This window comes from Novosphingobium sp. BL-S-32, from assembly GCF_056857055.1.
Map to the genome: position 1 here is coordinate 393,549 of NZ_CM166476.1, position 229,583 is coordinate 623,131.

Annotated in this window: 196 protein-coding genes, 5 tRNA genes and 2 pseudogenes (1 of these 203 only partly in view); 82 read left to right on the top strand and 121 right to left on the bottom strand. The window is 63.7% G+C overall.

Features of this window, described 5'->3' with window-relative positions; all coding sequences use genetic code 11:
• Positions 1-128 precede the first annotated feature (128 nt).
• Both AC1VVK_RS01925 and mazG read left to right on the top strand, forming a co-directional pair.
• The gene (locus AC1VVK_RS01925; protein WP_482904155.1) at positions 129-1,340 is read left to right on the top strand and encodes an ISNCY family transposase; all 1,212 of its coding nucleotides are present in this window, start codon (positions 129-131) and stop codon (positions 1,338-1,340) included.
• Between the two features lie 11 nt (positions 1,341-1,351).
• The gene (mazG, locus tag AC1VVK_RS01930) at positions 1,352-2,137 is read left to right on the top strand and encodes a nucleoside triphosphate pyrophosphohydrolase (protein WP_482904156.1); all 786 of its coding nucleotides are present in this window, start codon (positions 1,352-1,354) and stop codon (positions 2,135-2,137) included.
• On the opposite strand, the gene hflX is transcribed toward mazG, so the two are convergent.
• The 7 genes from hflX to dusB all read right to left on the bottom strand — a co-directional run bounded on the left by hflX (position 2,114) and on the right by dusB (position 11,646).
• Complete coding sequence (hflX, locus tag AC1VVK_RS01935; RefSeq protein WP_482904157.1) at positions 2,114-3,454, bottom strand: GTPase HflX; 1,341 nt, start codon at positions 3,452-3,454, stop codon at positions 2,114-2,116. The two genes, mazG and hflX, sit on opposite strands and share 24 nt — an antisense overlap.
• Before the next feature lie 19 nt (positions 3,455-3,473).
• Positions 3,474-4,052 carry an RNA chaperone Hfq gene (hfq, locus tag AC1VVK_RS01940; RefSeq protein ID WP_132385407.1) on the bottom strand — a complete coding sequence of 193 codons (579 nt, stop codon included), beginning with the start codon at positions 4,050-4,052 and terminating at the stop codon, positions 3,474-3,476.
• A gap of 221 nt (positions 4,053-4,273) precedes the next feature.
• Positions 4,274-5,677, bottom strand: coding sequence for a nitrogen assimilation response regulator NtrX (ntrX, locus tag AC1VVK_RS01945; RefSeq protein WP_482904158.1), 1,404 nt, complete (start codon positions 5,675-5,677; stop codon positions 4,274-4,276).
• 52 nt (positions 5,678-5,729) lie between these two features.
• On the bottom strand, positions 5,730-7,961 hold the full coding sequence (locus AC1VVK_RS01950) for a sensor histidine kinase (protein WP_482904159.1): 2,232 nt from the start codon (positions 7,959-7,961) through the stop codon (positions 5,730-5,732).
• Positions 7,962-8,021: 60 nt separating this feature from the next.
• Positions 8,022-9,467, bottom strand: coding sequence for a sigma 54-interacting transcriptional regulator (locus AC1VVK_RS01955; protein WP_482904160.1), 1,446 nt, complete (start codon positions 9,465-9,467; stop codon positions 8,022-8,024).
• Positions 9,464-10,606 (bottom strand): two-component system sensor histidine kinase NtrB, encoded by a 1,143-nt coding sequence (locus AC1VVK_RS01960; RefSeq protein ID WP_482904161.1) that lies wholly within the window; start codon positions 10,604-10,606, stop codon positions 9,464-9,466. The genes AC1VVK_RS01955 and AC1VVK_RS01960 overlap by 4 nt, the downstream gene beginning before the upstream one ends.
• Positions 10,603-11,646 (bottom strand): tRNA dihydrouridine synthase DusB, encoded by a 1,044-nt coding sequence (gene dusB / locus AC1VVK_RS01965; protein WP_482904162.1) that lies wholly within the window; start codon positions 11,644-11,646, stop codon positions 10,603-10,605. The genes AC1VVK_RS01960 and dusB overlap by 4 nt, the downstream gene beginning before the upstream one ends.
• A 117-nt stretch (positions 11,647-11,763) precedes the next feature.
• On the opposite strand from dusB, the gene AC1VVK_RS01970 reads away from it, so the two are divergent.
• Genes AC1VVK_RS01970 through AC1VVK_RS01980 form a run of 3 tightly spaced genes read left to right on the top strand, consistent with a single transcriptional unit; the run spans position 11,764 to position 14,046 of the window.
• The gene (locus AC1VVK_RS01970; protein ID WP_482904163.1) at positions 11,764-12,948 is read left to right on the top strand and encodes a bifunctional 2-C-methyl-D-erythritol 4-phosphate cytidylyltransferase/2-C-methyl-D-erythritol 2,4-cyclodiphosphate synthase; all 1,185 of its coding nucleotides are present in this window, start codon (positions 11,764-11,766) and stop codon (positions 12,946-12,948) included.
• Positions 12,949-12,959: 11 nt separating this feature from the next.
• Positions 12,960-13,535 carry a hypothetical protein gene (locus AC1VVK_RS01975; protein ID WP_482904164.1) on the top strand — a complete coding sequence of 192 codons (576 nt, stop codon included), beginning with the start codon at positions 12,960-12,962 and terminating at the stop codon, positions 13,533-13,535.
• Between the two features lies 1 nt (position 13,536).
• Positions 13,537-14,046 carry a CinA family protein gene (locus AC1VVK_RS01980; RefSeq protein WP_482904165.1) on the top strand — a complete coding sequence of 170 codons (510 nt, stop codon included), beginning with the start codon at positions 13,537-13,539 and terminating at the stop codon, positions 14,044-14,046.
• A 93-nt stretch (positions 14,047-14,139) separates the two neighbouring features.
• Here the strand turns inward: AC1VVK_RS01980 and AC1VVK_RS01985 are convergent, their stop codons facing one another.
• Positions 14,140-14,586, bottom strand: a complete 447-nt coding sequence (locus tag AC1VVK_RS01985) for a type II toxin-antitoxin system RatA family toxin (protein WP_132385415.1) — start codon at positions 14,584-14,586, stop codon at positions 14,140-14,142.
• A gap of 40 nt (positions 14,587-14,626) precedes the next feature.
• Positions 14,627-15,583 (bottom strand): lipoyl synthase, encoded by a 957-nt coding sequence (lipA, locus tag AC1VVK_RS01990; protein ID WP_482905098.1) that lies wholly within the window; start codon positions 15,581-15,583, stop codon positions 14,627-14,629.
• Between the two features lie 83 nt (positions 15,584-15,666).
• Between lipA and AC1VVK_RS01995 the strand changes: the two genes are divergently transcribed.
• Complete coding sequence (locus AC1VVK_RS01995; protein WP_132385416.1) at positions 15,667-16,341, top strand: carbonic anhydrase; 675 nt, start codon at positions 15,667-15,669, stop codon at positions 16,339-16,341.
• 90 nt (positions 16,342-16,431) lie between these two features.
• On the opposite strand, the gene AC1VVK_RS02000 is transcribed toward AC1VVK_RS01995, so the two are convergent.
• Complete coding sequence (locus AC1VVK_RS02000; RefSeq protein ID WP_132385417.1) at positions 16,432-17,763, bottom strand: hypothetical protein; 1,332 nt, start codon at positions 17,761-17,763, stop codon at positions 16,432-16,434.
• Positions 17,764-18,082: 319 nt separating this feature from the next.
• On the opposite strand from AC1VVK_RS02000, the gene gyrA reads away from it, so the two are divergent.
• From gyrA to trmFO, 3 genes are all read left to right on the top strand, one after another.
• Positions 18,083-20,875 carry a DNA gyrase subunit A gene (gene gyrA, locus AC1VVK_RS02005; protein ID WP_482904166.1) on the top strand — a complete coding sequence of 931 codons (2,793 nt, stop codon included), beginning with the start codon at positions 18,083-18,085 and terminating at the stop codon, positions 20,873-20,875.
• A complete protein-coding gene (locus AC1VVK_RS02010; protein ID WP_482904167.1) occupies positions 20,872-21,213 on the top strand; it encodes a DUF952 domain-containing protein in 342 nt (113 codons plus the stop codon). The genes gyrA and AC1VVK_RS02010 overlap by 4 nt, the downstream gene beginning before the upstream one ends.
• A gap of 98 nt (positions 21,214-21,311) precedes the next feature.
• A complete protein-coding gene (trmFO, locus tag AC1VVK_RS02015) occupies positions 21,312-22,688 on the top strand; it encodes a methylenetetrahydrofolate--tRNA-(uracil(54)-C(5))-methyltransferase (FADH(2)-oxidizing) TrmFO (RefSeq protein ID WP_482904168.1) in 1,377 nt (458 codons plus the stop codon).
• A gap of 1 nt (position 22,689) precedes the next feature.
• On the opposite strand, the gene AC1VVK_RS02020 is transcribed toward trmFO, so the two are convergent.
• The 10 genes from AC1VVK_RS02020 to AC1VVK_RS02065 all read right to left on the bottom strand — a co-directional run bounded on the left by AC1VVK_RS02020 (position 22,690) and on the right by AC1VVK_RS02065 (position 33,787).
• On the bottom strand, positions 22,690-23,157 hold the full coding sequence (locus AC1VVK_RS02020) for an EF-hand domain-containing protein (protein WP_482904169.1): 468 nt from the start codon (positions 23,155-23,157) through the stop codon (positions 22,690-22,692).
• An 80-nt stretch (positions 23,158-23,237) separates the two neighbouring features.
• The gene (locus AC1VVK_RS02025; protein ID WP_482904170.1) at positions 23,238-23,918 is read right to left on the bottom strand and encodes a hypothetical protein; all 681 of its coding nucleotides are present in this window, start codon (positions 23,916-23,918) and stop codon (positions 23,238-23,240) included.
• Positions 23,919-24,035: 117 nt separating this feature from the next.
• Positions 24,036-25,397, bottom strand: a complete 1,362-nt coding sequence (locus AC1VVK_RS02030; RefSeq protein WP_132385423.1) for a pyruvate dehydrogenase complex E1 component subunit beta — start codon at positions 25,395-25,397, stop codon at positions 24,036-24,038.
• Positions 25,397-26,482 carry a pyruvate dehydrogenase (acetyl-transferring) E1 component subunit alpha gene (gene pdhA, locus AC1VVK_RS02035; protein ID WP_482904171.1) on the bottom strand — a complete coding sequence of 362 codons (1,086 nt, stop codon included), beginning with the start codon at positions 26,480-26,482 and terminating at the stop codon, positions 25,397-25,399. Before pdhA ends, AC1VVK_RS02030 begins: the two co-directional genes overlap by 1 nt.
• Before the next feature lie 181 nt (positions 26,483-26,663).
• Complete coding sequence (locus AC1VVK_RS02040) at positions 26,664-26,978, bottom strand: FtsB family cell division protein (protein ID WP_132385425.1); 315 nt, start codon at positions 26,976-26,978, stop codon at positions 26,664-26,666.
• A 162-nt stretch (positions 26,979-27,140) separates the two neighbouring features.
• Positions 27,141-28,655 (bottom strand): efflux transporter outer membrane subunit, encoded by a 1,515-nt coding sequence (locus tag AC1VVK_RS02045; RefSeq protein ID WP_482904172.1) that lies wholly within the window; start codon positions 28,653-28,655, stop codon positions 27,141-27,143.
• Positions 28,656-28,673: 18 nt separating this feature from the next.
• Complete coding sequence (locus tag AC1VVK_RS02050; RefSeq protein WP_482904173.1) at positions 28,674-29,810, bottom strand: ABC transporter permease; 1,137 nt, start codon at positions 29,808-29,810, stop codon at positions 28,674-28,676.
• Positions 29,811-29,814: 4 nt separating this feature from the next.
• Positions 29,815-30,969, bottom strand: coding sequence for an ABC transporter permease (locus tag AC1VVK_RS02055; protein WP_482904174.1), 1,155 nt, complete (start codon positions 30,967-30,969; stop codon positions 29,815-29,817).
• Entirely contained in the window at positions 30,966-32,774 is a 1,809-nt protein-coding gene (locus AC1VVK_RS02060) for an ATP-binding cassette domain-containing protein (RefSeq protein WP_482904175.1), read from the bottom strand. Before AC1VVK_RS02060 ends, AC1VVK_RS02055 begins: the two co-directional genes overlap by 4 nt.
• Entirely contained in the window at positions 32,771-33,787 is a 1,017-nt protein-coding gene (locus AC1VVK_RS02065) for an HlyD family secretion protein (RefSeq protein WP_482904176.1), read from the bottom strand. Before AC1VVK_RS02065 ends, AC1VVK_RS02060 begins: the two co-directional genes overlap by 4 nt.
• Before the next feature lie 149 nt (positions 33,788-33,936).
• Here AC1VVK_RS02065 and AC1VVK_RS02070 point away from each other — a divergent pair, with 149 nt between their 5' ends.
• Complete coding sequence (locus tag AC1VVK_RS02070) at positions 33,937-35,814, top strand: ABC-F family ATP-binding cassette domain-containing protein (RefSeq protein WP_482904177.1); 1,878 nt, start codon at positions 33,937-33,939, stop codon at positions 35,812-35,814.
• Complete coding sequence (locus AC1VVK_RS02075) at positions 35,811-36,269, top strand: GreA/GreB family elongation factor (RefSeq protein WP_482904178.1); 459 nt, start codon at positions 35,811-35,813, stop codon at positions 36,267-36,269. Before AC1VVK_RS02070 ends, AC1VVK_RS02075 begins: the two co-directional genes overlap by 4 nt.
• Positions 36,270-36,549: 280 nt before the next feature.
• Here AC1VVK_RS02075 and AC1VVK_RS02080 read toward each other — a convergent pair whose 3' ends face one another.
• The gene (locus AC1VVK_RS02080) at positions 36,550-38,376 is read right to left on the bottom strand and encodes a DEAD/DEAH box helicase (RefSeq protein ID WP_482904179.1); all 1,827 of its coding nucleotides are present in this window, start codon (positions 38,374-38,376) and stop codon (positions 36,550-36,552) included.
• 247 nt (positions 38,377-38,623) lie between these two features.
• Here AC1VVK_RS02080 and AC1VVK_RS02085 point away from each other — a divergent pair, with 247 nt between their 5' ends.
• The 5 genes from AC1VVK_RS02085 to AC1VVK_RS02105 all read left to right on the top strand — a co-directional run bounded on the left by AC1VVK_RS02085 (position 38,624) and on the right by AC1VVK_RS02105 (position 43,462).
• Entirely contained in the window at positions 38,624-39,412 is a 789-nt protein-coding gene (locus tag AC1VVK_RS02085) for a DUF2334 domain-containing protein (RefSeq protein ID WP_482904180.1), read from the top strand.
• Between the two features lie 207 nt (positions 39,413-39,619).
• Positions 39,620-40,810: a glycosyltransferase gene (locus AC1VVK_RS02090; protein ID WP_482904181.1), complete on the top strand. Its 1,191-nt coding sequence runs from the start codon at positions 39,620-39,622 to the stop codon at positions 40,808-40,810.
• 28 nt (positions 40,811-40,838) lie between these two features.
• Positions 40,839-41,783 (top strand): hypothetical protein, encoded by a 945-nt coding sequence (locus tag AC1VVK_RS02095; protein WP_482904182.1) that lies wholly within the window; start codon positions 40,839-40,841, stop codon positions 41,781-41,783.
• Entirely contained in the window at positions 41,780-42,283 is a 504-nt protein-coding gene (locus tag AC1VVK_RS02100) for a DUF2141 domain-containing protein (protein ID WP_482904183.1), read from the top strand. The genes AC1VVK_RS02095 and AC1VVK_RS02100 overlap by 4 nt, the downstream gene beginning before the upstream one ends.
• A 27-nt stretch (positions 42,284-42,310) precedes the next feature.
• Positions 42,311-43,462 carry a glycosyltransferase gene (locus AC1VVK_RS02105; protein WP_482904184.1) on the top strand — a complete coding sequence of 384 codons (1,152 nt, stop codon included), beginning with the start codon at positions 42,311-42,313 and terminating at the stop codon, positions 43,460-43,462.
• A gap of 51 nt (positions 43,463-43,513) precedes the next feature.
• Here the strand turns inward: AC1VVK_RS02105 and AC1VVK_RS02110 are convergent, their stop codons facing one another.
• From AC1VVK_RS02110 to AC1VVK_RS02130, 5 genes are read right to left on the bottom strand one after another with little or no spacing between them, the layout of a single operon-like run.
• Positions 43,514-44,935 (bottom strand): efflux transporter outer membrane subunit, encoded by a 1,422-nt coding sequence (locus tag AC1VVK_RS02110; RefSeq protein ID WP_482905099.1) that lies wholly within the window; start codon positions 44,933-44,935, stop codon positions 43,514-43,516.
• A 17-nt stretch (positions 44,936-44,952) separates the two neighbouring features.
• A complete protein-coding gene (locus AC1VVK_RS02115; protein ID WP_482904185.1) occupies positions 44,953-45,957 on the bottom strand; it encodes an efflux RND transporter periplasmic adaptor subunit in 1,005 nt (334 codons plus the stop codon).
• A complete protein-coding gene (locus AC1VVK_RS02120; protein WP_132385438.1) occupies positions 45,954-46,169 on the bottom strand; it encodes a DUF1656 domain-containing protein in 216 nt (71 codons plus the stop codon). Before AC1VVK_RS02120 ends, AC1VVK_RS02115 begins: the two co-directional genes overlap by 4 nt.
• The gene (locus tag AC1VVK_RS02125; RefSeq protein ID WP_482904186.1) at positions 46,166-48,238 is read right to left on the bottom strand and encodes an FUSC family protein; all 2,073 of its coding nucleotides are present in this window, start codon (positions 48,236-48,238) and stop codon (positions 46,166-46,168) included. Before AC1VVK_RS02125 ends, AC1VVK_RS02120 begins: the two co-directional genes overlap by 4 nt.
• The gene (locus AC1VVK_RS02130; RefSeq protein ID WP_482904187.1) at positions 48,235-48,615 is read right to left on the bottom strand and encodes a MarR family winged helix-turn-helix transcriptional regulator; all 381 of its coding nucleotides are present in this window, start codon (positions 48,613-48,615) and stop codon (positions 48,235-48,237) included. The genes AC1VVK_RS02125 and AC1VVK_RS02130 overlap by 4 nt, the downstream gene beginning before the upstream one ends.
• A gap of 326 nt (positions 48,616-48,941) precedes the next feature.
• Here AC1VVK_RS02130 and ggt point away from each other — a divergent pair, with 326 nt between their 5' ends.
• From ggt to AC1VVK_RS02150, 4 genes are all read left to right on the top strand, one after another.
• Complete coding sequence (gene ggt / locus AC1VVK_RS02135; RefSeq protein ID WP_482904188.1) at positions 48,942-50,693, top strand: gamma-glutamyltransferase; 1,752 nt, start codon at positions 48,942-48,944, stop codon at positions 50,691-50,693.
• Positions 50,694-50,755: 62 nt separating this feature from the next.
• On the top strand, positions 50,756-52,537 hold the full coding sequence (locus tag AC1VVK_RS02140; RefSeq protein WP_482904189.1) for a tetratricopeptide repeat-containing sulfotransferase family protein: 1,782 nt from the start codon (positions 50,756-50,758) through the stop codon (positions 52,535-52,537).
• A gap of 158 nt (positions 52,538-52,695) precedes the next feature.
• A complete protein-coding gene (locus tag AC1VVK_RS02145; protein WP_482905100.1) occupies positions 52,696-55,107 on the top strand; it encodes a TonB-dependent receptor in 2,412 nt (803 codons plus the stop codon).
• A 64-nt stretch (positions 55,108-55,171) separates the two neighbouring features.
• Positions 55,172-56,422: an amino acid permease gene (locus AC1VVK_RS02150; protein WP_482904190.1), complete on the top strand. Its 1,251-nt coding sequence runs from the start codon at positions 55,172-55,174 to the stop codon at positions 56,420-56,422.
• On the opposite strand, the gene AC1VVK_RS02155 is transcribed toward AC1VVK_RS02150, so the two are convergent.
• Positions 56,366-57,010 carry a TetR family transcriptional regulator C-terminal domain-containing protein gene (locus tag AC1VVK_RS02155; protein ID WP_482904191.1) on the bottom strand — a complete coding sequence of 215 codons (645 nt, stop codon included), beginning with the start codon at positions 57,008-57,010 and terminating at the stop codon, positions 56,366-56,368. The genes AC1VVK_RS02150 and AC1VVK_RS02155 overlap by 57 nt on opposite strands.
• Before the next feature lie 36 nt (positions 57,011-57,046).
• On the opposite strand from AC1VVK_RS02155, the gene AC1VVK_RS02160 reads away from it, so the two are divergent.
• From AC1VVK_RS02160 to AC1VVK_RS02170, 3 genes are all read left to right on the top strand, one after another.
• Positions 57,047-58,213, top strand: coding sequence for an aromatic ring-hydroxylating oxygenase subunit alpha (locus tag AC1VVK_RS02160; protein ID WP_482904192.1), 1,167 nt, complete (start codon positions 57,047-57,049; stop codon positions 58,211-58,213).
• The gene (locus AC1VVK_RS02165) at positions 58,210-59,814 is read left to right on the top strand and encodes a phytoene desaturase family protein (RefSeq protein WP_482904193.1); all 1,605 of its coding nucleotides are present in this window, start codon (positions 58,210-58,212) and stop codon (positions 59,812-59,814) included. Before AC1VVK_RS02160 ends, AC1VVK_RS02165 begins: the two co-directional genes overlap by 4 nt.
• A gap of 173 nt (positions 59,815-59,987) precedes the next feature.
• Positions 59,988-61,070, top strand: a complete 1,083-nt coding sequence (locus AC1VVK_RS02170) for an acyltransferase family protein (RefSeq protein ID WP_482904194.1) — start codon at positions 59,988-59,990, stop codon at positions 61,068-61,070.
• 5 nt (positions 61,071-61,075) lie between these two features.
• On the opposite strand, the gene AC1VVK_RS02175 is transcribed toward AC1VVK_RS02170, so the two are convergent.
• From AC1VVK_RS02175 to AC1VVK_RS02195, 5 genes are all read right to left on the bottom strand, one after another.
• Entirely contained in the window at positions 61,076-62,374 is a 1,299-nt protein-coding gene (locus tag AC1VVK_RS02175) for a Xaa-Pro dipeptidase (RefSeq protein WP_482904195.1), read from the bottom strand.
• A gap of 5 nt (positions 62,375-62,379) precedes the next feature.
• Complete coding sequence (locus AC1VVK_RS02180) at positions 62,380-63,789, bottom strand: M20/M25/M40 family metallo-hydrolase (RefSeq protein WP_482904196.1); 1,410 nt, start codon at positions 63,787-63,789, stop codon at positions 62,380-62,382.
• 144 nt (positions 63,790-63,933) lie between these two features.
• Complete coding sequence (gene acpA / locus AC1VVK_RS02185) at positions 63,934-65,619, bottom strand: acid phosphatase (protein WP_482904197.1); 1,686 nt, start codon at positions 65,617-65,619, stop codon at positions 63,934-63,936.
• Positions 65,620-65,727: 108 nt separating this feature from the next.
• Positions 65,728-67,344 (bottom strand): alkaline phosphatase D family protein, encoded by a 1,617-nt coding sequence (locus AC1VVK_RS02190; RefSeq protein ID WP_482904198.1) that lies wholly within the window; start codon positions 67,342-67,344, stop codon positions 65,728-65,730.
• 26 nt (positions 67,345-67,370) lie between these two features.
• A complete protein-coding gene (locus AC1VVK_RS02195) occupies positions 67,371-69,674 on the bottom strand; it encodes a TonB-dependent receptor (protein ID WP_482904199.1) in 2,304 nt (767 codons plus the stop codon).
• Between the two features lie 295 nt (positions 69,675-69,969).
• Between AC1VVK_RS02195 and AC1VVK_RS02200 the strand changes: the two genes are divergently transcribed.
• From AC1VVK_RS02200 to AC1VVK_RS02215, 4 genes are all read left to right on the top strand, one after another.
• Positions 69,970-70,782, top strand: coding sequence for an alpha/beta hydrolase (locus AC1VVK_RS02200; RefSeq protein ID WP_482904200.1), 813 nt, complete (start codon positions 69,970-69,972; stop codon positions 70,780-70,782).
• Between the two features lie 114 nt (positions 70,783-70,896).
• Positions 70,897-71,661 (top strand): ImuA family protein, encoded by a 765-nt coding sequence (locus tag AC1VVK_RS02205; RefSeq protein ID WP_482904201.1) that lies wholly within the window; start codon positions 70,897-70,899, stop codon positions 71,659-71,661.
• Positions 71,549-73,084, top strand: a complete 1,536-nt coding sequence (locus AC1VVK_RS02210; protein ID WP_482904202.1) for a Y-family DNA polymerase — start codon at positions 71,549-71,551, stop codon at positions 73,082-73,084. Before AC1VVK_RS02205 ends, AC1VVK_RS02210 begins: the two co-directional genes overlap by 113 nt.
• The gene (locus AC1VVK_RS02215; RefSeq protein WP_482904203.1) at positions 73,081-76,293 is read left to right on the top strand and encodes an error-prone DNA polymerase; all 3,213 of its coding nucleotides are present in this window, start codon (positions 73,081-73,083) and stop codon (positions 76,291-76,293) included. The genes AC1VVK_RS02210 and AC1VVK_RS02215 overlap by 4 nt, the downstream gene beginning before the upstream one ends.
• A 42-nt stretch (positions 76,294-76,335) precedes the next feature.
• Here the strand turns inward: AC1VVK_RS02215 and AC1VVK_RS02220 are convergent.
• The 6 genes from AC1VVK_RS02220 to grxC all read right to left on the bottom strand — a co-directional run bounded on the left by AC1VVK_RS02220 (position 76,336) and on the right by grxC (position 79,476).
• Positions 76,336-76,412 (bottom strand) — tRNA-Arg (locus AC1VVK_RS02220).
• Between the two features lie 244 nt (positions 76,413-76,656).
• Complete coding sequence (locus AC1VVK_RS02225) at positions 76,657-77,352, bottom strand: hypothetical protein (RefSeq protein WP_482904204.1); 696 nt, start codon at positions 77,350-77,352, stop codon at positions 76,657-76,659.
• Positions 77,349-77,474, bottom strand: coding sequence for a hypothetical protein (locus tag AC1VVK_RS02230; protein ID WP_482904205.1), 126 nt, complete (start codon positions 77,472-77,474; stop codon positions 77,349-77,351). The genes AC1VVK_RS02225 and AC1VVK_RS02230 overlap by 4 nt, the downstream gene beginning before the upstream one ends.
• A 369-nt stretch (positions 77,475-77,843) precedes the next feature.
• On the bottom strand, positions 77,844-78,353 hold the full coding sequence (locus tag AC1VVK_RS02235) for a DUF1178 family protein (protein ID WP_482904206.1): 510 nt from the start codon (positions 78,351-78,353) through the stop codon (positions 77,844-77,846).
• A gap of 25 nt (positions 78,354-78,378) precedes the next feature.
• Positions 78,379-79,200 (bottom strand): carbon-nitrogen hydrolase family protein, encoded by an 822-nt coding sequence (locus AC1VVK_RS02240; RefSeq protein WP_482904207.1) that lies wholly within the window; start codon positions 79,198-79,200, stop codon positions 78,379-78,381.
• Positions 79,201-79,212: 12 nt separating this feature from the next.
• On the bottom strand, positions 79,213-79,476 hold the full coding sequence (gene grxC, locus AC1VVK_RS02245; RefSeq protein WP_132385456.1) for a glutaredoxin 3: 264 nt from the start codon (positions 79,474-79,476) through the stop codon (positions 79,213-79,215).
• Between the two features lie 161 nt (positions 79,477-79,637).
• Between grxC and AC1VVK_RS02250 the strand changes: the two genes are divergently transcribed.
• Together AC1VVK_RS02250 and AC1VVK_RS02255 are read left to right on the top strand one after the other, a co-directional pair.
• Positions 79,638-80,105: an Hsp20 family protein gene (locus AC1VVK_RS02250; protein WP_482904208.1), complete on the top strand. Its 468-nt coding sequence runs from the start codon at positions 79,638-79,640 to the stop codon at positions 80,103-80,105.
• Between the two features lie 157 nt (positions 80,106-80,262).
• Positions 80,263-81,198, top strand: coding sequence for an AEC family transporter (locus tag AC1VVK_RS02255; RefSeq protein WP_482904209.1), 936 nt, complete (start codon positions 80,263-80,265; stop codon positions 81,196-81,198).
• A gap of 59 nt (positions 81,199-81,257) precedes the next feature.
• On the opposite strand, the gene AC1VVK_RS02260 is transcribed toward AC1VVK_RS02255, so the two are convergent.
• From AC1VVK_RS02260 to AC1VVK_RS02275, 4 genes are all read right to left on the bottom strand, one after another.
• Entirely contained in the window at positions 81,258-82,886 is a 1,629-nt protein-coding gene (locus AC1VVK_RS02260; RefSeq protein ID WP_482904210.1) for a CTP synthase, read from the bottom strand.
• A 160-nt stretch (positions 82,887-83,046) separates the two neighbouring features.
• Entirely contained in the window at positions 83,047-83,460 is a 414-nt protein-coding gene (gene secG, locus AC1VVK_RS02265; protein WP_482905101.1) for a preprotein translocase subunit SecG, read from the bottom strand.
• A gap of 156 nt (positions 83,461-83,616) precedes the next feature.
• Positions 83,617-84,375 carry a triose-phosphate isomerase gene (gene tpiA / locus AC1VVK_RS02270; RefSeq protein ID WP_482904211.1) on the bottom strand — a complete coding sequence of 253 codons (759 nt, stop codon included), beginning with the start codon at positions 84,373-84,375 and terminating at the stop codon, positions 83,617-83,619.
• Positions 84,376-84,489: 114 nt separating this feature from the next.
• Positions 84,490-84,717, bottom strand: a complete 228-nt coding sequence (locus tag AC1VVK_RS02275) for a hypothetical protein (protein WP_482904212.1) — start codon at positions 84,715-84,717, stop codon at positions 84,490-84,492.
• On the opposite strand from AC1VVK_RS02275, the gene AC1VVK_RS02280 reads away from it, so the two are divergent.
• Genes AC1VVK_RS02280 through trpC form a run of 6 tightly spaced genes read left to right on the top strand, consistent with a single transcriptional unit; the run spans position 84,708 to position 91,444 of the window.
• A complete protein-coding gene (locus AC1VVK_RS02280; protein WP_482904213.1) occupies positions 84,708-86,678 on the top strand; it encodes a peptidylprolyl isomerase in 1,971 nt (656 codons plus the stop codon). The two genes, AC1VVK_RS02275 and AC1VVK_RS02280, sit on opposite strands and share 10 nt — an antisense overlap.
• 40 nt (positions 86,679-86,718) lie before the next feature.
• On the top strand, positions 86,719-88,230 hold the full coding sequence (locus AC1VVK_RS02285; RefSeq protein ID WP_482904214.1) for an anthranilate synthase component I family protein: 1,512 nt from the start codon (positions 86,719-86,721) through the stop codon (positions 88,228-88,230).
• Positions 88,227-89,039, top strand: coding sequence for a phosphodiester glycosidase family protein (locus AC1VVK_RS02290; protein ID WP_482904215.1), 813 nt, complete (start codon positions 88,227-88,229; stop codon positions 89,037-89,039). Before AC1VVK_RS02285 ends, AC1VVK_RS02290 begins: the two co-directional genes overlap by 4 nt.
• Entirely contained in the window at positions 89,036-89,635 is a 600-nt protein-coding gene (locus tag AC1VVK_RS02295) for an anthranilate synthase component II (protein ID WP_482904216.1), read from the top strand. Before AC1VVK_RS02290 ends, AC1VVK_RS02295 begins: the two co-directional genes overlap by 4 nt.
• Before the next feature lie 5 nt (positions 89,636-89,640).
• A complete protein-coding gene (gene trpD, locus AC1VVK_RS02300; RefSeq protein ID WP_482905102.1) occupies positions 89,641-90,633 on the top strand; it encodes an anthranilate phosphoribosyltransferase in 993 nt (330 codons plus the stop codon).
• A gap of 19 nt (positions 90,634-90,652) precedes the next feature.
• Positions 90,653-91,444 carry an indole-3-glycerol phosphate synthase TrpC gene (gene trpC, locus AC1VVK_RS02305; RefSeq protein ID WP_482904217.1) on the top strand — a complete coding sequence of 264 codons (792 nt, stop codon included), beginning with the start codon at positions 90,653-90,655 and terminating at the stop codon, positions 91,442-91,444.
• Positions 91,445-91,456: 12 nt separating this feature from the next.
• On the opposite strand, the gene AC1VVK_RS02310 is transcribed toward trpC, so the two are convergent.
• Positions 91,457-92,362: an AraC family transcriptional regulator gene (locus AC1VVK_RS02310; RefSeq protein WP_482904218.1), complete on the bottom strand. Its 906-nt coding sequence runs from the start codon at positions 92,360-92,362 to the stop codon at positions 91,457-91,459.
• 219 nt (positions 92,363-92,581) lie between these two features.
• Here AC1VVK_RS02310 and moaC point away from each other — a divergent pair, with 219 nt between their 5' ends.
• The 3 genes from moaC to lexA all read left to right on the top strand — a co-directional run bounded on the left by moaC (position 92,582) and on the right by lexA (position 95,088).
• Positions 92,582-93,064 carry a cyclic pyranopterin monophosphate synthase MoaC gene (gene moaC, locus AC1VVK_RS02315; protein WP_482904219.1) on the top strand — a complete coding sequence of 161 codons (483 nt, stop codon included), beginning with the start codon at positions 92,582-92,584 and terminating at the stop codon, positions 93,062-93,064.
• Positions 93,064-94,284, top strand: a complete 1,221-nt coding sequence (locus tag AC1VVK_RS02320) for a molybdopterin molybdotransferase MoeA (protein ID WP_482904220.1) — start codon at positions 93,064-93,066, stop codon at positions 94,282-94,284. Before moaC ends, AC1VVK_RS02320 begins: the two co-directional genes overlap by 1 nt.
• Before the next feature lie 114 nt (positions 94,285-94,398).
• Entirely contained in the window at positions 94,399-95,088 is a 690-nt protein-coding gene (lexA, locus tag AC1VVK_RS02325) for a transcriptional repressor LexA (protein WP_482904221.1), read from the top strand.
• A gap of 132 nt (positions 95,089-95,220) precedes the next feature.
• Here the strand turns inward: lexA and AC1VVK_RS02330 are convergent, their stop codons facing one another.
• A complete protein-coding gene (locus tag AC1VVK_RS02330; protein WP_482905103.1) occupies positions 95,221-96,294 on the bottom strand; it encodes a ComEC/Rec2 family competence protein in 1,074 nt (357 codons plus the stop codon).
• Between the two features lie 109 nt (positions 96,295-96,403).
• A pseudogene (locus tag AC1VVK_RS02335) lies at positions 96,404-97,471 on the bottom strand (ComEC/Rec2 family competence protein); the annotation flags it as partial.
• On the opposite strand from AC1VVK_RS02335, the gene gltX reads away from it, so the two are divergent.
• The 3 genes from gltX to AC1VVK_RS02350 all read left to right on the top strand — a co-directional run bounded on the left by gltX (position 97,453) and on the right by AC1VVK_RS02350 (position 100,579).
• Positions 97,453-98,907, top strand: coding sequence for a glutamate--tRNA ligase (gene gltX / locus AC1VVK_RS02340; RefSeq protein WP_482904222.1), 1,455 nt, complete (start codon positions 97,453-97,455; stop codon positions 98,905-98,907). The pseudogene AC1VVK_RS02335 and the gene gltX sit on opposite strands and share 19 nt — an antisense overlap.
• Before the next feature lie 13 nt (positions 98,908-98,920).
• Positions 98,921-100,204 carry a citrate synthase gene (locus tag AC1VVK_RS02345; RefSeq protein WP_132385471.1) on the top strand — a complete coding sequence of 428 codons (1,284 nt, stop codon included), beginning with the start codon at positions 98,921-98,923 and terminating at the stop codon, positions 100,202-100,204.
• 147 nt (positions 100,205-100,351) lie between these two features.
• A complete protein-coding gene (locus AC1VVK_RS02350; protein WP_482904223.1) occupies positions 100,352-100,579 on the top strand; it encodes a hypothetical protein in 228 nt (75 codons plus the stop codon).
• An 85-nt stretch (positions 100,580-100,664) separates the two neighbouring features.
• Here AC1VVK_RS02350 and AC1VVK_RS02355 read toward each other — a convergent pair whose 3' ends face one another.
• From AC1VVK_RS02355 to AC1VVK_RS02370, 4 genes are read right to left on the bottom strand one after another with little or no spacing between them, the layout of a single operon-like run.
• Positions 100,665-102,059, bottom strand: coding sequence for a sensor histidine kinase (locus tag AC1VVK_RS02355; RefSeq protein WP_482904224.1), 1,395 nt, complete (start codon positions 102,057-102,059; stop codon positions 100,665-100,667).
• Complete coding sequence (locus tag AC1VVK_RS02360) at positions 102,059-103,003, bottom strand: hypothetical protein (protein ID WP_482904225.1); 945 nt, start codon at positions 103,001-103,003, stop codon at positions 102,059-102,061. The genes AC1VVK_RS02355 and AC1VVK_RS02360 overlap by 1 nt, the downstream gene beginning before the upstream one ends.
• 36 nt (positions 103,004-103,039) lie before the next feature.
• Complete coding sequence (locus AC1VVK_RS02365; protein ID WP_482904226.1) at positions 103,040-104,311, bottom strand: hypothetical protein; 1,272 nt, start codon at positions 104,309-104,311, stop codon at positions 103,040-103,042.
• On the bottom strand, positions 104,312-104,614 hold the full coding sequence (locus AC1VVK_RS02370; RefSeq protein ID WP_482904227.1) for an Hpt domain-containing protein: 303 nt from the start codon (positions 104,612-104,614) through the stop codon (positions 104,312-104,314).
• Positions 104,615-104,764: 150 nt separating this feature from the next.
• On the opposite strand from AC1VVK_RS02370, the gene AC1VVK_RS02375 reads away from it, so the two are divergent.
• Entirely contained in the window at positions 104,765-107,323 is a 2,559-nt protein-coding gene (locus tag AC1VVK_RS02375) for a coiled-coil domain-containing protein (RefSeq protein ID WP_482904228.1), read from the top strand.
• Between the two features lie 51 nt (positions 107,324-107,374).
• Here the strand turns inward: AC1VVK_RS02375 and AC1VVK_RS02380 are convergent, their stop codons facing one another.
• From AC1VVK_RS02380 to AC1VVK_RS02475, 20 genes and pseudogenes are all read right to left on the bottom strand, one after another.
• On the bottom strand, positions 107,375-107,665 hold the full coding sequence (locus AC1VVK_RS02380) for a DUF1467 family protein (protein ID WP_132385787.1): 291 nt from the start codon (positions 107,663-107,665) through the stop codon (positions 107,375-107,377).
• Positions 107,666-107,674: 9 nt separating this feature from the next.
• Positions 107,675-109,300, bottom strand: a complete 1,626-nt coding sequence (locus AC1VVK_RS02385) for a ribonuclease J (protein ID WP_482904229.1) — start codon at positions 109,298-109,300, stop codon at positions 107,675-107,677.
• The gene (locus tag AC1VVK_RS02390) at positions 109,297-110,076 is read right to left on the bottom strand and encodes a type III pantothenate kinase (protein ID WP_482904230.1); all 780 of its coding nucleotides are present in this window, start codon (positions 110,074-110,076) and stop codon (positions 109,297-109,299) included. The genes AC1VVK_RS02385 and AC1VVK_RS02390 overlap by 4 nt, the downstream gene beginning before the upstream one ends.
• A 10-nt stretch (positions 110,077-110,086) precedes the next feature.
• Positions 110,087-110,800: a biotin--[acetyl-CoA-carboxylase] ligase gene (locus AC1VVK_RS02395; RefSeq protein ID WP_482904231.1), complete on the bottom strand. Its 714-nt coding sequence runs from the start codon at positions 110,798-110,800 to the stop codon at positions 110,087-110,089.
• Entirely contained in the window at positions 110,797-112,260 is a 1,464-nt protein-coding gene (nuoN, locus tag AC1VVK_RS02400; RefSeq protein ID WP_132385481.1) for an NADH-quinone oxidoreductase subunit NuoN, read from the bottom strand. Before nuoN ends, AC1VVK_RS02395 begins: the two co-directional genes overlap by 4 nt.
• Entirely contained in the window at positions 112,260-113,792 is a 1,533-nt protein-coding gene (locus tag AC1VVK_RS02405; RefSeq protein WP_482905104.1) for an NADH-quinone oxidoreductase subunit M, read from the bottom strand. The genes nuoN and AC1VVK_RS02405 overlap by 1 nt, the downstream gene beginning before the upstream one ends.
• 4 nt (positions 113,793-113,796) lie before the next feature.
• A complete protein-coding gene (nuoL, locus tag AC1VVK_RS02410; protein WP_482904232.1) occupies positions 113,797-115,890 on the bottom strand; it encodes an NADH-quinone oxidoreductase subunit L in 2,094 nt (697 codons plus the stop codon).
• 4 nt (positions 115,891-115,894) lie between these two features.
• Entirely contained in the window at positions 115,895-116,200 is a 306-nt protein-coding gene (nuoK, locus tag AC1VVK_RS02415; RefSeq protein WP_132385484.1) for an NADH-quinone oxidoreductase subunit NuoK, read from the bottom strand.
• A complete protein-coding gene (locus AC1VVK_RS02420; RefSeq protein ID WP_482904233.1) occupies positions 116,197-116,814 on the bottom strand; it encodes an NADH-quinone oxidoreductase subunit J in 618 nt (205 codons plus the stop codon). The genes nuoK and AC1VVK_RS02420 overlap by 4 nt, the downstream gene beginning before the upstream one ends.
• A gap of 12 nt (positions 116,815-116,826) precedes the next feature.
• Positions 116,827-117,312 carry an NADH-quinone oxidoreductase subunit NuoI gene (nuoI, locus tag AC1VVK_RS02425; RefSeq protein ID WP_132385486.1) on the bottom strand — a complete coding sequence of 162 codons (486 nt, stop codon included), beginning with the start codon at positions 117,310-117,312 and terminating at the stop codon, positions 116,827-116,829.
• Positions 117,309-118,355, bottom strand: coding sequence for an NADH-quinone oxidoreductase subunit NuoH (gene nuoH, locus AC1VVK_RS02430; RefSeq protein WP_132385487.1), 1,047 nt, complete (start codon positions 118,353-118,355; stop codon positions 117,309-117,311). The genes nuoI and nuoH overlap by 4 nt, the downstream gene beginning before the upstream one ends.
• The gene (nuoG, locus tag AC1VVK_RS02435) at positions 118,352-120,370 is read right to left on the bottom strand and encodes an NADH-quinone oxidoreductase subunit NuoG (protein WP_482904234.1); all 2,019 of its coding nucleotides are present in this window, start codon (positions 120,368-120,370) and stop codon (positions 118,352-118,354) included. Before nuoG ends, nuoH begins: the two co-directional genes overlap by 4 nt.
• Positions 120,370-121,671: an NADH-quinone oxidoreductase subunit NuoF gene (nuoF, locus tag AC1VVK_RS02440; RefSeq protein WP_132385489.1), complete on the bottom strand. Its 1,302-nt coding sequence runs from the start codon at positions 121,669-121,671 to the stop codon at positions 120,370-120,372. The genes nuoG and nuoF overlap by 1 nt, the downstream gene beginning before the upstream one ends.
• Positions 121,671-122,339, bottom strand: coding sequence for a complex I 24 kDa subunit family protein (locus AC1VVK_RS02445; protein WP_132385490.1), 669 nt, complete (start codon positions 122,337-122,339; stop codon positions 121,671-121,673). Before AC1VVK_RS02445 ends, nuoF begins: the two co-directional genes overlap by 1 nt.
• Positions 122,332-122,532 carry a hypothetical protein gene (locus AC1VVK_RS02450; RefSeq protein ID WP_132385491.1) on the bottom strand — a complete coding sequence of 67 codons (201 nt, stop codon included), beginning with the start codon at positions 122,530-122,532 and terminating at the stop codon, positions 122,332-122,334. The genes AC1VVK_RS02445 and AC1VVK_RS02450 overlap by 8 nt, the downstream gene beginning before the upstream one ends.
• Before the next feature lie 13 nt (positions 122,533-122,545).
• On the bottom strand, positions 122,546-122,896 hold the full coding sequence (locus AC1VVK_RS02455; RefSeq protein WP_132385492.1) for a nuclear transport factor 2 family protein: 351 nt from the start codon (positions 122,894-122,896) through the stop codon (positions 122,546-122,548).
• Positions 122,893-124,104, bottom strand: a complete 1,212-nt coding sequence (locus AC1VVK_RS02460; protein ID WP_132385493.1) for an NADH-quinone oxidoreductase subunit D — start codon at positions 124,102-124,104, stop codon at positions 122,893-122,895. Before AC1VVK_RS02460 ends, AC1VVK_RS02455 begins: the two co-directional genes overlap by 4 nt.
• A 14-nt stretch (positions 124,105-124,118) precedes the next feature.
• Positions 124,119-124,730, bottom strand: a pseudogene (locus AC1VVK_RS02465) (NADH-quinone oxidoreductase subunit C); the annotation flags it as partial.
• A gap of 8 nt (positions 124,731-124,738) precedes the next feature.
• Positions 124,739-125,308 (bottom strand): NuoB/complex I 20 kDa subunit family protein, encoded by a 570-nt coding sequence (locus AC1VVK_RS02470; RefSeq protein ID WP_132385495.1) that lies wholly within the window; start codon positions 125,306-125,308, stop codon positions 124,739-124,741.
• The gene (locus AC1VVK_RS02475; RefSeq protein ID WP_132385496.1) at positions 125,305-125,679 is read right to left on the bottom strand and encodes an NADH-quinone oxidoreductase subunit A; all 375 of its coding nucleotides are present in this window, start codon (positions 125,677-125,679) and stop codon (positions 125,305-125,307) included. Before AC1VVK_RS02475 ends, AC1VVK_RS02470 begins: the two co-directional genes overlap by 4 nt.
• Before the next feature lie 438 nt (positions 125,680-126,117).
• Between AC1VVK_RS02475 and AC1VVK_RS02480 the strand changes: the two genes are divergently transcribed.
• Positions 126,118-127,311 carry an acetyl-CoA C-acyltransferase gene (locus AC1VVK_RS02480; RefSeq protein ID WP_132385497.1) on the top strand — a complete coding sequence of 398 codons (1,194 nt, stop codon included), beginning with the start codon at positions 126,118-126,120 and terminating at the stop codon, positions 127,309-127,311.
• Positions 127,312-127,394: 83 nt separating this feature from the next.
• Here AC1VVK_RS02480 and AC1VVK_RS02485 read toward each other — a convergent pair whose 3' ends face one another.
• Positions 127,395-127,895 (bottom strand): SH3 domain-containing protein, encoded by a 501-nt coding sequence (locus tag AC1VVK_RS02485; protein ID WP_482904235.1) that lies wholly within the window; start codon positions 127,893-127,895, stop codon positions 127,395-127,397.
• Between the two features lie 81 nt (positions 127,896-127,976).
• On the opposite strand from AC1VVK_RS02485, the gene AC1VVK_RS02490 reads away from it, so the two are divergent.
• From AC1VVK_RS02490 to AC1VVK_RS02500, 3 genes are all read left to right on the top strand, one after another.
• A complete protein-coding gene (locus AC1VVK_RS02490) occupies positions 127,977-128,996 on the top strand; it encodes a 2-hydroxyacid dehydrogenase (protein ID WP_482904236.1) in 1,020 nt (339 codons plus the stop codon).
• A 90-nt stretch (positions 128,997-129,086) separates the two neighbouring features.
• Positions 129,087-130,379 (top strand): ammonium transporter, encoded by a 1,293-nt coding sequence (locus AC1VVK_RS02495; protein ID WP_482904237.1) that lies wholly within the window; start codon positions 129,087-129,089, stop codon positions 130,377-130,379.
• Positions 130,380-130,387: 8 nt separating this feature from the next.
• Positions 130,388-130,888 carry a DUF805 domain-containing protein gene (locus AC1VVK_RS02500; RefSeq protein ID WP_482904238.1) on the top strand — a complete coding sequence of 167 codons (501 nt, stop codon included), beginning with the start codon at positions 130,388-130,390 and terminating at the stop codon, positions 130,886-130,888.
• A 7-nt stretch (positions 130,889-130,895) separates the two neighbouring features.
• On the opposite strand, the gene AC1VVK_RS02505 is transcribed toward AC1VVK_RS02500, so the two are convergent.
• Positions 130,896-132,080: an FAS1-like dehydratase domain-containing protein gene (locus tag AC1VVK_RS02505; RefSeq protein ID WP_482904239.1), complete on the bottom strand. Its 1,185-nt coding sequence runs from the start codon at positions 132,078-132,080 to the stop codon at positions 130,896-130,898.
• A gap of 201 nt (positions 132,081-132,281) precedes the next feature.
• Here AC1VVK_RS02505 and AC1VVK_RS02510 point away from each other — a divergent pair, with 201 nt between their 5' ends.
• Positions 132,282-133,232, top strand: coding sequence for an NAD(P)H-dependent flavin oxidoreductase (locus tag AC1VVK_RS02510; RefSeq protein WP_482904240.1), 951 nt, complete (start codon positions 132,282-132,284; stop codon positions 133,230-133,232).
• Here the strand turns inward: AC1VVK_RS02510 and AC1VVK_RS02515 are convergent.
• From AC1VVK_RS02515 to AC1VVK_RS02525, 3 genes are all read right to left on the bottom strand, one after another.
• Positions 133,187-133,651 (bottom strand): AHH domain-containing protein, encoded by a 465-nt coding sequence (locus AC1VVK_RS02515; protein WP_482904241.1) that lies wholly within the window; start codon positions 133,649-133,651, stop codon positions 133,187-133,189. The genes AC1VVK_RS02510 and AC1VVK_RS02515 overlap by 46 nt on opposite strands.
• 91 nt (positions 133,652-133,742) lie before the next feature.
• Positions 133,743-134,513 carry a hypothetical protein gene (locus AC1VVK_RS02520; RefSeq protein ID WP_482904242.1) on the bottom strand — a complete coding sequence of 257 codons (771 nt, stop codon included), beginning with the start codon at positions 134,511-134,513 and terminating at the stop codon, positions 133,743-133,745.
• 112 nt (positions 134,514-134,625) lie between these two features.
• Entirely contained in the window at positions 134,626-135,099 is a 474-nt protein-coding gene (locus AC1VVK_RS02525) for an NAD(P)H-dependent oxidoreductase (RefSeq protein ID WP_482904243.1), read from the bottom strand.
• 192 nt (positions 135,100-135,291) lie between these two features.
• Here AC1VVK_RS02525 and recJ point away from each other — a divergent pair, with 192 nt between their 5' ends.
• The 3 genes from recJ to AC1VVK_RS02540 all read left to right on the top strand — a co-directional run bounded on the left by recJ (position 135,292) and on the right by AC1VVK_RS02540 (position 137,382).
• Positions 135,292-137,091, top strand: a complete 1,800-nt coding sequence (gene recJ / locus AC1VVK_RS02530; RefSeq protein ID WP_482904244.1) for a single-stranded-DNA-specific exonuclease RecJ — start codon at positions 135,292-135,294, stop codon at positions 137,089-137,091.
• Positions 137,092-137,196: 105 nt separating this feature from the next.
• Positions 137,197-137,271 (top strand) — tRNA-Glu (locus AC1VVK_RS02535).
• A gap of 36 nt (positions 137,272-137,307) precedes the next feature.
• Positions 137,308-137,382: transfer RNA gene (locus AC1VVK_RS02540), tRNA-Glu, on the top strand.
• Positions 137,383-138,101: 719 nt separating this feature from the next.
• Here the strand turns inward: AC1VVK_RS02540 and AC1VVK_RS02545 are convergent.
• The 10 genes from AC1VVK_RS02545 to AC1VVK_RS02590 form a co-directional block, all read right to left on the bottom strand.
• Positions 138,102-138,176 (bottom strand) — tRNA-Glu (locus AC1VVK_RS02545).
• A 154-nt stretch (positions 138,177-138,330) separates the two neighbouring features.
• Positions 138,331-139,611: a glycoside hydrolase family 130 protein gene (locus tag AC1VVK_RS02550; RefSeq protein ID WP_482904245.1), complete on the bottom strand. Its 1,281-nt coding sequence runs from the start codon at positions 139,609-139,611 to the stop codon at positions 138,331-138,333.
• Between the two features lie 178 nt (positions 139,612-139,789).
• The gene (locus tag AC1VVK_RS02555) at positions 139,790-141,214 is read right to left on the bottom strand and encodes a dihydrolipoyl dehydrogenase family protein (protein WP_482904246.1); all 1,425 of its coding nucleotides are present in this window, start codon (positions 141,212-141,214) and stop codon (positions 139,790-139,792) included.
• The gene (locus tag AC1VVK_RS02560; protein WP_482904247.1) at positions 141,211-142,554 is read right to left on the bottom strand and encodes a Dyp-type peroxidase; all 1,344 of its coding nucleotides are present in this window, start codon (positions 142,552-142,554) and stop codon (positions 141,211-141,213) included. Before AC1VVK_RS02560 ends, AC1VVK_RS02555 begins: the two co-directional genes overlap by 4 nt.
• A 7-nt stretch (positions 142,555-142,561) precedes the next feature.
• On the bottom strand, positions 142,562-143,572 hold the full coding sequence (locus AC1VVK_RS02565; protein ID WP_482904248.1) for a hypothetical protein: 1,011 nt from the start codon (positions 143,570-143,572) through the stop codon (positions 142,562-142,564).
• Positions 143,573-143,609: 37 nt separating this feature from the next.
• Positions 143,610-144,167, bottom strand: a complete 558-nt coding sequence (locus AC1VVK_RS02570; RefSeq protein WP_482904249.1) for a hypothetical protein — start codon at positions 144,165-144,167, stop codon at positions 143,610-143,612.
• A 255-nt stretch (positions 144,168-144,422) separates the two neighbouring features.
• On the bottom strand, positions 144,423-146,030 hold the full coding sequence (locus tag AC1VVK_RS02575) for a tol-pal system YbgF family protein (RefSeq protein WP_482904250.1): 1,608 nt from the start codon (positions 146,028-146,030) through the stop codon (positions 144,423-144,425).
• Between the two features lie 416 nt (positions 146,031-146,446).
• Positions 146,447-147,175 carry an outer membrane protein gene (locus AC1VVK_RS02580; RefSeq protein WP_482904251.1) on the bottom strand — a complete coding sequence of 243 codons (729 nt, stop codon included), beginning with the start codon at positions 147,173-147,175 and terminating at the stop codon, positions 146,447-146,449.
• A 604-nt stretch (positions 147,176-147,779) separates the two neighbouring features.
• Positions 147,780-148,301, bottom strand: coding sequence for a YqhA family protein (locus AC1VVK_RS02585; RefSeq protein ID WP_482904252.1), 522 nt, complete (start codon positions 148,299-148,301; stop codon positions 147,780-147,782).
• Positions 148,302-148,475: 174 nt separating this feature from the next.
• Positions 148,476-149,126, bottom strand: coding sequence for a response regulator (locus AC1VVK_RS02590; RefSeq protein WP_482905105.1), 651 nt, complete (start codon positions 149,124-149,126; stop codon positions 148,476-148,478).
• A gap of 1,309 nt (positions 149,127-150,435) precedes the next feature.
• Between AC1VVK_RS02590 and AC1VVK_RS02595 the strand changes: the two genes are divergently transcribed.
• From AC1VVK_RS02595 to AC1VVK_RS02610, 4 genes are all read left to right on the top strand, one after another.
• Positions 150,436-151,074, top strand: coding sequence for a DUF2092 domain-containing protein (locus AC1VVK_RS02595; protein WP_482904253.1), 639 nt, complete (start codon positions 150,436-150,438; stop codon positions 151,072-151,074).
• Positions 151,071-151,880, top strand: a complete 810-nt coding sequence (locus AC1VVK_RS02600; RefSeq protein WP_482904254.1) for a hypothetical protein — start codon at positions 151,071-151,073, stop codon at positions 151,878-151,880. The genes AC1VVK_RS02595 and AC1VVK_RS02600 overlap by 4 nt, the downstream gene beginning before the upstream one ends.
• 139 nt (positions 151,881-152,019) lie before the next feature.
• Positions 152,020-152,781, top strand: a complete 762-nt coding sequence (locus AC1VVK_RS02605) for an OmpA family protein (protein WP_482904255.1) — start codon at positions 152,020-152,022, stop codon at positions 152,779-152,781.
• 351 nt (positions 152,782-153,132) lie between these two features.
• Entirely contained in the window at positions 153,133-154,032 is a 900-nt protein-coding gene (locus tag AC1VVK_RS02610) for a transporter (RefSeq protein WP_482904256.1), read from the top strand.
• A 30-nt stretch (positions 154,033-154,062) separates the two neighbouring features.
• On the opposite strand, the gene AC1VVK_RS02615 is transcribed toward AC1VVK_RS02610, so the two are convergent.
• The 3 genes from AC1VVK_RS02615 to AC1VVK_RS02625 all read right to left on the bottom strand — a co-directional run bounded on the left by AC1VVK_RS02615 (position 154,063) and on the right by AC1VVK_RS02625 (position 156,873).
• Complete coding sequence (locus tag AC1VVK_RS02615) at positions 154,063-154,929, bottom strand: bile acid:sodium symporter family protein (protein ID WP_482904257.1); 867 nt, start codon at positions 154,927-154,929, stop codon at positions 154,063-154,065.
• A gap of 106 nt (positions 154,930-155,035) precedes the next feature.
• Positions 155,036-155,686 carry a MarC family NAAT transporter gene (locus AC1VVK_RS02620; protein ID WP_482904258.1) on the bottom strand — a complete coding sequence of 217 codons (651 nt, stop codon included), beginning with the start codon at positions 155,684-155,686 and terminating at the stop codon, positions 155,036-155,038.
• Between the two features lie 401 nt (positions 155,687-156,087).
• A complete protein-coding gene (locus AC1VVK_RS02625) occupies positions 156,088-156,873 on the bottom strand; it encodes a bestrophin-like domain (RefSeq protein ID WP_482904259.1) in 786 nt (261 codons plus the stop codon).
• Between the two features lie 527 nt (positions 156,874-157,400).
• Here AC1VVK_RS02625 and AC1VVK_RS02630 point away from each other — a divergent pair.
• Positions 157,401-157,859 (top strand): hypothetical protein, encoded by a 459-nt coding sequence (locus AC1VVK_RS02630; RefSeq protein WP_482904260.1) that lies wholly within the window; start codon positions 157,401-157,403, stop codon positions 157,857-157,859.
• Positions 157,860-157,972: 113 nt separating this feature from the next.
• Here AC1VVK_RS02630 and AC1VVK_RS02635 read toward each other — a convergent pair whose 3' ends face one another.
• From AC1VVK_RS02635 to AC1VVK_RS02650, 4 genes are read right to left on the bottom strand one after another with little or no spacing between them, the layout of a single operon-like run.
• Positions 157,973-158,620 (bottom strand): ABC-type transport auxiliary lipoprotein family protein, encoded by a 648-nt coding sequence (locus AC1VVK_RS02635; protein WP_482904261.1) that lies wholly within the window; start codon positions 158,618-158,620, stop codon positions 157,973-157,975.
• Complete coding sequence (locus AC1VVK_RS02640; protein ID WP_482904262.1) at positions 158,617-159,528, bottom strand: MlaD family protein; 912 nt, start codon at positions 159,526-159,528, stop codon at positions 158,617-158,619. The genes AC1VVK_RS02635 and AC1VVK_RS02640 overlap by 4 nt, the downstream gene beginning before the upstream one ends.
• Positions 159,528-160,310 carry an ABC transporter ATP-binding protein gene (locus AC1VVK_RS02645; RefSeq protein ID WP_482904263.1) on the bottom strand — a complete coding sequence of 261 codons (783 nt, stop codon included), beginning with the start codon at positions 160,308-160,310 and terminating at the stop codon, positions 159,528-159,530. The genes AC1VVK_RS02640 and AC1VVK_RS02645 overlap by 1 nt, the downstream gene beginning before the upstream one ends.
• Positions 160,311-160,315: 5 nt before the next feature.
• Positions 160,316-161,401 (bottom strand): ABC transporter permease, encoded by a 1,086-nt coding sequence (locus AC1VVK_RS02650; protein ID WP_482904264.1) that lies wholly within the window; start codon positions 161,399-161,401, stop codon positions 160,316-160,318.
• 542 nt (positions 161,402-161,943) lie between these two features.
• Here AC1VVK_RS02650 and AC1VVK_RS02655 point away from each other — a divergent pair.
• A complete protein-coding gene (locus tag AC1VVK_RS02655; RefSeq protein WP_482904265.1) occupies positions 161,944-164,175 on the top strand; it encodes a DUF3141 domain-containing protein in 2,232 nt (743 codons plus the stop codon).
• Positions 164,172-164,945, top strand: coding sequence for an enoyl-ACP reductase FabI (gene fabI, locus AC1VVK_RS02660; protein ID WP_482904266.1), 774 nt, complete (start codon positions 164,172-164,174; stop codon positions 164,943-164,945). Before AC1VVK_RS02655 ends, fabI begins: the two co-directional genes overlap by 4 nt.
• 25 nt (positions 164,946-164,970) lie before the next feature.
• Here fabI and ppk2 read toward each other — a convergent pair whose 3' ends face one another.
• The 10 genes from ppk2 to AC1VVK_RS02710 all read right to left on the bottom strand — a co-directional run bounded on the left by ppk2 (position 164,971) and on the right by AC1VVK_RS02710 (position 180,212).
• Entirely contained in the window at positions 164,971-165,795 is an 825-nt protein-coding gene (gene ppk2 / locus AC1VVK_RS02665) for a polyphosphate kinase 2 (protein WP_482904267.1), read from the bottom strand.
• Positions 165,796-165,824: 29 nt separating this feature from the next.
• A complete protein-coding gene (locus AC1VVK_RS02670) occupies positions 165,825-167,498 on the bottom strand; it encodes a SulP family inorganic anion transporter (RefSeq protein WP_482904268.1) in 1,674 nt (557 codons plus the stop codon).
• A gap of 67 nt (positions 167,499-167,565) precedes the next feature.
• On the bottom strand, positions 167,566-169,035 hold the full coding sequence (locus tag AC1VVK_RS02675) for an efflux transporter outer membrane subunit (protein ID WP_482904269.1): 1,470 nt from the start codon (positions 169,033-169,035) through the stop codon (positions 167,566-167,568).
• An 8-nt stretch (positions 169,036-169,043) separates the two neighbouring features.
• The gene (locus AC1VVK_RS02680; protein ID WP_482904270.1) at positions 169,044-170,102 is read right to left on the bottom strand and encodes an ABC transporter permease; all 1,059 of its coding nucleotides are present in this window, start codon (positions 170,100-170,102) and stop codon (positions 169,044-169,046) included.
• Between the two features lie 72 nt (positions 170,103-170,174).
• Positions 170,175-172,946, bottom strand: a complete 2,772-nt coding sequence (gene rbbA, locus AC1VVK_RS02685) for a ribosome-associated ATPase/putative transporter RbbA (RefSeq protein WP_482904271.1) — start codon at positions 172,944-172,946, stop codon at positions 170,175-170,177.
• A gap of 26 nt (positions 172,947-172,972) precedes the next feature.
• Positions 172,973-174,004: an HlyD family secretion protein gene (locus tag AC1VVK_RS02690; protein ID WP_482904272.1), complete on the bottom strand. Its 1,032-nt coding sequence runs from the start codon at positions 174,002-174,004 to the stop codon at positions 172,973-172,975.
• A 220-nt stretch (positions 174,005-174,224) separates the two neighbouring features.
• Complete coding sequence (pflA, locus tag AC1VVK_RS02695) at positions 174,225-174,977, bottom strand: pyruvate formate-lyase-activating protein (RefSeq protein WP_482904273.1); 753 nt, start codon at positions 174,975-174,977, stop codon at positions 174,225-174,227.
• Positions 174,978-175,071: 94 nt separating this feature from the next.
• Complete coding sequence (gene pflB, locus AC1VVK_RS02700; RefSeq protein ID WP_482904274.1) at positions 175,072-177,342, bottom strand: formate C-acetyltransferase; 2,271 nt, start codon at positions 177,340-177,342, stop codon at positions 175,072-175,074.
• Positions 177,343-177,367: 25 nt separating this feature from the next.
• Positions 177,368-178,657, bottom strand: a complete 1,290-nt coding sequence (locus AC1VVK_RS02705; RefSeq protein WP_482904275.1) for an MFS transporter — start codon at positions 178,655-178,657, stop codon at positions 177,368-177,370.
• Positions 178,658-178,664: 7 nt separating this feature from the next.
• Positions 178,665-180,212, bottom strand: a complete 1,548-nt coding sequence (locus AC1VVK_RS02710; protein WP_482904276.1) for an L-serine ammonia-lyase — start codon at positions 180,210-180,212, stop codon at positions 178,665-178,667.
• Positions 180,213-180,751: 539 nt separating this feature from the next.
• Between AC1VVK_RS02710 and AC1VVK_RS02715 the strand changes: the two genes are divergently transcribed.
• Together AC1VVK_RS02715 and AC1VVK_RS02720 are read left to right on the top strand one after the other, a co-directional pair.
• Positions 180,752-181,699: a phosphate acetyltransferase gene (locus AC1VVK_RS02715; protein ID WP_482904277.1), complete on the top strand. Its 948-nt coding sequence runs from the start codon at positions 180,752-180,754 to the stop codon at positions 181,697-181,699.
• Between the two features lie 97 nt (positions 181,700-181,796).
• The gene (locus tag AC1VVK_RS02720; protein WP_482904278.1) at positions 181,797-182,978 is read left to right on the top strand and encodes an acetate/propionate family kinase; all 1,182 of its coding nucleotides are present in this window, start codon (positions 181,797-181,799) and stop codon (positions 182,976-182,978) included.
• Between the two features lie 40 nt (positions 182,979-183,018).
• Here AC1VVK_RS02720 and AC1VVK_RS02725 read toward each other — a convergent pair whose 3' ends face one another.
• The 3 genes from AC1VVK_RS02725 to AC1VVK_RS02735 all read right to left on the bottom strand — a co-directional run bounded on the left by AC1VVK_RS02725 (position 183,019) and on the right by AC1VVK_RS02735 (position 185,761).
• Positions 183,019-183,738, bottom strand: a complete 720-nt coding sequence (locus AC1VVK_RS02725) for an extensin-like domain-containing protein (protein ID WP_482904279.1) — start codon at positions 183,736-183,738, stop codon at positions 183,019-183,021.
• A gap of 43 nt (positions 183,739-183,781) precedes the next feature.
• Entirely contained in the window at positions 183,782-183,979 is a 198-nt protein-coding gene (locus AC1VVK_RS02730) for a hypothetical protein (protein ID WP_482904280.1), read from the bottom strand.
• 216 nt (positions 183,980-184,195) lie between these two features.
• Positions 184,196-185,761, bottom strand: a complete 1,566-nt coding sequence (locus tag AC1VVK_RS02735; RefSeq protein ID WP_132385790.1) for an amino acid permease — start codon at positions 185,759-185,761, stop codon at positions 184,196-184,198.
• A gap of 186 nt (positions 185,762-185,947) precedes the next feature.
• Here AC1VVK_RS02735 and panB point away from each other — a divergent pair, with 186 nt between their 5' ends.
• Positions 185,948-186,817: a 3-methyl-2-oxobutanoate hydroxymethyltransferase gene (gene panB, locus AC1VVK_RS02740; protein WP_482904281.1), complete on the top strand. Its 870-nt coding sequence runs from the start codon at positions 185,948-185,950 to the stop codon at positions 186,815-186,817.
• A 7-nt stretch (positions 186,818-186,824) separates the two neighbouring features.
• Positions 186,825-187,301: a GNAT family N-acetyltransferase gene (locus AC1VVK_RS02745; RefSeq protein WP_482904282.1), complete on the top strand. Its 477-nt coding sequence runs from the start codon at positions 186,825-186,827 to the stop codon at positions 187,299-187,301.
• Here the strand turns inward: AC1VVK_RS02745 and AC1VVK_RS02750 are convergent.
• Positions 187,293-187,658: an ArsR/SmtB family transcription factor gene (locus tag AC1VVK_RS02750; RefSeq protein WP_482904283.1), complete on the bottom strand. Its 366-nt coding sequence runs from the start codon at positions 187,656-187,658 to the stop codon at positions 187,293-187,295. The genes AC1VVK_RS02745 and AC1VVK_RS02750 overlap by 9 nt on opposite strands.
• Before the next feature lie 48 nt (positions 187,659-187,706).
• Between AC1VVK_RS02750 and AC1VVK_RS02755 the strand changes: the two genes are divergently transcribed.
• Both AC1VVK_RS02755 and AC1VVK_RS02760 read left to right on the top strand, forming a co-directional pair.
• A complete protein-coding gene (locus AC1VVK_RS02755; RefSeq protein ID WP_482904284.1) occupies positions 187,707-188,174 on the top strand; it encodes an SRPBCC family protein in 468 nt (155 codons plus the stop codon).
• A gap of 135 nt (positions 188,175-188,309) precedes the next feature.
• Positions 188,310-189,983 (top strand): M28 family metallopeptidase, encoded by a 1,674-nt coding sequence (locus AC1VVK_RS02760; RefSeq protein WP_482904285.1) that lies wholly within the window; start codon positions 188,310-188,312, stop codon positions 189,981-189,983.
• Between the two features lie 218 nt (positions 189,984-190,201).
• On the opposite strand, the gene AC1VVK_RS02765 is transcribed toward AC1VVK_RS02760, so the two are convergent.
• The gene (locus tag AC1VVK_RS02765) at positions 190,202-191,725 is read right to left on the bottom strand and encodes an ABC1 kinase family protein (RefSeq protein ID WP_482904286.1); all 1,524 of its coding nucleotides are present in this window, start codon (positions 191,723-191,725) and stop codon (positions 190,202-190,204) included.
• A gap of 118 nt (positions 191,726-191,843) precedes the next feature.
• Between AC1VVK_RS02765 and AC1VVK_RS02770 the strand changes: the two genes are divergently transcribed.
• Entirely contained in the window at positions 191,844-192,434 is a 591-nt protein-coding gene (locus AC1VVK_RS02770) for a septal ring lytic transglycosylase RlpA family protein (RefSeq protein WP_482904287.1), read from the top strand.
• A 24-nt stretch (positions 192,435-192,458) separates the two neighbouring features.
• Here AC1VVK_RS02770 and AC1VVK_RS02775 read toward each other — a convergent pair whose 3' ends face one another.
• Entirely contained in the window at positions 192,459-192,908 is a 450-nt protein-coding gene (locus tag AC1VVK_RS02775) for a globin domain-containing protein (protein WP_132385514.1), read from the bottom strand.
• 93 nt (positions 192,909-193,001) lie between these two features.
• Here AC1VVK_RS02775 and AC1VVK_RS02780 point away from each other — a divergent pair, with 93 nt between their 5' ends.
• The 10 genes from AC1VVK_RS02780 (at position 193,002) to lpdA (ending at position 206,323) form a co-directional block, all read left to right on the top strand.
• Positions 193,002-193,421: an Rrf2 family transcriptional regulator gene (locus tag AC1VVK_RS02780; protein ID WP_482904288.1), complete on the top strand. Its 420-nt coding sequence runs from the start codon at positions 193,002-193,004 to the stop codon at positions 193,419-193,421.
• A gap of 134 nt (positions 193,422-193,555) precedes the next feature.
• Complete coding sequence (locus AC1VVK_RS02785; RefSeq protein WP_165912071.1) at positions 193,556-193,717, top strand: hypothetical protein; 162 nt, start codon at positions 193,556-193,558, stop codon at positions 193,715-193,717.
• 314 nt (positions 193,718-194,031) lie between these two features.
• A complete protein-coding gene (locus AC1VVK_RS02790; protein WP_482904289.1) occupies positions 194,032-196,206 on the top strand; it encodes a M3 family metallopeptidase in 2,175 nt (724 codons plus the stop codon).
• 204 nt (positions 196,207-196,410) lie between these two features.
• Positions 196,411-197,529: a cell wall hydrolase gene (locus tag AC1VVK_RS02795; RefSeq protein WP_482904290.1), complete on the top strand. Its 1,119-nt coding sequence runs from the start codon at positions 196,411-196,413 to the stop codon at positions 197,527-197,529.
• A 116-nt stretch (positions 197,530-197,645) separates the two neighbouring features.
• On the top strand, positions 197,646-198,008 hold the full coding sequence (locus AC1VVK_RS02800) for a hypothetical protein (RefSeq protein ID WP_482904291.1): 363 nt from the start codon (positions 197,646-197,648) through the stop codon (positions 198,006-198,008).
• Between the two features lie 460 nt (positions 198,009-198,468).
• Positions 198,469-199,431, top strand: a complete 963-nt coding sequence (mdh, locus tag AC1VVK_RS02805; protein WP_132385517.1) for a malate dehydrogenase — start codon at positions 198,469-198,471, stop codon at positions 199,429-199,431.
• A 176-nt stretch (positions 199,432-199,607) separates the two neighbouring features.
• Positions 199,608-200,498: a succinate--CoA ligase subunit alpha gene (gene sucD, locus AC1VVK_RS02810; RefSeq protein ID WP_132385518.1), complete on the top strand. Its 891-nt coding sequence runs from the start codon at positions 199,608-199,610 to the stop codon at positions 200,496-200,498.
• A gap of 178 nt (positions 200,499-200,676) precedes the next feature.
• Positions 200,677-203,541 (top strand): 2-oxoglutarate dehydrogenase E1 component, encoded by a 2,865-nt coding sequence (locus AC1VVK_RS02815; protein WP_482904292.1) that lies wholly within the window; start codon positions 200,677-200,679, stop codon positions 203,539-203,541.
• A gap of 8 nt (positions 203,542-203,549) precedes the next feature.
• Positions 203,550-204,788, top strand: coding sequence for a 2-oxoglutarate dehydrogenase complex dihydrolipoyllysine-residue succinyltransferase (gene odhB, locus AC1VVK_RS02820; RefSeq protein WP_482904293.1), 1,239 nt, complete (start codon positions 203,550-203,552; stop codon positions 204,786-204,788).
• 134 nt (positions 204,789-204,922) lie between these two features.
• Positions 204,923-206,323: a dihydrolipoyl dehydrogenase gene (gene lpdA / locus AC1VVK_RS02825; protein ID WP_482904294.1), complete on the top strand. Its 1,401-nt coding sequence runs from the start codon at positions 204,923-204,925 to the stop codon at positions 206,321-206,323.
• 80 nt (positions 206,324-206,403) lie between these two features.
• Here lpdA and prsR read toward each other — a convergent pair whose 3' ends face one another.
• The 9 genes from prsR to efp all read right to left on the bottom strand — a co-directional run bounded on the left by prsR (position 206,404) and on the right by efp (position 217,369).
• Positions 206,404-207,777, bottom strand: a complete 1,374-nt coding sequence (gene prsR, locus AC1VVK_RS02830) for a PEP-CTERM-box response regulator transcription factor (RefSeq protein ID WP_482904295.1) — start codon at positions 207,775-207,777, stop codon at positions 206,404-206,406.
• A 1-nt stretch (position 207,778) separates the two neighbouring features.
• Entirely contained in the window at positions 207,779-209,902 is a 2,124-nt protein-coding gene (gene prsK, locus AC1VVK_RS02835) for an XrtA/PEP-CTERM system histidine kinase PrsK (protein WP_482904296.1), read from the bottom strand.
• Complete coding sequence (locus tag AC1VVK_RS02840; protein WP_482904297.1) at positions 209,899-211,284, bottom strand: TIGR03013 family XrtA/PEP-CTERM system glycosyltransferase; 1,386 nt, start codon at positions 211,282-211,284, stop codon at positions 209,899-209,901. Before AC1VVK_RS02840 ends, prsK begins: the two co-directional genes overlap by 4 nt.
• A gap of 187 nt (positions 211,285-211,471) precedes the next feature.
• Positions 211,472-212,812 carry an amidohydrolase gene (locus tag AC1VVK_RS02845; RefSeq protein ID WP_482904298.1) on the bottom strand — a complete coding sequence of 447 codons (1,341 nt, stop codon included), beginning with the start codon at positions 212,810-212,812 and terminating at the stop codon, positions 211,472-211,474.
• A 76-nt stretch (positions 212,813-212,888) separates the two neighbouring features.
• Entirely contained in the window at positions 212,889-214,721 is a 1,833-nt protein-coding gene (locus tag AC1VVK_RS02850; protein ID WP_482904299.1) for a tetratricopeptide repeat protein, read from the bottom strand.
• A 583-nt stretch (positions 214,722-215,304) separates the two neighbouring features.
• Positions 215,305-215,388 (bottom strand) — tRNA-Leu (locus AC1VVK_RS02855).
• 86 nt (positions 215,389-215,474) lie between these two features.
• Positions 215,475-216,293, bottom strand: a complete 819-nt coding sequence (locus AC1VVK_RS02860) for an inositol monophosphatase family protein (RefSeq protein WP_132385527.1) — start codon at positions 216,291-216,293, stop codon at positions 215,475-215,477.
• 72 nt (positions 216,294-216,365) lie between these two features.
• The gene (locus AC1VVK_RS02865; protein ID WP_482904300.1) at positions 216,366-216,806 is read right to left on the bottom strand and encodes a hypothetical protein; all 441 of its coding nucleotides are present in this window, start codon (positions 216,804-216,806) and stop codon (positions 216,366-216,368) included.
• On the bottom strand, positions 216,806-217,369 hold the full coding sequence (gene efp, locus AC1VVK_RS02870; RefSeq protein WP_132385529.1) for an elongation factor P: 564 nt from the start codon (positions 217,367-217,369) through the stop codon (positions 216,806-216,808). The genes AC1VVK_RS02865 and efp overlap by 1 nt, the downstream gene beginning before the upstream one ends.
• Before the next feature lie 106 nt (positions 217,370-217,475).
• On the opposite strand from efp, the gene AC1VVK_RS02875 reads away from it, so the two are divergent.
• From AC1VVK_RS02875 to AC1VVK_RS02885, 3 genes are all read left to right on the top strand, one after another.
• Positions 217,476-217,937 (top strand): hypothetical protein, encoded by a 462-nt coding sequence (locus AC1VVK_RS02875; protein WP_482904301.1) that lies wholly within the window; start codon positions 217,476-217,478, stop codon positions 217,935-217,937.
• 114 nt (positions 217,938-218,051) lie between these two features.
• Positions 218,052-218,864: an SDR family NAD(P)-dependent oxidoreductase gene (locus AC1VVK_RS02880; RefSeq protein WP_482904302.1), complete on the top strand. Its 813-nt coding sequence runs from the start codon at positions 218,052-218,054 to the stop codon at positions 218,862-218,864.
• Between the two features lie 26 nt (positions 218,865-218,890).
• Positions 218,891-219,424: a nuclear transport factor 2 family protein gene (locus tag AC1VVK_RS02885; RefSeq protein WP_482904303.1), complete on the top strand. Its 534-nt coding sequence runs from the start codon at positions 218,891-218,893 to the stop codon at positions 219,422-219,424.
• Positions 219,425-219,491: 67 nt separating this feature from the next.
• On the opposite strand, the gene AC1VVK_RS02890 is transcribed toward AC1VVK_RS02885, so the two are convergent.
• Positions 219,492-220,310: an SDR family NAD(P)-dependent oxidoreductase gene (locus AC1VVK_RS02890; protein WP_482904304.1), complete on the bottom strand. Its 819-nt coding sequence runs from the start codon at positions 220,308-220,310 to the stop codon at positions 219,492-219,494.
• 140 nt (positions 220,311-220,450) lie between these two features.
• On the opposite strand from AC1VVK_RS02890, the gene AC1VVK_RS02895 reads away from it, so the two are divergent.
• A complete protein-coding gene (locus tag AC1VVK_RS02895; RefSeq protein WP_482904305.1) occupies positions 220,451-221,236 on the top strand; it encodes an SDR family NAD(P)-dependent oxidoreductase in 786 nt (261 codons plus the stop codon).
• A 143-nt stretch (positions 221,237-221,379) separates the two neighbouring features.
• Here AC1VVK_RS02895 and AC1VVK_RS02900 read toward each other — a convergent pair whose 3' ends face one another.
• Together AC1VVK_RS02900 and AC1VVK_RS02905 are read right to left on the bottom strand one after the other, a co-directional pair.
• The gene (locus AC1VVK_RS02900; RefSeq protein WP_482904306.1) at positions 221,380-222,297 is read right to left on the bottom strand and encodes an acyl-CoA dehydrogenase family protein; all 918 of its coding nucleotides are present in this window, start codon (positions 222,295-222,297) and stop codon (positions 221,380-221,382) included.
• The gene (locus tag AC1VVK_RS02905; RefSeq protein ID WP_132385534.1) at positions 222,297-223,442 is read right to left on the bottom strand and encodes an acyl-CoA dehydrogenase family protein; all 1,146 of its coding nucleotides are present in this window, start codon (positions 223,440-223,442) and stop codon (positions 222,297-222,299) included. Before AC1VVK_RS02905 ends, AC1VVK_RS02900 begins: the two co-directional genes overlap by 1 nt.
• Before the next feature lie 193 nt (positions 223,443-223,635).
• Here AC1VVK_RS02905 and AC1VVK_RS02910 point away from each other — a divergent pair, with 193 nt between their 5' ends.
• Positions 223,636-224,124, top strand: coding sequence for a hypothetical protein (locus AC1VVK_RS02910; RefSeq protein WP_482904307.1), 489 nt, complete (start codon positions 223,636-223,638; stop codon positions 224,122-224,124).
• Position 224,125: 1 nt separating this feature from the next.
• On the opposite strand, the gene AC1VVK_RS02915 is transcribed toward AC1VVK_RS02910, so the two are convergent.
• Positions 224,126-224,899 (bottom strand): SDR family NAD(P)-dependent oxidoreductase, encoded by a 774-nt coding sequence (locus AC1VVK_RS02915; RefSeq protein WP_482904308.1) that lies wholly within the window; start codon positions 224,897-224,899, stop codon positions 224,126-224,128.
• Between the two features lie 181 nt (positions 224,900-225,080).
• Positions 225,081-226,799: an FAD-dependent oxidoreductase gene (locus AC1VVK_RS02920; RefSeq protein ID WP_482904309.1), complete on the bottom strand. Its 1,719-nt coding sequence runs from the start codon at positions 226,797-226,799 to the stop codon at positions 225,081-225,083.
• A 206-nt stretch (positions 226,800-227,005) separates the two neighbouring features.
• On the opposite strand from AC1VVK_RS02920, the gene AC1VVK_RS02925 reads away from it, so the two are divergent.
• From AC1VVK_RS02925 to AC1VVK_RS02935, 3 genes are all read left to right on the top strand, one after another.
• The gene (locus AC1VVK_RS02925; protein ID WP_132385796.1) at positions 227,006-227,320 is read left to right on the top strand and encodes a Rieske (2Fe-2S) protein; all 315 of its coding nucleotides are present in this window, start codon (positions 227,006-227,008) and stop codon (positions 227,318-227,320) included.
• A gap of 272 nt (positions 227,321-227,592) precedes the next feature.
• Positions 227,593-228,774: an acyl-CoA dehydrogenase family protein gene (locus AC1VVK_RS02930; RefSeq protein WP_482904310.1), complete on the top strand. Its 1,182-nt coding sequence runs from the start codon at positions 227,593-227,595 to the stop codon at positions 228,772-228,774.
• On the top strand, positions 228,771-229,583 hold the 5' portion of the coding sequence (locus AC1VVK_RS02935) for an acyl-CoA dehydrogenase family protein (protein ID WP_482904311.1). 189 nt of this gene lie beyond the right edge of the window; 813 of the gene's 1,002 nt are visible here — the first part of the coding sequence; its start codon is at positions 228,771-228,773; its stop codon lies off the right edge, out of view. The genes AC1VVK_RS02930 and AC1VVK_RS02935 overlap by 4 nt, the downstream gene beginning before the upstream one ends.

The window sequence follows — 229,583 nt, forward strand, 5'->3', positions numbered from 1 at the left end:
CCCATTATTTAACATAATACATATTATCATCCTGATCCGGTGTAAGCGCAACTTAGAGATGTCACCACGCTGGGACGTCTCGTGGTCCCGGTGGCATAGTCCTCCCTGTTTGCTGAGAGGACGCGCTTATGTCGGTGGTGGCTATGAGCCATGGCGAGCTTTCACGATACGATACGCTTCGTCGGTTCGATCGCGGCGAACTGAGGATCGAAGACACCGCCATGCTGCTCGGCTTGAGCCGCCGCCAGGTCTACCGCCTGCTCGATCGATTGCGCGCTGACGGTCCTGAAGCGCTGGTTTCCTGGAAGCGCGGCCGCACCAGCTACCGGGATCTCGGCGATGATTTCCGTGACCGAGTGCTTAGCCTCGTGCGCGAGCATTATCACGATTTCGGACCGACCCTGATTAGCGAGTATCTTGCCGAACGGCACGGCATCACTCTTTCACACGAGACCTTGCGGAAGTGGATGATAAAGGCGGGCATATGGAAGGATCGCGAGGCGCGCCGGCCACGGCCGTATCAGCCGCGCTACCGGCGGGATTGTCGCGGCGAGCTGATCCAGATCGACGGCTCGAAGCACTGGTGGTTCGAGGATCGTGGGCCGCAATGCACCCTGCTCGTCTACATCGACGATGCGACCAGCGAGCTAATGCATCTCAGGATGGTCGAGAGCGAGAGCACGTTTGCCTACATGGAGGCGACGCGGGCGTACATCGAGGCGCACGGCAAGCCGGTGGCGTTCTATTCGGACAAGCATTCGGTATTCCGCAACAACACCGCCTCGGCGACGGGCGATGGCATAGCGCCCTTCGATGCGCGCGACCTGCATCGTCCGCTCGCGCCGCATGAAGATCTGCGGGCCGAGATGGTCTGGCGTGAATGGCGCTCGGTGACCCGGGCGCTGACGCTGCATTACAACAAGGCGATGTTCATTCTGGAGCCGACCCCGGTGAGCCGGCCGCTCGCGGGCAAGCGGGGCGAGGTTTGCGAGTTTCCGGACGGGACGCTGGAGATCCGGCACGAGGGCACTGCCCTTCCTTATCGGATGTTCGACAAGATCCGGCAGGTGAACCAGGCGGCGATTGTTGAGAACAAGCACCTTGATGCCGCGTTGCTGACTGCTGACGCAGCGGGTCCGGGGCGCATGATCGATGGACCTTTGCACCAGCAGGGTCAGCGCTGCGCAAAACCGACGGGCTACGCGCTGCCCCTGCTGTATCGAGCGGTGACATTTCTATCTTGCGCAGCAAGTGTCTTTTCTAAATTGCGGGAACACCTGACCGGACTTCCGCAAGGACCCTCACAGCAAGCGTGCGCTCCCCGAAAGCCGCCGCTATAGGTGTGCTCGACATGACCCAGCACCATCATCAGATCGACCGCCTTCTCGGCATCATGGCGCAGCTGCGCGACCCGGTTTCGGGCTGCGAATGGGACCGCGAGCAGGATTTCTCGACCATCGCCCCCTATACAATCGAGGAGGCCTACGAAGTCGCCGACGCCATCGCGCGTGATGATCTGGCCGACTTGCGCGGCGAGCTTGGCGATCTGCTGCTTCAGGTCGTGTTTCACGCCCGCATGGCCGAGGAACTCGGGCACTTCGCTTTCGCGGACGTCGCAGCAGCCATTTCGGACAAGCTGGAGGCGCGCCACCCGCACATCTTTGGTGATGAAGCATCGGGCGATGCCCAGACCGAGCGATGGGAAAAGCTCAAGGCCCAGGAACGGGCGGACAAAGGCGCAACCAGCGCCATAGACGGCGTGGCCATCTCGCTGCCCGCCCTCATGCGGGCTGAGAAGCTCCAGAAGCGCGCCGCGCGCGTCGGCTTCGACTGGCCGGATCCCAGCGGTGCGGCAGAGAAGCTGACCGAAGAAATGGGCGAACTGGCCGAAGCCTCCGACGCTGAAAAGCTGGAGGAAGCCGGCGACCTCCTGTTCGCCGCCGTCAACCTCGTCCGCCTGAACGGCATCGCACCCGAGGATGCCCTGCGCGCCGCCAATGCCAAGTTCGAGCGCCGCTTCCGGGCGATGGAGGCTTTTGCCACCACCGACGGCCGGGATTTTGCGGCGCTCTCGCTCGATGAGCAGGAAGCCTATTGGCAGGCCGTCAAGGCGTCAGAGCGCGCCGAAACGGCCTAGTTCGCGCTCGGACAGGCGCACCTGCAAACGCAGTAGGGGCCCCTCCTCGCCCTCGCCCGCATCCTCCTCGGACACGACTTCGCCGCGTGCGTGGAGGAATGCCATGCGCTGGCCATCTGCGGCGGGCAGGACGAAGGTGTAGAGCTTCGAATCCTCGGTCAGCGCCAGGCCTACGGTTTCGAGCAGCGCGTCGCAGCCCAAACCGGTCTGTGCGGAGATCGGCGCGATCGTCTCGCCCTTGCGCTGCGCGATGGTCTCATTGAGTTCGGCGGCCTGCTCCGCGTCCAGCAGGTCCCACTTGTTCCAGACCTCGATCATCGGGATCGCGGGTACGACGTCCTCGTCATCCGCCGTCTCCTCGCCAGTGCCAAGCACGCCCAGGTCGGCAAGTACGTCCAGCACCTGCCGCTTCTGCGCTTCGGTATCGGGATTGGCGATATCCCGGACGTGGAGAATGAGGTCCGCCGCGGTCACTTCCTCCAGCGTCGCGCGGAAAGCCGCGACGAGCTGGGTCGGCAGGTCCGAGATGAAGCCCACGGTGTCCGACAGGATCGCCTTTTCGACGCCCGGCAGGCGGATCGCCCGCATGGTGGGATCGAGCGTGGCGAACAGGAGATCCTGTGCCATCACTTCGGCACCTGTCAGGTAATTGAAAAGCGTAGATTTTCCAGCGTTTGTATAGCCGACAAGCGCCACCACCGGCCAAGGCGCCTTCTCACGACGATCCCGGTGCAGGCCGCGCGTGCGGCGCACCTGTTCCAGCTCGCGGCGGATCTTGCTCATCCGGTCGCGAATCATCCGGCGGTCGGCCTCGATCTGCGTCTCACCCGGGCCACCAAGGAAGCCGAAGCCGCCGCGCTGACGCTCAAGGTGCGTCCAGCTGCGCACGAGGCGACCGGCCTGATAATCGAGGTGTGCGAGTTCGACCTGCAAACGGCCCTCGGCCGTGGCTGCCCGTTCACCGAAGATCTCAAGGATCAGTCCGGTGCGGTCGATGACCTTGCGCTTGAGCTTTTCCTCCAGATTACGCTGCTGGATCGCCGAGAGCGAGCCGTCGACGATGACCAGCTCGGCCTCGTTCAACTCGCAGGCAACGCCGATATTCTGGATCTGGCCTTCGCCGAACAGCGTGCCGGCACGGGGTTCGCGGATCGGAATGGCCATGGCTTCGGCCACAACAAGGCCGATCGCCTGGGCAAGGCCCTTTGCCTCTTCAAGCCGGGCTTCGGGATCGAGGTCAGATCGACCCCGCATTTGCGGATATACGACGAGGGCACGCGCGCCGCGCGTGACCTCACCCTTCAGTTCATCGTTCAAATCGGTTCAGCTTTTCTCGTCAGTCTTCGTCGGCTTCTTCATGCGCCTGAAGATCGACAGGAGTCACGGGCTGAATCGTCGAAACCGCATGCTTGTAGGCCAACTGAACGTAGCCTTCGCGTTCCAGTAGCATGCAGAACAGGTCATATGCCGCCACGCGGCCCTGAAGCATGACGCCGTTGATCAGGAACATCGTCACCTGAACGCCGGCATTGCGGATGCTGGAGAGGAACACGTCCTGCAGCACGCGGGTCTTCTTGGAGCTTTCCGCACCATTCGAGAACTGGCGTGCGTCGATCGGCGTCGACGGCATGATCGTCGAAATCGCGTGCTTGTAGACGAGCTGCGACTGACCGTCGCGGCGGAGCAGGATCGAGAAGTTGTCGAACCACGTAACGATGCCCTGGAGCTTCACGCCCTTGACGAGGAACATGGTGACCGGGGTCTTGTTCTTGCGCAGGAGGTTCAGGAACTGGTCCTGAAGGTTCTGCCCCTTGCCTGCCGAGGTTCCGGCTGCAACGGGAACCGGCGCCTCAGGCGTTTCATCGCCGGGGGCCGGGGTGGGACGAGGACGCGCGGTGAGCGTGCGGCCAGCCATATCTTGCTCCTTTTTTTGGCGCCCCGCTTTTTGCGGGCCGCGATCTGGCCTCTTCCGGGGGGGTAGAGGCCGTTTTTGCGAATCGAAACCTATCGACTTGCTGCAATGCAGTAAACGCGAAAAATGTAGCAGTACAATGACACGATCGGAAAGGAATGGGAAATTCCGAGCTTGCCCCCTCTCCTCCCCCTATCAGTAGACCTGTCGCAAGCCCGTCACGATCAGATTTCGTCGTCCACCTCGCCCTCACCTTCGCCCTCGCGCCGCTCGGCCATGCCGAGGAGCTTCAGCTTGCGGTGAAGGGCCGAGCGCTCCATGCCGATGAATGAGGCGGTCTTGGAGATATTGCCCGAAAAGCGCCGGATTTGCAGCCGCAGATATTCCCGCTCAAAGCTCTCGCGAGCCTCGCGCAGCGGTGCGCTCATCATCACCGAGATGCCCGCCTCGCCGCCGGCCCGGTTGCTGAAGATTTCGGGCGGCAGCATGTCCACCTCGATCCGGGCAAGCTTCTCGCGCGGGGCCATGATGACTGTCCGCTCGACCACGTTGCGCAGCTGGCGGACGTTGCCCGGCCACTCGTAGGCCTGAAGCGCGGTCATGGCCTCGGCGCTCACTTGCGGCGGCGAAACGCCCTGCTCGTTGGCATAGCGCGCGAAGAAATGATCGATCAGCGAGGGAATGTCATCCCGGCGTTCGCGCAGCGCCGGGATCGACACCGGGACCACGTTGAGGCGGTAGAACAAGTCCTCACGGAACCGGCGCTCGACGATTTCCTTTTCGAGATCGCGCGAAGTGGAAGAAACCACACGCACGTCGACGCGGATCTGGCGGGTGCCGCCCACGCGCACGAAGGCCTGATCGGTCAGCACGCGCAGGATGCGTGCCTGTGTCGAAAGCGGCATATCCGCCACTTCATCGAAATAGAGCGTTCCGCCGTCGGCCATTTCCAGCAGGCCGGGGCGGATCAGCGAGCCCTCGCTCTCTTCGCCGAACAGTTCCTGTTCGAAGCGCTCGGGCGTGATGCGTGCCGAATTGACGCTGACGAAGGCGCTGTCCGCCCGCGCGCTCCAGGCGTGAAGCAGGCGTGCGGCCACTTCCTTGCCCGAACCGGCGGGGCCGGTGATCAGCAGGCGGCTGCCGGTGTTGGCGACCCGCTTGAGCGTCGCGCGCACCTGGTTGATCGAGCCGCTCGATCCGGTGAACTCCTCCCCCATGGTGAAGTCGGAACGGAGCTGGGCATTTTCGCGGCGCAGGCGCTCGGTCTCGGTGGCGCGGCCGACGAGGTGGAGCAGCTTCTCGGCTTCGAAGGGCTTCTCGATGAAGTCCACCGCGCCGCGGCTGATCGCGGCGACGGCCGTGTCGATGTTGCCGTGGCCCGAGAAAATAATGACCGGCAAGCCCGGTTCGCGCGCCTTGATCGCATCGAGCACTTCCAGACCGTCCATCGGGCTGCCGTGAAGCCAGACATCGAGCAGCACCAGCGACGGGCGGCGGGCGTCGATCGCGGCCAGTGCCGCTTCGCTGTCGCCGGCGGTGCGGCATTCATAGCCTTCGTCGCTCAGCACACCCGCGACCAGTTCGCGGATGTCGCGCTCGTCGTCGACGATCAGGATTTCGAGGGCCATGACACTATCTTCTTGGACTTGAATGGATGGGAATGCGGAAAGCGCGCTGAATTCATTCGGCGGCCTCCGCCTTGCGCGCCTGGGCCGTCGGATCGATGGCGAAGCGCATGGTTACCGTGGTGCCGCCGCCGGGGGTCGGCAGGAACTGCATTTCGCCGCCATGCTCCTCGATGATCTTGTTGACGATGGCGAGGCCGAGGCCGGTGCCCTTTTCGCGCGTGGTGACATAGGGTTCGATGATCCGCTCACGGTCCTGCGTGAGTCCGATGCCGTTGTCGGCCACGCGCACGAGGATCGCTTCGGGCAGTGCATCGACCCCGACGGCGATAGTTCCGTGATAGCCTTCCGGCGCATCCTTGGCCTTGGCCTCGATCGCCTCCACCGCGTTCTTGAGCACGTTGGTCATCGCCTGCCCGAACTGGTGGCGGTCGCAATCGATGCTGCCGATGTCGGGATCGCTGGTGAAGCGGAAGTTGATATCGGGCCGGGCCACTTCCTGAAGGAACAAAGCCTGCCGCGTCAGCGCGACCGGGTCCTCGTTGCGGAACACCGGCTTCGGCAGGCGCGCGAACGAGGAGAACTCGTCCACCATCTTGCGAAGCTCGCCCACCTGCCGGATGATCGTGCGGGTAAGGTCTTCGAACAGTTCGGGATCGTCGATGATCTGCTTGCGATAGCGGCGGCTGAGGCGCTCGGTCGCCAGCTGGATCGGGGTCAGCGGGTTCTTGATCTCATGCGCGATGCGGCGCGCCACGTCCGACCATGCAGCAGTGCGCTGGTCGAGCAATTGCCGCGTGATATCCTCGAACGTGAGCACGTGGCCGGTGGCATCGCGGGTCACCTTCACAGCGAAAGTCAGCAGATCGCCCTTGCGGTGATACTGGACGAGCCCGCCCGAACTGCTCTGGTCGATCAGCGCGGCGAACTGCGGCGCCAGATCGTCCAGCGGCAAGTCTTCGGGCGCCTGCGGAAGATCGGTCAGCAGCTTCAAGGCGGTGCTGTTCATCAGCAGGATCCGCCGTTGATTGTCGACCGAGATGATCCCCGAGGTCACCGATTCGAGCACGGCCTCGATAAACACGCGGCGTTCGTGAAGCTGGCGATTGGCCCCCAGCAGCGCCTGGGTCTGCTTCTCTAGCTGCGCCGTCATGCGGTTGAACGCGCGGTTGAGTAGGCCGATCTCGTCCGTACCGGTACGCCCTTCAAGCCGCAGCGCGAAGTTGCCGCTGCCCACGGTCCGCGCGGCGTCGACCAGTTCGTAGAGCGGCTTGACCTGCCGGTCCGCGAACCGCAGCGCGACCCACACCGCCAGCCCGACCAGCGCCAGCGAAGCGATGAACAGCGCGATGTTGAAGCGTAATTGCAACACCCGGGCGCGACTGGTCAGAACCTCGTAGGCCTGAACGATATTTTCCGCGTTCTCCGCGCGTTGGCCCTGACTCAGCGCCAGCAGGTCGTTGCTTCGGGCGGCATAGAGATAGACGCCGGATTGCCGCTCGATCGGCACGGCCGCGACGATCCGGTTTGCATCGGTGGTCACGACGTAGGGCTCGCCCTTCTGGAGCCGCTGCTGCACGTCCTGCCCGATCCGCTTGGAATCGGACTTTCCATCCGGATCGACAATGATTGGCGTGCGCTGGCTGCCGTCTCCGGCCACCTGGATCAGCGCGGCGACGGAAAGGTTCCGGCGGAACACCTGATCGGCGAAGAAGGCCTGAAATTCGCGGCTCGCGACCGGATATTCGCCCAGCATGACGCGCGTGTCCTGCGCCATCGCGACCGATTCGTAGCCTACGTCCCGCTGCGTCTGCTCGTAATAGCCACGTGCCAGCTTGTTGGCGTTTTCCAGCAGCCCCCGCGAGGAATCGGAGAACCAGAACTCGACGCCGGACTGGAACAGCCACGAGGCGAAGACCACCACCAGCAGCGTCGGCACCGCGGCGATCAGCGAGAAGATGAACACCATGCGGACGTGCATCTGCCCGGTGCCGCCAATGTGTTCTGCCGCGCGGCGCAGGGCGATGCGGCGCCCGAACAGCACGAGGATCGCCATGGCCGGAACCAGTGTTCCGATCAGCAGCGTGGCCGTGAGATTGGAAGGCAGCAGGGCGCGCTTGTCGTCCCCGTTGTCCAGCGCCATCCAGGTCGCCGCCGTCATGCCGAGCAGGAAGGCGAGGACCGAGACCACTTCCATCACGGCAAAGAAGTTCGCCCGGCGTGCCGCAATCTGGACACGCCGCCACCAACGCGGCCAAGCGCGCTTGCGGACCTTGATTTCGCTCATCGTGGCCAAGTTACAACGCTAGTGTTGCCGGTTTGCAAGAGCAAATCCATCAAGGCTGGATCATGAACGACGGGTGAATTCCTCAGGATCGAGCGCGAGTTCGCTGAGGCGCTTGCGCAAGGTGTTGCGATTTATGCCCAATGCCTGTGCCGCGCGCAGCTGGTTGCCGCCGGTTTCACGGAGCACTTCCGAGAACAGCGGACGCTCAAAAGCCGCCACGGCGGCTTCGTAGATCGTTCCGCTGGCGGGCCGCTCGGCCGCGAGCCAGCGCGACACGGCATCGGCGATTCCGTCGCCGCTGTCCGTGCCGCTCCAGTCGTCCGGTGCATGGCCGGAGCCATTGGCCGGGACAGCGCCTTCGGGCACGAGCAGGGCCTGCACGCTCTCGGTATCGATCAGGTCCTCACGCGCGAGCAGCGCGAGGCGGTAGATGAAGTTCTTCAGTTCGCGGACATTGCCGCGCCACGCCTGCCGCGCCAGCAATTGCGCCGCCTCCGGGCTGAGCTGGCGGCGCGGCAGCCCTTCCCCAGCGGCAAGCTGGAGAAAATGCCGGGCCAGCACATCGATGTCGTCCCGCCGCTCGCGCAGCGGCGGCATGTGGATCGGCACGACATTGAGGCGGTAATAGAGGTCCTCGCGGAAGCGCCCGGCGGCGATCTCGGGTTCGAGATCCTTGTTGGTGGCCGCCACGATGCGGACATCGAGCCGCACTTCCTCGCGCCCGCCCACGCGCCGTACGGTGCCCGACTGGAGCGCGCGCAGCAGCCGGGTCTGCGCCTGCATCGGCATGTCGCCGATCTCATCGAGAAACAGCGTACCGCCCGAAGCCTGCTCGAACTTGCCGACATGGCGCGCGACAGCGCCGGTGAAGGCGCCCTTTTCATGACCGAAAAGCTCGCTTTCAATGAGATCGGCAGGGATCGCGGCCGTATTGACCGCTATGAACGGCCCACCCCGGCGGTGCCCCAGATTATGGATCGCCTCGGCCACGAGTTCCTTGCCGGTTCCCGATTCGCCCAGGATCAGCACGGTCAGATCGTTGCGCAGCACCCGGGTAATCATCCGGAACACGGACTGCATGGCGACACTGCGGCCAACCAGCGGCAACCCGTCGCCCAGCGGCTCGTCGCCTGCGGGGGAAAGCCCCTTCCCCGCCCCCGCCGCCTGGCGGACCGTGCGCGCCAGTTCGTCGATGTCGAAGGGCTTCGGGAAGTATTCGAAGGCGCCGGTATCGCTCGCCCGCACGGCGGTATCGAGCGTGTTCTGTGCGGAGAGGATGATGATCGGCATCATCGGATGAGCATCGCGCACGCGGCCTATCGTCTCGATACCGTCGCCGTCAGGCAGCATGACATCGGTGACGAGCGCGTCGAAGCAGCCATCTTCCAGCATCTGGTCGCGCTCGGCGATGGTCTGGCAATGGACAACGGAGAACCCCTCCGCCTCAAGCGCAGCGGTAATGACGATGGCGATCGAGACGTCGTCCTCGACCAGCAGAACACTCATGGCGCGACCTTCCTCCTGCTTGCCCGCCCGCGCGTTTCGCGCGCCAGCGGCAGGTGCACGCGGAAATGCGTGAGCCCCGCCTCGTCGTCGCGCTCGTGCGTGATGCGCCCGTTCATGTCGCGAACGAGTTTGCGCACCAGCGGCAGGCCAAGCCCCTGTCCCGCCTTCTTGGTGGTGACGAAGGGCTCGAAGATATGATCGCGCATCGCCGCATCGACGCCGGGGCCGTTGTCGGTCACGCGCAGTTCGACGGGAAGCCGCACCGGCTCGCCCGAATCGGTGGTGTGAAGCTGAAGGCCGCTGGCAAACCGCGTGCGGATCACCACGCGCGGCTCCGCTTCGCCTTGGCAGGCCTCGCGCGCATTGGAAACGAGGTTGATGATCACCTGCACCAGCGCGTCTGAACTGCCGAGAACGGCAGGCAGCGAAGGATCGAATTCCTCGACGATGCGTACGGCCGTTGCCGTGTTTTTACGGGCCGTGCTTTCATGCGCCGTCGCGATCACGTCGATCGCGCGGCGCGCGGCCTCGTGCAGGTTGCAGGGTTCGACCGGCGGCGTGGTCCGGCGCGACAGCTTCTGCATGCGCTCGATCAGATTGGCGATGCGGTCGACTTCGGACGTAATCAGTTCGGTAAGCGCAATGTCCCGCTCACCCGCATGGCGCGAAAGCAGCTGCGCGGCACCGCGAATGGCCGCCAGCGGGTTCTTGATCTCATGCGCCATGATCTCGGGACCGCGCAGGACAGCATTGTCTGCACTTCCCGAATCGTCGCCCATGGCCTCGGTCGCGCTGTTGTCGTGGATCGTCAGCACCTGCCAGCCCGGCGTATCGGCAACCGGCGCGACGTTCACGTCGATCCGCCGCACGCCGCGTCCCCGGATCGAAACCGTGACTTCGCGCGCGGAAACCGGCGTCTCGTAATCGTCGAGCCGCTCCAGCAGACGCCCGTCAGGCACCGTCATCACATCGCGCAGCGGACTACCGGTAAGACGCCGCAGCGACTGGCCGAAAAACTGCTCCGCCGCCGGATTGAGCGACGCGATCCTGAGGCCGGGTTCAAGCACGACAACGGCGAGCGGCAGGCTGGCCATGAGCCGCCCGACATCCGGTCGTGCATTGACCGGCGCGAGGTTCATGCGGCCTGGCGTTGCAGGACGTTCGCCTCGCGCGGCTCATCCCGGAATGGCGCATAGAATTCGGCCAGCATGGCCAGAACCACGTCGGGATCGTCAACAAAGTTCACGCGGTTGCGGAACTCGGCCGATCCCTTGATGCCCTTTACGTACCAACCAAGATGCTTGCGCGCCATCTTCACGCCGGTTTCGCGGCCGTAGTGGGAGAGCATCTCTTCGTAATGTTCGCGGATGATCTCGTACTGCGCGCCGAAGCCGGGCTCCGCAAGCAGGCCGTTGCCGCGCCACCACTGCATGACCTGCGCAAGAGCCCAGGGCTTGCCATAGGCACCGCGCCCGATCATCAGGCCGTCCGCGCCGGATTGCTCCAGCGCCGTGGCGGCATCGCCGATCTCGCAGATGTCGCCATTGACGATGACAGGGATCGAAACCGCGTCCTTCACCTTGCGCACGAAGCTCCAGTCGGCAGAGCCCTTGTACATCTGGTTGCGGGTGCGGCCGTGCACGGTAATCATCTTCGCGCCCAGATCCTCGGCAATGCGTGCGAGCTCCGGGGCGTTCAGGCTGTCATGACACCAGCCCATGCGCATCTTGACGGTGACAGGCACTTTCACGGCCTTGACCGTGGCCTCGATCAGGTGCCTCGCCAGCGGCACGTCGCGCATCAGTGCCGAGCCGGCATCGCCGTTGACGACCTTGCGCACCGGGCAGCCCATGTTGATGTCGATAATGGCCGCGCCGCGATCTTCGACCAGCTTGGCCGCCTCGCCCATCTGTTCCGGATCGCAACCGACAAGCTGCATCGAAACCGGGTCTTCTACCGGATCCCACATCGCCTTCTGAAGCGAAACGCGAGTCTCACGGATGGCAGCCGGGCTGGCAATCATCTCGGTGACATTGAGGCCCGAACCGAAGCTACGGACCATGCGCCGGAACGGCAGGTCCGAAACCCCCGTCATCGGCGCGAGCACGACCGGGCAGTCGATCCTTACCGGTCCGACCTCGATCGGCGTGACCGCCGGTGGCGTGGGAAGTTCGTTCATAAGCGAGCTCGAAATTGCCTTAAAAATGTCACGTGCCCTGAAAACGCAGCGTGCCTAAAAAACAGGCAGCGCATAGTGGATTGCCCTCACGACGGCAAGCGATTACCGGCGAGCACAATGTCGCACGACCAGACAATTCCGCACCAGCGAACTGAAGACGGGCAAAAGGTGGCAGCGATCGTCGTTGCCGCCGGTCAGGGCCTCCGGGCCGGGCAGCCTTTGCCCAAGCAGTTCGCGCTCTGGCGCGGCAAGCCGGTGCTTCGCCATTCGGTCGAGGCGCTCAGCGGCGCAGGCGTTGCGCCGATCATGGTGGCTATCCCCGAAGGCGCCGATGCGCTGGTTCGCGAAATTCTCGCCGGGATCAAGGACATCCAGCTAACCACGGGTGGTGCCTCGCGGCAGGAATCGGTGCGACTCGGCCTTGAAGTTCTGGCGGGTTCCGCGCCCGACCTCGTGCTCATCCACGACGCCGCCCGTCCGATCCTGCCCGCTGCCGTCATCGACCGGCTGACCGCCGCCCTCGGGCATCATGACGGTGCGATCCCGGTCTTGCCGGTGGTCGACAGCCTTGCCCACGCCGAATGCGGCGATAGCGGCGAAACGATGGGCGCCCCGGCCCGCCGCGAAGCCTTGCGGCGGGTGCAGACCCCTCAGGCCTTCCGATTCGCCGGGATCCTCGCCGCCCACCGGGCGTGGGAAGGCGCCGCCACCGCCGGGGACGATGCTCAGGTAGCACAGGCGGGCGGTCTCGAAATCGCGCTCGTCGAAGGAGACGAAGCCTTGCACAAGCTGACTTTCGCCGCCGACTTCACCCCTTCCACGCCGCCGATCCGCGTCGGCACAGGCTACGACGTCCACCGCCTCGAAGCGGGCGAGGAACTCTGGCTCTGCGGCGTGAAGATCGACCATACGCACGGCCTCTCCGGCCACAGCGACGCGGACGTGGCCATCCATGCTCTCGTCGATGCGCTGCTGGGCGCAATCGGCGCGGGTGACATCGGCCAGCACTTCCCGCCGAGCGATCCGCAATGGAAAGGCGCCGCGTCCGACCGCTTCCTGGCGCATGCCGGAAAGCTGGTGGGCGAGGCCGGCTACATGCTGGCCAATGCCGACGTGACGATCATCTGCGAGGCGCCCAAGATCGGCCCGCACCGGCAGGCCATGCGCGCAAGACTCGCGGAAATCCTCGGCGCAGACATCGCCGCGATCAGCGTCAAGGCAACCACTACCGAGAAACTGGGTTTCACCGGACGAGCCGAAGGCATTGCCGCACAGGCGGCGATCAGCCTCGTCCGGATCTAGGAGCGCTCAACATGGCCCATCGCAAGATCCTGTCGCTCACTGCGGCCCTGCTCGCGCCCGTCATGGCGCTGGTGCCCGGCATGGCGCAGGCCGCCGAAGCGACCTGCCTGACCCGCGGCGAGGCGCAGGCGCTGTTCAGCTACGCGCTGCCGCAAGTCATATCGGGCACGTCCAAGCGCTGCCAGCAAGTGCTGCCCGCCAATGCCTATCTGCGCACACATAGTGACGAGCTGGTGGCCCGCTACGCCTCGCAAAAGGGCCGCTACTGGCCCGAAGCCAAGGCCGCCTTCCTCAAGCTCGGCGAAGGCCAGAGCGCGGACGTAGCCAAGTTCGCACGCAACCTGCCTGACGATTCGCTGCGCCCGCTCGTCGACATCACTGTCGAAGGGCTGGTCTCGCAGAACCTTCCGCTCAAATCATGCGACCGCATCGATCTCGCGATCGACCTGCTGTCGCCCCTGCCGCCCGAGAACACTGCCGGACTGATCGCCCTGATCGTCGAAGCCACCGCCAAGGCCCGGGACATTGCCCCCGCCGATGTCGGGGACAAGGCCAGGATCGCCGGGCTGACCCTTTGCAAGGACTGACATGCCGAACATCATCCTCTTCCCGCAGGATCTCTACGACCTCGCGGAGCGCGTGATTACCGAGAACAAGGCGATCGGGCGCAAGGTCGCCGTGGCGGAAAGCTGCACCGGCGGGCTCGTCTGCGCCGCGCTCACCGAAGTGCCGGGCTCGTCCGCGGTGCTCGATCGCGGGTTCATCACGTATTCGAACGAGGCCAAGCAGGAACAGCTCGGCGTGCCCGCCGACATCATCGACACGTTGGGCGCGGTCTCCCCGGCGACGGCCTGGGCGATGGCCCAAGGTGCAATCACCCACAGCCGTGCCGACGTCGCCGTCGCGATCAGTGGTATCGCCGGGCCTGATGGCGGCAGCGAGTTCAAGCCGGTCGGCACCGTGGTCTTCGCCCGTGCGGAGCGCGGTGAGGAAGATGTGAATGCGGAGCAAAAGCAGCTCGATGGCACCGGCCGCGCCGAAATCCGGCATCAGGCCGCGCTCATCGCGCTCGAACTGCTGCTGCCGGGCAGCGAGTGACTGCAAAACCGGGTTAGGTGATCCCAAGCTACGCCTTGGGTCACTTTAGGTGCCGCTGGGAAAATTGACCGAAACTGGGCGGCCGCAGGCTGCTCAGCTGGTCTGCGGTTCCCCGTAGAGATCGTGCGCCCGCGCTTCGAAGGCGGCCACCATCTTGCGGAAAGCCTTGTCGAAATACTGCCCGGCCAGCTTCTCGAACAGGGCGTTGCGGAAGCTGAAGCGCACGTCGAACTCCACGTCGCAGCTATGCGCGTCGACCGGATGGAAGGTCCAGCAGTTGTCGAGGTCCTTCATCGGGCCATCGACATAGTGGACTTTGATCTCGCGCGGACGAACCTTCTCGACGCGTGAGGTGAACTTCTCCCGCAGTGCCTTGAAGCCCACCAACATGTCCGCGATCATCTCGGTCCCGGTATCGGACTTGACGCGCGTGGCCACCACCCAGGGCAGGAATTCCTGATAACGACCCACGTCGGCGACGAGGTCGAACATCTGTTCGGCGCTATAAGGCAGCCGGTAGACTTCGTGAATTCCGGGCACGGTCAGGCCTTGGTCGTCGCTGCTTTGGAGGTACGGAGCATCAACGGGCCGCTCCGGCCCCGGATGCGGCCTTCGCCAGCTTGGCCTCGCGCGCGGCGCGCATTTCGGCGAAGTCCTTGCCCGCATGGTAGCTCGAACGCGTCAACGGCGAGGATGCAACCTGCAGGAAGCCCTTGGCGCGGGCGATGGCGCCATAGGCATCAAACGCCTTGGGCGTGACGAATTCCTTGACCTCCGCATGCTTCGGCGTCGGGCGCAGGTACTGGCCCATGGTCAGGAAATCGATGTCGGCGCAGCGCATGTCATCCATCACCTGATGAACTTCCAAACGCTCTTCACCGAGGCCCAGCATCACGCCGGACTTGGTGAAGATCAGCGGGTTATGCGCCTTCACCTCTTCCAGCAAACGCAGCGAGGCATAGTAACGCGCACCCGGGCGAATGGTCGGATAGAGCCGGGGCACGGTTTCCAGATTGTGGTTGTAGACGTCCGGACCCGCGGCCACGATCGCCTCGACCGCGCGGCGCATCTTGCCCCGGAAATCGGGCGTCAGAATCTCGATGGTCGTGTTGGGCGTCGCGGCGCGCAGGGCCTGAATCACCTTCACGAACTGGTTGGCGCCGCCATCGGGAAGATCGTCGCGATCGACCGAGGTGATGACGATGTGCTCAAGGCCCGTCTTCACGGCCAGTTCGGCCACATGCTCGGGCTCAAGCGGATCGACGCGGCCGGGCATGCCGGTCTTCACATTGCAGAACGCACAGGCGCGCGTGCAGGTGTCGCCCAGAATCATCACCGTGGCGTGCTTCTTGGTCCAGCACTCGCCGATGTTCGGACATGCCGCCTCTTCGCAAACCGTATTAAGCTTGAGATCGCGCATGAGCTGGCGAGTTTCGCCATATTCCTTGCTGGTCGGCGCCTTGACGCGGATCCAGTCGGGCTTGCGCTGACGTTCAGGCTTCTGCTCGGGGCTCGGCACGGAGGAGAGGTCGTTCATGGGGCCCAGATAGTCGCAAGCTTGCCGGCTTGCCAGTGCGAATATCCGCTCTATGGGTTGCGTGCGCATCAATGGAGGACCCGATGACCGTTTCACCCACAGAATCAAACGCTCCAGAAAACCGCGTCCTCGACAACCTGATCGCCGGATATCGCCGCTTCCGCGACTCGGGCTGGACCCCGCATCGCGAGCGTTGGGCCCGCCTCAGCGAAGGCCAGCAGCCGGAAATCATGATCGTCGCCTGTTCGGACAGCCGCGTGGATCCCTCGCAGATCTTCGACGTCGATCCCGGTGAAATCTTCGTGGTCCGCAATGTCGCTGCGCTGGTGCCGCCCTTCGAGACCAATCCCGGCCATCACGGCGTCTCCGCCGCGCTCGAATTTGCGGTGCAGGTGCTGAAGGTGAAGGAAATCGTCGTCATGGGCCACGGCATGTGCGGCGGCTGCAAGGCGGCCCTCACACAGGAACTGCGTGGAACCGAGCCGGGTGAAGGCGGATTCATCGCCGACTGGATATCCATGCTCGACGACGCCCGCGCCCCGGTCGCGGCCGAGTTCGGCATCACGGGCCGCCCGGCCGAGCGCGAGATGGAACAGGCCGCGGTGCGCGTCAGCCTCGACAACCTGATGACCTTCCCTTGCGTGCGCCACAAGGTAAAGAACGGCGAACTCAAGCTGCGCGGCACGTTCTTCGCGATTTCCGATGGCGAACTGCACCTGATGGACGACGACACCGGAAAGTTCGCACCGGTTCGCTGACGATCGCCCACCCGGCGAACAATCGACAGCAAACGAAAAGGGAGGCGGGGATAACCCGCCGCCCTTTCATTTTGCACCGCAACCGCCGGATCAGGCAGCCGGGCGTGCACCCTTGCCGGCAGCATAGGCCGACCACAGCTTGGCGATCGACGAACGCTTGTCGGTAACCTTGGCAAGGGTCGCCTGCGCTTCAGCGTTCTTGCCCTGCATCGCCTGCGCCATGCCGAGGCGCAGATTGGCTTTGTTGGCATCGACGCCGGGCTTGGCGAGCGCGGCCTTGAAGAGTTCTTCGGCCTTGTCGTACTGGCTGTAGCTGAGGAACACGTCCGCAGCGGTCATCACCTGCGCGGCAGTGGCGCCGGGCTTCAGGGCATCACGCTCGGTTGCGGGCAGCGAAGCCTTGTCGGCAGGAACGCGCGAGGCGCTGTTGGCGCGGTCCGCACCCACTTCAGCCTGGGTCAGCAGGCCCTTGGCAAGGCCCTGGTCCATGACCTTGAGCGCTTCACCCGGATAGGCGCGCGGATCGGCATCTTCGAGGTATTCGAAGTAGTCGCGCTTGTCCTTCATGCCGCCGCTGATGAACATCAGGCGCATGAGGTCAAGGTTGTCCGACTTGTCGAACGAGCCCAACTGGCGCACGATCGAGGTCGAAATATTCCACGTCTCGTCGCGCGGATAATACTGCACCAGCAGCCCGGCATATTCGGCCGAAGCATCAAGCTGCTTGGCGTTGTAAGCCTGCTGGAGAACGCTGCGCAGCGAAGATTCGCTGGGCGCGACGCCCTTGGCGCGGGCCGCGTCGATGTCGGCCTTGGCCATCGCCATCGCGGCTTCGGGGTTGTTGCCGCGCTTGTAGGATTCCGCCAGAATCATGTCGAGCTGGCCCTGCGGATCCTGATAGCCGGCGTCCTTGGCCTGCTTCAGGTACGTCGCCGCATTGGCGTAGTCCTTGAGGTTGAAAGCGTTGACGCCCGCGTCGAAGTAGGTCGAACCGGCCGAAGTCGCCGGGATCTTGCCGCTCGCGATCATCATCTGCACGCCGCTCTGCTTGAACGCGAGGTCCTGCGCGAGCACGCCATAGGTGCGGATCAGCTGACCAAGCGCAAGCTTGTCGTCAGGCGTCGTCGCGCTGGGAATGGCGGCTTCCATCGCAGCCTTGCCGTTGCCGCCGAGCGCGGTGTCGATGCTCGACTTGGCGGCCGGGAAAGCATCCGGACCTGCGCCCTGCGGAAGCGCCGCAGTTGCCGCGTTGACGGCCTTTTCAATGGGACCGGCAGCCTTGATGAAGGCATCCGAGTACTTGGCCGCGTCTGCCTTCTTGGCGTCCTTGGCGGACGCCGCAGCCGGCACCATGGCAACCGCCATGCCGCCACTCAGGGCCACGGCGAGGGCAATTCGGGAAATCAGGAACTTGCGAGCCATCAAGGCCAACTCCTCAACAAGACACATACGGTCGCGCCGCGAACAGCGGCACCGCATAAAGCGCCGCGCCGGTTTGGCGTCGAAATGGTCGCTTGGCAACCTCGGCGCCCGATTAGATGTACGCCGCTTAACGCTGATTGAATGCGTTTCGTCGCAAGCTTTCCGGGTTTGCAGCGCGCCGGTTTGCTCCGCACACTCCATAAGTGTGGAAAAAGGAACGCTTGACCCCCTCGCCCAGCGCGTTCCGGTGGCTTTCGCCTTACGCATGCCCTAGGGCGATCCATCATCCCTTGTCCCGCAGCAACGAACGATCCAGCGCGTGAGCGACGACACCGACATTCCAGAGCAGAACGGTCCCGGACACCCCGGTCCCGAAGGCGAATACACCCGCATCGACATCGTCGATGAGATGAAGACGAGCTATCTCGATTACGCGATGAGCGTGATCGTGAGCCGCGCGCTTCCGGACGTGCGCGACGGCCTCAAGCCCGTGCACCGCCGCATTCTCTATAGCTGCCACGAAGCAGGCTATGTTGCCGGGCGTCCTTACCGCAAGTCGAGCCGCATCGTCGGTGACGTCATGGGTAAGTATCACCCGCATGGTGACAGCGCGATCTACGACGCGCTGGCGCGCATGACGCAGCCGTGGTCGCTCCGCGTTCCGCTGATCGACGGCCAAGGCAACTTCGGTTCGATGGACCCCGATCCGCCGGCCGCCATGCGTTACACCGAAGCGCGTCTCGACAAGGTGTCGAACGAGCTTCTGGCCGATATCGAAAAGGCCACGGTCGACTTCGCGGACAACTACGACGGTTCCGAAAGCGAGCCGACCGTGTTGCCGGCGCGTTTCCCGAACCTGCTGATCAATGGCGCCGGCGGTATCGCCGTCGGCATGGCCACAAACATTCCGCCGCACAACCTCGGCGAAGTGATCGATGGCTGCCTTGCCATGATCGACAATCCGGCGGTCACGATCGAGGAACTGATCCAGATCATCCCGGGGCCGGACTTCCCGACCGCGCCTCTGATCCTCGGCCAGGGCGGTGCGCGCAATGCGTACCTCACTGGTCGCGGCTCGATCATCATGCGCTGCCGCCATGAGATCGAGGAAGGCCGCGGCGATCGCCGCTCGATCGTGCTGACCTCGATTCCCTATCAGGTGGGCAAGGCCGGCCTCGTCGAGAAGATCGCCGAAGCCGCCAAGGACAAGCGGATCGACGGCGTTGCGGACATCCGCGACGAATCGAACCGCGAAGGCATGCGCGTCGTCATCGACCTCAAGCGCGATGCCACGCCGGAAGTCGTGCTCAACCAGCTCTGGCGCAACACCCCGGCGCAGTCGAACTTCGCGGCCAACATGCTGGCCATCAAGAACGGCCGCCCCGAAGTCCTCAACCTGCGCGATATCATCCAGGCCTTCATCCAGTTCCGTGAGGAGGTCATCACCCGCCGCACCAAGTTCGAACTGAACAAGGCGCGTGACCGGGCGCATATCTTGCTGGGCCTCGTCGTCGCGGTTTCGAACCTCGACGAAGTGGTGAAGATCATCCGCAGCGCGCCGAATCCGGCAGAGGCACGGTCCCGCCTACTGACGCGCGAATGGCCGATCGGCGATATCGCGCCCTATATCCGCCTCGTCGAGGCGATCGAGCCCAGCGCCGAGCAGGATGGCGGATCCTACCGCCTGTCCGAGATCCAGGTGAAGGCGATCCTCGACTTGCGCCTGCACCGCCTGACGGCGCTGGGCCGCGACGAGATCGGCGACGAGCTCAAGGAACTGGCCACCGCGATCGAGGAATACCTCTCGATCCTCGCCGACCGCGTGAAGCTTTACGGCGTCATGCGCGGCGAACTGGTCGCCGTGCGCGAACTCTATGCCACTTCGCGCGTGTCGGTGCTGACCGGCGCTGCCGAGGGCATCGAGGACGAGGACCTGATCGAGCGCGAGGACATGGTCGTTACCGTGACCATGGACGGCTATATCAAGCGCACCCCGCTCTCGACCTTCCGCGCTCAGAACCGTGGCGGCAAGGGCCGCGCCGGCATGGCGACGAAGGACGAGGACGTGGTGACGACGATGTTCGTCACGTCCACGCACAACCCGGTGCTGTTCTTCTCGACCGCCGGCAAAGTCTATCGCCTCAAGGTCTACAAGCTGCCTGAAGGCGGCCCGACCACGCGTGGCCGCCCGATCGTCAACCTCCTGCCCGCACTGGACAAGGACGAGACGATCCAGACCGTTCTCGCCCTCCCCGAAGACGAGAAGGAGTGGAGCAAGCTCTCGGTCGTCTTCGCGACGGCCAAGGGCAATGTGCGCCGCAACTCGATGGACGCCTTCGCGAACATCCCGTCGAACGGCAAGTTCGCGATGAAGTTCGAGCCCGATGCGGACGGCACGCCCAACGACGATCGTCTGATCGGCGTGGCCTTGCTCTCGCACTCGGACGACGTTCTGCTGGCAAGCCGTCAGGGCAAGGCCATCCGCTTCGCCGGCGATCTGGTGCGCGAATTCGCAAGCCGTACGTCCACGGGCGTGAAGGCCATGACGCTGAAGGACGATGACGAGGTCATCTCGCTCTCGATCCTGCACCGCGTCGGCGTGCAGGACCAGGAAGAGCGCGAGGCTTACCTCCGCTTCGCACCCTGGAAGGGCGAGAAGGAAGGCGAAAGCTCGCTCGACGCCGAGCGTTTCGACTACCTTGTCGAAAAGGAGCAGTTCATCCTCACGGTCTGCGCCAACGGTTACGGCAAGCTGTCCTCGGCCTACGAGTACCGTCGCACCGGCCGTGGCGGTCAGGGCATCACCAATATCGACAACATCGCCCGCAACGGTCCGGTTGTCGCCAGCTTCCCGGCGACTCGTGCCGACCAGCTCATGCTGGTTACCGATCAGGCCAAGCTGATCCGCCTGCCGCTCGATTCGCTCCGCGTAATCGGTCGCGGCTCGGCCGGCGTGCGCCTGTTCAACGTCTCCGGCGATGAGCATGTGGTGAGCGCGGTGCGTCTCGACGAGGCCGATGAGGATGTCGTCGAAGGCGAAGGCACCGAAATCGAAGCCGGCGCATCCGATGCACCGGAAACTCCGGACGAGACGCCGGAAACCGAAGCGTGAGCGACTCGATCGCCTACAAGATCCTGACCGGCGAGCAGCTCCAGCAGCTGCTCGCCGAAGGGGTTTTCACCGGCGCACCGATCGACAAGGCCGACGGTTACATTCACATGTCCACTGCCGCGCAGGCTCAGGAAACGCTGGAAAAGCACTTTTCCGGCCAGACCGGCCTCGCCCTTGCCGCCGTTGATCTGAATGTGCTCGGCGATGCGGTGAAGTGGGAAGTCTCGCGCGGCGGCGCACTTTTTCCGCATATCTACGCAGATCTGCCGTTGTCGGCCGTCGTTGCGCACGCTCCTGTCACTTATGCCGAGGACGGCAAGCTGCTCTTTCCGGCCTGAATTTTCGGCCTGAAACGCCGAAGGCTGCGCGGATGCGCACTCACCGGGGATGACCTTGCCCTTCCCCATCGCGCCGCAAAGGTCTAGGCGCAACCGCCATGACTTATGACGTTCACATCATCGGCGGCGGCCTGGCTGGCAGCGAAGCCGCCTGGCAGCTTGCCCGTCGCGGCTTCAAGGTTCGCCTCTCGGAAATGCGCGGCGCGTCCGCGGACAAGGGCGGCGAAAGAAGCCCGGCCCATCAGGGCGATGGCCTGGCCGAACTGGTCTGCTCCAATTCCTTCCGCTCCGACGACGACGAGAAGAATGCGGTCGGCCTGCTCCACCACGAGATGCGCCGCTGCGATTCGCTGATCATGGCGGCGGCGGCCAAGGCGCAGGTTCCCGCCGGTTCCGCGCTCGCAGTCGACCGCGACGCCTTCTCGGCCGAAGTGGAATCGCGGCTTGCCGCCCTGCCCAACCTCGACGTCGTGCGCGAACGGATCGACGTGCTGCCGCAAGCAGGCACCACGATCGTCGCCACCGGCCCGCTGACCGCCGAATCGCTGGCCCACAGCATCGGCGCGGCGACCGGAGCCGACAGCCTGGCCTTCTTCGACGCCATTGCCCCCATCGTCTATCGCGAGTCGATCGACATGGATGTGTGCTGGATGGCCTCGCGCTGGGACAAGCCTTCGAAATTGGGCGGCGAGACCAAGGACTACATCAACTGCCCGATGAACAAGGAGCAGTACCTTGCCTTCCATCAGGCACTTCTCGATGGCGAGAAAACGGCCTTCAAGGAATGGGAAGCGAATACGCCCTACTTCGATGGCTGCATGCCGATCGAAGTCATGGCCGAACGCGGCGTTGAAACACTGCGTTTCGGGCCGATGAAGCCGGTCGGGCTGGACAATCCGCACTGGGCCACGCCTGAACACCCGAATGGCCGCTGGGCCTATGCCGTCGTCCAGCTGCGGCAGGACAACAAGCTAGGCACGCTGTGGAACATGGTCGGCTTCCAGACCAAGCTGAAGCATGCCGAGCAGGTGCGCCTGTTCCGCACGATTCCGGGCCTTGAGAACGCCGAATTCGCACGTCTCGGCGGCCTGCATCGCAACACTTTCATCAATTCGCCGGTCCTGCTCGACCGCCAGCTGCGCCTGAAGACCGCGCCGCACGTGCGCTTCGCGGGCCAGATCACCGGTTGCGAAGGCTATGTCGAAAGCGCGGCGGTCGGCCTGATGGCCGGCCTGATGACGGCGACCGAACTGACGGGTCGCGAATGGCAGGCCCCGCCACGCACGACCGCGCTCGGCGCCCTGCTCTCGCACATCACCGGCGATGCCGAAGCCGAGCATTATCAGCCGATGAACGTCAACTTCGGCCTCTTCCCGCCGCTCCATGACGTGAAGAAGAAGCAGCGCAAGGAAGCCTATACCGAGCGCGCCAAGGAAGAGATCGCCCCCTGGCTGGCAGACCTGACGCCCGCATAACTCAGGGTTTGCACGAACACTTCGGTTTCGGCTTGGGAGGGGGCGGCGCGGTCGCGCGGAATTCGTCCGGGGTCAGGATCTCGTCGTGGTTGGCATCGGCACGGTCGAACTTGTCGATCGTCGCCAAGGCCCATTCCTCGAAAGTCAGCAGATTGTTGCCGTCCTTGTCGAGCTTGCGGAATGCCGCGGTACGGGTCGACGACATTTCCTGACGGCTGATCTTGCCGTTGCGGTTGAAATCGTAACGCGCGAAGCGGCGCTGCTCCCGGGTGAGCGGCGTCGCTTCGGGCAGTTCCGGACCCGCCAGATTTTCAAGATCGGCACTGGGAATGTCGGTCGGATGAGGCTGCGGCTTGGCCGCGACCGGAGGCGGCGCCGCCTTTTCCACTTCGGCACGCCCTTGCCACCAGAACAGTCCCAGCGACAGCAGCAGTAGCACCGTCTCGCCGCCGAGGATGAAGCGCTGCATCGCAATCTCCCTGAAATTGCGCGACTTATCCACTCGGCTTCGCGCCTCAGGGAAATTACATGTCTGTTATCGCTGCAAATTCAGCGACCGAGCAGGCCGATCCGCATGGCCTTGAGCACGGTTCGCGCCGAGCCTTGCCCGCCGCTCATCATGTTCTCGCGCGCCAGCCCTTCCAGCACCGCAAGCGGCCTGAGCGCGCGTGACACCCGCGCGGGTCGCTCCTGTTCGGCCTGGGCGAGACGGCGCACGACCACGCTTTCGCCCGGATGGTTCAGCTTCGTCGCGAGGTCGGCCAGTGCCCAGCGCCGTCCGAGAGTTCGTGCGGCCTCAGCCTCCCCCTCATGGCCCAGTGCATGAGCAAGGCCCGCAAAGGCAGCGGCGCGGCCATCGACCATCTCTTCCAGCGCAGAGGGAGCCAGCGGCGCTTCCCCGGTCAGCGCTTCCCAACCGTCGACAAGCGCCACGAGAGCCGTATGCGCGCCATTCCAGCTTCGAAGCGCGGCCAGCAAGGGCTCGCCCTCCGGCCATTCGCTGGCATCGCGCGCCAGCGTCTCGCGCCACCAGGCGAGACGGATCTGCGCCATCATAGGTTCTCGCGAGTGCCGAAGCAGGCCCGCAAGCCGCTGATCGAGCGCCAGCAACGCCAGCGTCGGCAACCTTGCGCGCGACGGCGCATAGGCCAGCGCAAGCCGCATGGTCTGCGGCAATGCGGGAAGGAGCAGGTCTTCGGGACGACTTTCGGGGGCGGATAGCTCGGACACGAGGCCTCTCTAGCCCCCATGGTCTGCCGCGCAAGCCCGTAACGTAAAACGGCGGCGAAGCCTTCGCTTCGCCGCCGTCTTACTTGTCAGCGCTTACGCCAAATCGGCACCAGGGCCTTAACGATAGCAGACCTTGCGCACTGCCTCGACGATGCGCGGCGTGTCGATCAGCGCGAGCTTTTCGAGGTTCGCCGCGTAAGGCAGCGGCACGTCCTCGTTGCAGACGCGGACCACCGGGGCATCGAGGTCGTCGAAGCCGTCCTCCATGCAGATCGCCGAGATTTCCGAAGCGATCGAGCAGACCGGGAAACCTTCTTCGGCAACCACGATGCGGTTGGTCTTCGCAAGGCTGGCCAGCACCGTTTCCTTGTCGAGCGGGCGCAGGGTGCGCAGGTCGATGACTTCGGCATCGATGCCCTCGCCAGCCAGCTGCTCGGCGGCTTCGAGCGCGAGGCCGACGCCGATCGAGTAAGACACGATGGTCACGTCCTTGCCTTCACGCATGATGCGCGCCTTGCCGATCGGCAGGACGTGATCGTCGAGTTCGGGCAGTTCGAACGTGCGACCGTAGATCAGCTCGTTCTCAAGGAAAACGACCGGATCTTCGCTACGGATGGCTGCCTTGAGCAGGCCCTTGGCGTCCGAAGCGTCGTAAGGCGCGATCACGATCAGGCCGGGGACGTTGGCATACCACGGACCGTAGTTCTGCGAGTGCTGCGCACCCACGCGCGAGGCCGCACCGTTCGGACCGCGGAACACGATGGGGCAACGCATCTGGCCGCCCGACATGTAGTTGGTCTTGGCCGCCGAGTTGATGATGTGGTCGATCGCCTGCATGGCGAAGTTGAACGTCATGAACTCGATGATCGGACGCAGGCCGCCCATGGCGGCGCCGGTGCCGATGCCGGCAAAGCCGTATTCGGTGATCGGCGTGTCGATCACGCGGCGCGGGCCGAATTCTTCAAGCAGCCCCTGGGTCACCTTGTAGGCGCCCTGGTACTCGGCCACTTCCTCACCCATCACGAAGATGCGGTCGTCGCGGCGCATTTCCTCGGCCATGGCGTCGCGCAGAGCTTCACGAACGGTCGAGGTCTTCATGTTGGTGCCGAAGGGGATCTCGGGATCCTTCTTCGCAGCGACCGGAGCCGGCGCCGAAGCGGCAGCAGCGGGCGCGGCTTCGGCTGCGGGGGCAGCCTCTGCCTTCGGAGCGGGGGCGGAAACCGCCGAAGCGTCCTCGCCCTCGCCAGCGAGAACGGCAATCACGGTGCCGACCTTCACACCCTCGGTACCTTCGGGCACGAGGATCTTGCCGATGGTGCCTTCATCGATGGATTCGAATTCCATCGTGGCCTTGTCGGTCTCGATTTCGGCGAGGATGTCACCCGAAGTGACTTCGTCGCCTTCCTTCACCAGCCAGCGGGCAAGCTTGCCCTCTTCCATCGTCGGAGAGAGCGCCGGCATCTTGAGTTCGATCGCCATCAGTAGCGCTCCACCAGGACGTCAGTATAGAGTTCAGCAGCTTCGGGTTCGGGCGAATTTTCGGCAAAGTCGGCCGATTCCGCCACGGCAGCGCGGACGCGCTTGTCGATTTCCTTGAGCGCGGCTTCGTCCACGCCCAGGGCCAGCAGCTCGGTCTTCGCGTGGTCGATCGGGTCGCGCTTCTCACGCACGTCCTGCACTTCCTCGCGGCTGCGATACTTCGCCGGGTCCGACATCGAGTGGCCACGATAGCGGTAGGTATTCAGCTCCATGAGCACCGGGCCATTGCCCGCACGCACGTATTCGAGCGCCACTTCGGCTGCCTTGCGGACTTCGAGCACGTCCATGCCGTCGACCTGCATGCCGGGAATCCGGAACGCGGTGCCGCGACGATAGAAATGCGTCTCGGCCGAGCCGCGCTTCACGGCGGTGCCCATGGCATAGCCGTTGTTCTCGATCACGAAGATGATCGGGAGCTTCCAGAGAGCCGCCATGTTGAAGCTCTCGTAGACCTGGCCCTGGTTGGCCGCGCCGTCGCCGAAGTAGGCCATCGCGACGCCGCCGTCTTCACGGTACTTGTGCGCGAAAGCGAGGCCCGCGCCGAGCGAGACCTGCGCACCGACAATGCCGTGTCCGCCGTAGAACTTATGGTCCACGCTAAACATGTGCATCGAGCCGCCCTTGCCGCGCGAGATGCCGGCCGCACGGCCGGTCAGCTCGGCCATGATCAGCTTGGGATCGATGCCGTAGGCAAGCATATGGCCATGATCGCGATAACCGGTGATGACCGAGTCGCGGTTGGAATCGAGCGCGGACTGAAGGCCCACGGCAACGGCTTCCTGGCCGATGTAGAGATGGCAGAAACCGCCGATCAGGCCGAGGCCGTAAAGCTGGCCCGCCTTTTCCTCGAAGCGGCGAATGAGCAACATCTGCTCATAGAAGTGGAGCAGTTCTTCCTTGCTGGGCGTGTAGCGCTTGTCGGCTTCCAGTGATTCCTGGAGGCTGTGCAGCGCAAAGTCTTCGTCCTGTGCCGGTACTGCGGCTGGCTCGGCGCCGGACCCGGCGTCACTCTTGGCTTTGGGCAACGGGACTCCCCATCGTTGGTGCGATTGATTTCTCGCCGCTTATAGGACGCCGCGCGGAAATCGAAAGCACGATGACGGAAATTTGCCGTATTCAGCACAAAAATTATGGCAAATGGAAATGTTGCATCGCAGCATGGAAATCGAGCCGGGCCAATACCTAAGCCCGAAAACCGACGGAAAGTCAGCGCTTGATCAGCATGACCATTTCGTCAGGGCGCGCGACATTCAGATTGGCACGCAGAAGTTCGCCGGCAAGATCCGGATCAACCTTGCGCGAATCCAGCAGGGCCACGCGGTTTTTGAGGTGATCGCGCTGGCTTTCAAGCTCGGCCAGCTTCTCTCGCCGTTGCTCCAGCAGCCGCTGGTTTTCACCCCACGCCAGCACGCCGCTGGGCCCCGCAATAGCGAAGCCGCCCATGAGCAGCAGCAAGGCCAGGGCAGAACCCTGTACCAAACGCTCCTTCGCAAGGTTGGTGTCGTGACGCATGGCCCTCATGCCGTGATAGAATCACAAGTGATTCCGCGTTGCAAGTACGAATATTACGCGATTCGCACTCTTTAGCGACAGGTCCAGAGGGATCATTGCACCGCAAAACCGTCGATATAAGTGTTGATAACTCTTATCCGGATCCAAACCCTGCGCGCCTAGCGCGATCGGTCATCGCATTGCCGACTGCGGAGCGGACGGCGGAACATTACCGATAGCCTTGTTGATCGCAGCGAGACGGGTGCGCAGGCGGGCGTCACTGTCGTCGAGTTCGCGCGTTGCCGCCAGAACCGCGCGGCGAGCGTCGATCACCGGAAGGTAGTTGACCTGCCCCCCTTTGTATCGCGCCTCCACCAGTTCGGCATTGGCGCGCGCATGTTCTAGGCGCTGGGACAGGCGCTCGCGCGCTTGCCAGTCGGCCGTGTAGCCGGTGAGCGCATCGTCAATCTCCTGCCACGCCTTGAGTACCGCAACCTGGAAGTTCACCGCTGCCGCGCGCTGCTCCAGCTTGCGCAACTCCACTGTCGCGCGGCGGCGGCCGCCGTCGAATATCGGCAGGCTGAGGCTCGGGCCGATCTGCCAGGTGCGGCTCGCCCAATCGAACAGGTTCTGCGAACGGTAGCTTTCCAGGCCGAAACCACCGCCCAGCGTAATGGTGGGATAGAGATCGGCGGTCGCGACGCCGATCTGCGCCGTCGCCGCATGGAGCTTGGCCTCCGCCGCGCGCACGTCCGGCCGGCGCAGCGCCACTTCGGACGGCAGGCCCAGCGACAGGTCGGGCAGTGCGGGAGGCACCGGCCCCATCGCGGCCGGTTTCAATTCGTCCCGCAGCGTTCCCGGCTGAACGCCCAGAGCCAGCGCGATGCGGTTGGCCTGCACAGCCGCCTCCGCCTGAAGCGCGGGCAGATTCGCCTCCGACGCGCGCAAGCTGGCCTGATCGCTCTCGATCGCGGTGTGATCGTTCATCCCGCCATCGACGCGGGCACCGACCAGCCCCACGCGGTCCTTGAGCAGGGCGATATCCTCCCCGGCAACCGCGCCTTGCGCCTGCGCGCTGCGCATCGCGAAATAGGCCTGTGCCACTTCGGCGGTGACCGAGAGCCGCGTCAAATCGAGCAGCGCCCCCTGCCCGGCGACATTGGCATCGGCCGCTTCGACCGAGCGGCGAACCTTGCCCCACAGGTCGATCTCCCAACCTGCATCGAAACCGCCCTGAAAGAGCGTAAATGGCCGGGCGAGGTACTGGGCAAGCTGATTGCGATTGTCTCCCGCCAGTATGTCAAAGAGGCGGGTCGATGCGCCGTATTCGCTCATCCGTTCGCGCGTGACGCTGGCGCTTCCGTTGACTTGTGGCAGCCCCTCGGAAGCGACCTCACCGCGCTGGGCGCGGGCTTGAGCAAAATGGAGCGCTGCCGTCCGTAGATCGGGACTGGCGGCAAGCGCGCGGCGTTCGAGATCGTTCAGCACGGGATCGCCAAGCAGGGTCCACCACTCGGCCGGCATGGCCTGCGCGCCGGCAGGGATGGCCACCACATCGCCGGTTCCACTGCGCCATTGTGACCAGTCGTTCGGAGCCTCTGCTACGGGCGCCTTGAAGTTGGGCCCGACCGTGCAGCCGGACGCGCCAAGGCTGATCGCCAGCACGGCCGCGAGCGGGAGACAGGCGTTGATCCGGGCACGAGACATGGCAGGATATCCTCGCATTCAGGCAAGCCGATGACGGAACAGCCACGCCGAAAGCGGCAACGTAACCGCCGCCACGGCCAGCAAAGGCAGGAAATTGGGGGCGATCTCGCCAAGCCCGGCCCCTTCGAGATAGACCCGGCGCACGATGGCAACGCCGAATCTCAGCGGGTTCACATATGTAACGTACTGAAGCACCAGGGGCATGTTGCGGATCGGTGTGAGCATGCCGGAAAGCAGCGTCAGCGGCATGATCAGCATGAACGAGAAGAGCATCGCCTGCTGCATGTTCAGCGCGAAGGCCGAAAGCGTCATGCCGATACCCACCGATGCGATATTGAAGCAGAGTAGCCCGAAATAGAGCAAAAAGGGCGAACCGCTCATCGGCACCCGGAACCAGAGGAGCACGATCAGCAACACGATGGTCGACTGGAGCAAGCCTACGACGATCGAGGGCAGCGCCTTGCCCACCAGGATCTGGAGCGGCGTCATCGGCGTGACCAGCAACTGATCGAACGTCCCCTGCTCCCGCTCGCGGGCGACCGAAAGCGCGGCGAGCAGCATCGTTTGCAACATCGACAGGGTTGCAATCATGGCGGGCAATATCTGCCAGCGCGATTCGAGATTGGGATTGAACCAGGCGCGGCGCACCACGGTCACACCTTGCACGCCGCTGCGCGAGGCGTTGAACGCTTGCACGACCGAGGCGACATAGGCCGCTGCCGAGCCCGCCGTCGTCGAATTGCGCCCATCGAACACGACCTGCACCGGCGCATCCTCGCCGCTCGCCAGTCGTCGATCGAAATCGGCGGGGATCGTGATCGCCATGAGTACTTTCTGGCGGTCTATCAGCGGCGCGATCTGGTTGGTGTTGTCCAGCGTCGCCTGCCGCGAGAATACGCCGGTGCCGTCCAGTCGCGCGATCAGTTCGCTCGCCGCCTGCCCTCGGCTCTGGTCCAACAGCGCATAGGGCACATGCTGAAGATCGAGGATCGCGCCGTAGCCGAACAGCAGCGTCTGGATGAAGGCCGGCGCGAACAGGATGATGCGATTGGCCGGGTCCTTGAACAGCGCCAGCACTTCCTTGCGGAACAGGAAGGCGACTTCGGCCAGCCATGCAACGGCGCGATTTGGAAAGCGATTTGGGGCCGGGGCCATCGGATCAGTCCAGTCGCTTGCGCAAGGTGCGGCGGGTCAGGAAGGTGAAGACGAGGATGTAGCCGATCAGGATCGCACTGTTGCTCGCCACCATTCCCCAGTCGGTCCCGGCAAGGAACAGCGTCTTGATAACACCCATGAAATGCGTAGCCGGCAGGAACTCGGCGACGATGCGTACGGCGATGGGAATATTGCGCAAATCGAAGATGAAGCCCGACAGCATGAGCGCGGGCATGAAGCTGATCAGCAGCGCCACCTGGCTTGCCGCGAACTGGTTGCGCGTCACCCCGGATATCAGCAGGCCGACCAGCAGCGAGACCAGCAGATAGAGGATTGAGACGACAACGATCGCCAACAGTGATCCCCGGATCGGCACGCCGAACAGGAACACCGCCGCCAGCAGACACATCGCAAGGTCGATCAGCCCGACAACGATATAGGGCGCCAGCTTGGCGAGCACGAGTTCGAGCGGCTGCACCGGCGTCACGAACAGCGATTCCAGCGTGCCTCGCTCCCACTCGCGGGCAATCAGCAGCGAACTGAGAAAGGCCCCCACCAGCGTCATGATGAGCACCACCAGCCCCGGCACGAGATACCAGCGACTGTTCCCTTCCTCGTTGAACCACGTCCGCGTCATCAGCATGACCGAACCGCCCGGCGAAACCACGCCGCCGCGGTCGGCCTGACGCGCCATGGCCGTCGCCACGGCGCCCTGCACATAGGCTTCCAGCGTCTGCGCCGTGGTCGAATCCACCCCGTTCAGGATAAGCTGGATCTGCGCGCCGCCCTTGACCTGACGACGGGCGAAATCGCTTGAAATCTGAACGATGGCATCAACTTTGCCATCGCGCAGCATCCTGCTGGCCTCTTCCATCGTCTCCACATCGACAGGATCGAGATAGGCCGAACCGCGCAGCCCCGACACGATCTCGCGCGCACCTTCCGACCGGTCCTGCATGATGAGCGCGATCGGGGCATGGCGAACGTCGAACGAAAGGCCGAACCCGAACAGCAGGATCAGCGCGACGGGAAGCAGGAGGCCCACCGCGAGGTTGCTGCGATCGCGCAACATCTGCCGCGTCTCCTTGCGGACCAGCGCCACAAGCCGGGTCGTGAACGCGCTTTCGCCGTTGCCTGTGCCTTTTTCCGTGCCGTTCATGCCGCCGTTTTCTCCTCGGCGTCGTGCGCGCGGCCTTGTTCGACGATGGCGATGAAAGCCTCATTCATGTCGTCGACGCTGTCACCGCCAGCCTGCTCCCGCACTTCCTGCGGCGTCCCCAGCGCCAGCATGTGACCGGCATCCTGAATGGCGATGCGGTCGCAGTATTCGGCTTCCTCCATGAAGTGGGTGGTGACGATAATGGTCACCCCGGACTGGGAAAGCGAAGTGATGGTCCTCCAGAAAGCCCGGCGGGCGAGCGGATCGATGCCGCTGGTCGGCTCGTCGAGGAAGAGGATCTCCGGCTCGTGCACCAGCCCTGCCGCCATGGCGAGGCGCTGCCTGTAGCCGTGCGGGAGGGCACCGCTCGTGGCAGCGGGATCGAGCCCGAATTGCTCGACGATGGTCTGGACGCGCTGCTTGAGCGCGGGCCCGCGCAGACCATACGCACCGCCGAAGAACTCCAGGTTCTCGCGCACGGAGATATTGGCATAGAGCGAGAACTTCTGCGCCACGTAACCGATCCGCCGCCGCGCTTCGGCCCGCGCTCGGCGCAAGTTCACGCCCGCGACTTCCAGAGTACCGCTGGTTGCCGGAAGCAGGCCGCAGAGCATGCGGAACGTCGTCGTCTTACCTGCGCCATTGGGACCGAGCAGTCCGAATATCTCCCCGCGCCGCACATCGAAGGACGTGTTGGCAACGGCGGTGAAATCCCCGAACTTGCGCACGAGATCGCGCACGTGAATGACGTTCTCCCCCTCCGTCTGATCGGGAGGAGCGGGAGAGACAAGGGCATCCTGCGATGCCGCCTCGTGCGTGGCGTCCGGCTTTCCGCCCGCGTTATGCTGGCGCAACAGGAGCATGAAGGCGTCTTCCAGTTCCTCGCCGCGTTCCTCGACGGGCCGCCCCTGCAACAGATCGTCCAGTCTTTCGACCGGCGTGTCGGGCTGGCGGATGAACCGAACCGCCCCACCGCGAGGCACTGCATCGATCACCCGCTCCGGGGCGTCGATCAGCCGCGCCTGCAAGTCGCGTGCGGGCGTGCCGGGCGCCGGCGAGGCGAGATAGGTGAGGCCACGCGCTCTGGCCGTGATTTCGGCCGGCGTGTCCTGTGCGAGCAGACGGCCATGATCCATGACCAGAACTTCGTCGCAGCGTTCGGCCTCGTCCATATAGGCCGTGCTGACCAGAACACTGAGACCGTCGGATTCGATGAGTTGCTCGATGATTTCCCAAAGGTCTCGCCGCGAAAGCGGATCGACGCCGACGCTCGGCTCATCGAGCAGCAGCAGATCGGGCACGCGCACCAGCGTGCAGGCAAGCCCCAGCTTCTGCTTCATCCCGCCCGAGAGATTGCCCGCCGCCCGCCCCGTGAAGCGCGCCATGTCGGTCATCTCGAGCATGCGCTTGAAGCGCTCGGCCCGCACGTCTTGCGGAACGCCATGGAGATCCGCGTAGAGATCGAGGTTCTCCTGCACGCTGAGATCCTCGTAGAGCCCGAAACGCTGCGGCATGTAGCTGATCCGGTCCTGCACTGCCTGCGGATGAGCCGCGACATCGATGCCGAGCACTTTCAGCGTGCCGCCGTCCGCCTTCAGCAGCCCGGTAAGCATCCGCATGAGCGTGGTCTTGCCGGCGCCGTCCGGTCCGACGAGCGCGGAAATCGTGCCCGCACGCAGCGAAAACGAGAGATCATGCACCGCATCGAAAGGCTTGCCGTCCGGCCCGTTGAAGACCTTGCGCAGGCCTTCGCAGGCGACGGTCAGATCGCCGACCGCGTCCAATGGCGCGGTGGCGGTGCTCACGGGGCGCGCCCCGCCTTTGTGTTTCCGGGATCGATCCGCACCGTCACTGGCTGACCGAGCCTGAGACGGCCCTCCTTGTCGTCGACCCGCACGCGAACTTCGTAGACAAGCGCCGTCCGCAGCGATTCGGTCTCCACCGACTTGGGCGTGAATTCGGCGACGGAAGAAATGAACCCCACGGTGCCGGCGACCGATTGGTCCGGAAAACTGTCACTGGCCACGCGCGCCTGCTGGCCGATGCGGACCCGCCCCAGATCCGCTTCCTCTACATAGACGCGGATCCACTTGGGACTGGTGAGCGCAAGTTCGAATACTGGTTTTTGCGGAGTGGCCATGTCGCCCACTTCAAGCAGGCGCGAGCGGACGACGGCGTCCGCCGGTGACTTCAACTCGCCCTGATCGATCTGGTGGTGGAACAGCGCGAGTTGGGCCTCGGCGCTTTTCACTTGTGCTTCGGCGGCAGCGATATCCTCTGCGCGGGGGCCGCGAACCGCCAGATTCAGCGCTTCACTGGCTTCCTTGAGCTGGGCATTGGCCATCTGCGAAGCGCTGCGGGCCTGATCGAGTTCCTGCCCGCTTACCCCGCGTCCCGCCGTATTGGCAGAGACCGATTGCGCCCGCTTGTAATCGTCCGCCGCGCGGGCTGCACTAGCCTGGGCGGAGGCCACCCGCGCGCGAGCCTGCGCAAGGTCCTCCGGGCGGGTGCCGTTCTGCAACTTGCGCAGATTTTCGCGCATTGCGGCGGCCTGCGCATCGGCATTGCGTGCCTGAAGGCCCAGCGTCACCGTATCGAGCCGCGCCAGAACCTGCGCGGCGCGAACCGCGTCACCTTCCTCGACAGCCATCTGGGTAACCCGCCCCGAACCATCGAAAGCCAGCGAAACCTGCCGGATATCGACATTGCCGTGGAGCACGATCTCATCGGAAGCATGGTGCCCCCGCGCAATCCACCAGACGAGACCTGCCGCCAGCACCAGCACAACGGCAATCGCGGCGATCACGCTCTTCTTCATCAACGGCCCCCCGGGGTGAATCGCTGGCGATACTTGGGCAATACCATGCACATACATACACTGCATCGCAGCGAAGCAAACCTCGGCCGCGCAGGAATGTTCCGCAGGGGGTGTTTCCACGGCGCGCGAAAGCCTCTAGGCGGCCTTCCATGCTGACGATCCGTGACATCTCCGTTCGCCTTGGCGGGCGCACCATCCTCGACCAGGCCGCCGCCACCATTCCCAATGGCGGCAAAGTCGGCCTGATCGGCCGCAACGGCGCGGGCAAGTCCACGCTGGTCAAGGCGATCATCGGCGAACTGGAACCCGACGGCGGCTCGATCGACATGCCCCGCCGCGCGCGGCTCGGCTATATCGCCCAGGAAGCACCTAGCGGTACCCGAACGGCCTTTGAAGCCGTCCTTGACGCCGATGTCGAGCGCACCACCCTGCTCGAGGAATCGGAAACCTGCACCGAGCCCCATCGCCTTGGTGACATCCACGATCGCCTCATCGCCATCGACGCCTACACCGCCCCGGCACGCGCCGCCCGCATCCTTGTCGGCCTCGGCTTCGACGAGGAGATGCAGGGCCGCCCGCTCGACAGTTTTTCGGGCGGCTGGAAAATGCGCGTGGCGCTGGCAGGCCTGCTGTTCTCGCAGCCCGACGTGCTGCTGCTCGACGAACCGTCGAACCACCTCGACCTTGAAGCGACGCTGTGGCTGGAGAATTTCCTCCAGTCCTATCCCAAGACGCTGATCGTCATCAGCCACGAGCGCGATCTGCTCAACAACGTGGTCGATCACATCCTGCACCTGCAACACGGCAAGCTGACGCTTTATCCGGGCACCTATGACAGCTTCGAGCGCATCCGCGCCGAACGCGCCGCGCAGGCAGCCGCCGCGCGCGCCAATCAGGATGCGCAACGCAAGAAGCTGGCCGACTATGTCGCGCGCAATTCGGCTCGCGCCTCCACCGCCAAGCAGGCCCAGTCGCGCGCCAAGATGCTGGCCAAGATGCAGCCGATCGCGGCGATGATCGACGATCCCTCGCTCAGCTTCGACTTCCCCAGCCCCGACGAACTGCGCCCACCGCTCGTCACGCTCGACCTTGCTTCGGTGGGCTACGAGGCAGACAAGCCGATCCTGCGCCGCCTCAATCTCCGTATCGATCCCGAGGATCGCATCGCCCTGCTCGGCCGCAACGGCAACGGCAAGACCACGCTGGCGCGCCTGCTGGCCCGCCAGCTTCAGCCGATGGAAGGCTCGCTCACTTTCTCGCCCAAGATCCGCGTCGGCTACTTCACGCAGTATCAGGTCGAGGAACTGCCAACCGATTCGACCCCGCTCGAACTGATGACCCGCGCCATGGTCGGCAAGGCCCCGGTGGCGGTGCGCGGTCAGCTTGGCCGCTTCGGTTTCTCGGGAGACCGCGCGACGGCGAGCATCGGCACGCTCTCGGGCGGCGAGCGCGCCCGTCTGGCGCTGGCCCTGGTGACGCGCGATGCGCCGCACATGCTGATCCTCGACGAACCGACCAACCACCTCGACGTCGATGCGCGCGAAGCGCTGGTGCAGGCACTCAATGCCTTCGAAGGCGCGGTGATCCTGGTCAGCCACGACCGTCACATGGTCGAACTGGCCGCCGACCGGCTCGTGCTGGTCGATCAGGGCACGGCGACGAACTACGACGGTTCGATCGAGGACTACATCGATTTCGTGCTCGGCCGGAACCAGCCCAAGTCGGCTGCCGATCAGGGCGACGGCAAGCCCGCGCGCAAGTCCGGCGCCATCGCCCGCGAGGAACTGAAGGCCCTGCGCAAGAAAGTCACCGAGGCCGAGACGCGCATGAAGCGCATCCAGCAGCAGCTCGACGCGCTCGACGCCGCGCTGGCCGATCCGGCTGCCGCCAAGGGCGATCTTGCCAAACTGAACTTCGGCGAACTCGGCAAGCGCCGCACGCAGGCCGCCGATGACCTGGAAGTCGCGGAAATGGGCTGGTTCGAGGCCAATGAGGCGATGGACATGCTCATGGGCAAGACGGCGTGAGCGTCGCCTTCCGCCGCGACGGGGACGAGGAGCATCTCGAACCCAAGTTCGAAGTGCCGATCCCGCCCGGCCCCAACCTTGTGACGAGCGAGGGGCTGGAACTCGTCAAGGCACGGATCGCCGCGCTGGAGGCGCAGATCCCGACGCTGACCGAGGAAACCGCGCTCAATACCGCCAAGCGCGATTTGCGATATTGGCGCAAGCGGCTGGCGACGGCCGAAGTCCAGCCCGCGCCTTCGGGCGATACCGTGATGTTCGGACACCGGGTGCGGTTTGTGTTGAATGGCAAGACGCGCGATGTGCGCATTGTCGGGCACGATGAGGCCGATCCGGCCAAGGGCGACCTTGCCTTCACCGCACCGCTCGCCCGTGCCCTGCTGGGCGCGGAAGCAGGTGAGTTCGTGGATTTCAATGGGCAGGACGAGGCGATCGAGGTTATCGAACTGCTTGTCTGAGAGGCTTAGCTGTATGCTGGCCCCAATCGGGACCTGAGCAAGCCTGAGATATTTTCCCGAAACAAAACCTACCGAATAAGACCCGTCGTCCCCGCGAAGGCGGGGGCCCCGCTATCTTTTTGCCTCGGCGCAAGAAAAGCGGGGTCCCCGCCTTCGCGGGGACGACGGGTTTATTGTGTCATGGATAGGGTTTGGGTCGCCGCACGGTTTTACGTCGGCGGCAGATCACCATTTGGGCAGACGGGATGCAGGAACCTGCATCCCCATCATGCCATCAGCCTCAGTAAGGCTGACGGCCACCCTTCTTCGGCTTCTTGTGGAACGGCTTGCCGCCGCCCGGACCCGTGGCACCGCCACCGCTCCGTTCCGGACGACCGCCGGTCGGACGCGGCTGGTAACGCTGGCCTTCGTAGCCGCCACGTCCACCTTCTTCACGGCCGTGCGGCTTGCGTCCACGGCCCTGCGGGCCTTCACGGTCACGACGACGGTCGCGCGCGACATCGCGCGGCGTATCGGTCGCGAGTTCGATGCGGATGGTGTTTTCCACGTCGCCGCTCTCGTCATGCGCAGTGCGCTCCACGGCGCGGATGAACTGGTCAGCCTGCGCGCGCGGGATCTGGAAGTGCGTCTGGTCGGCGCCGATGCGGATCTGGCCCACCGCATTGCGGGTGACGTGACCACGACGGCACAGCAGCGGCAGTATCCAGCGCGGATCGGCGTGCTGGGCACGGCCGATATCCATGGTGAACCACACGACATCGTCGAATCCCGGACGCTGGCGCGCCTCGCGGGCCTCAGGGCTGCTGCCGATCAGCTCTTCCGGCTGCGGCATGGCGGCGCGGTGAGCGCGAACCAGCGCGGCGGCGAGATCCTCGGCGCTAACCTTGTCGAGGATTTCGCGGGCGATCTCGCGATCTTCCTCGTCAGCCTCGACCGGGGCCAGCAGCTTTTCCATCAGGCGGCCACGGTCAGCCGCGCGGATGACCTCGGGGGTCGGCGCCGCGATCCAGTCCGCCTCAATGCGCGCGCCGCGCAGCATGCCTTCGACGCGGCGACGGCGCGGGAACGGCACGACGATGACGGCAGTGCCCTTCTTGCCCGCACGGCCAGTACGGCCCGAACGGTGCTGAAGCGTTTCGGCATCGCGCGGGATCTCCACGTGGATGACCAGCGTCAGCGAGGGAAGATCGATGCCGCGCGCGGCAACGTCGGTGGCGACGCAGACGCGGGCGCGCTTGTCGCGCAGCGCCTGAAGCGCGTTGTTACGCTCGTTCTGCGAATGCTCGCCCGACAGCGCCACGGCGGAGAAGCCGCGCTCGGTCAGCGTCGAGTGGAGATGCTTCACATTGTCGCGCGTGGCGCAGAACAGGATCGCGGTCTCGGCGTCATGAAGACGCAGCAGGTTGACCACGGCGTTCTCGACATCGGCGGGAGCGACGGTGACGGCCTGATAGGCAATGTCGCCGTGGCCACGGTTCTCGCTCATCGTCGAGATGCGCAGCGCGTCGTTCTGATAACGGCGGGCCAGTGCTTCGATCGGGCGCGGCATGGTGGCCGAGAACAGCAGCGTGCGGCGGCCTGCCGGCATCGCGTCGAGCATTTCCTCAAGGTCTTCGCGGAAGCCCATGTCGAGCATCTCGTCCGCTTCGTCGAGCACAACGACTCGCAGCGCCGAGAGGTCAAGCTTGCCGCGCTCGAGGTGATCGCGAAGGCGGCCGGGCGTGCCCACGACGATCGTCGCGCCGCGTTCAAGCTGCTTGCGTTCACGCACGGGGTCCATGCCGCCTACGCACGTGACGATGCGCGCGCCGGTCTTGCCATAGAGCCATTCAAGCTCGCGGCTGACCTGCTGCGCCAGTTCGCGCGTCGGTGCGATGGCAAGGGCAAGCGGCGCTTCGGCGTAAGGAATCGAGCCGTCGGCGAGCAGTTCGTCGCCCATGGCGATACCGAAGGCAACGGTCTTGCCCGAGCCGGTCTGCGCCGAAACAACGAGGTCACGCCCGCGCGCCTCGGCTTCGGCAACGGCGGCCTGGACCGGGGTCAGGGTCTCGTAACCTTGCGCGGTAAGCGCGTCGGCGAGAGGCTGGGGAAGCTGGGAAAAAGTCATGAGTTTGTCGAATCTGTCCTGTGCCGCTTGCGCGGTCTCTTGGGGGGTAACATGGGGAGGAGTTTACGACCCATCGGTCTGTGTTTGGGCGGCCATAGCGGAAAAAACCCGGTTTGGCGCGCTCCAATTTCACTCAGGCGATGGAGATCCCTGCAAGACTGCGGAAATCCCCCTTCGTCGGCGTCATGGGAAAGTCACGCGGCACGCATAGTCGGCGTGGCGCGAGCCATGGAGCTGTACGAAAACGATGCCCTCCCCACCCCAGCGCCTGTCTCAAACCGTGCGAAAACCGCAGAACAAGCGGCTTCTGGCGTCGATCCACGATGTCGGCCCCGGCAGCGAACTCGCGGTGCTGCAACTGGTCGATCTGCTTGAGCGGCGGCTGGGCGGCCCGAACTTCGCCATGCTGGTGGTGCCCGATCACTGGGGCCGTCATCCCCTGAAGGCTGACAGAGCGTTTCAGGCGCGGCTGCGGGCATGGTCGGATCGCGGGATCGAGATGTTCGTCCACGGCTGGTTCCACAAGGACATGGCCGAACACGTCGACGCCGCCGCGCGCTTCAAGGCGAAGCATATGACCGCCGGTGAAGGCGAATTCCTCGGCCTGGACGATGCCACGGCCCTCGCCCGCATGCTGGAAGGCAAGGCATTGGTCGAGGACGTGATCGGGCGCGAGAGCGCAGGTTTCATCGCCCCGGCATGGCTTTACGGCGAAGGCGCAAGGACGGCGCTGCGCAAAGCCGATTTCGCGCTCTGTGAAGATCACTGGCGCGTCTGGGACGCCTCGACCGACGCGGTTCTGGCCAAGGGCCCGGTCATCACCTGGGCAAGCCGCTCGACGATGCGCACGGCCTCCTCGCTCGCCTTCGCAGGCCTGGCGCGTGCCGCGCTCGGGGTGCTGAGCACAGTGCGGATCGCCGTCCATCCGGGCGACGTGACCAAGACGTCGCTGCTCGACAGCATCGATGCGACGCTGAAGCGCTTCGCCGTCACCCACCGACCCGCGCGGTACGCCGAACTAAGGGCCAACCCCTAGCGGGCGTGGCGCTTTGAATACGCTTTTCCGTCCGGAACATGACCGCCGCGCCGCCGTCACGAACCCGACATGGATCCCGAACAGTAACGCCACCTCGGAGAGGTTCTCCGCAAACGCCGTCTCGGAGCATCGCTCCGCAAGGGTCGCCACGAAGGAAATTGCACGCGCCGGCTGCGGATCGAGCCCGCCGGCGACGTCGGGGGAAATATGAAGGACAAGCTCAGGATCCTGATACCGATCCACAGCCTCGATCCGGGCGGTGTCGAACGTGTGGCCCTGGGGCTGGCCACGCAGTGGGACCGTGCGGGACATCAAGTGACGATTGTCCTCGGCCGCTCGGGCAGCAGCCATCTGACATCGGCGCCGGCACTGGATTACTGGAAACTGCCCGCGCCCTTCCCCACCGCCGCGTGGGAAACGCCGTGGATGATCCACTGCCTTCACAGCTACTTGCTCGAACATCGCGCGGACGTGCTGTTCCTTGCCGGGAACACGTATGCCGTGGTCGGCGCGGCTATGCGCGTCATGCTGGGCGAACGGGTGCCGCCGATGGTGCTCAAGGTCAGCAATGCGCTCCACCGGCCCGATATGTCGCCGCTGCTCCGGCGCGGCTATGGCGGCTGGCTGCGCGCGCAGGGACGGATGATCGACCGGCTGGTCGCGCTGTCCGAGCCGATGGCCCGCGAAATCCGCGAGACCACGCTGGCGCATCCGCGGCAGGTGGCGACGATCGCCAATCCGATCCTCTCCCGCCGCCGGCTGAGCGACCTCGGCAAGATCGAGCGAAAGCCGGCCTCGGCCTGGGGCACGCGCTATCTCACCGCCGGACGGCTGGTATCGCAGAAGAACCACCCGCTGATGCTGCGCGCCTTCGCGCGTGCGGCAAGGCCGGGCGACACGCTCACCATCGCCGGTGAAGGCCCCGAACGCGCCGCGATCGAGCGGCTTGCCGGCGAACTTGGCATCACCGCGCAGATCCGCCTGCCGGGCCATCTTGCCAGTATCGATCCGCTGCTGGCCGAAGCCGATGCCTTCGTGCTCAGTTCGGATTACGAAGGTCTGCCCGGCGTTGTCGTGGAGGCATTGGCGAGCGGGTTGCCGGTGCTCTCGACCGACTGCTGCGTATCGATGGCCTGCCTGCTGGAAAGCGGGCGAACCGGCCTGCTCGTGCCCATTGGCGACGAGGCGGCGTTCGCCGACGGGCTCGCCCGGATCCGCGAACTGCCGGGCGATCCCGCCCGGTCCCGAACGATTGCATCCCGCTACGAGATCGAAGGCGCGGCCGCGCGCTACATCGGCCTCATGGACGACCTGCGCCGCGAGCACGAGCGCAGCCGCATACGCATGCTCGACGAGAGCGCCTGGCTGCCGCCCTCGTCCTGGCAGCGCACCTTCTGAGCCCCCGCGCCCACCCCCGGAGAATCGCGTGAACGAATCCCTCGTCGCACTGGCACCACCAGCGCTGCCCCCCCAGGCCCCGCCAATCCAGCTGACGCCGCAAGACCGCACCTCCAATCGCGGCAAGCAGGCTCTTTTCTCGATCGCACTGTCGCTCGCGGTCATCGCCGCCGTCATCCATGAAATGGGCGGCCTCGAAATCGCGCGGATGCGGGCGATGATGCCCGTGAGTATCGGCTTCTGGCTGGTCTTCGCCGCCGGTTACCTTGTCACCCCGGCCAGCGAATGGCTGATCTTCAACCGCCTCTGGGGCATTCCGCCCGGCGGCATCCTCGCGCTGCTGCGCAAGAAGATCTACAACGAATTGCTGCTCGGCTATCTGGGCGAGGCCTATTTCTACACCTGGGCCCGCAAGCGCGTTTCGCTGACGGCGGCGCCGTTCGGCGCGGTGAAGGACGTGGCGATCCTCTCGGCGATGACCGGCAATGTCGTTACCATGCTGCTGGTGGCGATCATGCTGCCGATCGTCGGCATGACGCGGCTGGGGCTCGATTCGCGGATGCTGGTCTATTCGCTGGCGCTGCTGGTGGTGATCTCGGCCGCGACGATGCTGCTGCGCCGCAAGGTCTTCACGCTGCCGCGCTCCGAACTGGTGATGATCACGCAGGTCCACCTCGCGCGCATCGCCTTCACCACGCTGTCGAATGCGGTGATGTGGCACATCGTCCTGCCGCAAGTGCCGCTGAGCTGGTGGCTGTTCCTGGCGACGCTGCGCCTGCTCGTCTCGCGCCTGCCGCTGATGCCGAACAAGGACCTCCTGTTCGCCGGTTTCGCCGTGCTCGCACTTGGCAATCAGGGCGACATCGGCCCGCTGATGACGCTGATGGCAGGCCTGATCCTGGCGACGCACCTCGTACTGGGCGCGCTCCTCGCGATCCGTGACCTCGCCGCTCCCGAGGAGATCGCCGTATGAGCCTCTCGCTGTTGCTCCCGCTCGCCGCCGCGCTGATCCCTTCCACCCCCGACCTCGGCAAGGCCGAAGGCCAGTGCCGCGCGGGGGAACGCGGCCCGGCCTTCGAGGTCGAAGTGGTTGGCCTGAAAGACCGCGTCGGCAAGCTCAAGCTCGAAGTCTATCCGGCCAACGACAAGGATTTCCTGGCCGACGACAACGTGCTGGTCAGCGCGGGCAAGACCTTCCGGCGCGTGGAAGTTCCGGTTCCGGCAACGGGCAACCCGAAGCTCTGCGTGCGTCTGCCCGGGCCAGGCACATTCGCGGTCACCCTGCTTCACGACCGCGATAGCGACCGCAAGTTCAACTGGCGCGTCGACGGCATCGGCTTTTCCCAGAACCCCCGGCTCGGCTGGGGCAAGCCGAGCGTGCGCAGCGTCAGCACCGTTGCCGGCAGCGGCATGACCTCGCTGCGCATCGTGCTCAATTATCGCCACGGGCTGGGCGTCGCCCCACTCAACTAAGCCAGTACCGGTCGCAAGGATAACAACATGAGAATCGTTGACGTCTGCGCATTCTACTCGCCGCAGGGCGGCGGCGTGCGGACTTATGTCGAGCAGAAGCTGCGCATCGGCCCCACGCTGGGGCACGAGATCGTCATCCTCGCCCCCGGTGACGAGGACGCGGTGATCGAGCGCGGGCCCGCCGCCCGCATCGTCACGCTCAAAAGCCCGCGCTTTCCCCTCGACCGCAAATACTGGTATTTCAACGAGGCGGGGCGTCTGCACGCCGCGCTCGACGCGCTGGAGCCCGATTTCGTGGAAGCCACTTCGCCATGGCGCAGCGCCTCGCTCGTCGCCGATTGGCCCTCGGCCACGCCGCGCAGTCTGGTCATGCATGCCGATCCGCTTTCGGCCTATGCCTATCGCTGGCTGGGCGACGTGTTTTCCCGCCAGACCATCGACCGGCAGTTCTCGGTATTCTGGGAGCACCTGCGGCGGCACTCACGCCGCTATGATTATGTCGTCTGCGCCAACAGCGACTTGTCCCGTCGTCTCGACGAAGGGGGCGTGCAGCACACGATGACGATCCCGATGGGCGTGGAGGCAGAATGCTTCTCGCCCGCCCTGCGCGATCCCGCCTTGCGCGCGCGCCTGCTGGCGGACTGCGATCTGCCGGAAAGCGCCGCCCTGCTGCTGGCGGTGGGCCGCCTTGCACCCGAAAAGCGCTGGCCCATGGTGATCGATGCCGTCAGCATGGCCAGTCAGGAGAGCCCGATCGGCCTCGTCATGCTGGGCGAAGGGCGTGAGCATCGCACGATCCTGCGCCATATCGCCGGAAACCCGCACGTGCGCCTGTTCGCGCCGGAGCGAGACCGGCTGGCTTTCGCACGGATCATGGCCAGCGCCGATGCGCTGGTCCACGGCTGCGAGGCGGAAACGTTCTGCATGACCGCGGCCGAAGCGCGGGCGAGCGGCGTCCCGGTGGTGGTCCCCGATGCGGGCGGCGCCGCCGATCACGCGCGCGATGGCGCCGGGCGGACTTATGCCGCCGCCGATGTCCACGCCGCCGCCGAAGCGATCCGCACCGTCGTGCGTGATCGTCCGCGTCCGGCGGCAACCGCGCGGACCATGGACGAGCATTTCAACGACTTGTTCGCCGCTTACGAAAGCAGTCTCGTCAAGCGCCGGCGCGCGGCCTGATGCGGCGGCAGTGCATGCGTCCCGGGACGACCTTCCCGGAGCGCCTGTACGTCAGTCCTGCTCCCAGCCTCCGCCAAGAGCGATGAATACCGAGATCTGATCGTCCACCAGCGCCGCTTCGGCGGCTGCGTGGCTGACTTCGGTGGTCGCCAGATTGCCCTGCGCCGTCAGCAGCGAAAGAATGTCGCTGCGGCCGAAACGGAACAGCTTGGCCGCCTGCGCCTGCGATACGCCGGCGCTTCTGGCCGCACTGCCGAGGGCGGCGGCCCGGTCGGTATCGCGCGCATAGGTCTCCAGCGCCGTTTCCGTACCGCGCAGGGCATCGAGCACGGTGCCGTCGAATTTCGCCAGATCGACGTCGACTTGCGCATTCGCCTGATCGATCCGCGCCTTGACCAGTGGCCGGTTCGGGAAGCTCCAGTTCAGCATCGGCCCGAAGCTGAAGCCGAAGCTGTGCGTCTTGCCGATGTTTTCGAGCTTGCCGTCGTTGATGATCCCGCCGCCGATGCTGACGGTGGGATAGAGATCGGCCGTGACGACGCCGATGCGCGCGGTATCGCCCGCGATGGTGCGCTCCGCCTGCCGGATGTCGGGACGACGGCGGATCATCGCCGCGCCGTCACCCACCGGCATCGGCCTGCGCAAGATGGGCAGCGCCGAACAGCTTTCGACATCGGCCGGATATTCCGCCGGTGGCCTTCCAAGCAGCGTCGCCAGCAGATAGAGCGCCGCCTTGCGCTTGGCCGCATAGCCCGGAAGGGTCGACTTGCTGGTCTCGACCGCAGTCCGCGAGCGGCTGGTGTCGAACGCCGTGCCGCGGCCACCGCGCTTGAGCCGGGTGGTGGCATCGAGCGTCTGCTGTTGCAGCTCGATCACCTTGCGGACGGTCGCTTCCTGATAGTTCGCGGCGCAGACGTCGGCATAGGCCTTGGTGGTCGCGGCGGCGACGCTGATGCGCACCGCGTCCCGCGCCGCCTCCACGGCCTCGCGGTCGGCAAGGCTGCTTTCGATGGCGCGCTTCAGCTTGCCGTTGAGATCGAGCGGATAGCTCAGCGCCAGGCCGAGATCGTAAGTCACCACGCCGGGCATGTTGGTGCCCACCGAGGTCAGCGTATAGTCGCGTTCGAGAGCGACATTGGCCTGGACTGTCGTTTCGAGGCCCTTCTCGCCGACATACTCGCGCACCACGGCATCGGCCTTGCGCAAGTTGGCATCGGCCGCGTGCAAGTTGGTATTGGCTTCCAGCGCCTGCTCGACCAGCGCGTTGAGGCGCGGATCGTCATAGAGGCGCCACCAGTGGTCGGGCAGCGGATCCTGCGAGAAGTAGGAGCCCTGCGCCGATGCGAAAGCACCGGTGGCACCCGGTGCGGTGGCGGCCGAGTTCTCGGGCGGCTTGTAATTGGGCCCGGCCACGCAGCCGCCGAGCAGCGCCAGCGCCCCCAGCGAAGCGGCGCCGAGAAGACGACCGGACATATGGCAGGCGGAGCGGATCACTTGGCATGCTCCGTCGGCGCGGCCGCAGCAGTCTGTGCGGGTGCGGGTTGTGCAGCGATGGTCTGGGCGGGGGCTGGCTGAGCCGGAGAGGCCGGAGCGCGCTGACCTGCCGGTTGCCCCTTGGCCGGAGCCTGATCATGCTGTTCGATCGTCACTGTCGCGGTCCGGCCGACGATCAGCCGCACGCCGCTCGGCACCTCGGTCAGGCGGATGCGGACCGGGATGCGCTGGGCCAGACGGACCCAGGTGAACGTGGGATCGACGTTCGGCAGCAGGTTGTGCGAGTCCGTGCGGGTGGTGTCGCCAATGCCCGCCGCGATGCTCTCCACCACGCCCTTCACCGGCCGGGTCTCGCCCATCAGCACCACCGTAACCGGCGCGCCGACGTGGATGTGCGGCAGCTTGGTTTCCTCGAAATAGCCCTCGACCCGGATCGAATCGCGGTCGATCAGCGCCATCGCCTGACTGCCGGGCGCGACGAAGTCGCCCGGGTGCAGGTCAAGGTTGGTGACGGTGCCGTTGACCGAGGCGCGCACATTGGTGCGGGCAAGATCGAGCTTGGCCTTGTCCAGCGCGCTCAGCGACTGGTCGAGCGCGGCGCGCGCGGTGGCAACGGCGGCGACGTTCTGTTCATGGCTTTCGGTCGCGACCAGATCGCCCAGCGCAAGGTCGCGCGCAGCCTCGCGCTGCGCCTGGCCGAGCTTCGCCTGCGCGCTCTGCACCGCAGCCTGCGCCGCCTGCACTGCCAGCGAATAGCGCGGCCGGTCGATCACGAAGAGCAGGTCCCCCGCCCTCACCTCCTGATTGTCGCGCACCTCCACCGAGGTGACGAGACCGCCGATGTCGGGCGTGACCCGCACCACGTCCGCACGAACGCGGCCGTCGCGGGTCCAAGGGCTGTTTTCGTAATGATTCCAGAGCCAGATCGCCACCAGCGCGGCGATAACGACAAGCACGAGGGTCGCAAGGCTCGGGGCAATCCGGGCAAACAGGTTCTTCATTGGCGGAAACCGATCAGCGGAGCGGCCCAGACCAGAAGCCCGAGCACGAAGATGTAGAGGCACAGGTCAACCGCCGCACGATAAGCGAACAGGCGGTAGAAACCCACGAGATTGGCGATGCGCATGAGCATCAGCGTGATGATCGAGGCGATCACTGCCAGCACCAGCAGCGTCGGCACGAACACGCCGTCGAACGAGACTTCTCCCCTCATGCCGGAACCTGCGAAGCGGGGGTCATCGTGGAAGCGGCGATGGGCGCGGCATCGGGGAAGATGTTGCGGCGCAGGCTTACCAGCCCCAGCGCACCGGCGCGGCTGACATCGCGGTCCTTGTCCCGCAGTACCGCGTCCAGCGCGAGGTCGATGTCCTGGAGCAGTTCTGGATCGGCCGGTGCCGGGCGATCGGGCACGAGGCTGCGGTAATATTCGCCGACGCGCCGCAGCACGGCGGTGAGCGGGGCACTGCGTTCGGGCGACATGCCAAGGCGCAGTTCGCGCAGCTCGCCGATGGCGATGCCGGTGCGCAGATCGCGCAAGGCATCGTAGAGCGGCTTTCCGGGCGAGCGACCGGCCATGGCAAGGCGCGGGGCAAGTTGGGCAATTCGATCGAGCATACGGTTGATCCAGGCGCGCACGTCGGGCGGGGCTATGAGGTTGGAGCGTTCGGCAATGTCCATCCAGCCTGCCCGCAGCGTACGCCGGATGGCGCCCTCTGCCCCTGTCGAACTGAGCAGCCGGATCATGACGATGGCGTAGAGAATGCCGGTAAGCTGGGCGAGCGAGCCGTTCATGTAGCCGGCAAAGCCGCCAACGTAGCGATCCGCCACCAGCACCGGAGTACCGAGCCCGAGCAGCAGCGGCACCGCGATACCGCCGAAGCGCGGCGATTGCATGAGCATGCCCAGTATCAGCAGCATCGGCGCCATGGCGGCGGCGAATTCCAGGTAGCCATCGAGCCGGGGCAAAATCACGAAACCGTAGAGCATGCCGAGCAGCGTGGCGATGAAAGTGCCCACGAAGAACGAGCGCAGCGGTGCCAGTGGATCGGGCGCGGAGGCAAACAGCGCGGTAAAGACGCCGGCCAGCATGATCGCGGTGCCGCCGTCGTGCCAGCCGCTGTAGATCCACATCACGCAGCCCACCACGATAGTGATGAAGGCACTGAGCGCGCCTCGAACGGCGCCGCCGAAATCGAGGTGAAGCTCACGCCCGCGCCGCCCTTCGAGCAATGCTGCCGTGCGCCCGCTGACCGGGCGAGTGGTGGGCGATGCCAACTGCTCGGCAAGGTCGCGGCAATCGCGGTGAGCGCCGATCAGGGTCGCCAGGCGGGACAGCAGGCTGAGCAGGATCAGGTCGTGCCAGGACGCCCCTTCGCCGACTTGCGGCTCCAGCGCTGCGCAGCGCGTACGCAAGGCCTCAGCCTCTTCGCTCCTGCGCGCGATATCCATGGAATCGAGCCGGGAAAACCAGTCGCGCGTATCAGCCAGCAGGGTGGCCACTTCGGCGGGGCCGCCTCCGGATTCATGAAGCTGGGCGATACGGTCGGCAACCGCCGCACCCAGCGGCATGATCAGCGAGAGCTGGTCCTGCAAGGCGCGGACCGTGCGGATGCGAGGCGCGATCCGGGTGCTCTCATAAGGAAGGTGGATCGAGAGCTGATGCAGTTCGGTCACGTCGAGCGCCAGTCGGCGGCGCTCCCTGTCGACCGAAGGATCAACCTCGATCTGCAGCGAATCGCCCGACCACCGCTCGGCATCGGCCAGGATCGTCGAAACGCGGTGAAGCAGGAAGGCCGAGACCGACTGCGGCAGCACCAGCGCGTGGACGAAGCTGCCACACAGGATGCCGATGGTGATCTCCTGCACGCGCAGGGCCGCAGTGGTGAAGATCAGTTGCGGCGTATCGACGCTGGGCAACACGATCAGCACGGCCGTGTAGCCCGCCAGAACCGAAGCATAGGCGCGCGGCGTGCGATCCAGCAGCGAGATGAAGACGCAAATTGCCAGCCAGCTCCCGATAGCCAGCGTGAGCAGTTCCGGCGCGTGGACCAGCGGCGGCACCATGATGACAGCCACGGCCGCGCCCACGAATGTACCCATCACGCGGAACACCGCCTTGGACACGACCGCGCCCGCCAGCGGCTGCGCGACGATGTAAGAGGTGAGGAATGCCCAGTAAGGACGGTCGAGCCCGATTGAGAGCGCGATATAGACGGCCAGAATCGCGGCGGCGTACGCCTTTACCGAAAACAGCGCTGTATCGAGTCCAAAGCGCGTGGTCATGGCTTGCCGCTGCTCTCGGCCACGCGAACAGCGATCCGGTCAAGAACCGCCACCGTGGTTTCAAGGTCTTCATCAGAAATGCCATCGAGCAGACCCGCGCGCAATGCATTGAGTCGCGTATCGATTCTTTCTGCCAGCGCGGCGCCTTCGGGCGTCAGCGCAAGGTGTTTGGCGCGGCGGTCGCTCTCGTCGGCAATGCGCTCGATCAAGCCTGCGCCTTCGAGCATATTCAAGGTGCGCACCAGCGACGGCTCGGTCACGCCGACGACACGCGCCAGTTCCCCCTGCCGCACAGTTTCTCCAAGACGCAGCAGATGCACCAGCGCCCAGCCCGAGGAATTGGATATCCCGAGCGAGGACAGCGCATCGTCCGCCAATTGTAGCCATGAGCGCGAGATCGGGCCCAGCCTTGTGGCAAGGGCCCGCTCACGCAACCGTCGTTCCTGCATGCGCGGTCCTTAGCACGCTAACTAATGGCAGCAAGTCACTCCAAGGGAGATATTATTGCAAGTAATGCAAGCGAATAGGCAACTGTCCCCCTCACCACCCACGCTGCAAATGCGAAGGATCGTTCGGACCATGGGCGCCCGAACCGGCCGCCTTGCAGAATATCTGCGCGCAGGAGGGCTGGTGCGAAGCCGGAAGGCTCGTTAAGCCTCGGGAAAATCGGTCGCTCTCAATCCCTCCTTACCGGAGATCGCGCTTGCGTCATCCCTCGCCTTTCCGCCGAATCACTGCCCTTGCACTGGCACTCGCCCTCACCGCTCCGCTGGTTCCGGAAGCTCAGGCATGGGCCGAGGCGCCCGTCGATGTTGCCGTTGCGAAGGCTGCGCGCCCGCAACAATCCGCCACAACGCGCCATGCCATGGTCGCCGCTGCGAACCCGCTCGCGGTCGAGGCCGGGGTCGAGGTTCTGCGCAAGGGCGGCTCGGCGGTGGACGCCGCGGTGGCGATCCAGGCGGTGCTGGGGCTGGTCGAGCCGCAAAGCTCGGGCCTCGGTGGCGGCGGCTTCATGATCTTCTATGACGCGAAGACGAAGCAGGTCACGGCCTATGACGGGCGCGAGATGGCGCCGATGGGGGCGAACAACCACCTCTTCGTCGATGATAGCGGCAAGCGCCTGCCCTTCTTCGATGCGGTACTTGGCGGCATTTCGACGGGCGTGCCGGGTGCCATCGCCATGCTGGACATGGCCCACCGCGATCACGGCAAGCTCGAATGGGCCGGCCTCTTCGACAAAGCGCACACGCTGGCAGAGGATGGCTTCATCGTCAGCCCGCGCCTGGCCGGGATGATCGCCTCGAAGGCGCCGCAGGCCTCCGCGCCCGATGCGGTGCGGTACTTCACCAAGGCCGACGGCACGCGCTATGTCGCCGGAGACCGCCTGCGCAATCCGGACTATGCAAAGTCGCTGGAGCGGATCGCCCGGTTCGGTGCCTCGGGCCTGCTCACCGGCCCGATCGCGCAGGACATTGTTGCCCGCCTTCATGAAGGCTCGCGCCCCAGCACGATGACGCTGGCCGACCTTGCCGCCTATCGCCCGCATTCGGGCCCGGCGCTCTGCACTCCCTACCGCACTTATGTGGTCTGCACGCCGCAGGCGCCTTCCGGCGGCCCGGGCCTGCAAATCGCGCTCGGCGTGCTGGCTCATACCGATATCGACAAGCGCTCCGCCACCGACGAGAAAGCCTGGTTCCAGTTCGCGCAGGCCAGCCGCCTCGCCTATGCCGACCGCGACCGTTACGTTGGCGACCCGGCTTTCGTGAAAGTGCCGATCTCCGGCCTGCTCGCGCCGGACTACCTCAAATCCCGCGCCGCGCTGATTGGCGAAAAGGCCGGCCCGATCACCTTCGGCATGCCGGAAGGCGCCCCTGTCAACGGAGCCGACGCCACGGCCGAGCCGGGCGGCACCAGCCACTTCGTGATCGTCGATACGCAAGGCAACGTCGTCTCGATGACGACCACGGTCGAAAGCATCTTCGGTTCGGGCCGGATGGTCGACGGCTTCTTCCTTAACAACCAGCTGACCGACTTCTCGTTCTCGCCCACCGACGATGACGGCGCCCCGGCTGCCAATGCCCCCGCGCCCGGCAAGCGCCCGCGTTCCAGCATGGGCCCGGCAATCGTGCTGACGCCGCAAGGCAAGTTCGTGGCGGCCGCAGGCTCGCCCGGCGGCTCTGCGATCCAGGCCTATAACCTGAAAGTGCTGGTTGCCCTGCTCGATTGGCACATGAGCCCGCAGGACGCGGTCTCGCTGCCCAATCTCGTGGCGAAGGGCGACACTTACAGCGCCGACGTGTTCCCCGATCCGATCATGGCCGCCCTTGCCGCGCGCGGCATGCCGCTGTCGACCAGCCGGGGCGAGGAATCCGGCCTGCAAGCCGTGATCGTGACGCCGAAGGGGTTTGTCGGCGGTGCCGATCCTCGGCGTGAAGGCGTGGCGCGAGGCTTTTGATAAAGGGGCTTCTGATGCGGGTGGCTTGAGCGGCGGCGTCTGGCCACGCATAGTCGCCCGCAATGAATCAGACCGCATCCGCCATCCCGCTCGGCCAGCTTGCCGTCACCGATCCTGCTCGCGCCGTGCCTTTGCTGCGCGAAGCACTGGCACGACAGGGTGAGGATCCGCGCGCGCTGCGGCTGCTCGGTCAGGCGCTGCGCAAGCTTGGCCGCGACGGCGAGGCAGAACTGGCCGAGAATGCGGCGATCCGCGCCTCGGTGCGCGATCCGGAACTGATCGCCATCGCCCATGCCCTCCTCGCGAACGACCTGCCCGCCGCCGAGGCGGGTTTGCGCCAGCGCCTGTCAGCCCAGCCGCGCGACGTGGCCGCGATCCGCATGATGGCCGAACTCGCCGGGCGCATCGGCCGTTATCGCGACGCCGAGACATTGCTGTACCGCGCCCTTGACCTCGCACCCGGCTTTGCGGCGGCGCGCGCCAATCTGGCAATCGTACTCTACAAGCAGAACCGCTTTGCCGATGCGGTCGCGCAGCTCGATACCGTACTCGCCGACAACGCCGCCAATGCGGGCGATCTCAACTTGCGTGCCGCAGCGCTCGGCCGGATCGGCGAATACGAGGAGTCGCGCCGGATCTACCGTGAGCTGCTCGAAAGCTTCTCCGATCACGCCAAGCTCTGGATGAGCTATGGCCACATCCTCAAGACGCTGGGCGAACAGGGCGAGGCCGTCACCGCCTATCGCCGTTGCATCGTGCTCGAAGCCACGATGGGCGAGGCGTGGTGGAGCCTTGCCAATCTCAAGACCGTGCGCTTCGACGACGGCGATCTTGCCGCGATGGAAACCGCGCTTGCAACCGGCGGCGCACTTTCGCGAGAGGATGAACTCCACCTTCACTTCGCGCTGGGCAAGGCCTGCGAGGAGCGCGGGGAGACCGAAACGGCCTTCGCGCACTATGCCAAGGCCAATGCGCTGCGCAGCATCGACCTGCAGCATGACCCTGACGCCGTGACCGAACAGGTGGACGCGGTGGTCAAAACCTTCACCCCCGCCCTCGTCGCAGCCCATGCCGATAAGGGCGAACTTTCGGCGGATCCGATCTTCATCCTCGGCATGCCGCGCGCGGGATCGACGCTGATCGAACAGATCCTCGCCAGCCACTCGCAAGTCGAGGGGACGATGGAACTGCCCGACATTCCTGCGCTGGCCATGCGCGAGGCGCAGGCCACCGGCGGCAAGCCGCGCGACTGGCCGGCCGCGCTCGCCGCGATGGCGCCGGAGCGGCTGGCCGAACTCGGCGCGGAATTCCTTGATCGCACGCGCATTCAGCGCAAGACGGACAAGCCCTGCTATATCGACAAGCTGCCCAATAACTGGGCCTATCTCGGCTTTATCGCGCTGACCTTACCCAATGCGAAGATCATCGACGCGCGGCGCGATCCGCTCGATTGCTGCGTGTCCAACTTCCGTCAGCACTATGCCAAAGGGCAGGCCTTCTCTTACGACCTTGCGCACATGGGGCGGTATTATGCCGACTACGTGCGCGCCATGCGGCACTACGATACTGTCATGCCCGGCCGCGTCCACCGGGTCATTCACGAGCGCCTGCTCGACGATCCCGAAACCGAAGTGCGTGCCCTGCTCGATCACCTTGGCCTGCCGTTCGAACAGGCCTGCCTTGAGTTCCACACCAACACCCGCGCGGTACGCACTGCGTCGAGCGAGCAAGTGCGGCGTCCGATCAACCGCGACGGCGTGGGGCAATGGCGGGCTTACGCGGAATGGCTGGCCCCCCTTCGCGCAGCATTAGGCGATTTGCCGGATACTTACGCGCTTTCCTGAACGCTTTGTTCATGTTGCACAAATGCAATAGGTGCAGTGCAACATGATTGTCATCCGAAAGGCCTATTGCCAAGATCGCGGAACTATGGCGGCTTGAAGATCCAGATAATAATGGGGGTCTTCGGGTGGTCGCATCGAGTGTTTCGTTTCGCCACGGCATGGTTGCCGTCCTGCTCTGTTCCACCGCAATTGTTGCAGCGCAACCAGCGCAAGCGCAGCAATCGCAACCTCCCGAAACGCAGACTACTCCCGCCAGCAAGATAGATACCAAGCCCGTCGGCGCTCCGGAAAGCGGCGTCATCTATGTGACCGCGCAAAAGCGGGTCGAAAATCTTCAGGACGTGCCGATCGCCATCACGGCGCTCGGATCCGAAAAGCTCAAGGACCTTCAGGTCAAGGAGCTACAGGATGTCGTCAAGTTCCTGCCTTCGGTGACCATCCAGACCCTCCAGCCGGGTTTCAGCCAGGTCTACTTCCGCGGCGTGGCCTCTGGCGAGAACGCCAACCACTCCGGCCCGCTGCCGACGGTCGGCACTTACCTTGACGAAATGCCGATCACCACGATCCAGGGTGCTCTCGACATCCATGCCTACGACATTGCCCGGGTAGAGGCTCTGGCCGGTCCGCAGGGCACGCTCTACGGTGCCAGTTCGATGGCGGGCACCATCAAGATCGTGACCAACGCGCCGGATACCACCAGCACTTACGGCGCGGTCGACGGCGAAGTGAACACCGTTTCGCACGGCAGCATGGGCGGCGTGCTGCAAGGCTTCCTCAACTACAAGATCTCGGATTCGGTCGCCGCCCGTCTCGTCGGCTGGTATCGCCATGACGGCGGCTATATCGACAACATACACGGTACCCGCACATTCCCGGTCTCGGGCATCACGCAGGACAACGCCAACCTCGTCGAGGACAATTACAACGACGTCGATACATATGGCGGCCGTCTTGCCCTCGGCATCGATCTCGACGGCAACTGGACGCTGAAGCCCACGATCATGGGACAGGTCCAGAAAACCAACGGCAGCTTCGCGCAGGAACGCTCCAGCGCGGTCACCGGCAAGCTCCAGACCGTCCAGTACAACCCGGAGAAGAGCAAGGACGAGTGGATCCAGGCCGCCCTCACTATCGAGGGCAAGATCGGCAACTGGGATCTCACCGCTACTGGCGGCATCCTCAACCGCAAGGACTGGACCCAGTCCGACTATTCCGACTACGCCTATTTCTACGACGCGCTCTTCGGATCGGGCGCCTATCTCACGGACAATGCCGGTAACCTCATCAGCCCGAACCAGTACATCAAGGGCCAGGACACCTATCACCGGCAATTCGGCGAAGTGCGCATAAGTTCGCCGCAGAGCAATCCGCTGCGCTTCATCGGCGGGCTGTTTTACCAACGCCAGTCGCACCACATCGTGCAGAATTACATCATCGACGGTCTGGCGGACGATCTCAAGGTTCCAGGCACCCAAAGCGACATCTGGCTGACGCAGCAGAAACGCGTGGACCGTGACTATGCCGCATTCGGCGAACTGACGTACGACATCACCGACAAGCTGAGCGCCACCGGCGGTGTCCGCCTCTATCATTACAACAACTCGCTTGTCGGTTTTTATGGCTACAGCGCCGGCTTTTCGAGCAGCACGGGCGTTGCCTCCTGCTTCGCGGACGCCGTGGTCGCCGGTTCGCCCTGCACCAACCTCGACAAGTCGACTGCCAAGACGGACGCGATCTACAAGGCGAACCTCACGTACAAGATCACGCCCGATGCGCTCGTCTACGCCACCTGGTCGCGCGGGTTCCGCCCGGGCGGCATCAATCGGCGCGGCACGCTGCCGCCCTACAAGCCTGACCGGCTGGACAACTACGAACTCGGCTGGAAGACCATGTGGGGCCCGGTCCGTTTCAATGGCGCAGTTTACCAGCAGGACTGGAACGACATCCAGCTATCGTTCCTGGGCGCCAATGGCCTGACCGAGATCCGCAACGCCGGCGTCGCCCGGATCCGCGGCATCGAGTTCGATCTGGGTTACAACAAGAACGGCTTCTCGTTCGACCTGTCCGGCACTTACAACGATGCGACCATCCGCAAGGACTTCTGCCTGATCGCCAACAGTGCGTTCGACTGCACGCTGCCCGGCTCCGACGGGGCCGAGAACGCCCTGCTCGCCCCCAAGGGCACGCATTTGCCGATCACCGCCAAGTTCAAGGGCAATGCTGTCGCCCGCTACGAATTCCCGATCGGTGACTGGAACGCCCACATTCAGGCGGCTGCAAGCTACATCGGCAAGCGCCGCAGCGACCTGCGCACGCTGGAGAACCAGATCAAGGGCGAACTCGGCGCCTATACCACTGCCGACGTCAGCCTGGGCGTGGCCCGCGACGGCTACCGGGTGGAACTCTACGCCACCAATCTGTTCAACAGCAACGGCGTGGTCAATACCGGCGTCCAGTGCCTGGAGACGACGTGCGGCGATCCGGATGGAGTGTCCGGCACCGGCGGCGTGTTTTACGATTATGTCATCAGGCCGCGCGTGATCGGTATCAAATTCGGCGCAGATTTCTGATCCCCTCGTGCAGGTGACGGAAGAAAAGCCAACAGCCGGAGGCCCGGGCGGAAGTCTGGGCCTCGTGGCGGCCACGGCGCTGGTCATGGGCAACATGATCGGCTCCGGCGTGTTCCTGCTACCCGCCAGCCTTGCGCCGTTCGGATGGAACGGAGTGATCGGCTGGCTCATAACGATCAGCGGCGCGCTCGTGCTCGCCTATGTTCTCAGCCGCCTTACCCGCGCCCGTCCCGGAGCCGGTGGACCGGCGGGCTTCGTTACCGACGCCTTCGGACCGGCTGCCGGGTTCTTCATCAGCTGGATCTATCTGGTCTCGATCTGGACCTCGGTGGTCGCGATCGCGGTGGCCGCCGTCAGCTATCTGTCCAGCATCGTGCCCCTGCTCGGCGTGGGCGAGCACGTCCCGGCGATGGCCGCCATCGTACTGCTCTGGCTCATGGCATTCATCAACTTGCGCGGCGTGCGCGCGGCCGGTGAGTTCCAGATCGTCACTCTTGCTCTCAAGGTCTTGCCGCTCATCGTCGTCATCGTGATCGCGGCAGCCGTACTCGGAAGCGGACGCGCGCATGTGGCGCCTCCCGTTCCCGGCAGCATCGGTTTCGGCGCGATCAACGGCGCCGCCACGCTGACGCTCTGGGCCCTGCTCGGCTTCGAGAGCGCGAGCGTCGCGGCGGCCCGCGTGCGCAATCCTGAAGTGAACATCGCCCGCGCCACGCTCTGGGGCACGGGGCTTACCGGCATTCTCTACCTTCTGGTCTGCTCGGCGGTTGCGCTACTGCTGCCGGTGGAGCTTGCCGCGCATTCACCAGCCCCCTTCGCGACATTCGTCGCGCGCTTCTGGAATGCAGACGCAGCCACGTTCATCACGCTCTTTGCCGTCATCAGCTGCGTCGGCGCGCTCAACGGCTGGACCCTGCTCGAAGCCGAAATGGTGCGCGACATGGCGAACCGCCGCCTGCTCCCTGCATGGTTCGCTGAGACCGATGGACGCGGGGTCGCACGCCGCGCACTGCTGATCTCGACCGTGATCGCCAGCCTTTTTGCGGCGATGAACGCCAGCCGGTCGATGCAGGCGCTGTTCGAATATCTGCTGCTGCTATCGACCTCGGCAACGCTGTGGCTCTACCTTGCCTGCGCGCTGTCGGCGCTGCGATTGGGAGTTGCGCGCCCCGCTGCCATTCTGGGTGCTGTCTATGCGTTATGGACGCTCTGGGGGGCCGGGATCGGCGCGAGCGGGCTCAGCTTCGTGCTGATGGCGCTAGGCCTGCCGATCTGGCTCATGGTCCGGCGCCGAAACGCCGAGCAGCGCGTCTAGCCACGCCTCGACCAGTCCGGCCGCCTCTTCAGGCGTGAAGGGCGCCTTGCCCAGGCTGAGTTCGAGCCAGAGCCCATCGATCAGCGCGGTCAGGCCCACGCCGATCAGCCGGGTATCGGCCATGCCCGGTCGGCACGCGCGGATCAGCGCATCCATGCCGATCCGAAACTCGCCATAGATCTCCTCGTGGAGCGCGGCGATGCCAGAGTCCTGCGGCGTCATTGCCCAGAATGCCAGCCAGGTCGCCAGCAGTTCGGGATCCGCGATGGGCGGACGAAAGCTGGCAGCGAGATAGGCCAGCAGCCGCGCCCTCGGTTCTTCACCCGCCTCGGCCACGGCCTCTTCAAGCGCCCGTGCGACCCGGTTTCCCGTCCAGCGATAGGCTTCGGCAATCGCATCGGACACGCCGCCAAAATAGTGTCGCAACAGCCCCGGCGACACTCCTGCCATCCCGCAGATCGAACGGACCGAAGTCCCGCCCACACCATGCACCGCAAGGCACCGCGCCGTCGCCTCGATCAGGCTCTGCCGCCGCTCGTCGGGATCACCGCGCGTATAGGCCGGTGTGGAGGATTGCTTGGTAGTCATCGCGTTGTTATACGATCGTATAACAAGGAGTCGCCCATGGCAACGCAGCTCAGGGATTTCGCGGAAAACGATCCGCTCGATGGCTGGAGTCTGCCGGCCTGGACTTATTCCGATCCCGAATTCCTGGAGGTGGAGAAGGAGCGCGTCTTCGCCCCAAGCTGGCAGGTCGTCTGCCACGAGAGCGACGTGCCGAACGTGGGCGACTGGCACACGCTGGAGTATATCGGCGAAAGCGTGATCGTCGTGCGCGGCAATGACCGGCAATTGCGCGCCTTCACCAATGTCTGCCGCCATCGCGGATCGCGCGTCGTTGATGGAGCCAGCGGCTGCGCGAAGAAGCTGGTCTGCCCCTATCACGCCTGGGTCTACGATCTCGACGGCCGCCTTACCGGCGTGCCCGACAGCCAGAGCTATCCCGATTTCGACAAGGCCAGCCACGGCCTATCCCCGGTGGACATCGAAGTCTGGCGCGGCTTCATCTTCGTGCGCCTCGTAGATGATAGCGGGCCGACGGTCAGCCAGATGATGGCCCCCTACGAGGAGATGGTCGCCCCCTATCGCTTTGAGGATCTGAAGGCCCTCGGCCGCGTCACCATGCGCGCGCGCGAGGTGAACTGGAAGAACGTGGGCGACAACTATTCGGATGGGCTGCACATCCCCGTCGCCCATCCCGGCCTCACCCGCCTGTTCGGCCGCAGCTACGGCGTGGAAGCGGAGCGCCATGTCGACCGCATGTGGGGCGATCTGATGGATGCGCCCTCGTCCAACTGGTCCGAACGCATGTACCAGCGACTGCTGCCGCCGGTACCGCACCTGCCCGAGGATCGGCAGCGCCATTGGCTCTATTTCAAGCTCTGGCCGTGCGTCGCCTTCGACATCTATCCGGATCAGGTCGATTTCATGCAATGGCTGCCCACCGGGCCGGAAACCTGCATGATCCGCGAGATCAGCTACGTCTTGCCTGATGACCGCCGGGAGATGCGCGCCGCGCGCTATCTCAACTGGCGCATCAACCGGCAAGTCAATGCCGAGGATACGCAGCTCATCACCCGCGTGCAGGCGGGCATGGCCTCTCGCACATTCTCGGTCGGGCCGCTGTCCAACAAGGAAGTCTGCCTGCGCCACTTCTGCAAGCGCATCCGCGAACTGATCCCAGAGGCCCGCCAGAACGAGCGGCCCGCATCCGGCTGGAGCCAAAAATGACCCAGAAATACGATGCTGTAATTATCGGCGGTGGCCACAACGGCCTCGTCTGCGCGTTTTACCTTGCCCGCGCGGGGCTGAAGGTCCGCATTCTGGAGCGCCGCGACGTGGTCGGCGGCGCGGCGGTCACCGAAGAATTCCACCCCGGCTTCCGCAATTCGGTGGCCAGCTATACCGTCAGCCTGCTCCAGCCCAAGGTCATCGCCGACATGCGGCTGGCCGACTATGGCTACCGCGTGATCGAGCGGCCGATCTCCAACCTGCTGCCGCAGGAAGACGGTGGCTACCTCAAGTTGGGCGGCGGGCTGGAACGCACGCAAGCGGAGTTCCGCCGCTTTTCCAAGCACGATGCCGAAGTGCTGCCCGCCTATTACGATTCGTTGGAAGTCGTGGCCGAAGTCCTGCGCGATCTGGCGCTGAAATCGCCGCCCAACGCTGGCGACGGCTGGCGCGGACTGATCGACGCAGCGCTTCAGGGCCGCAAGCTGGCGGGCCTTTCCATCGAGGCGCAGCGCGATGTGCTGGACCTCTTCACCAAATCCGCGCGCGGGCTGCTGGACGGCTGGTTCGAGAGCGAGGCGGTCAAGGCCGCGTTCGGTTTCGACGCCGTGGTCGGCAACTATGCCTCGCCCGATACGCCGGGCAGCGCTTACGTGCTGCTCCATCACGTCTTCGGCGAAGTGAACGGCAAGAAGGGCGCATGGGGCCACTCGGTGGGCGGCATGGGCAATATCACCCGCATCATGGGCGAAGTCTGCCGCAAGCTGGGCGTGGAGATCAGCCTGGAAAGCCCGGTGGATCAGGTCCTCGTCGATGGCGACAAGGTGGCCGGCGTGCGGCTTGAAAGCGGCGAAGAAATTGCCGCCACCCGCGTGATCGCCAATGTCGGACCCAAGCTGCTCTATGGCAAGATGATCGCGCAAAGCGACCTCGCCCCCGATTTCCAGCGCCGCATGAAAAGCTTCAAGACCGGCAGCGGCACCTTCCGCATGAACGTGGCACTGTCCGAACTGCCCAAGTTCACCTGCCTGCCCGAGCCGGGCGAACATCACCAGTCCGGCATCATCATCGCGCCGACGCTGGACTACATGGACCGGGCCTTCCTCGACGCGAAGACCTATGGCTGGTCGAAGAAGCCGATCGTGGAGATGCTGATCCCCTCGACCGTGGACGACAGCCTCGCGCCCGAAGGCCAGCATGTCGCCAGCCTGTTCTGCCAGCAGTTCGCACCGGAACTGCCGGACGGCCGGGACTGGGATGCGGAGGAAGACAAGGCGGCAGACACCATCATCGACACGGTGGAGGAATACGCACCGGGCTTCCGCGCCTCGATACTTGGCCGGCAGGTACTCAGCCCCAAGGGGCTGGAACGCAAGTTCAGCCTGGTCGGCGGAGACATCATGCACGGCAACCTGACGCTCGACCAGATGTGGTCGGCACGGCCGGTGCTCGGCCATGGCAGCTATCGCGGGCCGATCAAAGGGCTCTACATGTGCGGCTCGGGCAGCCACCCGGGCGGCGGCGTGACCGGCGCGCCGGGCCACAACTGCGCGCACGAGGTGATCGCCGACAAGGGCCGTTTCGGACGCTTCAGGACCTGAAACCGGGCGCTTCATCCCTTCGAGCGGGCAACCCACCGAAATCACGCTGGGCATAGCGGATAAAACCGTCCTGAGGTCCGGTTACGGGAAATCGGCACCTTTCGCGGCAAGCGGAGGGCCGATTTCCGGACCGGTGCCAAGAACGGCCGGGTCGCCAAGAACGGGAAGACCGCTTGACCAGCACTTTGATTGCCGACTCCTCACGCAAGTCTGCTGCGATCTCCATCGCGCGCGTCATCTGCATCCTGGGCGTGGTCTATGTCCACGCCTGGACGGGCCTAACCGGCTATGACCTGCAACTGGCCCGCGGCACCCCGCAGGACGATTTCCGCTGGGTGCTCATGGACGTGTTCGGACGCAGCGCCGTGCCGCTGCTCGGGCTGATCTCGGGCTGGCTGGTCGCATCGTCGAGCCGCACGCGTGACTGGCCCACGCATGTCGCCCGCAAGGCGCGGACGATCCTGCTGCCAATGGTCCTGTGGAACGCCCTCGCCCTGCTGCTGGTATCCGGGACGGCATGGTTGCTGAACCTGCCCGCGCCAACGCCGCATTCGTTCGACTGGGTGTTCGAGGAATTGTTCGTGGCCAGCCGCAACCCCGACATCAACGTACAGATGCCGTTCCTGCGAGACCTCTTCGTTTGCATGCTGGCCGCGCCTTGGCTGGTGCGGCTTGCGAACCCATGGCTGGTGGCAATCACTTTGATCGCCGCCGTTTGCCAGATCGTCGGCATCGGCGCGCCGGTGGTGATGCGGGCTTCGATCCCGTTCTTTTTCGTGCTGGGCATTCTCGCCCGGCGCGAGAATTTCGCCGACCGAGTGGCCTCATGGCCCCTGCCGGTGGCACTTCTGCCATTCGCGAGCCTGATGGCGCTGCAGCTCTTTTTGACGCTTCGGTACGGCATGCAGCCGGACAATGCCGCCAGCGCAACGCTGGATCTGGCGATCAGACTGACGGCGGCCACGGCTTACTGGCGCCTGGCCTGGGCTCTTTCGGCCAGCCCGTTGAAGGCCCCCTTGCTGCGGATCGAACCTTTTGCCTTCTTCCTGTTCTGCTCGCACCTGATCCTGATCTGGCTGGGCGGCCCGCTGCTTGGCGCGTTGTTCGGCAAGCTCGGTTCGCCACTCTATCCCTACTTCTTGCTGGCTCAGCCGTTCATCGTGTTGCTGGCGGTCGTGGCGCTTGGAACCGCACTGGTCCGCGCAGCGCCCGGACCGGCGAAAGTGCTGAGCGGAGGACGGCTGGCAGCGGCCTGAGGCCGCTATTCCTCGACCGTCCCCGCCTTCATCACATGCGAGACATGCTCCAGCACGCTCACATCGCGCAAGGGATCGCCTTCGACCGCGATCATGTCGGCAAACTTGCCGGGCGCGATCGAGCCCAGTTCGCTTTCGTGACCGATCAGCTTCGCCGCATCGATCGTCGCCGCCTTGATCGCCTGCATCGGTGTCATGCCGTACTTCACCATATAGGCGAACTGGCGCGCATTGAGACCGTGCGGATAGACCCCCGCATCGGTGCCAAAGGCTAGCTTGACCCCCATCTTCACCGCCTTCGCGAAGCCGTCGCGCTGGATCTGCGTGGTCTCGCGGTTCTTGCGCAAGTATTCGGCGGGCCAGCCCTCCTTGGTGCCCTGCTGATCGATCCAATCCCCGTCGTAGATATCCATGACCAGCCAGACATCGGCATCCTTGGCCATCTTCAGGCCCTCGTCATCGATCAGGCTGGCGTGCTCCACCGAATGCACGCCGGAACGGATCGCCGCCTTGATACCCTCCGCGCCGTGGGCATGGGCCGTGGCGTAGGAGTGATGCTCTTTCGCCACGGCAACGACCGCGCGCATCTCGTCCTCGGTCAATTCCACCTGTCCCGGCTCGGTACCGATGGCGAGGACCGCGCCGGTGGCGATCATCTTGATGAAGTCGGCCCCATGCTCGAACAGGAATTCGGTCTTCTCATGCGCTTCCTGCGGGTTGCGGATCACGCCGTAGCGCATGTCCGCCGGAAGCTGGTCGTTCGGGACCACCCCGTTAAGCTCACCCCCGCCGCCCGGCTTGGTGATATAGGCACCGGCCACGAACATGCGCGGTCCGGGGACGTCACCCGCGGCAATGGCGTCGCGCAAGGCCACGTCGGTAAGCCCGCGATAGGTGCCGACATCGCGGACGGTGGTGAAGCCGGCGTCGAGCGTCACTTTGGCATTGTGTGCCCCGATCAGCGCGGTCAGCTGGGGAGAGGTCTTGAGCGGCGCGGCGACATCGGCGCTTTGCCCGGTATCGGCAAGGTGGGTGTGCAGATCGATGAGGCCGGGCAGCACCGTATAGGCCGACCAGTCCACCTCCTGCGCGCCCGAAGGTGTCTTGCCGCAGGCCTCCACGCGGATGACGCGGCCGTCGGTCACCAGCACACACTGCCCGGTGCGCGTGGTGCCATAGTCCACATCGATCAGTCGTCCCGCACGGACATAAAGCGTTGCCGCCGAAGCGGGCGCGGCCAGCGCGCCCGCCAGGATTGCCGCGAGAAAAGCCCCCTGCTTCACCCGCTTCCGTTCCGCCCCCATGATTCTCACTTTCCAGCCAGATCCTTGTACATCGACAGGTAATAAGTGATGCCCGGCCGGATATTGAGCAGCGGAATCCGCTCATTGAGGCCGTGCGAGAATTCGTCCGAGTCCTTGATCATCGAGGCGGCAGCGCCGTAGCTCGGCACGCCGAGCGCACGGTACCACATCGAATCCGAGGCACCCGACGCTTGCGAAGGGATCAGCGGCACCGGGCCCCAGGCCGCTGTCACGGCCTTGCGCGCGGCAGCGACGAAATCGGGTCGCATCGGCGAGGCCGGGGCCATCGTGGAATCGTCGCCCGTCACGTCCGAGAACTTTGCGGCGGGCATGGCGGCCACTTTCGCCAATTCGGCCATGATCTCTTCCCGCGTGTGACCCGGGAAGATGCGGCAGTTGATATTGGCACTCGCCCGCTGCGGCAGGGCGTTGCGGGCATGACCGCCGGACAGCATGGTCGGCACGCAGGTCGTGCTGACGCGGCCCACGCTGGCGGGATCGGCGCGCAGCACTTCCAGCGCGGCGGGGTCGTTCGGATTGGCGGCGAAGTCGCGCATCGCCTTGGCCTTCTTCGGATCGGCCTCCAGCTTCGACGCCTCGGTCCAGTAAGCGCGGGTCACGTCGTTGAGTTCGGGCTTGAACTTGTAGGCGCCGATCCGCACCAGCGCTTCGGAAAGCTGCACGATCGCATTGTCCGGACGCGGGGCCGAGCTGTGGCCGCCGGGATTGGTGACAGTGATCTCGTAATCGATGTAGGTCTTCTCGGCACCCTGCCAGGTCCAGAACAGCGGCTTGCCGGTCTCTTCGGACAGTGTGCCCGAAGCCCCATCGACATTGAGCACGAGTTCGGCGTTCTTCAGCCGCTCGGCGATCAGCTTGGAGGTCGCCATCGAGGTTTCCTCGTCACCCGAATAGGCGATGACGAGCGTGCGCTTCGGTTTGAAACCTTGCTTGCGCAGTTCGATCATCGATTCCATCGCCAGCACCGCTTCGAACTTGGTGTCGCTGGCGCCGCGGCCGTAGAGGTATCCGTTCTCCACCACCGGGGTGAAGGGATCACGCTCCCAGTCGGCAGGCTTGGCTTCGACCACGTCCATGTGCGCGGAGACGACCAGCGGCTTCAGCGACGGGTCGCTGCCCTTCCAGGTGGCGATGAGATAGGCGGTGTCCTTGTAGGGGACGATATCGATGTCACTGGCATCCCAGCCGGCTTCGATCAGGCGCTGCTTGAACAGTGCGGCGACTTGCGGGGTCTGGTTACCCTCGCCTTCCACGGAGCGCAGGGCGATGGCCTTCTTGGCCATGTCGAGCACATGCGCCTCGGCATCGGGATAAGCCGTCGGCGCGGCCTGAACGGAAGACGCGGAAAGCACGATGGCGGCGAGCGACGCCGCCGGAAGAAGGATATGCCTCATGGAAATTGCCCTGCCCTGAAATGCGATTCGCCCGAAGGTTCTGGTTCATCGAAGCCAAAGAGAATCGGCCCCAATGTCAGCACTCTGTCGCATTCGCAGGAGCGGCGCACCTGTTTTGGTACGCCGCTAAAAATTCAGGCGCTCTCAGGCAATATCAAGTGCTCCGGTCAGGTCCCCCGGCGCCACGCCGCTGGCAGCGACCATGGCATCTTCACGCATTTTCAGGCCGGAAAGCTTCTCCAGTCCAAAGCGGCGGGTGAGAAAGCGAGAGATCGATCCGGTGTCGTAGATCGTATGGTCAACCACGCCCTTTTTGGCGTGGGGTGAGACGATCACGGCCGGAATGCGCGTGCCCGGACCCCATCGGTCGCCCTTCGGCGGGGAGACATGATCCCACCAGCCGCCGTTTTCGTCGAAAGTGATGACGATCAGCATCTTCTCCCACTGCGGGCTGGCACGCAGGGCATCGACCACGGCGGCGATATGCCGGTCACCTGAATCGATGTCCGAGTAGCCCGCATGCATGTTGAGGTTGCCCTGCGGCTTGTAATAGCTGACCGCCGGAAGCTTGCCCGCGCCGGCATCCGCCAGAAAGCGGTTGGTACGGGCGGTATCACCCTCACCGCCGTCGCGCAGGTGCCGTGCCCGGTCGGCCGTGCCGGGGGCGAAGCGGCCGTAGTAGTTGAACGGCTGGTGATGCGGCTGGAAATTGGGGCGCGAAGGGAACGAGGCGTCGTTCATCTTTCCCTCAAGCGCCGTATTCCACCCGCCAGCATACCACGCCCATTCGACACCCTTTGCCGAGAGCATGTCGCCGATCGTCTTGTGCTGCTGCGGCACCAGCGTGTTGGCGCTGGCGGCATTGGCGAAGCCGGGCTTATCCGGATCCAATTCGTACGTCGGCGCATAGGGCGGCAGCATCGTGTTGACCGCCCAGAAATCGGGCGAGAGCGTGCTCGGCCCGAACACCGCCGGCCCGTCCAGAGCGCTCGGCGCGGTCTTGGGATCGAGCTTGAGGCGCGTGCCCTTGGGATCGTCCCCTTCAAGATGGGCGATGCGCTTGGCGGCCGGGCTCTTGTCGGCATCCGGGTAGAACGGCGGCTGCGCGCAGATCAGGTACTGGTGGTTGAGGAACGATCCTCCGAACGCACCCATGAAGAAGTTGTCGCAGAGCGTGAACTCGCGTGCCAGCTGCCAGAGGCGAAGCTGGGCGCGGGTGTCGCCATAGTGCCCCATGACCAGCGCGCCGCTGTCCCCAAAGGCAACGAAATGATCATTGGCGCCGCCGTTGATCTGCATCTGGTTGTGGTAGAATGCATGGACGAGGTCCCGCGTCACCAGCCCGTGCGGAAGCGGATCGCCGTCGGGCGTCTTGAGCGCGAAGGCGCCATTGGGGATCGGGCCGAGATCGTCCGGCCCGATCTGGTACTCGGTATGCTGGACCACCTGCTTCGACGGCACCAGACCTTCCCAGACTTTCGGCAGCCGCTCCAGCACCTTGCCGTCACGGTCCCGCTGGCGGGTGCGTTCGGGCGGAATCGCAGCGAGCGGCTGCTCCAGCCCGGGGAAGTCCGCGAAAAGGTTGTTGAAACTGCGGTTCTCAGCGAAGATCACCACGACCGTATCGATCGCCTCACGCAGCTTCGCATCGCTGACCGGGCGCGGGGAGGACGCCTTCGCGGGCCGGGCCTCGGCGCTTTCGGTAGGCGCGCCTGCAACGGCAACCGCCCCGATTGCGGCGGCAAGACCGCCCAGGAAATCGCGGCGGTCGGGATTGCCGGACATGGCTTCGCCGGAACCGGAGGTGGGATCGGAATCAGAATCGGACATGGGCGGGGGGAATCCTTGCGGAATTAGGAAACCGGCACTCTCTGCGGCGGCAACGCCCCTTGCGTCAACCGTTCCGAACCCGGTTTGGCGCGGGTTCAGGGAAAGATCTCAGGTCTTTGTGAAGACCCGATCGCCCCACTTCACGGCCAATGTGGTGCTGTCCGTATTGGCGGTTGTGCGCTCGGCGATGGTGGACATGAAGTGCCAGGTGCCGCGCACCTGATCGGGCCGCACGTCAAGCGAGACATAGCCCCGGCGGTGGACATCGGCGAAGACCAGTTCCGGATTGGCCCCCCGCAACGCGGCGGATAGCGTGTCGGGCTTGGCCAGCGGCAGGTATTCCTCGTACCCCGGCGAAGTGACCGACTGCCCTGCATATTCCACGCCGACCGCCGTCCCGCCGCTCGAAAGCTCGTTGCCCCAGGCATTGTGACTGTCGCCCGAAAGCACGACGAGATTGCAGTCCGCCTCGCGCGCCGCCTTGAGCAGGCGTTCGCGCGCAGCCGGATAGCCGTCCCACGAATCCATGTTGAACGGCAGGCCCACTTTCGCGGCAGCCGAAATTGCCATGAGCTGGCGGCGAATCCTGGCATCGCCCTTGGCGGGAACGAAATCGGCCAGCGCCTGCGGCGCCTTGAGCATGCCCATCACGACTTGCTGGGCAAGGATCTGCCACCGCGTGCCCGCCTTGGTCGACGCAGCGAAGCTCTTGTAGAGCCAGTCCTCCTGCGCGGCGCCCATCAGGGTGCGGTCGGCCGACATCCACGGCCCATCACGGAAAGCGAGCAGCGCCTTGCCGACATCCCCACCCTTGAAGGCCGAGCCGAGATCGAGTTGCTTCATCCGCTGCGTCACCCGCGTCTCGGGACGGAAGATCGTTGCCAGCGAGCCGATCTGATAGCTGCCCCAGTCGGCATCGGAAACCGGCAGCCATTCGCGATAGGCCTTCTCGGCCGCCGCCTTGCGCACCGCCCACGAGCCCTCCGTTTTGGGCTGATGGTTCTCCGCCCCATCCTTGTAGGCATCGTTGGCAAACTCGTGATCGTCCCACTGCGCGATCATCGGGAACCGGCGGTGCAGCGCCCGCAGATCGGGATCGAGGCGATAACTCGCATAACGCAGGCGATAGTCGGCCAGCGTGACGATCTCGTTCGCCGGCTCGATCGGACGGCCCGCCAGCGGATGCTCGGGATATTGGCCGAGCTTGTACTCGTAGATGTAGTCGCCGATGTGGACGATCAGGTCGAGATCGTCACGCTCGGCGGCATGGGCATAGGCGTTGAACCAGCCGAACGGCATGTTCGAGCAGGAGAACAGGCCGATGCCGAAACGCTCAACCTCACCCACCGGCAAAGTTCGGGTGCGGCCAACTTCACTCATGGTGCCATCGGGCGCGATGAAGCGGTAGAAGTACCACTTGCCCGGCTGGAGCCCCGCGACGACCAGCTTGGCGCAGTTGTCGCGGGCGGGCGAGGCCACGACGTCACCTCCGCTGGCGACTTTACGGAAAGCGTCGTCTTCCGCCACCTCGCAGCGCAGCTTCGTCTCCCCGCTGCCGACGTAGCGCGTCCACAGCAGGACCGAGTCCGCCGCCGGTTCACCGCTGGCGACACCATGCGTAAAGCCGCGCGCGGTGAGCACTTGCGCAAGACCCGGTGTAGAAAGCGCGGCAAGGCCAAGAGCGCCTGCCTTGATCAGCAGGCGGCGGTCGAGAGCGAGCGTCATGGGTCCTGTTTCCCGTTTACGAAGGTTCAGTAACGCACAGTCAGTTCGATGCCGTAAGTACGCGGCTCTGCGGGAATGTAGGTCGGATGCCCGAACGAGCCGCCCGTATTTCCCGCGTCCAATAGGTACTTCTCGTTACCCAGATTGCGTGCATAGCCGGCCACTTGCAAGCGGTTGTCCATGAACGAGACGCCGCCGCGCACGTTGACCAGCGTTACCGCGTCCTGGCTGATCGCTTCGCTGTTGGGGACTTCGAAGTAGATCTTGCTGCGATAGGTCACGCTGGGCGTCAGGAACACGCTGGTGTTCTGGGTGACGGGGACATTGAGATTGAGGCCCGCCGCCCACTGCCACTTGGGCTGGAGGCGGAACTGGTTACCGGCGTAGATGCCGTTGGCTTCCTTGTCGTCGATGCCGCCGCTGATGAAGCCGACGTTGCCGAACGCGCTCAGCCAGTCGGTGAACTTCGCTTCCAGTTCGGCCTCGACGCCGATGTTGGTGGCAGAGCCCGCGCTTTCCGTGCGGGCGACGCCGGTCGTGGCATCGATCACGTCGACCTGGAAATTGCTGTAATCGTCATAATAGACGCCCAGCGAGCCCGAGAAGATGCCCGCCGAGCCCTTGATGCCGACTTCGTAGTTCCAGACCGTCTCGGCCTCGATCAGGTTCAGATCCGCGACGGGCCCGGTAGCGGCTGAAAGCTGCACCACCGGCGAACGGCGCCCCTCCGAAATCGTCGCGTAGAGATTGACGTTGGAGTTGAGGTGCCAGAGCGCGTTGAAGCGCGGCAGCACGGCGGCGTAGGAGCGCTGCGCATAGAACGTCTGCCCGCCGGTATCGACCAGCGGCAGCAGCGGCTGGCCGTATAGCGGCGCCGCAGGCTGGTTGGCGGCATAGCCCGAGCGGCGCTTCTCGATCAGCACGCGCGCACCGGCGGTGAGTTCGACGGCTGGAACCGGCTTGAACGCCACGTCGCCGAACATCGACCACGACTGGTTGCGCCCCTTGTTCTCGTACCAGCTCGAATAGGGCAGCTGCCTGACCAGTCCCCGGCTGGCGAGATAGGTTGCCGCCGATGCCGTAACCGTGTTGTCTGCCGAGACGCAGCCAAGGCCCGGAATGATGTTCGCGGTGCATTGCAGATAGGTGCCGACTTCCGAGGAGAACGGCACGTACTGGTAGCTGTCCTCGATGAAATAGTTCCACCCGAACGAGGCGCGCCACTGGTCGTCGCTGTAGGTAAAGCGGCTCTCGTGGCTGGCCTGCCAGCCCTTGGCGTGTTCGGCGAATTCAAGATACCAGGCGGCCGAGCCATCGGCGTCGAAGACTTCCAGCGCATCGAAGTGGCGGTAGCCGTTGACGGTGGTGAAGTTCCAGCCGTCCGCGAAATCCCAGCTTGCCGTGAGGTTCGCATCGTAGACGTCGCGGTGGAGGCCCAGCTTGTCGCTGCCCAGAACTTCGGCCGAATAGGGCGAACCGCCGAGATAGGCTGGGCCGTACAGTCCGTCGACCGAAGTCGAGCCGAGGTCCTTCGACAGGAAGGGCGTGCCCGAATTGCGCTGGCGATCGTACGTGAAGATGAGATCGGCAGTGAAGTCGCTGGTCGGCGTGAAGCGCAGCGATCCGCGCAGGCCGAGTTGATCCTGCGCGTAGAGATCGTCCTGATCGGGAGCGAGGTTCTTCACATAGCCGTCACGCTTCTTCCACTGCCAAGCGATACGCCCGGCAAGAACGTCGTTGCCGGCATTGACGAAGCCTTCCAGCCGATAGGCGTCGAGGTTGCCGTAAGCGCCGGTGACTTGCGCCGAGAGGCCCGGCTGGGGTCTGGCCGAAACAAGGCTGATCGCGCCAATGGCGGCGGCCGTACCGAACAACGTTGCCTGCGGGCCCTTGACCACTTCGATGCGGTCGAGATCGAAGTTCCCCTGATAGGCCCCGCGCGAGCGCGAGATATCGATGCCGTTGTAATAGAGCGTGACGCGCGGCCCTTCCTGCGCCGAGCCGCTGTCCGAAGTGATGCCGCGAATCACGAAGCCGGGATTGTTGGCGCTCTGGATCTGGATGTTGAGGCCGGGAACATAGGCCGAAAGCTCGCCCATATCGGTAACGCCCAGTTGGCGCATGCGCTCACCGGTGATGGCCGAAAGTGTGATCGGCACATCGACTGCGCGCTGGGCGATCTTCTGCGCGGTAACGACGATCTGGTTGGAATCGGACGTAGCGGAGGAGCTATTCGCGGCTGCATCGGCCTCTTCGGCAAAGGCCGTGCCGGGCGTACCGGCAAGCGTGGTGCCCGCCATCAAAGCTGCGACGCAAGCTGCGAATTTCATTACCGTTTCCCTGTGCCCCATTCTGCCGTTGCCCCGGCGTTAGCGGCTGGAAATGAAGCTTCAATGGCGATCTGCCATGCAGAGTGGATCGCGCACCTATGGTGCACGATCCCGATTGCTGCCGATCTGCGCCTCCTTTCGCGCACACGGCTTGTAATTGCGATTGATTATCATTAGCGAATGAAGCGACATCGCAATCCGGGAGAGAATCGTGAGCAAGCCGCCTGCCCCCATGGCCGTTCTCGCCGCGGGGTGATCGTCCGCCTCGATATCCGCTGGTCAAGGAGCCCCCACCATGCAGCCTATCCTGGGTATCACAGCCTTGCTCTCGATGCTTTCTGCGGATCCGTTCGACGCGGCGCCGTGGGCTCTGCCGCGTTCGGATATGCAGGAAATTCCTGCCCCCGACGGTCACCTCTACCGCATTCTGGTCTCGTGGCCCGAAGGTGAGCCGCCCGCACAAGGCTGGCCCGTGCTCTGGCTGCTTGGTGGCGAGGACGATTTCGCGATTGCCACAATGACTGCCCGCCGTCTCGCGCGGAGCGAGGGCATCGCGGAAGGCATGATCGTCACCATCGAATCCGGCCCGCTGGAGCGCCGCATCGCCGATTACACCCCTGCGGTGCCGGGCTACGCGATCCCCAAGGGCTTTCCCGCTAGCGGCGTCCCAACCGGTGGCGCGGAGCGTTTCCTCGATCTAATCGAAGAGACGTTCCGCCCACTGGTCGAGGGACGCTGGCACCTCGATCCCGCGCAGCAAACGCTTGCCGGGCACAACTTCGGCGGCCTGCTGGCGTTGCACAGCCTGTTTACGAGACGCTGCTATTCGACAATCGTCGCGGTGAACCCGTCACTCTGGTTCGGCGGCGGCATGCTGGAGGCGCAGGAGCGCAAGGCCGATCCCACGCTGAAGACCCGCCTGTTGATCGCCAGCGGTACTGCCGAACGCGGTCCTGACGGATGCAGCGGCGCCGCGGGAGAGGCGCTGGTCGCTCGCTGGCAGAACCGCGGGGCACAGGCCCGATATCTGGCACTTCGGGGCCGGGGCCACGGCTCCCCCATGTTCGCGACGATGACCGCAACGGTCGCCACGGCCTTTGCCGGCTGACGCTGTAACGCCTGAAGATCCCCGTACATCGAGGCTGCTGATCGCCGCTCCGTTTGGCAAGCGGCGAAGGTTGTTGTATGGAACATATAGAGAACATATCAGGCGATTCGGAGTATGGCCGACAAGGTCTTCAAATTGACGGGAAGCGTGGCCGAGCGCCTCGCACTGGCGGCCGGTAGTGAACTACCCCCGCTCGAATGCGGGCGCCTGCACGAAATCCACGCGAGCGCAGACGACCGCGCCGCCGCTTTTGCCTTTGCCCTGTGCCGAAGCGATCTCAGGGGTGAGCCCGGCAAGCCCGGCGCGGCGGTGTTCGTGCAAATGGCCCGGGCACCCGGCCGGGCGATCCCCGCTGGAGACGGGCTGGCGCTGCTCGGCGTGCCCTCTGCCCGGCTGCTCTTTGTGGAGACCGAAAACGAACTCGACCTCTTGCGCGCGGGTCTCGAAGCGGCGCGCTGCCCGGGCGTGGAACTCGTCCTGCTGGAAACGCGCGGATCTTTTGCGAAGTACGACCTGACCGCCAGCAGAAGGCTGGCTCTGGCGGCCGAACAATCGCGCTGCCGGGTCATCGTGCTGCGTCAGGATGCCGAACCACGTCCCAGCGCCGCGCAGACACGCTGGGCCATATCCAGCGCGCCTTCCCACGCCCTCGAAGCCAATGCCCCGGGATCGCCCGCGTTGGAGGCGACCCTGCTGCGCTGGCGCAATGGCCCCGCAGGCCGCCGGTGGCGGCTGGAATGGGATGGGGATCATGGAACATTCCGCGATGCAACTGACGACACAACCCACCGGGCGCCGCTGCCTGGCACTGTGGTTCCCCTATTTGGCATGCGAGAGAGTGCGGAAGGTAGCGGGCCCGAGCATACCCGCGCCGCCTGAACCCCTTGCCCTCGTATCGCGAGTAGGTAATGCCCTGCGCCTGACCGCCGTGGATTCCTGCGCGAACGCGGCAGGACTGGACAAGGGCATGACTCTGGCCGACGCCCGGGCGCGCTGTCCGACGCTGGCGACCCGTCCGGCCGATCCGGCGCTCGATACCCGCGAACTCGATGCTCTGGTGCGGACCATGGTGCGCTTCACTCCCATGGTCGCTGCCGATCCGCCCGACGGGATCGTGCTCGACGTGACCGGGTGCTCGCACTTGTTCGGCGGCGAAGCCGAACTGGCGCGGCAAGCCGTGTCCCTGTCCGGCTACACCACCCGCCACGCGCTGGGACCGAACGCGGCGGCCGCGCGTGCACTGGCTCGGCATGGCGGCAAAAACGAGGATGTGCTGGCCCTGCCCATCACCTCACTGGAACTGCCCGAGGAGGCGCAGGCGGCCTTGCGCAGAGCTGGCCTGCGGCAGATTGGCGACCTTGCCCGGCGACCGATGCAGACGCTGGCCGCCCGTTTCGGCGAGGAGATGGTCACGCGCCTGCGCCAGATCCTGGGGGAGGCTTCCAGCGCAATCGCCCCGCGCCGCGTTTCTCCGCCAATCCGTCTCGAAACGCGCTTTCCAGAGCCTCTTATCCGCACCGACGACGCGCTCGACGCTATCGAGGACCTGCTGGAGCAAGCGGCGCAAGACATGGAAGCCCGTCAGTTGGGCGGCCGCCGTTTCACGGTCGTGCTCTGCCGGAGTGACAATGCCCGGCGCCGACTGGTCGTGGAAACGGGCCGCCCGGAACGCGATCCGGCCATCGTGATGCGGCTGCTCCACGAACGGATCGACACCCTGTCCGATCCCCTCGATCCCGGTTTCGGCTTCGATTCGATCGAACTGGCGGTCTCGCGCACCGAACCGTTGCCCTCGCGCCAGATGGCGCTCGAAGGCGCGGCGGAAGACCTGACCGACGATCTGGCCGCCCTGATCGACAGGCTCAGCGTCCGGCTCGGCCCGAACCGCGTTCGCCGCCTCACGCCTTGCGACAGGCACTTACCGGAAGTGGCGCAAAAGCTGGAACCGGCCATGCGGGTGCAAGCCAGCGACTGGCCCAATGTGCAAGACCGGCCTGCGCGCCCGGTCCTGCTGCTCGATCCTCCGCAGCCGGTGGACGTGGTCGCCGGCGTGCCGGATGGCCCTCCGCTGCGTTTTCGCTGGAAAAACCGGTTGCATGAGGTCCGACTTGCCGAGGGGCCCGAGCGCATCGGGGCGGAATGGTGGCGCAAGCCGACGGGCCATCTTTCCGGCGAAAAACCGCCGACCCGCGACTATTACCGGATCGAGGATGCCGAAGGGCGGCGTTACTGGATGTTCCGGCACGGCCTGTTCGAGGAAACCTCCAGCCCGCGCTGGTATCTGCACGGGCTGTTTCCATGAGCGATGCCGGAGCCCCTCGCTTCCTGGAGGCGGTGGCCGCCAGCAACTTCAGCTTCCTGCGCGGCGCCTCCCACGCGCAGTTCATGGTCGCGCGGGCCCATGCGCTGGGCATGACCGGCATCGGCATCGCGGACCGCAACACCGTGGCCGGCGTGGCCCGTGCGCTCAAGGCATGGCGGGAACTGGGCGGAGCCGGAAGCGGTTTCCGGCTCCTCGTCGGCGCGCGACTGATCTTTGCAGACGGTACTCCAGACATAGTCGCCTACCCCACCACGCGCCACGGCTGGGGACGGCTGACGCGGCTGCTCACACTGGGTAATCGCCGCGCGGAAAAGGGCGAATGCACGCTGCACCTGCCCGACCTGCTCGAGCACGCGCAGGACATGGCCCTGATCGCGATGGACGGCGATGCCGCCCTGCTCGAAACCCTGCGCACCGCGACGCCCCATCTCTGGCTCGCCGCCACCATGCCCCGCGCCGGACGCGATGCCCGCTATCTGAAACAGCGCATGACACTGTCCGCGCGGACCGGCGTGCCGCTGATCGCCACCAACGATGCGCTCTATGCCACGCCTGACGACAGGCCGATGCAGGACGTGCTCACTTGCATCCGCGAAGGCCTGACCGTCCAGACCGCCGGCCGCCGCCTTGCCGCCAATGCCGAGCGCCATCTCAAGCCGCCTGCGGAAATGGCGCGCCTCTTCCTCGCCTGCCCCGAAGCCATAGCCGCCACGCAGGACTTGCAGGACTGCATCCACTTCACGCTCGACCAACTGGTCTACCAATATCCGCGCGAACCGGTGCCGGAAGGCTGGGAGCCGCAGAGCTGGCTCGAACATCTCGTGATGGAAGGTGCCAGGAAACGCTTCGGCGACCGATTGCCGGATGGCTACCGCAAGGTGCTCAACGAGGAGTTCAGCCTGATCCGCGACAAGAAGTACGCCTGCTACTTCCTGACCGTTCATGATATCGTCAACCACGCCCGCACCCGCGAACCGCCGATCCTGTGTCAGGGGCGAGGTTCGGCCGCCAATTCGCTGGTCTGCTACCTGCTGGAGATCACGCCGATCGATCCGGTGCGGGAGAAGCTGCTGTTTTCACGCTTTCTCTCGGGCGAACGCAACGAACCGCCGGACATCGATGTCGACTTCGAGCACGAGCGGCGCGAGGAAGTGATCCAGTACATCTACAAGCGCTATGGCCGCGACCGGGCCGGGATCGCCGCCACTGTCATCCGCTACCGCCAGCGCAGCGCCATCCGCGAGGTGGGCAAGGCGCTGGGTCTGACCGAGGACGTGACCAGCCGCCTGTCAGGCACGATCTGGGGTAGCTGGGGCGACGAGGAACTGCCCCAAAGCCGCCTTGCCGAGGCCGGCTTCGATCCCGGCAATCCGGAACTGGCGCGCCTGCGCGACATGGTCGGCCAATTGCTCGAATTTCCGCGACACCTCTCGCAGCATGTCGGCGGCTTCGTGCTGAGCGAAGGGCGGCTCGACGAACTGGTGCCGATCCACAATGCCGCGATGCCGGATCGCACGTTCATCGAATGGGACAAGGACGACCTCGAAGCGCTGGGCCTGATGAAGGTTGACGTGCTGGCGCTGGGCATGCTCACCGCGATCCGGAAGAGCTTCAACCTGCTGCGCGATCATGACCTGCGCGACCTGACGCTGGCCACCGTTCCGATCGAGGACAAGCCCACTTACGATATGCTCAAGAAGGGAGACAGCATCGGCGCCTTTCAGGTCGAAAGCCGCGCGCAGATCGCCATGCTGCCGCGCATGAAGCCCGAATGCCTTTACGATCTCGTCATCCAGGTCGCCATCGTGCGGCCTGGGCCCATTCAGGGTGGCATGGTCCATCCCTATCTGCGGCGACGGAACAAGGAAGAAGAGGTTGTATATCCGGGACCTAAGGGCGAAATCGAAGGCGTTCTCGAGAAGACACTCGGCGTCCCGCTGTTTCAGGAACAGGCGATGAAACTCGCCATGGTCGCAGCCGGTTTCACACCCGCAGAGGCAGACGGCCTCCGGCGCGCCATGGCCACATTCCGCCACAACGGCACCGTGCATCATTACCAGCCCCGGCTCATCGAAGGCATGGTCTCACGCGGCTATCCCCGCGAGTTCGCCGAGCGATGTTTCGAGCAGATCAAGGGCTTCGGCGAATACGGCTTTCCCGAAAGCCACGCGCAGGCCTTTGCCTGGCTGGCCTATGTCTCGTCATGGCTGAAATGCCACTATCCGGCAGTGTTCACCTGCGCACTGCTCAACAGCCAGCCCATGGGCTTCTATGCCCCCGCCCAGCTTGTGCGGGATGCGCAGGAGCACGGGGTCGAAGTGCGCCCGATCGACGTCAATGCCAGCGAATGGGACAATACGCTGGAGAATGAGCGCGTGCTGCGCCTTGGCCTGCGCCAGATCGACGGCTTTCGCGAGGAATGGGCGGAGATGCTGACCGAAAAGCGCAAGGAACGGCCCATCGCCGGAATGGAAGACCTTGCCCGCCGCGCCGAATTGCCTGCCCGCGCGCTGCGCCTGCTGGCCGATGGCGACGCACTGGGCTCGCTGGGGCAGAACCGGCGCGAAGCCGGGTGGGAAACGCGGCGCGTTCCGCCCGTCCAATTACCGCTGTTCGCCGCGCTGGATGCGCCGGAACTGGGCAAGGAACCGGATGCACCGCTACCGGCCATGACGCCGTCGGAAGAAGTCATGGCCGATTACCAGACCCAGCGGCTTTCCCTGAAGGGCCACCCGATGCAATTCCTGCGCGGCCATTTCGCAGAGCGAGGCGTTACCGACTGCGCCACGGTAAACGCAGCGCGGGACGGCACGAAACTGCGCGTTGCGGGGGTTGTGCTGGTCCGCCAGAGGCCCGGCAAGGGCAATGCGATCTTCATCACGATCGAGGACGAGACCGGGGTCGTCAACGCGCTGCTCTGGGCACGCGATATGGAGCCCCAACGACGCGCGCTCATGGCCGCACGCCTCATGGTGATCGATGGCGAGGTTCAGCGGAGCAAGGAGGACGTGGTTCACCTGATCGTCACCAAGGTCACCGATGCCAGCAACGCATTGTCCCGCCTCTCACAGGCACAAGCATCGCAGCCTCAACACGCTCTTCCCGACAGCGGACGCGGTGACGAAATCCGACACTCGTCGCATCCCCGCAATGTGCGCATCCTCCCAAGATCGAGGGATTTCCACTAACGGGTTGAGCGAGCGCAGTCGGCGAGGACGAGGTGCGGAAAGTGGTGACCCCGGCGCGATTCGAACGCGCGGCCTACAGATTAGGAATCTGTCGCTCTATCCGGCTGAGCTACGGGGCCACTTATCGGCGGTCCTTATCGATGGACGCATCATGCGTCCAGCCTGTTCGTAAATTGGTCGTGCAGGCGAGACGGCTCCCCTTACCAGCAATGGCAATCGCTTACGCGGCGCGGCAGAATGAGGAACAGGCAGACCGTGCGTTCCCGCCCGTGTGAAGGGTGGGCTCGCAAGGCGGTTGTGGCTGTTGTCAATTTGGCGCCTGAATCCTGTCGTTACCGATCACGCTCACGCCGGACATCTGTTCTATTCCAATTTGTCTCGGCCCAAAGCCGCAAGATCGCGGATAATCGCGGCAAGTTGACCCGGCAATCGCTCATCGTCGGCCGGATACTTGCTATCGAGCGCGGCCGTGCCGATCGTGAAGCCCGCTGCGCCCGCCTTCTGCACGGCTGCAATCCGCTCCGGCCTGTCGATCGAGCCCGCGACATAGACAGGCTTGGACACCGCCGAGCAGATAGCCCCGATCAAGGTCGAAGCATCCTCCGTCGAACGATAGGCGAGCAGGTCAAGCCCATGCACACCTTCACGGGCGGACAGTTCCGCCGCGCTGGAGACGATCTCCGCGATAGTCCCTTCCAGCACGCTCGGATGGCCGGAAATTCGGCCGGGAAACGGGAAATAGCGGATTTCCGTATCGGCAATGATGGGCAGCACGTCCTCGGCATGCGTACCGCCGAGCAGCACATCCACGCCGATATCAACCGCAACCCCTGCCGAGGCGATCTCGCTATCGCGGCCAAGCGAGACGACTTCGAGATAGGAGGTCGCCCCGCCCTCCCGGATCGCCGCGTTCAGCGTTTTCAGTCGGTCCGGCGACAGGCCGATATCCTTGAAGCCGATGTGCCGCACGCCAAGGCCCAGCGCGGTTTGGACATGTTCCATGGCGTCCTCGACAGTTCGATCGTTGCGCGTGAGCATGAAGATGAAACGAAGGCTCATGAAACTGTCTTTCCAAATTCGTCGGCGCCGCTTGGCGTGGCGACCAGTCTCCAGCCGCAGGCGAGCGCGGTTTGTAGACGGGCAGGATCGACCATTTCCCGGTCCGCAATGTCAAATGCCATTCCGTGATCCGCACCGGCGGACGAACGGCAGTTCACGCGTAATGCTCACGCCTTTTCAGATTGCCGATTTCTCACAAGGATTTGGCAATCGAGCAATGGGTGTCGCTTCGTACACAACGCCTTACGTTGGCTCGATCGCTGAAACTGCCCCGTGGCACATACCCATGTCAAAACGAGGTCAGTCCAAACCCCCTTTTCCTTTCGGTGAAAGTCAGGGGGATTTAGCGCAAATAGTGTGTCGACGTTTCGCCCGCTCACAAACCAATCGCACTGAAGCGCCCCATTGGGCCGAATGCCGGCATCGATGGCATCGTTGCCTCGGGCATTCTTAGAGTCTCGCGCCTCAGTGCGTGAAGGACCGCAATTCGCTCAATTCGCTTGTTCAGGCGGAACCACCGCAAACGGCAGGGGCGCCACGGCGATGCCTTCCTCAATAAGCTCCTGTGCCTGCTCGACACTGGCTTCGCCGTGGATCACTTCCGCCTCGCGCTCGCCGTAGTGCATGGCGCGCGCATCATCGACGAAGCTCTTCCCGACATAGCGGCTGTCCTTCAGCGCTTCGGATTGCATCTTCGCCAGTTTTCGGATCAGTTCGACGGCCTGGGGTGGCAGGGGCGCGCTGGCGACAGGCATTTCGCGTGGAGCGACCGGCTGCGGCTCTGGCTTGAAGACGGCCCGCGAGGACGGAACCGGTTCGGACCGCTGATTGCCCTTGCGCGCCAGCCTTGGTGCCTGAAGCGCCTTGCTGACATCCCCGGTACCGCATTGCGGGCAGCACAGGAGGCCGCCTTGCTGCTGACGCACGAAATCATCGGAGGATTTGAACCAGCCTTCGAACCGATGGCGCGCGCCCCGGCATTCGAGATCATAGACAATCATTGCGACACTTCTTGCGTTTAACCGCTTATTTGGCGATCGCGCGGCGATTGGCAAGGCTCGGCAATTGTGCGCGAACTTCGGCAATGCGCGCGAAATCGAGGTTTACGAAGCCAAGCCCCGCCTGCTCGCCGCCCATGTCGATCAGAACATCGCCCCAGGGATCGACCGCGATGCTGTGCCCGTAAGTCTCTCGTCCGTCCTCATGATGGCCGACTTGCGCAGCACTCAGCACGAATGCGCTGGCCTCGATCGCGCGGGCGCGCTGCATCAGTTGCCAGTGCGCCTTGCCGGTGGGCACGGTGAAGGCCGCGGGAATGGCAATCACGTCGCACTTTTCACGCCCCAGTGCCTCGAACAGCGCGGGAAAGCGAACATCGTAGCAGATCGCAAGGCCCAGGCGGCCCAGCGGCGTGTCCACCGTCACCACCTTGTCGCCCGGCGCATAGGCATTGGATTCGCGCCAGGATTCCCCGGTCGCAAGATCCACGTCGAACATGTGCATCTTGTCGTAGCGGGCGCGAATCTCGCCCTTGTCGTCGATCACGAAGGCGCGGTTGGCGTATCGGCCGTCACCGCCTTCGGGGCGCACCGCAAGCGAACCGATGTGGACCCACAAGCCTTCCCGCACCGCCGCGTCGCGCACGGCGGCAAGTACGCGGTCCTCGCTCTCCGTGACAATGCTGGCGGCCGCACGATCACGCTTGCGGTCCAGCAGGCCGGACATCTCGGGCGTGAACAGCATGGCCGCACCGCCCGCTTTCGCTTCGGCGACAGCGGCAACGATCGCCTCGGCATTGACCGCCGGATCGATACCGGTGGTCATCTGGAATAGCGCGGCGCGCGTCATCTGTCCGGCGCCTTACAGGCCGAGGACGGGGTCAAGCTCACCCGCACGGTCGAGCGCATTGATGTCGTCGAATCCGCCATAGGCTTTTCCGTTCACCAGCACTTGCGGAACGGTGCGCGCGCCGGGCACGCGTTCTTCCATTTCGGCGCGCTTGGGTCCGCCCATGGTCACGTCGTACTCCTCATAAGGCACACCCTTGTCGTCGAGCAGCGCCTTGGCCGCGACGCAATAAGGGCAACCCCACTTGGTGTAGATCTCGACCTTCGGTTCACTCATCAAAACGGGCTCCGTCAAAAGGGTTAGCGTCCCCTTGAAAGCGTGGGGCGCTACCATATCTAATCACTCGAGTCATGGCCCGCCATGGGGATGGCTCGATTACGAGGCGCCGAGCTTTCGGGCCTCATCAAACGAAGATTGCTCAGACGAGGATTTTTGTCATGAATCGCATCGATTTTACCCCCTATCGCCGCACCATGGTCGGGTTCGACCGCCTGTTCGACATGATCGAGAACCAGGCCCGCGCCAACGCCGGCGACAAGTACCCCCCCTTCAACATCGAACGTCGCGGTGCCGACGCCTATCGCATCACGCTGGCAGTGGCGGGCTTCAAGCCGGCCGACATCGACATCACCGCGCAGGCGAACCTCCTCGTCGTTCGGGGCAATAAGCCCGACGATGGCAATGAAGGCGAGATGCTGCACGTCGGCATCGCCCAGCGCGGGTTCGAGCGCCGCTTCGAACTGGCCGACTATGTTCGCGTCGAACAGGCAGACCTTGCCGACGGCCTACTCGTGATCGACCTCGTGCGCGAGGTGCCCGAGGCGATGAAGCCCAAGAAGATCGCGATCGGCGGCAATACGCTGACCGTGGTCGAAGGCGGCTCCGACGAGATAGCGGCGGCCTGATTGCAGCCCTGACGCATTGACATGATCGAGGGCGGTCCGGACATCCGGGCCACCCTTTTTGCGTCTACCGCACACCCCTACGCCGTTTCCGCGCTGGAACGCGAGCGTTGCAACCGATAAGCGGCACGCTCCCGACATAGCGGACCGCAATTCCACCATGCTCTCGATACTTCTGGTCGTCCTGCCGATCTTCGCGCTGACATTTGTCGGCTGGTTGGCCCGCCGCGTCGGCATCTTCAGTCCGCAATCGACCACCGAGCTGAACCGTTTCGTCGTCTATCTCGCCCTGCCCGCGCTGCTGTTCGACATCGTTGCCAAGGCAAACCTTGCCCAGCTCTGGCAACCGGGCTTCGTCGCCGTCTTCGCGATCAGCACTTTCGCGTTCTTCGTGCTGACCGTGGCCGCGAGCCGCTGGATGGGGCGCGACATCGGCAATGCCGCGATCCTTGGACTCAATTCGAGCTACTCGAACACCGCCTTCCTTGGCTTTCCGCTGCTGCTGGCGACGCTCGGACCGGCATCCCAGACGCTTACCCTGATCGCCACGATCAACACCGTCTGCGTGCTGTTCGCGCTCGCCATCGTGCTGATCGAATTCGGTAACCAGAAGGGCGGAAATCCCGCCGTTATCATGCTGCGCGTCGGCCAGGCGCTGTTTCGCAATCCGCTGGTGCTGGCCCCGCTGGCCGGCGCGGCGGTGATGGCGAGCGGCCTTGGCATTGCCGCCCCGCTCGATGCGTTCCTCAAGCTGCTGGGTTCGGCCGCCAGCCCTTGCGCGCTGGTCTGCCTCGGCATGTTCCTGGCCGAACCGCGCGACAAGGGCGAAGGCGCGGCTGGCACGACCGCGCTTCTCGTGGTGCTCAAGCTTTTCGTCTATCCGGCGCTGACGCTGGTTCTGGCGCTATGGGTCTTTCCCCTGCCCGCACCGCTGCGCAATGCGGCGGTACTGCTGGCAGCGCTGCCTACCGGCACCGGCCCTTTCATGCTGGCCGAATTCCACCGCCGCGAAGGCGCGCTGACCGCGAAAGTCATCCTCACCTCCACGATCCTCTCGATCGGTACGGTGACGCTGCTGCTCTCGCTTCTCGGCTGAAACGAAAAAGGGCCGGCTCCGCTGGGGAGTCCGGCCCTTCCAAATTCGATCCGGTCCGATCAGACCAGACGCGCCTGACGCAGCGCGGCAGCGATGAAGCCCTTGAACAGCGGATGCGGTTCGAAAGGACGCGACTTGAGTTCGGGGTGGAACTGCACGCCGACGAAGAACGGATGGTCCGGACGCTCGACGATCTCGGGCAACAGGCCGTCGGGCGACATGCCGGAGAAGATCAGGCCGTTGCCCTCAAGCGCGTCACGGTACTTTCCGTTGACCTCGTAGCGATGGCGATGGCGTTCCGAAATCTCGGTCGCGTCGTAGATCGCGGCGATGTGGCTGTTGGGCGAAAGCATCGCCTTGTAGGCACCAAGACGCATGGTGCCGCCCAGATCGCCACCTTCGGCGCGGGTCTGGAGGCCGTCTTCGGTCATCCACTCGGTGATGATGCCAACCACGGGCTCTTCGGTCGGGCCGAACTCGGTCGAGCTGGCCTTTTCGATACCGGCAGCGCGCGCGCCTTCGATGCAGGCCATCTGCATGCCGAGACAGATGCCGAAGAACGGCACCTCGCGCTCACGGGCGAACCGGACCGAGGCAATCTTGCCCTCCGAACCACGCTCACCAAAGCCACCGGGCACCAGAATGCCGTGCATCGGTTCGAGGGCAGCGGCAATTTCCGAATCTTCCTTCTCGAAGATCTCGGCATCGATCCAGTTGACGTTGACCTTCACGCGGTTGGCCATCCCACCGTGGACGAGCGCCTCGTTCAGCGACTTGTAGGCATCGGGCAGGCCGACGTACTTGCCGACGACGCCGATGGTCACCTCGCCTTCGGGGTGTTCGAAACGGTCGGTGATGTCGCTCCAGCGGCGGAGTTCCGGCGCGGGCGAGGACATGCCGAAGTGGTGCAGAACCTCCGCGTCGAGGCCTTCCATGTGATACTGGAGCGGCACCGCGTAGATGTTCGGCGCGTCGAGCGCGGGAATGACCGCCTGCGGACGCACGTTGCAGAACAGCGCGATCTTGCGGCGCTCGCTCTCGGGCAGTTCGCGATCGCAGCGGCACAGCAGGATGTCGGGCTGGATGCCAAGGCCGGTCAGTTCGCGCACCGAGTGCTGCGTCGGCTTGGTCTTCAGCTCGCCGGCAGCGGCGATGTAAGGCACCAGCGTGACGTGGACGAAGCAGGTCTGCTCGCGGCCGAGCTCGTTGCGCATCTGGCGCAGCGCCTCGACGAAGGGCAGGCCCTCGATATCGCCGACGGTGCCGCCGATTTCGCAAAGCACGAAGTCGAGGTCCTCGGTCTCCGCCATGGCGAAGTCCTTGATCGCGTCGGTAACGTGCGGAATAACCTGGACCGTGGCACCGAGGTAGGCGCCGCGACGCTCCTTGGCGATGATGTCCTGATAGATGCGGCCCGACGTAATGTTATCAGCCTGGCGCGCCGAGACGCCGGTGAAGCGCTCGTAGTGGCCAAGGTCGAGGTCGGTTTCGGCCCCATCGTCGGTAACGAAGACTTCGCCGTGCTGATAGGGGCTCATCGTGCCCGGATCGACGTTCAGGTAGGGGTCGAACTTGCGGATGCGGACGCGATAACCGCGTGCCTGCAGAAGTGCGGCGAGGCTCGCCGCCATGAGACCCTTACCGAGCGAGGAAACCACGCCGCCGGTGATAAAAATATGCCGCGCCATGGGAGTCGGCCCTTAAATTGCATGGGGGCACGAGCGCAAGAGCGCTGTGCTTCAATCCACAGATCAAACGGATGGCCAAAGACCAAAAAGCGATAGAATGCCGTCTGTCAGAGCCAGACGGCATTCTCTTTACGATGATACGCGGGGGTACCGGGCCGGTTTAGTGGCCAGCGGCACCCGAAAGCGGATCATTCGCCGGGGCCGGAGTGGCGCCACCGGTAGGAGCGGCCGGAGCGGCGGCCGGATTGGCCGCGCCGGCGAGCGGATCGGTCGGCGCGGGCGCCGGAGCGGCCGGTGCCGGCGCGGTGGGAACCGCTGCACGCTGAAGCGAAGTATCGACGTCGTCGCCGGTCTTGTTGACCGCCAGCGCCGCAAGCACGATCGAGAGAATCACGAAAGCCGCAGCAAGACCGCCGGTCGCGCGCGTCAGGAAGTTCGCCGCGCCGCGCGCCGAAAGCATGCCCGAGGGGCTGCCGCCAACACCAAGGCCGCCGCCTTCCGACTTCTGAATCAGAATCACGACCACAAGAAGCAGGGCAACGATGGCCTGGACCACGGTCAGGAAAGTGAACAGCATCGTGTTAAGTCTCGATCTTTCGGAGGGGGCGATTGCTCGTCCCGCGATTCAAGCCGCGCAGATAGGCGCTGGAGCGCCCCTGCGCAAGCCACCAGCCGGAATTCGAACGACATCGCTGCCCGTTCGCTTCCGGCAAAGCGCAACATTTCGGTGTCAGTCGGCGTCCAGCAGGGCCGCGGCGCCGATGATGGCCGTGAAGCTTTCGGCGCTCAGGCTGGCACCGCCAACCAGCGCTCCGCCCACGTCGGGCACGGAGAGCAGCTCGGCCGCGTTCTCAGCCTTTACTGAGCCGCCGTAAAGGATACGCACGTCCGCACCGCCTTCGCCATAAAGCGCGACGAGCTTTGCGCGGATCGCTGCATGCATTTCGGCCACGTCCTCGATCGAAGGTACGCGGCCGGTGCCGATGGCCCAGACCGGCTCATAGGCAATCGAAAGCTTTTCGGGCGCCCCGTCGGTACGCGGGCACGAACCCTCAAGCTGCGCGGCGACCACGGCGACGGCATCGCCCGCGTCGCGCTGCGCTTCGGTTTCACCGACGCAGAGAATCACCGCAAGGCCCGCACCCAGCGCGGCCTCGGCCTTGGCCTTCACGAGCGCGTCACTCTCGCCGTGGAGCGTGCGGCGCTCCGAGTGGCCGAGAATGGTGAAGTCCGCACCGGCATCCTTGAGCATGGGCGCGGAGATATCGCCGGTGAAAGCGCCGCTCTCCTCGGAACGGCAATCCTGACCGCCGACGCCGATCAGCTCGACAGCGTCGCGCATGCGGAAGATCAGCGTGGCGGGCGGAGCGAGGGCAACCTGCACCTTGGGAAAGCGTGCGGCAGCCCGGTCAATCGCGCGCGCCTCGGTAAGCATCGCGCGCGTGCCATGCATTTTCCAGTTACCGACGATGTAAGGCAGAGCAGCCATCTAACAAAAACCCTGAATCATTTTTGGTCTGCGTCCGGCCACGTAGTTCTACCGCCGAGGGCGGGAATCAGCCGAACGCTTGCGGGGCGCTGCTAGGCAGCCGGGCCCGACTTGTCAAAAGTCGCGCCGCCCCAGAACACGCAAAACCGCCGGGACGGGGCGAATTGCGCCGAGTTGCCGCCCGGCGAGCGCCATACCCTTGCACTCTCCACGCCAACCACTGCAGGTCAGCCATTGCAGGATCGCATTGCGCCCCCTAAAGCCTGCGCCCGCATCGGTTTCGCCTTTGCGCTTGTCCGTATATTCGTTCTCCACGCTGATCGGCCCGGTCCATGCTCTCATTCTTCCGTAACTTCCTGAAGTCCAAGATCGGTGCCGGCATTGCCCTGGCGGTACTCGTGCTCATCACGCTCGCCTTTGCCGGCGGGGACATCAACGGCATGCGCAACTCCGCAGGCCTGGGCAGCGCCACGGCGGTTGCCACCGTGGGCGGCAAGAATGTCGAAGCCACCGAGCTGACCTCGGCTGCCAATTCGCAGCTTGAGCAGATCCGGGCCCAGAACCCGACAGCAACGATGAAGATGCTGGTCGCTGAGGGCGGTCTTGAGCGTATCCTCGACGAGATCATCTCGCGCACTGCGATTGCCGTGTTCGGTAACGATAACGGCGTTATTGCCAGCAAGCGCCTCATCGACAGCGAAATCGCACGGATCCCCGCATTCCAGGGTGTGGACGGCAAGTTCAGCCAGACCACCTTCCGGCAGGCGCTGGCGCAGAAGGGAATTCCCGAGCAGGCCCTGCGCGACGATTTCAGCCAGGGCCTGATCGCCCAGCAGCTCATGATCCCTGCGCAGTTCAGCGCGACCATGCCGCTCTCGCTTGCCACGCGTTACGCGTCGCTGCTGGAAGAGAACCGGAAGGGTCAGGTCGTGACCGTGCCGTCGATGGCATTTGCGCCCACGCAGGCACCGTCGCAGGCCGAACTCGAAAGGTTCTACAAGGCTCACTCGAACCTGTTCGTGCGCCCCGAACGCCGCGTGATCCGTTACGCCATCTTCGGCGAGGACACGCTCAAGAACGTCGCCGCGCCGACTGATGCCGAAATCGCCAAGCGCTACGAAGCGGACAAGGTCGCCCTTTATGCCGCACGTGACGACCGCAAGATCACGCAGCTGATCGTCCCGACCGAAGCCGCCGCCAAGGCCGTGGTTGCCGAAGTCGCCGGCGGCAAGTCGCTGGAACAGGCCGCCAAGGAAAAGGGCCTTTCGGCCGCCAACCTCGAATTCTTCAGCCACGACCAGCTTTCCGCGCAGTTCTCACCGGCAGTTGCCGACGCCGTCTTCGCGACGCCGACCGGTAAGCTCACCGCTCCGCAGAAGAGCGCGCTGGGCTGGCACGTGATCCGTGTCGAGCAGGAACAGAAGACCGCAGAGCGTCCGCTCGCCGCCGTTCGCGCCGACATCGTCACCAAGCTCACCGCAGAAAAGCAGCGCGCGGCCTTCACCGACCTGCTTTCGCGCATCGACGACCAGTTCTCGAGCGGCGCGAGCCTTGTCGAAGTTGCCAAGGCGATCGGCGCTACGGTCGGCGCGACCCAGCCCATCACCGCTACGGGCGCCGTCTATGGCAAGCCCGGCGAAACCGCTCCTGCCCAGCTTCAGCCGATCCTCTCGACCGCTTTCTCGATGGAGCAGGAAAAGCCGCAGCTTGCCCAGCTCACCCCGGGCACAACGGCTCCGACCACCGCCGGCTACGTCATCTATGACGTGACCGATATCACCCCCTCCGCCCCTGCCCCGTTCAAGGAAATCGTCACCGACGTGACCGAGGCGTGGAAGCTCGACAAGGGTTCGGTCGACGCCAAGGCAGCCGCACTCAAGGTTCAGGCTGCCGTGCGCAGCGGCAAGTCGCTGAACGAGGCCGTCGCCGCGCTCGGCAAGACGCTGCCGCCGGTGCAGGACGTGGCCATGAGCCGCCCGATGCTGACCGAAGCCATGCGCCAGGGCCGTCAGGTTCCGCCGCCGGTCTCGTTGCTGTTCCACATGGCCAAGGGCACCGTGAAGGTGCAGTCGGCCGGTGGCGGACGCGGTTGGTTCGTCGTCGCGCTCAACGACGTCCAGACACCCAGCCAGGGCAACCCGGTTGTCGTGCAGGGTACGCAGCGCGAACTCTCCAGCCAGCTCGGGTCGGCCTATACCGACGCGCTCGCCAAGGCGATCACCAAGCAGGTCGGCTCCGAGAAGCACGCCCCCGCATTCAAGACGGTGCGCGACCAGCTTGGCGGCACCACGCCGGCGAACTGACCGATTAACCCGTAACCCCCAAAGAAGGACACCCATCGGCATGAAGCGCGAATCGGATCGCGAAGAGGCATTGTCACGGCTGCGCGAGGGTAAGCCCGCGCTGCTCTGGCGCCGTCTCGTCGCCGATACCGAAACGCCCGTGGCGGCCGCGCTCAGGCTCTTTGCCGAAGGGCGCGGCGACTTCCTGCTCGAATCGGTGGAAGGCGGCGAGACGCGCGGGCGCTACAGCCTGCTTGGCCTCGATCCCGATCTGGTGTTCCGCGCCGATGGCCACTCCTGCGCGATCAATCGCAAGTGGCAGCATGACCGGGACGCCTTCGAGGCGCTCCCGGGCGATGCCCTCGCCGAATTGCGCGCACTGGTGGAATCGTGCCGCTTCGAGGTTCCGGCCGAGCTGCCCAAGGCTCTCGCCTGCCTGGTCGGTTACTTCGGCTACGAGACCATCGGTCTTGTCGAAAAGCTGCCCCGTGCACCGCAGAGTGAACTGGCGCTGCCGGACATGCTCTTCGTCCGCCCCTCGCTGATCCTGATCTTCGACCGGCTTGGCGACGAGCTGTTCTTCGTCGCCCCGCTGTGGCCCGAAAACGGCAAGCCCGAAACGCTTGTGGATATGGCGGCCGAACGCATCGATGAGGCGCTGCGCAAGCTTTCCGCGCCTGTCCCGGTGGCGCCCGCCGTGACGGACCTTCCCGAGCCGGTACGGACGCCGATGATGGCCGCCGCCGACTACGAAGCCATGGTCACGCGCGCCAAGGACTACATCGAGGCGGGCGACATCTTCCAGGTCGTGCTGGCCCAGCGCTTTACCTGCGAATTCCCGCTCCCGCCGATCGCGCTTTACCGCTCGCTCCGGCGCGTGAACCCGTCTCCGTTCCTCTACTTCCTCGACCTGCCAGGCTTCGCGCTGATCGGATCGAGCCCGGAGATCCTCGTCCGCGTTCGCGAGGGCGAAGTGACGATCCGCCCGATCGCCGGCACGCGCCCGCGCGGAAAGACCGTCTCCGAGGACAAGGCCAACGAAGTGAGCCTGCTCGCCGATCCCAAGGAACGCGCCGAGCATCTCATGCTGCTCGACCTTGGCCGCAACGACGTTGGCCGGGTCGCCGCCGCCGGCAGCGTCGAAGTGACGGACAGCTACACGATCGAGCGCTACAGCCACGTCATGCACATCGTCTCGAACGTGATCGGCCAGCTCGACACGGCCAAGCACGACGCCATCGACGCGGTGTTCGCGGGCTTCCCGGCAGGCACCGTCTCGGGCGCACCCAAGGTCCGCGCCTGTGAGATCATCGCCAGCCTCGAACCCGAAACGCGCGGCGCCTATGCTGGCGGCGTGGGCTATTTCGCGCCCGACGGCTCCGTCGACTCGTGCATCGTCCTGCGCACCGGCGTGCTCAAGGACGGCGTGCTTCACGTCCAGGCCGGTGCGGGCATCGTTGCCGACAGCGATCCCGCTTACGAACAGCGTGAGTGCGAGGCCAAGTCCGGCGCCCTGTTCGCCGCCGCGCGCGAGGCCATCCGCGTGGCGGGAGAGCCGGGCTTCGGCCAATGAGGGCCGCCGCTCTTGCGGCTGCGCTAACCCTCGCTGCCTGTTCCTCGGGCGCTCAGCAACCGCAGCGGCGAGCGGAAGCCCCACCGCCGCCGCCATGCGAGGGCGCCAGCTTCGAAGGCGCGAGCTTCACGCACTGCACTGCCACGCCCGGCCGCCATACGATCCACCTCGTTCTGGGGCCGAAGAACGGCGCGCCCTATCGCAGCCTCTCGCAGCTTGCGGTCGGGCGGCCGTCGGGCAGCCCGGCAGTCGCCTTCGCGATGAACGGCGGCATGTTCGACGGGGACGGCAAGCCGATCGGCTATGCCGCGATCGAGGGCGAGCGCGTCCATACGCTCAACACCAACAAGGGCTGGGGCAATTTCCACCTCTTGCCCAACGGCGTATTCTTCGGCGATGCCGCCGGACACTGGCAGATCCGCACGACCGACCAGTTCGCGAGCAAAGTGAACCATCGCCCCGACTTCGGCACGCAGTCCGGTCCAATGCTGGTGATCGACGGCAAGCTTCGTCCCCGGATCGATGAAGACGGCCAATCGCTCAAGCTGCGCAATGCCGTTGGTGTCGACCGGCAAGGGCGGGCCCATTTCGTGATCTCGGATGAGCCGGTCTCGTTCGGCAAGCTCGCCCGGCTGTTTCGCGACAAGCTGGATTGCCCCAACGCGCTGTTTCTCGACGGCAGCGTCTCCTCGCTTTGGGACCCTGATCACGGGCGTGTCGACGGCGGTCCGCCGCTCGGCCCCTTGATCGTTGTCGAGAAAAGCGCAAAGGCCGCTATCGGGGCCAATTCTGGAAAGGCTGGATCATGATCCTCGTCATCGACAATTACGACAGCTTCACCTGGAATCTGGTCCACTACCTGATGGAACTGGGCGCCGAAGTCGAAGTCGTGCGCAACGACGCGCTTTCGGCCGGGCAGGCGATCTCCAGCGGCGCGCGGGGCTTCCTGATCTCGCCCGGCCCCTGCACCCCGAATGAGGCAGGCATCAGCCTCGACCTCGTGGGCGCAGCCGCCGATGCCGGAAAGCCGCTGCTCGGCGTCTGCCTTGGCCATCAGTCGATCGGCCAGTATTTCGGCGGTAAAGTCGTGCGCGGCGGACTGATGCACGGCAAGACCTCGGCCGTGACGCATGACGCCACCGGGCTGTTCGCAGGACTGCCCTCGCCCTTCACCGCCACGCGCTATCACTCGCTGATCGTCGAGGACGTTCCCGAGACGCTGACGATCAATGCCCGCTCCGATGACGGCCACGTCATGGGCTTCCGCCATACGGCGCTGCCGATCCACGGCGTGCAGTTCCACCCGGAAAGCATCGCTACCCAGCACGGCCACGCGATGCTGGCGAATTTCCTGAAGCTCTGCGGCATCGAAGCCCGAATGCCCGCACGGCTCGCCGCGGCATGACGACGATGATCCTGCCCGATCCCCTTCATCCCATCGAGGAAGCCGAAGCCGAAGAGGCCTTCGGTGCCATTCTCGATGGCCGCGTGGGCGACGACGCCGTGGTCCGCTTCCTCCTCGCTCTGACCGAGCGCGGAGAGACGGCGAGCGAGATCGCCGGCGCCGCGCGCGCCATGCGAACCCGCATGATCCCGATCGATGCCCCTGCAAACGCCATCGACGTCTGCGGCACCGGCGGCGACGGTCACCACACGCTCAACGTCTCGACGGCGGTTTCGCTGGTCGTCGCGGCCTGCGGCGTGCCGGTCGCCAAGCACGGCAACCGCGCCGCCAGTTCCAAGGCCGGCGCGGCGGACACGCTGGAAGCGCTCGGTCTCAATCTCGACCGCGCGGCCGAGACGGCGGAAGAGACACTCGGCGACCTCGGCATCTGCTTCCTCTTCGCCGCCCGCCACCATCCCTCGATGGGCAGGATCATGCCGATCCGCAAGGCGATCGGCCGCCGCACCATCTTCAACCTGATGGGCCCGCTAGCCAACCCGGCGAATGTGCGTCGCCAGCTCGTCGGTATCGCCCGCCCGGCCTATGTGCCGATCTACGCCGAAGCACTGATGAGCCTTGGCAGCGATCACTCCTTCGTCATCTCAGGCGACGAAGGGCTGGATGAACTCAGCCTCGCGGGCGGCAACGAAGTGGCCGAGATCCGGCACGGCGAACTCTCGATGCGCCGCGTCGGGCCCGAGGATGTCGGCTTGCCCGTCTCACCCGTCGGCGCGATCCGTGGCGGCGACGCGGCCTACAATGCGGAAGCCCTGCGCCGCCTGCTCATGGGCGAACACGGCGCCTATCGCGATGCCGTGCTGCTCAATGCGGCCGGTGCCCTGATCGTCGCCGGTGAGGCTGAGACCTGGCGCGAAGGCGTCGAGGAAGCGGCCGAAGCCATCGACAAGGGCCTCGCCAATGCCCTGCTCAACTGCTGGATTTCCGCGCTCAAGGGCTGAGCCGCGCGAAAGGTTTACGATGTCCGACAAGCTTACCGAGATCTGCGACACCAAGCGCGAGGAAGTTGCCGAGCGCAAGACCGTGGCCACCATGGCCGACCTTGATGCCCACGCCGCGCACCAGAGCGCCCCGCGCGGCTTTGAAGCGGCGCTGCGTGCCAAGGCCCAAAACGGCTTTGCCCTGATTGCAGAAATCAAGAAAGCTTCGCCTTCCAAAGGGCTGATTCGTCCTGATTTTCGTCCCGCAGAACATGCCGTCGCCTATGAGCGCGGCGGCGCCGCCTGCCTCTCGGTCCTGACCGACGCGCCTTACTTCCAGGGCCATGAGGACTTCCTTATGGACGCCCGCGCCGCCTGCACGCTGCCGGTGATCCGCAAGGACTTCATGGTCGATCCCTGGCAGGTGGCCGAAGCCCGCTCGATCGGCGCCGACGCCATTCTCATCATCGTCGCCGCTCTTGACGACGTGCTGATGGCCGAACTCGAAGCCGCCGCCCACGAACGCGGCATGGACTGCCTCGTCGAAGTTCACAACGAAGCTGAAATGGAGCGCGCCGCTCGCCTGAAGTCGCGGCTGATCGGCGTGAACAACCGCGATCTCAAGCGCTTCGTCACCGACATCGCCACCACCGAACGCCTTGCGCCACTGGCGCCCGAGGGCACGCTTCTGGTCAGCGAAAGCGGCATCAACACTCACGCCGACCTCGAAAGACTCTCAGGTTGCGGTGCGCGGACCTTCCTTGTTGGTGAAAGCCTGATGCGCGAAGCGAACGTGGAAACGGCAACCCGGGCTCTGCTCACCGGGGCCTGATCAGCGCGCCGGTCAGGACAGCGGCAGAAACATTTCCGTGAGCGCCTCGGTCGCGGAAAACTGCGGGTAAAGGCGCACGCGCTCGCAGAAAAGAGGATAATCGCGCAGGCTCCCGCCACTGGCGGGCAACCATTCGCGGTAGAGCCACAGCGCGGATTCCTCCAGGTCCATTGCCGGGCCCGTGATCGGCAGCACCGCATAGCGACCGCCGGGAATCTCATCTACACGCACGCCGGCCGGGCTGTCACCGGCGAACCATGCCGGTACCGACGCGCAGAGCATGACCAGATGATCCTCGATCGGTGTGGTGCGCGGAACGGTCGGGAAGAGATTGAACGTGCGGCTGCCTGGCGGCACGAAGCCCGCCGATTGCCGCCCGTCGATGAATCTCCGGATCGTGTCGCCGATTTTTGCCATGTCGCCGCGATGCTCCATGACCGCCACGCGCATCGGCGCAAATTCGCGAATCTCGACATCGTCGATTGCCGTGGTTTCAACCATTGTCCTGTTCCTTGCCACTTGGAGTGTGTCGCTCAGGGCCTGCCATGCCAACCAGTCCGGCCCAGCGCGAAAAGCCGAAGGCGTCTGACCGATCCACGCGCGAAAGGCGCGGGCAAAGGCTTCCGGCGCTTCGTAACCGGCATCCAGCGCGGCATCGGTAACCCGCGTGCGGGGCTGATAGGCCAGCTTCGTACCCGCCCGATGCAACCGCGAAAGCTGAACGAAACGCTGGACCGGCATTCCGCTCAGCGCCCGGAACTGACGATGGAAATGGTACGGCGAGAATCCGGCCCATCCTGAGATCGTTTCTAGGTCCGGCGACGCGTCCTGCTCTGCATCGATCCGCTCGACCACGCGCGCCATCCGGTCAAAATAGCGGCGGCGCGAATGTTCATCCTGTTTCGAGCTTCGTGTCATGCAGGCTGTCCTGCCACGAAACCCAAATACCTGCCTGATCGATCTTGCGATAATCGCGCCGCAATCCCTGTCCTACTCGCACAAAATCTGCCATCGGTCCTTCATGGACCTTTGCAGAACTTCCAGAAAAACCGCGCGAATCCAGCGATCCGGCGCGGCTGCGGCATCTTTCTCAGGACCATGTAAACTGAGTCACCTTGCGGAAGCCGAAGGCTGAACATGACCAAGAGCCTGACCCACATCGATTCGAATGGAACCGCCCGCATGGTCGATGTCGGCGCCAAGGACGAAACCCAACGCCTCGCCGTGGCATCTGGCCGGATTTCCATGACGCCGGACGCCCTCGAAGCGATCCGCCTCGGAAACGCGCCCAAGGGCGATGTTCTTGGCACAGCCCGCATCGCCGGGATCATGGCCGCCAAGAAGACCGCCGATCTGATCCCCATGTGCCACCCGCTAATGCTTGATGCGGTAAACGTGGATTTCCATTTCGAAGACAGCGCCATCCGCGCAACCGCCACGGCCATCCTCACCGGCAAAACTGGTGTCGAAATGGAAGCTATTACAGCAGCTTCCATCGCACTTCTGACAATCTACGACATGGCCAAGGCGCTCGATAAAGGCATGGTTATCAGCGAAATCCGGCTCATCGAGAAACGCGGCGGAAAGTCGGGACACTGGACTCTGGAAGGCACTGCCTGATGGCCGGACATCCAATGCTCTCGCTCGAAGACGCACAGGCCAAGCTGCTGTCGCTTGTCGACCCCCTGCCGATCGAGCGCGTTGACATAGAGGGTGCGCTGGGCCGCTACCTTGCCGAACCCATGCTGGCTCGCCGCACCCAACCGGCGGCAGATGTCTCGGCGATGGATGGCTACGCAGTCACCGCCGAAGACCTCACCGGCCCGTGGCATGTGGTGGGTGAGAGCGCGGCGGGTCATCCCTACGACGCAACCGTGGCACCGGGTCAGGCCGTGCGCATTTCCACCGGCGCACTGATGCCCGCGGGCGCCGAGGCGGTCATCCTCCAGGAAGATCTGTCCCGCGAACAGCATCGCATCTCGCTAACCGGCGAGGCACCCATCCCTGCGCACAAGCACATACGCCGTCGCGGCATGGACTTCCCCGAAGGCAAGGAAATCCTTCCACTTGGCGTTCGGATCGGATCCTCGCAGGCGGCGCTCGCAATGGCAGCCGGCCACAAACACCTTCCTGTCCGGCGCATTCCCCACCTCACAGTGATCGACAGCGGGGACGAACTGGCTTCCGACCCGGAATGCTGCGAACCGCATCAGATCCCCGCCAGCAATGGCGCCATGCTCGCCGCCATGGCGCGCAATCTGCCTGTGAAAGTCGACAGGATCGGACCGGTCGAGGATCAACTGGAAGCACTGGTCAAAGCATTCCAGACGGCGGCGGATTCGGACGTGATCGTCACCAGCGGGGGCGCCTCCGTCGGCGAGCACGACCTGGTGCGCCCGGCGCTCGAAGCCTGGGGCGCCAAACTCGATTTCTGGCGCGTAGCGATCAAACCGGGAAAGCCGATCCTGGTCGCCCGGAAAGCCAAAGGCCGGCGCAGCCAACTCGTTATCGGACTGCCCGGAAACCCCGTTTCCAGCCATATTACCGCGTATCACTTCCTGCTGCCGGTCCTGCGCGCGCTATTGGGCGCGGGCCGGCCGACGTCGATGTCCATGCTCGCCCTGCTAACAAGCCCCGTACCCGCGACCGGCGATCGCCGCGAATTCCTGCGGGGCGTGTGGGACGGAGAAAACGTCACCCCGCAAGTCGTTCAGGACAGTGGCGCGCTGGCTTCGCTGGCCACCAGCAATGTCCTGATCGATCGCCCCGCGCGTGCGCCAGTTGCCGGGGCAGGCGATCCGGTGCGAGTCTACTTGCTCCAGAATGGCGGTATTGCTTGACGTTACCGGATTCGTTGCTTAATTGTTCCCTCATTGTTCGCGAACGAACCTGCAAGTGTTCTTCGCGATGGCAACAAGGCCGCTGACGGCGGCCCAGCAGGTGAGGCAGGCCAGATGTTGACGCGCAAGCAGCACGAATTGCTCCGGTTCATTCAGGTGCGGCTCGAAGACAGCGGCGTCTCGCCTAGCTTCGAAGAGATGAAGGACGCACTTGACCTCAAGTCGAAGTCGGGCGTGCACCGCCTGATTTCGGCATTGGAAGAGCGCGGCTTTATCCGCCGCCTGCCCAACCGCGCACGGGCATTGGAAGTTCTTCGCCAGCCCGAAGACGTCAATAGCAAGCCAACTACCGCAGCTGCGCCGCCGCGCGAGACGGCGCCGTCACTGCGTCCGGCTCCTCGGGCACCCGAACCGGCCAACGACGTGATCGAGATTCCGCTGCACGGCCGTATCGCTGCCGGGGCGCCGATCGAGGCCATAGAGGGTCAGTCGATGCTGCCGGTTCCGGCGGCCCTGCTTGGTTCCGGTGACCACTACGCCCTTGAAGTTTCGGGCGACTCGATGATCGAGGCGGGAATTCTCGATGGTGATCTGGCCCTCGTGAAGCGTACCGATACCGCGCGTGACGGCGAGATTGTCGTCGCCCTCATCCGTGGTGAAGAGGCAACCCTAAAGTACCTGCGGCGCGAAGGCCCCAAGGTGCGGCTCGACCCGGCCAATGCGGCATATACAGCCCAACTTTACGGTGCGGATGAAGTTCAGGTGCAGGGTAAACTCGCTGGGATTCTGCGCCGCTATCACTGAAGCGAGCAGCGAAATCCTGCATCTACGACGATCTGGAGCGTTTGATCCGACTGTATCGGATCAAACGCTCCAAGTTTTTGGTTTGTCGCGTTTTCCGAGTCGTCAGGTGATTCCGCCTTGTTCAAAAACGCTCTAAGGCCGCCACCAGCCATGACCGCCTTGCTCTTGGGCAACGGTCTGCACTGTCTGCCCAGACAGGTCGATGGTGAGACCGCCCGTCTGCTTGAGCATAGGTCGGTCGATCCTGAGCCAATGGGGATGACAACTTCCTGGCAAGCGGCGATCTGCAATGACGATATCGACCTGACTGCACGCGCGCAAATGTGCCGGGACAGGAACATAGGCATCGCTGCGCGCTATCAGTACGCGCCACGTCCGGCCGCCACGATCAAGTGAAACCGCGCAGAAATCCGCATTGCAGTGTGCTTCCGGCCGCCGAGGCAGGGAAAGCGGAGCATTCCTCTGACCGACCACTTCCAGGAAGTTGTCCATGGCATAATCGCTCTTGCTCTCGCGCAAGAGGGCCAGATTTCTTCCGCCGTCGACAACCACGCCCACGTAATGGCCGTCGCCTGCAACAAGGATGTTCGGCGGCGTCAGCAATGCCAGACCAAGAGCACCTGCGATTGCGGGAACGAGCCCCAGAAATCGCACTCTCCCACGCCACAAGGCAAACCAAAGTCCGCCCGCAACGAAAAGCAGGAAATGGCCCGTTCCCATCGTCGGGAACAACCTCACGGCGCCGGGAAGTCCTCCCGTTCCGTGAGCAAGGTCCAGCAGCAGTGCAATGGCCCAATTCGCCAGCCACCAGACTGGGGCGCCCAGTCCGGCGATGTCGAGCAACAGGGCCCCAGCGACCAGCGGCATGATGATGAAGGTCGTCAGCGGAATTGCCACGATGTTGGCCATGGCTCCGTACACGCCCGCCCGATGGAAATGATAGAGGCCGATCGGCATGAGTACGGCTTCGATCGCGATCCCGGTCACCAGCGTAAGGACAATGTCGCGCAGAAGGCGCATCACAATGCTTTCCTCACGCGGCGCCATCCAGCGCTTCACCGGACCGGCATTTGCCACCACGATCAGCGCCAGAACCGCTGCAAAGCTCATCTGGAAGCTCGGCCCGGCAAGAGATTCGGGCCATAACAGCATGACAACAAAGGCGCCGGCTGCCAGTAGGCGGACGGACAAAGCCTCCCGCCCCATGGCCAGTGCAGTGAGCACCAAGAGCGATCCCACGCAGGAGCGTACCTTTCGGCACCTGCGATCCCGTCAACAACGTGTAGGCGATGCCAGCGAGTGCGCCCACGCCTGCCGCCAGAATGGGAAGCCGCCAGCGCAACGCCAATCCGGGCGAAAGCGCCAGCAGGCGAAGCACCAGAAAATAGACGGCGCCGATAACCGCACTGACGTGCAGACCGCTGATCGAAAGCAGATGCGCCAGCCCGGCATCGCGCATGGCCTGCCCATCCTGCTGGGAAATGCTCCCCATGTCTCCGGTAACCAATGCCACGGCGATACCTGCACTGCCGCTCGGTAGCCTCGATTGGATATGACCGCTCAGATCTTCCCGCCAGGCAGCCAAAAGGTCTCCCCCCGTTCCGGCGTTCAAGACCTCAATCGGCGCGAGGACGCTGCCCGTTGCGGAAAGGCCCGCAAACCACGCTGCCTGAGCAAAATCGTACCCCCCTGGGATGAGCGGAGAAGCCGGCGGAACCAGCCTGCCACGGAAGCGGATCAACGCGCCCGGCCCGACTTGCGATTGTGATCCCGAATGGGCGTGCAGAGCGCCGAATCGATTGGGCACAGTCACCCGCGCCATTATCGCACGGCCGGTCGCCGGCTCCCGCATTGCCACCACAAACCGGCGCTGTTCCTGGGCCGGCCGCTCTTCCACCGACAGGACGCGGGCCATGAACGTACCCGATAAGGAGCGCGAAATCGGCGCCGCGCCAACCAGCTCGGAACGGCCCCACACGGCCAGGCAACCGAACAGCAAAGCCAGCGCCATCGACATGACCGCACGTCGCACCAGCGGAAAGTTGGCCCGACCGTGCCGCCAGACGCTGGCAGCAGTTGCGGTAGCCGCACAAGTTGCGCAAAATGCAATCCAATAGAGAGGCCGGGGCAGCCCAAACCAGCCCGCAATTCCGGCCCCAAAGCCCACTGTAAGCCACGGCGCCTTGTCGAAACCGCAGTTCGAAAGAAAACACTCGACACCGACCAAACACCTCGACATGTGGCTCTGGCTGATCCATGGGCGATGCTGCAACGCAGCGCCTCCGGCAGAGGCCGGAAAAACGGGATCATCGGTCGTGGCGGCTAGGCTGGCCATGGCCGACATAAGGACGGAAGGTGATAACAATGGCAAGCGGTAGCGCATCGAGCGGACAGACGGACAGAAAGCCCGTCGTCACGCGCTTTGCCCCCTCGCCCACGGGTTTCCTGCACATCGGCGGCGCTCGTACGGCGCTGTTCAACTGGCTCTATGCCCGCCACCATGGCGGCAAGTACCTCCTGCGCATCGAGGACACCGACCGCGCCCGCTCAACCGAACCGGCGATCGAGGCGATTTTCGACGGGCTGAACTGGCTGGGCCTCGGCGGCGACGAACCGGCAGTGTTCCAGTTCGCCCGCTCGGATCGGCACGCACAAGTCGCAGACGAACTCATCGCCAAGGGGCACGCCTATCGCTGCTACCTGACGAGCGAGGAACTCGCCGAACGCCGTCAGAAGGCACAGGAAGAGCGCCGCCCGTTCCGCATCGACAGCGAATGGCGCGACGCCGATCCCTCGGCCTGGCCCGCAGAAAAGCCCTATGTCGTGCGCATCAAGGCGCCGCGCGAGGGTGAAACGACGATCCAGGACCTGGTCCAGGGCGAAGTTACCGTGAAGAACGAGGAGATCGACGATTTCGTGATCCTGCGTTCGGACGGAACGCCGACTTATATGCTGGCAGTCGTGGTCGACGATAACGACATGGGCGTCACGCACGTCCTGCGCGGCGACGATCATCTCAACAATGCCTTCCGCCAGCTCGTGATCATCCACGGCATGGGCTGGGACGTGCCGGTCTATGGCCACGTGCCGCTGATCCATGGCTCGGATGGCGCCAAGCTTTCCAAGCGCCACGGCGCGCTGGGCGTCGATTCCTATCGCGATGAGATGGGCATCCTGCCCGAAGCGCTGTTCAATTATCTGCTGCGGCTCGGCTGGGGTCACGGCGACGAGGAGTTCATCAGCCGCGAAAAGGCTGTTGAATGGTTCGACATGGCCGATGTCGGCAAGTCGCCCTCGCGTTTCGACATTGCCAAGCTGCAAAATCTCAACGGCCACTACCTGCGCGAAGCGGATGACGCCCGGCTTGCCGGCCTCGTCCTGCCGCGCCTTGAGGCAGCAGGCTGTGACAATCCGGACATGACCCTGCTGACGCGGGCCATGCCGGTGCTGAAGGTCCGCGCAAAGGACCTCAACGAACTTGCCGAAGGCGCGGCCTTCCTATTCGCCAAGCGCCCGCTCGCCATGAGCGGGAAGGCGCAGGCGCTGCTGACCGACGAAGCGCGTACGCGCCTTGCCGTAATGCATGAACGTCTCTCGGGAGAGTCCGAATGGACCCTCGAGGCGTTGGAAGCCAACCTCAAGGCAATGGCCGAGGAGCTGGGACTGGGCCTCGGCAAGCTCGCACAACCGCTGCGAGCCGCCCTGACCGGTCAAACGACCTCTCCGGGCATTTTCGACGTCTTGGTTCTGCTCGGTCGGGACGAAAGCCTTGCTCGCATTGGCGCGCAGGCGGACGTGGCGGCCGGAACGCAAATATAAGGAGTAAGAACTGGTGGGTGATCAGGTCAAACTGAATGCTGGTGGCACGGAATTCGATTATCCCGTGCTCAAGGGCAGTGTCGGCCCGGATGTAATCGATATCCGGAAGCTCTACGCCCAGACGGGCAAGTTCACGTACGACCCCGGCTTCACGTCGACGGCCAGCTGCGAGAGCGCGCTCACCTATATCGACGGTGACGAAGGCGTCCTTCTGCACCGCGGTTATCCGATCGGCCAGCTGGCCGAGAACTCCTCGTTCATGGAGGTCTGCTACCTCCTGCTGAACGGCGAGCTGCCCAATGGCGGCGAACTCGACACGTTCACCAACACCATCACGCGCCACACCATGCTCCACGAGCAGCTGGCGACGTTCTACCGCGGCTTCCGCCGTGACGCCCACCCGATGGCGATCATGTGCGGCGTGGTCGGCGCTCTTTCGGCGTTCTACCACGACTCGACCGACATTTCGGATCCGGAGCACCGCAAGATCAGCTCGCACCGCCTGATCGCCAAGATGCCGACGATCGCCGCTGCGGCATACAAGTACTCGGTTGGCCAGCCTTTCCTCTACCCGGACAACAAGCTGAGCTACACCGGCAACTTCCTGCGCATGACCTTCGGCGTGCCGGCGGAAGAATATGAAGTGATCCCCGCCGTCGAAAAGGCGATGGACCGTATCTTCATCCTCCACGCCGACCACGAGCAGAACGCCTCGACCTCGACCGTGCGTCTTGCCGGTTCGTCGGGCGCCAATCCGTTCGCGTGCATCGCGGCCGGCATCGCCTGCCTCTGGGGCCCTGCACATGGCGGCGCGAACGAAGCCGCGCTCAACATGCTCAAGGAAATCGGTACGCCGGACAAGATCCCGCACTATATCGAGCGTGCGAAGGACAAGAACGATCCGTTCCGCCTGATGGGCTTCGGTCACCGCGTCTACAAGAACTACGATCCGCGCGCCACGGTCATGCAGAAGACCGTCCGCGAAGTGTTCGACGCGCTCAAGGTTACCGACCCGCTCTTCGAGACCGCACTGCGCCTTGAAGAGATCGCGCTGAACGATCCGTACTTCGTAGAGAAGAAGCTGTTCCCGAACGTGGACTTCTACTCGGGCATCATCCTCTCGGCCATCGGCTTCCCGACCACGATGTTCACGGCGCTCTTCGCCCTTGCCCGCACCGTGGGCTGGGTCGCGCAGTGGAACGAAATGATCTCGGATCCAGGCCAGAAGATCGGCCGCCCGCGTCAGCTCTACACCGGCCCGACGCAGCGCGATTACGTGCCGATGAATCAGCGCTGATCCCGGCGCATCGGACAAGATCAAAGGCCCTCGCGAAAGCGGGGGCCTTTTTTTGTTGCTCTACGAATCAAGGATATTGTTGCGAAAGCCACAAATTGGCCGCAAGTTGTTACTACACAGCCACTGGGCCATTATGGGGCAATTACCATGCTGTTCTTGAGAATTCTCGCCTGCATCATCGGCTTCCTGGCCGTAGCGCTGGGCGTGCTTTGGGTCGGACAGGGGACCGGACTGGTGCTCTGGCCCGCAAACAGCTTCATGATAGACGATCGCGGTTGGGCCGTTCGCGGTGCCGTCATGGTCTGTGTTGGCGCGATTCTGCTATGGCTGGCGTGGCGAAATAACGGGCGCAGCAGCAGCGACAACCGGCTCTAGGCCATTTCGCCGCAGCCTATTCTGGCATTATTATTTTAAATCAATGCAATGATCGAACCATCTCAGCTCGACCTGAACTGAATCGTCAGGCATCGCGGTCGGCCGGCAGTTCAAGAATGAACCGCGCACCCTGCCCTGGAGCGCTCTCCACGGTAAGGTCGCCGCCCATGGCACGCGCCAGGCACCGCGAAATGTAAAGACCAAGCCCAGAACCACCATCCCCGCTGCGACCCAGGCGTTCGAACTTCTCGAAGACACGCTCCTGATCCTCAAGCGCCAAGCCCGGCCCCTGGTCAGCCACCGTCACGTAAGCCCGCCCATCAAGCGAATCCAGCCTGATCCAGACTTGTGAGCCTTCGGGCGAATAGCGGACCGCATTGCCGATCAGGTTCAGCATGATCTGTAGAACGCGGCGGAATTCAGCGATGGCTGGCAGGCTCTCGGTCCAGTGCGGCGCCTCGACCCTGATACCCTTTTCCTGCGCACGCACATTGAGAATTCCCGCGCCCTGCCGGGCAACTTCGGAAAGATCGATATGGTCGGGGATCGTGTCGAAATTGTCGGATTCGACGACTTCGAGGTCGGCCAGGTCCTCAAGCAAGCCGAGCAGGAGCTTGCCCGCCCCCGCGATCTCGCCGGCATATTCAGCGTAGGCATCAGGCAACGGCCCAGCGAGCCGCGTGCGGATCGTCTCCGCATTGGCGATGATCCGAGCGATCGGCTGCCGCAGCACCGGCGCGAGATCCTGTCCCACCAGACTGCGCCGCATGAGCGGCTCGGCCGGCGAATGCACTGTCGGCAACGGTGCCGAAGGCGCATCCGAAACCAGCAGCAGTTCGAACCCGGTCGGATCAAAACCCGGCTGGAACTGCGGAACAAGCGCCACTCGCCAAGGCCTCTGCGAACCCACCACGCAGACCCGGGCCCCGTCGAGCAGGCGCCAATGCAGCGGCTGACGCTGCGTAAAGTTTTCCGGCGGCACGAAATCGGTCCAGGGCTTGCCAAGTCCGCCCGCCATGGCTGCGGCAACGCCTGCGAGTTCGGGACTGTCGGTCTCAACCGAAAGCACCCGCTGCGCGCCGTCAAGCCGCGCCGTCAACTCGGCAAGGTGCCGGTCGATCATCGTACGGCGGCGGTCGGAAGCTGCGGTGTCCTCGACAGCCACTTGCGTCGTCTGCCAGTTGCGGACGACGATCTCGCAACATCCGGCCTCGTCCGAATCGTCCTCGCCGAAGAGCGGCTGGATCTCCACCCAGGCTGTTACGAGTTCGGCGCCATCAAAGGCCGTAATTGCGCGTGCCAGGCGGAAGCCGTAACTCCGGGCCTTGCGGACGATATCGAGGAGTTCCGGCACCGCAATCGCACCAGGAACCGCGCCGCCGCACCGCGTCTGCAATCCGGCCAGCGGCTCGTCAGCGCGCGTCAGGCGGTCCTGCGCGTCACATTCGGCACGAGCCACGATGTTGCCGATGGCGAGCATCAGCCCCCCAGACGTCCCGTTGCCAGGATGATCGCTGCCATGTCCCCGCCGATCTCGTCGAACACCTCGGGCAGGATCTGGCCGGGATGGAACACCAGCATCTGGCGCGTGACTTCGGCGGCCGAAAGCCCTGCGGCCCGAAGTGCCAGTGCAAGCCGCGCAGCCTGCGCCTCATGGGTGGACAGCACCAGCGCATCGCGCCCAAGTCCGGATCGCAGCGCCAGCGCGGTGAGGAACAGTGCCAGACCGCCGTGGTCGATCGCCAGCGCGTCGTCCACATGATTGCCCAGCCCCATGACGAGCTGCGCAGCAAGGCCAAGGCGGCTAGCCCCCTCTTCATAGCGTAGTCTGACCGCAGCTTCGGTCGCGGCAATCCTCGCGCCCGCATCGGCCGTACCGGACAACGCGATACGGAGTGCCTGAAGCGCCCCGTGCAGAAGTTCGCCCGGCAGTTCGGTGAACGGCAGCCCCATCCGGCGCTGCGCCTGACACCAACGCGCCTGCGCCGCAAGCCATGTCATCGCGAGGGCCTGAACGCCCTCGTTCTCGGAAGAAACGAGCGACTGGAGCAGCGGCGAAACGACGGGGTCGAGCGCCATGCGGGCCTGCAAGCATTCAGTCAGACGCCATTCCAGCGCGAGTGCGTGAACGTGGCCCAACAGTGCGCGCTGGTCCATCAAGGCCAGCACAAGCGCCTCGTGCTCCTCGCTACCCTGTGCGGGCAGCCCGCCCGGCGTTTCGAGCAGCGCCCCGGCCAGGTCACCCAACATGCCGCGCACCCGCGCAAGGATCTCGTCACTGAACAGCGCGCCATCCTGTGCCGTCAGCAAATGCCGAAGGACGGGCTGGACGCTTGCCGCCAATGCGTCGCCCCGCGCCAGTTCGGCGCGCAGCACGGCCTCGACGTTCTCCACGTTGGCCGGATGGACAGCATTGTCGATCATCCGTCCCTTAATACCCTGTATTTGGTTAAGCCCCGGTTAGCCTTTTCTGCGCAGCGGAAGAGCCATGCCAAGGATGACCAGAGCAACTGCCAGAACCTCCACAATGGGTTCAACCTGCCCGAAACCGGCAGCAAACGCCAGCACAACGCCAAGCAGCGCCCTGTCCCCCGCAAGCCGCGTTGCCGGCCCGCTGACGACGCGCGGCACCAAGGCCAACAACATCATCAACATTGTGGGAGGAAACATCCAGGACAGAAGGCTTTCGCCGAAAAGCCGGGGGACACTGGCGAGAATCAGAAGTCCAAAAGTCGCATCAATCACCCAACCGAGTACGTGGGCTCGCGGAATCGCGGGAGGAAGCTGCCCCAGCGCCTGACGTTCGGCAGAGCGGATCAGTCGGCTCGCCTCGACAAGGATAGCGCCGAGCGATGCGAACAGAAACGCGACCGAAAGCGTCCCAAACCACGCAAGACCGCCGGAAATCGCCAGCACCACAAGTACCGCGGCGCTCAGAGCATTGCTCGCATTGCCGGCGTGAAGCAGCGAAGAGCCGAACGCCACTACGCCTTGGCGCGCAATCGCTTGCCCCGGAGACATCGGCTCCCCTTCGCCGAACCGTGTGCGCAACCACTCGGTTTCGACCGCGTGCGCCTCAGCCTCGGTGCGAATCATGCGCCAGTTCGCCCCAGCCCTTGCATCGGCGGGTATCTCGCGCATCGGAATGCCGGATTGCAGTGCGATACGCATCAGCGCGGAAGGCACGTCGCAATCGGCAGGAAGTTCGTGAAGGTGCTCGACCAGGCGTCCGGGAATCTGCATCAGCCCGGCCCCCGCCCGATTGAGATCGATCCGCTCGAACCCTTCGGCCAGCGCGCCTTCAACGGGTTGAACCAGCACCGCCGGGGCGGGCCCGTCGAACAGCGAAACCGCGCGCGCCGGCTCGGCAAAGAGCCCCTCGCTGACGACGACGAGTTCGTCATTGGCGGTTACCAGCCCGGAAAGCGAGCGGGAACCGGTAGAAATGTAGAATTGCAGCCCGGCATCCTCAGCCGCGTGCTGAAGCGCGATGAGTTCCGGCGAAGCGCCGCGCGCGATGCAGATCACCCTCTGGCAATCCATAGCCAGCGCAAGGCCAAGCTGGTGCCGGGCAAGCATAGCCCCGCCCACACGCAGGAACGCGCGTGGGACCGGCTGACCCGCTCCCGCGGGCTCCGTCATGGCCAGCAATGCGATGCGCAGCTTGTAACCCTCCAGCGACCCCGCACCATGTAAACATGGGACGCGCGAGTGCCAAGCGTATGCCTGCAATCAGTCGGCGGAAAACTCGGCGATATAAGCACGAAGGCGGCGAACCACCGCCGGGTCGCCCGGAGCCGCGTCCAACGCCTCATCGGCCAGCATCAGCAGCGAGGCGCTGTGGAAGCTGGCCGCGATGCCCTTGAGCCGCATCGCCGCCATTTGCCAGTTTCCGTCGCAGCGGGCGCGCACGAGCAGATCCACTTGCCGGTCCACGCTTTCGACGTAAGACGCGCGCAGTTCCGCGAAAAGATCCGCGTCCCCGCCTGCCGCTGCCGACAGCGTTGCTTCGAGTGCACCTGCTTCATATGCCATTTCCCCAGCTTAATCCGAGAAGGGTTAAAGTGGGGTTTATTGGAGGATCACACATGGTATCCTGCCGCCATGTCCGGGGAAAACAGGATCATCGCGTTCGGCGCGAACCATAGTGAAAATGGCGATGCCGCAGCGGTTTCGCAGCCTCCCATGACGGAAAACGAAGGCGATGCCATGCCCCTGTCGCAGGAAGAATGGCATCGCGCGCTGGCGCCGGCAGCGTTGACGCGTGGAACCGGTGCGCCAAAGTGGCTGCTGCCTGCCCTCGCCGCCTTTACCGCCGCAGCCTGGACCGGTTTCTTCCTGGGATCGCAATGGCCGCTCCTGAATAGCCTGCCACTGGTGGCGATCCCGGCGATGGTGACGACCTGGGCGGTTCCCTTGCTGCTGATCGGCCTCGTCTGGCTGCTTGCCATGCGCCACAGCGCGCGCGAAGGTAAACGCTTCGGCGATGTCGCACGGACGCTGTCGCGCGAATCCGCGAATCTCGAAAAGCGGCTGACTGCCGTGAACCGCGAGCTGAGCCTCGCGCGGGAGTTCGTGGCCGCGCAGTCCCGCGATCTTGAAGCATTGGGCCGCATCGCTACCGAGCGTCTTTCGCAAAATGCCGAACGATTGCAGGATCTTATCCGCGAAAATGGCGGCCAGGTTGATTCGATCAGCACTGTCAGCGCGACCGCGCTCGACAACATGGAGAAGCTGCGCAGCCAGCTCCCCGTGATCGCCAGCTCTGCCAAGGACGTCACCAATAACATCGGCAACGCCGGCCGGGCGGCGCATGTCCAGCTTGAGGACATGATCAACGGTTTCAACCGCCTCAACGAGTTCGGCTCCGCCAGCGAACGGCAGGTCTCGCGCCTGCGTGAAGCGGTGGCGACAGCGCTCGACGAATTCACCACCCGCACCGACCGCATGGGCACGCTGGCGGACGAACGCTTCACCGTTCTGAACGAACGTGGCGAGGCGTTCCGCACCGAACTCGAACGGCATGAGGTGGAAGCACTCGCGGGTATCCGCACGCGCGCCAACGCGCTGGAAACCGAGATCGCCGAAACGCGCGCACAACTCGATCGGCATGAGGAAGAGAGCCTCACCTCCCTGCGCGCCCGGCTCATCGCCCTGCGTGAGGAGAGCGATGTCGTTTCCCGCGCGCTGCGTGACAGCGAGGGTCGCGCCGCGGAAGACTGGCGGAAGGCGCTGGAAGAGCTTGAGGACGAGCAGCGCGAAGTCGGCCGTGGCATCACCCGTACACAGGACGCCACTATCGGCGCGCTCAAGGCCTCATTGAACGCCATCGCTGCCGATGCCGAGCAACTCGACGGCACAATTGCAGCTCGCCGTGAGCGGCTCGCTGCGGAACTCGATGCGCGCCAGTCACGCCAGTCCGAACTCGAACGGGCCGCGATTACCCGCATCGAAGCCATGCTCGGCGATCTTGACGCGGGGATTTCCGAAAGGCTCGAACGCCATCGCCTGCAAGCCGCGACGCTGGGCGAGCGGGCCGGTGCTATCACCGCTGAACTGGAGCGCTATCAGGCCCGGTTCGATGCCATTGCTGTCACCAGCGAAAATATCGAGAGCCGCCTCACCGGCAGCCTCGGCTCGCTCACTGAACGCCTCACCGCCGCTCGGGCAACGCTTGCGGCGACCGATGGCGATGTGGAATCGCTCACCCAAGCCAGCGTCCGCCTGCTCGAACTGATTCAGGGCAGCGCACGATATGCCCACAATGACTTGCCCGAATCCCTCGCCCTATCCGAGGATCGGCTGAATCGCCTCCAAGCGGGGATCGCCGCCCTCCTCGCATCGCTGAGGGAATCGGCCGGCAATGGCCTGGAACTCGCCGGGACGATCGAGACTTCCGGTCTCGGCCTCAAGGCCCTCACCACCGAGCTTGCCGAGGCACAAGCCGAACTGGCACGCAGCGGTACCGCTCACGGTAAGCTGCTGGACGAACTGCGCCAGTCGGTCTCCGCCATCGAAATCGCCACGGACGATGCCGCCGGAAAGGCGCAAGGCGAGCTTCGCGATGCCGTTTCGGCTTTGCAGGCAGCGCTTGCGGGATCTGTCGAAGCCATCGAGGGCGATAGTGCCGAGCGCATCGCCCGCGTGGCGCAAGAGCTTGGTGACGAAAGCGCACAGGCCATCGACAAGGCCATGCGCCAGCGTGTGGCGGAAGTGACCGGCCAGTTGGATCAGGCCGTCGCCCATGCTTCGGGCGCCACGCGCGAGGCCACGATCCAGCTTCGCGACCAGCTTGCGAAAGTGGACGAACTCGTCGGCAACCTGGAAAACCGCGTCGCCCAAGCGCGCGAACGGGCCGAAGAGGAAATCGACAACGATTTTGCCCGGCGCGTCGCGCTCATTACCGAGTCGCTCAATTCGAACGCGATCGACATTGCCACGTCGCTCTCGGCCGACGTATCCGATACGGCCTGGGCTGCCTATCTTCGCGGCGATCGCGGCATCTTCACGCGCCGCGCGGTAGCCCTGCTCGATGCGGGCGAGGTCAAGTCGATCCAGCATCTGTTCGAGCACGAGACTGCCTTCCGCGAGCACGTCAGCCGCTACATCCACGATTTCGAGGCGATCCTGCGTCAGGTACTTTCGACACGCGACGGCAATGCCTTGGGCGTCACCCTGCTCTCATCGGACATGGGCAAGCTTTACGTGGCGCTGGCACAGGCTATCGAGCGGCTGCGCAATTGATTTGGGCCGGAGCCGCAAGGCTGGAACAGCCTCGCGTCCGACCTTCCAGGATCAGTAGCCGATATCTTTCACCGGCGGCTGCCCGAAAACATTGAGATCGTCGGCAGTGACCCACTGCTCGGCGTAATTCATGTAATAGAGCCCGAAAAGCACCAGTCCCAGGACCGTGGCGCGCTTGGCGATAAGCTTCGGGCGGAAGTTCACCGGCGCACTGTTGGCGTGCCCCTTCTCGACCCGATAGCCCGTCACCTCATCGGGTGTGCGCAGGCCGAACGGCATGACGAGGAACGCGGCCAGGACCCAGAACAGGCCGTAAATCGCAATCATCGAAGTCCATTGCATGGCCATCGCTCAATCCTCCAGCAGCAGAACCTGCACTTGCGGCTTCTTTCCGGACCAGCGCGTCGCTGCCCGGCGCGCGGCAAGCCGCGCCGCCTCGACCCGAACTTCGCGGTCAGACTTCTTCGCCCTGCCAAGCGCATTGACGACATCCTGCTGCGCTTCTTCGACGAACTTCTCGTAGTCCTCATCGAGCGGCAACCCGATTGCGGCAACCTGCACGTTGCCCTTCCGGTCGGCTGCGACCGAGACCACGCCGTTGAAGGAAATCCGGCGGCGCATCACCATCGCATCGCCATCCGCGGGCGCGATGATATCGCCATCGAGCACCAGGCGGCCCGAGCGCACTTCACCGAATTTTCCGGGATGGCTTGGCGCAAGGCGCACGAGGTCGCCATTTTTCTGGAACAGGGCCTTGGGAATACCGCTCGCGAGACCAAGCCGCGCCTGTTCGCGCATGTGCCGTACCTCTCCGTGAACCGGAACAAGGATTTCGGGCCGGATCCAGCCATAGAGTGCCTGAAGCTCCGGACGGCCGGGATGTCCGGATACGTGGATGGTGCTCTGGCGGTCGGTGACGATAACTATGCCGGAATCCGAAAGACGGTTCTGGATGCGGCCGATGGCGATCTCGTTGCCGGGGATCTGGCGGCTCGAGAACAATACGACATCGCCCGCTTCAAGCTTGATCGGATGGTTGCCCTCCGAAATACGCGCCAGCGCCGCACGCGCCTCGCCCTGCCCGCCGGTGGCGACGATCAGGACCTCGCCGCGCGGCAGGTCCATCGCGGTATCGATGTCGATCAGTTCGGGCAGCTTCTCCAGATAGCCGCTGGCTTTTGCCGTCTCGATGATTCGATCCAGCGAACGCCCGGCCACGCAGAGCTTGCGCCCGGTCTTGCGGGCCACATCGCCCAGCGTCTGAAGCCGCGCCACATTGGAGGCGAAAGTCGTGACGAGCACACGCCTGCCGCGATGCGACTTCACTTCCTCCAGCAGCCCACGATAGACCTCGCCTTCGGAGCCCGACGCCTGCGGATTGAACACGTTAGTCGAATCGCAGACGAGCGCGAGCACGCCCTCGTCACCGATCGCCGTCAATTCTTCCGCGGTCGTCGGCGTGCCAACTTGCGGCTCGTCATCGAGCTTCCAGTCGCCGGTGTGGAAAATCTTGCCGTAAGGCGTGTCGATCAGCAGCGCGTTGCCTTCCGCGATCGAATGCGCCAGCGGCACATAGCGGATACCGAACGGCCCGAGTTCGAAGCGTTCGAGATCCTCGACCACGATCAGTTCGACCTCACCGAGGATGCCCGCTTCCTCCAGCTTCGCCGCGACAAGACGCGCGGTGAAAGGGGTCGCATAAATCGGTACGTCGAGCGCCTCGGCGAAATAGGGTACCGCGCCGATGTGGTCTTCGTGCGCATGGGTCAGGACGATGCCCAGCAGGTTCTCGCGCTCATCCTCGATGAATTCGAGGTCCGCGAAGACGAGATCGACGCCCGGGTACTCGTTCATGCCGAAAGTCATGCCGAGATCGACCATCAGCCACTTGCCCTGGCAGCCATAGAGATTGACGTTCATGCCAATCTCGCCGGAACCACCCAGCGCGCAAAACAGCAGTTCGTTACCCGGTATCACTTCTTTACAGCCCTCTCGGCAAGTATGGCGAGGCCCTCAAGCGTCAGGTCGGCATCGACGGCATCGAAGATGTCCGTCGCCTTGTCGAACAGAACGGCGAGACCGCCGGTGGCGATTACTTTGGCGGGACGGCCGATTTCCGCACGCATGCGGGCAATCAGGCCTTCCATCATGGCGACGTAGCCCCAGAATACCCCGATCAGCATCTGGTCTTCGGTATTGCGGCCGATCACCGACTTGCTCTGCGGCACGGCGATGGCAATGCGCGGGAGCTTGGCGGTATTGCCGACCAGCGCGTCCAGCGAAAGATTGATGCCCGGCGCGATAATGCCACCTTTGTAGGCGCCATGATAGTCAACCACGTCCAAAGTCGTGGCCGTGCCAAAATCGACGACGATAAGATCGCCGCCGTGGCGTTCATGCGCGGCAATCGCATTGACCGCACGGTCGGCACCCAGCGAGCGCGGCTCGTCAACGTCGATATCGATCGCGTAGTCGGCCTTGCCTTGCCCCGCGATCAGCGGCTCCACTTCGAAATAGTGGCGGCAGAGGATCTCCAGATTGTGCAGCGCGCGCGGCACCACAGTGGAGATGATGATGCTGTCCACCGCCTTGGGATCGACGCCGCGGATCGCCAGCAACTGCATCAGCCAGACCGCATATTCGTCGCCCGTACGGCGCGGATCGGTCGCAATGCGCCAGCGGCCTCGCAGCGTGCGCCCTTCGAAGAGCGCGAAAACGACATTGGTATTGCCGGCATCGATCGCGAGCAGCATCGGAATTCCTTCAGACCAGCGAGACGTCGCCCGCATGGATGACACGTAGGCTTCCGTCCGGCAGACGCAAGCGCAGAGCACCGTCGGGGTCAAGCCCGGCGAAAGCGCCGAGCGCCTCCCCTTCCCCGTCCAGCACAACCTTCAGAGGCGTGCCTTGCGGATAGGCATGCTGCTGCCAGGCCCCCAGCGTGGCCGAAAGCCCTTCGCTCCGCCATTGCGAGAGACGCCTCGCATAAGCAGTCGCCAGCTTTTCGAGCACTTTTTGCGCATCGACATCGCTTCCACCCGAAGCCAGTACCGACGCCGTAGCGCGGTCGGCCAGTTCGGGGGCGGATACAAGGTTGATACCGATGCCAACGATCACATGATCGCCGCAGCGTTCCAGCAGAATGCCGCTGATCTTGGCGCCCGCGACAAGAACGTCGTTGGGCCATTTGAGTTGAACGCCCGCTTCCGCAGGTAGCAGCGCGGCAATCAGGTCACGGACGGCGAGCGCCGCCACGAAAGCCAGCGTATGAGCCGCCGGGTCATCGGCGCGAAGCGCGATGACAGTGCTGGCGTAGAGATTGCCCTCAGGCGAGGACCATTCCTTGCCGCGACGCCCGCGCCCGGCGCTTTGTCGCACCGCGCGTAGCCAGAACCCTTCAGCAATGCCCTCGCCGGCGCCGAGGCGCCGGACGAGATCGGCATTGGTCGAAGCGGTCTCTTCGACGACCTCTATCAAAGGCCGGAGAAGAGCGCCGCCGCAGCGGTGTCAGCCAGATGGCCCAGCCAGCGGGTGAGCAGGAAGCCCAGCGGCGAAATGACCACGCACGAACCCACGAGGACGAGCTTGTGCCAGATGTCGCTCTGGCCCTTCACCACGTCGGCCGGTTCGTCGAAGTACATGATCTTGACGACCTTGAGGTAGTAGAAAGCGCCGATCACGGAAGCCGCAAAGCCCAGCGCGGCGAGCGCGATCATGCCGCCGTCAACCGCGGCCTTGAAGACCAGGAACTTGCCCCAGAAGCCGAACATCGGCGGGATACCGGCAAGGCTGAACATGATCATCGCCAGCGCCAGGGCAAGGCCCGGACGGGTGCGCGACAGGCCGGCCATCTTGCCGAGATCCTCGACCGGATTGCCGTTTTCGTCGGCAAGCATCAGGATCATGACAAAACCGCCAATCGACATCGCAACATAGATCGCGAGGTAGAACAGCATCGCCGAGATGCCTTCCGGCGTTGCCACCGCGAGGCCGACCAGCATGAAGCCGACGTTGTTGATCGACGAATAGGCCATCAGTCGCTTGATGTTCGACTGACGCATCGCGCCAAGAGCACCGATCACGATCGAAGCGAGTGCTGCGAAGACAACGATCTGCTGCCAGGCATGCGCCTGTTCACCGAAGGCTTCGATGGCAACGCGCATGGTAAGCGCCATCGCGGCGACCTTGGGGGCCGTTGCGAAGAGCGTGGTCACCGGGGTCGGTGCACCTTCGTAAACGTCCGGCGTCCACATATGGAACGGTACGGCGCTGATCTTGAAGGCAAGACCGGCGAAGACGAACACGAGGCCGAACAGGGCGCCATGCGAGAGGCCATGCGCCATCGAGGCGCTGATGCCGTCGAACGACGTCGTGCCTGCGAACCCGTACGTCAGGCTCATGCCGAACAGCAGGATGCCCGAAGCCAGCGCGCCCAGCACGAAGTACTTGAGGCCCGCTTCGGCCGAACGACCATCGGTGCGCAGGAACGCGGCCAGGACGTAGGCGGCGAGCGAGTTCATCTCCAGGCCGATGTAGAGCGTGATGAGGTTCGTTGCCGAAACCATCATGCTCATGCCGATCGCCGCCAGAACGACGAGCACCGGATATTCGGCACGCATCGCCTTGAAGCGATCGAAGTAGGCCGGAGCGACCATGATCGAAACGGCGGCAGAGATGTAGATCAGCACTTTCGCGAAGGAAGCGAAAGCGTCGGCCTTGAACTGGCCGAAGAAGGCGTAAGTTTCGACGCCCATGGCACCGCCGCAAAGCGCGGGGGCGACGAGGACGCCGGCGGCGACGAGCGCCGCCACGGCGAGAACGGAGATCAACCGGGCAGCCTTGTCACCACCCCAGGCGGCGATCAGGAGCAAGACGAGGCTTGCGAAGCTCAGCGTTTCTTCAGGCGCGATCAGGCGCAGTGACTGCGACCAGTCCATCAGTGTGCCCCCTCATGCGCAGCTTCTTCATGCGCAGGCTTTTCCTTGCCCATGGCCAACTTGGCGTCTCCTTCCGGCTTTGCACGCGCAATCCGGGCGTCGAGCGCGGCAATGTCGGCGCGCATCGGAGCAATGAAGCTCTCGGGATAGACGCCCATCCACAGCACCGCGAGGCCCAGCGGAACCACCATAAGCAGTTCGCGGACGTCGAGGTCGGCCATGGCGGCGGCATCGGCGTTCTTCTGGTCGCCAAAGGCGATCCGGCGATAGAGGTAGAGCATGTAGGCAGCGCCCAGGATGATACCGGTGGTGCAGATCAGCGCCGTCCAGCTCGATGCCTGGTAAATGCCGCCAAGGCTCAGGAATTCGCCGACGAAACCGCTGGTGCCCGGAAGGCCGATCGAGGCCATCGTGAAGAGCAGGAAGAACAGCGCATAACGCGGCATGTTGATGGCAAGACCACCGTAACGGACGATCTCACGGGTGTGCAGGCGGTCGTAGATGATGCCCACGCAAAGGAACAGCGCGCCCGAGACGAGGCCGTGGCTCAGCATGACCAGCATCGAACCTTCGAGGCCCTGCGGGTTGAAGGCGAAGAGACCGATGGTCACGATCGCCATGTGAGCGACCGACGAATAGGCGATCAGCTTCTTCATGTCGCTCTGCACCAGCGCGATCAGCGAGGTGATAACGACAGCGGCCATCGAGAGACCCCACACCAGCGGCGCGAAGTAGGCCGAAGCTTCGGGGAACATCGGCAGCGAGAAGCGGATGAAGCCGTAGCCACCCATCTTCAGTAGCACGCCTGCCAGGATCACCGAGCCAGCGGTCGGCGCCTGAACGTGCGCCGCCGGAAGCCAGGTGTGGACCGGCCACATCGGCATCTTCACCGCGAAGCTGGCGAAGAAGGCGAGGAACAGCCAGGTCTGAGCCTGCGGATCGAAGTCATAAGCCATCAGCGCAGGAACCGAGGTCGTGCCGGCAGTGTGGACCATCCACAGCATCGCCACGAGCATCAGCACAGAACCGAGCAGCGTGTAGAGGAAGAACTTGTAAGCAGCGTAGATACGGTCCGCACCACCCCAGATACCGATGATAAGGTACATCGGGATCAGGCCGGCTTCGAAGAACATGTAGAACAGGAAGATATCCTGTGCCGCGAAGACGCCGATCATCAGCGTTTCCATGAGCAGGAAAGCGGCCATGTATTCGCCGACGCGCTTCTCGATCGAGTTCCAGCTCGCACCGATACAGATCGGCATGAGGAAGACCGAAAGCAGGATCAGCAGCAGCGCAATGCCATCGATGCCGAGAGCGTAGGAAAAGCCCGAGAACAGCTCATGCCGTTCCGTGAACTGCCACTGCGCTCCGCCAATGTCGAAGTTCATCCAGAGGACAATGCCAAGAGCAAGGTCCGCGAGGGTGGCGACAAGCGCCACCACTCGGGCCGATTTGGCATCAAGGTAGAGACAAGCCAGTGCCGCCGCGAGCGGCACCAGCAACATCAGACTGAGGATCGGAAAACCACTCATCATCTTATCCCGCGATCACCCAGCTGATGGCGGCAACGACGCCGATCAGCATGACAAGTGCGTAGCTGTACAGATAGCCCGACTGGACCTTCTGCGCGTAAGTCGAACCCCTGGCGACGACCCAGGCCGCACCGTCGGGACCGAACTTGTCGATCACGCCGATGTCCAGGACATTCCAGAACACCTTGCCGAGCCAGAAAGCGGGACGGACGAAGATCGTGTTGTAGAGTTCGTCGAACATCCACTTGCGGTACACGAAGGTGTAAACCGGCCCGAGCTGTTCGGCGACTGCCTTGGGGAACGAGAGATTCTTCATGTAGCCGTACCATGCGGTCAGCAGGCCCAGCGCCATCACCGTGAACGGAGCCCACTTCACCCAGGTCGGAACGCCATGCATCGCGTGGATCAGGTGTTCGTGGAAGACCAGTGCGCCCTTCCAGAACTCGCCCTCTCCTTCGGAGACGAAGGCATGCTGGAAAATAAAGCCGGCAAAGATCGCACCCAACGAGAGGATGATCAGCGGCAGCAGCATGACCGGCGGGCTTTCGTGCGGGTGGTAGCCACCCGTGCCGTCGCCGTGCTGCGTGTAGTCCGGACCGCGCGAACCGATTTCTTCGCTCGCATGCGAATCTTCGTCCTCAGCGTGCTCATGGCCATCGTGAGCATGATCGTCATGACCATGGCCATGCGCGTCATGAACGGCGTGCTGAATGTGCTCCGACTGGATCCAGCGCGGCTTGCCGAAGAAGGTCAGGAAGACCAGGCGCCACGAATAGAAGCTCGTCATGAGCGCGGCAGCGATGCCCATCCAGAAGGCGAAACCACCGATCTGGGTGCCCGAACCGAAGGCTGCTTCGAGGATCGCGTCCTTCGAGTGGAAGCCTGCGAAGCCCGCGAAACCTGCGATACCCACGCCGGTGATGGCCAGCGTACCCGCCGTCATCGCCCAGAAGGTGATCGGGATATGCTTACGCAGGCCGCCGTAGAAGCGCATGTCCTGCTCGTGGTGCATCGAGTGGATGACCGAACCGGCACCAAGGAACAGCAGTGCTTTGAAGAACGCGTGCGTGAACAGGTGGAACATGGCCGCGCCATAGGCGCCGACGCCGGCGGCGAAGAACATGTAACCGAGCTGCGAGCAGGTCGAGTACGCGATCACGCGCTTGATGTCCCACTGCGTGCAGCCCACGGTGGCGGCGAAGAAGCAGGTGCAGGCGCCAACGAAGGCGACGAGGTGCATCGCGGTCTCGCTGGTCTCGAACATCGGCGAGAGGCGGCAGACCATGAAGACGCCGGCGGTGACCATGGTCGCGGCGTGAATGAGGGCCGAGACCGGGGTTGGGCCTTCCATCGCGTCCGGAAGCCAGGTGTGCAGGCCGAGCTGCGCCGACTTGCCCATCGCGCCGATGAACAGAAGGATGCAAATCACCGTCATCGTGTCAAAGCGGTGGCCGAGGAAGCCGATGGTCGAACCCGCCATGCCCGGCGCTGCGTGCAGGATCTCGGGAATCGAGACCGTGCCGAACACCAGGTAGGTGCCGAAGATGCCCAGCATGAAGCCAAGGTCACCCACGCGGTTGACCACGAAGGCCTTGATCGCGGCGGCGCAGGCCGAAGGCTTGCGGAACCAGAAGCCGATCAGAAGGTACGACGCGAGACCCACGCCTTCCCAACCGAAGAACATCTGCACCAGGTTGTCCGCCGTCACCAGCATGAGCATGGCGAAGGTGAACAGCGACAGGTACGCGAAGAAGCGCGGCTGATCCGGCTCCTCGCTCATGTAGCCCCACGAATAGAGGTGCACGAGCGCGGAGACCGAGGTGATGACCACCAGCATGACGGCGGTCAGCGTGTCGACACGCAGCGCCCAGTCGAAGGTCATCGCGCCAGACTGGACCCACTTGAGGACCGGAACGACGCTGGCTTCGGCGTGGCCGCCGAGGAACTGCAGGAAAATCGGCCACGACAGCAGGCACGACACGAAGAGCGCGCCTGTTGTCAGGGACTTCGCCGCGACGTTGCCGAGCTGCTTGTTGCCAAGCCCGGCGATGATCGCTGCCAATAATGGCAGGAAGACGATGATCAGGATCGGGTGCAAGGCCTTATCCCTTCATCCGGTTGACGTCGTCGACGGCAATCGTGCCGCGGCCACGGAAGTAGATCACGAGGATAGCAAGCCCCACTGCGGCCTCGCCGGCAGCAACCGTCAGCACGAACATCGCGAAGATCTGACCCGTGAGGTCGTGCAGGAACGCGCTGAAGGCGACGAGGTTGATGTTGACCGCAAGCAGGATCAGTTCGATCGCCATGAGCAGAACGATGACGTTCTTGCGGTTGAGGAAGATACCGAGGACGCCGAGCACGAAAAGGATCGAGCTGACGGCCACGTAATGTTCGATGCCGATCACAGCTGAACCCCCTTGCCCACTTCGGGCTTGACGTTGACGGTCGCTTCGTCGGGACGACGTGCAATCTGCTTGCTGATGTTCTGACCACGCGTGTCGGTGCGCTGGCGATGGGTCAGCACGATGGCGCCGATCATCGCAACGAGCAGGATCAGGCCCGCCGCCTCGAACAGGAAGAGATAGCGGCCATACATCAGGGCGCCGATGGCCTCGATGTTCGACGCACCGACCGGAATCGCTGCCGTGCCGTCAGGCGTGCCGAGCGTCATTGCGCCCGACTTCAGGACGCCGAGACCGACGAGCAGTTCGGCGACCAATACGGCCGCGACCAGCAAGCCCAGCGGGAAGTTCTTGACGAACCCTGCACGAAGCTCCGCGAAGTCGATGTCCAGCATCATGACGACGAACAGGAACAGAACCGCGACAGCACCGACGTAGACGATGATGAGCAGCATGGCGATGAACTCGGCGCCGACAAGAACCATGAGCCCGGCAGCGTTGAAGAACGCCAGGATCAGGAACAGCACCGAATGCACCGGGTTGCGGGAGACGATGGTGGCCACCGCCGAAGCGATGGTCAGCGCCGCGAAAAGGTAGAAGGCGATAATCTGGATCATGTCCGTGGCCCCCTATCGGTACGGCGCGTCGGCTTCAAGGTTCGCGGCGATCGCACGCTCCCACTTGTCCCCGTTCGCCAGTAGCTTGGCCTTGTCATAGAGCAGTTCCTCGCGCGTTTCCGTCGCGTATTCGAAGTTCGGCCCCTCGACGATCGCATCCACCGGGCAGGCTTCCTGGCAGAAACCGCAGTAGATGCACTTCGTCATGTCGATGTCGTAGCGCGTGGTACGGCGCGAACCGTCGGCACGCGGCGCGGCTTCGATGGTGATCGCCTGCGCCGGGCAGATCGCTTCGCAGAGCTTGCAGGCGATGCAGCGTTCCTCGCCGTTGGGATAACGGCGCAGGGCGTGCTCACCACGGAAGCGCGGCGAAAGCGGGTTCTTCTCGAATGGGTAGTTGATCGTCGCCTTGGGCTTGAAGAAATACTTCAAGGTCAGCCAGTGCGCCTTCACGAACTCCCAGAGCGTGAAGCTCTTTATGAGTTGTCCGACGGTCATTGGAAGTGTCCGGTAGCCATGAGGTAGCCGCTGACGAGAACAACGAACAGCAGCGATACGGGCAGGAAGACCTTCCAGCCCAGGCGCATCAGCTGGTCATAGCGATAGCGCGGAACCGTCGCCTTCACCCAGCTGAACACGAAGAAGAAGAATGCGACCTTGAGCAGGAACCAGATGAAGCCCGGCACGAGGTAGAGAACGGGAATGTCGAGCGGCGGCAGCCATCCGCCCCAGAACAGCGTCGCGTTGAGCGCGCACATCAGGAGCACATTGGCATATTCACCCAGCCAGTAGGCAGCGAAGGCCATCGACGAATATTCGGTCTGGTAACCGGCAACGAGCTCGGATTCCGCTTCGGTAAGGTCGAAGGGAGCGCGCTGCGTTTCGGCCATGCCCGAAATCAGGAACATCACCCACATCGGGAAGAGCAGCGGGTTCGCGACGAAGCCGTTGATGATCCCGAAAACGTGGCCCTTCTGGGCCCAGACGATGCCGTTGAGGTTGAAAGTACCGGCCCAGAGAACGACGCAGATCAGGATGAAGCCGATCGAGACTTCATACGAGATCATCTGCGCCGAAGCGCGCATCGCCGAGAAGAACGGGTACTTGGAGTTCGATGCCCAACCCGCCATCACGGTGCCGTAGACACCGAGCGAGCTGATCGCGAGCACGTAAAGCAGGCCGACATTGATGTCCGCCAGAACCGCGCCCGAGTTGAACGGGATCACCGCCCAGGCCAGCAGCGCCACGGTGAACGTGACAACCGGCGCGATCAGGAACAAGCCCTTGTTCGACGCCGAAGGAATGATGGTTTCCTGAAGGAAAACCTTCAGACCGTCCGCGAAGGACTGAAGCAGGCCGAACGGGCCGACCACGTTGGGACCACGGCGCAGCGCCATGGCGGCCCAGATCTTGCGGTCGACATAGATGATCATGGCAACAGCCAGCATCAGCGGCAGCGCGATGAGCAGGATGCCGCAGACGGTGGACACGAACCATGCCCACTCGTGGCTCATCCCGAGAGTCTGGAAGAAAGCGGTCATTCCGCGGCCTCCGCCAGATCTTCACCGTGCAGGATTTCGGCCGAGCAGCGCTGCATGACGGCACTCGCACGGGCGATCGGGTTGGTCATGTAGAAGTCCTTGATCGGATAGGCGATCTGACCGGCAGCGGAACCGCCGCCATTGGGCAGAACGCTCCCGTAATCGGCAAGACCTTCGCTGCCAAGTGCAGGAACTTCCTTGATCATTGCATTTCGCAGCTGATCGAAGCTGTCGAAGCCGACCGACACGCCGAAGGCGTCCGCGAGCGCACGCAGGATCGTCCAGTCTTCACGCGCGTCGCCGGGTGCGAAGACGGCCTTGTCAGCCCACTGCACGCGGCCTTCGGTGTTGACGTACGTGCCCGCCTTTTCGGTGTAGGCCGAAGCCGGCAGGATCACGTCCGCAGCGTGGGCACCCTTGTCGCCGTGGTGACCGATGTAGACGATCATCGAATCGGCGAACTTGGTGAAGTCCACTTCGTCGGCGCCGAGCGCGAGCAGAACCTTGGGCTTGGCGGCGACGAGGTCGGCAATGCCGCCCTTCTGCGCGTAGCCGAGCATCAGGCCGCCCATGCGGGCCGCCGCCATGTGGAGGACATTGAAGCCGTTCCACTTGGTGCCATCTTCAAGATCGCGAACGAGGTTGAACTGGGCGGCGAGCGCGAGGCCCGCTTCCAGACCACCACGGCCGAGCGCCGCACCGCCGAGGATGACCGCCGGACGCTTCGCGTTCGACAGCGCATCGGCGACGTTCTGCGGAAGATTGCCAAGGACCGAGAGGTCTTCGCCAAGGAACTCGCCGCCGAAAGTGGTTTCCCACTCGGGACCGACGAGGAACACCTTGGCACCGCGCTTCACTGCCTTCCGGAGGCGAACGTTGAGCAGCGGGGCTTCCCAGCGCACGTTGCTGCCCGCGATCAGGATCGCGTCAGCCGTCTCGATACCCGAGAACGTGGTGTTGAAGTTGACGGCGGCGAGGTTGTCGGTCGCGTAGTCCATCCCGGTCTGGCGACCTTCGATAAGCTTCGAACCGAGTGCGCCGACCAGCTTCTTGGCCGCAAACATCGTTTCGCAATCGACCATGTCGCCAGCCATGGCGGCGATCGAATTGCCCGGGTTCAGCGTGGCGATGGCAGCGAATGCCTCGTTCCAGCTGACCGCGACGAGCTTGCCGTCACGGCGCAGGAACGGCTTGTCGAGGCGGCGCTTGGTAAGCCCGTCGACCATGTAGCGCGCCTTGTCGCTGATCCATTCCTCGTTCACGTCATCGTTGTTACGAGGAAGCACGCGCAGCACTTCACGGCCACGCGCATCGATGCGGATGTTGGCACCCGTGGCGTCCGACACGTCGATGCCCAGCGTCTTCTTGAGTTCCCAGGGACGGGCCTCGAAGGCGTAGGGACGCGAGGTGAGCGCGCCAACCGGGCACAGGTCAATCACGTTGGCCGACATCTCGTGCTTGGCAGCATGTTCGAGATAAGTCGTGATCTGCATGTTCTCGCCGCGATAAAGCGCGCCGATCTCGTCCACGCCGGCGATCTCTTCCGAGAAGCGCACGCAGCGGGTGCAGTGGATGCAGCGCGTCATCGTCGTCTTGATGAGCGGGCCCATGTACTTTTCAGTGACCGCGCGCTTGTTCTCGTCATAGCGCGAAGCGCCGCGACCGTAGGCAACGGACTGGTCCTGAAGGTCGCATTCGCCGCCCTGATCGCAGATCGGGCAGTCGAGCGGGTGGTTGATGAGGAGGAACTCCATCACCCCTTCCCGCGCCTTCTTGACCATTTCGGAATCCGTGCGGATTTCCTGGCCTTCGGCGGCAGGAAGCGCGCACGAAGCCTGGGGCTTCGGCGGTCCGGGCTTCACTTCGACCAGGCACATGCGGCAGTTACCGGCAATGCTCAGGCGTTCGTGGTAGCAGAAGCGCGGGATTTCCTTGCCGGCAAGCTCACAGGCCTGCAGCACGGTTGCGCCGGTGGGGACGTCGATCTCGACGCCGTCGACTTTGACCTTGGGCATTACTCGGCAGCCTCGCGGACGTTTTCGGCGATCCGGCGCTCAAGCTCCGGACGGAAATGACGGATCAGGCCCTGGATCGGCCACGCCGCAGCGTCGCCCAGAGCGCAGATGGTGTGGCCTTCGACCTGCTTGGTCACCTGCTGCAGCATGTCGATTTCCTCGACTTCCGCGTCGCCGGTGCGCAGGCGCTCCATCACGCGCCACATCCAGCCCGTGCCTTCGCGGCAGGGGGTGCACTGGCCACAGGACTCGTGCTTGTAGAAGTACGAGATGCGGCTGATGGCGCGAACGATGTCGGTGGACTTGTCCATGACGATGACGGCAGCGGTACCGAGGCCCGAGCCGACGGCCTTCAGGCCGTCGAAGTCCATCGGGGCATCCCAGATGTCGGCAGCCGGGACCAGCGGAACCGACGAACCGCCGGGGATCACCGCCAGCAGGTTGTCCTTGCCCCCGCGAATGCCGCCGCAGTGACGCTCGATCAACTCGCTGAACGGGATCGACATCTCTTCCTCGACCACGCAGGGACGGTTCACGTGCCCGCTGATCTGGAAGAGCTTGGTGCCCTTGTTGTTCTCACGGCCGAAGCTTGAGAACCACGCGGCACCGCGACGCAGGATCGTCGGCGCGACGGCGATCGATTCGACGTTGTTCACCGTGGTCGGGCAGCCGTAGAGGCCTGCACCGGCCGGGAACGGCGGCTTCAGGCGCGGCTGGCCCTTCTTGCCTTCGAGGCTTTCGATCATCGCGGTTTCTTCACCGCAGATGTAGGCGCCGGCGCCGCGGTGGACGAAGACGTCGAAATCGTAGCCCGAACCGCAGGCGTTCTTGCCCAGCAAGCCGGCTGCGTAAGCCTCTTCACGCGCCGCGAACAGCGTCTCCGCCTCGCGGATGTATTCACCGCGAATGTAGATGTAGGCCGCGCGCGCACCCATTGCGAAGCCCGCGACCAACGCGCCTTCGAACAGAAGGTGCGGATCGTGACGCATGATCTCGCGATCCTTGCACGAACCCGGCTCGGATTCGTCCGCGTTGATCACGAGGAAGCTCGGCTTGGGATTGCCGTTCTGGTCGAGCGGCGGCTGCTTGGGCATGAAGGACCACTTCATGCCGGTCGGGAAGCCCGCGCCGCCGCGACCACGCAGACCCGAAGCCTTCATCTCGTCGATGATAGCATCACGGCCGCGCTCGATCAGCGCCTTGGTGTTGTCCCAGGCACCGCGCGCCTGCGCTTCCTTCAGGTTCCACGGCTGATAGCCGTAGAGATTGGTGAAGATGCGGTCTTTATCGAGGAGAGCCATTACCACTCACTCCGATAGTCATGGTTTTCGGTGATCATGGCCGCCAGGTTGGTCGGCTCGCCCACCGGTTCGACGGTGTGACGGGCGGGATCCTGGGTACCGGCCTTGGGCGTTTCACCACGCGCCAGCGCGTCCAGCACCGCGTTCAGGCGGTCGGACGTGAGGTCTTCGTAGTTGTCGTCGTTGATCTGGACCATCGGGGCCGAGGCGCAGTTGCCCATGCACTCGACCTCGGTGAACGACCAGAGGCCGTCTTCCGAGATGTGGCCCTTCTTCATGCCGCGCGACTTGCAGGTCGCCAGCAGATCGTCCGATCCGCGCAGCATGCACGGCGTGGTGCCGCAGACCTGCACGTGGAAACGGCCGATCGGCGCGATGTTGTACATCGTATAGAAGGTCGCGACCTCAACCACGCGGATGATCGGCATGTCGAGATAGGCGGCGATGTATTCCATCACCGGGATCGGCAGCCAGCCCTGCGTGTTCAGCTCCGCGCCAACCTGACGCTGAGCGAGATCGAGCAGCGGCATCACGGCCGAGCGCTGGCGCCCTTCCGGATAACGCGCGACGACTTCCTTCGCCTTTTCGGCGTTTTCCGGAGTCCAGGCGAAATTGCCCCAACGCGCCCGCAGTTCGGGCGTATCGGGTTCGATATAGCGGTCAGCCATGCTTACCTCTGCGCTTCAGCCACTGGTCCTGGCCGAAAAGAAACAATTCGAAACCGCCGATCGCAGTCACCATCATCGGCAGCATGGCCGAAGGCTGGAATGCGAGGTAGACGGCGGCAAAATACCAGACCGCAAGCGCCACACCGGTGACAGCGGCCCAGATACGAGTCAGTTCGAGAGTGTTGAACTTCACCGGAAGACCTCCCTCACCGGATGAACTCGACGCGCGAGCACTTGTCGCCCTCGAAGCTGTAGACGGCCAGAACGTCGAACGGCTCGACGAGATCGGAACCGTCCGTCGCCGGGCCACGCGTGACATGCTCGCGGAAGACGACATAGTTGTCGGTCTCTTCGCGCGAGACGATCACGGCCTTGTTCTCGGGCCACTTGGCGAAAGCCGCCTTGAGGCCAGAGCGCGTGCCTTCCTTGCCCTCACGAACCACAGCCCCGCGATAGTTCGCTTCGCTGGCTTCGTCGGTCATGTAGGTCACGTAAAGATCGGCGTCCTGCGCGTTGTAGGCCGCGATCATGGCTTCGGCGATGGCGAGCTTGCTCAACGGTCGCACTCCCCGAACACCACGTCGATGGCGCCCAGAATGGCGGTCGCGTCGGGGAGCATGTGCCCCTTCGACATGAAATCCATCGCCTGGAGATGCGAGAAGGCAGTCGGGCGGATCTTGCAGCGGTACGGCTTGTTGGAGCCGTCCGACACCAGATAGACGCCAAATTCGCCCTTCGGACTTTCCGTGGCAACGTAGACTTCGCCGGCCGGCACGTGGAAGCCTTCGGTGTAGAGCTTGAAGTGATGGATCAGCGATTCCATCGACTGCTTCATCTCACCGCGCTTCGGCGGCACCACCTTGCGGTCGGAAGAAGCGATCGGGCCTTCGGGCATCTGCGCCAGGCACTGCTTCATGATCTTGGCCGACTGACGCACTTCCTCGACGCGGACCATGAAGCGGTCGTAGCAGTCAGAGTTGGTGCCGACGGGGATCTCGAAGTCCATGCGGTCATAGACGTCGTAAGGCTGCGACTTGCGGATATCCCAGGGGATGCCCGCGCCGCGGATCATCGGGCCGGAGAAGCCCCATGCCAGCGCGTCTTCCTTGCTCACCAGCGCGATATCAACATTGCGCTGCTTGAAGATGCGGTTGTCGACCACGAGGCTCATCGCGTCCTCGAACAGCTCCGGCAGGCGGGTGTCGAGCCAGTCGGCAATGTCGGTCAGCAGCTTGAGCGGCACGTCCTGGTGGACGCCGCCGGGGCGGAACCAGGCCGAGTGCATGCGTGCGCCCGATGCGCGTTCGAAGAAGTTGAGGCAGTCCTCGCGGATTTCGAACAGCCACAGGTTCGGGGTCATCGCGCCCACGTCCATGACGTGCGAACCGATGTTGAGCATGTGGTTGCAGATGCGGGTCAGCTCGGCGAACAGCACGCGCAGGTACTGCGCGCGGATCGGAACTTCGAGGTTGAGCAGCTTTTCGACCGCAAGGACGTAGGAATGCTCCATGCCCAGCGGCGAGCAGTAGTCCAGACGGTCGAAATACGGCAGCGCCTGAAGGTACGTCTTGTGTTCGATCAGCTTTTCGGTGCCGCGGTGCAGCAGGCCGACGTGCGGGTCGATGCGCTCGATGATCTCGCCATCGAGTTCCATGACCATGCGCAACACGCCGTGGGCCGCCGGGTGCTGTGGACCGAAGTTGATCGTGTAGTTGGTGATGACTTCATCGCCGGTGGTCGGCGACTGTTCGAGCTGGATGCTCACGCCTTGTCTCCTTCGGCTTTTTCATCGCCCGGAAGCACGTATTCGGCGCCTTCCCAAGGGCTCATGAAGTCGAACTGACGCAGGTCCTGCGCGAGCTTGACCGGCTCGTAGACCACGCGCTGGTCTTCTTCCGAATAACGCAACTCGACATGGCCGGTGAGCGGGAAGTCCTTGCGGAACGGGTGCCCTTCGAAGCCATAGTCGGTCAGAATGCGGCGCAGGTCCGGATTGCCGGCGAAGATCACGCCGTACATGTCGAACACTTCGCGCTCCAGCCAGCCCGCGTTGGGCCATAGCGTGGTCACGGTCGGCACCGGCGTGCTTTCGGCGGCGTTCACCTTCACCATGAGGCGATGGTTCTTCGTCACCGAGAGCAGCATGTAGACGACTTCGAAACGCTCAGGCCGCGACGGATAGTCGACGCCAGCCATTTCCATCAGCTGCTGGTATTCGTGATGGTCACGCAGCAGGCGAAGCGCGTTTTCGATCTGATTACGCGCAACGGTGAGCACGACTTCGCCGTGCTCTTCCTTGCTCGCCTCGACCATGGTGCCCAGCGCGGCCGAGAGCGTCTCGATCACACCTTCATTCGAAGCGAACTTCGGGGCGGAATGCAGAACGGTCATCGTCGTCCTTACCTATCGAGCGCGCCGACGCGGCGGATCTTGCGCTGCAACTGCATCACGCCATAGAGCAGCGCTTCGGCAGTCGGCGGGCAGCCCGGCACGTAGATGTCGACCGGAACGATCCGGTCGCAACCGCGCACGACGCTGTAGCTGTAGTGATAGTAGCCGCCGCCGTTGGCGCACGAGCCCATCGAGATGACGTACTTCGGGTCCGACATCTGGTCGTAGACCTTGCGGAGCGCCGGAGCCATCTTGTTGCAGAGCGTGCCGGCAACGATCATCACGTCCGACTGGCGCGGGGACGCGCGCGGCGCGGCACCGAAGCGTTCCATGTCGTAACGCGGCATGTTCACGTGGATCATCTCGACCGCGCAGCAGGCGAGGCCGAAGGTCATCCACCACAGCGAGCCGGTACGGGCCCACTGGAACAGTTCCTCGGTCGAGGTGACGAGGAAGCCCTTGTCGGACACTTCCTGGTTGAGGTCCTTGAAAAAGGACTGATCGGGCGGCGTAACAGCACCGCCCTGGCTTGCAGCCGGCGCCAGAGGCTGGCCGGCGGAGTTAACGAGCGTGCTCATTCCCAGTCCAGAGCTCCCTTCTTCCATGCATAGGCGAGGCCGATGGCCAGTTCACCGAGGAACACCATCATCGTCAGCCAGCCGGCCCAGCCGGTCAGCTTGAGCGAAACGGCCCAGGGGAACAGGAACGCAGCTTCAAGATCGAAGACGATGAACAGGATCGCCACGAGATAGAAGCGGACGTCGAACTGGCTGCGCGGGTCTTCGAACGCGGGGAAGCCGCATTCGTACTCGCTGTTCTTGTCAGCACTCGGGTTGTGGGTGCCGGTCAGGCGGGAGACGGCGATCGGCAGCAGCACAATCACCGAGGAGAGCGCGAGCGCGATCACCAGAAAGATGAGGATCGGCAGGTATTGTGACAGATCAGTCAATGGTTCTGGCCTCATACCGGTATTACGGCAGCCGGACTCATGCCAAAGACAATGTCCGGTCGTTGCGGGCGCTCTTAGGCCAGCCCTCCCCCCTCTGCAAGGTGTCCAAGCGGAATATTCGGCCCAAGTTCGTTGCATTGCAACACGTTCGCAATAAGCCGAGACGGGGACACCGATCGCGGGCATACGGCGGCGTAGCGCAACCCCGGCAAAGCCCGCGGCATTGCCCGAACGGGCATAAGAAACGCCGGGCTGCCCCACAGATGCAAGATTTCGCAGCCAGATTGCGAAAAATGACGCTCAACAGCAATAGGCCAACGCCATGGGGATGGAGCATGGTCGCATCCGTTATCGCCAGAGTCGCCAATTGCAATTGATGCAGCGCAACACTAGTTCACCTGCCAAGGATACCTGTTTTCCAGCGTGAAAGGCATAATAATGGCCCAGATCTCGGCTTCGGACCCTATCGTCATTCTTTCCTACGCCCGTACTCCGATGGGCGGTCTGCAAGGCTCGCTCGCCGAAGTGTCGGCAACCGACCTCGGCGCAACCGCGGTCAAGGCCGCCGTCGAGCGCGCCGGTGTCGCCGGTGACGACATTGAACGCATCTATATGGGCTGCGTGCTGCCCGCCGGCCTCGGCCAGGCCCCTGCCCGTCAGGCGGCGATCAAGGCCGGTCTTCCCAAGTCGGTGCAGGCGACCACTGTAAATAAAGTCTGCGGCTCGGGCATGCAGACGGTGATCATGGGCGCAGAGGCACTCGCTTCGGGCTCGCTCGACGTGATCATCGCGGGCGGCATGGAATCGATGACCAATGCGCCGTACCTGTCCAAGAAGCACCGTTCGGGCGCCCGCGCCGGCCACGACACGCTTTACGATCACATGTTCCTCGACGGTCTTGAAGACGCCTATGAAGGCGGCTCGATGGGCTCCTTCGCGCAGGTCACTGCCGACGAGTATCAGCTGACCCGCGAAAATCAGGACGATTACTCGATCGAGTCGCTCCGCCGCGCGCAGGAAGCGATCAGCAACGGCTCGTTCAAGGACGAAGTCGTTCCCGTCACCGTCAAGACCCGCAAGGGCGATCTGGTGATCGACACCGACGAGCAGCCGCCGAAGGGCAACCCGGACAAGATCCGCACGCTCAAGGCCGCTTTCGCCAAGGACGGCACGATCACTGCCGCCACCTCCAGCTCGATCTCGGACGGCGCTGCTGCCGTGGTGATGACCCGCAAGAGCGTGGCCGAAGCCAAGGGCCTCGCTCCGGTCGCCACCGTTGTCGGCGTTGCCGCCCATGCGCAGGAGCCCGCGAAGTTCACCACGGCTCCGGTCGGCGCCATCACCAAGCTGATGGACAAAGTGGGCTGGCAGCTTTCGGACGTCGACCTGTTCGAAGTGAACGAGGCTTTCGCCTGCGTCGCCATGTTCGCGATGCATGACCTTGGCATCCCGCATGACAAGGTGAACGTCCACGGCGGCGCCACTGCCCTTGGCCACCCGATCGGTGCTTCGGGCACCCGCATCATCGTCACCCTTATCAATGCCCTGAAGGAAAAGGGCCTGAAAAAGGGCGTTGCCTCGCTCTGCATCGGCGGCGGCGAAGCAACGGCCGTGGCGATCGAACTGGCCTGATCGCAATACAAGCTCTCAAGAAGAAACCCCCGCTGGAAACGGCGGGGGTTTTTCTTTGTCATCAGCAGGTTGGGGTATCCATCTCAGAGCGTGCCCGCGCCCCAGAGGTCCTCCTGTTCGACGAAACCCTTATGTCCGGCGATATCGAACGGACACCAGCCCTCCTTGCACTCGCCCAGCAGTCCGACGACGCCCGGCTCGACCCGCCAGAGCATCGGCGAGGAGCCGCGCGGTTCGGCATGCATCTCGATCACGCCCTTGGAGCGGACCATCGCCGAGCGCGTACGCGAAAGCAGCAGGTCGCGCATCCAGCCCTGCGTACCGTCGGGATCCTCAACCAGACGCCACGGCCCCTCACGGCGGATCACTTTCACCGGCAAGTGCTCGCGGCGATAGACCCAGTCGATCTTGTACGATTCCCCCGGCCCCACGCGCAAGTTCGCGAGGTCAGCATCGATTGACGCCCAATAGGGAACCTTGCCCTCATCAGCAGCCGAAGCCGGCACCGCGAGAAAGCCGGCGAATGCACCGACAATGACGGCGCAGGCAACCGCGCGCAGGCGGAACGATTTTCCTTGAGACATGCCCCACTCATACCTTGCCCCCGGGCACCGCTTCAAGGCTGCTTGACCCGCCGCCTGTGGACGGCCTAGCCCATTCCCGTGATGACTCTGGTTACCGAGACAGATCTGGCCCATCGCCCTGGTGGACGCCCCCGCGTTATCGTCACACGGCGCCTGTTGCCGGGGGTCGAAACGCGCATGGCCGAACTGTTCGACGTGGTTCTCAATGCCGACGACACACCGATGACGCGCGACGCGCTTGCCGCTGCGATGCGCGAATGCGACGTGCTCGTCCCCACGGTGACCGACCGCATCGACGCCGAACTGATCGCGCAGGCGGATCCGCGATTCGGCATGATCGCGAACTTCGGCGCCGGAACAGAACATATCGATGTCGATGCCGCACGAGCGCGGGGCATCGTCGTCACCAATACACCGGGTGTCTTCACCGACGACACTGCCGATCTCACGCTGGCGCTCATTCTCTTCACCATGCGGCGATTCGGCGCGAACCAGGCCATTCTGCGCGACGGCCAATGGAAAGGCTGGGCGCCGTCCACGATGCTTGGCAGCGCGCTCTCCGGCAAGCGACTCGGGATCGTCGGAATGGGACGCATCGGTCAGGCCGTTGCCCATCGCGCCCGCGCCTTTGGCCTTGAGGTGGTCTATCACAACCGCCGCCGTCTCCCGTCCGCTCTGGAGACCATGTTCGGCGCCCGGTTCGAAGCGGATCTGGAGCGCCTCATTGCCGAAAGTGACATTCTGACGCTCCATTGCCCCGCCCTGCCCGGCGGTGCGCCGCTTATTGATGCAGACAGGCTTGCCCTGATGAAGTCCGGCGCCTGCCTTATCAACACCGGGCGCGGGCAACTGGTGGACGAGGACGCCCTGATCGACGCGCTGACCCAAGGCCGGATCGCCGGCGCGGGGCTCGATGTCTTCGCGCGGGAGCCGAGCGTCGACCCGAGGCTGCTCGCGCTCCCCAATGTGGTTGCCCTTCCCCATCTCGGCAGCGCAACTTTCGAGGGCCGCGGCGAAGCGGGTGAGCGGATCATCGCCAATATCCGCTTCTGGGTCGACGGCCACCGCCCGCCCGATCAGGTCCTGCCCGACTTGCCCTAGGCGCGGTAACTTGTCTCGTAACCTTTTCCTGCTCTAAGTCCTCCCCGGGGCCCGGCTTTCTGGCCGGTCCATTTCGGGGGGAATGGTTCGATGAACACGCGCGGCACGGTTACCGTGGCGACTTTGCTTGCGGCACTGCCGCGCCCTGCCTTGGCGCAATCGCTGCATGATGCGGTGAACAGCGGCGATACCGCATGGCTGCTTGCCGCCGCCGCGCTTGTACTACTGGCCGCGCTTCCCGGCATAGCCCTGCTCCATTCCGGGCGGGTGCGCGCGGGAAACGGCATGTCCGTGCTGTTTCAAACCCTCGCCATCGTTGCCGTCGTCAGCCTGATCTGGACGGTGGTTGGCTACACGCTGGCCTTCGGTGACGTATCGGGCGGCTGGATCGGCGCCGGCAATGCCTGGATGCTGATCCGGCTGAGCGCCGTGCGCGCAGGCACCGCCATTCCCGAAAGCGCCTTCGTTCTCTTCCAGCTTGTCGCGGCAACGCTGGCTCCCGTGCTGATGACGGGCGCCTGGGCCGAGCGCGCGCGGTTCGGATGGGTCGTGCTGTTCTGCGCGCTGTGGTCGCTTATGGCCGCAGCGCCGATCTCGCACTGGGTCATGGGCGGAGGCTGGCTGGCGAGTTCAGTCGGCACGTTCGACTGGAGCGGCGGTCTGCCCATCTTCGTCGCGACGGGTGCGTCCTCGCTCGTCGTCGCGGTGATGATGGGTCGCCGTCTCGATTATCCCGGTGAACGTGACGGCAACGGCGGCATCCCGCTGCGACTGGTCGGCAGCGCGCTGGTCTGGATCGGCGGCCTTGGCCTCTGCGGAGGTTGGGCCCTTGGCGCTTCCGATGGCGCAGCCGCCGCCGCGATCAATGCGCATGTCGCCATGGCCGCGAGCGTATTCACCTGGCTTGCCGCCGACCGCCTGAGCCACGGCCGTATCGGATCGTCGGGCCTCGGTTCAAGCGTGATCGCCGGCCTTGCCGCCGTCGCTCCCGCCGCCGGATACATATCGCCCGGTGCCGCGCTGCTGCTGGGCATTCTCGGAGCCCTGGCGGCACGGCAGGGACTGCGATTACTCGCCCGCGCACGGATCGATGACACTCTTGGCATCTTTGCGATAGCCGGGCTTCCCGCCATGATTGGAACCCTCCTTCTCGGCCTGTTCCTGAGCCCATCCTTCGGCGGGACCGGGTATGCCCGCGGTCATACGATGATCTCGCAGATCTTCGCGCAGGCCTTGGGCCTTGGCGCCGTGGTCCTCTGGGCGACCGTCGCGAGCACCATCGCCGCACTCATGGCCTCGGTCCTCTTCCCGATGCGCATGTCGGAACATGCCGAACGCAACGGGCTCGACTTCAGCAGCCACGGGATCGGCCCCGCCACATGAACGATACGATGAAGACTTGGCTTCGATACGGCACCCGGGCGCTGCGCCTGACTTTCAGTGCCGCCGGTCGCGCAAGTCGCGCCGAAGTGCTGGCATGTGGGGTGAGCCTGATCCTGCTCAATCTGCTACTGTCGGGAACGGCATCACTGTTTCTGTCAGGCGATGCCTTGAAATGGGCCCGGCTGGGTATTCCCGCCCTGATCGTACTGCCCTGCTTCGCGCTGTTCGTCCGGCGCGCGCACGACCTGAATTTCAGCGGCTTGTGGACCCTGCCAGTCCCGATCCTTGCGCTGCAAAACCTGTCTCTGGACCTCGTGACCCTGACGGCAGGCTGGGATGCGCGCGGCAGTGTCGAAGCGGTTACGCGCTATCTCGACTGGCTGCTGTTTCCTGCATTCGCGCTTGTCTGCCTTGCGCTGGTCTGCATCCCCGGAACGCGCGGTACGAACCGTTTCGGTCCGGATCCGAGGGCGATAACGCCTCCCGCATCCGGACCGGAAACAGCCTGAAGGGTCGTCAGCCGGGCTTCTTCGGCAGGGCGATCTCGGCCACGCCGGCGCACATGAGCGTGCCCTTCTGGTTCATCATCTTGTGCTTGACCTGTACGAGGTAACGCCCCTCTTCGTCCACCATCTTGTCGACCACTTCGGCAGTCTGGATGGTGATGTCGCCCGAAAGCGCAGGACCGCGATAGTTGGCGGTAGAATGGACCACCATGCCCCATTCGCCGGCCCAACCCGCCAGATAATCGGTCACCCAGGCACCCATCGAAGCGCCATAGCCGTAAGCGCGGGGCATGCCGATCTTGCGCGCATACTTCGGGAAGAGGTGCCCGCGCGACGGGCCGATATAGGCGCCGTCGGTCAGTTCGGGATTGATCCGCTCCATATGCGGGTCGTTCTCGTGCCCTGCCATCTCTGCCGTGAAGCCCAGCGCGGCAAGATCGAGTTCACGGCGGTCGAGCGTGCCCCAGGTGGTGAAGAGATAGGAACGCCACTCGGTGGTGAAGCTGGCGACGGTGTGGAGACCGATAACACGCTCGGGAAGATGGTCGCCGACTTGCACGTCATCCCACCAGCGCTCGCCATGGCCGAGATCGTGAAGCATCTGGATCCACGCGAACTTGCGCTCTTCCAGCTTCTCCAGTTCCTCGTCGGTCCACTCCGGTTCATCGAACTCTGCCGTGTTGACAGTGTCACCGCCGGCGGACGCGAGGTAGCGGATCGCGGTCGAACGCTGCTTCGCGATCAGTTCCCCGTTCTGATTGCGGTAGAAATTGTCCCCGCGCTGGAAGCAGGTCGGGCCAAAGCCGGTGTTCTTGACCACGTAATCGAACGGAATGCGCTCGTTCGAAACGACATCGCCGCCGAAAATGCGCGGCCCGTAGTGCCAGAACTCATCGCCACCGAAGAGCAGATGCGAGTTGGGAATGCAGCCCATGCACGAAGGCGCGGTGCCATGGCCGTCGTCCATGACGATCGGGAAGCTCTGCGGCGCGACGAGACGGCCGAAGCGGCTCGCGGCAGCATAAGCTGGGTCGAAATGGAGCAGGTTGGGATAGTGCATCCCCTGCACCCAGCGGCGAATGTCGTTGTTGCCGAGCGGCTCGCGGATCGGCGAGGAATCGATGACCTTGCCGAGATACTGATCGATGTCCGAGCAATCGAGCGTGGCGCCCGTTGTCGATGTGGCATCAGCCATGACGAAATTCCTCTCCTTTGCGGGCCATTCGCAATGGCCTTGTTACTAGTCGACAGTGCTGTCTATTACATCGTGAGGCATCGAGGTCACGCACCAAGGCCCTTGCCCACTTGCAGTAACGCCGTGGCGCTACCACGCCCTCGACACGGCGCGGGCGTCCGATTATGCCACGATTTAATCGATCACTTAAACGGACGAGACATGACCCTGCCTGCGCTTTTCGCGAACCTGCGCCTTCCCGTGATTGCCGCCCCGATGTTCATCGTCTCCAACCCCGAACTGGTGATCGCCCAGGTCCGTTCGGGAATCGTCGGGAGCTTTCCCGCGCTCAATGCCCGCCCCGCCAGTCAGCTCGATGACTGGCTGCACCAAATTTCCGAAGAAACAGAGGGTTGCACGGCGCCTTTCGCAGTCAACCTGATCGTCCACAAGAGCAACAACCGACTTGAGGAAGACCTCAAGATGCTCGAAAAACACAAGGTTCCACTGGTCATCACCTCGCTGGGCGCGATCCCGGAAGTCAACGCGGCCGTTCACAGTTGGGGCGGACTGGTCATGCACGATGTGATCGACGACCGGTTTGCGAAGAAGGCCGTCGAAAAGGGCGCCGATGGGCTGATCGCGGTTGCAGCGGGCGCGGGCGGACACGCCGGAACCCAGTCTCCCTTCGCCCTGATGCAGGAAATCCGCGCGTGGTTCGACGGGCCTCTGGCGCTGTCGGGCGCGATCGCCTGCGGGCGCTCGATCCTCTCGGCACAAGCCATGGGCGCGGACTTCGCCTATGTCGGCAGCCCGTGGATCGCCACGACCGAAGCCAACGCGACCGACGCCTACAAGCAAGGCATCGTCGACAGTCACGCCACCGATATCGTCTATTCCAGCCTGTTCACGGGCGTTCGCGGCAACTACCTGCGCGCCTCGATCGTCGCCGCCGGCCTCGATCCCGACAATCTGCCCGAAGGCGACAAGGGGCAGATGGACTTCGGTTCGGGCGGCAATACCGCAGCCAAGGCCTGGAAGGACATCTGGGGCGCCGGTCAGGGCGTGGGCGCCATCGAACGGATCGAGCCGGTGGCCGATCTCGTCGCTGCACTGGACGCGCAGTATCAGTCGGCCAAGACGGAGCTGCGCGCCCGCACCGGCATCGCCTGAGGCAATACGGACGGGACAGGCAGCCGAGCCGGCAAGGCCGTCCCGTCCCAAAGCAGATCCGCCAGAGCGTCAAGGTCCGAGAAATCGAGACCATGGCCAAGCGGATCGTGACGGTTCAGCAAAGGGCGTGTGGCCCGCCGCGCCAGCAACAGCCGCCGCAACGCGCGGCGCAAAAGATCGAGCCGCATCTGCGCCTCGATCTGCGCCACGCGCTCAACGACAAGCTCGGTGTAACGGTGATGCGGCCCGCGATGGAGCGGCAGCCCCATGCGCAGGGCCGCCCGCTCATCGCAGGGCAGCAGCAATCCGTTATCGCGAAAATCCTCGAAGCGCAGGCTTTCCCGGCCGAGAGTCGTGAACATGCGCGCGAACGGCCTGCGCCCGAGCAGTTCGCGCGGCAGCAGATGATGTCGCTGCAAACCGGGATCGTAGTCTGGCTGATGCCTGCGGTTGACCGCTCGGAAAGACAGGAATTCTCGCAGTGCCCGGCCGATCCCGTCAATGATCCTGTCAATTCTGGCGCCAGATCCACACCACCTTGCCGACCTGCGACGGCTCCGCGAAAAGGCCGGGCGCGCCGTCGATAGGGCCGGGCGTCGTCAGCGGGCCATGGCGTACGATATGGTCCACCACCCGGATCGCGAGCTTGACGGTGTCGCCCCCCCGCTCCCCCTCGGCCGCTTCGAGCTGGAATTCCTGTCCGGAAAACGCAGCGAGCCCCTGACTGGCGATGCTGCCGTCCTCTGCCGGTACCAATGCGGTCAAGCCCAGCACAGGAAAAGCGCCGCCGCCAAGCCAGTTCATCACCATGCGCGCGAAATAGCCTGGCGCCATGACCGTACCCGCGGAATGCCACGCCACCGCGCTTACCGGTAGCTGCAGGGCAAGATCGGCCGCCAGACCGGCCAAGGTACGCACGACCGGCAGCATCGTGCTGCCCCCTGCGATGTGGCCGCCCGGTACAATCTCGACCGCTTCCAAAGCGCCCATTTCAGGCACCGCATCGAAACCGTAGGCGTGGCGAATTTCCGCACCGGATGCCGGATTAGCGGGCGCAAGGCCCGACAGGTCAAATGTCAGCCCGCTCGACAGCAGTTCGAGCCATCCCTGCTCGCGCGGCGGCTTGTGGGTAATCCGGGCCGCCGGAGCACTGCCCTCGCCCCCGCCAAGCAGCCTTTCGATGTCTTCCGCCGAGGGGCGTTTCCCCGCCGAAAACAGCAGCGAGACGCCCGTGACCGAAGAGCCTGGCCGTCGTTCCGCACCACGAAAGTCGAAGCTCACCGGATCATCTGTTTCCACCCCAGCACCTGACATCAATTTGCCCCCCGTCGAATCCGTTCAATCGTCGCCCCGCGACCGGACATTAACCATACCCTGGAAGCACATGAAGGCCTCAGTAAATGCCGAGTGCAAGCCCTTCCGCGAAAGCCATGCCCAATTCGCAGCAAGAATCGAGATCGACCGGCGAAACTGTCTTCTCCGCCAGAATTTCCTGCGGCGTCTGCGCGCCGAGCCGAACCACCAGCGGCGGCGCCACACGCTTGAGCCGCCATCCGGTAACGATCCGCTCGATCTGCGCCTGCGCCCCGGCACCGTCGGAACCGGCAGCGATCGCGGTGGCATAGGGCCGCCCCTCCACCCGGCCGAGCATCGGATAGTAGCAGCGGTCGAACATTTCCTTCATTTGTCCGGACATCGAACCAAGGTTCTCCGGACAAACGAAAACGTAGCCGGTCGCGCCTATCAGGATGGCCGGCATCGCCTCGACTGCAGGAAGCAGAAAGGACGCCCTGCCCGCGCCTTCGGCAATGGCGAGCGCCATCGCCCGTGCCGCGCCGGTGCGGCTGTGCCAGATGATCGCCAGCATCGCTCAGCCTCCCTCCGTGACCGCGAGCAGGGGCACCGGACGCTCCGTGGATCTGGTCATGGCCGCTTCCTCTCCGTTATCCGTGGAACTATACCGCGCATCGCCGCCGCTCCCTAGTGCCCAATGCAGGCAATCCCGCCTGAATGAGTGCGCGGGCTTCCCGCCGGGCACTGGCTGGTATAACCGCCCTGCATGGCATCCAGACCCGCATCCGTCTTCGGCATAGACCGTTCGCTCTCCGGCAAGTCCTGGCGCTGGCGCGGCGGCAATATGGACCTTTCGGAGCCCGGCTCCGGCTTCGGAGGCGGTCTTGGCGACGATATCGTCACCCAATTGCTGCTTTCGCGCGGCGTCCCGCGTGAGGATCTGGAGCGGCACCGCAGTCCTTCGCTGCGCTCGTTCCTGCCCGATCCCTCGGAATTCCGCGACATGGACACCGCCGCGGAGCGCCTTGCCCAAGCGGTGCTGACGAACGAGACCGTGACCGTCTACGGCGATTACGACGTCGATGGCGCCACCAGCGCCGCGCTGCTGATCCTGCTGCTGCGCGGGCTCGGCCATGACGGGCGCTATTACATTCCCGACCGTCTGCTCGAAGGCTACGGCCCCAGCGGTGAGGCGCTCGTGCGAATCGCCGGCGAGGGATCGAGCCTGATCGTCACGGTCGACTGCGGCGCCATGGCGTACGAGGCGCTGGACATGGCGAATGACGCCGGTGTCGATGTGATCGTGGTCGACCACCACAAGTGCTCCGCCGTGCTTCCGCGCGCCATGGCGCTGGTCAATCCGAACCGTCTGGACGAGAGCGAACTCGCCGCCGGGCACGGACATCTCGCAGCCGTGGGGGTCGCCTTCCTGCTGGCCGTGGCGACAGTGCGCGCCCTGCGCCGCAAGGGCTTCTTCGAAACGCGCCGCGAACCCGATCTCTTCGCCCTGCTCGACCTTGTCGCACTTGGCACCGTGGCCGACGTTGCCGCGCTCCACGGCCTCAACCGCGCACTGGTGGCGCAAGGCCTCAAGATCATGGCCAAGCGCGAGAATATCGGCATGTCGGCGCTGATCGACGCAAGCCGCCTCAATCGCGCGCCCACCTGCTCCGACCTCGGCTTCGCGCTGGGTCCGCGCATCAATGCAGGCGGTCGCGTCGGCGAATCGACGCTGGGCGTGCGGCTGCTCACCACCACGGACACGGAAGAAGCGGGCACGATCGCCGCCCAGCTATCCCGCCTCAACGACGAGCGCCGCGCCATCGAGCAGGCAGTTCAAGAAGCCGCCGAAGCGCAGCTTGCGGCCCAGCACAACCGCGCCGTGATCGTTGTCGCGGGTGCCGGCTGGCACCCCGGGGTGATCGGCATCGTCGCCGGACGGATCAAGGAAAAGACCGGAAAGCCGACGCTGGTCATCGCCCTTGACGCCGACGAGGCAGGCAACGGCAAAGGCTCGGGCCGTTCGATCTCGGGCGTGGACCTTGGCGCCGCGATCATCGCCGCGCGCGAGACGGGCCTGCTGGTGGCGGGCGGCGGCCATGCCATGGCGGCCGGCCTCACGATCGCGGCCGACAAGCTGGACGCACTGGCCGAATGGCTCGATTCGCGCCTTGGCGCCGACGTTGCGGCGGCCAGCGCCCACCAGTCGATGCTGCTGGATCTGGCGCTCGCACCTGGCGGCCTCACCCCCGATCTGGTCGAGGCGCTCGAAAGCGCGGGGCCTTACGGCATGGGCTGGCCGGGCCCGCGCGTGGCAGTCGGGCCGGTACGTGTCATCAAGGCCGATACGGTGGGCGCCGATCACGTCCGCCTGATCGTTGGCGGCAACGACGGCGGCCGCTTCAAGGCCATGGCCTTCCGTGCGGCCGAAACCGACCTTGGGCAGGCCCTGCTCCACGCCTCGCAAGGACGCCGCCTGTGGCTGGCCGGACGGGCCAAGATCGACGACTGGGGCAGCCGCCCGCAAGCCGAACTCCATGTCGACGATGCCGCATTTCTCGACTGATTTCGGGAACTGACACGAAGAGTTCATTTTATTCGCCAAGAGGGGGTTGACCCCCCGGGGGACCGCCGCTAGAGGGCCGGTCCTGCCTCCGGCACAGATCGGAATGGCCCCTTCGTCTAGCGGTTAGGACGCGGCCCTTTCACGGCTGAAACACGGGTTCGATTCCCGTAGGGGTCACCATCTTGGTGCACGAGCGCAGGACCAAAATGCCTTTACGGCCCCTTCGTCTAGCGGTCAGGACGCGGCCCTCTCACGGCTGAAACACGGGTTCGATTCCCGTAGGGGTCACCAGCATTTTCAGGCGTTTGGCCCACTCTTCCAAGCATTGATCTGATATAGCTTCAGCAAACCGAGCGAATTGTCGCACTCCGGTGGGATGCAATCCGGCTCATGTAAAGACCGACCGGCTTGCCTGAAGGCGCACCGGCGTAATCCGCAGCACTTCAGACGCTCCGCTTTCGCTCCGCTTTCGCGCCAACCCACGCCTGCCGCCGAACGGTTGCATGACCACGGCAACGTACGTGCCTGTCGGGGCTGAGGGCGTCTTTCCGATCGAATTCACCCCCGTCTGCATCTCTGCCCATCACGGGCAGCGGCCAAGCGCTTCGTCAGTGCCGCAAGCAACCAGCCGCCTTCGTCGCGACGTTCGCCTGATGGCTAGGGTAGGTCCGGGTCTGCCAGGTGGCATGCGGAGATTCAGTTTGCAGGCGGGCCTGAAGATCGCACTGCCAGTCAGTTCTGGAAGTCGTTTGAAATCCAGATACGCTGGCCGGAGCGATGTCGCGCCAAGCATCATCCGGCTGCGGCAAGCAAATCACTTTCACCGTAAGCCGAAGTCTCATCTGATCGAATTCGAACGCCGTGGTTGCCCGCCAAGCGGATATTGGACCTTACGGACCAAACGCGGCACCGCATTATTTTCGGGGAGGGTGGATTCTTGCTCTCGCGAGAATGTCGCGTCCCGGCCACTGAAACAAGTGGTCGCTTGCCATTCCATTTACGCACCAAGATGGTGACCCCTACGGGAATCGAACCCGTGTTTCAGCCGTGAAAGGGCCGCGTCCTAACCGCTAGACGAAGGGGCCATTCCGATCTGTGCCGGAGGCAGGACCGGCCCTCTAGCGGCGGTCCTACAGGGGGTCAACCCCCTCTCGGCGAATAAAATGAACTCTTCGTGTCAGTTCCCGAAATCAGTCGAGAAATGCGGCATCCACGGCGCGACGATCAACCTCGTGCCACTCACTGCATGCAGGCGAGCACGTCGCTTACCGGGGCGCTCGCGAACGCGGTGTATTGATCGGCTACCGCATAGGGCAGCAACAGATGCCGATCCACGACCACGCTGCCGCAGCTATAGACGACATTGGGGACATAGCCGTCGCGCTCCTCCGGGCGCGGAGTCAGCAGCGGCTTCGGGGTCCGAGCGATAATGCGTGCGGGATCGGCCTTGTCGAGCAGCAGCGCGCCGATCGAATATGTGCGCAAGGCTCCAACGCCGTGTGTCAGCACGAGCCAGCCTTCGTCGATTTCGATGGGCGGGCCGCAATTGCCCATCTGGACCAGTTCCCAGTCGAACCGGGGTCGCGCCAGGCGCTGGCCCTCGTCCCATCGATAGAGCTCGTCCGAACGCAATAGCCAGATGCTTTCGTTGTCCGCCCTGCCCAGCATCATGTAGCGGCCGTCGACGCGGCGTGGGAAAAGCGCCATGCCCTTGTTCAGGGCGTAGATGCCGGTCAGCGGCCTGAGATCGAATCTTACACGATCGGCCGAATGCAGCATCTCGGGCCGCGCCGCCGAACCGCTGAAGGCGGTATAGGTCCCATAGAGTTCATCGGAACCGTCTTCCCCTTTCAGCCGGGTCAGGCGAAGATCTTCGATTCCCTGCCGCTGGCTGGGTGTGACCGGAAAGAGGACCGCGTCGGATATGTTGTCCAGTTCGGGCCACGAGAAGTGGACTTCGTCTCCCTCGGCCTCTTCCACTCTCGGCTGTATGCAGCGAGACGAGCTGGAATCGATCTCGGGCTCAAAGCCCGGTTTCCAGGTTCCGGTCCGGAAGGTCACCGTGGAGACATGTCCTTCCCCGATGCCGCGCAGCGCGAACAACAGACGGGTCGCGCCGTCGGGCACGTTGGACTGATTGTCCATCACGATGCAGGTCGGATTGAACAGCGCTGCCGACTGGAATGCGTATTCCTGGGTAAAATATGCGCCGATCAGCGCCGCGCATGGTCCGGATGCGGGCGGCAACCCGATCTTGTCCTGTAACTGCTGATACCTGTTATATAAATAGGCTTCGACGTCGCGGTGCCGGTCCTGAAGCGAGCCGACGATGGCATCGTAGGCGCACGCGAACCGCTCCTCATCCAGTTCGAGAATGGCCCGTACGAGGTGGTTCTCGCGTCGCGCTTCGCCGCGCTCGAAGGGCGCGGGATCACTGGGCGTGAACGGCCGCAGCACCGTTCTCGACGCATCCGGCCGGAGCGTGAGGTCGTATCGGGTGAAGACGCCATCGACATCCATCGTTCTGTCCCACAGGCCAGATGCGGCCTCGCAACTTTATCGGCAGAAGGGGCGACTTGCGAATAGTGACACAGTCGCTGCCCTTCGGAAACCCATGCCAGCGGCTCGGCCCGGGTCCCCTGCCCTATGCATCGCACCCTCAAAATCCCCGCCGCTGCCGACGCGCTAGCTGGGTGTCCTAGACTCCACCCGCATCGACCGGGCCGAGATTGCCGCCATTCAGGCGATATGCCGCCGATGCGGCGGCTCTTGCCAAAATGCCGGCATAAGTCGGGAAGGACAGCGGCAATCGGGCCAGCTCGTCCACGGTCAACCTGCCGGCCATGGCCACCGCCGCGATCTGGGCTACATCGACCGCCCGGTCGCCCACGATGTGACAACCGAGGATGCGGTGATCCGCCCGATCCGTCACGAGCTTGCAGAACCCGGTCGTACGCCCGTCAATGATTGCTCGCGTCATGTCCTCGGAGCGTGCGACCACCACTTCCACGTCATGCCGGCTTCGGGCAGCGGCTTCGCTCAGGCCTACTTGCGCGTACTCCGGATCCGTGAAGCTCCCGATCGGGCTGATCTCTTCGCGAGCCGAAACCTGCGCATTGGTCACGGCGTTGGTCGCCGCAACGAATCCTTCCTGGACAGCCTGGGGAGTGAGCATCAACCCGCCTGTCACGTCGCCCGCCGCCCAGACATGCGGCGCACTTGTCCTTTGATACTGATCGACCCGGATGAAGCCCTTCGCATCAATCTCGATGCCCGCTGCGGTCAGGTTCAATGCGGCACTGTCGACCACCCAGCCCACCGCCGCGACCGCCACGGTGGCTTCGGCGTGGAACGTATGCCCGTCCTTCGCAAAGACCATGCGGACGCCGTCCGGCGTTGCCTCGAACCTGTCGATGGTGCCGAAGTCTTGATGAACCTCGATGCCGGCTTCCGCGATAGCGGTCGCCACTGCGGCGGAGACGTCCTCATCCTCGGTCGGAATGATCCGCCCCCGGGCGTTGAAGAGCTTCACCCGGGCCCCGAAGGCGTTGAACACGGAGGCAACCTGCAGACCCGTCGCACCGGCCCCGATCACGATCATCGAGGCCGGTACCGCAGCCAGCGACCAGGCCGCGCTGTGGCTCACAACCAGTTCCGCGCCGGGAACACGCAGTTTGCGGGCAACACCTCCCGAACAGAGAATGACGCGGTCCGATGTGAACTCGGCGCCCGCCGCAGACTGCAAAGTGTGGGCGCCGTTGAAGCGGATCTCGCCCAGATGCTCGTGGATCGTGACACCGGCGGCCTCGGCCTGGGCACGCAACATCGAGCGCGCCCGCGCCATTTTCACAACCTCCTTCGTCCGATCGAGCAGCCTGCTGTAATCGAGGATCGGTTCACCGATCATCACGCCATAAGCGGGCAGTTGGCACGCCTCCCGGATCAGCCTTGCGGCATGGGCGAGAGTTCGCACGGGAACCGGCCCGTCATTGGCCGCCATGCCGCCAAAATCGCTGCTGGTCACGAGTGTGGTACGCGCGCCGAGCTGGGCGGCTCTGGTTGCGGCGGTGACTCCCGCGGGTCCGGCGCCGACGACAAGCACGTCAACATCGCTGCCCGTCATGAGGCGTAGCCCGTCTCTCCGCCAAGCCAGCGGAGCGCCCGCAGGCCCGGCATGAACGCATATTCGCCGCCGCGCGTGGTGACGAAGCTCGGAAGGCCGCGAAGCCGCCGCGGCAGTGGCCGCTTCGGGATGGTGAACGATCCATCCTCCTGCCGCCCGGCGATGGGATCCAGGGCATTGCCCAGTGCGAGGAACTCTCCGTTATTGATCCATTCCGACTGGACGAATTCGAATTGGCGTCCCAGATGCGCGCCCACGAAAGCGAACATCAGGCCGCGTTCGGCACCATCGTCCTCCAGCACGCCTTCCGGCAACAGCGGGCCATAGGCAGTGCCTCGCCGGACCATCCGGTGGAGGCGAACAACGCCGGCCACATCGGCATCGCGGGGATTGCAGCGCCGGACGTGCGAGCCGAGCGGCGTCTTGTAGCCGGTGGCATCGTCATCGAGGAAACCGAACACGTTGTTGCGCGCATCGTCGGCGCCAAGCGCGGGATCATCATGAAAGGGGCACAGCGCCAGCGGCGCACCGCTCCTCCAGCGGCCCATCATCTTGGCAGCGACGAGTTCCTCGTCTTCGGGATCGGCAGCATTGGCCCGCACATAACGACGGAAGCCCGCGACATCCTGATGCAGCTTGCGAAAGGCCACATAGGTGCCGTTGCGGCCGAGAATATCTGGCTGCGGCGATGGCGGGAAGTGCCCCATCTCGTCTCGATAGCCCAGCACCAGTTCGCCAGCCTTGAGCGGCGCCTCCAAGGGATTGTCGCCGGGAATGCCGCTGCCTTCGATCGCGGGATGGCTGATCCCGTCCCGGAACCCGAACGGCTCCTTGTGGTCTGGCGGCGCATAACAATCCTGACGCCAGATCGGGACGACCCCCGGCAATTGGGCAAAGGCCTCGCGCGCCCGCGCGATGGCCGCTTCGAGACGCTCCTTTTCGGGCGCGATACCGGTCAGGATGACATGGACATCGGGGCTTCCCAGCGGCTGCTCCCAGTGTTCCGGAGCGCTCTCGCCGATGTCGCCCAGCGCCCTGGCCCGCGCCGCCATCCCTTGCCGGAACTCCCACGAGAAGCTCTCGAGCGACGCTGTCGGAACGCCGAGCGCCTTCAAACCCCGATAGGTCAGTGCGAGGCTGACGAACGTATCGTATCCAACGCGTTCCGGCGCTGCCGCGGATGTGACCACGCCGACCATGCGCCGCATCAATTCGCGGCCGGCCTCCGCCTCATCGATCCGCAGCGCGAAATAGACCGCCGCATAGGGCGAAGGGCGCGGACGCAGGACACCGCTCTGGATGTCGTCAAGCTCCAGAGCCGGGATGGTGGCTTGGCTCATGTCGACCTCAACTGACCGTGGCCAGATTTTTCCAGAACCGCTTCAGGCTCTCGTCGCCGCCGAACAATGTGCTGAAATTGGTGGAATCGACGATCAGCACGTCGCCGGCACGGTCACCCTTGGGAGGAACCCAGACGAGCGTGTTGAATTCCCTCTCGCCAGCCTCCGTGAAGGGGTGCGGGCGCGACAGGTCTATCGGTTGGCGCGCCAGAACGCAGGCGGAGCCGTCGTCGCGAAGAATGGCATAATGGGGCAGATGGAGGTGGAAATTGAGCGATTCCACTCCTTCCAGCCAGCCCTTGGCATCAAGATCGCGATCGACCGAAAGAGGCGCGATCTTGTTGGTGCCCGGAACCACGGCGGGGCGCAGGGCGAATTGGTTCTCAACCGCAATGCCCAGCCCTTCCAGAAGCGACAGCGTGTAGCGTCCGAAGCGCTGCTGGCGGGGCACAAGGGCATCGCCATGATGGGCATATTCCATCGCCCGCACTGCGGGATCGTCCGATCGCCCCACATCGTGATGGGGCCCGATCGCGAGGCAGGTCCCTTCTCGCTTCAGGAACTCGCGCAAGGCCTCGATCTCGGCCACCGTAGCTTCCTGACCCGTGACGTTGTGGTCCAGTCCGAAAATCAGCAGCGTATCGACGTCGGCCAGCACCCGCTCGTCCAGAGGCAGGAAGAAGCCCGCCTGATCCACCCGCTGGAAGACCGGGACCTGATGGCCCGTAACCTCTCCGGCCAGTTGCTGGAACGGGATCCAGGCCCAGAAGAACAGCTCCATCGATCCGGATATTCCCTGCTGGAAGGAGAGCGGATCGGAGAAGCGCGGCGCTTCATATGCCGGCCATGTTACGCGGCGGACTTCCGTCATCGTCGAGTAGCGATTGTCCATCTGGGTCACGTCCCGCCCGGCCTCACCGGGATAGGTCCATGAGATATAGACGCTCAACCGGCGACGCCCCGGCGTATAGAGCCGTGGCACGTGCGTCTGGTTATAGGTGCGAGCTGGTTCGCTCATCTGGAGAGCCTTCCCGACAGGAGGATGTGGAGGGCGATTACTGAAGCTGGTCGAGGGCCGTGGTCAGCGCAGCCTTCAGCCGAAGCGCCTTCTTGATCTCGTCCGCGCTGACGTAGGGATATTCGCCGTATTCCAGGAAACTCGGGACCTGATGCTCCCGAAAATATTGGATGACCGCGGGCAGGTTTTCCCTCCAGTCATCCGGAAAACCTTCGAGATTGACGAACACCGTCGTTATTCCCGACGCAAGAAATATGGAAATCGCGTCGTCCAGATATTTGTCGAACGATGTATCGAATATTCCCTGGTACATGAAATAGGTATCGTCGCCGATGGGGAACATGATCCAGCGAAGATAATGGAGCTTCAAGGGAGCCAGAACCGTGGGATCCGCCTGAACCGCCCCCTCGATAGTCTTGGCATAGCCGCGAACCGTTTCCTCCCGGCCGGGCTTCACCTTGCCGAGGATCGAGAAACCGTAGTTTGCGGGGGTCTTCGGAAAGAGCGGGCCATAGGGTCCATCCTCCCGTTCGAAATACCCCTCCTTCGGAATGGCGAGTGCGGCCGGCGTAAGCGGATCTTCGTTGACTGCCATGACGTGGTTCCTCGTTCAGCTCGCCCGCGGCTCGATTTCGCCTCCTTGGAGGGGGCTTTCCCAGACGGACTGCGGAGGCAAGGTAGCCGACACCCCGACAGCGGCACATAAGTGAAACCCCGCGTTTGGTGCCGGTGTGAGTGCCTAGGCCCCTCGTGCCGGAGAAAGGCAACGGGCCGAGAAAGGCGCCTGTTCGGCTGCCTGCTGGGCCACGGGCGAGGCCTGTTCCTCTTGGGGCAGATCAGTCGATCAGGGTCAGAACATCACGACCCAGTCCGTCAGGAACACGTAGCCGTCGCCCCCGACAGGAACAGGCAAGTGATAGCCACCGACCGGCGAATGGTTCAGCTTGAGAACCTCAAGGTTCACGTGCATTTCCCGTCGCTTGAAAGGATAGAGATTTGCACCGACGGCGAACTCGCTGGGATTTCCGTTGGCGCCCCAGATTTTCGAGGCCGTTCCATAGACCTGCAGCAAATCCTTGACCGGCATGGCCGAGGCTTGAAGCACGAAGCCATTGTCGGAGATCTCGTCGACCGGAACGTATCCAATCGTCTTGAACTTATCTACCCAGCGCCAGTACCACTGCCCTTCAAGCGAAAAGCCCTTGTATTTCACGCCGGCATCAATGCTGGTCATGCGATAACGGGCCCGCTCGATCTTGCCACCGGTCCCGAACGGATCGGGACTGAACAGCAGCGTACCGTCGGTCAACCTGATCTGCGAATTCTCGAACTCATCGGCGGAAGGCTGACCTTGCGCAGTCTCGGTACTTTGCGTGTAGTAGCCCGCGAGCAGTGTCGCCAGTTCCTCGTGATAATCGTAGTCACCGAAACCGTTGTTCTTACCGAATTCACCGGTCGTGGGCATCCAGGTCAGCGCACCTGAAACAGTGTCCATCTTGTTGTCGAGTTGTCTGGAACTGACGCCCAGCGTCGACAAGTTATTGCCGATCATCGCCCGATATTCGAGACCCTTGGTTATCGTTCCCGCAATATCGATGCCGCTGGTATAAGAGCCACGATAGAATTCATCCGCCATGACGCGATTGTCGTGACGGAGCCAGTTGGGGAAGCTCCAGTTGGTGCTACGCGTCGTCGGAAGCGGCATGATGCCGCCCGTGACGGTCAGCCAATTGGCAAATTTGTAGCGCAGGAACCCGGCCACGACGACCTGGGCACCCTCGCCCTGATTGGCGTTGTTCGTCCATGCGAACAGGAGATACTGGAACTTCGGATCGAACAACCAGCCCTTGAAGTTCAGACTGACCTTGTTGAGCTGAACTTCATTGCGAAGATCGATGGACTTAACCCTGCCGAAGCTGTCCGTGTAAGTACTGTCGAGGGCATTCTGGTTGAGATAGCGCACATAAGTCGTGAAACTTACGGCCAGCAAGCCATCCTTGCTGTCGGCGACCACGAAACCCAGATTGGGATCATAAGTGCCCGCACGTTCCGTTCGCTCCATGAAGCCCTTGAACCCCTTGGCGGTTTGCCCGTCAGGCGGCCCGGCAGTTGCCACTGCGCTGCTTTGCGTTGCGGGGGCCGAAGAGGTGTTACCGCTCGGCGCAGGTACTGTCGCGACGGATTGCGCAGGAGAAGTGCGACCGAGATCCTTTTCAAGCGTGTCGATCTGGCTGTCGAATTCATTCATCTGCGTCTGAAGCGCACCAATTTGATGCTGCATTTCTTGGCGTGAGGCGCGTAGCTCGTCGATTTTCTTCTCTATACGCTCAACATCGGCCGCCGTAGGGGCCGTCTGTGCATGAGCCGGAAATGCAATGGTATTCGCGAGAAGGAAAGCGACAAACAACTGAATTCGACGATCGATAACGCAGCCGCTCTTTTTGGGAAGTGAAGGCATGACGATCTGTTCCCCCCAGACGCGAATTGCCAATCTTCCAGAGAAGCCGGCGATATACCTTGAATTCCATTTTAAAAAGGGCCCCACAATAGGGATAAACCCTTACCATCATAAGTACCTGTCAAATCGGGTTAGCGAAACAGATGCCGATTAATTCGAGGATCGGCAAAGGTGGTACTACCATTGATGTTAAGCTGTTGCTCCGGGAGGAACACAAGGCCCTGCCCGCCGACGACTGCGTGGATTTTGGTGACGAGCCCACCTGGGAACAATCGCGACGCCGGTGTCGAACATGTCTTCTATTATCGACGCGCAGCATCGCAGCTTATTGGACAATAAACCAATGCATCCGGCGCGACGCCACCAAGGCAATCAAAGCCGGATGCTTTTATCGTACAAACTTCGGTGACTACGCTTTAGAAGCGATAGTCGATCCCGGCGCGGAACAAGTGCGACTTGAGGTTCGTATCTGTCGCGAGCGTGAGATAGCCGTTCGGCGACGTCTCCGTAGACCTCTGGGTTCCGAAGTCCTGGTAAAGGTATTCGCCCTTCACCGAGATTTGGGGGGTAATCGCATAAGCCGCGCCGCCGCCGAGCGTCCACCCGGTCCGTGTCGAGCTCTTTGTCGAGCTGAACGAATTGGCGGTGGAGGAACTGTCGGTGAAGCTCGCATCGTAATGTGCTTCCGTCAGCGCCAGGCCGCCGGACGCAAAGATCAGAAACTTGTCCATCGCGTAACCGATCCGGGGGCGCAGCGTCCAGAGGAAGTCAGTGCTGGCTCTCTGGCTTGCTGTATAGGTGACCCCGGGATTGAGCGATGATGGTACCGTCTCGGTCCTGCTGCGATTAATGCGGAAGTAGCTGATGTCGGTCTCGATGCCGAACAGCAGGCCGTTATTCAGCACGTAATTGTAGCCCGCCTCGCCACCGCCGGTGAAGGTATTGTGGTGCCCGCTGTCGAGATGGCCCTTCACAGTCGCGCCATTGAGCGAAGAGGCGTCTCCGCCCGCAATCGGGTTGGACGGCACGTTGGGGAGACCGTTGACCGTGAGCACGGAGTCTGCGTCGGAATTGCTCCAGGCGCCGCCCGCATTGAGCCCGACGTAAAAGCCACTCCACGGGCTGGTCTGGTTGTCCTGGGCCATGGCGGGAGCCGAAAGTCCCAGAATACCGAGACAAAGAACCGTGGCGGAAAGCGGCATCACGCCAGTTAGTGTTTTTTTCGAGGAGATCATCTCTGAACCTTTCTCGGTTATCATACACTTAAAGCCAGAACCAAATCCATAATCAAAGCCGCAGAAAGTGGCCCCATAAAAGTAGAGTCGATTCCGTAAACGACCCTATACTCAACAATATACTTGTCAATATGAGTATATGACGACATTCTGTCAGTACCGTCATATAATTCGAACAACCAGCATGCTTATAATGGGAAATTGATTCAAACAGGGCGGCTCCGTTCGAAATCGATCGACGCAACTGGAAATTCTTGGGTTTTGCCCGCGAAGATGAGAGCACCGCCGCCGTTTACACACCCATCCAGACATGCCGGATCAACGTCCGGGCCGCCTAACCGAAGGCCGGCAAATCTCAGGCCGATCCTAAAGGATCTTCCCCGGACGCATACGATATAAGATTCCCCATCCTTTAATCCTGGCGGTGCCGGGCCACGAATACATTGCCGCGGTATGTTCCCCGCATCAGTCGCGGAAACTTGTTTCCCAACAGCGGCTTGAACACAGTGACAACTTAGGAGGAGTGCCCCTCCAATTTCTGGCTAATGGCCGCAGCCACGGTCGTTATAAGAAACATTCCGTGGATGATCACCAGCCAGCGCATAACCTGCGCGTCTACCGCTCCTGTTTCACGTAAATCCATGAAAGCTTTCAGAAGCTCTATTCCGGTAATGGCAGCCATGGATGCGAACAGCTTCAGCTTCAGCCCGGAGAAATCGACTTTCCCGAGCCATGCCGGCTTGTCCTCATCATCCTCAATATCCAGCTTCGAGACGAAGCTCGCATATCCTGTAAACATCACGATCAAGACCAGGTTCGCGATGAGCGCCAAGTCGATGAACGACAGCGTCGCGACAATGGCATCATGGACGTTGATGGAAGGTAGCTGCATCGCCACCCAAAACGTATACTTTACAAGTATAACCACGAGCATAATCAGGCAGAATATCAGGCCGACGTAGATCGGCGCCACGAGCCATCGTGCAGCGAAGATAACCTTTTCGAAATTCGCTTCGAGCTCGTATCTGATGCTCATATGCCACCCAATCTGAGAACTCCGGCGCGGTGTAAATATTGTTGCCGGGCAGCGCTATCGGGTATTACCCCAGTGAAGAATTACGTCCGTCATGGCGTAGATCTGTCTTATGCGCCCGTTTCATCCGGAAAGTGCTGGCTATACCAAGCAGATCCCGGGCGCCCGAAAGAGATTTCAAAGATCCACCATGTTGTTGCGTATGGCGTAGCGCACAATATCGGCGGTCGATCGCATCTTGAGCTTGTGCATTAGCGACGCGCGATGTGTCTCCACTGTCTTGACGCTGATGGTGAGCTTATGGGCAATGCACTTGTTGATATTGCCCTCCGCGATAAGCTGGACGATCTCGCGCTCCCGCGAGGTGAGCACCGAAGCGCCAGCTTTATTGCGGCCATGTTCAATGAAATAGCTCTCCAACCTGCCCGCTATTCCGGCCGAAAGATACCGCTTGTGCTTGATCAACGCTTCGAGCGCGGCGATCAGGTTTGTGATGGTGTCGGATTTCAGCACATAGCCAAGTGCGCCTGCGTCCAGAGCCTCGATCAAAATGCTTTCGCGGTCGTGCATCGTGTAGATCAGGACTTCCGTACCCGGCAGATCGCGCTTGATTGCGCGGGTGAGCGCCAAGCCATTCATCTGCCGCAGCGAATAGTCGACAATGGCGATGTCGGGCTGAGTCTCTCGCACGAGTTTCAACGCATCGAGACCGTCCGCCGCCTCACCGGCGATGTGCCAGCCCCGTCGGTCCTTCAGAATTGCGCGAACGCCTTGGCGTATGGCTTCGTGATCGTCAGCGATCAGTATCCGGCAGCAAGAAAGAGACATCCCCACGCTCCCCATAAGTTGCTGATTAAATGGCCTGAGATCCTTGATAGTACTATTTCACCGTCGGCCGGTGACTTTGCCTTCTGCAGGCAAGCCAGTTTCATCCAGACGGTGAAAATTCTGGCGAATCCGGAACTACTGCAAAACAGCGCGGCAGAACGAAAGGCGGCACGGGATTTCGAAATCACCGCGCCGAACCTCTTCAAGCCTGCAAGGCGTTCGGCAGTCTTTCCCCGTGTGTGGAACTACTTATCGAGAGCAGGAAAGTGCACATGCGATTCCCCCTGTACCTAGAATCCCGTGCGATATCGTATTCACGATAGCTCTAACAAAGCCAACTGTAACTCTGAAAAATCAGAATATACCCCTTTATTTCCACACAATATCGGGATGAATCCGCATTTTGCGAATTATTTTCCTCATCAATCCTTAGGCAAATTTAATCGTTTTCGTATATTTTGGCCACACCATATATAGCTTCGATCAATTTACATAATTAACGCCTCACCGAATTCGTCGCATACGCCATTTCGCTCTATGTCTATTTGTGCGGAGCGGAGTATCGCGAACGCATCTGGCCTCCAACGGCGCCACCAGATTGAGATGCAAAAGAACGAACATATCTGGATTAGCGAATGCGAAAGAGGAGTGAATTTCATTCGTTATCCGAGTGATATCGCCGCGCCATTTGTAGACCCGAGCACATATAAAACGAGATAATCGTAGCCGATCTGACCACTCATGAGGACAGAACCGCTAAAAGGATGGCGCCTTCTCAGAGGAGGCATGGAAGGACTGCAGGGCTAGGCCCGACCGAGCGATCATGAACTAGACGAGACGCTGAAAGTTATATGCCAAGTTGGTCATTTCCATCCCGGCGCGAACGCGAATTCGCACACATACTCCGCGATCCTATCAAGGAGCTTGATGACAAGCATCGAATCGAGTCCCGATTAGTCGCGGAGGAAGCCAAACTTGGATTTCCGTCAAAATATTGCATAACATATATAATACCGGCTCGATTTATCACGCCACACCCTCTGTCGACCGCGCCACAGTCGAGACCAGATTAGTATTTATTCTGGTAATTTTCAGGGTAGTTCCTCTTTATTTTCCCGCCGATTATTTTACCTACTTGTTACGTAGGAGATTGATGATGCGGGCTTTAGCATTAATCGGCTGCGCTGCGATCATGACGATCAGCACAAGCGTCCACGCTCAGTCTACACCCTCAGCGACGGCACCTGCGCCGGCTTCGGCCAGTGCAAGTACTGAAGTCGATCCAGATTCCGTGTTGGCGTTACAGAGGATGAGCAAGTTTCTCATGTCTCTGAATACGTTCAAGCTGACGGCTGAATCGAGTCTCGACGTTGTGACGGTGGCGGGACAGCGCGTGCAAATGGACGCGACGATCGATTATAAAGTCATGCGCCCGGGAATTTCTATCGACTATGAGAGCGATCAGAAATCCCGCCAATATATCTACGACGGCAAGCAATTCACCATTTTCGCCCCCAAACTCGGCTTTTACGCCACCGTGCCGGCTCCGGGCACCAACCGCGAGTTCTTGAAGGCGCTTTACGACCGGACGGGAATAAAGCTGCCGCTCGAGGATCTGTTCCGTTGGAGCGACGGTGACGATTCCGACATCAAGGCGCTCACTTCGGGCTTCAGCGTCGGGACTGCCAAGATCGACGGTGTTGCAACCGACCACTGGGCATTCCGCGGAGGCGACTTCGATTGGGAGGTATGGATCGAACAGGGCGATCGCCCCGTTCCGCGCAAGATCGTGATCATCGATCGAACGGACCCGACATATCCCACTTATACTGCCCGGCTGACCTGGACACTCAATCCACCCCTGACCGCAAGCGATTTTGCGTTCGTGGCCAACAAGGATGCGATGCAGATCCAGGCAGCCCAGTTCACGCCGGAGGACAAGCAATGACTGCGACCTCTACATTTGTGCGTATCGCCATTATCCTGCTGTTCATCGCCGGACAGGTTGAAGTCGCCGATGCGCGACGTGGTGGCGGCGGTGGCGCGCGCGGCGGTGGATCGATGAGCATGGGCGGCCGAGGCGGTGGAGGTGGCATGAGCCGGGGCGGCGGCGGTATGAGCCGTGGCGGTGGCAGCACCATGAACCGTGGCGGCGGCGCCGGCCGTGGTGGCGGCACCTACAGCCGACCGGGCGGCGGCAGCTACAACCGGCCTGCCACGCGCCCCAGCGTCGGCGGCGCGGGAGGGGCTGCATCGTCGCGCGGATCAGGTGCGGGTCAGCGGACTGCCGGTGGTGACCGCGCCGGTGGTGCCAATCGAAGCGACCGTCAGGCAACACGTTCGGACAATCAGGGCAATCGCCAGGACAATCGTACCGACCGCCAGACAACGCGTTCGGACAATCGCGGGGACCGTCAGGCCAATCGCGGTGATCGCAATACCAACATCGACAACAGCAGAAACATCAACGTCAGCGGCAACGATTTTGACGGCTGGGGTGGAGATGTTGATTATCCGATCGCGGCCGGGCTCGCTATCGGCGCGGTGGCGGGAATGACGGCGGCAGCATTCGGCTCGGCATATTACGCATTGCCGGGCGGCTGCGCACCCTATCCTTACGCCAGCTACCACTATTACAATTGCGGCGGTGTCTATTATCAGCCGCAATATGAAGGCGATACGGTGGTATATGTGACTGTACCACAGCCAGGCCAAACGACGACGACAACGGTTCCTGCGCCCCAACCGCAGTAGGCCGAAACCCGTCACCTGCCGCTGACATGCTTTTGCGATCGCGCATCGAGCATGTCAGCGCCTCTGTCTCTGGCGGTTGTCAGGATGGATGTACTTCATTTTGCCGACTGCAAGCGGGATCTATCAAAAGGAGTGTAAAATGGGCGTCAAGGAACATGGCCTCGCGGTATTTGCTGCTGCACTGATGTTTACGACGCCCGCTTTTGCGGAAGACGTGAACCAGGAAGCCGTCATCGTCTCGGTCGCCAATAACAATATCACGGCGCGTACGAGAGAAGGTGACCTGACAGTCGTCCTGACGCCCTCCACGAAAATCAGCGAACGCAGCGGCCTCGTCCGGTCGAAGGACCGCGATGTGTCGAGCCTGATCCCCGGCCTGATCTTCAAGGTCAAGGGTGACCTGCAGGACCACACGATCACCGCGCAATCGATCGAATTCAAGGATGACGACTGGCGTGCCGCAGTGGCGACCAAGGCCGGCACGAAAGCGGAATTCGCCGAGTTGCGGCAAGCCATCATCGATGGCCAGGAATATGTCATCCAGGACGAGACGGCGGTCTACTTCGAGACAGGAAGCGCGAACATTGCCGAGCAGTACAAGGCAAACCTTCGCGCCATTGCGCAGAAGGCGCCGACTTTCGGCAACTATCGCATCTCCATCCTGGGCTTTGCGGACCAGAGGGGCAACGCCGAAGCGAACGAACGCCTTAGCCTGAAGCGTGCCGCTGCGGTGAGCAACTATATGCGCCAGACCGGGCTGATCCAGCCTGGTCGCGTGCTGTCACCATCGGCCATGGGCGAAGGCACTGTTGCCCCGGGCGAAGCCACCCCGACCAGCGACGCCGAGGCGCGCCGCGTTGTGGTGCGGGTGGTTACGCCAAAGGGACAGCTCAAGCAGTAGCCTGGCAAATGGCGCGTGACATACGAGAGACCGGGATGCGATCGCGCCGGGATCAGGTGTAGCCCGCTCTCATTGAGGAGAGCGGGCTCGTTTCGGGCATACTGAGCGCACCGCCAGACACTGCCTGTCTTGAGAGCGGTTTGCCTAACTCGGCGCTCTGCCGGCAACGGTGTTCGATGGCCTGCAGCTGTCGTGCTCGAGAAAGCCGCGCTCTGGGCTTCCCGAACGTCCTAACGCCGGTTTGGCGGCGACGTACGGCGACACTCAGAGCGCGCGGAGCCTAGACAGATGATGTCCGCGACTACGAAAAAGAGGGCCTCACTCCGTCTCCTGATTGCCGGATGTCTTGCATTGCCACTTGCCCTGCCGATCGGCTCCAGCCCGGCAGAGGCGCAGGACGACGGCGCGCGGCTCTACATGGTGATCCCGGACAAGACGACCATCTTCTCGGTGCGCTATCATCGCATGCACAGCAATCTTGCGGTCGATCCGGGGAATGTCGCCGAGAACGATCATCTGGATACCGATCTGGTCGTCTTCCAGTTCGTCCAGGCGCTGAAGATCGCTGACAGTCAATCCTTCGTTTTCCTGGTCCTCCCGGTCAGCAACATCGAGCCGGACGGCGCATTGCTGCCGCAAGCGCAGTCGGATCGCGTGTCCGGAATAGGAGACGCACAGCTTGGCTTCGTCCTGGGCGTCCATGGCACGCCGGCGCTGGCACCGGCGGCATATGCGGAGCATCGGCCCGGACTGGCGGTCAATCTTCTCGCCAAAATCTTCTTCCCGACGGGCGAATACGATAGCAAGCAATCGCTCAATGTCGGAGCCAATCGATGGGCGCTGCGGCTTGGTGCCCCCTTGGTCTATGCCATCGGCAAGCGCATGGCCGATCCGCATCTGACCACGATCGAACTGATGCCGACCGTCACCTTTTTCGGCAGGAACGGAGACCCGTTCGGTGCCGACAGCAGCCAGCAGAAGCCGCTGTACATTGTCGAGGGCCACCTCACCCACGGTCTAACGCCCAAATTCTGGGCCTCGCTCGATCTGCTCTGGCGTCGCGGCGGCGAAATGAAGATCGATGGCATCGGGGCAGACAATTCCCAATATACCCTATCGCTCGGCGCCACCGGTACGCTGGCCCTCAGCCGGAACTCATCCTTGCGTGTAAGCTATGGCAGCGTCGTCGACCGTAACCAGTACGGGCCGAACGGATGGATTTTCCGCACGATTCTGGGGTTCACGTTCTGACGGCACCCACGGCCTTCGGGCCTGAGCCATTCACGCTACCCGCGCGTTTACGCGATCAAATCTATTAAGTTGCCGCATAATGGGCATTGCGATGAATGCGTCCAGCACTGTCGCAAGCAAGATCGCCGCGATGGCAAGTTTCTCCGTCGGGAAGCTCGACATGGCGATTCCGATGGCCACGCCGGGATGCCTTGCCCCGGCCGCGAGCGCGAGCGCGGTCTTGTTCTCCGCAACGTCACCCGCCAGCCAATAGCCGGCGACGAGCCCGGCAACGCTCATCGCGACGAGCGCCAGGATCGTGCCGTCGCCGATGACCTGCCAGATCTCTGGCGCAAAGGCGATCAGCAACAACAGCAAGCACGCCATCAGCAGGATCGTTGCGAATTTGGCCATTCCGGCGGCGAAGCGGCGCGTCCGTTCACCGAACAACCTCTGTGCAAGCAGTCCGCTGGCGAACGGTACCGCGATGCCTATGCCCAAAGTCCGGATCATGCCGATAGTGGAGACTTCCGTTTCCCGCCCGAATAGCCATCCGGTCAGTTCCAGGCCGAGCGGCGCGACGAACAAGGAAATCAACGCTGCGCTCACCAGCAACCCAGTGACATAGGAAAGACTGCCACCTGCCTTGATCTGCTTCTGGGGCAGGATCGGCGGCACTGGCGAAAAGGCCAGCGCGACCAGCGCAATTTTCACGGCCGGTTTCAAGTCGAACGAATAGGCAATCAGGACGGCGATGACCGGCACGACGACGAACATCGCCAGGAATGCGCAGATCGCCAATCGCCATTCGCGGAAGAGATGGACCGCGTCCGTCGCGTTCACCTGCAGAGCCAGCGCGAAAACATTGAGAAAGATGCTGACCACCAGCAGCAGTTTGAGGATCTCGGCGAAGGTCATCGCGCTTCTCCTGCCTTGCTGTCGAACATTTCGATGGCCTCGCGTTCGCACTTGCCTTCGAAGCGGAACGACCAGCGATTTCGCCACGCAAACCGGTTGATCAGAACTATCGGAGAGGGATTCCGTAAAAGTAGGCGACGCCAGCCAGTAAAAACTGCACGCCAATACAGATCAGCAGAAACCCGAAAATCCGGGTCATCGCGTCGAGACCGTCATGACCGAGGAACCGGACCATGACACTGGCTGCGCGCAAGACCACATAGGAAATGACCAGCGTCACCGTGATGCCAATGATGAGTGCGGCATAAATCGCCGGCCACTGCTGGGGATCCATGCCCTCAATTCGTCCGGCCGCGCTCATCACGACGGAGATCGATCCCGGACCGGCCAAACTCGGCATGGCGATAGGCGTGAAAGCAATGTTGGTGGCCGAAGGCTTGGCCGTCGATACATCCGGTGTGCTGGCCGGAGTTGTGAACAGCATGCGAAACCCGATGGTCGATATGATCAGGCCCCCAGCCACGCGGATACCGGCCACCGAAATACTGAAAAAATCGATGATAGCCGATCCCATGAGCAGAAATACGACCAGTATGGCAAATGCATAAATGCACCCCATCAGGGCCTGATGCTTCCGCTTTTGCTCATCGAAGCCCGCCGTCAACGACACGAACAACGGAGCGGTGCTGAACGGGTTCATGATCGGAAACAGGGCCACGATCGCCAGCACAATCGTTTCAACGAAACGGCCCGTCATTGTTGCAGCCTCTAACAAGAAAAAACCGCAGCCCCCTGCCTTGAGGGCACCCATCCGAGGTCGACGCACTGGCGCTATCTACACAGTAAAATGCGCGTTCCTGAGACCATGTTTTCTCGGCATGGCTCCACATGAGCACGCATAATATTCAGCCTTTGCGCCAATCGAAGGAATGTGCGCGAACCGCCGTCGAAAAGATATAGGGTAAAGTAAGGAGACAGCCTATTGCGCCGGACTGCGGGCATTGTCAAACGACGCCGGCAACATCGTTGGAACTCAACGCGATAACAATCAGAAATGCCATCTCATTTGTCAGTAGTTTACCTGATTTATCCCATTGATTCATCCTGAAAGCCAACTCGGACATGCCCGCTCACGGCATAAAATCGAAATCGGCATGCTCAATGGTTCATATTTGTTCGCAGAACATATTGAAGGTCCTCCATTGCAGCCTGACTTTCCTGAATGCTGCCTCGTGTGGGACTATCGATATCGATAATGAGCAAATAAGCTGTGGCCGTCAGCCCCAGCATCAGCAATATTTCTCCACGACGCTTTGCCCCGACAGCATATCCGATCATTGCCGATGATACGGACATGTAAAACAGAAGCGTTCCAAGAACCCGTGAGGGGACGTGAGTTCTGCGGGCAATTCGTCGTGATGCATCGGCTTCAATGACCCGGTTCATCGAATCCATGAAACTTGAAGACACATCGTCGCGATTTCCAACAAGGGCAGCTTCGGTGGCTTGCCACATCTGGTTTTGCAGACCGTCACTGACGCCTGACAATCGCTTCACATCGGCCGGCTGCGTCGCATTGCCCAAGGCTACACGGACATCGGCATATGTCTTCAGGAGGTTTTCCAATTGCGTGCGATGAGGCTCTGCAAAAGTACCCGCGCGCAAGTAAGTTGTACGAATTGCCAGCGCTTCTTCGCGAACCAAGCCGCGCCGTCCGTCAAATCGTTCAAGTGCAAGCGCAAATGTGAAACCCAGAAGAAGTGCGAGCAAACCCATGGCGGTAGACAAGGCCAGGCTGTCTTTCGTCTCCTCTGAATCCGATACTTTCCGGTAATGCCGAACCGCAACTCCTAGAAAATAGGCCGCCGAGAGGATGCCGAGAACGCTGAGTGCAATCAACCAGAATGGAGCCTCAATGAAGAGCCATTGCAGAACAGATGCCATCGGCATTCCCCTGAATATCCAGACTCGGATTTTATTAATTCCAAATCATGTTCACGCATAAATTCGAAAATTACGCTGGGCGATTTTCCCATCGGAATTTCAATAATCGTCTCATTTTTCCACCCGTAACGATATGTACGATCCACGGGTGGCGACATAGGTAATTATACGGATTATTGGTAATTTTCGAAAGAAACCACGGTGTTCGGCCTCACGGGTACCGGAAAGCACATGACTTCGTCGCTGTGGTCCGGTCGAAAGCCATTGGGACCTTCCTTTCCGCCAATTGAAGGCGCACTATCCCACTCGGCATGGTGCAATGACCATGCCGAGAACTGGCTCAAGGAAGCTGACATACATGTAATTGTGCCATGGTATCTCAACCGAGGTTGACGCCTTCGATCGATTATTGTGGAGTGTCGTCAATCGCGGATTGCGCCATGACCAAATCACGGTGACCGGCGGCACGCAAGGCGGCGCCTGTTCTACGCCACCTCAACAGCCTCCGGCATGCTGGAGATCTGCAGATGAAAGCCGCCCTTCTCATATTCGGCACGTCCCTTCTCCTTGTTTCGCAAGCTGGCCACAGCCAACCGGTCGAGGAGGTCAAAACGACAAGCCCCGATACTCCGGCGCTTCCAGAAGATCTGTTCAGGCTTCCGCCCGGCACGTGGGCCTTCGCGAAACAGTTATGGTCGGGCAACGATCCATGCACGCTCGACGCATGCGAAGCGGGTTATACTTCCGGTGACCTCGTTGTGAGCGCCGAGCGGAACAAGAAATACCTGCGCATCGTCGCCGGATTCCGTGGCTGCGCCAATGTCGCATGGAACGAATACGAAATCGGAGAAAAAGCCTCGAGCAGCGACACGAAAGTCGTCGGCAAACGCATCCAGAAGACGATCGGAACGGCTGCGGAATACTGCAAGGTTCCAGCCCCATCGGTTCCCACTCTTGATGCCCGGCATCTCTATCCGATCAAGTAGCCGCCTCCGACCGCGCCGGATTTTGCGGCGTTCCCGATTGACGAGATTTATCGGGAGGCGAAGCCCTGCGAAAACAGAGCATCGCCTTGCGGAGCGGCAGCATGGACTGCCGGTCAAGGGACTGGATTCGATGCGTTGTTCGCAAAACGGCTCACGACTCCGCCGATTTGACCGATTACTTCGCTCGTCGCCTCGTCGTAGGCGGAGACTATGGATGTCACCCTGTTTTCCGCCGCCTGCCGCCGACTGGAAAAGACCCATTCGCCGATGATGGAGCGGTCTGCCCAGCGCATGAGCCTGACCTGCGCTTCCATGGTAACGACGGGTGCCGTCGGCCCCTCATAGGCGGCTTCGAAGCGGCGCACATCTATGGACAGCACGAAATCGGCCCGAGGCCCTTCAGCGGGACCTATCAGGCGCAAGCCGGGTTGCGTCCGGGCGAACTCTCGCCGCAGCGCCGTGTCGAACAGGTCGTCGGGAGGGGCAATCCAGCGTGATTCCGCCACATAGGCCATACTTGCGCCGCGCGTCGTCAGGATGCGGTCACTGCGGCTTTCGGGCGGGAATACGGCGCCGCGGTAACTCACTACGCGTACCGGCCCGGCCGCGGGGCTATTCGGTTCGGCAACCTGCGGCGATGGCGATATATTGCCGAAGCGGTAGAGTGTGGCCGGATGACCGCCGCCGCCCAACAGGCCGCCACATCCGGCGAGGAAAAAGGTCGCGACGAGCACCAGCGATGGACGGCCCTTTGCAGTCATGGTTTGACTTTCACCTCCTGGGCTTGCGAGCGCAGGAGCACTCCGCGCGGGTCTCGCCTGATTTCCGAGCTTAGCTCGTTCAACGACGCACTGGCCTGCTGGATGGAGACGAGCGCTGCATTCAATTCCGGCAATGTCCCCGACGAGACGTCTGAAACCGACCCGTCAACACGCCCGACCAGCGTCCGGACTCCCACCAGTGTCTGGTGCAGCTCTCCGACACTCCCGTTGATCTGCGCCAGCGTACCGTTCGGTCCTCCCAGCGATCTGCGCGTCTGTGCAGCCGCTTGCTCCAGGTCGGCGGACGCACGATCGAGTTTCGCGAACATGGTCCGGCGTGCCCGCAGTTCATCGCTGATCGATCCCACGTTGTCGATCGAGCGCGAAATCGTGGCGATATTCTGGTCCGACAACACCTTGTTGACGCGCTCGAGGGCCTCCGCGCCGTCACGGGTAAGTCTGCCGACGTCCTGGACGATCACATCGAACCGCGCACCCTGTGAGCGGATGACCGGCGGCCGCTGGCGGCTGCTCTTGCGCAGCAGCGGCTGGCTCACGGTGCCGGCGCTGATCTGGATGTAGCGCACGCCGGTTATCCCCTGGGCAGCACTTTGCGCCAGGGAATCCGCCCGCACGGGCGTTCCGTGCTGAAGCTCGATGTCGGTGATGACGCGGTTCGGATCGGCCTCGTCCAACCTGATATCAATGATCTCGCCGAGCTTGATGCCGTTGAATTGAACTTCCCCGCCCTTGCTGAGGCCGCTCACAGGGCCTCGAAAGATGATGCGATAGGTGTCGTAGGTCTGATTGAACTGGAATTGCGCAAGCCAGACGACGAAGACCAGCGCCGCGATGATCAGCACTATGCTGATGATCCCAACCAATGCGTAGTTCGCTTGCCGTTCCATCAGCTCGCTCCGTCATTCCCGCGCCGCGCCGCCTGCGCGGCGCGACCGCGCGGCCCCTTGAAATAGGCCTTAATCCAGGGGTGTTCGGATTTCTCCAGCTCGGCCACGGGCGCAGTGGCCACCACGCGCTTATCGGCAATGACAGCGACCCGGTCGGTTATCGTGTAAAGCGTGTCGAGGTCGTGCGTGATCAGAAAGACCGACAGCCCGAGCGTATCGCACAGCCCCCTGACCAATTGGTCGAAATCGGCGGCGCTGATCGGATCGAGCCCCGCCGTGGGCTCATCGAGGAACAGGAGAGAAGGATCGAGTGCCAGCGCGCGGGCGACGCCTGCACGCTTTACCATGCCTCCCGAAAGTTCCGACGGCATCTGGTCGGCCACACGGGTATCGAGACCGGCCAACTTGATCTTGAGCCGCGCCAGTTCGCGCACCAACCCGTTGGGAAGATGGGCCTGTTCATGCATCGGGGCTTCGACATTCTGCCCCACCGTCAGCGCGGAAAAGAGCGCACCGCCTTGAAACAGGACCCCGGCCTTGCGGCTGACGTTGGCCTCGGCGGCGGGATCGTGGACATCGCACCCGAACACCTCGACCCGGCCACCGTCTGGATTCTTGAGGCCGAGGATCGTGTTGAGAAGTACGGACTTGCCTGCCCCCGATCCTCCGACCACGCCCAGAATCTCGCCATCGCGCAGTTCGAGGTTCAGTCCATCGTGCACGACATGCTCGCCGAAAGCGCTGCGCAGCCCGATCACGCGGATCGGCGGAGGGCTGCCCACGCCGTTCAGAGCTTCAACTCCATGTAGATGACGGCGAAAATGGCGTCGAACAGGATGATCATGAAAATCGCCTGCACGACCGCCTGGGTCACGCGCTCCCCGAGGCTCTCGACATCGGACTTCACGAACAGGCCGTGACGGCAGCCCGACATGGCGATCAATATGGCAAGCAGCGGCACTTTGCTCATGCCGATCCAGAAATGCCGGATGTCGACCGCTTCCTGCATGCGCGAAAGGAAGAAGATCGGGCTCATGCCGAGCGCGAGCCAACTGACGATCAGCCCGCCGGCGATCCCCGCCATCATGGCGGCAAAGACCAGCAATGGCATCGTCAGGAGCAGGGCAAGGACGCGCGGCACGACGAGTGCGTCGAACTGGTCGACACCCATCACTTTCATGGCGTCGATCTCCTGGGTCATCTTCATTGTGCCGATCTGCGCCGCGAAGCTGGATGCGGATCGGCCGGCCAACAGGATACCCGTGATGAGAACGCCGAATTCGCGCAGGACCGCCGCCCCGACCAGCTCCACGGTGAACACCGACACGCCCAGCGAGGCGAGCAGATTGGTGCCCACCAATGCGACGACGGCGCCGATGAAGAAGTTCATGACGATCACGATGGGGAGCGCCTTGACGCCCGCCGTTTCCATCAACCTGACAAGCGAAATGCCCCGCAGGCGGCTCGGATGGAGGATCGTTCGCGCCAGCGCCACGTTGAGTTCCCCGGCGAATTCCGCAATGCGCAGGCCTTCCTGTGCGAACGAGACCACGCCGCGTCCTACCTGATCGGCGAAATAGAGGAACGAAGACGTGCGCGGCCGTTCCGGCACCGGTTCCCCAATGGAGGGTCGGACCAGATCGAAGAGACGTGCCACGTCGGGTCGAGTGTCGCTGCCACTCTCCTTCGCGCCGGGCGATATCGCGCTCAGGATCGTATAGGCGCCGGCAGTGTCGAGCCGCCCCAACTCGCTCAGGTCCAACCGCAACGGCGATGCGGAAGAGGCGCGCATTGCCTCCGGAAGGGCCGCTACCGCCCTGTCCATGGTGAGCGAGGTCCAATCGCCGGAGAGGGCAATCGTGCTCCCGGTCAAGTCCGAACGTATGCTGAAGGAGGCCAGTCCCATACCGAAAATAACTCGCCATCGACTTCGATGATCTATTCATGAACGACGATGGACACCATCAGTACTGGTCCCCATTTCCGGCCCAATCATTCCCCATAACCAAAACGAATTTCGAGACATTCCGATCGGCCACGTCATGAAATATCGGCCCCGGGTGGATTTATTTCTTTGACCGATTTCTGTCGCAGAAGGCGGACAATGCAAAAAGGGATACTTGGCCGCTCACCAGCCGACACGGGCAGCGGGCTGAACCATGGTCGTGGGAGTGACGCGATGGCGAAGCGGTTCAGGCCGGAAGCAAAGATCTCCCGAAGAGCGCGGGCAGGTAAGTCTTATGCATTTATACAACACAGATACCGACCCGTGGAATTTCGCATGTTTTGATGGAGCTATGTGAAGTTCGGCCAAGAAGCGATTCCACTTCGATCACCCTCATCCGTTTACCCTGATTGCGACACATCTGGCGCCCGCGTATGTTTCCGCAAATCAGGCGTCACCGGAGATTCGCAATGTCCCAGGAGATCAGCCCGACAATCTTCGATCATTGGCTGCATTTGTCCACGGATTGGGCAGCATATTGTTACGATGCCGCCCAGAAGTCGGTTCTGCTTCTGGATACGATGCGCCAGCGAGGCAACATCCATAACGATCGCGCCAGGGAAAGCGTGCCGCATGTCCTCGTGTTCGATGCGCGCGTGATTGTCGATGGCCGCACCCTTGACCGGCGGGTGAACTACTTCCTCGTGGAAATCGTTCCGGGTCCGGAATACACGATCGACCCCGCCAAGCGTCCGTTCATCGTCGTCGATCCGCGCGCCGGTCATGGCCCGGGCATCGGCGGCATGAAGCGTGACAGCGAGATCGGCAAGGCGATGGAGGCAGGCCATCCGTGCTACTTCGTCGGCTTCGCGCCCATTCCGGTCGATGGACAGACCGTGGGCGACGTCTGCGCGGCCGAGGCGCATTTCGTCGAGACAGTGATCGAACGGCATCCCGATGCGGACGGCCGTCCTGTGGTGATCGGCAATTGCCAGGCGGGCTGGCAGATCATGATGACCGCCGCCGCAAGGCCCGAGCTCTTCGGCCCCATCATGCTCGCCGGCTCTCCGCTTTCCTACTGGGCAGGCGTGCGAGGCAAGAACCCGATGCGATATTCGGGGGGGCTTCTCGGCGGCACCTGGCTCAATGCGCTGACAGGTGATCTGGGCAATGGCCTGTTCGACGGCGCCTACCTCGTCGCCAATTTCGAGAGCCTCAACCCGGCGAATACGCTGTGGTCGAAACCGTACAATGTCTACGACAACGTCGACACCGAAGCCGAGCGCTTCATCGATTTCGAGCGATGGTGGGGCAGCCCCGTGCTGCTGACGGCGGACGAGATGCTGTCGATCGCCAACAACCTCTTCGTCGGCAACAAGCTGTCGTCCGGCCAACTTAGCGCGCCTGACGGGACGCGAATTGACCTGCGGAACATCCGCTCTCCCATCATCGTCTTTTGTTCCTGGGGAGACGACATTACGCCGCCCCCGCAGGCACTCCAGTGGATTCCAAACCTCTACGAGACCGATGGAAACTTGCGGAAATCCGGGCAGACGATCGTCTATTGCCTCCATCAGACCATCGGGCATTTGGGAATCTTCGTTTCCGGGAAGGTGGCCACGAGGGAGCATGAGAAATTTGCCCAGGTCATGGATGCGATCGACTTGCTTGGACCCGGCGTTTTCGAGGCCGTAATCGACAACATCGATGAGGATATCGCCCACCGTGAACTGGTGGAAGGCAAGTATATCTTCACGCTGGAACGCCGGACGCTGGATGATGTTCGCGCGATCTGCCAGCAGAATCCGGAGGATGATCGCCGCTTTGCAGCCGTCGCGCGGATTTCCGATATCAACCTTTCCTTCTATCGCGCCTTTGCCCGCCCGGCGGTCAGGGCAGTGACGAATGACCTCACGGCCGGTATCGCGCGGCGCCTCCATCCAAATCGATTGCGGTTCGAACTGTTCTCAGATGAGAACCCGTTGATGACCGCCGTCCCTGCTCTCGCGGCTGGAGCCCGTGAATGGCGGCAGCCGGTCGACAAGGACAATCCATTCGTCCAGGCGGAGCACGTCTCGGCCGATTTCATCGAAAGCGCGCTGACCGCGTTCGGCAACGTCACCGACTGGTGGAAGGAAGCGACTTTCCTGAGCGTCTATGGCCACCCGATGATCCAGGCGCTGGCCGGTGTCGACGAAAAAGCGGGCATGGCCGAGCCGATATACCGCGACTTGCCCCGCGAAGCGCTGGCGGCGCTCCGGGAAAAGGAACTGCGTGACCAGCTTCGCGAAGGCGGACCGATGGAGGCCGCGCTCCGCGCATTGGTCTGGGTCGCAATGACTGTCGGTCGCGCCGACGAACGCGTCCTGCAGGCAGTGGTCAAAGGCGTGAAGACCATACCCTTGCTCAAACAGGCGGGCTTGTCGGCTGTCCGGGCGGTGCTGCGGGATCAGCAGGCAATCCTCGCGATGTCCCCGGACGAAGCGATCGCGGCTATCCCGGCGATGGCAGGCGCCGATCCCGCGGGGCGAGCGCGTATCATCTCCAGTCTGGAAGGGCTCTTCGCCCTCGATAGCGATCTTCTCAATCAGGAGGGAACACGGCGGCTGAATCTGCTGCGAGCGCTCCTTGCCCCTGACGCGCCCGAGACCGGCTCGGGCGATACTTCCAGAGGGCAATCGGCGAAGGTTCGTGCAGCATGAACCGGGATGGCGTACTTGCCGGGCAGAAGGCCCTCGTCGTTGGCATCGCGAACGATTCCTCGATCGCCTATGGCTGCGCGGCCATGTTTCGCGAGGCCGGAGCGGAACTTGCCGTCACCTGGCTGAACGACAAGGCGCGCGCCTATGTCGAGCCGCTGGCCGAAGCGCTGGGCGCCTCGATCACGGCCCCGCTCGACGTCGCCATCCCCGGACAACTCGAGGAGGTTTTCCGCCTCGTTTCGGAGACCTGGGGAAAGTTGGACGTACTCGTCCACTCGATTGCTTTCGCGCCCAGGGAGGATCTTGCGGGCGGATTGCTCGATTGCTCGGCCGAGGGCTTCGCAAAGGCGATGGACATATCGTGTCACAGTTTCGTGCGCATGGCGAAACTGGCCGCTCCGCTTATGACCGATGGCGGCACGATGTTCGCCATGAGCTATTACGGGGCCAATCGGGTGGTACCCAATTACAATGTCATGGGGCCGGTCAAGGCGGCGCTGGAGGCGGCCTGCCGATATCTCGCCTATGAGCTTGGTCCACGCGGCATCCGGGTGCACCCTATATCGCCCGGACCCTTGAAAACCCGCGCCGCCTCGGGTCTCCACGATTTCGAGCACATGCTTGCCGCTGCGGCCGAACGCGCGCCCATGGGCGAACTTGCCGACATCATGGATGTCGGGGCCGTATGCACCTATCTCGCCTCGCCCTTTGCCAGACGGATCACCGGCGGAACCGTCTACGTAGACGGCGGTTCAAATGTCGTCGCCTGACGCGAGGCGCGCCTGAAGCAGCCCCTCACCGCTCCGGCACGAAACGGCGACCGATCAGGGTGGCCTGATCGTCATAGGCATGCTTGTCCGATCGCTCGGGCAGCTTGATCTTTTCCTTGTGGATCTGCTCATAGGGGATGAGCTTGAGGAGATGGCTGATGAGATTCAGCCTACCCCTGCGTTTTTCGTCCGTTCGGACGATATTCCATGGGGAAATCGGCGTATCGGTTGCTTCGAGCATGTCATCCCGAGCCTTCGAATATTCGTACCAGCGGTCGTAGGATTTGATATCCATCGGGCTTAGCTTCCACTGCCGAATAGGATCGTCAATTCTGGCCTGGAAGCGCCGGGTCTGCTCCTCCATGCCGACTTCGAGCCAGAATTTTATAAGCTGGATGCCGCCCTCGATAATATAATTCTCTATTTCGGAGCACCCTTCCAGAAAACGCTTTGTCTGGTGTTTCGTGCAAAAACCCATGACCCGTTCGACGCCCGCGCGATTGTACCAACTGCGATCGAATATGACGATTTCGCCGGCTGCCGGGAAATGTTCGATATACCGCTGCATGAACATCTGCGATTTCTGCCGCTCCGATGGCGTCGGCAGCGCGACGACGCGGAACACGCGGGGGCTCACCCGTTCGGTGATCGCCTTGATCGTGCCGCCTTTTCCTGCGGCATCCCGCCCTTCGAACACCACGATCCCACGATAGTTCGTAGCCTTGATCCACTCCTGCAAATGGCAGAGTTCGACCTGAAGCTTGCGAAGTTCCTTTTCATAGTCCTTGCGCTTCAGGCGCTCGCCCATATCAGCACCGATTCCCGTCGATTGCTTGTCCTTTTTGCCCATGATCCTTACCTTGCTGCGGGTTGACCGGGTTATTTCGAGGCCATGAATGCCTCGAACATGTCTTCAAGATTATCGAAAACCATGTCGCGCCCCATGGCGTCGATGGTATCGGCCGCTTCGAGAAGTTTCAGGCATTCGTGATGCAGGTCAGCGATGCCGAACCGGATGCCGCGCGAGGCAAGATCGCCACTGATCTCCGTCAGCATCGCCGCAGCAGTCGTATCCATGTGTGGAATGGAGCCGGCATCAAGTATCAGCCATCGAACAGGTTCACCGGCCTGTTCGGCGAACGCTTCTATCTCGCTGCGGACATGATCGGAATTGTAGAACAGAAGGCTGCCCTGGAGCAGGCAGACGGTCAGTCCGGGGACGGCCCGCGCCTTTTTGAAGCGGTGCAGCTTGTGAAAGCCGGATTCCCCGCTGATCCGGCCAAGCAGGACGGCTCGGGGGTTCATGCTGCGATAGAGCAGGTAGGCGAGGGTCGCGCCTATGGCTATCGTCACGCCATTCAGCACACCGAAGAGGACGGGAGCGATCAGCCCGATCACCGCGAACAGGAATTCCGAACGGCTGACTCGCCAGAGGTGGGACAGGCCGCTCAAATCCATGAGGGACAGCGCAGCCGCGGCCAGTATCGCGCCCAGCGCCGGGATCGGGATCAAGCGGAGCAGGTCGTTCAGATAGACTAGGATCACCAGCAGAACGAAGGCAGACACCAACCCGGCGATCCTTGTCCTTGCCCCGACCGAAAAGTTGATCGCAGTGCGCGAATCAGAGGATGTGACGGGAAATCCGCCGAACATCCCGGCGGCGACATTGGCCGCCGCAAATCCGCCCAGTTCCTTGTTGGCATCGACCCGATAGCCCGCCTGAATGCCGAATGCGCGGGCTGTCACGATGCCGGCACTGAAACTGACGAGCCAGACGGCCAGGCTGTCGGCAAGAAACTGGTTGAGCGGAATCGGGATCGACCAGGGAATCCTGAATTGCGGCAGCGAACTCGGAACCGCACCGACGACGCGGATGCCTTCCGATTTCAGGTCGAAGAAGAACGACAGTGCGCCGGCCAGTATGACGACAATGACCGGCCCCGGCACGGGCGACCGCAGGCGCTTTATGAGCAGGAGAAGGACGAGCATCCCAAGGCCCAGAAACAAGGACGGCAAGTGGATGTCGGCGGCCTTGTTTGCCAGCTCCAGTATCGGACGGAGCAGCCCATCGGATTCGATCGTCAAACCGGTAATGCGCCCAATCTGACCGACGAGGATCGACAGCGAAATGCCGGTCATGAAGCCCATCAGGATCGGCCGCGACAGGAAGTTCGCCACAAGATCCAGATGCAGCAGGCGCGCGATGAAGGAATAGATGCCCACCATCACGGCAATTGCGGCTGCCAGCACGACGCGCCCATCCGGCGGGCCATTGCCCAGCGCGGCAAAGACGGCGGCCAGCATCATCATGGTCGGCGCATCCGGGCCCGTAATCAGACGATCGGAGGGTCCGACAAGCGCATAGCCGATGGCCGCGAAGATACTGGCATATAGTCCCGTCACGGGCGGGAGTCCGGCTATGGCTGGATAGGCGATCGCGCTCGGCAGACCGACCATGGCGATCGCCAGCCCCGCCGAGACATCCTTGCCAATCCAGGAGGCACGGTAGCTTCCCAGTGTCTGCGCGATGGGTAACTGCCGGGCCAGCGCCATGGGATTGAATCCTTAGGTCATGAATGCGCCTGCCTCCCCGTAACGCAGGCCATTCCCCTCTCCCGGATCACTTGCCGGCCGGTCCCGTGGTTGCGGAGGCGGGAGTCACCGCCGCCCCGTTGCTCCATTGATCGGGGGCCAACTGCCAGCCTCCGCCAAGCGCCTTGTACAGCGCGACGACCGTCACCAGCTGATCGCGCCGTGCTTCCACGAGGGCATATTGGGCGGGGAACAGTTGCTGCTCGGCCTCCATCACCTCGAAATAGTTCGCGCGGCCCGCGCGGAAGCGCACCATGGAAAGGTCTACCGCCCGCTGGAGCGCAGCGACCTGAAGTTCCAGCGCGGCCCGCCGGTCGGCGGCCGCCCGCTTGGAATAGAGCGCGTCCGACGTCTCCTGGAAACTGGTCAGGATCGTCTTGCGATAGTTGGCGACCATCTCGTCCCAATAGGCTTCACGGTTCTTCTTTTCGGAACGCAGTTTGCCGCCGTCCAGCAGCGGACCGCTGATCGCGCCGGCGACGTTCCACACCGCGAAAGTCGCGTTGACGGAGTTCTCGAAATTGAGGCCCTGTCCGCCGAAAAAGGCACCCAGACCGATGCGCGGGAAGAAATTGGCCGCAGCAACACCGACTTGCGCATTGGCGGAGATCATCATCTGCTCGGCCCGCCGTATATCGGGACGGCGCTGAAGGAGCACTGTGGTCGCACCCACCGGCACTTCCGGCAGCACCTGTTCGTCGAGCGCGGGTCCGCGCGGAATGTTATCGGGATAGCCCCCGATCAGGACCGCTATGGCATTTTCCTGCACGGCAATTTGCCGTTTGAGTTCGGCGATGCTGTTCTGACTGTGCGCGTAGTTCGCCTGCGAACGCTCCACCGGCAACTTGGTGTCGCGCCCGGCATTGAAACGCAGCGTAAAGAAGTTGACGTTCTCGCCATACACACTGGCGCTGCTCTCGGCGATCTTGAGCTGGCGATCTAGCGCAAGCAGCTGAAAATAGTTGGAAGCAACATCGGTCACGAGCGACAGCAGCACGCCGCGCTGGACTTCCTCTTCGGCAAACATGTTGGCTTGCGCCGCTTCGGTGGACCGCTTGATACGCCCCCAGATGTCCAGTTCCCAGGCTGCCGAAAGGCCCGCCTTCCAGCCCCAGTACCGCGCCTCGGTCGGCGCGTTGGGAAGAGGAATGAAAGTCTGTTCGGCGGCGATGCCGGCGTTGTAATTGACCTGCGGGGCGGCCTCCGACTTGGCCACGCCAACCATGGCGCGCGCCTCCTCCACCCGGGCCGCGGCCACGGCGATATCCGGATTGGCCTTCAGCGATCGATTGATCAGGTCTTGCAGGACCGGGTCGTTGAACACCTCCCACCATGGCGCGTCGGCAATGGAACTTGCGTCCTGCAAAGCCACGGGCGACCGGAACTGGGGCGGCGTCGCTACCTCTGGCCGGTGATAATCGGGACCCTGCGTACACGACGCCAGCAAGATCGCAGAACCTGCGACAAGGGCGAAGCGGGATACGACCGTTATGCGCATGATTCGCCTCATTTGATGGCTGCCAGCATCTTGCGAAAACGAGACAGAGTGTAGACGGTGAAGACACTGCCGATTGCGAACATTTTGAGCATGTCGGGCAACACCATCCCGAAGGACGCATTCCGGAACAGCACCGCCTGCGAAAAGCTGACGAAGTGCGTCGATGGCACGAATTGCATCACCGTCTGGAGCCACGACGGCATCGATTCGAGCGGGGTCTGACCGCCCGAGAGCAAGGTCATGCTGATGAATGTGGGAAAGGCCAGCAGGCCGAATTGCGGCATGGAATTGACGATCGTCGCCAGCATGATGCCCAGCGCCGTGACTGCAAAAAGATAGATCGTCAGCCCCATCATGAAGAGCAGGAGCGACCCGCTGATGGGCACTCCGAGCATGCCTTTGACGACAAGGAACAGCGAGGCCATGACAACGACGATCACCACAAGCCCGTTGGCCCAGATCTTGGCGAACATGATCTCGAAGGAATCGAGCGGCATCACCAGAAGGTGTTCGATGTTGCCGTGCTCGCGTTCGCGCAGCACGGCGGCGCCGCACAGGAAGATTGCCAGGACAGAGATGTTGTTGATGATCTGGTTGACCGCGACAAACCAGCCTTGCTCAAGATTTGGATTGAAGCGGGCGCGGGTCTCCAGCCCGACCAGCGGCTGGTTCTCGGCACGGCCTGCTTGCGGCCAGTACGGCTCGACGGCGCGATTGGCGATCTGTTCGATGTAGGACGGACCACGCCCTGCCTGGGCCATCGCCGTCGCATCGGAGATGACCTGCAGCGTTGGCTGGGCATCACGTTGCAGATCGGCCTCGAAGCCCGACGGCACGACGACCACAAAGGTATATTTGCCCGCGTCCATCGCCCGGTTGATCTCGCCAAAGGGCAATTGGTGCGGGGGCAAGAACAGCGGCGGCAGCATCGCATCCGCAATGGCCCGCGCGACCGCGCTGTTGTCCTCGTCGACTATCGCGATCGACGCGTTCTTGACTTCCATCACCGCGCTCTTGGACGGCGTGTATATGGAAAAGGTGAAGCTGTAGGCGATCAGGAACAGCAATACCGGATCGCTGAACAGGCTGATCAGTTCCTTTACGCCAAGATGGAAGATGTGCCGCAGCTTTTGCATGGCTCAAGCCTCCTGCTTCTTCAGAAGAAGAACCGAAAGGCTGAAAAATGTCACGGCAATGATGCCCAGCGCGGCAACGCTGCGCCATAGCGCCGCCCAGCCCAGCGCCTTGGTGAACGTGCCGACACTCACTGCCTGGAAATAGGTACTCGGGAAGATGAAGGACGCAATCGAGGCCCCTCCCGTCAGCGAGGAAACGGGCACGAAAATGCCAGAGAACTGCACCGCCGGAAGGATCGCGATAATGGCTGCGGCAAAGATGGCGGCGGTTTGGGTGCTGGCGAAGACCGATATCAGCAAACCGAATCCGGTAGACGCCAGAACGAACAGCACTCCGCCAACCAACAGGGTCGACACGCTGCCCTTTATCGGCACTCCAAATATGATTACTGCAATAAGCACCAGGGTCAGGAACTGAACTAGGGCAATAAATGCATAGGGAAGCTGCTTGCCCAGAAGAAACTCGCCGCGCGTCGCCGGTGCGGCGTAGAAATTGGCGATCGAACCCAGCTCCTTCTCGCGCACGACCGACAGGGCCGTGAGCATGCTGGGGATGAGCATGAGCAACAGCATGATATTGCCCGGCACCATCGCGTAGACGCTCTCGAACGACTGGTTGTAGAGCGCGCGCACGTCGATATTCATGGGTTTTTGGGCAGGCGGGATGCCGAACTGCCGCCGCAATTGCCCTTCGACGCGGCGATGGGCGGCCTCGATATAGCCTCTCGACGTTTCGGCGCGGAAGGCGTTGGCGCCGTCAAGGTATGCAAGCACGCGCGGCTGCCCCCCACGCTCCAATGCCTGCTCGAAACCGGGCGGGATTTCGATGACGAAGCGCAGTTCGCCATTGCGGAGCCGCCGATCGACTTCATCGTAGTTCCGAATGGGACGCCGCTCGTCGAAATAGGACGATCCGCGGAAGGCATCGGAATAGATGCGGCTGGTCGGCGTCTGGTCGTTGTCGAGCACCGCAAAGGTAAGGTTTTCGACATCCAGCGTGATGCCGAAGCCGAAAACGATCATCAGCAATATGGGCCCGAGGATCGAGAAAGTGAGCCGCACGCTGTCATGCCCGATCTCGATCGCCTCGCGCCGTGCGAAGGCCCAGACGCGCGCAAACGTGAAGCGCCCTGCCCGCTTGCTGGCGTGGCTTTCCGGCAGTTCTCCGGGCTGCATGAGCGCAGGCTCAGCCTGCAACGCGTCTTCCTCGACCTTCAGTTCGGCACTGACCGTGCTTGCCTTCGCTTCCTCGGCCTTGAGGTCCGCCGCCGCATCTTCGAGATAGCCGATGAAGGCTTCTTCCAGCGTCGAAGCGTTACGCTCCCTGACCAGTTCAGCGGGAGGGCCCTGCGCCAGGACCGTACCTCGGTGCATCATCGACATCCGGTCGCAACGCTCCGCCTCGTTCATGAAGTGCGTGGAGAGGAAGATCGTTACGCCGTTTTCCCGGGAGAGGCGGATCAGCAGCTCCCAGAACCCGTCGCGGGCGACCGGATCGACGCCGCTGGTGGGCTCGTCGAGGATCAGGACTTCCGGCTCGTGCAGGACCGCCACGCCCAGCGACAGGCGCTGCCTGATGCCGAGCGGAAGGGCTTCCGCCAGCGTGTCAGCCTCTTCCTGCAGCCCGAAGTCGCGGATGATCTCTTCCACGCGCGCCCTGCCCTTTTCGTCCGGCATGTCGAACAACCGGGCATGAAGCAGCAGGTTCTGGCGAATGGTAAGTTCGGTATAGAGCGAGAAGGCCTGGCTCATGAAGCCGACCCGGCGGCGGGAGTCGAGATCGCCACCCTTCACTTCCTTGCCGAACAGCTTGGCCACGCCCTCCGAGGGCGGCAGCAGGCCGGTCAGCATCTTCATCGTGGTGGTCTTTCCGCAGCCGTTCGACCCCAGGAATCCGAATATCTCACCCTGCTCGATGCTGAAGTTCACATGATCGACAGCTGTGAAATCGCCGAACTTCTGGGTCAGTCCCGTGGCTTCGATCGCCGGCACATCGGAGCGCTTCACCAGCGGCGTTATGACAGGCTCCTTGTGGCCGCGAGTGGCTTCCTCGGGCAGCAGCCTGATGAACGCCTTTTCGAGATTGTCGCAGCCCGTACGCTCGAAGATCTCCGTCGGCGTACCGGTAGCCAGGACATTGCCGGCATTCATCGCCACCAGCCAGTCGAAGCCCTGCGCTTCGTCCATGTAGGCAGTGGCGACGATGACGCTCATCTGCGGCCGGCGCAGGCGGATACGATCGATCAGCTCCCAGAATTGCCGCCGGGCGAGTGGGTCGACGCCGGTGGTGGGCTCATCGAGGATCAGCAGATCGGGGTCATGGATCAGCGAGCAGCACAGGCCGAGCTTTTGCTTCATGCCGCCCGAAAGCTTGCCTGCCGGGCGGTGGCGAAAAGGCTCGAGGTCCGTTGATTGCAGCAGGTCATCGATGCGCATGGCGCGCTCATTGGCCGACTGCCCGAACAGGCGGCCGAAGAAGTCCACGTTCTCGAAAATCGACAGTGTCGGGTACAGGTTCTTGCCGAGACCTTGCGGCAAATATGCGATGCCCGAGGCCACGCTGTTGCGAAACGCCGGATCGTCGATATTGCCGCCCAGGACAGTTGCCGTCCCTTCCTGCAGCTTGCGCACGCCCGCCGCGATTGCAAGCAGGGTGGATTTCCCGACGCCGTCCGGCCCGATCATGCCGATCATGCGGCCCGACGGGATGTCGAGGCTCACCCGGTCAAGCGATACGGTCTTGCCGTATCGATGCGTGACATCCCGGATACTCACGCAAGGTGCGTCAGAGACGACGAGGCTCATTTGCCAGCCCCGCTCCCAGCCGCTCCTGTCGAGCCGGCGCCAGTCCCTGCCGGACGAGGAGTTCCTGCCGGGCGGGGCGTTCCTGTCTTGGCCCAGTTGGGCGCGCCTCTCGGGGTCAGGGATTCAGGCCAGGCCGCGTTCGGATCGGTGCGGACGTAGCCCATGCCCGGAATGCCCGATTTCACCAGCGGTTCGAACTCGCGCAGCCGCTCCTTGTCTATCTGCAGCTTGACGCGGAACGTGAGGTTGAAGCGCTCTTCGGCCGTTTCGACAGTCTTGGGCGTGAACTGCGCCTCGGGCGAAACGAACGATACGGTCGCGCGGATCGGGTTGTTCGGCGCCGCGTCGAGCACGATGCGCGCCTCGCTGCCCATGGCCACCTTGCCGGCAACTTCTGTCGGCAGGAAGATGTACATAAACACATCGGAAAGATCGAGGACCGACAATACGCGCCCACCCGAGGCAAGCACTTCACCCGGCTGCGCAATGCGGCGTTCGACACGTCCGCGGATCGGAGCAGTGAGCACCGCGTCACGGATTTCGGCCTGAAGGCGATCTACCTGCGCGCGCCCGGCAAGAATTTCCGCATCGGCTGCCGCGACTTGTGACTGGGCCTGCGTGACCTGCGCCTTCGCGCCGACGACTTCAGCGCCGGTTGCGGACTGACGGGCCAGATCGACTTCCGCTTCCTGTTCGGAGACAGCGCCCTGCTTGACCAGCCCTTGCGAGCGGGTGTGGGTGCTGCGGGCGTACTGATAGTCGGCCTGGTGCACCGCAACCTGCGCGGCGGCATAGCCCTTGTTGGCGATCGCGACCTGCTTCTGGGCCTCGGCCTGAGCGATCTTGGCCTGCGCCTCCCGGACCGCGGCCTCCAATTCCTCGGTGTCCATGCGGGCGATTATCTGGCCGGCCTCGACCGTATCGCCCTCGTCGACCAGAACTTCCTTAATTCGCCCTGCGCGCTTTGCGGAAATATAATAGTCGGTCGCTTCCAGCCTGCCGTTTCCGGACGCAAATCCTGCCGGCATTCCAGGCTTTCTCAGGAAGAACCACGCCGCCGCGACGATGACCAAAGCCAGAATAGCAATGATTCCGATCTTCTTTCTCGACATGGACACATACCCCACAACAAGAATACGCCAGAAAAGCCTGTACTCTTCTGACATAGCTCTGGAATTGTAAGCTATTTTACGTTTTGTACCGGGACTTCAAATAGGTGAAATTTTGTATTTTTATCGGTGATTGTATTTAGACATCCCAAAGGCCGAAACCGCGAAAAATATTCGCTGCGGCATCAACTTGAGCAAGCGACGGAGTGGCCGTGTCGGCCAGCGAATAGGGGATGGAGAGGCGGTCCCACTTGTATCGGCCCATTTGGTGGAACGGCAGAACTTCCACGCGTTCGACTACGCCTAGAGAGGCCGCGAATTCGGCGACGCCCTGTATTTCTTGCACCATGTCGGTCAGGCCGGGGACGAGAACGTAGCGCAGCCACATCGGTCGCTTGTGCGCGGCCAGCCGCCGGGCGAATTCAAGGACCGGTGCGTTGTCCTCCAGCCCGGTGACGCGCTTGTGCTGGGCCGGAGACATGGCCTTCATGTCGAGGATGACGAGGTCGATGAGATTCAACTCTTCGTCCGTAAGCTTTTCGCCATTGAAACCGTTGGTCTCCACGGCGGTGTGGATCCCCATGTCCTTTGCCGCCGCGAACAGCTTCACCGCGAAGCGCGGTTGCAGCAGCGGCTCCCCGCCCGAAAGCGTGAAGCCTCCTTTCATCACTTTAAGGCCACGCGCATATTTGCGCAGAAAAGCAGTGGCCTGACCGATGGTGACAGGGATGCCGTTGCGCAGCGTCCAGGTATCCGGGTTGTGGCAATAGGCGCAGCGGAACATGCAGGCTGTGGTCCATGCGACCACCCGCAAACCGGGACCGTCCACTGCGGAGCCCGTGGTAAAGCTGTGCAGGAAGCCGAGATCTCCGGACGCCAGCGCCTCGCGCATCTCGTCTTCGGGCACGCGTTCTCCTTGTGCCAGACGCATGTCGTAGGGACTGTTCGCGGTAAGGACTGTCTCGGCGAGATCGCGCGGCACCATGTCATTCGCCGTGGAACGTACGGTTGATGACGTCCGTCTGCTGCTCCCTCGTCAGTCGCACGAAATTGACCGCGTAACCGGACACCCGAATGGTAAGACTCGGATATTTCTCGGGATGATCCATCGCATCGATCAGCGTTTCGCGATTGAGCACGTTCACATTCATGTGATAGCCGGTTGCCCCGAAGTAGGCGTCGAGGATCGCGGTCAGGTTGGTGATGCGATCGTCGAGCGTCGCCCCGAGGCCGGTCGGCACCAGAGTGGTGGTCAGGGAAATGCCGTCTGCCGCGTCGCGATAGGGGATTTTCGCGACCGATGCGGCCGAGGCGTGGATGCCATGACTATCGCGCCCATGCATGGGATTGGCGCCCGGAGCAAAAGGCTCACCCTGCCGCCGGCCATCAGGCGTGTGCCCGGTGGCCTTGCCGTAGACCACGTTGGACGTGATGGTCAGGACTGACTGGGTGTGCAGCGCATTCCGATATGTCGGATAGCGGCGCAGTTTCCTCATGAACGTGGAAACCAGCCAGGCCGCCATGTGGTCTACCCGGTTGTCGTTGTTGCCGAATTTCGGGAAATCGCCCGTCGTCTCGTAATCAACGATCAGTCCGGTGTCGTCACGGATCGGCTTTACGGCGCCATAGCGGATGGCGGACAGGCTGTCGGCCACCACCGACATTCCGGCGATGCCGAAGGCCATGGTCCGCAACGGATCATAGTCGTGCAGCGCCATCTCGATCCGCTCGTAGGCGTACTTGTCATGCATGTAGTGGATGACGTTCATGGCGCTGACGTAAGTTCCGGCCAGCCAGTCCATCATCGTTTCGAGACGTTCGACCACGGTGTCGAAATCGAGCGTGTCGTCCGTAAGCGGCGGCAATGCGGGGCCGATCTGCTTGCCCGAGACTTCGTCCCGTCCCCCGTTGATGGCATAGAGCAGGCACTTCGCAAGGTTGGCGCGGGCGCCGAAGAACTGCATCTGCTTGCCGACCGCCATTGGGGAAACGCAGCAGGCGATCGCGCCGTCGTCGCCCCAGGCCCCGCGCATGGTCGCGTCGTTCTCGAACTGGATGGAGGAGGTGTCGATCGAAACCTTGGCGGTGAAGCGCCGGAACGGTTCGGGAAGCGCGGGCGAATACCAGATGGTCAGGTTGGGCTCCGGCGCCGGGCCGAGATTGTAGAGCGTCTGCAGAAAACGGAAGCTCGTTTTCGTCACCAGCGGCCGGCCGTCATCCGTCATCCCGCCAATGCTCTCGGTCACCCAGGTCGGATCGCCTGCGAAGAGTTCGTCATATTCCGGCGTGCGCAGGAAACGGACGATGCGAAGCTTGATGACGAAATCGTCGATGATCTCCTGCGCCTGCTCTTCGGTGAGGAGTCCCGCAGCGAGATCGCGCTCGAAATAGATGTCGAGGAACGTGGATGTCCGGCCCAGCGACATGGCGGCGCCGTTCTGTTCCTTCACGCCGGCAAGGTAGCCGAAATAGAGCCACTGCACCGCTTCCCGCGCGGAGGCCGCCGGACGGGAGATGTCGAATCCGTACTTGGCCGCCATCTCCTTCAGTTCACCCAAGGCGCGGATCTGTTCGGCAAGTTCCTCGCGGTCGCGGATCACGTCATCGAGCGACGGTTTGCGGTCGAGTTCGGCCTTTTCGGTCTGCTTGACCTGGACAAGCCGATCAACGCCATAAAGCGCTACCCGGCGGTAGTCGCCAATGATGCGGCCACGGCCATAGGCATCGGGCAAGCCGGTCAGGATGTGCGAGGAACGGCACTTCCGGACGTCTTCCGTATAGGCGTCGAAGACGGCATCATTGTGCGTCTTGCGGTACTTCGTGAAAGTTTCGACCACATCGGGCTTCGGCTCGTAGCCGAAGGCCTCCAATGCGGCGACGACCAGCCGGAACCCGCCGTTGGGCATGATCGCCCGCTTCAGCGGTGCATCGGTCTGCAAGCCGACGATGATCTCCCGGTCCCTGTCGATGTAGCCGGGTTCATGCGCCGTGATGGAACTGGGAATGTGGGAGACGTCCAGCACGCCCTTCTTCCGCTCCTCGACGAACAGGGCGGAAAGCTTATCCCAGATTGCCGTGGTCCGGGGTGTCGGGCCGGCGAGAAAGTCTTCCCCGTCGTAATACGGCGTCACATGCTTGAGGATGAACGCGCGGACGTTGATCTCGCGCTGCCACAAACCGGCCTCGAACCCCGCCCAGGGATTGTCGGGCCCCGGCACCGTTGCTCCGTGCTGCGTCGATTTCTGTTGCGTTGCCAAGACTTGTCTCCCGTCGCCGAGGCTGTCAATCCGCCCGCACGGCAGCCCGATCGGGCCGCCTCCCCTTGCCCGTCTCCTTGAGAACGAAGGCAAGCAGGATCGCGATGCCAACTCCGTAGATCAGCGGTTCAAAGGCTATCTGATAGTGGCCGAGCTCCCGCTCGCCGCCCCCGCTCGCCCGCGTGAGCAGCGCGCCGAAAACCGGGCCAAGCAGGGCCGAAAAGGAAAAATTGATGAAATTGACGACGCCGGTAGCCGTACCGCTGTGTTGCGGCAGGTTGGCTTCCTTGATGACCGTGTAAGGGATCATAGCGGCACCGGATGCGATGCCGGCGATCAGTCCCAGCGTCATTGGCGGCACGGCCCCGTGCGGTGCATGGAGGATGACGATCAGCGTGACGAGCAGCACTGCCGCGCAGGCAATGATCACGGGCCGCCGCTTGCCCAGTTGGTCCGACAGCCAGCCCATCAGTGGGCAGCCGATGATCCAGCCCAACGGCACCGAGGCCGAGCGCATGACTGCTTCGGCATAAGGGATATCATGCCCTTCCTCCAGGAAGCGCACCCCCCAGGTCATGTCGAAGATCGTTGTCGGAATGAACATGAGGCCGGCAATCAGCCCGCAGAGCCATGACTGCGGATTGGAAAAGACCGCGCCCAGCGCCGACAGGGCCTTGCGCACCCAACTGACGCTCGAACCCTCGCCCGGCGCCTTCGCCGCCGTTTCGGGCAGCAAAGCGAACAGAAGGACCGCGATCACCAGCCCGGCGACCGCCATGCCAATCCAGAACGTCTGCCAACGAAGCCCTGCGGCGATCGCCGGCCCTACAGCGAATTGTCCCGCCGATCCGCCCGCCATGCCGAACATCTGCGTAACGCCAATCAGGGTTGCGGCGCGCGCGGCGGGAAAGCGGGTGGTCGCGATAAAGGCCGCGCCGATCAGCGCAAAGACACCGCCCGCGCCTTGGAGAAACCGGCCCACACTTGCGATCGCCGGATCGCCGCTCGCGAACATGAGCGAGCCGATAGCGACGCAGGCCGCCCCGAACGGCACCACCTTCCGAGGGCCGAACTGGTCCATCGCCACGCCGGCAACGAGGCTGAACGGCGAATAGCCGTAGTACAGCAGGCCAAGCATGGCGGCGAGACCGCCTGCCGACAGTCCGAAGGCCTCGGTCAACTGGGGGACCATCACGGCCGGCGCGGAGCGAAGGATGTACTGGTAGAAGTAGAAAACGGATGCGACGAGCCAGGCGCTTATGGCCAGGCCCGTTGCTCCCGTGCCCGTTGCGGTCTGGGCGGCCTTCTGCGCCATCGCCCGCTCAGCACAATACCAGCGAAACGGCGAGGCCGCCTTCGGAGGTTTCCTTGTACTTGCTGTTCATCTCCTTCGCGGTGAGCGCCATCGCCGCGACTGTCGTATCGAAGTCGACACGGCGGTTCGCCGGAATTTCGTTCTTGGTGATCATGTAGGCCGTCCATGCCTTGACCGCGCCGAAGGCACAGCGTTCGATACAGGGGATCTGGACGAAACCCGCTACAGGGTCGCAGGTCATGCCCAGGTGATGTTCGAGTGCGGATTCCGCCGCATTGGCAACGACTTGTGGAGGCTCTCCATAAGCTTCCGCAATCAGCGCGGCGCTCATGGCGGAGGCGACTCCGATCTCTGCCTGGCAACCGCCCTCGGCACCCGACAGAGTGGCATTGTGCTTGCCGAGATAGCCCACCAGCGCGCCGGCCAGCAGACCCCGCCGCAGCGCATCGTCGGTCAGCTTCGTGCCCTCGGGCCCGAGCGAAACCACCACTGCGGGCATGACTCCTGCCGATCCCCCCGTCGGGGCAGTGATCACAAGATGCCCGCGAGCGTTCTCTTCCGAGCCCGCCAGTGCGAAAGCCGAGACCAGCGCGATGGCCCTCTGGGTGGACGTCAATTCTGCCTGATTGGCCCGCGTATAGACATCGTGCGCCTTGGTCTTGAGCTTTATCGGCCCCGGCAGCACCGACATCGGCGCGGCAATGCCGGTCTTTACCGTCGCCCGCATGGCGCCAAGGATCTTGTCGAGATAGGCATTGATCTCGGTCTCAGACTTGCCGGAGACCGCGATCTCGTTCGCCATGGCGAGTTGGCCGATGGAAATATTGGCCGTCCGGGTGTGCTCCAGCACTTCAGCCATCGTCGAATAGGGATACTTGGGCGCGCCCTTTTTAGGCGGAGTATAGCCCTTCCATTCAATGAACCCGCCGCCGACCGAGTAATACTCCTGCTCGAGCAGGACCTTGTCGTTCGCTAGCAGCTTGCAGGTCATGGTGTTGGGATGTGGCCAGTCCCCCTTAACTTCATCGAAAGTGACGTCCGCCAGCGAAGCCTTGATCGTCTTCGGCCCGAGCTTCACGTCAAACGACTGGTTCGGATTGGCGGCAAGATCGTCGAGGAAAGCCGGGTCGATGGTTGCCGGCTCCTTGCCGACAAGCCCGGCCAGCGACGCACGCTCGGTACCGTGGCCTTTCCCCGTGGCACTGAGGCTGCCGTAAAGGTGGACCTTCAGCGCCGTCGCCTGGTTCAACTGGTCCGGCGGCAGCTTGATGGCACGCTGGTAAAAGTCATAGGTGATCCGCATCGGCCCAATGGTGTGGGATGAAGACGGCCCGGGGCCGACCTTGTACATCTCGTCCACCGTCGTCATCACCGGCCCCTTGGAGCGCCTTACCACTTCAAGGTTCGGGCTCATTCCCGACATCGGGGAGGCTGCGACGGCCTGCGCGAACGAAGCGACCGGGTTACCGGTCAGGGCGGCAATAGCGGTGGCCAGGGCGGAGCGCACGATGAACGCACGACGGTCGCACCCTTCGGGTACATCGATCCGGGTCACGGCGAAATCTTCGCGCCTAATGACCTTACGGATGCTGCCAGAGTCACCCAGTTCCAAGCGAGCGTCGGCCATAACTCCCTCCTCCGTGTGAGCCACCGGAATCAAAAGCAAACTCGACAATCGGGCGCGAAAGGCACGTCGGAAGGCCAATCACGCATTGCCAGCTTCGCAGAATTCGACATTTTATAGATATTACAGCGTCATGGTCGCCACCAACTTCCCACCAAAGGAAGAAACTCGCGATCAACTATGAAATATAATCCTTAAGATAGTTAAGTTACTAACCCATACTGTCATTGCAATCCGGTCAAACCATGATTCCAATGACGGACAATTGCCGAGTTGAGTGAGTCTTTTAGTGACCATACTATACATCGATTTTAAGAAAAATTACACGATTCATAATGAGTCCATTCAAGAGCAAGTTGGAATTGTGAACCGACTTACGTTTCTCAATCACGACACGCTTTTGCCGCTCTACGGAACTGCGACAAAGACCAGCGCCCTGAAGAACGACAAGAAAGACAAGGACAATCTGCATGAGCGGCGAAACGCATGCCCGCTACAAGCGGCTTCTTGAGATTGCCCGCAGCGCCCCACCGCTGCCGACTGCTGTTGTTCATCCTTGCGACGAAGTTTCGTTGAGTTCGACTGTCGAAGCCGCACAGCTTGGCCTCATTCAACCAATACTCGTTGCCCCGCCCGACAAGTTGATGTCCGTTGCCAAAGAGCATGGCATCGATATCGCCGGCTACCCGGTAGTCGCCTCCGAGCACAGTCATGACTCCGCCTGCAAGGCGGTAGAGCTTGTGCGAGAAGGCAGGGCAGAGGCCCTGATGAAAGGCAGCCTCCACACCGACGAGGTGATGTCCGCAGTGGTTGCGCGCGACACCGGCATTCGCACCGAACGCCGTATCAGCCACTGCTTCGTCATGGACGTCCCCGGCCATGACGACGCCCTGATCATCACCGACGCCGCCGTGAACATTGCCCCGAACCTCGAGGCAAAGGTCCACATCGTCCAGAATGCCATCGACCTTTGTCACGCGCTTCGTGCGGAAGCCAGAGTGGCCATCCTTTCGGCGATGGAAACCATCAATCCCAACGTGCCCAGCACGATCGAGGCGGCCGCATTGTGCAAGATGGCGGATCGCGGCCAGATCACCGGAGGAACCCTCGATGGCCCACTGGCGCTCGACAACGCGATCGACCCGGAAGCAGCGCGAATCAAAAAAATCTCCTCGCCCGTGGCCGGGAGGGCGAACGTCCTGATCGTGCCCGATCTCGAAGCGGGGAACATGCTGGCCAAGAGCCTTACGTTCCTTGCCGGTGCGGATGCCGCCGGCATTGTGCTGGGAGCAAGAGTGCCCGTCATTCTGACGAGCCGGGCGGATAGCACCCTCGCCCGCCGGGCGAGTTGTGCGGTGGCATCGCTTGTCGCCCAACATGCCCGCGAAGCACAGGCGAAAGCTATCAGCGCGTTATGAGCCGCGAGGTCGGGCCGGCGCCGGATCGGAACGCCTGCCGTGCCGTTCATGCGCCCGGGATGGGCCGAATATCGTCACTTGAAAGAGAGGATCGGGCATGACTTCCGTTGTTGCCGTTCTCAACGCGGGCTCGTCCAGTATCAAATTCGCCGTCTACGATATCGCAAAAGGCCTCTCCTCGCTGCTTCGAGGTCAGGTGGAAGCCATCGGAGTCGCCCCGAAACTGATAGTGAAGGGGCCGGACGGCGCCGTCGCGGGGACCCAGGATTTCGATCCGCAAGGCTTCGACCATGGGATCGGCACACGCGCCATCGTGTCCGAAGTGCGCGAGCGGCTGGCCGGCCACACCCTGGCAGCCGTCGGCCATCGCGTAGTCCATGGCGGAACGCACTACGCCGCTCCGGTACGGATCGATTCCGAGGTCATCACGCAGTTGGAGGCGCTGATCCCGCTCGCCCCATTGCACCAGCCCCACAACCTTGCGCCCGTCCGCACCTTGCGGGACGAAGTGCCCGAAATTCCGCAAGTAGCCTGCTTCGATACCGCCTTCCACGCCACGCAACCGGCGCAGGCACGACGCTACGCCATACCACGCGCACTCACCGCCGAGGGCGTGCTGCGATATGGCTTCCACGGGCTGTCCTACGAATTCATCGCCCGACGCATTGCCGATGTTGCGCCGCATCTCACGAAAGCGCGGGTCGTGGTCGCGCATCTAGGCAACGGGGCCAGCCTTTGCGCGATCCGCGACGGCAAGAGCATTGCCAGCACCATGGGCTTCACTGCGGTCGAAGGCCTCATGATGGGCACCCGCTGCGGCAGCATCGATCCTGGCGTCCTGATCTGGCTCATGGATGAAAAGGGCATGGATGCCCGAGCGATCGAGCGCCTCATTTACAAGGAATCCGGGCTCCTCGGCGTCTCTGGCATATCCTCGGACATGCGCACCTTGCGGGAATCAGATGCGCCCGAAGCGGGCGAAGCCACTGGCCTTTTCGTCTATCGCATCGTTCGCGAGATTGGTTCGATGGCGGCTGCCCTGGGCGGGCTGGACGCCCTAGTCTTCACCGCCGGCATCGGCGAGCATGACAGTTGCACCCGGTCCGAGGTTCTGGCCCAATGCGGATGGCTTGGTCTCTCCGCGGATCCGCACGCCAACCAGCGCGGCGAGGACAAAATCAGTCCTGAAGGAGCGGCGGTCGAAGCCTGGGTGATCGCAACCGATGAAGAACGGATGATCGCGGAGCACACGCTGGATGTGTTGGGAATGAACACCTGATCCACCGACGCCGGGGTCGCGCTCCTCCTGTCGCCCCGGACTAATGACAGGCCCGCCAGCCACCCACGCGGTTCGCCTGATCGAGATGCAGATGATCGGCGTGCGCGGCATTGTAGTCCGGCGAAAGCACGGTCGCGAAACTCTTGCAGGCCACGTCCCGAACGGCATGGAGGAAGACCGCGTCGTCGATGCCGCCCTTCCAGTCGCGCCGGACCTCTATTCGCCGTCCATTGGCCAGCACGAAGGCCGCCACGTCAATGGCATTGCCGGTGGCGTGCTCGCTCCAGTTGCCGGTATCGCCGTTGCCGATGCGCCGGCAGTTCACCGTGCCAAGATGCTCGATCCGCACCACGGGACTGCCGTAGATCACTTCCGCATGGGGCTGGACGCCGTGCCGCAGCCACCACGCCAGACCCATGTCCAGCGCGCAGGTTCCCTCCGCATGCCGAGGCTTGAGAGCGAGCGCCATCGGGCCGGGGAATCCGAGCATCCGCCGGTCGGCCCGACGACAGGCACCTTCGCCCACCGGCGGGAGGGCCTCGCCGGGAAAATCGCTGCGCAGGAGGAAAGACTGACAGGCGGCGGGGTCGACGCGCAGCGCCGCCAGCTTGCGGCTGGTCGCCCAACCCGGACGTTCAGCCAGCGTCAGCGGCGCCCAGGGATTGTTTCCGGGATGGTCGTGCAGCCAGTCCGCCGTCGCCAGCCCGAGACAGGCAAGCAGAATGAGCGACATCGCCACGCGGTCGATGGGAAAGATCATGCCGCATCAACGCCCGCACCTCCCCTTCGCTCCGCGCATCGGCTTATTCGAGCATCGAAAAGATCGCCCAGGCCAGTCCGGTGGCGCCGAGGAACAACGGCCAGGACCAATAGAACTCGTGCCCCTGGTAGAGGGTATGCGTGATCGTGAGCGCTCCCCCGCGCGAGCCTTGCGATCCGATGATCAGCGATACGACCCCTGTAAGCAGGAAAGCCGGGATCAACGCCTTGATGATTGCCATGACGATAGACCTGGTTTGACTGTGCCTTGCCGGGAGTCTCGCATCAATTGGTAAATTTCGTGCTACCGGCACGGCCGATTAAAACGATTGTCGCATTGTGGACAACTACGGGAAAACCAGAGGAAAATACGGGGATAATCGAGGGACAACCTGTGCACACAAGGCAACAAAAAAGGGGGCGCGAAGCCCCCTTTCCTGTTTTCGCGAAGCCCTGCCTCAGTGCGGAGGAAGCGGCTGCGGCGGAGCGTCGAAGTCTTCCTCGTGGGTCTCGACGATACCGCGGCCGACATGGCTCTTGCGGTAACCGTAAGCGAAGTAGACGACGAGGCCGATGCCGCCCCAGACCGGAAGCACCAGCATCGCTTCAACCGGCAGGTTGAAGAACAGCACCACGCAGCCGATGATCGCGAAGGGCGCCACCACCCACACCAGCGGGGTGCGGAAGGGACGGACGCGCTTGGGATCGCGCACTCGCAGGATCAGCACGGCCACCGAGACCATCAGGAACGCGAAGAGCGTGCCCGAGTTCGAGATGTCGGCAAGCTGGCCTACCGGCAGCAGCGCAGCGGCAATCGCCACGAAGACGCCGGTAATCATGGTCACGATGTGCGGCGTCTTCCACTTGGGGTGGACGGTCGCCAGCTTCTCGGGAAGCAGTCCGTCGCGCGCCATCACGAAGAAGATACGGGTCTGACCGTAGAGCATCATCAGGATGACCGAGGGAAGCGCAAGGTTGGCGGCCAGACCGATGAGGTCGCCCGCGCGGGTGTAGTTGATCGAGCGGAGAACCTGGGCCAGCGCCTCGTTCGAGCAGACCAGCGGCGTTGCGCCCTGCTTGGCGAGTGCGGCGCACTGTGCGGCGAACTCGGGCGAGCCGGGCTGAATGCCCGCTGCGGTCGGCTGCGCGCCAACGGCACCGATCGCGCCGCCGGCGACGAGCAGGTAGAACACGGTGCAGATCGCAAGGCTGCCGATCAGGCCGATCGGCACGTTGCGCTGCGGGTTCTTGGTTTCCTCAGCCGCGGTGGAAACCGCGTCAAAGCCGACATAGGCAAAGAAGATCGAAGCGGCGGCGCCGAAGACGCCCATGCCGCTGCTACCCGCCGGGCCGAACCAGCCGTTGGGCGTGAAAGGCTCGAAATGTTCGACTTTCAACACCGGCAGGGTCAGCGCGATGAACATCGTAAGCGCGGCGACCTTGATGGCGACGAGGATTGCGTTGAAAGTGGCGCTTTCCTTGGTGCCGATCACCAGCAGCGCCGTCACCGCCAGCGCCACGAAGATGGCGGGGACGTTGATGATGCCGTGGCTGAAATCAACGCCGGTGAGCGACCAGCTGGGCCCCGCCGATAACAATTCGGGTAACTGGAACCCTGTCAAACTCTTGAGCAGGCCCATGAAATAGCCCGACCAGCCGACCGAAACGGCCGATGCGGCAACCGCATATTCCAAGATCAGTGCCCAGCCGACCATCCAGGCCAACAATTCGCCGACGACGGCATAGCTGTATGTGTAGGCAGAACCCGAAACCGGCACCATCGAGGCCAGTTCCGAATAGCACAGTGCCGCCACGGCGCAGACGACGCCGGCGATCACGAAGCTCCACATCATGCCGGGCCCGGCCTTCTGGGCCGCCGCGGCAGTGAGAACGAAAATACCGGTGCCGATGATTGCGCCGACACCCAGAAGCGTCAGCTGCACGGGTCCGAGCGACCGGTGAAGAGATTTCTTTTCCGCCGTCGCCAGAATGGCGTCGAGCGGTTTTACGCGTCCGAACATTATTGGACCCCCGAGTTCTTGTATGGCGGCGACGCTAGCGCCATGCCCGAACATCGCAAGCGATAACGCGCTTGGTTCCCCAGTTTTGCTGTATCTGGACCGCATAATGGGGCCAGTTCCGGGCTGTGCCGAAGACATCGAGCTAATGGGGTTTACCGAGCACGGACGAGCCCGCTAAAAGCCCGAGCCATGTCCACGACCTTCCAGCTCGACACCGCGACCAGCCGCGCCAATCCCACTCCGGCACCGATGAAGCGCCTGACGGTTCCTGCCATTCAGCGCCGCAAATCCGGCGGCCTGACCGCCGAGCCGCTGGTCATGCTAACGGCCTATACTGCCCGGCAGGCACAACTGTTGGACGAACATTGCGACATTCTGCTGGTGGGGGATTCGCTGGCGCAGGTCATCTATGGCCTGCCCTCCACCCTGCCCGTCACGCTGGACATGATGATCGCCCATGGTGCCGCCGTGGTGCGCGGCAGTTATCACTCGCTGGTCATCGTGGACATGCCTTTCGGTTCCTACGAGGAAAGCCCGCAGCAGGCCTTCGCCTCGGCCGCGCGGCTCATGGCCGAGACGGGCTGCGCCGGAGTCAAGCTGGAGGGCGGCGTCGCCATGGCGGAAACCATCGCCTTCCTGACCAGCCGCGGCATTCCGGTGATGGCGCACATCGGCCTCACCCCGCAGGCCGTGAACGCGCTGGGCGGCTACGGCGCCCGCGGACGCAGCCAGGAAGAGCACGCCAAGATCATCTCCGACGGCAAGGCCGTGGCGGATTCGGGCGCCTTCTCGGTTGTCGTCGAAGGCGTGGTGGAACCGATCGCGGTCGCGCTCACGCAGAGCCTTGAAGTGCCCGTGATCGGCATCGGCGCTTCGGCGCAGTGCGACGGACAAGTGCTGGTGGCCGAGGACATGCTGGGCATGTTCGACCGCGTGCCCCGCTTCGTGAAGCGCTATGCCGACATGGCCACGCTGGTATCCGAGGCGGCAGCCAAATATGCCGAGGAAGTGCGCGCCCGCACTTTCCCCGGCGTCGAACAGACCTATCAGCCGAAGTAACCCGATCATGGTCACGGCAACGCTCACCCTGCGGATCGACGATCCGACGGCGCCCTATGTCGCCGACTTGCTCACCCATCACCTTTCCGAGCTGGCCTCGGTCATGGGCGAGCATGCCTTCGCGCTCGATTCCAGCGGCCTTTCGGCACCGGAAGTGACCTTCTGGACGGCCTGGCGCGGGGACCTGCTTGCCGGTTTCGCCGCGCTCAAGGATCTGGGCGACGGCGAAGGCGAAGTAAAATCGATGCGCGCGGCGCCCGAAGCGCGGGGAACCGGCGTCGGGCGTGCCCTGCTCGATCATGTGATCTCCGAAGCCCGTGCGCGTGGCTATGCGCGGCTCTATCTGGAAACCGGCACGGCAGAGCTGCACCAACCGGCCATCGCGCTCTACCGCAAGGGTGGCTTCACCTCGTGCCCGCCTTTCGCGGACTACGCAGAAAGCCCCCATAACCAGTTCATGGTGCTTGATTTTATCTCAGCGTGATGCTTCTATATCGGGTGCCACGCCGGGACTTTCCGGCTCGCCGACGATACGGTTGAGGCGGCTGAGCATCGACACGGCATAAGCGGCGTAGGGGCCGATCCAGCGCTCGTGAATCGCATGGATCGGCAGCGCGTCGAGATGGTTCCACCGCTCTCGCCCGCGCCGCTCGACGATCAGCACCCCGGCCTGCTCCAGTACTTTGAGATGCTGCATCACCGTGCAGCGATCGAGTTCGGGCATCAACGCGCAGAGTTCGCCGGTCGTGGAGGCGCGTTCCTTCAGCACGTCCAGCATGCGCCGCCGCACCCGGTGCCCGAGCGCCTTGAACAGCGCGTCGTCTTGATCGTCGGTTGACATGTTACAAAATCATAACATAATCGGATCGACCTGCAAGGGAGTCGAGCCATGACGCCGAAGTTCACTGTCGGAGGCCGGATCGCAAAGCCTGTCGGAGAGGTTTTCGAAGCCGTCGCGAACCCTGACACGCTATCCGAATTCTTCACCACCGGCGGCGCGAAAGGCCGGCTTGAGACGGGTGCCGTCGTCACCTGGGATTTCCACGATTTCCCCGGCGCCTTCCCCGTCCATGTGGTCGAGGTCGAGAAGGACAAGCGCATCGTCCTGCGCTGGGACGGCGACAAGAGCGCGGTTCCGGCAGGCGCGGACGGCACACATCGGACGCTCGTGACCATGACGTTCGAAGCGCTCGACGATGGCCGCACGCGCGTCCAGATCTCCGAGGAAGGCTGGCTGGACACGCCGGAAGGTATCAAGGCCTCCTACGGCAATTGCGAAGGCTGGACCGGGATGCTGGCAGCGATGAAAGCGTGGCTGGAACACGGGATAAACTTGCGCGAAGGCTTCTATAAATAGGGGCACATCCGCAGCGCCCCGGAACCCGCAGACCCCAAACCACTTCCCAATCCCGCTCAGCCTGAGCCTGTCGAAGGCCCCGCAGACAAGCACCGCCCCTTGCCTCCCCCACTTCGCGATCTAAAAGCGTGAGGCATGAACACGATATCCCCCCCGCGCATCCCCATTCTGGTCGCAGCCCTGCTCGCCGCCGCCTCGCACCCTGCCCTCGCCAAGGACGCCATCGATCCCACGCGGATCGTTGCCGACGTGAAGACGCTCTCCTCCGACACGTTCGAGGGCCGCGCGCCCGGCACCGTGGGCGAGGAGCGGACCATCGGCTACCTGATCGCGCGCTTCCAGGATCTCGGCCTCCAGCCCGCAGGGCCTGACGGACAGTGGGTGCAGAAGGTGCCGCTGCTGCACACCCGGCTGGGAGCGCCGCGAACGCTTGCCTTTACCAGTCCCAAGGGCACGATGCCGGTCGAGGTGGCGAAAGACATCTACATCTCCACCGTGCGCCCGGACGACACGGCACGGATCGCCGGCGCGCCGGTGGTCTTCGTCGGGTACGGCGTGAACGCGCCCGAACGCGGCTGGGATGATTTCAAGGGCGCCGACCTCAAAGGCAAGGTCGTGGTCTTCCTCATCAACGATCCCGATTTCCACACCTCCAGCGGCGAGCCGGTCGCGGGCAAGTTCGGCGGCCGGACGATGACCTATTACGGCCGCTGGACCTACAAGTTCGAGGAAGCCGCGCGGCAAGGCGCGATCGGCGCGCTGATCGTCCACGAGACCGAAGCTGCTGGCTATGGCTGGAACGTCGTCACCAGCCCGGGCGGCGAGAATTACGACATCGTACGCACGCCGGGCAAGCTCACCAGCCTGGCCCTGCAAGGCTGGCTCTCGGGCGATGCGGCAACCCGACTGTTCGCTTCGGCCGGACTGGACCTTGCAAAACTCTCCACCGCCGCCCGGCGGGCCGACTTCAAGCCCGTGGAACTCAAGGGCGTAGCGTTCGATGCCGATGTGCAGGTGAACCACGAACAGGTCATGAGCCACAACGTGCTGGCCCAGATCCCCGGCACCACGCGCAAGGACGAAGTGGTAATGTTCGGCGCCCACTGGGACGCTTATGGCAAGGGCGCTCCGGACGCGCAGGGCCGCATCTACCGCGCGGGCGCCAATGACGACGGGATCGGCATCGCCGCGCTCTTCGACATCGCCCGCGTCATGAAGGCGGAAACGCCGCCGCAGCGCTCGGTCGTTTTCGCCGCGTGGACGGCGGAGGAGCGCGGGCTGCTCGGCTCCGAATTCTACGCTGCCAATCCGGTGTTCCCGATGGAGAAGACGGTCGCCAACCTCGCCATCGATGTGCTCCAGACGGCAGGCGCCGCGAACGACGTCACGCTGATCGGCAAGGGTCAGGATACGCTGGAGGACGACATGGCCCGCGTCGCCGCTGCACAAGGCCGCCGCGTGACACCCGAGGGCCTGCCCGAGCGTGGGCTGTTCTACCGGGCCGACCATTTCTCCTTCGCCAAGCGCGGCGTGCCGGTGATGCTGCTGATGGGCATCGCCGGCGCGGCGGACCTCAAGGAAGGTGGCGTCAAGGCGGGTCAGGCATGGATCGATGCCTATACCGGCCAGTGCTACCATCAGGCCTGCGACATGTGGTCGCCGGACTGGAACATGGACGGCGCGGTGCAGGATATCGAACTGATCCGCACGATCGGTACCGACCTCGCCAATTCGTCCCGGTGGCCGCAGTGGAAGCCGGGTTCGGAATTCAAGGCAGCACGCGACAAGTCAGAAGCGGCGCGCAAGTAAGCGCCTCGCCCTTAACACAGTGGGCGGCGACCTAAGGGGGCTACACGGGCCACACTTGATTATCGCCCACCGTTTTCCCACCCTCGTCATTGCGAGCGGCGAAGACGCGCGGCAATCCAGAGCAGGCCCAAACCGCTCTGGATTGCTTCGCTCCGCTCGCAATGACGAACGACGGTGGAGGAACGACGGACTACGGACTACGGACGGCGGGCGCTGGTTCAGGCCCAGTGGATCAACAAGGCGGCAAGCGCGTGAAACACCACCGCGCCGCCTACCAGCCATCCAGCCAGCTTGATGGCTCTGGCCGCGCTCTCGTCGCGGGCCTGAGAGACGGGCGCTTCCATCCTCGCGGCAGCGGCGCGCAGGAAACGGGGCGCCTCTTCGGCCACGCGGGAGAATTCCAGCAGCGCGGCTTCCAGCTTATCCGGCTCGGTCAGCCGCGACAGCCGCGAGGCGACGAGCTTGCCGCGCATCCGGCCCAGCGCATCCGAAAGGTCGAAGTCCGGGGCGATGCCCGCCAGCACGCCGTCCATCGTCACCATCGCCTTGAAGATCAGCACAAGGTCGGGCGGCAACACCAGCCCCTCCTGCCGCAGCAGCGGGAAGAAATCCGCCACCATCGCATTGAGCACGAGCTTGCCGGTGCCATGCCGCGAGACGAGGCGCTCGGAGGCCCGCAGCAACGTCTCGCGCGGGATATCACCCCCTTCGGACCATGCCACCAGCATGTCGGCCACGCCGCGCGGATCACCGCTGCGCAGGGCGAGAATGAAAGTCAGGAATTCGTGCTGTCTTCGCGGGCTGACGAAACCGACCGAGCCAAGGTCCAGCAAGGCCAGCCCATCGTCTCCCGGTTGTTTCGGCGGTATGCACAGCAGGTTGCCGGGATGCGGATCGGCGTGGAAGCGCCCGTTGACCAGCACCATCTCCAGTACCAGTTCCGCCCCCAGCAAGGCGATGCGCGAAGGATCGATCCCGGCGGCTTTGAGTGCGGCCGGGTCGCGCGGCGGAATGCCCTCGACATAGTCCATGACGAGCACTTGCTCGCCGGTCCATTCCCAGTGGATGCGGGGCACGATGACATGTTCCAGCGAGGCGAGATCGGCGCGCAGCAGGTCTGCGTTGCGGCCTTCGTTGGCGAAATCCAGCTCGTCGAGGATCTCGCGGCCCAGTTGCTCGATCATCGCCGTCGGCCGCATCCGCCGCACTGCGCCGCTCCGCGCCTCGGCCAATGCCGCGAGGTGGCGCATGAGCCGGAGGTCCGCCTCCATCCGGGCGCGAATGCCGGGGCGGCGGATCTTGACCACGACCTCAGTGCCGTCCTGCAACCGGGCGCGGTGGACTTGCGCGATCGAGGCCGCCGCCAGCGGTTCGGTATCGTAGGCGGCGAAGGCGGTTTCGGGCGTTTCGCCCAGTGCGGCTTCCACTTCGGCGCGCAACTGCTCGAACGGCAGGCGCGGGGCATCGCTCTGCAGTTGCTCGAAGGCGGCGATCCACGGGTCAGGCAGCAGATCCCGCCGGGTGGCGAGGATCTGGCCGAGCTTGACGTAAGTCGGCCCCAGCGCCTCCAGCGCGCGGCGCGTGCGTGTCGGCAGGTCGCGGGCTTCCACGCCCTCGCGGCTGTCGCTCTCACCCAGCCCCAGCCGGACCGCCAGTGATTCCAGCCCGAAACGCGCAATCACGGCAGAGACTTCGGCCATCCGCCCCCGGTCGCGCGTGGCCACCGCGATCGACTTGAACATGCGCGCACTCCTTCAGCCGTGGACAACCTGCCGGACGCGGCCCCGGTTCCGGCGACCCGCCCGCAGTCAGCGCCGGAACGATTGGACACGGCGACGCCCATAAAGCTAGGAATTTCAAATGAGCGGCAGTTTAACGGGCGCGCGGAGGCCCGCATTCGCATTGACAGTCACGCTGGCCATGGCGCTATCGGCCTGCGGCGGCGGGACAAAGTTCCGCGCGGTCAGCGACGTTCCGGTGCGCGTCGGCGCGCCCTACAAAGTGCGCGGCGTCACCTATTCGCCCGCGACCCAGCCCGATTACGACGTGCTCGGCTACGCCACGTGGTACGGCAACGAATCCGGCAACAAGGTCGCCAATGGCGAGCGCTTCCGTCCCGACTGGATCACGGCCGCACACAAGACGCTGCCACTGCCGAGCTACGTCGAAGTGACCTCGCTCGACACCGGCCGCCGCATCGTGGTGCGCGTCAACGACCGCGGCCCCTATGGCGAGAGCGCCCGGGTGATAGACCTGTCACGCGGCGCCGCAGAAGCTCTTGGCATTCGCGGCAAGGGCAAGGCGGCCGTCCGCGTGCGCGTGGTCGAGCCCCCGGAAAAAGACCGCGCCGCCCTGCGCAAGGGCAAGGCGGCGCAGGAACTCCCGCCGGTCAGTCCGACGACGCTGGCGAACCTGCAATCCCAGTTCGATCGCGGCGTCGGCACGCGCTGAGGACCGGCTCGACCGCGAGGGCGGTCACGCCATCTCGCGCTCGGCGTAAGCTTCCTCTTCCTTGCCGATCAGAAGATTGGCGAGGAACCAATATGCCTCTCCCCAAGCGGCGAGCACTTCGTCGGTGGCGGCATCGCCCAGCACGTCACGGATCGCGGGGAGCAGCGCTTCGGCCACGAGCGGGTAGTGCTCTGCCTTCACCCCGGTCTCGACGTGGCGATGGACCATGCGGGCCACGGCGCCATCCAGCTTCTGCAACTTGTCGACATTCTGCGCATAGCCAAGGATCGCAGCGGCAAGCCGGCGCGGCTGCTCGCCCGACTGCTGTGCAGCCTGGTCGAACATCGCCCGCACCTCCTCATTCACGAAAAGCCGTTCGTACATACGCGTGGTGATCTCCACGCCATGTTCCTGAAGCGCCGGCGCGGTGGCCTTGACGATGGCGACGGTCCGTTCGCCGAGAGGAGCAGTCATGTCGAGTCGTCCTTTTAAAGATGCAACCTGAATGCATCTATACGTCGATTGAAAAAGATGTAAACCAGAAGCATCAATTTACGGAGACCGCGATTGCGCCTGACTGCGCACACCGATTACGCCCTGCGCATCCTGCTTCACGCCGCCATGGACCGGGATCACCTGCTCTCGATCGCGCAAGTGGCTGAAGCGCACGAGATCTCGCGCAATCATGCGATGAAGGTGGTGAACCTGTTGGGGAACGCGGGCTTGCTGGAGACGGTGCGCGGGCGCGGCGGCGGCTTTCGCCTCGGCCGCCCGGCGAGCGACATCACACTGGGCGAAGTCGTGCGCCTGACCGAGCCCAACCTGCAACCGGCCGATTGCGACAATTGCCTGCTCAAGGGGGCCTGCGGGCTCACCGGCCTGCTGCGGAATGCCGTGGGCGCGTTTCTGGCCGAACTGGACCGCTCCACGCTGGCCGACGCCGCCGCGGGTACGCGCCTGCCACTGGCGCTGTTTTCTGCGACCTGAATCCGAGCCCAGAATCTGGTGGCCTGATTTCCTTGACCTAACTCTTTTGACCTGACTCCTTCCTCGGATTCGCTGTCCCAAAGTGGGAACCTAGTCGCCGCTTCGGCGTTGCTGGGCGTGAGAGGAGATACATTATGAACATTGGGGCCGAACTTCCTTACCGCCGCAGCCGCTTTGCCCGCCGCACCGGCTCGTTGATCTTCGATCGCCAGCTTGAGGATCGCGTGCGCGCACACGACGAAGGCCGCGAGCAACCCATGCAGATCTGGTCGAACGGTCGCTTCCGGTCGAACTGACCGGGCCGGAAATCCCCCCGCCGGCAAACTCGCCTCTTCACAGAGGCATGGCGCGACCGTCGAGGCGCCGGAGCGTAACATGGTTGCGCTCCGGCGTCATTGCGCTTGGCGATAACGAAAGCCCGTAAGCCCGCTTGCGCAATGCGCCGGAATGGTGCGTGTGAGCGCTTGCCTGTGGCGGATTTCTGCGCTTCAACCCATGGCTTCCACCACCTGCGGCGCCCTCACCGGCGCCAGGGGAGCCGGCTTCACGCAAACGCTCCCCCGGATGCCGGCACATCTTTCAGGGTTGCCGCCGCCAGGAGAAATGACCGATGAAGACCCGGCTCATGGCCGCTGCTGCCCCCCTCGTGCTGGGCACCGGCCTGCTTGGAGGCATGCCGATGACCGCTCTTGCCAAGGATGCCAAGGCCAGCGCGGCGCCCGCCGCTGCAACCGCCTATGCCGGGCCGTTTGCCCAACCCAGCACGCTGCAATTCCAGGCGCCGAACTTTCCCCTCTACAAGGACACCGACTGGCAGCCCGCGATCGAGGCCGGCATTGCCGCCAAGCGCGCCGAAATCAAGGCGATCGCCGCCAACCCGGCCAAGCCGACTTTCGAGAACACCGTGGTCGCCATGGAGCGCGCGGGCAGCATGTTCGACCGGGTCTACAACGTGTTCAGCCAGCTCACGTCGGCCAACACCAATGACACGCTCGACGCTGCCGACACCGCCGTCAGCCCGCAGATCTCCGCGCTCAACGACGATATCTACCTCAACGCCGCGCTGTTCGCCCGCGTCAAGGCCGTGCACGACAGCGCGGAAGGCAAGGCGCTGACCGGCGAAGACGCGATGCTGCTTGCCACGACGTACGACAAGTTCGTCAATCGCGGCGCCCTGCTCTCACCCGTGCAGAAGGTCGAACTCAAGAAGATCAACCTTGAGATCGCCACCCTTGAGACCAAGTTCTCGCAGACGCTGACCGCCGGTACCGCCGCCCATGCGGTGGTGTTCGACAACGCGGCCCAGCTCAAGGGCATGAGCGATTCCGACATCGCCGCCGCCGCCAAGCGCGCCGCCGATCAGGGCAAGCCCGGCAAGTACCTGATCCCGCTTCTCAACTTCACGCAGCAGCCGGTTCTGACCCAGCTCGAAAACCGCGACAGCCGCAAGCAGGTGTTCGAGACGAGCATCAATCGCACCTCCTCGGGCGACCAGTACGACACCACCGGCATCGTCACCCAGATCGCGGTGGCACGCGCCAAGAAGGCCCAGCTGCTCGGCAAACCGGACTTCGCGACGCTCCAGATGTACAACCGCATGATCAAGTCGCCGCAGAAGGCGATGGACTTCATGAATGGCTTCGTTCCCGCCCTGCGCGCCACGCAGGACCGCGAAGCTGTGCTGCTGACCGAAGCAGCCAAGGCCGACGGCGTGACCGACGCGCTCCAGCCCTGGGACTGGAGCTACTATGCCGAGAAGGTGCGCAAGGCGAAGTACGACCTCGATGAAACGGCAATCAAGCCCTACTTCGAAGTCTGGAACGTGCTGGAAAACGGCGTGTTCTACGCCGCCACGCAGACTTACGGGATCACCTTCAAGCGCCGCACCGACCTGCCGGTCTATCACCCGACGATGCGCGTCTATGAAGTCTTCGACAAGGACGGCTCGTCGCTGGCGCTGTTCTATTACGATCCCTTCGCGCGTGCCAACAAGAAGGGCGGCGCGTGGATGAACAACTTCGTTGACCAGTCCTTCGTCAACAGGACCAAGCCCGTGGTGGCCAACACCCTGAACATCGACCCGCCGGCCGAGGGGCAGCCCCCGCTCGCCACGTGGGACGATGTCACGACGATGTTCCACGAATTCGGCCACGCGCTGCACGGCTTCTTCGCCAGCCAGAAGTACGCCTCGCTCTCGGGCAGCAATACCGCCACGGACTTCGTGGAGTTCCCCAGCCAGTTCAACGAGAACTTCGCGACCGTGCCGCAAGTGCTTCAGAACTTCGCCAAGCACTATCAGACCGGCGCGCCGATGCCGGCGGACCTGCTCACGAAGATCAAGGCGGCGCGCAAGTTCAACCAGAGCCTTGCGCTGGGCGAAACGCTCACCGGCGCGATGCTCGACTTGCGTTGGCACACGCTGAGCCCCGAAGCCGCCGCGCTGCCGCCAATGGCTTTCGAAGCCAAGGCGCTGGCCGAGACAGGCCTGCGGACGGACCTTATCCCGCCGCGCTACCGGACGCCGTACTTCCGCCATATCTGGGACAACGGCTATGCGGCGGGCTACTACTCGTACATCTGGACCGAAGTCCTTGCGCATGACGGCTGGGCCTGGGTGGAGCAGAACGGCGGCATGACCCGCGCCAATGGCGACCACATCCGCGCCACGTTCCTGGGCCAAGGCCACTCGAAGGAACTGGGCGAGATGTTCCGCAACTTCACCGGCCACGACCCGAGCGTGCAGCCAATGCTCGAAGCGCGCGGCCTTACGCAGCCCGCGAAGTAAGACAGACAGGGATCATGCAGGGGGCCTTTGCGGCCTCCTGCATGCCGAAACGCCGGCGCTCGATTGAGCGCAGAAGGAGTGGCGAACGGGCCGGCGTAACGGCCCGTTCGCCACTCCTTCATCTTTTTCCGTCAGATCGTGCCGCTCCGGGACAGTCGCGAGCGCGCGCATGCGCTGTCCGCGCCGAACCGCTAGGACGACCGCGTGACCGAAATCTCCTTCCCTGCCGCACTCACCCAGATGGAGCCGCGCCCGCGCGACTTCACAGGGAAGTTCGCGCGCGGCGGGCGACGTCATGCCCGGCGGCGGCTACGGCGACGCTGGGCGCTTGGGGCTGGGGCGCTGGCGGCCGTCGCCCTGCCCGCCGTGGCCGAACCCGGCAATTGGGATCGCTTTACTATCGCCGATGCCCGTAGTGGTGAGGGCGCCGTGCTGCCGATGCCCTTCGAGCAGCCCGGCAGCAGCTTCCCGGGCTCTGCTTATTATTATCTCCAACCAGAGCCGGACGTGGAGACGAACGACGGCAGCGCGGCCCTTCCCGCCGATCCGTCAGGACCGGTAGCCCGCGCGTTTCGTTTCGCCGGCACCGAACTGGACCGGGCCCGCGCGCAGCAGTGCATGACCATGGCGATCTATTACGAGGCCGCGACCGAGCCCGATGCCGGGCAGCGCGCGGTGGCGCAAGTCGTGCTCAACCGCCTTGCGCATCCCGCCTATCCCAAGACCGTGTGCGGCGTCGTGTTTCAGGGGTCGGAGCGGCCGACCGGCTGCCAGTTCACCTTCGCCTGCGACGGGTCGCTGGCCCGCGCGCCGCAGCGCTTTTTCTGGGACCGCGCCGCCGCTGTCGCCCGCGCCGCGCTGGCCGGTTATGTCTACGCGCCCGTGGGCCTCGCGACGCACTACCATACGATCCAGATCAATCCCTACTGGGCGCCGACCCTGCATTATCTCACCACGATCGGCGCGCACCGGTTCTACAGCTTCGAAGGTTCGGCGGGCGCGCCTGCCGCGTTCCGCCTCGCCTATCTTGGTGGCGAGCCGATGGCCGCGCCGCGCCCGCGCGACTTGTCCGCCGCCAGCGCCCTGGCCGATGCCGCGCTGGATCCGGTCGCGCTGCAACGCACCTTCGCTACGGCGCCAACTGCGCCTCCGCCAGCCGAGAGCGACGCCGCTTCTACGCCTTCACCGCCCCCGCATTACACGCAGGACGTGCGCGCCCGCGGCGGCGATGCCATTGACCGCGCGCAGGGCCTGCCGGAGGCGCAGGGCATCCGTCCTGAATATGCCAATTCCGGCAAATGGATCGCCGCCCCAGGCACCTGATAAGGGTCTTTCCCTAGTTAATCTGAACACTCTGGAAACCATAGCCCCTCACGAAGACTTAGCGGGCTCCGTGGCAATAGAAGGCCCTACGACAATCACAAAAAGGGCCTGCGACGATGACCATTCGCTTTTCCGCTGCACGGGGCGGGATGACGCCGGTTATCAAGCGCATGCGCTGTGCCTGGGCGCCGCTCGACGCCGCGAACGACAACGACCCGAAACGTCGCAGCACTTTCGCGTCCGGCCCGCTCCTCCCTTCCGCCGCCAACCAGAACGGCCATGACCAGCGGATGCTGACCGAGGCCTTGCGCCACTTCGCGGTCTACGGCCTGTCCGCCGCGCGGCATGCCCGCGCCAATGCCGAGGAAGCCCGGCTCCACGGTGACGAGAAGGCCTGCAACTGGTGGGTGGCGATCTGCCGCCAGCTTGACCGCCGAATGGCTGAAGCGCTCGCACGCAAGATCGCCAACGGCGCCTGACCTCGTTTCCCCATCGAAATCCATAAAAGAGGCGCGGGTCGAAAGGCCCGCGCCTCTTTCGTTTGCCCTTTGCCTTGCCACCCCAATCGCGACAACGCGCCTTGCCGACGCGCCGACTCGCATCGTCCGTTCTTGCGAGTGCCATTTTGCTGCGGGAGAATCCGGGCAACGCAAGGCTGCCACAGGCTTGCGAATTGCGCGGTTGCTCTTGCGCCGAGCGGTTGGTCGGATGCGATTCCGGGCCCAGTTTCCCGCGCTTCCTACCCCCCTATTGCAATTGCGAACTATTATCAGTAAAATCTTCGTCGCCATGCGGATGCAAAGCGGTTTCCCGGTTGCAATGTCGGATCGAGGGGCGTAACGCGCCCTTCGTTGAACCCGGCACCTGCCTTCAGCGGGACGAAAGCAGGCCGCCTTATAGTCCGTCGATCCCGCCTTGTGGGAAGGACAAGCACGCATCATGGCTCGTAAGAAGATTGCCCTCATCGGCGCCGGCAACATCGGCGGCACCCTCGCGCACCTCGCCGCGCAGAAGGAACTGGGCGATATCGTCCTCTTCGACGTCGCAGAAGGCCTGCCGCAGGGCAAGGCGCTCGATCTGTCGCAGTGCGGTCCGGTTGAAGGCTTCGACGCCAAGATCACCGGCACCAACGACTATGCAGACATCGCCGGCGCAGACGTCATCATCGTCACCGCCGGTGTTGCCCGCAAGCCCGGCATGAGCCGCGACGACCTGCTCGGCATCAACCTCAAGGTGATGAAGTCGGTCGGCGAAGGCATCGCCGCCAATGCACCCGACGCATTCGTGATCTGCATCACCAACCCGCTCGACGCGATGGTCTGGGCGCTGCGCGAATTCTCGGGCCTGCCCCACAACAAGGTCGTCGGCATGGCCGGCGTGCTGGACTCGGCCCGCTTCTCGACCTTCCTGGCCTGGGAATTCGGCGTTTCGGTCCGCGACGTGACCTCGTTCGTGCTCGGCGGCCACGGCGACACCATGGTGCCGGTGGTCGAATACTCGACCGTCAAGGGCATCCCGGTTCCCGACCTCATCAAGATGGGCAAGTCCACGCAGGAGCGTATCGACGCCATCGTCAAGCGCACCGCCAACGGCGGCGGCGAAGTGGTTGCCCTGCTCAAGACCGGTTCAGCCTTCTACGCACCGGCCGCTTCGGCGATCGCCATGGCTGAATCGTACCTGGGCGACCAGAAGCGCGTTCTGCCCTGCGCCGCGCACCTCGAAGGCCAGTATGGCGTCGACAATCTTTACGTCGGCGTGCCCGTCGTGATCGGCGCCGGCGGCGTCGAGCAGGTCATCGAAATCGAACTGAACGAAAAGGCGAAGGCCGGTCTTCAGGTCTCGATCGATGCGGTCAAGGAACTGCTGGTCGCTTGTAAGGCGATCGACGGCTCGCTGGCCTGATCCGAAAGACCGCCCGAAGGCTCCCGGCACCCTGCCGGTAGAGCCTTCGGGCGGTCCGGATATTTTCAGGGCCGTTGATTTTACGACTTGGACGGTTGCACTTCGCAGAATTTGCGCCATGGCGCTTCCCAAGCCGCACTTCGGCCTACCTCAGGAACAGGAATTAGGATTCCCCTATGTCCATTCTCGTCGACAAGAACACCAAGGTCATTACCCAGGGTATGACCGGTGCCACCGGCACCTTCCACACCGAGCAGGCCCTTGCGTATGGCACGCAGATGGTCGCCGGCGTGACCCCGGGCAAGGGCGGCACGACCCACATCGGTCTGCCGAACTACAACACCGTTGCTGAAGCCAAGGCCGCCACGGGCGCCTCGGCCACCTGCATCTACGTTCCGCCGCCGTTCGCCGCCGATTCGATCCTCGAAGCGATCGACGCCGAGATGGAACTGATCGTCGCGATCACCGAGGGTATCCCGGTTCTCGACATGGTCCGCGTGAAGCGCGCCCTCTCGGGCTCGAAGTCGCGCCTGATCGGCCCGAACTGCCCCGGCGTCCTGACCCCCGGCGAATGCAAGATCGGCATCATGCCCGGCAGCATCTTCTCCAAGGGTTCGGTGGGCGTTGTTTCGCGCTCGGGCACGCTTACCTATGAAGCCGTGTTCCAGACCACCAACGCCGGCCTCGGCCAGACCACGGCCGTCGGCATCGGCGGTGACCCGGTCAACGGCACCAACTTCATCGACGTCCTGGAACTGTTCCTGGCCGACGAAGCAACCAAGTCGATCATCATGATCGGCGAAATCGGCGGCAGCGCCGAAGAAGAAGCGGCGCAGTTCCTCAAGGACGAAGCCAAGCGTGGCCGCAAGAAGCCGATGGTTGGCTTCATCGCCGGCCGCACGGCGCCTCCGGGCCGCCGCATGGGCCACGCCGGCGCGATCGTGTCGGGCGGCCAGGGCGGCGCCGAGGACAAGATCGCGGCGATGGAAGAAGCGGGCATCCGCGTCTCCCCCTCGCCCTCGCTGCTTGGCGAGACGCTGGTCGAGGTTCTCAAGGAACTGGCGTAACCAGTTTTGCCCGTGGCGGCAGCCCATTGCCGCCGCCACGGGTCTATAAATAGCCGGTGCGATTTGACGCCGGATGATATGCGAAGAACCGGGAATTCCTCCCCGGATTCCGGCTTCGCGCAGATTATGCTCGGTAGCGCCGGGAATCCCCTCCCGACGCCACATGAAGGTGATTCCCATGGGCGACGAGAGTTTCGACTTCACCCCCGGCTCGGCTGACAATGGCGCCCTCGACGGCCCTCAGGCCGGACCCAGCTGGCAGCGCAAGAACTGGCCCCTCGTCGGCGCCGAGTTCGAGGACGACCTGACGCAGGGCCTCGACCCCGCGGCGCTTAAGGTCCAGATCGAGAAGGCCGCCGCCAAGGGTGGTCCGAAGATCGACCAGTCCCGCATAGACGAAGCGGCGGCCGATGCCATCCGCGCCATGATGCTGATCCGCACATATCGCGTGCGCGGTCACCTGGCGGCGGAACTCGACCCGCTTGGTCTTAACCAGCGCCAGCTTCCGGCTGACCTGACCCCCGAATACCACGGCTTCGTGGGCGCTGCGCAGGACCGTCCGGTCTACGTCGGCGGCGCGCTGGGCCTTGAGTGGACGACCGTTCGCGAGATCGTGCAGATCCTGCGCGCCAACTATTGCGGCAAGGTCGGCCTCGAATACATGCACATCTCCGATGTCGAGGAGCGCCGCTTCCTCCAGGAGCGCATGGAAGGCGCCGACAAGGAGATCGAGTTCACCGTCGAAGGCAAGAAGGCGATCCTTCAAGCCGTCGTTCGCGGTGAGCAGTACGAGAAGTTCCTCGGCAAGAAGTACGTCGGCACGAAGCGCTTCGGCCTCGACGGCGGCGAAGCCATGATCCCGGCGCTGGAAGCCGTGATCAAGTACGGCGGCACGCTGGGCGTGAAGGAAATCGTGTACGGCATGGCCCACCGCGGCCGCCTGAACGTGCTCGCCAACGTCCTCGCCAAGCCCTACAAGGTCATCTTCCACGAATTCTCGGGCGGCACCGCCAACCCGGAAGACGTCGGCGGCTCGGGCGACGTGAAGTACCACCTCGGCACTTCGGCCGACCGTGAGTTCGACGGCATCAAGGTCCACATGAGCCTGATGCCCAACCCGTCGCACCTCGAAACCGTCGATCCTGTCGTGCTCGGCAAGGTCCGCGCCTACCAGACGATCGCGGACGACATCGGCGACGACGTCGGCCCCGGCGCCAAGCACAAGCAGGTGCTGCCGGTCCTCATCCACGGTGACGCGGCCTTCGCCGGCCAGGGCATCATCTGGGAGTGCTTCGGCCTCTCGGGCGTGAAGGGCTACAACACCGGCGGCTGCATCCACTTCATCATCAACAACCAGATCGGCTTCACGACGAGCCCGCAGTTCGCGCGCAACTCGCCGTACCCGTCGGACGTGGCGAAGGGCGTTCAGGCCCCGATCCTGCACGTCAACGGTGACGATCCGGCTGCCGTGACCTTCGCGTGCAAGCTGGCGATCGACTATCGCCAGACCTTCGGCCGCGACATCGTGATCGACATGTGGTGCTATCGCCGCTTCGGCCACAACGAAGGCGACGAGCCTGGTTTCACGCAGCCGCTGATGTACGCGCAGATCCGCCAGCACCCGCCGGTCAGCCAGATCTATGCCGAGCGTCTGAAGAAGGAAGGCGTCATCGACGACGCGTTCCTGCCGCAGACCGAGGCCGCGTTCACGCAGCATCTGGAAGAGCAGTTCGAGGCCGCCAAGACCTACAAGGCCAACCAGGCCGACTGGTTCGCCGGTCAGTGGAGCGGCTTCCACAAGCCTGCCGATCCCGAAACCGCGCGTCGCAACGTCGAAACCGGCATCGAGAACAAGCTATTCGACAGCCTCGGCCGCGTGCTGACCACCGTTCCTGAAGACCTCACCGTCCACAAGACGCTGGCCCGCGTGATCGCCGCCAAGGACGAGATGTTCAAGTCGGGCGACGGCTTCGACTGGGCCACGGCGGAAGCACTCGCTTTCGGCAGCCTCGTCACCGAAGGCTACAGCGTGCGTCTGTCAGGTCAGGACTGCGAACGCGGCACCTTCTCGCAGCGTCACGCCGTCTGGGTCGACCAGAAGGACGAGCACAAGTACACGCCGCTGAAGACCCTGCCCCACGGCAGCTTCGAGGTGCTGAACTCGACGCTTTCGGAATATGGCGTGCTCGGTTTCGAGTACGGCTATGCCAGCGCCGATCCGAAGACCCTGGTGCTGTGGGAAGCGCAGTTCGGCGATTTCGCCAACGGCGCGCAGATCATCATCGACCAGTACGTCGCCTCGGCCGAGTCCAAGTGGCTGCGCGCCAACGGCCTCGTCATGCTCCTGCCCCATGGCTACGAAGGCCAGGGTCCGGAGCACTCGTCGGCCCGTCTGGAGCGTTACCTGCAGCTCTGCGCGCAGGATAACATCCAGGTCTGCAACATCACGACGCCCGCGAACTACTTCCACGTTCTGCGCCGTCAGATGCACCGTCCGTTCCGCAAGCCGCTGGTCATCATGACGCCGAAGTCGCTTCTGCGTCATCCGCTGGCCAAGTCGCCCGCTTCGGAATTCCTCGGTGACGGCCACTTCCGCCGCCTGCTCTCGGACCCCAATGCGCCGAGCGATGTGGCGACGAAGAAGGTCATCCTGTGCTCGGGCAAGGTCTTCTATGACATCCTAGAAGCCCGCGATGCCGCCGAGATCGACGACACGCAGATCATCCGCATGGAACAGCTCTATCCCTTCCCGGGCGAGCCGCTGACCAAGCGCCTGTCGCGCATGCCGAATCTCGAAGAGATCGTCTGGTGCCAGGAAGAACCGCAGAACAACGGTTCCTGGTTCTTCGTCGAATCGCAGATCGAAGCTGCCGCCAAGGAAGCCGGTGTCGCCCAGCCGCGTCCCCGTTATGCCGGCCGCAACGCCTCGGCCTCGCCGGCCACCGGTCTCGCCAAGCGCCACGTCGCCGAACAGGCCGCGCTGGTTGCCGATGCGCTGCACCTCTCCGTACGTTCCGAACTCCGCCGCAAGCAGAAGGCTTGAGATAAATCATGACCACCGAAGTCAAGGTCCCCGTCCTTGGGGAATCCGTCGCCGAGGCCACCATCGGCCAGTGGCTGAAGCAGCCCGGCGAAGCGGTTGCCGCTGACGAACCCATCGCCAGCCTGGAGACCGACAAGGTCGCCATCGACGTCATGGCGCCGCATGCCGGCGTCATGGGCCAGCAGCTTGTCAAGGAAGGCGACACCGTCGTCGTCGGCGCGCTGATCGCCACGATCGAAGCCGGTTCGGGCGCCGCTGCGGCCCCCGCCGCCGCTGCCGCACCGGCCACTTCTGCTCCGGCCCCTGCCCCGGCAGCCGCTGCCGTCGCCCCTGCTGCGGCTCCCGCAGCGGACGACGCTGCCGCCGGTTCGTCGGTGCTGTCGCCGGCCGTGCGCCGCGCGATCCTGGAACACGGCATCGATCCGGCCACCATCAAGGGCACCGGCAAGGACGGCCGCATCACCAAGGACGACGTCCTTGAAGCGGCCAAGAACAAGCCGGCTTCGGCACCTGCCGCCTCGGTCCCGGCTGCTGCTGCCCCGGCCGCACGCAACGAGGAACGCGTCAAGATGACGCGTCTGCGCCAGACGATCGCCAAGCGCCTGAAGTCCGCGCAGGACAACGCCGCACTTCTCACCACCTTCAACGACGTCGACATGTCGGCCGTCATTGAAGCGCGCGAGAAGTACAAGGACGTGTTCCAGAAGAAGCACGGCATCAAGCTGGGCTTCATGTCGTTCTTCGCCAAGGCTTCGGTCCTGGCGCTCAAGGACATCCCGGCCGTCAACGCGCAGATCGACGGTGACGAGATCGTCTACCACGACTACGTCGACATCTCGATCGCCGTCTCGGCCCCGAACGGCCTTGTCGTTCCGGTCGTGAAGGACTGCGACAAGCTGGGCTTCGCCGGCATCGAGAAGGCCATTGCCGAATTCGGCAAGAAGGCCAAGGAAGGCACGCTGACCATGGCCGACATGGCCGGCGGCACCTTCACCATCTCGAACGGCGGCGTGTTCGGCGGCCTGATGTCGACCCCGATCATCAACCCCCCGCAGTCGGCCGTGCTCGGCCTGCACCGCATCGAGGACCGTCCGGTCGTGCGTAACGGCGAGATCGTGATCCGCCCGATGATGTACATCGCGCTGTCCTACGATCACCGCATCATCGACGGCCGCGAGGCAGTCACCGCGCTCAAGACGATCAAGGAAGCGATCGAGGATCCCACGCGTCTCCTCATCGACCTCTGAGGGTCCAATGCCGCGCGGCAACCTTCGACAAGCTCGCAGATGAGCGGATGTCGCGCGGTAGTTACTTGAAGTTAGAACAATTCCCGCTCAGGCTGAGCTTGTCGAAGCCCCTTAGCGCGACGGAGGCCTAAACAATGGCTGATTACGATTACGACGTCCTTGTCATCGGTGCCGGCCCCGGCGGCTATGTCGCAGCGATCCGCGCCGCGCAGCTCGGTCTGAAGACCGCCTGCGCCGAAGGCCGCGAGACGCTGGGCGGTACCTGCCTCAACGTCGGCTGCATCCCCTCGAAGGCGCTGCTCCACGCTTCGGAATACTTCGAAGCGGCGAAGGAAGGCGGCTCGATGGCCAAGATGGGCATCAAGGTCACGCCCGAGCTGGACCTCGACACCATGCAGGGCCAGCGCCTTGACGCGGTGAAGGGCCTGACCGGCGGCATCGAATTCCTGTTCAAGAAGAACAAGATCGACTGGCTGAAGGGCTACGCCCAGTTCAAGGACGCGCACAGCGTCGAAGTGGCCGGCAAGACCGTCACCGCCAAGAACATCGTGATCGCCACCGGTTCCTCGGTCACCCCGCTTCCGGGCGTGGAAATCGACAACGCCGGCGGTGTGGTCGTGGACTCGACCGGCGCGCTGGAACTGGCCTCGGTTCCCAAGAAGATGGTCGTCATCGGCGGCGGTGTGATCGGCCTTGAACTCGGTTCGGTCTGGCGTCGTCTCGGCACGGAAGTCACCGTCGTCGAATTCCTCGACCAGTTGCTGCCCGGCATGGACCTCGACGTCCGCAAGGAAGCCGCCAAGATCTTCAAGAAGCAGGGCATGACGCTCAAGCTCTCGACCAAGGTCACCGGCGTTGCCGTTGAAGGCAAGGCTGCCAAGGTCACCGTCGAGCCCGCCGCCGGCGGCGCTGCCGAAATGATCGACGCTGATGTCGTGCTCGTCGCCATCGGCCGCAAGCCGAACACCGACGGCCTCGGCCTCGCGAACATCGGCCTCGAACTCAACCAGCGCGGCCAGATCGAGACCGACCACGACTTCGGCACCAAGGTCGACGGCGTCTGGGCTATCGGCGACGTGATCCCCGGCCCGATGCTCGCCCACAAGGCCGAAGACGAAGGTATCGCCGTGGCTGAGAACATCGCGGGCCTGACCGGCATCGTGAACCACGACGTGATCCCGGGCGTGGTCTACACGCAGCCGGAAATCGCGGGCGTCGGTCTGACCGAAGAAGCCGCCAAGGCTCGCGGAGCGGTGAAGGTCGGCAAGTTCCCGATGCTTGCCAACTCGCGCGCCAAGACCAACCACGAGCCCGACGGCTTCGTGAAGGTGATCGCCGACGCCGAAACCGACCGCGTTCTCGGCGTGTGGTGCATTGCTTCGGTGGCCGGCACGATGATCGCCCAGGCCGCGCAGGCCATGGAATTCGGCGCGACCTCGGAAGACATCGCCTACACCTGCCACGCGCACCCGACCCACTCGGAAGCGATCAAGGAAGCGGCCATGGCCGTGCAGGGCAAGCCGATCCACATCTGATCGGGTCCGCCTTGAAGGCATAGAAAAGGCCGGTGGCGCTGAATGCGCTACCGGCCTTTTTCTTTGGCAATGCGAACCAATCAGCTCTGTAAATCGTACTGCTTCAGCAGGTCGTACAGCGTCGGCCGACTGATCCCCAGCATCTTGGCAGTGCTGGAAATATTGCCCTCGCTGCGGGCCAGTGCATGGCGGATCACCTTGCGGTCGGCCTGCTCACGCGCGGTCTTAAGATTGAGGGCATTGGCCACCTGTTCGTCCGGCTCGGCGAGGTCGAGATCGACGGCAGAGACCAGCTTTTCGTCCGCCATGATGACGGCGCGCTTCACCCGATTCTCCAGTTCGCGGACATTGCCCGGCCATTGCCATGCATCGATTGCCGCCAGCGCATCGGCGGAAAAGCCCCGCACGCGCGGGTTCATTTCCTTGGCGTAGCGATTGAGGAAGGCCTTCGCGAGCAAGGTCGCGTCGCCCGGCCGCTCGGCAAGGCTGGGGATCTTCACGACGATCTCGGCGAGCCGATAGAACAAGTCCTCGCGGAACCGTCCATCGGCGATCATCGCCTCCAGATCCTGATGCGTGGCGCAGACGATGCGCGTATCGACGGGGATCGACTCCCGCGAACCCACGCGCTCGATCACGCGCTCCTGAAGGAAGCGCAGCAACTTCACCTGAAGCTGGAGCGGAATATCGCCCACTTCGTCGAGGAACAGCGTACCGCCGCCCGCTTGCTCGATCTTGCCGGGGGTGGTCTTCACGGCCCCGGTGAAAGCGCCCTTCTCGTGCCCGAACAGCTCGCTTTCCAGCAGGTTCTCGGGAATCGCGGCGCAATTGATCGCCACGAATTCACCCTTGGCCCGCCCGCTCGCCTCGTGCAGCCCGCGCGCCAGCAGTTCCTTGCCGGTGCCCGACGCGCCGAGCAGCATCACCGAGACATTGGTGTTGGCCACACGCTCGATCGTCCGCGCGACGCGCACCATTTCCGGCGCTGCGGTGATCATGCGGCCGAGAACCTTGTCGTCCTTCTCCACCTTGGAGGCCAGACGACGGTTCTCGTCCTCAAGTCGATGCAACTGAAGCGCACGGCGCACGATCAGCCCCAGCGCATCGATATCGACCGGCTTCTTGTAGAAGTCGTAAGCCCCGCGCGCGATGGCCTGAAGCGCGGATTCGCGCGCGCCATGGCCCGAGGCGACAATCACCTTAGTATCGGGCTTCAACGCCATGATCTCGTCGAGCACGGCAAAACCCTCGGTCACGCCGTCGGGATCGGGCGGCAGGCCGAGATCGAGCGTCACGACATCGGGCATTTCGGAACGCAGCAGCGCCATGGCCTGCGCGCGGTCGCCCGCGATCAGGACCTCGAAATCCTCGTAAGCCCACTTGAGCTGGGCCTGAAGCCCGGCATCGTCCTCTACGACAAGCAGCTTCGGCAGCGCCTTGGAAGTTTCTGTCATCTCAGGCTACTTTCTGATCCTTGGCGGCAAGGGTCTGGTAAAAATCGGTGGCGGCGGCGAGCGGGATGCGGACGACGAAGCGCGATCCCAGCCCCTCGCGGGATTCCACTTCGAGGCGGCCGCGCATCGCCCGCACCAGCTCGCGGGCTTCGAACGCGCCAATGCCGAAGCCGCCGCTCTTGGTGGAGACGAACGGCTTGAACAGGCGGTTACGCACGAATTCGGCGGACATCCCGCAACCGGAATCGAGCACTTCGAACCGGGCATTCAGGCCGTCCGTGGCGAGCGAAAGGAACACGGGACTGTCAGGCTCACTGGCATCGAGCGCGTTCTGAATGAGGTGGACGAGCACCTGATCGAGCGAATGACGGTTCGCCGTGACCATGATCTCCAGCGTTTCCGCCAGAACGACTTGCGGATTGTCGCGGAATCGCTCGATCACGCCCCGTGCGACATCACCTGCGGGAACCGGTTCCAGCTTGTCCACCGCGCCGTTTCCATAGCGCGAAAGGCGGGCCAGCAAGGCGTTGAGCTTGTCCGACGAATTGCGCAGCGTCACCAGCATGTCGGCGCGGAACGCGGGCTTGTCAGCATGAAGCTCGGCATTGCGGGCCAGCAGGCTGAACTGGCTGGCGAGGTTCTTGATATCGTGCATCACGAAAGCGATGCGGCGGTGGAAATCTTCGAACCGGCTCGATTCCGCCAGTGCTTCCTGACTGGAATTCTCCGCAAGGTAGCTCGCAAGCTGCTGGCCGATCACGCGCAGCAGGTCGAAATCCTCCCAGTCCAGCTTGCGCGTCAGTTGCGGACGCGCAAGCACGACCATGCCGACGAGCCGCTCATAATGCACCAGCGGCACCAGCGCCCAGGCGCGCGGCTCGGCCAGCAGCCATGCCGGGACTTCGACTTCGTGTCCGCCGGCCATGACGCCGGTGCGCTGCTCATCAAGGTCAGCGATGAAGGCGTGCCTCTCGAACGGCGCCAGCGCACGCAGCGGGTAGGCCACCGCGGGAACGTCGATGTCACGCCAGTTCCAGCGCGCGGCAATGGTGAGGTCGCCCTGATCGCCGGGGGTCAGCAGCAGGCCTGCCGCGCTGGCGGTGACATCTGCGACCGACTGGACCACGCGCTCTCCCAAGGGCAGCGCCTGTTCGCCGCCGCTGCCGATGGTGCGCGTGAACCGCAGCCATTCCTCGCGGTAGTCATATCGGTGCTGGAAGAAGTGCTTGGCCAGCGTCACTTTCAGCCAGCCCCGCACCCGCCGCGACGGTAGCACGACAAGCGCAAAAGCGCTGGCCAGCGTCAGGAAGGCCAGTTCGATCAGGCGCGCGAAATCGCCTCCTGCATAAGCCAGCCACTGCGCCACGGCGACCATGGCGACGAGGTAGACGCCGATCACCAGCAGCGAAAACGTCTGGAACGTCACCGCGCGCGAGGGGCGCAGGCGCAGTTCGTCACGGTTGCGCGCCGCGCCGATGGCAAGGCATGCCGCCAACGCCATCGCCGAAAGCCCCCGCAGGGCCGCGATCTCTACCGGCCATGTGCCCCCCAGATAAGCGATCGTGTAAAGGTTGAGGTCGAAGGCCCAAAGCACCGCGAGCCCTGCTGCCGGCCAGCGCAGCGCTCCGCGCGCCTCACGCGGCGCACCGGCGTAGAGGTTGTGGACCAGCACCAGCCCGCCCACGGCCACCAACAGACGAAGCATCACCGTGAAGTCGAATGCCACTTGCACAATATGCCGCTCGAAAGCGGGGCGCGAAAGGCCAAGGTCTACCCCCAGATGCAGCACTTCAACGAAGACCAGCGCGTAGATTACCGGACGGATCGGCGCGAGGCTGGCGTGGCGCCCATCGCTGGCGAACAGCGCGTATACGGCCATCAACCAGCCCAGATTGCGCGCGCTCTCTGCCAGAGAGACTGTCAGCATGTTCGCGGTCGCCGCTGCGGCTACTGCCCATGTCGCAGTCAGCAACAGCGCGGCGACGATCGGCGTGCCGGCCTTGGCGAAGCGCCCGCGCTGCGGCCAGAGCCAGAACGCCAGGCTCGCCACGGCGACCGCTCCGGAGAGGTTGAGCGCGGCGCCGACGCTCGACCACAATATGGCGGTCTGTTGCCCGATAATCATCGTGCCCCCTCGCTCCACAGCACCACTCGCAACGTCTGAAGAATGATCAGAAAATCGAGGAATGGCGTGTAGTTCTTCGCGTAATAGAGATCGAATTCGAGCTTGTGGCGGGAATCCTCGATCGAGGCGCCATAAGGGTAATTGATCTGCGCCCAGCCAGTGATCCCCGGCTTCACCATGTGCCGCTCAGCGTAATAGGGCAGTTGTTCTTCTAGATCGGCCACGAATTCGGGCCGCTCCGGACGCGGGCCCACGAAGCTCATCTCGCCCTTGAGTACGCTCCAGGCCTGCGGCAGTTCGTCGATCCGCACCTTGCGGATGAAGCGGCCGACGCGGGTAATGCGGGGGTCGTCCTTCTGTGCCCACTTTGCACCCGCGATTTCGGCATCGGTGCGCATCGAGCGCAGCTTCACCACGTCGAAAGCCTCACCGAACAGGCCCACGCGCGATTGCCGGTAGAACGCCGGGCCCCGGCTGTCGATCTTCACGATCAGCGCGAACAGGACGATGACGGGCGCGGCCAAAACCAGCAGCAGAGCGCTCGCACAGATGTCGAACACGCGCTTGGCCGCGCTGGAAAGCATCCGGCCCGAGGAAAAGCCGTCGGAGAAGATCAGCCAGCTGGGATTGACCGTATCGAGATCGACGCGGCCGGTTTCGCGTTCCAGAAAGCTGGAGAACTCGTTGACGTGGACACCGGTGGTCTTGATCCGCAACAGGTCCTTGAGCGGCAGCGAATTGCGCCGTTCCTCCAGCGCGAGGACGACTTCGCTGACGCCAAGGTTGCCCACGAAGCGGGTCAGATCGTGAATCGCGCCGCGCGCTATCGCTTCCTCGACCACCGGCTTGGCCTCGCTCATGCCGATGTAGCCGACGATGGCGAAGCCGCTCTCCGGCCGTTCGGCCAGATCGCGCAGACGCTGCGCCCGATTTCCGGCGCCGAGCACCAGCACGCGACGACGGAACGCGGATGTGCCAAGGAAACCGCTCAACACCAGCCGGTTGGCCATCAGCAGCAGGATCGCGAACGCCATCGAATAGGCCAGCGTCGAGCGCCAGAAGTGCTGCCCGGCAACCAGGAAATCGACGAAGGAAAGCGCGATCACGCCCAGCGAAACCGCCACCAGCAGACGGGCGGCCGCAAAGCGCATGGAGCGCAGCGCATCGCCGCCGTAGACCCCGACCGCGACCATGGCGAGCACGATCACCGCCGCAAAGGCGCCGTGGACCCCGAGCCGGCCGGCAAGATCGCCCGCCTCCATTCCGATCTGCTCCGCGCGCAGCCGCCACGAGATTTCGTTGGCCAGCGCCAGCAGCACCACGTCGACAAGCCAGAGCAGCACGACCGCGTGGGGAATGTAATGTTTGAACAGGCGAATCATAGTCGCGGGGGCGCCATTTGCCGGGCCGGATGCGGCCTTGCCCCGATCCTAAGGAAAATGGGTAAACTGTCGGTAAATCTGACAATCGCCATTGCCGCGGGACGCACCGATTTCAGCCGAATGCGTCCTTTGCCTGGCATCGATGTCGGGCGGATTTACAGCCCGGTAGATGCGATATCTTAAGAGATCAGGTGCGTGGCATCAGCCTCATCGCGGTGAGCGTGATCGCCTCGCTGCCCGAGGAAATGACCTTGTCCGCCACCGGTGCCCAGAACGGGCTGTGAAGCGAAGGCAGCGGCGCCCCGCCGGACTTGGCAGCAGCCAGTTTGGCCGGATCGACCCCGCCCACCCAGAAAATCACCGACTGGATATGGTTCTCGTCCGCACGGCGGAATTCGCCGAAATCCTCACCGCCCATGACCGAAGGCGTGATGATCACATTGGTATCGCCCATCTTTCCCTTGAGATCGGCGACGGCCGTCTGGGTGAATTCCGGCGAGTTCCATGTTGCTCGCGTATGCGGTTCCTTGACGGTAATGACCGGCATGAGATCGTCCGACAGGCCGGAGGCGATGGCCTCGCCGCGCGCAATGCGCCGGATCCCGTCGAGCAGGTGCTCACGCGTCTCATCCGAATAGCTGCGCACGGTCAGCTGGAGCTTGGCATCGTCGGAAATGACATTGTGCTTGGCTCCGGCGTGGAACGAGCCCACCGTCACCACCACCGGATCGAGCGGATTGGTTTCGCGGCTGGCAAGCGTTTGCAGCTTCATGACGATGCTGCTGGCCAGAACGATCGGGTCCTTGGTCGTCTGCGGGTAGGCACCGTGGCCGCCGATGCCCTTTACGTCCATGTCGACGCTGTCGACATTGGCGAGCGCCCAGCCCACCGCCGCGCCCACCTGCCCGGCAGGAAGATCCGCCGAATCGTGGAAGGCCAGCGTGAAATCGGGCTTCGGGAAGCGGGTATAGAGCCCGTCCTTGAGCATCGCGAGCGCGCCCTCGCCCGTCTCCTCTGCAGGCTGGCCGATCATCACTAGCGTGCCCGACCACTCGGACTTATGCGCCGCCATGAGCCGCGCGGTCTCGATCCACGCGGTCATATGCGTATCGTGCCCGCACGCGTGCATGACGCCGCTCTCGACCCCGGCGGTGGACGTGCCGCGCTGCTTCGAGGCGAACGGCAGCCCCGTCTGCTCGACCACCGGCAACGCGTCCATGTCGGCGCGGATCAGCACGGTCGGCCCCTCGCCGTTCTTGAGGACGGCAACGACGCCGGTTCCGCCGACTTTCTCGGTAACGGTGAAGCCTGCGTCCCTCGCGGCCTTGGCAAGGATGGCAGCGCTGCGCAGTTCCTGTGTGCTCAGTTCGGGATGAGCGTGAAGATCGCGATAGATCGTCATCAAACCCGGCAAGTCGCGGCTGATCGTGGCTGAAAGCTCGTCCTGCGGCGCAGCGGCCAGTGCCGGGGAGGAAAAGCCGAAAACGGCTGCGGAGACAGTGACGAACAGGGTTGCGCTGGCTTTCATGAAGCACAGCCTATGTCGTGCCGGGCAGTCCGACAAGCCGCTCTGTTCGCGACTTTCCCCAACCCGGTGGGGTACTTCAGGCCCCCAGCAGGCCATGCTCCTCAAGCGGGCGCGTCACGAAGTCCGGCATATGCAGTTCGCGCACCAGTTGCCGCCGATCCCGCGCGACTTTGGGATAGTCCTTCGCGGCCTGATCGAGCACTTTGCCCGCCGCCTGCACTTGCCCGTCCAGCGCATAGGCCGACGCCAGCAGATAGCGCGGAATGAGCCCGCGATCCTCGGCATTGAGGCGGGCATAGTGCACGGCCTGCGCGCCGTCCTCGCGGAAAAGGGCATCGATCACCAGCCCGGACCAGTACCATGCCGGATGGCCGGGATTGAGCTGGATAGCCTTCTCGGCCAGCGCCGGGGCAATGTCATGCTCGCCCAGCACACCGAGCAGCCGGCTCGCGTCGGCAAGGATCTCGGAATTGTTGGGGCTGATTTCCAGCGCCTTGCCGATCGCCTCGCGCGCGGCGTCGAAGTCGCCGTTGTGGAAACGCGCGATCGCCAGGAACTGATATGCCTGCGCATTGGTCGCATTCGCCGCCACCGCCCTTGACGCGGCATCGAGTGCGGCCTGCGAACTGCCGGTGCCCTCGGCGACGGCCTGATAGGTGTGAACCCACGAGAGCAGCGCCCAGCCGTTCGAATAGTTGGGATTGGCGGCAACCGCGCGCTCAAGGCACGCCTTGACCGGTCCGAGCGTGCCGGGCTGCTTGCTGCGCATGAACTCGAACGCGCGCAATTCGCAGAAATAGTGCTCCATCGAGACATCGCGGTGGTTTTCGAGATCCTGTCGCATCGTCTCGTGGATCACGCCGTAGGGCTGCCCGAGCCGGGAAGCGACGCCCAGCGCGATCTCGGACTGAAGTTGGAGCAGATGCTTGGGATCATAGGAGAGCAAATCGCTGTTCTGCGACCAGACCACCACCCCGCCGGGAATCCGCACAAGGCTGGAGTTCACGCGGAACTTGTCCCCCGCCGCCACGACGGAGCCCTGCAGCACGAAACTGCTGCCGCGCGGCGCCGCTTTCGCCCGCCGCTCGACCGCCGGCGAGACCCCGTTCTCGTCCAGGCCAATCACCGCGAGATTGGGTAGCTGGGAGAGATAATTGACGAGATCGTACTGGATGCCATCGCGCACTTGCGTGATTTCGGGCGAGGCCCCGCTGAGGGCGAACGGGACAACGAAGACTGTCGGCCCCTGCGGCATTTCTCCGGCACGGGCGATCGCGGTATCGCGCTCGTCCCCCGGCCAATAGACGATCAGCAGCGCAGATACGAGCGCCAGCACTGCCAGCAGTACCCAGGCGCGGCGGCGCAAGTTCAGCGCGCTCGCCGAATGGATCATGTCTTCGCGGCGGGGCTCGATTGGGGGGGTATCCATCGCGGGCGAGACATGGGCGTCCGGCTCAGCCGGTCCATTCCTGTCAGCCGCATCGGTGAGCGCTGTCTCCGTACCGGCCGGCACCTCATTCGTTGGCGGAATTGGAGCCGCCGTCACCAGCGCCGGTTCCGACGCATACGTGCGAACCGGCGCGTCCTCCAGCGTTGGCACATAGGAGCCCCGCTGGATAACGATGCGGACGGGATCGTCCTGCCCCTCTCCCGCATAGTGTTCGACCAGCGCCTTGCGCAGCCGCGTCATCTGTACGCGCACGATCGAATCCGACGAGGCATCGAAATCCTCGTCCCGCCCGAAGACATCGAGCGCAATGGCATAGCCTTTCAGCCTGTCCGCATGACCAGCGACAGTCTGTGTGACAAGATGGGTGAGAAGTTCCGCAAGCCGCGGCGAGGATCGGAAAGTAGCGGATCCGACAACGCGCGAAAGCGCGTCCTGGAATTCGGCATGACTACGTTCCATGTCATTCCCTTCGCGGACAAAATAGTCCGGATAGAGAGACTTGGCAAACGCACTTGCCGCCCGTTGCATGCAACCGGGCGCGGTACGGCGCGGTTCAGGGCAATCCGCGCCGGTCCACTCCCCCCGGAGTAGACCGGCGCAGCGGGGCGGAGTGAACTCCTGCCCGTTTTGCGACCCGAAGCAGCCACGGCCGTCCTCGGGGGGCGGGCGTGGCCGGACTTGCGGGAAATGCAGGAATCCGATCGGCGGCAGTAGGGGAAACCGCACGCGCCCGGTCCAACTCGGCACTCGTGAAACGGGCCGGATTCCAGCAGTTCTCGATACGAATGCAGTTTGCGAACCGGAGGAAGACAGCCTGAGCCGGCAAGTCCGCAATACGGAAGGCATCGACGTATCGAGCGACGAAACGGCTAATGACCCAAATCGGCCGGGGCCGTCAGTGTTTAACCGTTAAACTGCGCGGGATTTCGGATTATCGGCGCTGAAACATCAGCATTTTACCAAGGAAGGGCGGCCGATAAGGCAGGCCCGATTCCCGGTGATCATTCTCGGCCGGATCATGATCGATCCGGCGAATCGCGTGTGGTGCCCCTGGCCCGACTCGAACGGGCACGCCTTGCGACAAACGATTTTGAGTCGTTCGCGTCTACCATTCCGCCACAGGGGCACGCTTGCACGCCGGCCGTTCACACGATGATGAACTGCTCTGACGCTGACGCCGACGCCTTAGCCGCGCCGGCGCCCTTGCTCAAGTCACTTGAGCGCAGTTACCAATATCTTGTGGAGACGCGAGTGCAAAACGTCGTTGCCGGCAAGGATCTCGGTGTCGCAGATCGACGGCGAACGGCCCTTCCAGTCCGAAACGAAGCCGCCGGCTTCACGCACGAGAAGGCAGCCTGCTGCCGTGTCCCACGGCTTGAGATCGGCTTCCCAGAAGCCTTCGTAACGGCCCGAGGCCACCCATGCGAGGTCGAGCGCGGCCGAACCGAAGCGGCGGATGCCCGCAACCTGCGGGGCAAGCCCGTGATAGATTCGCGTCCACTGCCCGGCATCGCCATGGCCCGCGAACGGAATGCCGGTGGCGATCACGCTCTCATCGAGGTGACGGCGCGAGGACACGCGCAGGCGGCGATCCTGAAGCCAGGCACCGCGTGCCTTCTCGGCCCAGTAGCTCTCGTCGGTGACGGGCTGATAGATCAGTCCGGCAGTGACTTCGCCCCAGCCCTTGCCGTCAAGGCGCGGTTCCTGCACCGCGATCGAGATCGCGAAATGCGGAATGCCGTGCAGGAAGTTGGTCGTGCCGTCGAGCGGATCGACGATGAAGCGCGGCTTGGTGGGATCGCCCTCGATCTCGCCCGCTTCCTCGAACAGGAAGCCCCAATCGGGGCGCGCGGCGCGCAGTTCGTCCCAGATCGTCCGCTCGGCAGCCTGATCGGCCTTGGAGACGAAGTCCGCCGGGCCCTTGCGCGAGACCTGGAGGTGCTCGATTTCGCCGAAGTCGCGACGGAGCCGGTTGCCCGCCTTGCGGGCCGCCTTTTCCATCACGCGCATGAGACCGGAAATGGCCGCCATAATACCTTAGTCCTTCGATGGCCGGATGTTACCGGCCGGTTATCCATATGCAAGTCGGCCGCGCCGACCCGGTCATCGGCCCTGAACGGGCTTTCCGGGCGCGGGCTGGCCCGGTGCAGCTTGGCCGGGTGCCGCCTGCGCGCTGTGATTGCAGATCGCCACCATGGCGCTCAGCATTTCATCAGGCTTGTCGCGGTGCACCTTTTCGGGATTGTCGGCGATGACCTTGTCCATCGCCGTACTGATCCGCGAGAGCGAATTGTTGTAGAGGCAGCCGACCAGCACACCCTTGATCGGCTCATCAACCTTGTCGGACTGGAGCCCGGAGATCAGCACCTTGAGGTAGAGCAGCGCGTGCTGCACCTCAGGCGGCGGTGCCGCAGGCTGCGGGGCCGGCTTGGCTGCGGACGCGGCGGCCGGCTTCGCGGCAGGCTTGGCCGCAGCCGCCAGCACCGGCGAGGCGCCGAATGCCAGAGAACCGGCGAGCAGCGCGGAAACGACCGCCCGGCGCATCAGTCGGCCTTCCTGACGTAGGCCTTCTCGTACACGTCAACGACGATGCGCGTACCGCTTTCGATGTGCGGCGGCACCATCACGCGCACGCCGTTGTCGAGCACGGCGGGCTTGTAGCTGGACGAGGCGGTCTGACCCTTCACCACGGCGTCGGCTTCGACGATGGTGGCTTCAACCTGTTCGGGAAGCTGGACCGAGATCGGACGCTCTTCCCACAGTTCGAGAAGAACCTGCATGCCGTCCTGAAGGAACGACGCGGCATCGCCGAGCAGGTCGGCCGGGAGCTGGATCTGCTCGTAGGTTTCGATGTCCATGAACACCAGCTGGTCACCCTCGACGTAAAGGAACTGGAAGTCCTTGGTGTCGAGACGCACCTTTTCGACAGTGTCGGCGCTGCGGAAGCGCACGTTCGTCTTGCGGCCGTCGATGAGGTTCTTCATCTCGACCTGCATGAAGGCGCCGCCCTTGCCCGGCTGGGTGTGCTGCGTCTTGGCAACTTTCCAGATGCCCTTTTCGTATTCGAGGATATTGCCGGGACGAATGTCGACGCCGCTGATCTTCATGGAGTAAACCTTAAGATGGGAAAGAGCCGGTGTACGGAAAGCATGGGCCCTTAGCCGAGGACACTGACTGTGGCAATTGCTTCGCGCCAATGCTAGCGCATTGGTCATGAATCGCGCCCTATTCGCCCCTGCCCGAGCGCTTGCGCCCGCATTGCTGCTTGCGCCCGTCCTGCTGATGACCATGGCCGCGCCGGTGGCGGCGCGCAACTCGGCACCGCCGATCCCCGGCGGCCCCTTGGGAACATTGGCGCTGGGCCGCTACAACTGCGAGAAGGACGGCGATGCCGGTGGTCCGGTGGGAATCCCGGTGCCGACGCTCAATTTCCAGGTGGTCATCTATTCCAGCTATAAAGGCGTCGACGGCGTGCGCGGCAGTTATCTGTTAACCGGCGACGACGTGGTGATGACCGGCGGCGGGCTCAGGGGCATGCGCCTGCACCGCATTTCGCCCGGCTTCCTGCGAGTGGTCGGTGCGGACGGCGCCGATACCGAAACGCGCTGCGTGCTGAGTTCGCGCAGGCCGCAGTTCCATGGCGATTCCGGTTCCGATTCCGACAGCGACGGTTGATCTCTCCGCTTCATGACAGCACCTAAAGGTCCCAGCGGCTGATCGCTCCGGCGGTTTGCCCTGACTTCCGATCCACTCTAGCCACCGGCAATACGAATTGCGGGGAGCAGGACAATGGACCTCGGATTGGCCGGAAAACTGGCGATCGTCACCGGGGCGACCGCCAATATCGGCCGCGCCATAGCGCTCGAACTGGCACGCGAAGGGGCACGGACCGTACTGGTCGGCCGCGATGCGGAGGCCGGCGCACGACTGGCCGAGGAATGCCGGCAGGCCGGAGCGCCTGAGGCGCTTTTCGTTGCCGCCGACCTCACCGACCCGGGCACTCCGGCTCGCGTGCTGGACGCTGCCGAGACACTTGGCCCGGTCGATGTGCTGGTCAACAACGTGGGCGGCAATGTCGCGCAGGGCTTCTTCGCCGATTCCGATCCCGCCACCTGGATGGCCGATATCGACCTCAATTTCGGCACGGTGCTGCGCATGACCCACGCCGTGCTGCCGGGCATGATCGCGCGCAAGGCGGGCGCCATCGTCAATGTCGGCTCCACCGCGGCGCTTGTCGGCGACTACCAGCTTGCGGTCTATTCGGCCGCCAAGGGCGCGGTGCACAGCTTCACCGTGGTCCTGGCCAAGGAACTGGGTCAGCACGGTATCCGCGTGAACGCCATCGCGCCCTACGCCACGATCTCCCGCGATCCCGCCGCATTCAGCAAGGGCAGTCGCTTCCACCCCGAATCCGGCATGTTCAGCCGCGGAACCGCCAGCGTGTCCGAAGAAGATCGCGCAATCCGTCAGCGCCGCACTTTTGTCGGCCGGCCTTTCGCGTTGCCCGAGGAAATGGCCGGCATCGTGGCATTCCTTGCAGGGGAGCGCGCCAGCTTCATCACCGGGCAGGTCTATCCGGTGGACGGCGGCGCGCTGCTTTAAAGCACGGCAATCGAGAAGGCGAAGACATGGCTATCGACGAAAAGGCACTCTGCGAACTGCTCGACAAGGACGCGATCCGCGACCTGGTGCTGCTCTATTCGCGCGCGATCGACCGGCAGGACATTGCGCTGCTGCGCGATCTCTACACCGAAGATGCCACCGACTCGCATGGCGACAGCTTCGATGGTCCGGCGGAAGACTACTGCCGTTTCATCGAGGGGTCGTTCCCCTACATGCCCTATTCGGGCCACCATGTGTGCAACCACATGATCGCCGTGGATGCCGGGGGCGATACGGCCTGCGGCGAAGTCTACGCGCTGGCGTGGCACCTCATTCCGGCGCGCGACGGCTCGCAGGAAGAGGACTTCATGGCGGTGCGCTACATCGACAATTACCGCCGCTGTGCCGACGGCAAATGGCGCTTCTCGAAGCGCGTGGTGACCTACGACTTCAAGCTGCGCCGCCCCTTCGACGGCGGCGGATTGCTCGGCCAGGGCGCAGCGGACCCGAGCTATGCGCTGTGCGACCATCCGCTCTTCGCGCGGGGCGCGCGGACCTGAGAAAACAGCCCTCGCCGCCTACCCTCGGCAGCACGATGATCGTCTGCCGAGGTGCCTTGCAGCAGGCTCAGGCCGAAGGCGCGTAGCCTCCGTTAAGCGGATAGGTCTGCCCCGTGATCCATTCCGCCGCGTTCGAGCAGAGGAAGCTCACCAGCGCGGCCACATCGCTCGACTTGCCGTAGCGGCGGATCGTGTAACGCGACAGCATCGCCTTGGCATGATCGCTCGCCGTCACTTCGGCCAGTTGTTCCTCGCTCATGTCCGGCATCAGCGCCGAAAGCGAGACCGAATTGCAGGTCACATTATAGCGCCCCAGTTCCTTGGCGATCGAGCGCATGAAGCCCTGCGCGCCTGCCTTGGCCGAGGCATAGACGGCCATCTTGGCCTCACCCACGCGGCCCGAATCCGAAACGATGGTGACGATCCGCCCGCGCTTCGCCTCGACCATGTTGGGGATCAGCGCATAGCTGCAATTGTAGACACCGTAGAGATTGGTGCCGAGATAGCGCTGCCAGTGCGCCGGGTCTTCCTCCCAGAAGTTCTGCGTCGGCCGGATCGAGGCCGTGGGGCCCGCCATGCCGGCATTGTTGACGAGCACGGTCGCCGCGCCCAGTTCCCGGGTGATCGCCGCGTTGGCCGCCCTTGCCGCTTCCAGATCGGTAACATCGAACGGCACCGCCAGTGCCGGCACGCCCAGCGCGCGCACTTCGGCTGCCACGGCCTCGGCCCGCTCGGCAACGTAGTCGTTCACGGCGATGCCGCCCGCATTGTGCCGCGCCAGTTCCAGAGCGGTCGCCCGGCCCGCATTCTGTCCGGCGCCGGTGACCAGAGCCACTTGTCCGCCCAGATCGATCAGATCGCTTCCCTGCATTCTGTCCTCATCCATTGATTTCTTCTGTCACGGTCAAGTTTCGCACGCCCTCACGCGCCTCGCGACGTTGCAAAGCCCGATATCGCGCGCGCGGTTACGCCATCGCTCCAAGGGTGCTTAGTCTTGTCCGCAAACAGGAAATCGGGAGAGACGGGATGATCGAAGGCTTTGACCTGACCGGACGCGCCGCGCTGGTCACCGGCGGCGGCACTGGCATCGGCAAGGAAGTGGCACGCCTGCTGGCGCGGCGCGGCGCCGATGTCATGCTGGCTGCCCGCCGCGCCGACCGGCTGGAGGCCGCCGCGCGCGAGATCGCGCAAGAGACCGGCCGCCGCGTGGCAAGCCTGTCCTGCGACGTGACCGACGCCGACGCGGCCACGGCCATGGTTCAGGAAGCGACAGATCGGCTGGGGCGGCTCGACGTGCTCATCAACAATGCCGGGATGTCGAGCTTTTCCGCGCTTTCGAAGATGGCGCCCGAGCTTTGGGACAAGGACGTTCGGCTCAATCTCAATGCCGCGTTCTACGTCTCGCACGCGGCTATCGCCCATCTCAAGGCGCATGGGAACGGGGCGGTGGTCAATGTCTCGTCGCTGGCCGGGATCAACGGCACGGTAGGTTGCGGCGCCTATTCCGCCGCCAAGGCAGGACTCCAGATGTTCACCCGCGTCGCCGCCGCCGAATGGGGGCCTGCCGGAGTGCGTGTAAACTGCGTGGCGCCGGGCATGATTGCCACCGAGCTTGCGAAACGGGGCTGGGCCAAGGTCGGCTTCGACGCCACCGATGCGTGCAAGGTGTTTCCTCTTCGCCGACCGGGGACCCCGCTGGAAGTGGCTCAGGCGATTGCCTTCCTTGCCTGCGATGCGGCCAGCTACATTACCGGCGAAACGCTGACGGTGGGCGGCGGACCGCAGCTCAAAGGCATGATCGACGCGGATTGAGTGGCGGAGCGCTACACTCTTGGCACTTCACTCGTCGCCCCCGCGAAGGCGGGGGCTCCGCTTCCTTCCCGCTACGCCTCAAGAACAAGCGGGGTCCCCGCCTGCGCGGGGACGACGGATCGTGTTTGGATAAGTAGCGCGCCCTATCCCCAGAGCGCCTCTGCCGCCGCCAGCCCCTGCGCACCGCGTCCGCCCAGTTCCGAGGTGAGCAGCTTGAGCCGGTACGTCCACAAATGCAGCGGATGCTCCAGCGTCATGCCCATGCCGCCAAGGAACTGGTGGTAATCGTAGCACACCCGCTTGGCGGCTTCCTGCGCATGAAGCAGCGCCATCGCCGCATCGGCGCTGTCGCCAGTGGCCGCCGCACGCATGGTGAGCCAGTAAGCGGTATTGGTCACCACTTGCGCCTCGGCCAAACGGTGCCGCATGGCCTGGAAGGTCGCGAGCGGGCGACCGAACTGCTTGCGCTCGGACACATAGGTCACCACGCTCGCCAGAGCCGCGCCGAGCAACCCCGCCGCCTCCGCCGCCATGGCGACGCGCCAGGCTCGGGTCACGTTCACCGGATCGACATCGTGCGGAGTCATGGCCTCGGGCAGTCCGGTCAGAAACGCCACCGGATAAGCGTAGAGCGTATCCTCCTGCGCCGGAGCGATCCCATCCGCGCTCGCCGTGAAACTGCGCACGCCCGAGTGGCCGACAACCACCACCGTCGCACCGGGACGCAGAAAGCGCACGGGCCCAGAGGTCCGGCCTTCCTCGACCAGACAAAGCGGACGCGGCAACTCGGGATCGATCAGCGGGCGCACCAGAGCCGATGCCGCCGCTTCCACCGCGAACGGCAGGCGCGCCAGCTTCTCGACCACCAGCGCTGCGGTTACAGGGCCGAGTTCCTCAACCGCCATGACATCGAGAAAGCCGTTCTCGACAAGCGCCGCGTCAAGCTCCGTGCTTTCCAACGCCAGCCCGGCATCATGGAGCGGCGCCGAGGCGAAGGGCCGTGCAAGCGCTTCGACGAAATCGAGGACCTGCGTCTGGTCTTCGTTAAGGGCAAGCTGCATCAGCGCGGCTCCCGGGGCAGTTCCAGCACGTCGCTGGCGATGATGTTGAGCTGGATCTCGGCCGATCCGGCGGCGACGCCCGCGACAATGCCGCGCTGGTGGTGCATCTTGAGATAGGGCGAAGCGCCCGCGAGCGCCTCGGGCAGAAACTCCACCACGAATTCGCAAACCGCGCGTTCGGCCATGACGGTGGCATAGCGGGCTGAACTGGACTCGGCGCCGATGGCCAGCCCGTCCACGCGCTTCTGGACGACGGCATAATTGGCCGTTCCCGCCGCCTCGCAGAGCGCCGCGCAGCGCGCCGCCTCGATCCGGACGTATTCGCGGGTGAAGTCGCCGCGATCCTTGAGCATCATGACCGCGCGATCGAGCGCGGCGCGGGCAAGCGTGAAGCGCGGGATGCCAAGGCGTTCGTTGCGCAGCGAATAGGCGACGATCTCCCAGGCCTGTCCCTCCTCGCCGAAACGGGCGGTTTCGGGCACGGTCACATCGTCGAAGAAGACTTCGTGAATGTCGCCCTCACCGATCAGCGAGGGGATCTGGCGCACGGTGATGCCCGGCGTGTCCATCGGCACGAGGACGATGGTAATGCCTTTCTTGCGGTCATCACTGGTGCGCGTGAGCAGGAAGCAGGTGTCCGCCAGCCCGGCGTAGGAAGTCCAGATTTTCTGGCCGTTGATGACGTAATGGCCGTCCTTCAACACCGCGCGGGTGCGCAAGGACGCAAGGTCCGATCCCGCATCCGGCTCCGAGAAGCCCTGACACCACAGCGATTCCCCGCGCGTGATCGGCTCCAGATAGCGCGCCTTCTGCTCGGCCGTGCCGTACTTTTCCAGCGTGGGGCCGATCCAGTTGACGTTCATGTACTGGCCGCCGCGCGGCTCACCGGCGATCCACATCTCTTCGGAGAGGATCTGCTGCTCCCAGGGCCCCAGCCCCTCACCGCCCATCTCCTTGGGCCAGTGCGGGAACAGCAGGCCCACTTCGGCCAGTTTCTCACAAAAACCGCGAGCAAACGCCGTCAGCGCCGGAGACGCGGGACCGTGTTCGGAGAACTTCTCCCACCCCTCGGGCAGTTGGGCGTGCAGGAAGTCCCGGATCTTGTGCCGGAACGCATCCTGTTCCTCGGTCCATTCGAACTGCATGGCATCCTTCGCGTCTGTTCTTTCTCCCGGCGTTACCCAGCGGGCATCCCACCCACAAGCCAAGGGCCAACGCCCCGGCGAAAACCGCCTGGGAGTTCACCGAATTGACGAAAATGCGCATCGTGAGCACCCTCTTGCCAAGGGGCTCGGCCGGTCGATCGCCAAACCCGGGACCGGAATTGGGGAAACAACGATGCCGGCAATCCGCCAGATCATCCTGCTCAGCATTGCTCTTGCCGCTCCGGCCGCCGCGCAGGCCCCGAAGGCCGCCGCCCTGCCACCCGCACAGTTCGACCAGTTGATGCGCGCGGCGGGCTACGTGAAGGCCGGCAATGTCTGGCACGGCTGCGACGGCGCCACTACCGCCACCCGTCAGGCGGTGGAACTCAAGGACATCAACGGAGACGGCCACCCCGAAGCCCTCATCACCGCCGAAAGCACCGAATGCTTCGGCATGGCCGGCACGGGCTTCCAACTTCTGCGCCAGACGCCCGCCGGCTGGCAGCTCATGGCCAACGAGACCGGCATCGCCACCTTCCAGACCACGCGCGGGGTGGACGGCTATCCCGATATCGAGATCGGCGGCCCCGGCTTCTGCTTCCCCATCGCCCGCTGGAGCGGCAGCGAATACAAGACGATCCGCTTCGCTTACGAAGGCAAGCCCTGCAAGCCGCCGCGCTGAATCACTGGCGAACCGCCCCGATGGCCGCAGGCGAGACATAGCGCGTGGTCGAAATCCCGCCATCCACCGCGATAGTCTGCCCATTGACGAAGCCTGCCTCGTCTGAAGCAAGGAAGGCGACCATATTGCCGATATCCGCCGCCGAGCAATCGCGCTGGAGCGGGGTCAGTTCGTGGTTGGTGCGACGGAAGAAATCGAGGTCCCAGAAGGCGGTCGTCATCTCCGTGCGCACCACAGTCGGCGCCACATAGTTCGAGCGGATGCCGCGCGGGCCATATTCGGCGGCCATGGTCTGCATCAACCCGATCTGCCCGGCCTTGACGGTGGAATAGGCCCCGCCGCCTGGCGTGCCGTAGAGCCCCCAGGTCGAGCCGATGAAGAGGATCGAACCTCCCTCATTCATCACCTTCAACGCCTCGCGGCAGAGCCGGAACGGCGCGCGCAGGGAAATGCCGAGCACTTCGTCAAGCATGTCGTCAGTGGTCTGGTCCACCGGCCCAAAGTTGAACGAGCCCGCATTGTTGACCAGCACGTCGAGCCGGCCGAACTTCTCCACCGCAGCTTCGACAATCGCACGCGGCGCGTCGTCCGCCGTGGCATCGACGGCGACGAAATCGAACGCCATTGTGCCTGCCAGCGTATCTTTCAGCGCCTGAAGCTTGCCCGCATTGCGCCCGGTGCCGAGGACTTTCACGCCCTTCGCGCCCAGCGCGCGGACTATGGCCTCGCCTATGCCGCCTGCCGCTCCGGTGACGACTGCTACCTTGCCCTTCATTGATCCTGCTCCGCTGTGCCGTCGCCGCTTTGAGGAAGCGGGATCCCCGCCTTCGCGGGGATGACGGTAATTTTTCAATCACGATTGAGCTGGGAACCTGCGACGAGGCCAGCGAGATCGCCCCCACCTTACTCCGTCATCCCCGCGAAGGCGGGGATCCCGCTCCCTTCAATCTCTCGATTTAGCCCGTTCGCTGGTTCCCCGCACGCTCGGCAATGTCGTTGGCGGCAACGAACCCGAAGGTCATAGCTGGTCCAATGGTCGCCCCCGCCCCGGGATACGTATCGCCGAACGGCGTCCCCGAATTGTTGCCCGCCGCATAGAGCCCCGCAATCGGCTGCCCCGCGCCATCCAGCACCCGCGCCCGCGCATCGCAGCGCAGCCCGCCCTTGGTGCCGAGATCGCCATTGTTGATCGGCACCGCATAGAACGGCGCCTTGTCGATCGGCCCGATATTCGGGTTTGGCGTGGACGAAGGATCGCCGAACATCTGGTCATAGGGGTTCATCCCCCGCCCGAATTCAGGATCGATGCCGGTCTTCGCATAACCGTTCATATTGGCGATGGTCTGCCTCACGGCCTCGACCGGCAAATGCGTCTTGGCGCAAAGTTCCTCAATGGTCTCCGCGCGGAAGACGTAGTGATCCCACCAGTCGGCCGGGACCTTGTGCTCGGCCGTATGCACCGTGGGCATCAGCCCGCCGGCGCTGAACTTCTTGCGGAACTTGGCATCGAAGATCAGCCAGCACGGGCAATTCGCGCCGCTCTCGACCTGATCCCGCACCATAGCCTGCCCGAACTGGTCGTAACCGCAAGCCTCGTCCACGAAGCGCACGCCCTTGCGGTTCACCACCACGCTCCACGGACGGCCGACATCGAAGGCGGCCTGATGGATCTCATGGAAGTTGGAGGCGCCCTTCATCGGCAGGGTCATCGTCGGGATCCACCAGCCTTGCGAGGTATGCTCGGTAGACGCGCCAATCCCTTCCGCCGCGATCAGTGCCTCGCCGCGATTGCCGTCTTCCGGCGTCGAGGAATGGCGCGTGAGGCCGGGCACCGGATAGAACCGATCACGCAGCGCCTGATTCCACTCGAACCCGCCCGCCGCCAGCACGACCCCGTGCCGCGCCTCCACGGCATATTTACGGCCGAAGTTGGAAACCTCGATCCCGGTAACCCGGCCGCCCTTGTCCACCGTCAGGCCTTCGAGAGAAGTCTCCATCCGCAGTTCCACACCGCGCGCGAAGACCTGCTCGTAGGTCGCCCCCATCAGTGCCGCGCCCTGCGTGAAGCGCTTGTCCCGGTGCGAAACCTTGCGGGTCGAGCGGTCCATCCAGTAGCGCCCGATCATCTTGCCCGCGACCATGCGCCAGCCCTTCGACTGCATCATCAGTGCGAACGTCTCGGTCAGGTCCATCGCATAGCGGCCGAACAGCTTGAAGCGGTTGTACTGCTCGCGCATCAAGGCGTAGCGCCCATCGCCCAATTGCCGCCCGTCGAACGTGGGTACGATCACCGAGCGATCCGCCCGCGCGCCCGGGCGTCCGGGAAAATAGTCCGGCCACGCCGCCGCCATGACCGAAACGCCGGTGGACTTGAGGAAATGCAGCATGCGCGGCGCCTCGTCCACGAAGGCCTCCAGCCGCTCGCGGTTGACCGGCACGCCGATGGTGGCGTCGAGATATTCCAGCGCGCTCTCACGGCTGTCTCCCTGATCGCCGTCGAGCCCGTGATTGGGGATCCACATGACCCCGCCCGAAGTGGCGGAGGTGCCGCCGAACTTGTGCGATTTCTCGACGATCAGCACTTTCAGGCCAAGATCGGCGCTGCGCAGCGCCGCCATGGCGCCCGCCGAGCCCGATCCCACCACCACGACATCGAAACTCTCAGCAGCCGCCACCCATGTTCTCCCGATGTGCGCATCATGCGGCGCGCATTTTTCGGGAGTCTTATCGCGTCGGCGGCTTGCCCGCGAAATGACCGCCACGGTACAGCGTCTTGCTTGATCCTGCTTGTGCCCGCTCCGCGCCCTTGCGTCGCGGCGGCACCGCAAGCAGGTCCGCAAGACATGCCCCCTTCAGGGGCCCTAAGCGAACCGGGATGATGATGACCGAAAAGACCTTCGTTGCCGCAGCCAAATTGGAAGACGTGCCCGCCGGCTCGAAGCTCATGGTGGAAGTGAACGGCATCAGCGTGCTCCTGTGCAACACGAAGGACCGCATTTTCGCCGTGCGCAACTTGTGCAGCCATGCCTACGAGACCCTGGAATGCGGCCGGATGCGCAATGGCTGGATCTCCTGCCCGGTCCATGGTGCCCGCTTCGATCTCGAAACCGGCGCGCCGATCAATCCGCCCGCGACGATGCCGATCGAGGTTTACGAAGTGCGGGTGGAAGGCGAGATGATCGAAGTGGCCGTGTGAAGGCGGCTGGCGGACCAATCGCTGCCTCCCTTTGCCTGACGCTGCCCTGACCCAAACTCACTCCGTCGCCCTCGCGAAGGCCGGGGCCCCGCTTCTTCTTCCTTGGCACTCCAGCCAAGAAAAGCGGGATCTCCGCCTTCGCGGAGATGATGAGTTCTGTTGCTCACCATCTGTCGGCGCCTTCTAACGCTGACTTGGCCCATATCCCCGATATCGCCGCAGCGACCCACCTCCGTCTGGACGCCCACAAGCGCGACCGGCAAGGACAGGGCATGACCCAGAATGCCGATCTAGAAGCCCTGCGGCGTGAAGTCCGCAGCTTCCTCGCCGCCGAAGCGCCCACCGGCTGGCGCGATGCCAGCCGCACGCAGGACGATTTCGTCCGCACCCAGCGGGACTGGTTCGGCAAGCTCGTCCGCGCCGGATATGCGATCCCGCACTGGCCCGCCGAATATCCCGGCGGCGGCCGCAGTCTGGCCGAGCAGAAAGTGATCTACGAGGAACTGGCCGGCGCCGATTGTCCGCGCTTGCTGCTCTCCTTCGTCTCCACCTATCACGCCTTCGCCACGCTGCACGAATGCGGCAATGCCGAGCAGAAGGCCCGTTACCTGCCGAAAATCCTCGAAGGCGAGACATGGTGCCAGGGCTTCTCCGAGCCCGGCGCCGGATCGGATCTCGCCGCGATCAAGACGCGCGCGGAACTGAAGGGCGATGTCTACGTCATCAACGGCCAGAAAGTCTGGTCGACGATGGCACAGTTCGCGGACAAGTGCCTGTTGCTGGCGCGCACTTCGTCTGATGGCGTCAAGCAGGCGGGTATCACATACCTGCTGATGGACATGAAGGCCCCCGGCGTCACCGTCCGCCCGATCCATCAGATCCAGGGCGACGAGGAATTCGCCGAAATCTTCCTCGATAACGTCGAAATCCCCGTCTCCGAACGCGTAGGCGAGGAAGGCAAAGGCTGGGCCGTGGCACAGGCAACGCTCGCCTCCGAACGCGGTCTGACGCTGATGGAGCTGTCCTACCGCATGCGCGGCGCGCTGGGCCGCGTGGCTAAGCTCATCCGCGAACATGGGCACGAAGACGATCGCGGCGTGCTGCGCGATTTCGGCACGCTGGTCACGCAAGTGGACGCGGTCTGCGCGATTGCCGACCAGTTCCTCGATAACCGCATCAACGGGATCGAGCGCATGGGCGACGCCTCCATCGTCAAAAACGCCTATAGTCGCGCGCTGCGGGCCTACTCAGCGCTGGGCCTGCGGCTGGGCGGCATGGACGAGCAATATGTCGCGCCGATCACTTTCGGCGATCTCAATACCGGCAACTGGATGGCCGATTTCATGAATTCCTATGCCTGGACCATCGCCGGCGGCAGCGAAGAAGTACAGCGCAACATCATCGCCGAACGCATGCTCGACATGCCGCGCGAGCCGAAGGGGTGGGTGCTGTGATCGAGCTCAACGAACTGACCGACGCCGCGCAGAAGGCGTTCCCGGCCGACAAGCTCTCGCCCTCGCGCGATGAAAGCTGGCAACTGGCTGCCGAAATGGGCTGGCTGATGGTGCGCCTGCCCGAAGAGGACGGTGGCCTTGGCTTCACGCGGGAGGCTTCGACGGCGCTGCACCTCGAAATGGGCCGCGTGCTGGCCGCCATGCCGCTGATCCCGGCCCAACTGGGCCTTCAGGCGGTTGTCGCCAGCGAGAATTTCACCGAGCGGGCTGACTGGCTCGAACGGCTGGCCGGCGGCGAATATGCGCCGCTGCCGATGTTGTCCGCAAAGCTGACGCAAGGTTCGGACGGCAGCATTTCGGGCACGATTTTCGGCGTTTTCGAAGCTGACATGGCCGTTGCCGTGGTCGCGCAGCTTCCCGGTGGTTATGCGCTGGTACCGCTCGATGCGCCGGGCGTCTCGCTGGTCGAACGGCCGATCTGGGACCCCAGCCGCCGTCTCTTCGACGTGGTGCTGGAAGGCTACGCCCCTACCCTCATGCTCACCGACGCGTCGGGCGCCAAGGCGCTCCATGACCGGCTTTCGGGCGAGGCGCAACTTGCCCTCGCGGCGGACTGCATCGGCGCGGCGGGCGCCGCGCTCGACATGACGATCGAGTACATGAAGGTCCGCCGTCAGTTCGACCGGCCGATTGCGCTGTTCCAGGCCCTGAAGCACCGCGCCGCCGACATGAAGACGCGCATCGTCGTTGCCGAAGCCCTGCTGTGGAAGCGCGTGCGGGACGAGAGCGCCAGCGTCACCGAACTCGCC

Excerpts from the sequence above, each read along its gene's own strand:
- AC1VVK_RS01925 (WP_482904155.1), top strand. The coding sequence starts at position 129 with ATGTCGGTGGTGGCTATGAGCCATGGCGAGCTTTCACGATACGATACG.
- mazG (WP_482904156.1), top strand. The coding sequence starts at position 1,352 with ATGACCCAGCACCATCATCAGATCGACCGCCTTCTCGGCATCATGGCG.
- hfq (WP_132385407.1), bottom strand. The coding sequence starts at position 4,052 with ATGGCTGGCCGCACGCTCACCGCGCGTCCTCGTCCCACCCCGGCCCCC.
- ntrX (WP_482904158.1), bottom strand. The coding sequence starts at position 5,677 with ATGGCCCTCGAAATCCTGATCGTCGACGACGAGCGCGACATCCGCGAA.
- AC1VVK_RS01950 (WP_482904159.1), bottom strand. The coding sequence starts at position 7,961 with ATGAGCGAAATCAAGGTCCGCAAGCGCGCTTGGCCGCGTTGGTGGCGG.
- AC1VVK_RS01955 (WP_482904160.1), bottom strand. The coding sequence starts at position 9,467 with ATGAGTGTTCTGCTGGTCGAGGACGACGTCTCGATCGCCATCGTCATT.
- AC1VVK_RS01960 (WP_482904161.1), bottom strand. The coding sequence starts at position 10,606 with ATGAACCTCGCGCCGGTCAATGCACGACCGGATGTCGGGCGGCTCATG.
- dusB (WP_482904162.1), bottom strand. The coding sequence starts at position 11,646 with ATGAACGAACTTCCCACGCCACCGGCGGTCACGCCGATCGAGGTCGGA.
- AC1VVK_RS01970 (WP_482904163.1), top strand. The coding sequence starts at position 11,764 with ATGTCGCACGACCAGACAATTCCGCACCAGCGAACTGAAGACGGGCAA.
- AC1VVK_RS01975 (WP_482904164.1), top strand. The coding sequence starts at position 12,960 with ATGGCCCATCGCAAGATCCTGTCGCTCACTGCGGCCCTGCTCGCGCCC.
- AC1VVK_RS01980 (WP_482904165.1), top strand. The coding sequence starts at position 13,537 with ATGCCGAACATCATCCTCTTCCCGCAGGATCTCTACGACCTCGCGGAG.
- lipA (WP_482905098.1), bottom strand. The coding sequence starts at position 15,583 with ATGAACGACCTCTCCTCCGTGCCGAGCCCCGAGCAGAAGCCTGAACGT.
- AC1VVK_RS01995 (WP_132385416.1), top strand. The coding sequence starts at position 15,667 with ATGACCGTTTCACCCACAGAATCAAACGCTCCAGAAAACCGCGTCCTC.
- AC1VVK_RS02000 (WP_132385417.1), bottom strand. The coding sequence starts at position 17,763 with ATGGCTCGCAAGTTCCTGATTTCCCGAATTGCCCTCGCCGTGGCCCTG.
- trmFO (WP_482904168.1), top strand. The coding sequence starts at position 21,312 with ATGACTTATGACGTTCACATCATCGGCGGCGGCCTGGCTGGCAGCGAA.
- AC1VVK_RS02020 (WP_482904169.1), bottom strand. The coding sequence starts at position 23,157 with ATGCAGCGCTTCATCCTCGGCGGCGAGACGGTGCTACTGCTGCTGTCG.
- AC1VVK_RS02030 (WP_132385423.1), bottom strand. The coding sequence starts at position 25,397 with ATGGCGATCGAACTCAAGATGCCGGCGCTCTCTCCGACGATGGAAGAG.
- AC1VVK_RS02040 (WP_132385425.1), bottom strand. The coding sequence starts at position 26,978 with ATGAGGGCCATGCGTCACGACACCAACCTTGCGAAGGAGCGTTTGGTA.
- AC1VVK_RS02045 (WP_482904172.1), bottom strand. The coding sequence starts at position 28,655 with ATGTCTCGTGCCCGGATCAACGCCTGTCTCCCGCTCGCGGCCGTGCTG.
- AC1VVK_RS02050 (WP_482904173.1), bottom strand. The coding sequence starts at position 29,810 with ATGGCCCCGGCCCCAAATCGCTTTCCAAATCGCGCCGTTGCATGGCTG.
- AC1VVK_RS02055 (WP_482904174.1), bottom strand. The coding sequence starts at position 30,969 with ATGAACGGCACGGAAAAAGGCACAGGCAACGGCGAAAGCGCGTTCACG.
- AC1VVK_RS02065 (WP_482904176.1), bottom strand. The coding sequence starts at position 33,787 with ATGAAGAAGAGCGTGATCGCCGCGATTGCCGTTGTGCTGGTGCTGGCG.
- AC1VVK_RS02070 (WP_482904177.1), top strand. The coding sequence starts at position 33,937 with ATGCTGACGATCCGTGACATCTCCGTTCGCCTTGGCGGGCGCACCATC.
- AC1VVK_RS02080 (WP_482904179.1), bottom strand. The coding sequence starts at position 38,376 with ATGACTTTTTCCCAGCTTCCCCAGCCTCTCGCCGACGCGCTTACCGCG.
- AC1VVK_RS02085 (WP_482904180.1), top strand. The coding sequence starts at position 38,624 with ATGCCCTCCCCACCCCAGCGCCTGTCTCAAACCGTGCGAAAACCGCAG.
- AC1VVK_RS02090 (WP_482904181.1), top strand. The coding sequence starts at position 39,620 with ATGAAGGACAAGCTCAGGATCCTGATACCGATCCACAGCCTCGATCCG.
- AC1VVK_RS02100 (WP_482904183.1), top strand. The coding sequence starts at position 41,780 with ATGAGCCTCTCGCTGTTGCTCCCGCTCGCCGCCGCGCTGATCCCTTCC.
- AC1VVK_RS02105 (WP_482904184.1), top strand. The coding sequence starts at position 42,311 with ATGAGAATCGTTGACGTCTGCGCATTCTACTCGCCGCAGGGCGGCGGC.
- AC1VVK_RS02110 (WP_482905099.1), bottom strand. The coding sequence starts at position 44,935 with ATGTCCGGTCGTCTTCTCGGCGCCGCTTCGCTGGGGGCGCTGGCGCTG.
- AC1VVK_RS02115 (WP_482904185.1), bottom strand. The coding sequence starts at position 45,957 with ATGAAGAACCTGTTTGCCCGGATTGCCCCGAGCCTTGCGACCCTCGTG.
- AC1VVK_RS02120 (WP_132385438.1), bottom strand. The coding sequence starts at position 46,169 with ATGAGGGGAGAAGTCTCGTTCGACGGCGTGTTCGTGCCGACGCTGCTG.
- AC1VVK_RS02125 (WP_482904186.1), bottom strand. The coding sequence starts at position 48,238 with ATGACCACGCGCTTTGGACTCGATACAGCGCTGTTTTCGGTAAAGGCG.
- AC1VVK_RS02140 (WP_482904189.1), top strand. The coding sequence starts at position 50,756 with ATGAATCAGACCGCATCCGCCATCCCGCTCGGCCAGCTTGCCGTCACC.
- AC1VVK_RS02145 (WP_482905100.1), top strand. The coding sequence starts at position 52,696 with ATGGTTGCCGTCCTGCTCTGTTCCACCGCAATTGTTGCAGCGCAACCA.
- AC1VVK_RS02155 (WP_482904191.1), bottom strand. The coding sequence starts at position 57,010 with ATGACTACCAAGCAATCCTCCACACCGGCCTATACGCGCGGTGATCCC.
- AC1VVK_RS02160 (WP_482904192.1), top strand. The coding sequence starts at position 57,047 with ATGGCAACGCAGCTCAGGGATTTCGCGGAAAACGATCCGCTCGATGGC.
- AC1VVK_RS02165 (WP_482904193.1), top strand. The coding sequence starts at position 58,210 with ATGACCCAGAAATACGATGCTGTAATTATCGGCGGTGGCCACAACGGC.
- AC1VVK_RS02175 (WP_482904195.1), bottom strand. The coding sequence starts at position 62,374 with ATGGGGGCGGAACGGAAGCGGGTGAAGCAGGGGGCTTTTCTCGCGGCA.
- AC1VVK_RS02180 (WP_482904196.1), bottom strand. The coding sequence starts at position 63,789 with ATGAGGCATATCCTTCTTCCGGCGGCGTCGCTCGCCGCCATCGTGCTT.
- acpA (WP_482904197.1), bottom strand. The coding sequence starts at position 65,619 with ATGTCCGATTCTGATTCCGATCCCACCTCCGGTTCCGGCGAAGCCATG.
- AC1VVK_RS02190 (WP_482904198.1), bottom strand. The coding sequence starts at position 67,344 with ATGACGCTCGCTCTCGACCGCCGCCTGCTGATCAAGGCAGGCGCTCTT.
- AC1VVK_RS02195 (WP_482904199.1), bottom strand. The coding sequence starts at position 69,674 with ATGAAATTCGCAGCTTGCGTCGCAGCTTTGATGGCGGGCACCACGCTT.
- AC1VVK_RS02200 (WP_482904200.1), top strand. The coding sequence starts at position 69,970 with ATGCAGCCTATCCTGGGTATCACAGCCTTGCTCTCGATGCTTTCTGCG.
- AC1VVK_RS02205 (WP_482904201.1), top strand. The coding sequence starts at position 70,897 with ATGGCCGACAAGGTCTTCAAATTGACGGGAAGCGTGGCCGAGCGCCTC.
- AC1VVK_RS02210 (WP_482904202.1), top strand. The coding sequence starts at position 71,549 with ATGCAACTGACGACACAACCCACCGGGCGCCGCTGCCTGGCACTGTGG.
- AC1VVK_RS02215 (WP_482904203.1), top strand. The coding sequence starts at position 73,081 with ATGAGCGATGCCGGAGCCCCTCGCTTCCTGGAGGCGGTGGCCGCCAGC.
- AC1VVK_RS02225 (WP_482904204.1), bottom strand. The coding sequence starts at position 77,352 with ATGAGCCTTCGTTTCATCTTCATGCTCACGCGCAACGATCGAACTGTC.
- AC1VVK_RS02230 (WP_482904205.1), bottom strand. The coding sequence starts at position 77,474 with ATGGCATTTGACATTGCGGACCGGGAAATGGTCGATCCTGCCCGTCTA.
- AC1VVK_RS02235 (WP_482904206.1), bottom strand. The coding sequence starts at position 78,353 with ATGATTGTCTATGATCTCGAATGCCGGGGCGCGCGCCATCGGTTCGAA.
- AC1VVK_RS02240 (WP_482904207.1), bottom strand. The coding sequence starts at position 79,200 with ATGACGCGCGCCGCGCTATTCCAGATGACCACCGGTATCGATCCGGCG.
- grxC (WP_132385456.1), bottom strand. The coding sequence starts at position 79,476 with ATGAGTGAACCGAAGGTCGAGATCTACACCAAGTGGGGTTGCCCTTAT.
- AC1VVK_RS02250 (WP_482904208.1), top strand. The coding sequence starts at position 79,638 with ATGAATCGCATCGATTTTACCCCCTATCGCCGCACCATGGTCGGGTTC.
- AC1VVK_RS02255 (WP_482904209.1), top strand. The coding sequence starts at position 80,263 with ATGCTCTCGATACTTCTGGTCGTCCTGCCGATCTTCGCGCTGACATTT.
- AC1VVK_RS02260 (WP_482904210.1), bottom strand. The coding sequence starts at position 82,886 with ATGGCGCGGCATATTTTTATCACCGGCGGCGTGGTTTCCTCGCTCGGT.
- tpiA (WP_482904211.1), bottom strand. The coding sequence starts at position 84,375 with ATGGCTGCTCTGCCTTACATCGTCGGTAACTGGAAAATGCATGGCACG.
- AC1VVK_RS02280 (WP_482904213.1), top strand. The coding sequence starts at position 84,708 with ATGCTCTCATTCTTCCGTAACTTCCTGAAGTCCAAGATCGGTGCCGGC.
- AC1VVK_RS02275 (WP_482904212.1), bottom strand. The coding sequence starts at position 84,717 with ATGAGAGCATGGACCGGGCCGATCAGCGTGGAGAACGAATATACGGAC.
- AC1VVK_RS02285 (WP_482904214.1), top strand. The coding sequence starts at position 86,719 with ATGAAGCGCGAATCGGATCGCGAAGAGGCATTGTCACGGCTGCGCGAG.
- AC1VVK_RS02290 (WP_482904215.1), top strand. The coding sequence starts at position 88,227 with ATGAGGGCCGCCGCTCTTGCGGCTGCGCTAACCCTCGCTGCCTGTTCC.
- AC1VVK_RS02295 (WP_482904216.1), top strand. The coding sequence starts at position 89,036 with ATGATCCTCGTCATCGACAATTACGACAGCTTCACCTGGAATCTGGTC.
- trpD (WP_482905102.1), top strand. The coding sequence starts at position 89,641 with ATGATCCTGCCCGATCCCCTTCATCCCATCGAGGAAGCCGAAGCCGAA.
- trpC (WP_482904217.1), top strand. The coding sequence starts at position 90,653 with ATGTCCGACAAGCTTACCGAGATCTGCGACACCAAGCGCGAGGAAGTT.
- AC1VVK_RS02310 (WP_482904218.1), bottom strand. The coding sequence starts at position 92,362 with ATGACACGAAGCTCGAAACAGGATGAACATTCGCGCCGCCGCTATTTT.
- moaC (WP_482904219.1), top strand. The coding sequence starts at position 92,582 with ATGACCAAGAGCCTGACCCACATCGATTCGAATGGAACCGCCCGCATG.
- AC1VVK_RS02320 (WP_482904220.1), top strand. The coding sequence starts at position 93,064 with ATGGCCGGACATCCAATGCTCTCGCTCGAAGACGCACAGGCCAAGCTG.
- lexA (WP_482904221.1), top strand. The coding sequence starts at position 94,399 with ATGTTGACGCGCAAGCAGCACGAATTGCTCCGGTTCATTCAGGTGCGG.
- AC1VVK_RS02330 (WP_482905103.1), bottom strand. The coding sequence starts at position 96,294 with ATGGGGCGGGAGGCTTTGTCCGTCCGCCTACTGGCAGCCGGCGCCTTT.
- gltX (WP_482904222.1), top strand. The coding sequence starts at position 97,453 with ATGGCAAGCGGTAGCGCATCGAGCGGACAGACGGACAGAAAGCCCGTC.
- AC1VVK_RS02350 (WP_482904223.1), top strand. The coding sequence starts at position 100,352 with ATGCTGTTCTTGAGAATTCTCGCCTGCATCATCGGCTTCCTGGCCGTA.
- AC1VVK_RS02355 (WP_482904224.1), bottom strand. The coding sequence starts at position 102,059 with ATGCTCGCCATCGGCAACATCGTGGCTCGTGCCGAATGTGACGCGCAG.
- AC1VVK_RS02360 (WP_482904225.1), bottom strand. The coding sequence starts at position 103,003 with ATGATCGACAATGCTGTCCATCCGGCCAACGTGGAGAACGTCGAGGCC.
- AC1VVK_RS02370 (WP_482904227.1), bottom strand. The coding sequence starts at position 104,614 with ATGGCATATGAAGCAGGTGCACTCGAAGCAACGCTGTCGGCAGCGGCA.
- AC1VVK_RS02375 (WP_482904228.1), top strand. The coding sequence starts at position 104,765 with ATGACGGAAAACGAAGGCGATGCCATGCCCCTGTCGCAGGAAGAATGG.
- AC1VVK_RS02380 (WP_132385787.1), bottom strand. The coding sequence starts at position 107,665 with ATGCAATGGACTTCGATGATTGCGATTTACGGCCTGTTCTGGGTCCTG.
- AC1VVK_RS02390 (WP_482904230.1), bottom strand. The coding sequence starts at position 110,076 with ATGCTGCTCGCGATCGATGCCGGCAATACCAATGTCGTTTTCGCGCTC.
- nuoN (WP_132385481.1), bottom strand. The coding sequence starts at position 112,260 with ATGGACTGGTCGCAGTCACTGCGCCTGATCGCGCCTGAAGAAACGCTG.
- AC1VVK_RS02405 (WP_482905104.1), bottom strand. The coding sequence starts at position 113,792 with ATGAGTGGTTTTCCGATCCTCAGTCTGATGTTGCTGGTGCCGCTCGCG.
- AC1VVK_RS02420 (WP_482904233.1), bottom strand. The coding sequence starts at position 116,814 with ATGATCCAGATTATCGCCTTCTACCTTTTCGCGGCGCTGACCATCGCT.
- nuoI (WP_132385486.1), bottom strand. The coding sequence starts at position 117,312 with ATGACCGTCGGACAACTCATAAAGAGCTTCACGCTCTGGGAGTTCGTG.
- nuoH (WP_132385487.1), bottom strand. The coding sequence starts at position 118,355 with ATGACCGCTTTCTTCCAGACTCTCGGGATGAGCCACGAGTGGGCATGG.
- nuoG (WP_482904234.1), bottom strand. The coding sequence starts at position 120,370 with ATGCCCAAGGTCAAAGTCGACGGCGTCGAGATCGACGTCCCCACCGGC.
- nuoF (WP_132385489.1), bottom strand. The coding sequence starts at position 121,671 with ATGGCTCTCCTCGATAAAGACCGCATCTTCACCAATCTCTACGGCTAT.
- AC1VVK_RS02445 (WP_132385490.1), bottom strand. The coding sequence starts at position 122,339 with ATGGCTGACCGCTATATCGAACCCGATACGCCCGAACTGCGGGCGCGT.
- AC1VVK_RS02470 (WP_132385495.1), bottom strand. The coding sequence starts at position 125,308 with ATGAGCACGCTCGTTAACTCCGCCGGCCAGCCTCTGGCGCCGGCTGCA.
- AC1VVK_RS02480 (WP_132385497.1), top strand. The coding sequence starts at position 126,118 with ATGGCCCAGATCTCGGCTTCGGACCCTATCGTCATTCTTTCCTACGCC.
- AC1VVK_RS02485 (WP_482904235.1), bottom strand. The coding sequence starts at position 127,895 with ATGTCTCAAGGAAAATCGTTCCGCCTGCGCGCGGTTGCCTGCGCCGTC.
- AC1VVK_RS02490 (WP_482904236.1), top strand. The coding sequence starts at position 127,977 with ATGACTCTGGTTACCGAGACAGATCTGGCCCATCGCCCTGGTGGACGC.
- AC1VVK_RS02495 (WP_482904237.1), top strand. The coding sequence starts at position 129,087 with ATGAACACGCGCGGCACGGTTACCGTGGCGACTTTGCTTGCGGCACTG.
- AC1VVK_RS02500 (WP_482904238.1), top strand. The coding sequence starts at position 130,388 with ATGAAGACTTGGCTTCGATACGGCACCCGGGCGCTGCGCCTGACTTTC.
- AC1VVK_RS02505 (WP_482904239.1), bottom strand. The coding sequence starts at position 132,080 with ATGGCTGATGCCACATCGACAACGGGCGCCACGCTCGATTGCTCGGAC.
- AC1VVK_RS02510 (WP_482904240.1), top strand. The coding sequence starts at position 132,282 with ATGACCCTGCCTGCGCTTTTCGCGAACCTGCGCCTTCCCGTGATTGCC.
- AC1VVK_RS02525 (WP_482904243.1), bottom strand. The coding sequence starts at position 135,099 with ATGCTGGCGATCATCTGGCACAGCCGCACCGGCGCGGCACGGGCGATG.
- recJ (WP_482904244.1), top strand. The coding sequence starts at position 135,292 with ATGGCATCCAGACCCGCATCCGTCTTCGGCATAGACCGTTCGCTCTCC.
- AC1VVK_RS02550 (WP_482904245.1), bottom strand. The coding sequence starts at position 139,611 with ATGGATGTCGATGGCGTCTTCACCCGATACGACCTCACGCTCCGGCCG.
- AC1VVK_RS02555 (WP_482904246.1), bottom strand. The coding sequence starts at position 141,214 with ATGACGGGCAGCGATGTTGACGTGCTTGTCGTCGGCGCCGGACCCGCG.
- AC1VVK_RS02560 (WP_482904247.1), bottom strand. The coding sequence starts at position 142,554 with ATGAGCCAAGCCACCATCCCGGCTCTGGAGCTTGACGACATCCAGAGC.
- AC1VVK_RS02565 (WP_482904248.1), bottom strand. The coding sequence starts at position 143,572 with ATGAGCGAACCAGCTCGCACCTATAACCAGACGCACGTGCCACGGCTC.
- AC1VVK_RS02570 (WP_482904249.1), bottom strand. The coding sequence starts at position 144,167 with ATGGCAGTCAACGAAGATCCGCTTACGCCGGCCGCACTCGCCATTCCG.
- AC1VVK_RS02575 (WP_482904250.1), bottom strand. The coding sequence starts at position 146,030 with ATGCCTTCACTTCCCAAAAAGAGCGGCTGCGTTATCGATCGTCGAATT.
- AC1VVK_RS02580 (WP_482904251.1), bottom strand. The coding sequence starts at position 147,175 with ATGGCCCAGGACAACCAGACCAGCCCGTGGAGTGGCTTTTACGTCGGG.
- AC1VVK_RS02585 (WP_482904252.1), bottom strand. The coding sequence starts at position 148,301 with ATGAGCATCAGATACGAGCTCGAAGCGAATTTCGAAAAGGTTATCTTC.
- AC1VVK_RS02590 (WP_482905105.1), bottom strand. The coding sequence starts at position 149,126 with ATGTCTCTTTCTTGCTGCCGGATACTGATCGCTGACGATCACGAAGCC.
- AC1VVK_RS02595 (WP_482904253.1), top strand. The coding sequence starts at position 150,436 with ATGAGCAAGTTTCTCATGTCTCTGAATACGTTCAAGCTGACGGCTGAA.
- AC1VVK_RS02600 (WP_482904254.1), top strand. The coding sequence starts at position 151,071 with ATGACTGCGACCTCTACATTTGTGCGTATCGCCATTATCCTGCTGTTC.
- AC1VVK_RS02605 (WP_482904255.1), top strand. The coding sequence starts at position 152,020 with ATGGGCGTCAAGGAACATGGCCTCGCGGTATTTGCTGCTGCACTGATG.
- AC1VVK_RS02615 (WP_482904257.1), bottom strand. The coding sequence starts at position 154,929 with ATGACCTTCGCCGAGATCCTCAAACTGCTGCTGGTGGTCAGCATCTTT.
- AC1VVK_RS02620 (WP_482904258.1), bottom strand. The coding sequence starts at position 155,686 with ATGACGGGCCGTTTCGTTGAAACGATTGTGCTGGCGATCGTGGCCCTG.
- AC1VVK_RS02625 (WP_482904259.1), bottom strand. The coding sequence starts at position 156,873 with ATGGCATCTGTTCTGCAATGGCTCTTCATTGAGGCTCCATTCTGGTTG.
- AC1VVK_RS02630 (WP_482904260.1), top strand. The coding sequence starts at position 157,401 with ATGAAAGCCGCCCTTCTCATATTCGGCACGTCCCTTCTCCTTGTTTCG.
- AC1VVK_RS02635 (WP_482904261.1), bottom strand. The coding sequence starts at position 158,620 with ATGACTGCAAAGGGCCGTCCATCGCTGGTGCTCGTCGCGACCTTTTTC.
- AC1VVK_RS02640 (WP_482904262.1), bottom strand. The coding sequence starts at position 159,528 with ATGGAACGGCAAGCGAACTACGCATTGGTTGGGATCATCAGCATAGTG.
- AC1VVK_RS02655 (WP_482904265.1), top strand. The coding sequence starts at position 161,944 with ATGTCCCAGGAGATCAGCCCGACAATCTTCGATCATTGGCTGCATTTG.
- fabI (WP_482904266.1), top strand. The coding sequence starts at position 164,172 with ATGAACCGGGATGGCGTACTTGCCGGGCAGAAGGCCCTCGTCGTTGGC.
- ppk2 (WP_482904267.1), bottom strand. The coding sequence starts at position 165,795 with ATGGGCAAAAAGGACAAGCAATCGACGGGAATCGGTGCTGATATGGGC.
- AC1VVK_RS02670 (WP_482904268.1), bottom strand. The coding sequence starts at position 167,498 with ATGGCGCTGGCCCGGCAGTTACCCATCGCGCAGACACTGGGAAGCTAC.
- AC1VVK_RS02675 (WP_482904269.1), bottom strand. The coding sequence starts at position 169,035 with ATGCGCATAACGGTCGTATCCCGCTTCGCCCTTGTCGCAGGTTCTGCG.
- AC1VVK_RS02690 (WP_482904272.1), bottom strand. The coding sequence starts at position 174,004 with ATGCCGGCAGGATTTGCGTCCGGAAACGGCAGGCTGGAAGCGACCGAC.
- pflA (WP_482904273.1), bottom strand. The coding sequence starts at position 174,977 with ATGCGCGAGGCGCTGGCGTCCGGAGATCTCGGCTTCCTGCACAGCTTT.
- AC1VVK_RS02705 (WP_482904275.1), bottom strand. The coding sequence starts at position 178,657 with ATGGCGCAGAAGGCCGCCCAGACCGCAACGGGCACGGGAGCAACGGGC.
- AC1VVK_RS02715 (WP_482904277.1), top strand. The coding sequence starts at position 180,752 with ATGAGCGGCGAAACGCATGCCCGCTACAAGCGGCTTCTTGAGATTGCC.
- AC1VVK_RS02720 (WP_482904278.1), top strand. The coding sequence starts at position 181,797 with ATGACTTCCGTTGTTGCCGTTCTCAACGCGGGCTCGTCCAGTATCAAA.
- AC1VVK_RS02725 (WP_482904279.1), bottom strand. The coding sequence starts at position 183,738 with ATGATCTTTCCCATCGACCGCGTGGCGATGTCGCTCATTCTGCTTGCC.
- AC1VVK_RS02730 (WP_482904280.1), bottom strand. The coding sequence starts at position 183,979 with ATGGCAATCATCAAGGCGTTGATCCCGGCTTTCCTGCTTACAGGGGTC.
- panB (WP_482904281.1), top strand. The coding sequence starts at position 185,948 with ATGTCCACGACCTTCCAGCTCGACACCGCGACCAGCCGCGCCAATCCC.
- AC1VVK_RS02745 (WP_482904282.1), top strand. The coding sequence starts at position 186,825 with ATGGTCACGGCAACGCTCACCCTGCGGATCGACGATCCGACGGCGCCC.
- AC1VVK_RS02750 (WP_482904283.1), bottom strand. The coding sequence starts at position 187,658 with ATGTCAACCGACGATCAAGACGACGCGCTGTTCAAGGCGCTCGGGCAC.
- AC1VVK_RS02755 (WP_482904284.1), top strand. The coding sequence starts at position 187,707 with ATGACGCCGAAGTTCACTGTCGGAGGCCGGATCGCAAAGCCTGTCGGA.
- AC1VVK_RS02760 (WP_482904285.1), top strand. The coding sequence starts at position 188,310 with ATGAACACGATATCCCCCCCGCGCATCCCCATTCTGGTCGCAGCCCTG.
- AC1VVK_RS02765 (WP_482904286.1), bottom strand. The coding sequence starts at position 191,725 with ATGTTCAAGTCGATCGCGGTGGCCACGCGCGACCGGGGGCGGATGGCC.
- AC1VVK_RS02770 (WP_482904287.1), top strand. The coding sequence starts at position 191,844 with ATGAGCGGCAGTTTAACGGGCGCGCGGAGGCCCGCATTCGCATTGACA.
- AC1VVK_RS02775 (WP_132385514.1), bottom strand. The coding sequence starts at position 192,908 with ATGACTGCTCCTCTCGGCGAACGGACCGTCGCCATCGTCAAGGCCACC.
- AC1VVK_RS02785 (WP_165912071.1), top strand. The coding sequence starts at position 193,556 with ATGAACATTGGGGCCGAACTTCCTTACCGCCGCAGCCGCTTTGCCCGC.
- AC1VVK_RS02790 (WP_482904289.1), top strand. The coding sequence starts at position 194,032 with ATGAAGACCCGGCTCATGGCCGCTGCTGCCCCCCTCGTGCTGGGCACC.
- AC1VVK_RS02800 (WP_482904291.1), top strand. The coding sequence starts at position 197,646 with ATGACCATTCGCTTTTCCGCTGCACGGGGCGGGATGACGCCGGTTATC.
- mdh (WP_132385517.1), top strand. The coding sequence starts at position 198,469 with ATGGCTCGTAAGAAGATTGCCCTCATCGGCGCCGGCAACATCGGCGGC.
- sucD (WP_132385518.1), top strand. The coding sequence starts at position 199,608 with ATGTCCATTCTCGTCGACAAGAACACCAAGGTCATTACCCAGGGTATG.
- AC1VVK_RS02815 (WP_482904292.1), top strand. The coding sequence starts at position 200,677 with ATGGGCGACGAGAGTTTCGACTTCACCCCCGGCTCGGCTGACAATGGC.
- odhB (WP_482904293.1), top strand. The coding sequence starts at position 203,550 with ATGACCACCGAAGTCAAGGTCCCCGTCCTTGGGGAATCCGTCGCCGAG.
- lpdA (WP_482904294.1), top strand. The coding sequence starts at position 204,923 with ATGGCTGATTACGATTACGACGTCCTTGTCATCGGTGCCGGCCCCGGC.
- prsR (WP_482904295.1), bottom strand. The coding sequence starts at position 207,777 with ATGACAGAAACTTCCAAGGCGCTGCCGAAGCTGCTTGTCGTAGAGGAC.
- prsK (WP_482904296.1), bottom strand. The coding sequence starts at position 209,902 with ATGATTATCGGGCAACAGACCGCCATATTGTGGTCGAGCGTCGGCGCC.
- AC1VVK_RS02840 (WP_482904297.1), bottom strand. The coding sequence starts at position 211,284 with ATGATTCGCCTGTTCAAACATTACATTCCCCACGCGGTCGTGCTGCTC.
- AC1VVK_RS02845 (WP_482904298.1), bottom strand. The coding sequence starts at position 212,812 with ATGAAAGCCAGCGCAACCCTGTTCGTCACTGTCTCCGCAGCCGTTTTC.
- AC1VVK_RS02850 (WP_482904299.1), bottom strand. The coding sequence starts at position 214,721 with ATGGAACGTAGTCATGCCGAATTCCAGGACGCGCTTTCGCGCGTTGTC.
- AC1VVK_RS02860 (WP_132385527.1), bottom strand. The coding sequence starts at position 216,293 with ATGGCGGCCATTTCCGGTCTCATGCGCGTGATGGAAAAGGCGGCCCGC.
- AC1VVK_RS02865 (WP_482904300.1), bottom strand. The coding sequence starts at position 216,806 with ATGCGCCGGGCGGTCGTTTCCGCGCTGCTCGCCGGTTCTCTGGCATTC.
- efp (WP_132385529.1), bottom strand. The coding sequence starts at position 217,369 with ATGAAGATCAGCGGCGTCGACATTCGTCCCGGCAATATCCTCGAATAC.
- AC1VVK_RS02875 (WP_482904301.1), top strand. The coding sequence starts at position 217,476 with ATGAATCGCGCCCTATTCGCCCCTGCCCGAGCGCTTGCGCCCGCATTG.
- AC1VVK_RS02880 (WP_482904302.1), top strand. The coding sequence starts at position 218,052 with ATGGACCTCGGATTGGCCGGAAAACTGGCGATCGTCACCGGGGCGACC.
- AC1VVK_RS02885 (WP_482904303.1), top strand. The coding sequence starts at position 218,891 with ATGGCTATCGACGAAAAGGCACTCTGCGAACTGCTCGACAAGGACGCG.
- AC1VVK_RS02890 (WP_482904304.1), bottom strand. The coding sequence starts at position 220,310 with ATGGATGAGGACAGAATGCAGGGAAGCGATCTGATCGATCTGGGCGGA.
- AC1VVK_RS02895 (WP_482904305.1), top strand. The coding sequence starts at position 220,451 with ATGATCGAAGGCTTTGACCTGACCGGACGCGCCGCGCTGGTCACCGGC.
- AC1VVK_RS02900 (WP_482904306.1), bottom strand. The coding sequence starts at position 222,297 with ATGCAGCTTGCCCTTAACGAAGACCAGACGCAGGTCCTCGATTTCGTC.
- AC1VVK_RS02905 (WP_132385534.1), bottom strand. The coding sequence starts at position 223,442 with ATGCAGTTCGAATGGACCGAGGAACAGGATGCGTTCCGGCACAAGATC.
- AC1VVK_RS02910 (WP_482904307.1), top strand. The coding sequence starts at position 223,636 with ATGCCGGCAATCCGCCAGATCATCCTGCTCAGCATTGCTCTTGCCGCT.
- AC1VVK_RS02915 (WP_482904308.1), bottom strand. The coding sequence starts at position 224,899 with ATGAAGGGCAAGGTAGCAGTCGTCACCGGAGCGGCAGGCGGCATAGGC.
- AC1VVK_RS02925 (WP_132385796.1), top strand. The coding sequence starts at position 227,006 with ATGACCGAAAAGACCTTCGTTGCCGCAGCCAAATTGGAAGACGTGCCC.
- AC1VVK_RS02930 (WP_482904310.1), top strand. The coding sequence starts at position 227,593 with ATGACCCAGAATGCCGATCTAGAAGCCCTGCGGCGTGAAGTCCGCAGC.